Source organism: Halomonas sp. CKK8 (assembly GCF_029625235.1).
Classification (GTDB): Bacteria; Pseudomonadota; Gammaproteobacteria; order Pseudomonadales; family Halomonadaceae; genus Halomonas; species Halomonas ventosae.
The window spans coordinates 957,206-1,185,504 of record NZ_CP121193.1 but is presented as its reverse complement, the minus strand read 5'-3'; the positions used below and the strand labels follow the sequence as shown (position 1 = coordinate 1,185,504).

The 228,299-nt window shown below is 66.6% G+C and carries 195 protein-coding genes, 3 tRNA genes, 3 rRNA genes and 4 pseudogenes (1 of these 205 cut by a window edge); 79 read left to right on the top strand and 126 right to left on the bottom strand.

Annotated elements, in window-relative coordinates; translation table 11 throughout:
- Positions 1-369 carry the 5' portion of a nucleoside deaminase gene (locus tag P8934_RS05570; RefSeq protein ID WP_133636188.1) on the bottom strand. The gene continues 69 nt to the left of window position 1, outside the view, so the window shows 369 of its 438 coding nt (coding positions 1-369); the start codon lies at positions 367-369; its stop codon lies off the left edge, out of view.
- A 239-nt stretch (positions 370-608) separates the two neighbouring features.
- On the opposite strand from P8934_RS05570, the gene P8934_RS05565 reads away from it, so the two are divergent.
- Positions 609-1,568, top strand: a complete 960-nt coding sequence (locus P8934_RS05565) for an IS481 family transposase (RefSeq protein ID WP_278033306.1) — start codon at positions 609-611, stop codon at positions 1,566-1,568.
- Here the strand turns inward: P8934_RS05565 and P8934_RS05560 are convergent.
- Positions 1,565-2,323, bottom strand: coding sequence for a VIT1/CCC1 transporter family protein (locus P8934_RS05560; protein ID WP_278033305.1), 759 nt, complete (start codon positions 2,321-2,323; stop codon positions 1,565-1,567). The two genes, P8934_RS05565 and P8934_RS05560, sit on opposite strands and share 4 nt — an antisense overlap.
- Before the next feature lie 139 nt (positions 2,324-2,462).
- On the opposite strand from P8934_RS05560, the gene P8934_RS05555 reads away from it, so the two are divergent.
- The 6 genes from P8934_RS05555 to P8934_RS05530 all read left to right on the top strand — a co-directional run bounded on the left by P8934_RS05555 (position 2,463) and on the right by P8934_RS05530 (position 8,835).
- A complete protein-coding gene (locus tag P8934_RS05555; RefSeq protein ID WP_278033304.1) occupies positions 2,463-4,208 on the top strand; it encodes a M14 family metallopeptidase in 1,746 nt (581 codons plus the stop codon).
- Between the two features lie 58 nt (positions 4,209-4,266).
- Positions 4,267-4,716, top strand: coding sequence for a GNAT family N-acetyltransferase (locus tag P8934_RS05550; RefSeq protein ID WP_278033303.1), 450 nt, complete (start codon positions 4,267-4,269; stop codon positions 4,714-4,716).
- A 91-nt stretch (positions 4,717-4,807) separates the two neighbouring features.
- Entirely contained in the window at positions 4,808-5,890 is a 1,083-nt protein-coding gene (locus P8934_RS05545) for an SO_0444 family Cu/Zn efflux transporter (RefSeq protein ID WP_278033302.1), read from the top strand.
- Between the two features lie 74 nt (positions 5,891-5,964).
- Positions 5,965-6,555 carry an NAD(P)H-dependent oxidoreductase gene (locus tag P8934_RS05540; RefSeq protein WP_278033301.1) on the top strand — a complete coding sequence of 197 codons (591 nt, stop codon included), beginning with the start codon at positions 5,965-5,967 and terminating at the stop codon, positions 6,553-6,555.
- 18 nt (positions 6,556-6,573) lie between these two features.
- Positions 6,574-7,536, top strand: a complete 963-nt coding sequence (locus P8934_RS05535; RefSeq protein ID WP_278033300.1) for a zinc metalloprotease HtpX — start codon at positions 6,574-6,576, stop codon at positions 7,534-7,536.
- A 48-nt stretch (positions 7,537-7,584) separates the two neighbouring features.
- Positions 7,585-8,835 (top strand): M20/M25/M40 family metallo-hydrolase, encoded by a 1,251-nt coding sequence (locus tag P8934_RS05530; protein ID WP_278033299.1) that lies wholly within the window; start codon positions 7,585-7,587, stop codon positions 8,833-8,835.
- A 70-nt stretch (positions 8,836-8,905) separates the two neighbouring features.
- On the opposite strand, the gene P8934_RS05525 is transcribed toward P8934_RS05530, so the two are convergent.
- Positions 8,906-9,799: a ribose-phosphate diphosphokinase gene (locus P8934_RS05525; protein WP_278033298.1), complete on the bottom strand. Its 894-nt coding sequence runs from the start codon at positions 9,797-9,799 to the stop codon at positions 8,906-8,908.
- 13 nt (positions 9,800-9,812) lie between these two features.
- On the bottom strand, positions 9,813-11,396 hold the full coding sequence (locus tag P8934_RS05520) for a thymidine phosphorylase family protein (RefSeq protein ID WP_278033297.1): 1,584 nt from the start codon (positions 11,394-11,396) through the stop codon (positions 9,813-9,815).
- A gap of 172 nt (positions 11,397-11,568) precedes the next feature.
- Between P8934_RS05520 and P8934_RS05515 the strand changes: the two genes are divergently transcribed.
- Positions 11,569-12,030: a potassium channel family protein gene (locus tag P8934_RS05515; protein WP_278033296.1), complete on the top strand. Its 462-nt coding sequence runs from the start codon at positions 11,569-11,571 to the stop codon at positions 12,028-12,030.
- A gap of 96 nt (positions 12,031-12,126) precedes the next feature.
- On the opposite strand, the gene P8934_RS05510 is transcribed toward P8934_RS05515, so the two are convergent.
- Entirely contained in the window at positions 12,127-13,074 is a 948-nt protein-coding gene (locus P8934_RS05510; protein ID WP_278033295.1) for a GGDEF domain-containing protein, read from the bottom strand.
- An 84-nt stretch (positions 13,075-13,158) separates the two neighbouring features.
- On the bottom strand, positions 13,159-13,530 hold the full coding sequence (locus P8934_RS05505) for a DUF393 domain-containing protein (RefSeq protein ID WP_278033294.1): 372 nt from the start codon (positions 13,528-13,530) through the stop codon (positions 13,159-13,161).
- Positions 13,531-13,701: 171 nt separating this feature from the next.
- On the opposite strand from P8934_RS05505, the gene P8934_RS05500 reads away from it, so the two are divergent.
- Entirely contained in the window at positions 13,702-15,033 is a 1,332-nt protein-coding gene (locus P8934_RS05500) for a glycosyltransferase (RefSeq protein WP_278033293.1), read from the top strand.
- 323 nt (positions 15,034-15,356) lie between these two features.
- On the opposite strand, the gene P8934_RS05495 is transcribed toward P8934_RS05500, so the two are convergent.
- Positions 15,357-16,244: a LysR family transcriptional regulator gene (locus P8934_RS05495; RefSeq protein WP_278033292.1), complete on the bottom strand. Its 888-nt coding sequence runs from the start codon at positions 16,242-16,244 to the stop codon at positions 15,357-15,359.
- 102 nt (positions 16,245-16,346) lie between these two features.
- On the opposite strand from P8934_RS05495, the gene P8934_RS05490 reads away from it, so the two are divergent.
- Entirely contained in the window at positions 16,347-16,850 is a 504-nt protein-coding gene (locus P8934_RS05490) for a lactoylglutathione lyase family protein (protein ID WP_278033291.1), read from the top strand.
- Between the two features lie 538 nt (positions 16,851-17,388).
- On the opposite strand, the gene P8934_RS05485 is transcribed toward P8934_RS05490, so the two are convergent.
- From P8934_RS05485 to P8934_RS05465, 5 genes and pseudogenes are all read right to left on the bottom strand, one after another.
- Complete coding sequence (locus P8934_RS05485; RefSeq protein ID WP_278033290.1) at positions 17,389-18,045, bottom strand: DUF6064 family protein; 657 nt, start codon at positions 18,043-18,045, stop codon at positions 17,389-17,391.
- Positions 18,046-18,162: 117 nt separating this feature from the next.
- A pseudogene (locus tag P8934_RS05480) lies at positions 18,163-19,304 on the bottom strand (IS3 family transposase).
- Between the two features lie 446 nt (positions 19,305-19,750).
- Positions 19,751-20,551, bottom strand: coding sequence for a hypothetical protein (locus tag P8934_RS05475; RefSeq protein WP_278033289.1), 801 nt, complete (start codon positions 20,549-20,551; stop codon positions 19,751-19,753).
- Positions 20,552-20,566: 15 nt separating this feature from the next.
- Positions 20,567-21,301 carry a HupE/UreJ family protein gene (locus P8934_RS05470; RefSeq protein WP_278033288.1) on the bottom strand — a complete coding sequence of 245 codons (735 nt, stop codon included), beginning with the start codon at positions 21,299-21,301 and terminating at the stop codon, positions 20,567-20,569.
- On the bottom strand, positions 21,261-21,734 hold the full coding sequence (locus tag P8934_RS05465; protein WP_278033287.1) for a hypothetical protein: 474 nt from the start codon (positions 21,732-21,734) through the stop codon (positions 21,261-21,263). Before P8934_RS05465 ends, P8934_RS05470 begins: the two co-directional genes overlap by 41 nt.
- 131 nt (positions 21,735-21,865) lie before the next feature.
- Here P8934_RS05465 and P8934_RS05460 point away from each other — a divergent pair, with 131 nt between their 5' ends.
- Positions 21,866-22,141: a metal-sensing transcriptional repressor gene (locus tag P8934_RS05460; protein WP_278033286.1), complete on the top strand. Its 276-nt coding sequence runs from the start codon at positions 21,866-21,868 to the stop codon at positions 22,139-22,141.
- A gap of 34 nt (positions 22,142-22,175) precedes the next feature.
- Here the strand turns inward: P8934_RS05460 and P8934_RS05455 are convergent, their stop codons facing one another.
- The 6 genes from P8934_RS05455 to P8934_RS05430 all read right to left on the bottom strand — a co-directional run bounded on the left by P8934_RS05455 (position 22,176) and on the right by P8934_RS05430 (position 30,350).
- Entirely contained in the window at positions 22,176-22,631 is a 456-nt protein-coding gene (locus P8934_RS05455; protein WP_278033285.1) for a hypothetical protein, read from the bottom strand.
- A gap of 29 nt (positions 22,632-22,660) precedes the next feature.
- Positions 22,661-23,857: an MFS transporter gene (locus P8934_RS05450; protein WP_278033284.1), complete on the bottom strand. Its 1,197-nt coding sequence runs from the start codon at positions 23,855-23,857 to the stop codon at positions 22,661-22,663.
- Positions 23,858-24,436: 579 nt separating this feature from the next.
- Positions 24,437-26,041 (bottom strand): hypothetical protein, encoded by a 1,605-nt coding sequence (locus P8934_RS05445; RefSeq protein ID WP_278033283.1) that lies wholly within the window; start codon positions 26,039-26,041, stop codon positions 24,437-24,439.
- Positions 26,042-26,592: 551 nt separating this feature from the next.
- Complete coding sequence (locus tag P8934_RS05440) at positions 26,593-28,083, bottom strand: CoA-acylating methylmalonate-semialdehyde dehydrogenase (protein ID WP_278033282.1); 1,491 nt, start codon at positions 28,081-28,083, stop codon at positions 26,593-26,595.
- A 16-nt stretch (positions 28,084-28,099) separates the two neighbouring features.
- Positions 28,100-29,383: a Xaa-Pro peptidase family protein gene (locus tag P8934_RS05435; RefSeq protein WP_278033281.1), complete on the bottom strand. Its 1,284-nt coding sequence runs from the start codon at positions 29,381-29,383 to the stop codon at positions 28,100-28,102.
- A gap of 85 nt (positions 29,384-29,468) precedes the next feature.
- Positions 29,469-30,350, bottom strand: coding sequence for a hypothetical protein (locus P8934_RS05430; RefSeq protein ID WP_133636213.1), 882 nt, complete (start codon positions 30,348-30,350; stop codon positions 29,469-29,471).
- A gap of 110 nt (positions 30,351-30,460) precedes the next feature.
- Between P8934_RS05430 and P8934_RS05425 the strand changes: the two genes are divergently transcribed.
- Positions 30,461-31,345 (top strand): LysR family transcriptional regulator, encoded by an 885-nt coding sequence (locus P8934_RS05425; RefSeq protein ID WP_278033280.1) that lies wholly within the window; start codon positions 30,461-30,463, stop codon positions 31,343-31,345.
- An 88-nt stretch (positions 31,346-31,433) separates the two neighbouring features.
- On the opposite strand, the gene P8934_RS05420 is transcribed toward P8934_RS05425, so the two are convergent.
- Positions 31,434-31,910: a YbhB/YbcL family Raf kinase inhibitor-like protein gene (locus P8934_RS05420; protein WP_278033279.1), complete on the bottom strand. Its 477-nt coding sequence runs from the start codon at positions 31,908-31,910 to the stop codon at positions 31,434-31,436.
- Between the two features lie 161 nt (positions 31,911-32,071).
- On the opposite strand from P8934_RS05420, the gene P8934_RS05415 reads away from it, so the two are divergent.
- Positions 32,072-32,533, top strand: a complete 462-nt coding sequence (locus P8934_RS05415; protein ID WP_278033278.1) for a flavodoxin family protein — start codon at positions 32,072-32,074, stop codon at positions 32,531-32,533.
- Between the two features lie 166 nt (positions 32,534-32,699).
- Here the strand turns inward: P8934_RS05415 and P8934_RS05410 are convergent, their stop codons facing one another.
- The 6 genes from P8934_RS05410 to P8934_RS05385 all read right to left on the bottom strand — a co-directional run bounded on the left by P8934_RS05410 (position 32,700) and on the right by P8934_RS05385 (position 40,426).
- On the bottom strand, positions 32,700-34,658 hold the full coding sequence (locus P8934_RS05410) for a DUF3604 domain-containing protein (protein ID WP_278033277.1): 1,959 nt from the start codon (positions 34,656-34,658) through the stop codon (positions 32,700-32,702).
- Positions 34,659-34,719: 61 nt separating this feature from the next.
- Positions 34,720-35,712 (bottom strand): HupE/UreJ family protein, encoded by a 993-nt coding sequence (locus P8934_RS05405; RefSeq protein WP_278033276.1) that lies wholly within the window; start codon positions 35,710-35,712, stop codon positions 34,720-34,722.
- Positions 35,709-36,557 (bottom strand): peptidylprolyl isomerase, encoded by an 849-nt coding sequence (locus tag P8934_RS05400; protein ID WP_278033999.1) that lies wholly within the window; start codon positions 36,555-36,557, stop codon positions 35,709-35,711. The genes P8934_RS05405 and P8934_RS05400 overlap by 4 nt, the downstream gene beginning before the upstream one ends.
- 445 nt (positions 36,558-37,002) lie before the next feature.
- Positions 37,003-37,524, bottom strand: a complete 522-nt coding sequence (locus tag P8934_RS05395; RefSeq protein WP_278033275.1) for a hypothetical protein — start codon at positions 37,522-37,524, stop codon at positions 37,003-37,005.
- A 469-nt stretch (positions 37,525-37,993) separates the two neighbouring features.
- Positions 37,994-38,797, bottom strand: a complete 804-nt coding sequence (locus P8934_RS05390; protein ID WP_278033274.1) for a hypothetical protein — start codon at positions 38,795-38,797, stop codon at positions 37,994-37,996.
- Positions 38,798-39,010: 213 nt separating this feature from the next.
- Entirely contained in the window at positions 39,011-40,426 is a 1,416-nt protein-coding gene (locus tag P8934_RS05385) for a DUF1254 domain-containing protein (protein ID WP_278033273.1), read from the bottom strand.
- Between the two features lie 613 nt (positions 40,427-41,039).
- On the opposite strand from P8934_RS05385, the gene P8934_RS05380 reads away from it, so the two are divergent.
- The 3 genes from P8934_RS05380 (at position 41,040) to P8934_RS05370 (ending at position 44,166) form a co-directional block, all read left to right on the top strand.
- Positions 41,040-41,438, top strand: coding sequence for a response regulator (locus P8934_RS05380; RefSeq protein WP_278033272.1), 399 nt, complete (start codon positions 41,040-41,042; stop codon positions 41,436-41,438).
- A gap of 266 nt (positions 41,439-41,704) precedes the next feature.
- Positions 41,705-43,516, top strand: coding sequence for an ATP-binding protein (locus P8934_RS05375; RefSeq protein WP_278033271.1), 1,812 nt, complete (start codon positions 41,705-41,707; stop codon positions 43,514-43,516).
- Positions 43,513-44,166 carry a response regulator gene (locus P8934_RS05370; protein WP_278033270.1) on the top strand — a complete coding sequence of 218 codons (654 nt, stop codon included), beginning with the start codon at positions 43,513-43,515 and terminating at the stop codon, positions 44,164-44,166. Before P8934_RS05375 ends, P8934_RS05370 begins: the two co-directional genes overlap by 4 nt.
- A 1-nt stretch (position 44,167) precedes the next feature.
- Here P8934_RS05370 and P8934_RS05365 read toward each other — a convergent pair whose 3' ends face one another.
- Positions 44,168-44,296, bottom strand: a complete 129-nt coding sequence (locus P8934_RS05365; protein WP_278033269.1) for a hypothetical protein — start codon at positions 44,294-44,296, stop codon at positions 44,168-44,170.
- A gap of 352 nt (positions 44,297-44,648) precedes the next feature.
- Here P8934_RS05365 and P8934_RS05360 point away from each other — a divergent pair, with 352 nt between their 5' ends.
- The 8 genes from P8934_RS05360 (at position 44,649) to P8934_RS05325 (ending at position 52,417) form a co-directional block, all read left to right on the top strand.
- Positions 44,649-45,380, top strand: coding sequence for a hypothetical protein (locus P8934_RS05360; protein WP_278033268.1), 732 nt, complete (start codon positions 44,649-44,651; stop codon positions 45,378-45,380).
- A gap of 383 nt (positions 45,381-45,763) precedes the next feature.
- A complete protein-coding gene (locus tag P8934_RS05355) occupies positions 45,764-46,270 on the top strand; it encodes a glycine zipper domain-containing protein (RefSeq protein WP_278033267.1) in 507 nt (168 codons plus the stop codon).
- A gap of 68 nt (positions 46,271-46,338) precedes the next feature.
- Positions 46,339-46,986, top strand: coding sequence for a DUF3313 domain-containing protein (locus tag P8934_RS05350; RefSeq protein ID WP_133636228.1), 648 nt, complete (start codon positions 46,339-46,341; stop codon positions 46,984-46,986).
- 170 nt (positions 46,987-47,156) lie between these two features.
- Positions 47,157-47,987: a transporter gene (locus P8934_RS05345; RefSeq protein WP_133636229.1), complete on the top strand. Its 831-nt coding sequence runs from the start codon at positions 47,157-47,159 to the stop codon at positions 47,985-47,987.
- 47 nt (positions 47,988-48,034) lie between these two features.
- A complete protein-coding gene (locus P8934_RS05340; protein ID WP_278033266.1) occupies positions 48,035-48,607 on the top strand; it encodes a YSC84-related protein in 573 nt (190 codons plus the stop codon).
- Between the two features lie 63 nt (positions 48,608-48,670).
- The gene (locus tag P8934_RS05335) at positions 48,671-50,893 is read left to right on the top strand and encodes a patatin-like phospholipase family protein (protein ID WP_278033265.1); all 2,223 of its coding nucleotides are present in this window, start codon (positions 48,671-48,673) and stop codon (positions 50,891-50,893) included.
- Positions 50,894-50,965: 72 nt separating this feature from the next.
- Entirely contained in the window at positions 50,966-51,118 is a 153-nt protein-coding gene (locus P8934_RS05330; RefSeq protein WP_278033264.1) for a hypothetical protein, read from the top strand.
- A 264-nt stretch (positions 51,119-51,382) separates the two neighbouring features.
- Positions 51,383-52,417, top strand: coding sequence for a TAXI family TRAP transporter solute-binding subunit (locus P8934_RS05325; protein ID WP_278033263.1), 1,035 nt, complete (start codon positions 51,383-51,385; stop codon positions 52,415-52,417).
- An 81-nt stretch (positions 52,418-52,498) separates the two neighbouring features.
- On the opposite strand, the gene fadA is transcribed toward P8934_RS05325, so the two are convergent.
- Together fadA and fadB are read right to left on the bottom strand one after the other, a co-directional pair.
- Positions 52,499-53,677, bottom strand: coding sequence for an acetyl-CoA C-acyltransferase FadA (fadA, locus tag P8934_RS05320; protein WP_278033262.1), 1,179 nt, complete (start codon positions 53,675-53,677; stop codon positions 52,499-52,501).
- A gap of 63 nt (positions 53,678-53,740) precedes the next feature.
- On the bottom strand, positions 53,741-55,942 hold the full coding sequence (gene fadB, locus P8934_RS05315) for a fatty acid oxidation complex subunit alpha FadB (RefSeq protein ID WP_278033261.1): 2,202 nt from the start codon (positions 55,940-55,942) through the stop codon (positions 53,741-53,743).
- A gap of 144 nt (positions 55,943-56,086) precedes the next feature.
- Between fadB and P8934_RS05310 the strand changes: the two genes are divergently transcribed.
- Positions 56,087-57,517 (top strand): DUF5924 family protein, encoded by a 1,431-nt coding sequence (locus P8934_RS05310; protein WP_347403451.1) that lies wholly within the window; start codon positions 56,087-56,089, stop codon positions 57,515-57,517.
- Positions 57,518-57,586: 69 nt separating this feature from the next.
- Positions 57,587-58,030, top strand: coding sequence for a transcriptional regulator SlyA (slyA, locus tag P8934_RS05305; RefSeq protein ID WP_278033260.1), 444 nt, complete (start codon positions 57,587-57,589; stop codon positions 58,028-58,030).
- Positions 58,031-58,036: 6 nt separating this feature from the next.
- Here the strand turns inward: slyA and P8934_RS05300 are convergent, their stop codons facing one another.
- Positions 58,037-58,567 (bottom strand): preprotein translocase subunit YajC, encoded by a 531-nt coding sequence (locus P8934_RS05300; RefSeq protein ID WP_278033259.1) that lies wholly within the window; start codon positions 58,565-58,567, stop codon positions 58,037-58,039.
- A 106-nt stretch (positions 58,568-58,673) separates the two neighbouring features.
- Between P8934_RS05300 and P8934_RS05295 the strand changes: the two genes are divergently transcribed.
- Positions 58,674-59,129: a universal stress protein gene (locus P8934_RS05295; RefSeq protein WP_133636237.1), complete on the top strand. Its 456-nt coding sequence runs from the start codon at positions 58,674-58,676 to the stop codon at positions 59,127-59,129.
- Positions 59,130-59,212: 83 nt separating this feature from the next.
- Here the strand turns inward: P8934_RS05295 and P8934_RS05290 are convergent, their stop codons facing one another.
- Positions 59,213-61,144: an ATP-binding cassette domain-containing protein gene (locus P8934_RS05290; RefSeq protein ID WP_278033258.1), complete on the bottom strand. Its 1,932-nt coding sequence runs from the start codon at positions 61,142-61,144 to the stop codon at positions 59,213-59,215.
- 115 nt (positions 61,145-61,259) lie between these two features.
- Here P8934_RS05290 and P8934_RS05285 point away from each other — a divergent pair, with 115 nt between their 5' ends.
- Together P8934_RS05285 and P8934_RS05280 are read left to right on the top strand one after the other, a co-directional pair.
- A complete protein-coding gene (locus P8934_RS05285; RefSeq protein WP_278033257.1) occupies positions 61,260-62,147 on the top strand; it encodes a TatD family hydrolase in 888 nt (295 codons plus the stop codon).
- Position 62,148: 1 nt separating this feature from the next.
- Entirely contained in the window at positions 62,149-62,703 is a 555-nt protein-coding gene (locus P8934_RS05280; protein WP_258176175.1) for a hypothetical protein, read from the top strand.
- A gap of 16 nt (positions 62,704-62,719) precedes the next feature.
- On the opposite strand, the gene P8934_RS05275 is transcribed toward P8934_RS05280, so the two are convergent.
- Positions 62,720-64,891, bottom strand: coding sequence for a thiamine pyrophosphate-dependent enzyme (locus P8934_RS05275; RefSeq protein ID WP_278033256.1), 2,172 nt, complete (start codon positions 64,889-64,891; stop codon positions 62,720-62,722).
- 35 nt (positions 64,892-64,926) lie between these two features.
- Positions 64,927-65,502 carry an elongation factor P hydroxylase gene (locus tag P8934_RS05270; protein ID WP_278033255.1) on the bottom strand — a complete coding sequence of 192 codons (576 nt, stop codon included), beginning with the start codon at positions 65,500-65,502 and terminating at the stop codon, positions 64,927-64,929.
- A gap of 145 nt (positions 65,503-65,647) precedes the next feature.
- On the opposite strand from P8934_RS05270, the gene P8934_RS05265 reads away from it, so the two are divergent.
- The 3 genes from P8934_RS05265 (at position 65,648) to P8934_RS05255 (ending at position 68,964) form a co-directional block, all read left to right on the top strand.
- Positions 65,648-67,096: an MATE family efflux transporter gene (locus tag P8934_RS05265; protein WP_278033254.1), complete on the top strand. Its 1,449-nt coding sequence runs from the start codon at positions 65,648-65,650 to the stop codon at positions 67,094-67,096.
- Entirely contained in the window at positions 67,068-68,147 is a 1,080-nt protein-coding gene (locus P8934_RS05260; RefSeq protein ID WP_278033253.1) for a DUF3080 family protein, read from the top strand. The genes P8934_RS05265 and P8934_RS05260 overlap by 29 nt, the downstream gene beginning before the upstream one ends.
- A 97-nt stretch (positions 68,148-68,244) precedes the next feature.
- A complete protein-coding gene (locus P8934_RS05255) occupies positions 68,245-68,964 on the top strand; it encodes a hypothetical protein (RefSeq protein ID WP_278033252.1) in 720 nt (239 codons plus the stop codon).
- 15 nt (positions 68,965-68,979) lie between these two features.
- On the opposite strand, the gene tusA is transcribed toward P8934_RS05255, so the two are convergent.
- A complete protein-coding gene (gene tusA / locus P8934_RS05250; RefSeq protein WP_278033251.1) occupies positions 68,980-69,231 on the bottom strand; it encodes a sulfurtransferase TusA in 252 nt (83 codons plus the stop codon).
- Between the two features lie 41 nt (positions 69,232-69,272).
- Between tusA and P8934_RS05245 the strand changes: the two genes are divergently transcribed.
- On the top strand, positions 69,273-69,563 hold the full coding sequence (locus P8934_RS05245; protein ID WP_106228982.1) for an antibiotic biosynthesis monooxygenase: 291 nt from the start codon (positions 69,273-69,275) through the stop codon (positions 69,561-69,563).
- An 18-nt stretch (positions 69,564-69,581) separates the two neighbouring features.
- On the opposite strand, the gene rlmM is transcribed toward P8934_RS05245, so the two are convergent.
- From rlmM to P8934_RS05180, 13 genes are all read right to left on the bottom strand, one after another.
- On the bottom strand, positions 69,582-70,649 hold the full coding sequence (gene rlmM, locus P8934_RS05240; protein WP_278033250.1) for a 23S rRNA (cytidine(2498)-2'-O)-methyltransferase RlmM: 1,068 nt from the start codon (positions 70,647-70,649) through the stop codon (positions 69,582-69,584).
- Positions 70,646-71,074, bottom strand: coding sequence for a DUF2721 domain-containing protein (locus tag P8934_RS05235; RefSeq protein ID WP_278033249.1), 429 nt, complete (start codon positions 71,072-71,074; stop codon positions 70,646-70,648). The genes rlmM and P8934_RS05235 overlap by 4 nt, the downstream gene beginning before the upstream one ends.
- A gap of 207 nt (positions 71,075-71,281) precedes the next feature.
- Positions 71,282-71,397, bottom strand: a 5S ribosomal RNA gene (gene rrf / locus P8934_RS05230).
- Between the two features lie 82 nt (positions 71,398-71,479).
- Positions 71,480-74,367 (bottom strand): 23S ribosomal RNA (locus tag P8934_RS05225).
- Between the two features lie 213 nt (positions 74,368-74,580).
- Positions 74,581-74,656 (bottom strand) — tRNA-Ala (locus P8934_RS05220).
- A 193-nt stretch (positions 74,657-74,849) separates the two neighbouring features.
- Positions 74,850-74,926: transfer RNA gene (locus tag P8934_RS05215), tRNA-Ile, on the bottom strand.
- A 92-nt stretch (positions 74,927-75,018) separates the two neighbouring features.
- A 16S ribosomal RNA gene (locus P8934_RS05210) occupies positions 75,019-76,554 on the bottom strand.
- Together the 16S, 23S and 5S rRNA genes with 2 tRNA genes alongside form the textbook arrangement of a ribosomal RNA operon.
- Before the next feature lie 708 nt (positions 76,555-77,262).
- Positions 77,263-78,744: a 2-methylcitrate dehydratase gene (gene prpD, locus P8934_RS05205; RefSeq protein WP_278033248.1), complete on the bottom strand. Its 1,482-nt coding sequence runs from the start codon at positions 78,742-78,744 to the stop codon at positions 77,263-77,265.
- A gap of 122 nt (positions 78,745-78,866) precedes the next feature.
- Positions 78,867-80,045, bottom strand: coding sequence for a 2-methylaconitate cis-trans isomerase PrpF (gene prpF / locus P8934_RS05200; protein ID WP_278033247.1), 1,179 nt, complete (start codon positions 80,043-80,045; stop codon positions 78,867-78,869).
- Positions 80,042-82,666, bottom strand: coding sequence for a Fe/S-dependent 2-methylisocitrate dehydratase AcnD (gene acnD / locus P8934_RS05195; RefSeq protein WP_278033246.1), 2,625 nt, complete (start codon positions 82,664-82,666; stop codon positions 80,042-80,044). The genes prpF and acnD overlap by 4 nt, the downstream gene beginning before the upstream one ends.
- An 84-nt stretch (positions 82,667-82,750) precedes the next feature.
- Positions 82,751-83,878, bottom strand: a complete 1,128-nt coding sequence (prpC, locus tag P8934_RS05190) for a 2-methylcitrate synthase (RefSeq protein WP_278033245.1) — start codon at positions 83,876-83,878, stop codon at positions 82,751-82,753.
- 51 nt (positions 83,879-83,929) lie between these two features.
- Complete coding sequence (gene prpB / locus P8934_RS05185; RefSeq protein WP_133637622.1) at positions 83,930-84,835, bottom strand: methylisocitrate lyase; 906 nt, start codon at positions 84,833-84,835, stop codon at positions 83,930-83,932.
- Positions 84,836-84,866: 31 nt separating this feature from the next.
- Positions 84,867-85,580 (bottom strand): GntR family transcriptional regulator, encoded by a 714-nt coding sequence (locus tag P8934_RS05180; RefSeq protein ID WP_106229978.1) that lies wholly within the window; start codon positions 85,578-85,580, stop codon positions 84,867-84,869.
- 239 nt (positions 85,581-85,819) lie between these two features.
- On the opposite strand from P8934_RS05180, the gene pabB reads away from it, so the two are divergent.
- Positions 85,820-87,211 carry an aminodeoxychorismate synthase component I gene (gene pabB / locus P8934_RS05175; protein ID WP_278033244.1) on the top strand — a complete coding sequence of 464 codons (1,392 nt, stop codon included), beginning with the start codon at positions 85,820-85,822 and terminating at the stop codon, positions 87,209-87,211.
- A 93-nt stretch (positions 87,212-87,304) separates the two neighbouring features.
- Positions 87,305-87,925, top strand: a complete 621-nt coding sequence (locus P8934_RS05170) for a phosphoadenosine phosphosulfate reductase family protein (RefSeq protein ID WP_278033243.1) — start codon at positions 87,305-87,307, stop codon at positions 87,923-87,925.
- A 105-nt stretch (positions 87,926-88,030) separates the two neighbouring features.
- Here P8934_RS05170 and cysB read toward each other — a convergent pair whose 3' ends face one another.
- Positions 88,031-89,002 (bottom strand): HTH-type transcriptional regulator CysB, encoded by a 972-nt coding sequence (cysB, locus tag P8934_RS05165; protein WP_278033242.1) that lies wholly within the window; start codon positions 89,000-89,002, stop codon positions 88,031-88,033.
- A gap of 233 nt (positions 89,003-89,235) precedes the next feature.
- Here cysB and trxA point away from each other — a divergent pair, with 233 nt between their 5' ends.
- On the top strand, positions 89,236-89,559 hold the full coding sequence (trxA, locus tag P8934_RS05160) for a thioredoxin (protein WP_106229975.1): 324 nt from the start codon (positions 89,236-89,238) through the stop codon (positions 89,557-89,559).
- Between the two features lie 62 nt (positions 89,560-89,621).
- Here the strand turns inward: trxA and P8934_RS05155 are convergent, their stop codons facing one another.
- Positions 89,622-90,716, bottom strand: coding sequence for an AI-2E family transporter (locus P8934_RS05155; RefSeq protein WP_278033241.1), 1,095 nt, complete (start codon positions 90,714-90,716; stop codon positions 89,622-89,624).
- Between the two features lie 125 nt (positions 90,717-90,841).
- Here P8934_RS05155 and P8934_RS05150 point away from each other — a divergent pair, with 125 nt between their 5' ends.
- Positions 90,842-91,624, top strand: a complete 783-nt coding sequence (locus tag P8934_RS05150) for an SIMPL domain-containing protein (protein ID WP_278033240.1) — start codon at positions 90,842-90,844, stop codon at positions 91,622-91,624.
- A 154-nt stretch (positions 91,625-91,778) separates the two neighbouring features.
- Here the strand turns inward: P8934_RS05150 and serS are convergent, their stop codons facing one another.
- A complete protein-coding gene (gene serS / locus P8934_RS05145) occupies positions 91,779-93,056 on the bottom strand; it encodes a serine--tRNA ligase (protein ID WP_278033239.1) in 1,278 nt (425 codons plus the stop codon).
- A 215-nt stretch (positions 93,057-93,271) separates the two neighbouring features.
- Between serS and P8934_RS05140 the strand changes: the two genes are divergently transcribed.
- The 3 genes from P8934_RS05140 to P8934_RS05130 all read left to right on the top strand — a co-directional run bounded on the left by P8934_RS05140 (position 93,272) and on the right by P8934_RS05130 (position 98,612).
- Positions 93,272-96,463, top strand: a complete 3,192-nt coding sequence (locus tag P8934_RS05140) for an FAD-binding and (Fe-S)-binding domain-containing protein (RefSeq protein WP_278033238.1) — start codon at positions 93,272-93,274, stop codon at positions 96,461-96,463.
- Between the two features lie 69 nt (positions 96,464-96,532).
- Positions 96,533-96,733, top strand: coding sequence for a DUF2905 domain-containing protein (locus P8934_RS05135; RefSeq protein WP_278033237.1), 201 nt, complete (start codon positions 96,533-96,535; stop codon positions 96,731-96,733).
- A gap of 79 nt (positions 96,734-96,812) precedes the next feature.
- A complete protein-coding gene (locus P8934_RS05130) occupies positions 96,813-98,612 on the top strand; it encodes a sodium:proton antiporter (protein WP_278033236.1) in 1,800 nt (599 codons plus the stop codon).
- Between the two features lie 67 nt (positions 98,613-98,679).
- Here P8934_RS05130 and trpC read toward each other — a convergent pair whose 3' ends face one another.
- The 5 genes from trpC to P8934_RS05105 all read right to left on the bottom strand — a co-directional run bounded on the left by trpC (position 98,680) and on the right by P8934_RS05105 (position 103,588).
- Positions 98,680-99,486 (bottom strand): indole-3-glycerol phosphate synthase TrpC, encoded by an 807-nt coding sequence (gene trpC, locus P8934_RS05125; RefSeq protein ID WP_278033235.1) that lies wholly within the window; start codon positions 99,484-99,486, stop codon positions 98,680-98,682.
- Positions 99,487-99,494: 8 nt separating this feature from the next.
- Positions 99,495-100,514 carry an anthranilate phosphoribosyltransferase gene (trpD, locus tag P8934_RS05120; protein WP_133637610.1) on the bottom strand — a complete coding sequence of 340 codons (1,020 nt, stop codon included), beginning with the start codon at positions 100,512-100,514 and terminating at the stop codon, positions 99,495-99,497.
- Positions 100,515-100,544: 30 nt separating this feature from the next.
- A complete protein-coding gene (locus tag P8934_RS05115) occupies positions 100,545-101,129 on the bottom strand; it encodes an aminodeoxychorismate/anthranilate synthase component II (RefSeq protein ID WP_278033234.1) in 585 nt (194 codons plus the stop codon).
- Positions 101,130-101,181: 52 nt separating this feature from the next.
- Positions 101,182-102,669: an anthranilate synthase component I gene (gene trpE / locus P8934_RS05110; RefSeq protein ID WP_278033998.1), complete on the bottom strand. Its 1,488-nt coding sequence runs from the start codon at positions 102,667-102,669 to the stop codon at positions 101,182-101,184.
- A 253-nt stretch (positions 102,670-102,922) separates the two neighbouring features.
- The gene (locus tag P8934_RS05105; RefSeq protein WP_278033233.1) at positions 102,923-103,588 is read right to left on the bottom strand and encodes a phosphoglycolate phosphatase; all 666 of its coding nucleotides are present in this window, start codon (positions 103,586-103,588) and stop codon (positions 102,923-102,925) included.
- Between the two features lie 105 nt (positions 103,589-103,693).
- Here P8934_RS05105 and P8934_RS05100 point away from each other — a divergent pair, with 105 nt between their 5' ends.
- Positions 103,694-104,992: an NAD(P)/FAD-dependent oxidoreductase gene (locus tag P8934_RS05100; RefSeq protein ID WP_278033232.1), complete on the top strand. Its 1,299-nt coding sequence runs from the start codon at positions 103,694-103,696 to the stop codon at positions 104,990-104,992.
- Positions 104,993-105,016: 24 nt separating this feature from the next.
- On the opposite strand, the gene P8934_RS05095 is transcribed toward P8934_RS05100, so the two are convergent.
- The 3 genes from P8934_RS05095 to P8934_RS05085 all read right to left on the bottom strand — a co-directional run bounded on the left by P8934_RS05095 (position 105,017) and on the right by P8934_RS05085 (position 106,527).
- Positions 105,017-105,313, bottom strand: coding sequence for a GIY-YIG nuclease family protein (locus P8934_RS05095; RefSeq protein WP_278033231.1), 297 nt, complete (start codon positions 105,311-105,313; stop codon positions 105,017-105,019).
- An 8-nt stretch (positions 105,314-105,321) separates the two neighbouring features.
- On the bottom strand, positions 105,322-106,020 hold the full coding sequence (rpe, locus tag P8934_RS05090; protein WP_278033230.1) for a ribulose-phosphate 3-epimerase: 699 nt from the start codon (positions 106,018-106,020) through the stop codon (positions 105,322-105,324).
- 81 nt (positions 106,021-106,101) lie between these two features.
- A complete protein-coding gene (locus P8934_RS05085; RefSeq protein WP_278033229.1) occupies positions 106,102-106,527 on the bottom strand; it encodes a GNAT family N-acetyltransferase in 426 nt (141 codons plus the stop codon).
- Positions 106,528-106,649: 122 nt separating this feature from the next.
- Between P8934_RS05085 and P8934_RS05080 the strand changes: the two genes are divergently transcribed.
- On the top strand, positions 106,650-107,240 hold the full coding sequence (locus tag P8934_RS05080; protein ID WP_278033228.1) for a YajG family lipoprotein: 591 nt from the start codon (positions 106,650-106,652) through the stop codon (positions 107,238-107,240).
- 1 nt (position 107,241) lies between these two features.
- Here P8934_RS05080 and P8934_RS05075 read toward each other — a convergent pair whose 3' ends face one another.
- Positions 107,242-107,868 carry a thiopurine S-methyltransferase gene (locus tag P8934_RS05075; protein ID WP_278033227.1) on the bottom strand — a complete coding sequence of 209 codons (627 nt, stop codon included), beginning with the start codon at positions 107,866-107,868 and terminating at the stop codon, positions 107,242-107,244.
- A gap of 23 nt (positions 107,869-107,891) precedes the next feature.
- Positions 107,892-108,521 carry a TIGR04211 family SH3 domain-containing protein gene (locus P8934_RS05070; protein ID WP_278033226.1) on the bottom strand — a complete coding sequence of 210 codons (630 nt, stop codon included), beginning with the start codon at positions 108,519-108,521 and terminating at the stop codon, positions 107,892-107,894.
- Here P8934_RS05070 and P8934_RS05065 point away from each other — a divergent pair.
- From P8934_RS05065 to P8934_RS05035, 7 genes are all read left to right on the top strand, one after another.
- Complete coding sequence (locus P8934_RS05065; protein WP_278033225.1) at positions 108,520-108,726, top strand: hypothetical protein; 207 nt, start codon at positions 108,520-108,522, stop codon at positions 108,724-108,726. The two genes, P8934_RS05070 and P8934_RS05065, sit on opposite strands and share 2 nt — an antisense overlap.
- Before the next feature lie 184 nt (positions 108,727-108,910).
- Positions 108,911-110,254, top strand: coding sequence for a tRNA (N6-isopentenyl adenosine(37)-C2)-methylthiotransferase MiaB (gene miaB / locus P8934_RS05060; protein ID WP_278033224.1), 1,344 nt, complete (start codon positions 108,911-108,913; stop codon positions 110,252-110,254).
- A 72-nt stretch (positions 110,255-110,326) separates the two neighbouring features.
- Entirely contained in the window at positions 110,327-111,424 is a 1,098-nt protein-coding gene (locus P8934_RS05055; protein ID WP_278033223.1) for a PhoH family protein, read from the top strand.
- Positions 111,421-111,924, top strand: coding sequence for an rRNA maturation RNase YbeY (gene ybeY / locus P8934_RS05050; protein WP_278033222.1), 504 nt, complete (start codon positions 111,421-111,423; stop codon positions 111,922-111,924). Before P8934_RS05055 ends, ybeY begins: the two co-directional genes overlap by 4 nt.
- Positions 111,921-112,790, top strand: coding sequence for a transporter associated domain-containing protein (locus tag P8934_RS05045; RefSeq protein ID WP_106229952.1), 870 nt, complete (start codon positions 111,921-111,923; stop codon positions 112,788-112,790). The genes ybeY and P8934_RS05045 overlap by 4 nt, the downstream gene beginning before the upstream one ends.
- Positions 112,791-112,818: 28 nt before the next feature.
- A complete protein-coding gene (lnt, locus tag P8934_RS05040) occupies positions 112,819-114,288 on the top strand; it encodes an apolipoprotein N-acyltransferase (RefSeq protein WP_278033221.1) in 1,470 nt (489 codons plus the stop codon).
- Positions 114,289-114,418: 130 nt separating this feature from the next.
- Complete coding sequence (locus P8934_RS05035) at positions 114,419-115,450, top strand: IS110 family transposase (RefSeq protein ID WP_278031189.1); 1,032 nt, start codon at positions 114,419-114,421, stop codon at positions 115,448-115,450.
- A gap of 396 nt (positions 115,451-115,846) precedes the next feature.
- Here P8934_RS05035 and phaC read toward each other — a convergent pair whose 3' ends face one another.
- The 5 genes from phaC to prmB all read right to left on the bottom strand — a co-directional run bounded on the left by phaC (position 115,847) and on the right by prmB (position 120,955).
- Positions 115,847-117,670, bottom strand: coding sequence for a class I poly(R)-hydroxyalkanoic acid synthase (gene phaC / locus P8934_RS05030; protein ID WP_278033220.1), 1,824 nt, complete (start codon positions 117,668-117,670; stop codon positions 115,847-115,849).
- Positions 117,671-117,842: 172 nt separating this feature from the next.
- Entirely contained in the window at positions 117,843-118,280 is a 438-nt protein-coding gene (locus tag P8934_RS05025; RefSeq protein WP_106229949.1) for a phasin family protein, read from the bottom strand.
- A gap of 134 nt (positions 118,281-118,414) precedes the next feature.
- Entirely contained in the window at positions 118,415-118,867 is a 453-nt protein-coding gene (locus P8934_RS05020; RefSeq protein WP_278033219.1) for a DUF6489 family protein, read from the bottom strand.
- A gap of 57 nt (positions 118,868-118,924) precedes the next feature.
- Positions 118,925-120,010, bottom strand: a complete 1,086-nt coding sequence (aroC, locus tag P8934_RS05015) for a chorismate synthase (protein ID WP_278033218.1) — start codon at positions 120,008-120,010, stop codon at positions 118,925-118,927.
- Between the two features lie 30 nt (positions 120,011-120,040).
- Positions 120,041-120,955: a 50S ribosomal protein L3 N(5)-glutamine methyltransferase gene (prmB, locus tag P8934_RS05010; RefSeq protein WP_278033997.1), complete on the bottom strand. Its 915-nt coding sequence runs from the start codon at positions 120,953-120,955 to the stop codon at positions 120,041-120,043.
- A gap of 161 nt (positions 120,956-121,116) precedes the next feature.
- Between prmB and P8934_RS05005 the strand changes: the two genes are divergently transcribed.
- Positions 121,117-121,695, top strand: a complete 579-nt coding sequence (locus P8934_RS05005; protein WP_278033217.1) for a Smr/MutS family protein — start codon at positions 121,117-121,119, stop codon at positions 121,693-121,695.
- A gap of 6 nt (positions 121,696-121,701) precedes the next feature.
- Here the strand turns inward: P8934_RS05005 and P8934_RS05000 are convergent, their stop codons facing one another.
- Genes P8934_RS05000 through P8934_RS04990 form a run of 3 tightly spaced genes read right to left on the bottom strand, consistent with a single transcriptional unit; the run spans position 121,702 to position 124,488 of the window.
- Positions 121,702-122,790 carry a patatin-like phospholipase family protein gene (locus P8934_RS05000; RefSeq protein WP_278033216.1) on the bottom strand — a complete coding sequence of 363 codons (1,089 nt, stop codon included), beginning with the start codon at positions 122,788-122,790 and terminating at the stop codon, positions 121,702-121,704.
- Between the two features lie 28 nt (positions 122,791-122,818).
- Positions 122,819-123,676 (bottom strand): alpha/beta fold hydrolase, encoded by an 858-nt coding sequence (locus P8934_RS04995; protein WP_278033215.1) that lies wholly within the window; start codon positions 123,674-123,676, stop codon positions 122,819-122,821.
- Positions 123,673-124,488: an alpha/beta hydrolase gene (locus tag P8934_RS04990; RefSeq protein ID WP_278033214.1), complete on the bottom strand. Its 816-nt coding sequence runs from the start codon at positions 124,486-124,488 to the stop codon at positions 123,673-123,675. The genes P8934_RS04995 and P8934_RS04990 overlap by 4 nt, the downstream gene beginning before the upstream one ends.
- A gap of 231 nt (positions 124,489-124,719) precedes the next feature.
- Between P8934_RS04990 and P8934_RS04985 the strand changes: the two genes are divergently transcribed.
- Positions 124,720-125,667 carry an AEC family transporter gene (locus P8934_RS04985; RefSeq protein ID WP_278033213.1) on the top strand — a complete coding sequence of 316 codons (948 nt, stop codon included), beginning with the start codon at positions 124,720-124,722 and terminating at the stop codon, positions 125,665-125,667.
- On the opposite strand, the gene sixA is transcribed toward P8934_RS04985, so the two are convergent.
- The 8 genes from sixA to P8934_RS04945 all read right to left on the bottom strand — a co-directional run bounded on the left by sixA (position 125,664) and on the right by P8934_RS04945 (position 133,994).
- Entirely contained in the window at positions 125,664-126,146 is a 483-nt protein-coding gene (gene sixA / locus P8934_RS04980) for a phosphohistidine phosphatase SixA (protein ID WP_278033212.1), read from the bottom strand. The genes P8934_RS04985 and sixA overlap by 4 nt on opposite strands.
- Entirely contained in the window at positions 126,139-127,206 is a 1,068-nt protein-coding gene (locus P8934_RS04975) for an NAD(P)H-dependent glycerol-3-phosphate dehydrogenase (protein WP_278033211.1), read from the bottom strand. The genes sixA and P8934_RS04975 overlap by 8 nt, the downstream gene beginning before the upstream one ends.
- A 116-nt stretch (positions 127,207-127,322) precedes the next feature.
- On the bottom strand, positions 127,323-128,765 hold the full coding sequence (locus P8934_RS04970; RefSeq protein ID WP_278033210.1) for an NAD(P)(+) transhydrogenase (Re/Si-specific) subunit beta: 1,443 nt from the start codon (positions 128,763-128,765) through the stop codon (positions 127,323-127,325).
- 16 nt (positions 128,766-128,781) lie between these two features.
- Entirely contained in the window at positions 128,782-130,353 is a 1,572-nt protein-coding gene (locus P8934_RS04965) for a Re/Si-specific NAD(P)(+) transhydrogenase subunit alpha (protein ID WP_278033209.1), read from the bottom strand.
- A 283-nt stretch (positions 130,354-130,636) separates the two neighbouring features.
- Positions 130,637-132,541: a molecular chaperone HtpG gene (gene htpG / locus P8934_RS04960; protein WP_278033208.1), complete on the bottom strand. Its 1,905-nt coding sequence runs from the start codon at positions 132,539-132,541 to the stop codon at positions 130,637-130,639.
- Between the two features lie 87 nt (positions 132,542-132,628).
- The gene (locus P8934_RS04955; RefSeq protein ID WP_278033207.1) at positions 132,629-133,099 is read right to left on the bottom strand and encodes a PaaI family thioesterase; all 471 of its coding nucleotides are present in this window, start codon (positions 133,097-133,099) and stop codon (positions 132,629-132,631) included.
- A complete protein-coding gene (locus tag P8934_RS04950) occupies positions 133,092-133,589 on the bottom strand; it encodes a PaaI family thioesterase (RefSeq protein ID WP_278033206.1) in 498 nt (165 codons plus the stop codon). The genes P8934_RS04955 and P8934_RS04950 overlap by 8 nt, the downstream gene beginning before the upstream one ends.
- Before the next feature lie 48 nt (positions 133,590-133,637).
- Positions 133,638-133,994 carry a DUF1232 domain-containing protein gene (locus P8934_RS04945; protein ID WP_278033205.1) on the bottom strand — a complete coding sequence of 119 codons (357 nt, stop codon included), beginning with the start codon at positions 133,992-133,994 and terminating at the stop codon, positions 133,638-133,640.
- A 160-nt stretch (positions 133,995-134,154) separates the two neighbouring features.
- On the opposite strand from P8934_RS04945, the gene P8934_RS04940 reads away from it, so the two are divergent.
- Positions 134,155-136,095 (top strand): transglycosylase SLT domain-containing protein, encoded by a 1,941-nt coding sequence (locus tag P8934_RS04940; protein ID WP_278033204.1) that lies wholly within the window; start codon positions 134,155-134,157, stop codon positions 136,093-136,095.
- Between the two features lie 70 nt (positions 136,096-136,165).
- Here the strand turns inward: P8934_RS04940 and P8934_RS04935 are convergent, their stop codons facing one another.
- The gene (locus P8934_RS04935) at positions 136,166-136,810 is read right to left on the bottom strand and encodes a LysE family translocator (protein ID WP_278033203.1); all 645 of its coding nucleotides are present in this window, start codon (positions 136,808-136,810) and stop codon (positions 136,166-136,168) included.
- Between the two features lie 35 nt (positions 136,811-136,845).
- A complete protein-coding gene (locus tag P8934_RS04930) occupies positions 136,846-137,271 on the bottom strand; it encodes a TM2 domain-containing protein (RefSeq protein WP_278033202.1) in 426 nt (141 codons plus the stop codon).
- A 302-nt stretch (positions 137,272-137,573) separates the two neighbouring features.
- On the opposite strand from P8934_RS04930, the gene P8934_RS04925 reads away from it, so the two are divergent.
- Positions 137,574-137,780, top strand: coding sequence for a cold-shock protein (locus tag P8934_RS04925; RefSeq protein ID WP_040187864.1), 207 nt, complete (start codon positions 137,574-137,576; stop codon positions 137,778-137,780).
- Between the two features lie 108 nt (positions 137,781-137,888).
- On the opposite strand, the gene P8934_RS04920 is transcribed toward P8934_RS04925, so the two are convergent.
- The 5 genes from P8934_RS04920 to yegS all read right to left on the bottom strand — a co-directional run bounded on the left by P8934_RS04920 (position 137,889) and on the right by yegS (position 142,828).
- A complete protein-coding gene (locus P8934_RS04920) occupies positions 137,889-138,617 on the bottom strand; it encodes a hypothetical protein (protein WP_278033201.1) in 729 nt (242 codons plus the stop codon).
- A 70-nt stretch (positions 138,618-138,687) separates the two neighbouring features.
- Positions 138,688-139,116 (bottom strand): VOC family protein, encoded by a 429-nt coding sequence (locus tag P8934_RS04915; protein WP_106229930.1) that lies wholly within the window; start codon positions 139,114-139,116, stop codon positions 138,688-138,690.
- A 40-nt stretch (positions 139,117-139,156) separates the two neighbouring features.
- Positions 139,157-141,076: a M48 family metallopeptidase gene (locus P8934_RS04910; RefSeq protein ID WP_278033200.1), complete on the bottom strand. Its 1,920-nt coding sequence runs from the start codon at positions 141,074-141,076 to the stop codon at positions 139,157-139,159.
- A 10-nt stretch (positions 141,077-141,086) separates the two neighbouring features.
- Entirely contained in the window at positions 141,087-141,683 is a 597-nt protein-coding gene (locus P8934_RS04905; protein ID WP_278033199.1) for a LemA family protein, read from the bottom strand.
- A gap of 242 nt (positions 141,684-141,925) precedes the next feature.
- Positions 141,926-142,828 (bottom strand): lipid kinase YegS, encoded by a 903-nt coding sequence (yegS, locus tag P8934_RS04900; RefSeq protein ID WP_278033198.1) that lies wholly within the window; start codon positions 142,826-142,828, stop codon positions 141,926-141,928.
- Between the two features lie 155 nt (positions 142,829-142,983).
- Between yegS and P8934_RS04895 the strand changes: the two genes are divergently transcribed.
- Together P8934_RS04895 and P8934_RS04890 are read left to right on the top strand one after the other, a co-directional pair.
- The gene (locus tag P8934_RS04895; RefSeq protein WP_278033197.1) at positions 142,984-144,582 is read left to right on the top strand and encodes a cation:proton antiporter family protein; all 1,599 of its coding nucleotides are present in this window, start codon (positions 142,984-142,986) and stop codon (positions 144,580-144,582) included.
- A 124-nt stretch (positions 144,583-144,706) separates the two neighbouring features.
- Entirely contained in the window at positions 144,707-144,994 is a 288-nt protein-coding gene (locus P8934_RS04890) for a hypothetical protein (protein ID WP_278033196.1), read from the top strand.
- Positions 144,995-145,219: 225 nt separating this feature from the next.
- Here the strand turns inward: P8934_RS04890 and pepN are convergent, their stop codons facing one another.
- The 4 genes from pepN to P8934_RS04870 form a co-directional block, all read right to left on the bottom strand.
- Positions 145,220-147,853, bottom strand: a complete 2,634-nt coding sequence (pepN, locus tag P8934_RS04885) for an aminopeptidase N (protein WP_278033195.1) — start codon at positions 147,851-147,853, stop codon at positions 145,220-145,222.
- Positions 147,854-147,936: 83 nt separating this feature from the next.
- Positions 147,937-148,314 (bottom strand): YbaN family protein, encoded by a 378-nt coding sequence (locus P8934_RS04880; RefSeq protein ID WP_106229924.1) that lies wholly within the window; start codon positions 148,312-148,314, stop codon positions 147,937-147,939.
- A gap of 122 nt (positions 148,315-148,436) precedes the next feature.
- Positions 148,437-148,922, bottom strand: a complete 486-nt coding sequence (locus P8934_RS04875) for a YajQ family cyclic di-GMP-binding protein (RefSeq protein ID WP_278033194.1) — start codon at positions 148,920-148,922, stop codon at positions 148,437-148,439.
- Between the two features lie 55 nt (positions 148,923-148,977).
- Complete coding sequence (locus tag P8934_RS04870; protein ID WP_278033193.1) at positions 148,978-149,478, bottom strand: GNAT family N-acetyltransferase; 501 nt, start codon at positions 149,476-149,478, stop codon at positions 148,978-148,980.
- A gap of 168 nt (positions 149,479-149,646) precedes the next feature.
- On the opposite strand from P8934_RS04870, the gene P8934_RS04865 reads away from it, so the two are divergent.
- The 8 genes from P8934_RS04865 (at position 149,647) to P8934_RS04830 (ending at position 161,887) form a co-directional block, all read left to right on the top strand.
- Positions 149,647-151,143 (top strand): RimK family protein, encoded by a 1,497-nt coding sequence (locus P8934_RS04865; RefSeq protein ID WP_278033996.1) that lies wholly within the window; start codon positions 149,647-149,649, stop codon positions 151,141-151,143.
- An 81-nt stretch (positions 151,144-151,224) separates the two neighbouring features.
- Positions 151,225-151,824, top strand: a complete 600-nt coding sequence (gene cobO / locus P8934_RS04860; RefSeq protein ID WP_278033192.1) for a cob(I)yrinic acid a,c-diamide adenosyltransferase — start codon at positions 151,225-151,227, stop codon at positions 151,822-151,824.
- Between the two features lie 306 nt (positions 151,825-152,130).
- The gene (locus tag P8934_RS04855) at positions 152,131-153,477 is read left to right on the top strand and encodes a UDP-glucose/GDP-mannose dehydrogenase family protein (protein ID WP_278033191.1); all 1,347 of its coding nucleotides are present in this window, start codon (positions 152,131-152,133) and stop codon (positions 153,475-153,477) included.
- Positions 153,478-153,488: 11 nt separating this feature from the next.
- Positions 153,489-155,450 (top strand): glycosyltransferase, encoded by a 1,962-nt coding sequence (locus P8934_RS04850; RefSeq protein ID WP_278033190.1) that lies wholly within the window; start codon positions 153,489-153,491, stop codon positions 155,448-155,450.
- The gene (locus P8934_RS04845) at positions 155,443-156,990 is read left to right on the top strand and encodes a PilZ domain-containing protein (RefSeq protein WP_278033189.1); all 1,548 of its coding nucleotides are present in this window, start codon (positions 155,443-155,445) and stop codon (positions 156,988-156,990) included. Before P8934_RS04850 ends, P8934_RS04845 begins: the two co-directional genes overlap by 8 nt.
- Positions 156,991-157,048: 58 nt before the next feature.
- Positions 157,049-157,936, top strand: a complete 888-nt coding sequence (locus P8934_RS04840) for a polysaccharide lyase (RefSeq protein WP_278033188.1) — start codon at positions 157,049-157,051, stop codon at positions 157,934-157,936.
- A 38-nt stretch (positions 157,937-157,974) separates the two neighbouring features.
- Positions 157,975-159,228 (top strand): alginate lyase family protein, encoded by a 1,254-nt coding sequence (locus P8934_RS04835; protein WP_278033187.1) that lies wholly within the window; start codon positions 157,975-157,977, stop codon positions 159,226-159,228.
- Positions 159,229-159,277: 49 nt separating this feature from the next.
- A complete protein-coding gene (locus P8934_RS04830) occupies positions 159,278-161,887 on the top strand; it encodes a tetratricopeptide repeat protein (RefSeq protein ID WP_278033186.1) in 2,610 nt (869 codons plus the stop codon).
- Positions 161,888-161,968: 81 nt separating this feature from the next.
- On the opposite strand, the gene P8934_RS04825 is transcribed toward P8934_RS04830, so the two are convergent.
- The 11 genes from P8934_RS04825 to P8934_RS04775 form a co-directional block, all read right to left on the bottom strand.
- Positions 161,969-163,264, bottom strand: coding sequence for an adenylosuccinate synthase (locus P8934_RS04825; RefSeq protein ID WP_278033185.1), 1,296 nt, complete (start codon positions 163,262-163,264; stop codon positions 161,969-161,971).
- 72 nt (positions 163,265-163,336) lie between these two features.
- A complete protein-coding gene (locus P8934_RS04820; RefSeq protein WP_278033184.1) occupies positions 163,337-164,533 on the bottom strand; it encodes an ATP phosphoribosyltransferase regulatory subunit in 1,197 nt (398 codons plus the stop codon).
- A gap of 189 nt (positions 164,534-164,722) precedes the next feature.
- On the bottom strand, positions 164,723-165,604 hold the full coding sequence (gene hflC, locus P8934_RS04815) for a protease modulator HflC (RefSeq protein ID WP_278033183.1): 882 nt from the start codon (positions 165,602-165,604) through the stop codon (positions 164,723-164,725).
- Positions 165,605-166,828: an FtsH protease activity modulator HflK gene (gene hflK / locus P8934_RS04810; protein WP_278033182.1), complete on the bottom strand. Its 1,224-nt coding sequence runs from the start codon at positions 166,826-166,828 to the stop codon at positions 165,605-165,607.
- 152 nt (positions 166,829-166,980) lie between these two features.
- Positions 166,981-168,297 carry a ribosome rescue GTPase HflX gene (gene hflX / locus P8934_RS04805; protein ID WP_278033181.1) on the bottom strand — a complete coding sequence of 439 codons (1,317 nt, stop codon included), beginning with the start codon at positions 168,295-168,297 and terminating at the stop codon, positions 166,981-166,983.
- An 8-nt stretch (positions 168,298-168,305) separates the two neighbouring features.
- Positions 168,306-168,551 carry an RNA chaperone Hfq gene (gene hfq, locus P8934_RS04800; RefSeq protein WP_106229908.1) on the bottom strand — a complete coding sequence of 82 codons (246 nt, stop codon included), beginning with the start codon at positions 168,549-168,551 and terminating at the stop codon, positions 168,306-168,308.
- 122 nt (positions 168,552-168,673) lie between these two features.
- Entirely contained in the window at positions 168,674-169,612 is a 939-nt protein-coding gene (gene miaA, locus P8934_RS04795) for a tRNA (adenosine(37)-N6)-dimethylallyltransferase MiaA (protein WP_278033180.1), read from the bottom strand.
- Between the two features lie 4 nt (positions 169,613-169,616).
- Complete coding sequence (gene mutL, locus P8934_RS04790) at positions 169,617-171,554, bottom strand: DNA mismatch repair endonuclease MutL (RefSeq protein ID WP_278033179.1); 1,938 nt, start codon at positions 171,552-171,554, stop codon at positions 169,617-169,619.
- Between the two features lie 41 nt (positions 171,555-171,595).
- Positions 171,596-173,056, bottom strand: coding sequence for an N-acetylmuramoyl-L-alanine amidase (locus P8934_RS04785; RefSeq protein ID WP_278033178.1), 1,461 nt, complete (start codon positions 173,054-173,056; stop codon positions 171,596-171,598).
- The gene (gene tsaE / locus P8934_RS04780) at positions 173,053-173,556 is read right to left on the bottom strand and encodes a tRNA (adenosine(37)-N6)-threonylcarbamoyltransferase complex ATPase subunit type 1 TsaE (RefSeq protein WP_278033177.1); all 504 of its coding nucleotides are present in this window, start codon (positions 173,554-173,556) and stop codon (positions 173,053-173,055) included. Before tsaE ends, P8934_RS04785 begins: the two co-directional genes overlap by 4 nt.
- Positions 173,537-175,069, bottom strand: coding sequence for an NAD(P)H-hydrate dehydratase (locus P8934_RS04775; protein ID WP_278033176.1), 1,533 nt, complete (start codon positions 175,067-175,069; stop codon positions 173,537-173,539). The genes tsaE and P8934_RS04775 overlap by 20 nt, the downstream gene beginning before the upstream one ends.
- Positions 175,070-175,204: 135 nt before the next feature.
- Between P8934_RS04775 and queG the strand changes: the two genes are divergently transcribed.
- Entirely contained in the window at positions 175,205-176,311 is a 1,107-nt protein-coding gene (queG, locus tag P8934_RS04770; RefSeq protein WP_278033175.1) for a tRNA epoxyqueuosine(34) reductase QueG, read from the top strand.
- Between the two features lie 93 nt (positions 176,312-176,404).
- Here queG and orn read toward each other — a convergent pair whose 3' ends face one another.
- The gene (gene orn / locus P8934_RS04765) at positions 176,405-177,025 is read right to left on the bottom strand and encodes an oligoribonuclease (RefSeq protein ID WP_278033174.1); all 621 of its coding nucleotides are present in this window, start codon (positions 177,023-177,025) and stop codon (positions 176,405-176,407) included.
- 85 nt (positions 177,026-177,110) lie between these two features.
- Here orn and rsgA point away from each other — a divergent pair, with 85 nt between their 5' ends.
- The 3 genes from rsgA (at position 177,111) to asd (ending at position 179,915) form a co-directional block, all read left to right on the top strand.
- The gene (gene rsgA, locus P8934_RS04760; RefSeq protein ID WP_278033173.1) at positions 177,111-178,148 is read left to right on the top strand and encodes a small ribosomal subunit biogenesis GTPase RsgA; all 1,038 of its coding nucleotides are present in this window, start codon (positions 177,111-177,113) and stop codon (positions 178,146-178,148) included.
- 75 nt (positions 178,149-178,223) lie between these two features.
- Positions 178,224-179,066: a rhodanese-like domain-containing protein gene (locus P8934_RS04755; protein ID WP_278033172.1), complete on the top strand. Its 843-nt coding sequence runs from the start codon at positions 178,224-178,226 to the stop codon at positions 179,064-179,066.
- A 9-nt stretch (positions 179,067-179,075) separates the two neighbouring features.
- Positions 179,076-179,915 (top strand): archaetidylserine decarboxylase, encoded by an 840-nt coding sequence (gene asd / locus P8934_RS04750; RefSeq protein WP_278033171.1) that lies wholly within the window; start codon positions 179,076-179,078, stop codon positions 179,913-179,915.
- A gap of 125 nt (positions 179,916-180,040) precedes the next feature.
- On the opposite strand, the gene epmA is transcribed toward asd, so the two are convergent.
- Both epmA and efp read right to left on the bottom strand, forming a co-directional pair.
- A complete protein-coding gene (gene epmA / locus P8934_RS04745) occupies positions 180,041-181,027 on the bottom strand; it encodes an EF-P lysine aminoacylase EpmA (protein ID WP_278033170.1) in 987 nt (328 codons plus the stop codon).
- Positions 181,028-181,223: 196 nt separating this feature from the next.
- Positions 181,224-181,790, bottom strand: coding sequence for an elongation factor P (efp, locus tag P8934_RS04740; RefSeq protein ID WP_133637396.1), 567 nt, complete (start codon positions 181,788-181,790; stop codon positions 181,224-181,226).
- Positions 181,791-181,898: 108 nt separating this feature from the next.
- Between efp and epmB the strand changes: the two genes are divergently transcribed.
- Positions 181,899-182,936, top strand: coding sequence for an EF-P beta-lysylation protein EpmB (gene epmB / locus P8934_RS04735; protein ID WP_278033169.1), 1,038 nt, complete (start codon positions 181,899-181,901; stop codon positions 182,934-182,936).
- 132 nt (positions 182,937-183,068) lie between these two features.
- Here the strand turns inward: epmB and leuA are convergent, their stop codons facing one another.
- The 7 genes from leuA to pgi all read right to left on the bottom strand — a co-directional run bounded on the left by leuA (position 183,069) and on the right by pgi (position 194,759).
- Positions 183,069-184,775: a 2-isopropylmalate synthase gene (gene leuA, locus P8934_RS04730; protein ID WP_278033168.1), complete on the bottom strand. Its 1,707-nt coding sequence runs from the start codon at positions 184,773-184,775 to the stop codon at positions 183,069-183,071.
- A 354-nt stretch (positions 184,776-185,129) separates the two neighbouring features.
- Positions 185,130-185,954 (bottom strand): ion transporter, encoded by an 825-nt coding sequence (locus P8934_RS04725; protein WP_278033167.1) that lies wholly within the window; start codon positions 185,952-185,954, stop codon positions 185,130-185,132.
- An 849-nt stretch (positions 185,955-186,803) separates the two neighbouring features.
- Positions 186,804-188,009: a phosphoserine phosphatase SerB gene (gene serB, locus P8934_RS04720; protein WP_278033166.1), complete on the bottom strand. Its 1,206-nt coding sequence runs from the start codon at positions 188,007-188,009 to the stop codon at positions 186,804-186,806.
- Positions 188,006-190,258, bottom strand: coding sequence for a DNA topoisomerase IV subunit A (parC, locus tag P8934_RS04715; protein ID WP_278033165.1), 2,253 nt, complete (start codon positions 190,256-190,258; stop codon positions 188,006-188,008). Before parC ends, serB begins: the two co-directional genes overlap by 4 nt.
- Before the next feature lie 222 nt (positions 190,259-190,480).
- Complete coding sequence (gene parE, locus P8934_RS04710; protein ID WP_278033164.1) at positions 190,481-192,361, bottom strand: DNA topoisomerase IV subunit B; 1,881 nt, start codon at positions 192,359-192,361, stop codon at positions 190,481-190,483.
- Positions 192,362-192,364: 3 nt separating this feature from the next.
- On the bottom strand, positions 192,365-193,048 hold the full coding sequence (locus P8934_RS04705) for a YqiA/YcfP family alpha/beta fold hydrolase (protein WP_278033163.1): 684 nt from the start codon (positions 193,046-193,048) through the stop codon (positions 192,365-192,367).
- A 28-nt stretch (positions 193,049-193,076) separates the two neighbouring features.
- The gene (pgi, locus tag P8934_RS04700) at positions 193,077-194,759 is read right to left on the bottom strand and encodes a glucose-6-phosphate isomerase (protein WP_278033162.1); all 1,683 of its coding nucleotides are present in this window, start codon (positions 194,757-194,759) and stop codon (positions 193,077-193,079) included.
- Between the two features lie 85 nt (positions 194,760-194,844).
- Here pgi and cmoA point away from each other — a divergent pair, with 85 nt between their 5' ends.
- Positions 194,845-195,588 carry a carboxy-S-adenosyl-L-methionine synthase CmoA gene (gene cmoA / locus P8934_RS04695; RefSeq protein ID WP_278033161.1) on the top strand — a complete coding sequence of 248 codons (744 nt, stop codon included), beginning with the start codon at positions 194,845-194,847 and terminating at the stop codon, positions 195,586-195,588.
- Position 195,589: 1 nt separating this feature from the next.
- Positions 195,590-196,582, top strand: a complete 993-nt coding sequence (gene cmoB / locus P8934_RS04690) for a tRNA 5-methoxyuridine(34)/uridine 5-oxyacetic acid(34) synthase CmoB (protein WP_278033160.1) — start codon at positions 195,590-195,592, stop codon at positions 196,580-196,582.
- Positions 196,583-196,612: 30 nt separating this feature from the next.
- Here cmoB and P8934_RS04685 read toward each other — a convergent pair whose 3' ends face one another.
- The 9 genes from P8934_RS04685 to P8934_RS04645 form a co-directional block, all read right to left on the bottom strand.
- Positions 196,613-197,734, bottom strand: a complete 1,122-nt coding sequence (locus P8934_RS04685) for a phosphatase domain-containing protein (RefSeq protein ID WP_278033159.1) — start codon at positions 197,732-197,734, stop codon at positions 196,613-196,615.
- A 174-nt stretch (positions 197,735-197,908) separates the two neighbouring features.
- Complete coding sequence (locus P8934_RS04680; protein WP_347403459.1) at positions 197,909-198,583, bottom strand: zinc metallopeptidase; 675 nt, start codon at positions 198,581-198,583, stop codon at positions 197,909-197,911.
- Positions 198,584-198,793: 210 nt separating this feature from the next.
- Positions 198,794-199,360 carry a hypothetical protein gene (locus P8934_RS04675; RefSeq protein WP_347403458.1) on the bottom strand — a complete coding sequence of 189 codons (567 nt, stop codon included), beginning with the start codon at positions 199,358-199,360 and terminating at the stop codon, positions 198,794-198,796.
- 210 nt (positions 199,361-199,570) lie between these two features.
- Entirely contained in the window at positions 199,571-201,010 is a 1,440-nt protein-coding gene (gene cysN / locus P8934_RS04670) for a sulfate adenylyltransferase subunit CysN (protein WP_278033157.1), read from the bottom strand.
- Complete coding sequence (cysD, locus tag P8934_RS04665; protein WP_278033156.1) at positions 201,010-201,978, bottom strand: sulfate adenylyltransferase subunit CysD; 969 nt, start codon at positions 201,976-201,978, stop codon at positions 201,010-201,012. Before cysD ends, cysN begins: the two co-directional genes overlap by 1 nt.
- A 122-nt stretch (positions 201,979-202,100) precedes the next feature.
- Positions 202,101-202,835: a phosphodiesterase gene (locus P8934_RS04660; RefSeq protein WP_278033155.1), complete on the bottom strand. Its 735-nt coding sequence runs from the start codon at positions 202,833-202,835 to the stop codon at positions 202,101-202,103.
- 16 nt (positions 202,836-202,851) lie between these two features.
- On the bottom strand, positions 202,852-203,298 hold the full coding sequence (locus P8934_RS04655; RefSeq protein ID WP_133637410.1) for a DUF1249 domain-containing protein: 447 nt from the start codon (positions 203,296-203,298) through the stop codon (positions 202,852-202,854).
- Between the two features lies 1 nt (position 203,299).
- Positions 203,300-203,950 (bottom strand): NUDIX domain-containing protein, encoded by a 651-nt coding sequence (locus tag P8934_RS04650; RefSeq protein ID WP_278033154.1) that lies wholly within the window; start codon positions 203,948-203,950, stop codon positions 203,300-203,302.
- Between the two features lie 79 nt (positions 203,951-204,029).
- Positions 204,030-204,677: a TRAP transporter TatT component family protein gene (locus tag P8934_RS04645; protein ID WP_278033153.1), complete on the bottom strand. Its 648-nt coding sequence runs from the start codon at positions 204,675-204,677 to the stop codon at positions 204,030-204,032.
- Between the two features lie 151 nt (positions 204,678-204,828).
- Here P8934_RS04645 and greB point away from each other — a divergent pair, with 151 nt between their 5' ends.
- Positions 204,829-205,368, top strand: coding sequence for a transcription elongation factor GreB (greB, locus tag P8934_RS04640; RefSeq protein ID WP_278033152.1), 540 nt, complete (start codon positions 204,829-204,831; stop codon positions 205,366-205,368).
- On the opposite strand, the gene P8934_RS04635 is transcribed toward greB, so the two are convergent.
- On the bottom strand, positions 205,369-206,358 hold the full coding sequence (locus P8934_RS04635; protein WP_278033151.1) for a class I SAM-dependent methyltransferase: 990 nt from the start codon (positions 206,356-206,358) through the stop codon (positions 205,369-205,371). It lies immediately after the preceding gene.
- A complete protein-coding gene (locus P8934_RS04630) occupies positions 206,355-207,155 on the bottom strand; it encodes a methyltransferase domain-containing protein (protein ID WP_278033150.1) in 801 nt (266 codons plus the stop codon). Before P8934_RS04630 ends, P8934_RS04635 begins: the two co-directional genes overlap by 4 nt.
- A 130-nt stretch (positions 207,156-207,285) precedes the next feature.
- Here P8934_RS04630 and P8934_RS04625 point away from each other — a divergent pair.
- Positions 207,286-207,362, top strand: a tRNA-Arg gene (locus P8934_RS04625).
- A gap of 1,360 nt (positions 207,363-208,722) precedes the next feature.
- Here the strand turns inward: P8934_RS04625 and P8934_RS04620 are convergent.
- From P8934_RS04620 to P8934_RS04600, 5 genes are all read right to left on the bottom strand, one after another.
- A complete protein-coding gene (locus tag P8934_RS04620; RefSeq protein WP_278033149.1) occupies positions 208,723-210,927 on the bottom strand; it encodes a helicase RepA family protein in 2,205 nt (734 codons plus the stop codon).
- A 502-nt stretch (positions 210,928-211,429) separates the two neighbouring features.
- Complete coding sequence (locus P8934_RS04615; RefSeq protein WP_278033148.1) at positions 211,430-211,759, bottom strand: hypothetical protein; 330 nt, start codon at positions 211,757-211,759, stop codon at positions 211,430-211,432.
- A complete protein-coding gene (locus P8934_RS04610; RefSeq protein ID WP_278033147.1) occupies positions 211,746-211,952 on the bottom strand; it encodes an AlpA family phage regulatory protein in 207 nt (68 codons plus the stop codon). Before P8934_RS04610 ends, P8934_RS04615 begins: the two co-directional genes overlap by 14 nt.
- 201 nt (positions 211,953-212,153) lie before the next feature.
- Positions 212,154-213,497, bottom strand: coding sequence for a site-specific integrase (locus tag P8934_RS04605; protein WP_278033146.1), 1,344 nt, complete (start codon positions 213,495-213,497; stop codon positions 212,154-212,156).
- A gap of 977 nt (positions 213,498-214,474) precedes the next feature.
- Positions 214,475-214,954, bottom strand: coding sequence for an MgtC/SapB family protein (locus tag P8934_RS04600; RefSeq protein WP_278033145.1), 480 nt, complete (start codon positions 214,952-214,954; stop codon positions 214,475-214,477).
- 263 nt (positions 214,955-215,217) lie between these two features.
- On the opposite strand from P8934_RS04600, the pseudogene P8934_RS04595 reads away from it, so the two are divergent.
- Positions 215,218-216,176: pseudogene (locus P8934_RS04595) on the top strand (IS3 family transposase); the annotation flags it as partial.
- Between the two features lie 778 nt (positions 216,177-216,954).
- Here the strand turns inward: P8934_RS04595 and P8934_RS04590 are convergent.
- Entirely contained in the window at positions 216,955-218,013 is a 1,059-nt protein-coding gene (locus P8934_RS04590) for a calcium/sodium antiporter (protein ID WP_278033144.1), read from the bottom strand.
- A 524-nt stretch (positions 218,014-218,537) separates the two neighbouring features.
- Positions 218,538-219,696, bottom strand: a pseudogene (locus P8934_RS04585) (IS3 family transposase).
- A gap of 175 nt (positions 219,697-219,871) precedes the next feature.
- On the opposite strand from P8934_RS04585, the gene P8934_RS04580 reads away from it, so the two are divergent.
- The 6 genes and pseudogenes from P8934_RS04580 to P8934_RS04555 form a co-directional block, all read left to right on the top strand.
- On the top strand, positions 219,872-221,113 hold the full coding sequence (locus P8934_RS04580; protein WP_278033143.1) for a potassium transporter TrkG: 1,242 nt from the start codon (positions 219,872-219,874) through the stop codon (positions 221,111-221,113).
- Between the two features lie 141 nt (positions 221,114-221,254).
- The gene (trkI, locus tag P8934_RS04575; RefSeq protein WP_278033142.1) at positions 221,255-222,730 is read left to right on the top strand and encodes a Trk system potassium transporter TrkI; all 1,476 of its coding nucleotides are present in this window, start codon (positions 221,255-221,257) and stop codon (positions 222,728-222,730) included.
- Between the two features lie 6 nt (positions 222,731-222,736).
- Complete coding sequence (locus P8934_RS04570; RefSeq protein WP_278033141.1) at positions 222,737-224,740, top strand: DUF4118 domain-containing protein; 2,004 nt, start codon at positions 222,737-222,739, stop codon at positions 224,738-224,740.
- Positions 224,730-225,476, top strand: coding sequence for a response regulator transcription factor (locus P8934_RS04565; protein WP_278033140.1), 747 nt, complete (start codon positions 224,730-224,732; stop codon positions 225,474-225,476). Before P8934_RS04570 ends, P8934_RS04565 begins: the two co-directional genes overlap by 11 nt.
- Positions 225,473-226,846 carry a Trk system potassium transporter TrkA gene (gene trkA / locus P8934_RS04560; RefSeq protein ID WP_133637018.1) on the top strand — a complete coding sequence of 458 codons (1,374 nt, stop codon included), beginning with the start codon at positions 225,473-225,475 and terminating at the stop codon, positions 226,844-226,846. The genes P8934_RS04565 and trkA overlap by 4 nt, the downstream gene beginning before the upstream one ends.
- Positions 226,847-227,145: 299 nt before the next feature.
- A pseudogene (locus P8934_RS04555) lies at positions 227,146-227,265 on the top strand (IS30 family transposase); the annotation flags it as partial.
- 157 nt (positions 227,266-227,422) lie between these two features.
- On the opposite strand, the gene P8934_RS04550 reads toward P8934_RS04555, so the two are convergent.
- Positions 227,423-228,145, bottom strand: a complete 723-nt coding sequence (locus P8934_RS04550) for a Crp/Fnr family transcriptional regulator (protein ID WP_278033139.1) — start codon at positions 228,143-228,145, stop codon at positions 227,423-227,425.
- Positions 228,146-228,299: the final 154 nt, after the last annotated feature.

Here is a 228,299-nt window from a genome sequence, read left to right as displayed (position 1 = left end):
CTCGGGATCCTGGAGCACCTCCACCTCGACGCCACGCTCCTTCAGCAGGGCCTCCTCGCCCAGGAAGGTGCGGTTCTCGCCGATCACCACCTTCGGAATGCCGTAGAGCAGGATGGCACCGCTGCACATCGGGCAAGGCGAGAGGGTGGTGTAGAGGATACTCTCGCGGTAGGTCTCGGCCGGATGGCGCCCGGCGTTCTCCAGGGCATCCATCTCGCCGTGCAGCACCGCGCTGCCCAGCTGCACGCGACGATTGTGGCCGCGGCCGATGACCACCCCGCGGTGCACCAGCACCGAGCCGATGGGGATGCCGCCCTCCTCGAGGCCATGGCGGGCCTCCTCGAGCGCGGCCTGCATGAAGCGATCCATTCGTTGACTCCCTGGCGTGACGGTGCCACCAGCCTACGCCGCCCTGGCCCGAGCATGCCAGCGCCCAGGCCAACCAGGTCCTCTCACCCTCGCGGGGCTCGTGAGCGACCCGGTTGGCGGGTTCCAGGGTTCAACGCAAAGAAAAGGTGGCCTAGATGTGATCTCTCGGTAGGTTGTTCATCCGGAGCCTACCCGGAAGACTGGAGATGCGAACCAACCAACCGCTCCAGGAGGCCCGGATGAACACCCATAAGAATGCCCGTCTCACTCCGCATGGTCGAGCCCTGCTGGCAGCCCGTGTCATCCAAGAAGGGCTACGGCCAAGGGAGGTGGCGCAAGCTCAGGGCGTCAGTGTGAGAACGGTCTACAAGTGGGTGCGTCGTTTCCGTAAGGAGGGTCACGCTGGTCTCCACGACCGTACGTCACGCCCTGCCCGAAGCCCCTTCGCGACAGACGCCGTTACCGTGGAGCAGATCATCGAACGTCGACAGCAGCGCCAGACCTATCGCCAGATCGCCCAGGCGCTGGGCATCGGCCAGAGTACGGTGGCACGGATTCTCAAGCGTAAGGGGCGTAAGGGGCTGAATCGGCTGGCCGTCCTGTCACCGGCAAGGCCCGACAACCGCTACGAGCACGATGCGCCCGGGGATCTCCTTCATCTGGATATCAAGAAGCTGGGGCGCTTCGAGCGCCCGGGGCATCGCGTGACCGGCGATCGCCAGCAGAACACCCCAGGCGCAGGATGGGAGTATGTCCATGTCGCCATCGACGACCACTCGCGAGTGGCGTTCAGCAGCATTCACCCGGACGAGACGAGTTGGAGCGCTTGCCTGGCCCTGCTACGGGCCGTGCGCTACTACGCCAGCCTGGGCATCCGCTTTACCCGGGTGCTCACCGACAACGGTGCCTGCTACCGCTCCCGGCGCTTCCATCGCCTGTGCCGGCGGCTGAGGCTGAAACATCGCCGGACAAAGCCGTATAGCCCTCGCACCAACGGCAAGGCAGAGCGGTTCATCCAGACAGCACTACGGGAGTGGGCCTACGCTCGATCATACTCAAGCTCGGAAGAGCGCGGCAGGCACCTGCCTGCCTGGCTTCATCAGTACAACTGGCATCGACCGCATGCGAGCCTGGATTACTACCCTCCGGTTAGCCGGCTGGGCCTTTCCGTGAACAACCTGATGGGTTTACACACCTAGAGGCCCACGCCGAACAGCGCCTGCGCCAAGTGGCCGGTGAGGAAGGCCAGCCCCGCCGCGGCCCCTCCGATCAGCAGGGTTCGCAGCCCCGACTTGAGCACCGGCTGGTGGTAGACCAGGCTCTTGCCCATGCCGATCAGGAAGAACATCAGCCCGGCCACCGCCAGGCTCGCCAGGAACTGCCGGGTGGTATCCAGCCCCGGCACCGCATAGGGCAGCAGCGGCATGGCGCCCACTACCAGGAAGGCGAGGAAGGTGGCCAGCGCCGAGCGCAGCGGGCTCAGCCCAGCGGTCTGCAGGCCGTGCTCCTCGGAGACCATGGTCTCCACCCACACCTCGCGGTCGCTGCAGATGGTCTCCACCACCCGCTCCAGGGTCTCACCGGAGAACCCCTTGCGCTGGAAGATCTGGCGGATCTCCTCGCGCTCGCCCTCCGGTACCACGTCGATATGGTGGTTCTCGGTGCGGCGCACTCCCTCGACATGCTCGCGCTGGGCCTGGATCGCCTCGTAGTTGCTGACCGCCATGCTGAAGCCATCGGCGAGCAGGTTGGCGACCCCCAGCACCAGCGCCACCGTGGACGAGAACCCCGCGCCGAAGGCCCCGGAGACCACCGCGAAGGTGGTCACGCAGCCGTCGATGCCGCCGAGGATGGCATCGGGCAGGTGCCGGAGCCGGGAGGGAGCACGCAGCCGTCGCTCGATCACCTCCGGGCGATGCTCGTGCTCCAGCGCCTCGCGCCGCCGATCGTTCATGGAGCCTCCCGTCGATGCATGATTGATCCTGGCTCCAGCTTGGCACAGCCGGCCAGGCTCGGGTAAGGCGCGCCAGCGGCGCCCCTCCCCCGAGGATGCACCATACTGACAGCGCAATACGCCACGGCGAGGCACCGGCATGACCCACGACACGCTCGACGGCCCCTTCCGCCACCGCTACCTGAGCCACGAGGCGCTGACCCGCCAGCTCGAGACCTGGGCCCGGGACCACCCGCAGCTGGCCCGCCTGGAGAGCCTCGGCACCAGCCCCGAGGGACGCGACCTCTGGGTGCTGACCCTCGGTCCCGAGCCCGACCGGCGGCGCCCCGCGGTGTGGGTGGACGGCAACATGCATGGCACCGAGCTGGCCGGGTCCAGCGTCGCCCTGGCCGTGGCGGAAACGGTGCTGGCGCTGCACCTGGCCCCCGAGTGCCTGCCCGGGGGCTGGCCCGAGCACCAGTGCCGGCAGCTGCGCGAGGTGCTGTTCTACATCTGCCCGCGTCTCTCCCCGGATGGCGCCGAGCAGGTGCTGCGCCAGGGCGGCTTCGTGCGCTCCGCCCCGCGGCGCACCGCCGGCAGCCCCGACCGCCCGCGCTGGCGCGCCGAGGACCTGGATGGCGACGGCCGCTGCCGCTACCTGCGCCGCCACGACGAGGCCGGCGATTTCGTCGCCTCCCCCGACCACCCGGGGCTGATGCTGCCGCGCCGGGTGGAGGACCCGCCGCCCTACTGGCGGCTCTACCCCGAGGGGGTGATCGAGCACTGGGACGGCGAGACGATCCCCGACCCCGACTGGCTGGCCGACACTCCGGACTTCAACCGCAACTTCCCCTGGGGCTGGCGGCCCGAGCCGGAGCAGGTCGGCGCCGGCCACTACCCCGGCGACGCCCCCGAGACCCGGGCCGTCATCGACTTCGCCCTCGCCCACCCCAACCTCTATGCCTGGCTCAACCTGCACACCTTCGGCGGCGTCTTCATCCGCCCGTTGGTCGATGCCCCGGACAGCGGCATGGCCCCGCAGGACCTCGCGCACTACCGCCAGCTCGCCGCCTGGGCCCAGTCGCTCACCGGCTACCCCACCGTGAGCAGCTACGAGGAGTTCAGCTACGAGCCCGAGACCCCGCTGCATGGCGACCTCATCGAGTTCGCCTACCACCAGCGCGGCTGCCTGGCCCAGGTCTGTGAGCTCTGGGACCTCTTCCAGCGCCTCGGCCTGCCCCGTCCCGAGCGTTTCATCGACCACTACACCGCCTTGGACCGCGAGACGATGGAGCGGCTCGCCCAATGGGACCTGGTGAGCAATGGCCGGCGGCTGTTCGGCGACTGGCGACCGCTGACACACCCCCAACTGGGCGAGGTGGAAGTCGGCGGGCTGGACGCGTGCCTCGGCATCTGGAACCCGCCGCCGGAGATCCTGCCGGCGATCTGCGATGGCCTGGCGACCTACTGGCTGCAGGTCGCCTCGATGATGCCGCGGCTGGTGATCGATTCGGTGCACTGCACGCCGCTGGCCGAGGGCGTCCATGCGCTGGAGGTGACGGTGGCCAACCACGGCTACCTGCCGAGCCATGGCGTTCAGGCCGCGCGCCATCGCCCCTGGAACGTCGGCGTGGAGGCCGAGGCCACCCCCCGGGGCTGCCGGCTGCACGAACCCGACCGGGCCCGCCGGGTGCTGGGGCACCTGGACGGCTGGGGACGCGGCCTCGGTGACGCCGCCCACATGCCCTGGTTCCAGCGCTCGCGAGGCAACAGCCACCAGGCCCGTGTATGCTGGGTGGTCCTGGGCGAGGGCGAGGTGACCGTGCGGGTCGCCAGCCCGCGGCTGGGTGAGGTACAGCGGACGATCCCGATCCCCGGGAAACCCGGCGCACCGGGTCCTGCCTGAGGTAGCCGCGACGCCTCACCCCAGTCGGCGAGTCATGCCCCAACGGGAGGAGCAGGCGATGGACATAGCACTGAGGGACGTCACACGCGAGAACTTCGAGGCCGTCATCGCGCTGGAGGTCGCGGCCTCGCAGCGTGGCTATGTCGCCGACAACCTCTATTCCCTTGCCGAATCGAGCTTGCATCCGAGCTACCGGCCTCGCGCCATCTATTGCGACGGGGAGGTGGTCGGCTTTCTCATGTACGAATCCTTCGACCACGACGACCGGCCGCCGGCCTACAACATCTTCCGTCTCATGGTCGACCGACGCCATCAGGGAAGAGGCATCGGGTACGGGGCCATGCAGTGCGTGCTGGACGAGATCCGGGCGCAGGGCCCCTTCGAGCGGGTCGCGATCTGCTACGTGGCCACCAACCAGGTCGCCCGGGCCTTCTATGCCAGCCTCGGCTTCCAGGAGACGGGGCTGAGCGAGGAGACCGGCGAGGTCATCGCCGAGATCCGGGGCTGACGAGGGGCGCATCGCGCCGCCGGCGTGCGCCACGCTTGACGGACGGGTGACTGCCGGCCCCAGAATAGAGCATTATCCCGAGGAGCCCCCCATGTCCCTGCTGAACGCCATCCTGGCCGTCGCCCTCTCCGCCGCCCCCTGGCTGCTGCTGGGGCTGGTGATGGCCGGGCTGATCAAGGCGCTGGTCTCCGAGGCCCTGCTGCAGCGCTGGGTCGGCGGCCAGGGGCTGGGCAGCATCGCCCGGGCGGCGGTGATCGGCGCCCCCCTCCCGCTCTGCTCCTGCGGGGCCATTCCCACGGCACTGGCCATGTATCGCGGCGGCGCCTCACGCGGCCCGGCCACCGCCTTCCTGATCGGCACCCCGGGCATCGGCGTGGACTCCATGGCCATCACCTATGCCCTGCTCGGCCCCTTCATGGCCGTGGCCCGGGCGACCAGCGCCGTGCTCACCGCCATCGTCACCGGCCTGCTGGTAGGCCGTACCGTGCCGACGGACATGCCGACGAGCGTGCCAGCCGACGTCGAGCCCGAGGCGGAGGATGGCTGCGGGAGCTGCTGCGCCAGCGGCTGCGGCGATGCGCGGGATATGCCTGCCGAGAGCGCCGCGCCTCGGCTCGCCAGCCGACTGGCCGATGGGCTTCGCTATGCCTTCACCGACATCCTCGACGACATCAGCCTCTGGCTGCTGGTGGGCCTGCTGGTCGCCGGGGGCCTGATCGCCCTGGTGCCGCCCCAGCAGCTGGCCGCCCTGGGCAGCGGCCTGGGGGCCATGCTGGTCATGGCAGTGATCGGGATCCCGCTCTACATGTGCGCCACCGCCGCCACGCCCATCGCCGCCGGTCTGCTGCTGGCCGGCGTCTCGCCCGGCACCGTGCTGGTCTTCCTGATCGCCGCGCCGGTCACCAGCCTGGCCACCCTCGGGGTCTTCCGCCGCGAGATGGGCAACCGGGCCCTGGTGGCCTATCTCGCCGGCATCCTGGCAAGCGCGGTGCTGCTGGGACTGGGCGTGGATGCGGTGGCAAGCTGGTGGCAGCTCGACATCGCCCGCCAGATCGAGGCAGTGAACGAACTGCTGCCGGCCTGGGTCGAGTGGATAGGGCTAGTGGTGCTGGTCGGGCTGGCGGTGAAACCGCTGCGCCGCACCCTTGCCGGCCACCTGCCCCACCACGCCTGATCCCGGCGACCCGGCAGGCGGCACCAGCACCGACATTTCCCTGCCGGAGAACGGTCGACCCCGAAGGAGCCTACATGACGGATCGCCAGCCTCACCCCCGCATCCTGGTCTTTGCCGGCAGCAGCCGCGCCGGCTCCTACAACAAGGCGCTGGCGCGCCTGGCCGCCGAGCGCATCGAGCACCTGGGCGGACGCCCCACCTTCATCGACCTGCGCGACCACCCCATGCCGCTCTACGATGGCGACCTGGAGGCCGAACAGGGCCTGCCCGAGAACGCCCTGGTGCTGCGTCGCGGTCTGGCCGACCACGAGGGGCTGCTGATCGCCTCGCCGGAGTACAATGGCTTCATCACTCCGCTGCTCAAGAACACCCTGGATTGGCTGACCCGCCCCCATGAGGGCGAGAGCGGCCTTGCGCTCTTCGAGGGCAAGCTGGCCGCCCTGGTCTCCGCCTCGCCCGGCGGCCTGGGCGGCATCCGCAGTCTGGGGCTGGCCCGCCAGCTGCTGGCCAACATCGGAGTGACGGTGCTGCCGGACCAGCTCGCCGTGGCGAAGGCCGCGGAGGCCTTCGACGACACCGGCCGACTGCGCGACGAGAAGCAGCGGGAGAAACTGGACGCCATCTGCGGCCGACTGGTCGACAGCCTGCACCGGCTGCACGGCTGACCCCCGCCAAGGAACGCGATGCCGATCGGGACACAACGCCTCTGGCGCAGCCGGATGAAGAACGGCCTGCAGACCCTGCTGATCATGGCGGGCCTGGCCCTGGTGTTGGCCGTGCCCGGCTACCTGCTGGCCGGCGGGCTCGGCATCGTCATGAGCCTGGGGGTCGTGGTGGCAGGAGCCTTCGCCGGCAGCTGGGTGCCGGCGCGGGTCATCCTCGCCGATGCCGGGGCCGGTCTGCTCGATCGCCATCAGGCACCCTCGCTCTACCGGCTGCTCGATACGCTCTACCAACGCGCCGGCCTCACACGGCCCCCGCAGCTCTTCTACGCGCCCTCGCCCGAGCTAAACGCCTTCGCCGTGGGGACCCGCCACGACGGCGGCATCGCCGTCACCGAGGGCCTGCTACGCACCCTGACGCTGCGCGAGCTGGCCGGCGTGCTGGCCCACGAGGTGAGCCACCTGCGCCATGGCGATACCCGGGTGATGTCCATGGCCGCGGCCATGACCCGCCTGACCCTCTGGCTGACCACGGTGCTGCAGCTCAGCCTACTGCTGCTAGTGCCGCTGATCCTGGCCGGCGAGCTCCGCCTGCCCTGGAGCCTGCTGCTGGTGGTGGCCTTCGCCCCCAGCCTGAGCACCCTGCTCCAGCTGGCCCTCTCCCGCAACCGCGAGTACACCGCCGACCTGGACGCCGTGGCCCTGACAGGCGACCCTGAGGGGCTGGCCTCGGCGCTGGCCGTGCTGGAACGCCACCACGGCCGCTGGCTGGCCGCGCTGTTCGGCCGCCATCCGCCCGCGGGGCCCGACTGGCTGCGCACCCACCCGCCGACGGAGGAGCGCATCCGCCGGCTGATGGGCGTCGAGGCGACAAGGGACACCTCCCTGCATGACCATCACGACGACAATCACCACGCGCCACCGGAAATCCTCGAGCGCCCGGGGGCCATGGGCCGGCGCTACTGGATACGCCGCCGGCGCTGAGGCGCTCGCCCCCTCCCCCACTTTCCTGAACGAGCAAGAGAGACCGCCATGAGCGATACGCAAAAGCCCTGGAACAGCCCCATGCCCGAGCCGCAGTTCGACCTAATGCGGCGCATCCTCGCCGCCCCCAGCCCGGTGGGGCTCGAGGCCGCCATGACCTACGGCGTGCTCAAGCCCCACTTCGAGGGCTTCGCCCCGGATAGCTGGCAGCTGCACCAGTTCAAGGGCCACGCCGGCGTGGTGCTGGACACCCATCCGGGCCGCGACGACCTCTTCAAGGTGATGATCATCGGCCATGCCGACAAGATCCGCATGCAGGTGCGCTCCATCGGCGAGGACGGCAAGATCTGGATCAACAGCGACTCCTTCCTGCCCAACGTGGTGATCGGCCACGAGGTCACGCTGTTCAGCGAGGACCCCGAGGCGCCCGGCAGCTACCGGCGCATCGAGGGCGGCACCGTGGAGGCGCTGGGCGCCATCCACTTCTCCGACCCGGCCCAGCGCAATGGCGAGAAGGGCATCAAGAAGGAGCAGCTCTACCTCGAGCTGCAGATCCACGGCGAGAACAAGAAGCAGCAGGTGGAGAACCTGGGCGTGCGGCCCGGGGATTCGATCCTCCTCGACCGGCCCATCCGCCACGGCTTCAGCCCGGACACCTTCTACGGCGCCTACCTGGACAACGGCCTGGGCTGTTTCGTCACCGCCGAGGTGGCGAGGCTGATCGCCGAGGCGGGCGGCACCGAGAAAGTGCGGGTGATGTTCGCCATCGCCAGCTACGAGGAGATCGGCCGCTTCGGCAGCCGGGTGCTGGCCGGTGAGCTCGAGCCCGACGCCATCATCGCCGTGGATGTGAACCACGACTACGTGGCCGCCCCCGGCATCGGCGACCGGCGCATGCAGCCGCTGGAGATGGGCAAGGGCTTCACCATGTCGGTGGGCGCCATCGCCAGCGAGCAGCTCAACCGGATCATCGAGACCACCGCCCGGGAACAGGGCATCCCCATGCAGCGTGACATCGTCGGCGTGGATACCGGCACCGACGGCATGGCCGGGGTGCTTGCCGCCGTGGACTGCGTGGCGACCTCCATCGGCTTCCCGATTCGCAACATGCACACCATCTCCGAGACCGGCTATACCCGGGACGTGCTGGCGGCCATCCACGCCATCACCCATACCGTGCAGGCGCTGGACGCCCTGCCGGACCCGCACCGCGAGTTCCTCGACCACCACCCGCGCCTGGACGAGGCCGGGGCGCTGGGGCACCAGGGGGCCGACAAGCCCGGGAAAGCCGACAAGTAACCGCAAGCGTCGCCTGAAAGGCATGCCGCAGGGCGGGCCAAGGGCCCGCCCTGCGGCCTTCTGGACAGCGCTAGCCCAACGCGGCGAGCGCCTCCGCGAGCACCGGCGCCATGGCGATGGCGTTGCTGTCGTGGGCGATGCAGTCGGTGCTCCACACCTCGCCAACCCCGGCGGCCTCGATCACCGCCAGCGCATCGCCGGCGAACAGCGCGTGGGTGATCGCCACGTCCACCGAGGCGGCCCCGGCGTCGAGCAGCGCCTCGGCGGCGCGGGCCACGGTGTGGCCGGAACTCGCCACGTCGTCCATCAGCACCACCTGGCGGCCGGCGACTTCGATATTCGGCAGCTCGATCTGCACGTTGCGGTCGCCGTTGCGGGTCTTGCGGCAGGTGCCGACCTCGAAGCCGGTGGCCTCGCCTGCCTGACGCACCCACTGCAGGGCCTCCTCGTCCGGCCCCAGCAGCAGGGGGGCGTGGCGCTTCTCGGCGATCAGCGCGGCCAGGCGCGGGGCACCGGAGAGCGCGATGGCGTGCTCGAGGGGAATCGCCTGGTCGAGACGCGCGATGCGGTGCAGGTGCGGGTCCACGGTGATCACGGCATCGAAGAGCTCGGCGAGGAAGCCGCCGACGATGGTCTGGCTGACGATCTCACCGGTGTGGAAGGCGATGTCCTGGCGCATGTAGGCGAGATAGGGCGCCACCAGCACCAGGCGGGTCACGCCCTGCTGGCGGGCGTGTCGCGCCAGCAGCAACAGCTCGACGAGCTTGTCGTTGGGCCGGTCGAGGCTGCGATAGAGCACCAGGGTCTCGGGAAAGGCGCCCGTCTCGGCGAAGGGCAACCGGAGCTTGAGCTCCTCGTCGGGAAAGCGGTGGCGCTCGACGGCGTGGGCGGGCAGGCCCGCCGCCTCGGCGAGGCGCCGCGCGGGGGCCGCCTCGTCCTGGAAATGCAGCAGTGCGCGGGTCATCGAACCTCCCTGTTCAGAACTCGACGTTGAGCCGGGTGATCTCCTCGGCGCGGCCGATGGCGATGCCGGTGTCCCGCTCGGTGGACTGGTGGGCGAAGGTCAGCTCGTTGCGGTAGGCGGCATGGACGCGATAGAGCGGCTGGCCCCGGGTCACCGGGTCGCCGATGCGCCGGAGCAGGTCGACCCCGGCCCCCGCCGCCTTGGGGGCACCGGCCAGGCGGGCAATGCGCGCCAGCTTGAGGCTGTCGATGGCGGTGACCACGCCGTCGGCCGTGGCCATCACCTCGAAGTTATGGGGGGCCAGCGGTGGGTTGTCCGGGTCGAAGGGCCTGCGGCCCTGGGCCGCGATGATCGACTGCATCTTCTCGGCGGCCCGGCCGTCATCGAGGATGTCCCGGGCGATGCCGAAACCGGCGCCGCCGCGCACATCCGGGTCGAACTCCAGCATCCGTCCAGCCAGGCGCAGCGCCTTCTGCCGCAGGTCCATGGGCGCCTCGGGGTGGTGGGTGAGCACGCGCATCACGTCGCGGGCCTCCAGCACCGGGCCGATGCCGCGCCCCACGGGCTGGCTGCCGTCGGTGATCACCACGTCCAGGGTCAGGCCCATGCGTCCGGCCACGAACTCGAAGAGCCGTCGCAGCTGTCGCGCCTCGGGCATGGAGCGCACCTTGGCATGGGGGCCCACGGGGATGTCGAGCAGCAGGTGGCTGGAGCCGGCAGCCACCTTCTTGGAGAGGATGGAGGCGACCATCTGGCCCGGTGAATCGATGGAGAGCGGGCGCTCCACCGAGATCAACACGTCGTCGGCGGGCGAGAGCTCGCTGGTACCTCCCCAGGCCAGGCAGCCGCGATGGGTGCGCACGATCTCGCCCAGCACGTCGAAGGGCAGGTCGACGTTGGCCAGCACCTCCATGGTGTCGGCGGTGCCCGAGGGCGAGGTGATGGCCCGCGAGGAGGTCTTGGGACACAGCAGGCCGTGGGCGGCGACGATGGGCACTACCAGCATGGAAGTGCGGTTGCCCGGGATGCCGCCGATGCAGTGCTTGTCGACCACCGGATGCTCGTGCCAGTCGAGGCGGCGCCCGACCCGGCTCATGGCATCGCTCAGGTAGAAGACCTCCTCGCGGTCGAGCTCACCGCGGTCGCAGCCCACCACGAAGGCGGTCAGCTCGATCTTGGAGTAGCGCAGCTCGGCGATGTCGCGGATGATGTGCCGGAAGTCGTCCCGGGAGAGCCGCTCGCCGGCGAGCTTGCGGTGCAAGGCGGGTATCGAGGCCGGGGGCTCCGCCTGGGAGACGCTCACCGGATGGCCCTCCTCCACGCCCAGGGCCTCGAAGGCGTCCTCGGAAAGGCCAAGCTGCTGGCAGTCGACGATGGCGGCATCGTCCACCACGTTGAGGCTCGCCAGGATCCGCTGGCCGTTGGCGCGGATCTCCACCTTGGAGAGCGCCTGGAAGCCCTCGGCGCGATAGAGGTCACACTCGCGGTGCAGGTAGGCCACGTTCTCGCGGTAGGTGTCGATGCCGACCCGCTTGAGCGAGAGCGGCGAGAGGGTATCGTCCAGGGCTTCCGCCCGAGTGGCATGGGTCGTCTTCATGACAGCCTTCCTTGCGGCGGGTGCCGGCCTGCCGGCCGCGCGTCACGCAGGTGACGGATGGGCCCATCCTAGCAGCGCCCCGCCAGGGCGTCATTCGGGTGCGGTTCGGGCCGTGACGCCGGCCCCGGGATCGCGCTAGGCTTGCCGCATCTCGACAGAAGGACCACCGCCCGTGCTCGATGCTGCCCTGGATGCCGGCCACCTCTGGGCCGTGGCCATCACCCTGATCGCCGTCGTGGTCTGCATCCTGCTGCACTACGAGGTGTCGCTGCGGCTGTGGCAACGCCTGGAACGCTCACGCAGCACACTGCGCCGGCGCTTCCTCAAGCTGGCCATCGGCCTGTTCATCGCGCATATCGCCGAGATATGGCTGTTCGCCGTGGCCATGGCCCTGCTTGGTGAGCACCCGCTGGCCGGTGGGCTATCGGGCATCGGCGCCGTCAACTTCCTCGACTACGTCTACTTCTCGGCGATCACCTACACCACCCTGGGCTATGGTGACCTCTTCCCCACCGGCCCGATCCGCTTCCTGACGGGCACCGAGGCACTGATCGGCTTCATGCTGATCACCTGGTCGGCCTCGCTCACCTTCCTCGAGATGCAGCGTCACTGGTCGGCCCGGCAGGAGCGCTGAGCCATCCCCCTGGAGGACGACGCTACCTTGCCTGTGCCCAGCCACACGCCTTCCATAGGGGAGCGAAGGTATCCGACTTCGCGGCGGCGCAGCCGGCTACGCCGTGCCCGACGCCATGCAGACCCGGTCTCGCCCCTGGCGCTTGGCGCGATACATCGCATCGTCGGCCGCCTTGAGCAGCTCATCCAGGCCGACCTCGCCACAGGGGGCCGCCGCCAGCCCGAAACTCGCCGTGCCGCCAAGACGCAGCCCCGCGTAGCTGAATGGCTTCGAGCACAGTGCCAGGCGCAGGCGCTCGGCCAGGTCGGCGGCATCCTCCAGGGACGTATCGGGTAGCGCCAGGGCGAACTCCTCGCCGCCGAAGCGGCACAGGATGTCACTGCCGCGCAACTCCGCCCGAAAGCGGCTGGCTACCTCCCGCAGGACATGGTCACCAGCCGCGTGGCCATGGGCATCGTTGATCGCCTTGAAGTGGTCCAGGTCGATCAGCAAGACGGCGAAGGGGCGCTCGGCCGGGAGACGTACCAGCTGCTCATGGCAGGCGGCAAAGAAGGCGCGCCGATTGAGCAGCTGGGTCAGCTCATCGCGGTAGGCCAGCCGTTCGACGCGGTGATGCGAGGCCTTGAGGGCATCCTCCAGCGCCTTGCGCTCGGTGATGTCGGTGGCGATCTCGACCCTCACCAGGCGCCCATCGCTCCACACGATGGCCTGGTCGCGGCACTGGTACCAGCGACCATCCTGGGTGTTCTGGAACTCCCACATCACGGCGGGACCGGGCCGGCCCTGAGCATCCAGCAGCCGGGGGTTGTTGCAGAACTCGCAGGGCCCGCTCTGGCCCTCCTGCAACACCTGCCAGCACTTGCGGCCGTCCGGCTCGCCCCACTGCTGACGTCCGTAGGCATTCAGGAACAGCAGGTCATGGGAGTGCATGTCACTGACATAGACCGCCGCGTCCAGGCTATCGAGAATACGCAGCAAGTCCTCGGCGCCGGGCGACGCCGTGGTGTCCTCGGGAACCTGGAGGGTCGTAAACTTGCGGGTCATGAGCTGCCTCGGGGAATACCGCCATGGGCCATCGTCGACGACCAGGCCACTATGTCAGCCCGAGTCGTCGATGGCCATTGGACCTCAGGGCATGCGCCCCTCTCGAGCCAGCCGCCTGTACACCCAGCGGTCATAGCACCAGCGCAGCGCCGGCTTGAGCCCCGGCAGGCCGATCAGCCAGGCCAGGGGCTTGAGGCGTGGCACCCGGCGCATCAGCAGGACATAGGCGTCGATGCCTTCCATGATGCGCCCGCCCTCCTCCTCCACATGCAGGGAGAGCAGCGCCGCCTGCGGGTCGACCCCCTTCTCGCGCAACGTCGCCTGGTGCTCGGTCACATCGCACCACGCTACCTGGCGACCGGCCTCCCCCGCCCAGCGCTCGTAGCGGGCGCGATCCCGCCGGCAGACTGGGCAGATGCCGTCGTAGTAGACCTTGAGCGGTGGCAGTTCAGACATCGGCTAACTCCCTTGCATTTGGGGCCTATCGCGGCAGACCCTGCGCGGCCGCCGGGGGTTCACGACAGGGCAGTGAATGTCTCTCCCGCCATCAATGGACAAGCTGACCTGACACACCACTGTCATGCAAGCGCGCCAGGCTCAATGAAAGTGCCAACGGAGCCCGCCGGCATGACCCAGCACAATCCACTCAGCACCGCAGAACAGGCATTCCTCACCCGGCTGGCCCATGGCAATGCGCTGGGCCTTCAGATTCGGGCCGAACGTGACGCGCAGCGAGCCCTCACCTCTGCCCGCCTGCGGGCCAGCGGCGCCCCTGCCCCCAGGAGCCGCACCCTGAAGATCCTGATGATCTCGGACGTCTACCTGCCGCGGGTGAACGGGGTCTCCACCTCCATCGCCGGCTTCTGCGCTGCCCTGGAGCGCCTTGGCCACTCGGTGACGCTGATCTGCCCCGCCTACCCGGTGGGCCAGACGGACAGTCCCGGGGTGCTGCGCATCAGTTCCCGCGGGGTACCCGGCGATCCCGAGGATCGCATGATGCGCTATCGCGAGGTGCTGGCCCTGGCACCGCAACTCCTGGCCGAGGGATTCGACCTGATCCACGTGCATACGCCCTTCGTGGCGCACGCTGCCGGCATCACCCTGGGCAAGCGGCTGGGCATCCCGGTGGTGGCGACCTACCACACCCTCTTCGAGGAGTACCTGCACCACTATGTGCGCTGGCTGCCGCGGCGCTGGCTGCGCCGCTTGGCCCGGCGCCTCTCGGTACGCCAGTGCCAGCAGCTGAGCGCCGTGGTCGTGCCCTCCCTCGCCCTGCATGATGTCCTGAGCCGCTACGGTGTGAGAACGCCCATGTCGGTGATTCCGACCGGCCTGGCGCTCGAGGCCTTCACGCAGCCCCGGGAGATGGAGGGCTTTCGTGCCCGCTACGGCCTGCCGCCGACGGCCCGGCTGCTGCTCTACGTGGGACGCACCGCCCACGAGAAGAACATCGGCTTTCTGATCGAGATGCTGCCGCGGGTGCTGGACCAGCATCCCGATACCCGCCTGGTCATTACCGGCGAGGGCCCGGCCCGAGCGGCACTGGCCCACCAGGCACAGGCGGCGGGCGTTGGCGAGGCGGTGCACTTCCTGGGGTATCTGGATCGCGACGGCCCCCTGCAGGCCGCCTACCGCGCCGCCGATGCCTTCGTGTTCGCCTCGCGCACGGAAACCCAGGGCCTGGTGCTGCTGGAGGCCCTGGCACTGGGCACACCCGTGGTCTCCACCGCGGTGATGGGCACCCGCGACGTCCTGGCGGATGGCGAGGGCTGCCTGATTGCCGAGGAGACCCATGACGACTTCGCCGCCAAGATCATTCGGGTACTGAGCGACCCGGCGCTGCGCGAGAGGCTTTCCCGCCGCGGCCCGATACATGCCGCCCGTTGGCACGAGGACACCCAGGCGGCCAGGCTGGCGGCGCTGTACCTCACCAGTACACGGGATCGTCGAACGCCGTGACACAGCGTGGGATGCCTGCCAGGGCCGTCATCTCATGCCCATCCAGCGCCCGGCCGAGCCAGCCTTCCGGCTGGGACAGCAGGAAGGCCTCGACCGGGGTATCGAACGTGAGCCTCGAGAAGAAGATGCTGCCCCCGACCTGTTCGCCTTCTGCCGGCCCCTCGGCATCGAAAAGGTCCTTGCAAACAGTGCCAGGCCTCCTCTTGATAGGGCATGACGGGTCACTGACGAGGAGATGGGCCGTGCACGTCGCCTGCGCTCATGAGGCTGATGCAGGAAGTCAGCCGGAAGCGGGCCTGCTCTGCCATATGCTTCAGCACACATCATCCCTTGGGTGGGGTATCCACCAGCCGGGCCTTGAGCCACCCCACGGCGCGAGTGGCCCGGGCGGAAAGTGGCCATTCAGCCCGGTGCAGGAGCCACAGGCTATCGACGACCGCCGGGATGTCGTCGACGACCCGGATCGCCTCGGGATGCGCAAACGCCTCGCGCGCGAAACGTGGCAGCACGCTGAACCCCAGACCCTCGGCCACCGGGGCAAGGATCAGGCCGATCTGGTTCGTGAAGCCTCGCCGGGGCAGGCGGCGAACCCCAGGGTTGCCGGGGAAGCAGCGGCTCAGCAGTCGAGTGGCCATGTCATGCCCGTCGGGATGGTCGATAAAGCCAAGCCGCGCCAGGTCGTCCCACCCCTGCACACGCTCGTGAGCCGGCACCACCAGCTCCAGCGCTTCGCGGGTGAATAGCGATACCGCGAGCCGGGGATCCTCGGGGCGTTGGGTGGCGAGCCCGAGCTCCGCACGATTGTCGAGCACGGCCTCGAACACCTCGGCCGTCGGGCCGAACCGATGGCTGATGGCGAGCCCGGGGGCCTCTCGCTGCAGGGCCAGGAGCTGCGGGTAGATCGCCAGGCCGATGCTGCCCGGGGTAATCAGGGACAGCTCACCCTGGCTGGCGTCGTCGCCGGCCAGGCGCTGCTGCAGGCGCTGGTCGGCGGCGTGCATTTCCCGCTGATAATCGAGCAAGGCATGTCCCGCGGGCGTCAGCTCCAGGCCCCGGGGCTGGCGCAGCATAAGCGGACCGAGGCGTGTTTCCAGGTGCTTGATGTGCTGGCTGACCGCGGCCTGGGTCAGGTCCAGGCGCTCGGCCGCGCGAGTGAAGTTGCCAAGTTCCACCACGGCCTCGAACGTGCGCAACCACTGGGGCTGAAGCATAAAGATCTCTTATCAGAGAAATAAGGACACGATGGTTCTGATTATGGGCGGCGGCACCTAGCATGGAAAGCGTTCCAACCACACATCACAGGAGCGCCTGCCATGAGCCCAGTCTACCCCCGCACCTTTTCCCACATCGGCATCTCGGTCCCCGACGTCGAGGCCGCCCTCCGGTTCTATACCGAGGTCCTCGGCTGGTACGTGATCATGGAGCCGACCACGATCGTCGAGGACGATTCGGCCATCGGCGTGATGTGCAGCGACGTCTTCGGCCCCGGCTGGGAGTCGTTCAGGATCGCCCACCTGTCGACTGGCGACCGGGTTGGCGTCGAGCTCTTCGAGTTCCGGAATCAGGAAACACCGGAGGACAACTTCGAGTACTGGAAAACCGGGGTCTTCCACTTCTGCATCCAGGACCCGGACGTCGAGGGGCTGGCCGAGCGGATCGTCGTCGCCGGCGGCAAGCAGCGCATGCCGGTACGCGAGTACTTCCCGGGCGAAAAGCCCTTCCGCATGGTCTACATGGAAGACCCGTTCGGCAATATTCTCGAGATCTACAGCCACAGCTATGAGCTGACCTATGCTGCCGGGGCCTACGCCTCCTGAGGGTCTGGATGGCAACGTAGAAGGTCGCTATCGGCCATCCGTAGGCGATGGAGAGTACCCGCACCCACCTAGCCACCGGCGACGCCGCGAGGCCATGTGAGGGCTATGGCATTGCACCCCTGTGGTCCCCTCTCCCGCAAGGAACACTGCCGAGGGCAGGCCGCTGGTCAGGACCGAGGCCGATGGCGACGTCTGCGGTATCGCACCCTCGACATTCGCCGCGCTCCCTTGCGAAGTCTACGCCACGCACCACCAAAGAGCCTGGCAAATAGCTGAGCCCGCAATCGGGCATTACGCTGCTCCAGTGCCCGAATTTTCGGATTCGGATTGTGGAAGGCCATCGTCTCCTCCGCCGTCTCAAGCACACTGGATAAGGAGAATAATAGGGGCACCGCGCTTGCTTTTCATGGCTGCCTGAGAGGCAGGAATCGGCCAAGAGGGGACCTTGAGGATGCACCTATATAAAATTCACTTAAACAGCCGGCTTTGAACCTCGGCGTAAGCCTGAGCCTGTTCAAGCCATGGTGACCCGGATGTTTCATGATGCGGCACCCGCCGAAGCTGCCGGCCCCTTTGCGCGTATCAATATCACAGCTCCTGCTACCGCCGCGGCAACAAGTCCGACGTCTTGATGCACACCAAGGAGAAACGCGGCTTGCGCACCTACGAAACACCACAGAACAGGGACGACAAGAGGGCTTCGCGGATACGGCGGCACAAGAAACGCGAGCAGGCCAATGGTGAACATGGTGGTCGGGCACGGAAGGCCAAAAGTAGGCATCTGCGGATAAGGGTGTCCTGCTTGCCATGACCAGAGTGGGTAGAGAACGAGCGCAAATACGACAAGAGCCGTGCCAACGAAGGCGCGCCAACCACCAACCCACGCAAACTGCAGCCGTCGCCGCACAACACCCTGCCAGAAGAAGCTGAGTGCACCCACTAATGACATGCCGGAAAACACGTAGGCCAGCGAATTGATGCGAGAAAAAAAGGCGAGATGGTAGGCGATCGCGAGCCATGCCCACAGGAAAGCCAGAATTGCCGATACCCCGAGGCCAGACCATCGAACTGGCCTTAGCACGAGCAGAATTGCGATAAACGCTAGAGCAACCAGCCCCAGCTGGGCGGGCCATAGCGCCTCATTGTAGTCTCGGAATACACCGAAAAACTCATCAATGGTGAACGGGAGCTGCATATGCCCTGATGGCCAAAGTTAGTTAGAGTTTACGATCGTATATCACACAAAAAGGATGCCAGCACCTTAGGGAGTCTTGTACCACACTGTTCTGGTCAAGTCAGAGCGGACACATTTTCAAGCTACAGCTGCCAATTCAATCTCCCTCGGCGTCTGGTAGCCCAGGGTCGAGTGGAGCCGGCAGCTGTTGTACTCCATCTCGATGTAATCAATCACGTCCCGCCGCGCTGCCTGTCGGCTCGCATACCGCTGGCCCGCCAGCCACTCGCTTTTCAGTGAGCCGAAGAAGCGCTCCATGACCGCGTTGTCCCAGCAGTTCCCCTTGCGGCTCATCGAAGCCTGGAATCCATGCCGGACCAGTGTGCCGCGGTACTCATGCGACGCGTATTGGCTGCCGCGATCGCTATGATGGATCAGCCCTCTCAAGGGCTGCCGGCGACCTACGGCCATTTCCAAGGCGTTCAGGACCAACTGCGTGCGCATGTGATCGGCCATCGCCCAGCCCACCAACTGCCGATCGTGGAGGTCGAGTACCGCCGCCAGATAGAGCCACCCTTCCAGCGTCCAGATCGCCGTGATATCGGCCACCCAGGCCCGATTCGGTGCCGCCACCATGAACTGGCGGTTCAGTAGGTTGGGCGCCACCGGCAGACTGTGCTCACTGTCGGTCGTATGTCGCCAGCGGCGCCGCTGACGTGCCTCTACACCGGCTTCCCGCATCAGGCTGCGGGCCTGGTAACGGCCGACGTCGTAGCCTCGGCGTCGCAGTTCTCTGGCCATGCGGCGGCTGCCATAGCTGCCACGCTTCTGGCGATGAATCTCTCTGACTTCGTGGAGCAGGGCCTGACGCTGGTCATCAGGGCCACGTCGTCGCCAGACATAAAAACCACTCCGGCTGACCTGCATGACCCGACACAACACGGCCACGGGATAGGTGGCCTTCTCCGACTCGATGAACTGGTATCTCAGCTCGACTCTTTGGCGAAGAAGGCCGCCGCCTTTTTTAAAATATCCTTTTCAATCTGTAGCTTACGCACTTCTTCGCGGAGCTTTTTGATCTCGGCGTCGCGATCGTCCTCCTGCCGCTCCAGGCTTCCGGCGTCCTGCTGACGGTGCTTGCGGCACCAGCGGTCCAGTACGCTGCGCTCCACGCCCAGGCGTCGAGCAGCCTCGGATACGGAATACCCCTGATCGATCACCAGGCTCACCGCATCCGCCTTGAATTCATCGGAAAACCGACGTCGAGTCTTCTTGGTCATGAACACCTCCATTGCCTCCATTATGAGGCTTATCGGGGTGTCCGCTCCAATTGGACCACTTCACACGATCATGCTTTCCAAGTGACTAAACATGGGAACACCGACGGTGAAAACGGTTTTATAACAACGCTCATCGCGATAGCTGAATAATATGGCTTGGGGAGACTTCAGCCTTTACCGACATGTCGGCGTTGGGTGGCTGGCTACATACATCAACATAGGCCAACCTCCCAGTTCGCCAGAAGCGGAGACTTGGTCTTCTTATCATGATGACCTCATGGTGGCAGCGAGGCCAGGAAAGGAGGCCCAGAGAAGCAAGGCGGCCCGGGAAGGGGGATGGGAAGGAGCTACCGTTTCAGCAGCGAGCTCGTGTTAGTGCGGTAGCCACCAGCGGGAAAAGCGTCGCCCCGGCCTGACGGCTGAGGCGACATGGGCCTTGCCCGGACTCACAGCATGCGCTTCAGCTCCCCGTAATCACCGTCGATGCGCAGCACCACGGTCACCTCGTTGTCGTTGCGGTTGCGGAAGAACCAGCCGTGGTTCCCGGTGAAGGCCGCTTCCAGTTCGCCTTCGTCCTCGGGCACGCCGCGGCCCTTCTCGTAGCTGATCGAGTTGCCATTGCCGTCACCGTGGGTGTCGAAGTTGATCGGTCCGCCGTCGGACGACCAGGCGTACGTCGCGACGGCGCCCTCTTCCATGGTCAGCTTGTACTCGGTGCCTTCGCCCGGGGTCAGGGTGAAGCTTACCTCATCACGCCAGGTGGCCACCGCCGCGGGGGTTTCCGAGGCCTCTTCCTGGGACGAGGAGGCGTCAGCCACTGCCTGGCTGGCCTCGGGTTGCGGTTCATCCTGGGCGGGCTCGGAAGAGGCCACTGGGCCAGCCGCGCCGCTGGAGGTTGAGGCGGTCGCCGGCTGCTCTGGGGTTGCCTCGGGCGAGGTGTCGGCAGTGGCTTGGCGTTCTGCCGAGGCCTGGGACTCCGGTTCTGTGACGACCGGCGATGCCTCGTCCGCGGCGGCCTGTGAGGCTTCCCGGTCGAGTTCGGCCTCCTCGGCCAGCTGCTGCTTGATTTCCCCCATCTCGGTGAGGCCCAGCAGGCGCCCGGCGCCGGTGGGGTCGATGGCGTACTCCGCGGGCAACACCACGGTCACCAGCAGGCCTGCGGCCACCACCGCGGCCACCAGGGTGGAACGGATCAGCTTGCCGGTCGAGGGCAGCTCGGCACGGGTGGGAAAATCGGTGTTGTACATCATGGACTCCCTGAATCAGGCGACGAAATAGCCGGTGAGCTGATAGCCGATCAGCACGAAGCCGGCGCACATCATGGCGACGTTGGCGGTATAGGCGTGGCGCAGGAAACCGGCGGTGCGCCGCCAGAAGCCCATGACGATGAGGATGGCACTCAGGGCCAGCAGCTGGCCGACCTCCACCCCGACGTTGAACGCCAGCAGGTTGGGCACCAGGCCGTCAGGTGAGATCTCGTACTCGATGATCTTGCTCGACAGGCCGAATCCGTGAAAGAAGCCGAAGACCAGCGTCGCCGCCTTGGTGTTGGGCTGAACGCCGAACCAGCGCTGGTAGGCGCCAATGTTGTCCAGCGCCTTGTAGACGACGGAGAGCCCGATGATGGCATCGATGAGATAGCTATTGATGCCGATGTTGAAGACCACCCCCAACAACATGGTCGTGGAGTGACCGATGGCGAAAAGGCTGACGTAGATGGCGATGTGCTGCATCCGATAGAGGAAGAAGATCACCCCCAGCAGAAACAGGATGTGGTCGTACCCGGTCACCATGTGCTTGGCGCCGAGGTAGACGAACGAGATCAGGTGAACGCCATAGATCTCCTGGATGTAGCCCTTGTCGCCTTCGGCGACGGCGTGGGCAAGGGCATCACCGCTGGCTCCCAGGAGCATCACCAGCAGCGTAAGCAGGGTCAGGGCATGGCGTCGGGCCTTGTCAGGCACGCCGAACGCCTCCCCCATTCGGGATGGGAACATGAAACCTCCACGGGTCTGTCTTGGGTATCGGCCGTCCGGTGGACGGCCCCGGCCATCCAGCGATGACCGGCCGTGGAGGGCGCTCCAGGCGATAGACGCGGCGCAGCGGAACGCCGTGCCGAGCACCGATCCGCAGGGCGTCACGGAAGCGCGGTGCCAGGCTCACGCCTGCCGCGAGACGGTCCGCCGTCTCGTGGAAGTGGCTGCCACTCTCGTGATGCAGGTGGCGACCGTCCCCGTGGTCGTGGCCATGGACATTGGCATGGGAGTGCCCATGGTGTTCCCTTTCCATCGCCTGGTACGCCGCCTCGCTCGCTGCCGTGCTCAACGGCCCATGGGCACGCGACTCGCCGGCACTGGTCAGCACCAGGCCCGGTACAATGAGCAGCAGCAGGAGCAGGTAGCCGAGACGATGGCGCAGCCGGTGGAGCATGAATAGCCAACCAGGATGACAAGGGAAACCGGGGCGCAAGTGCCGGGCCGCGACGGGCGGCATTGGCACGCTGCCGGCAAGAGCCTAACATCCTCCCTAGGGGGATAGGAACAACGACAGGGAGCCTAAACATGCCACCACATACTCACGAGAGCCACCCCGACATCATCAAGCGGCTCAACCGCGCCCGGGGGCACTTGCAGAGCGTCACCCAGATGATCGAGGAAGGTCGCCCCTGCCTGGACATCGCCCAGCAGCTGCATGCCGTGGAGAAGGCCATCCAGCAGGCCAAGCGCACCCTGGTGCAGGATCACATCGACCACTGCCTGGACGCGGCCATTGGCGCCAAGACGGAGGGCCAGCAGGCCCAGATCGAGGACTTCAAGGCCATCGTCCGCTACCTGTAGCGGCGTGGTATCGCAGTGGTGAGATCGGAGCCGCCTACTTCACCTTGTCCTTCCACATGGCGTGACAGCTGACGCAGGCGGTATTCAGCTCCTGCAGGGCCTGACTGGCGGCGGGCCAGTCCCGCTCCGCCGCCGCCGCGGCGGTGCTCTCGGAATACGCATCCAGCAGCTTGTCGAAGGCGACCAGGCTGGACTTGAAGCCGGCCTGGTCCTCCTCCGCCATGATCGCCCAGGGATCGTGGCTCGGTGCCGGGTGGGTGAGAATGATATTGGCCCCGCTCTTAACCATCTGCGGGTTCTGCCGCAGGATGCCTTCGTGCATCAGGCCGGAGGCGCCGCCCATGACCTCCATCAGCTCGCGATAGGTCATGTCGGCCCGCTCCATGCCGGCCACCAGGCCTTCGGCGGTGCCCTCCTGGGCCTGGGTCCCGCCCGCCAGCAGGGCCAGGGCACCAACGATGAGTGATGCCTTTCTGACAAAGGGTGTCATCGGTCTCTCTCCTCTGTATGACGACATGCTCAGACGCATGCTTCTGTCGTTTCCGCCGGCCATAGCCTCGCGGCCAGCAGGGTGGCGGTCAGGGCCAGGATGGCCAGGATCGCGAAGGCGGGCATCATGCCCAGGGCACTCCCCAGCCAGCCGGCCAGCGGATAGGCCACCAGCCAGCAGGCGTGGGAGAGCGAGAACTGGGCGGCGAACAGCGCCGGGCGCTCCTCGGCCGCGCAGGACTGCTTGAGCAGCCGGCCGGTGGGGGTCATCACCATCGAGGCCCCGGCGCCCAGCACGAACCACAGCAGCAGCAACGTCACGAAGCCAGGCGCCGTCAGCCCCGCCAGCAGGCTGGCACTCATCAGCAGGCCGCCCGCCAGCATCACCGGCCGCTGGTCCAGGCGCTCCAGTATCTTTGGCAGGGTAAGGGCAACGACCATCGAGCCACCGCCCGCTGCCGCAAAGGCGATCGCCACCTGGGTCTCCCCCAGGCCCAGCGCATGACGCACGTAGACCACGGTATTGACGATCTGCATGGCGCCGGCCGCGGCCACCGCCATGTTGAGGGCGAGCAGCCCACGCAGCCGTGGGGTGGCGAGATAGCGGCTCATGCCCTGGGTCAGCCTGGCCCAGACCCCGCCGACGCCTGTCTGCGGATGCGGCGAGGGCAGCGACACGCTGACCACCAGCAACGCCGAGAGCAGGAAGGCCGCCGCATTCAACACGAACAGCAGGTTGAAGGAGATCACCACCAGCAGCAGCGCGGCGAGCAGCGGGCTCAGCAGGTTCTCCAGGTCATAGGCCAGGCGCGACAGGGAGAGCGCCCGGGTATAGCGACGCTCGTCCTCGAAGATATCGGGGATCGTGGCCTGGAACACCGGCGTGAAGCCCGCCGAGCAGGCGTTGAGAAGGAAGATCAGCAGGTAGATCTGCCACACCTCTGTCACGAACGGCAGGCTCACCACCACCGCAGCGCGCAGCAGGTCGAGGGTGACCAGCAAGGCGCGCCGTGGCAGCCGGGTGGCATAGGCGCCCACCACCGGGGCGATGCCCACGTAGGCGATCATCTTGATGGCCAGCGCCGTGCCCAGCACCTCCCCGGCGCGCTCCCCGGCCAGCTCGCTGGCCAGCAGCGCCAGGCCGACCGTGGTCAGCCCGGTGCCGATCAGGGCGATCACCTGTGCGGAGAACAGGTGGCGATAGCGACGATCCCGAAGCAGCTCCATACCGATCCTCTTGAGCCGGGGTGGCCCGAGGCCACCAGGCATGTCAATTCATATCCCCCCCAGGGGGATATGGGAAGCCTAGCGACTGCCGACCAGGAGGACAATTGATGTTGGGCAACTCAGGACGAGATCGCGCACCATGCAGGGGGGCAACAACGCCATACCGGGCACGACACAAGGAGATCACATGGCGCCGCTGTACCGAGCTGCCATCTGCCCCTCTTGGCGACTGCCGGATCTGGTACCCAGACCGGCCGGAGGGACAGCAGCCACCGCCCGGCGACTGCGATGAGCTCCGTTACCAGGTTCCGCCCGGCGCACGGCTCATTCGTGGTTGACAGCAGAAAGAACACACCTTTTTCTTTCAATAGAAAGGTTTACACGATTAATTTCCAAAAACCGCTCATCCAGGGCCTCTTGGAGGAGCGGTCGGCGTCCGTAAAGAAAACGACCGGATAGTATACAGCAGCTTTCGGCCATGAGCGGCCATTGAGATTTTCCTGATGTTTAACGCTATGAATAAGCCGCCGTTTTTTAGCAGCTAGCAAAAAACGGTCGGCTTGATTAACTTTTTAACTCCTACTGTTCCTGAACGACTTCAACATAGTTTTTTAGCTTTCTGTTAAGATAGCTGGTTACATTAGCCAAATTGAACTCTTTAACTGCTGTAAACTCACATGTTATCGCGGTCCTTCGTATACTATCATTAATAGAGCTTATGTTATTATCTTCGCAAGAAGTTAATTTACATGGGCGATATTTTTCAACTACATAATCTGGTCGATATGTAAGAAAACCTTCATGTCCCTTGTCATAACTTTCTAGTATTTCTGATAACCTTTTTTCGTATTGTGAGGCTCGTATCTGCCCGATTGACCAAAATTCGGACAAATCACGATCAATCTCTCCCGAAAATGTTCTATTTAACAAATCCTGAATTTCACTCTTGTGCTTTTCTAACGTTGTCTCACGGGTGCCCGGGCCATGATGAACAAGCACCTTCTCTATCAACTCTTTTGTGAGCTCTTGGTTCGTGCCATTTAAAAGCTCATCCGCAAACTGATTTCCGGCGACTACAATCCTGAGACTCCACTCCGATTCAAGAAGCTTTCCTTGTCGCTCATATTCGAAATCGAAAAACTTTCGCCAATTATTCCTAAAAGTAACAGAGTTTATATATCTATTTTGAGCTAAATCAGAAACCTTGTTATCGGCATCGAGAATGTTTAAAAGATCAGAAACATCATCTGAATTTGTAAGTACAAATAATGTAAGCAAACATTTTTTTGGAGGCCTTCCAACTCGGGATGCGTCGGCACTCTTAATCGCGCCATCTATCGCCTCAAAGCTATCTTTAAAGCTCGTAGAAGTGGAAAGTGCTGCATGCGCATTTAATTTCTCGTCAACTCCAGCCTTATCCAGACAATACCAATAAGAGAATGGGTTTAGTCTATTCGTATTTACACGAACCACTGTTTCTTTACTGACTGAATCTGGAATAGGGAGATTTATAACGCTAACTAACTTTTTGTGTTGCTTGTTGACTTCTTCTTCAAATTTAAGAGAAAAAATATCATCATTTGTAAACATTATTATTAGAGCGCCCCTCAACCCAGAGCGACATAAGGCGACGTATCTCTGAGCGGCGGCAGTCACAAGAGCGTCGGTTCTGCCGGTTGCTAAATACTCGGTGTCGGACAACCCTAGTAAACCTTGAATAAAATAATCGCGCTCGCAGTTGTCAGCAATAACAACACATGTTCTGTCAGAATTACTGGAAGAAAGTTCCTTTGCTTTCTTCACCCATTCCGTGTCATCTTCAATATGTAGGAAGACAGAATTCCTAGACGATTTCTCTATTAAATCAGTATTTTTACCAAACCCAGAAACTACGCGGTGCCAAATATTGTTGTTATCATACCTAATATTGGACGCTGATGACATGGAACTCTGAGTTTCCATAAAATCTCTATTTAGTTTGCTGGCGAATAGCGTCTTTCCTGTGCTTTGCTCCCCATAAATTATAATGCTCTTGCTCACCTTTCTTAGCAAACTCTCTTCAAACGAAGATTTAATATCTGCCACCAAGCCATCCCAGTGATCCAAGAAAACTTTGTATCCACTATAAATGCTTTCGTTTAAATACTCCGCTCTTTCTGGATAAATAATTCTATTGTATTCCACGGTACTACAACCTCCATTTCTAGAGCCTTTGATAAGAAGCTCGCTATCAAGCTAAAACCAATTATTTCGCCGGCGGCATAACACTACTCGATCTGCCCGCAGCATGTGCGGCATGACCGCTTTGGGTCGAAATCAGCCATTCATTCGCGCTGCAAGCAGCGCTCCTACGAAAACCGTTGCAGTGGACGGGGTCCAAGGCCCGCTGAACGAGCGCGGTGGATTTCTTTGGCATCCCATCTGCCCTATTCCATGGCCGAACATGGCCCCATGGTAGACGCAATTCCCTAATATTGCCCGGGTGATTGAACTCTTCCGCCACAGAAGTAAGCGTTAACTTGCGCGATGTAGGCTTTTACCACGGCCCTCCGTCGTGATTGACGACAAGAGCTTCGGCAAGGCGGGAGCCGTACCTGCAAAGTGGCGCCGCCTTGCGTGGGCACGGGCATGGAGGGCAGGACGAGGATCATACCAGGGGAAATCAAGCTGACAGAAACGACATCGCCCATCCACGAGGGATGGGCGATGCATGTGCCTGGGTTGGCGGCTCAGCGTCAGTTGGAGGGGAAGTTCAGCTGGGCCCGTTCCCGTGTGCTCTGGGCGGGCCAGCGCTGGGAGACGGCCTTGCGGCGGGTGTAGAAGCGCACCGCATCGGGGCCGTAGGCGTGGAGGTCGCCGAACAGCGACTCCTTCCAGCCGCCGAAGCTGTGGAAGGCCACCGGCACGGGCAGCGGCACGTTGATGCCCACCATGCCCACCTCGATGGCATCACTGAAGCGCCGGGCGGCCTCGCCGTCGCGGGTGAACACGCAGGTGCCGTTGCCGTACTGGTGGGCGTTGATCAGCGCGATGGCCTCCTCGAAGGTCTCGACGCGCACCACGCAGAGCACCGGGCCGAAGATCTCGTCGCGGTAGATGCCCATCTCCGGGGTCACCCGGTCGAACAGGGTGGCGCCCAGGAAGTAGCCCGGCGATTCCGTCACCAGCGGATGCTGGCGGCCGTCGACCACCAGCTCGGCGCCGGCCGCCTCGCCCTGTTCGATATAGCCCGCCACCTTGTCGCGGTGGGCGGCGTTGACCAGGGCGCCCATGTCGAGGCCCTTCTCGGTCCCGGCGCCGATCTTGAGGGTACGGGCCTGCTCGCGGACCTTCGCCACCAGGGCATCGGCGGTGGCATCGCCCACGCACACCGCCACCGAGATCGCCATGCAGCGCTCGCCGGCACTGCCGAAGGCGGCGCCGATCAGGGTGCTGGCGGCATTGTCCAGGTCGGCGTCGGGCAGCACCACGGCGTGGTTCTTGGCCCCGCCCAGCGCCTGCACGCGCTTGCCGTTGTCGGCACCGCGGCGGTAGATCGATCTCGCCACCGGGGTGGAGCCGACGAAGCTGAGTGCCTTGACGTCGGGGGCGTCGATCAACGCCTCCACGGCCTCGCGGTCACCGTGCACCACCTGGAAGAGCCCAGCGGGCAGGCCCGCCTCCTCCAGCAGCTCTGCCATCTTGAGGGCGGCGGAGGGCACCTGCTCGGAGGGCTTGAGGATGAAGGCATTGCCGCAGGCAATGGCCATGGGATACATCCACAGCGGCACCATGGCCGGGAAGTTGAACGGCGTGATGCCGGCGACGATGCCCAGCGGCTGGTGGTTGGACCAGGTGTCGATGCCCGGGCCGGCGTTATGGGAGTATTCGCCCTTGAGCAGCTCCGGCACGCCGCAGGCATACTCGACGTTCTCGATGCCGCGCTTGAGCTCGCCCATGGCGTCCTCGAGCACCTTGCCGTGCTCCTTTGCAACCAGGGCGCAGAGCTCATCGGCGTCGCGCTCCAGCAGCATCTTGAAGCGGAACATCACCTGGGCGCGCTTGGCCGGCGGGGTGTCGCGCCAGGCGGGCTGTGCCGCCCGGGCGGCGTCGATGGCGCGCTCCACGGTGGCGGTATCGGCCAGGGGCACGCGGCCGATCACCTCGGCGCTGGCGGGGTTGGTCACGTCCAGGTGGCGGTCGCCGTCCAGGCGCTCGCCACCGATCCAGTGGGTCAGGGTCTGCATGTCGCGTCCTTGTGGATCAGTATTCACGGCCGAGCAGGGCCTCGTCGAAGGGGTAGCGGGAGAGCTTCTCGACCCCGGTGTCGGTGATCAGCACCTCCTCCTCGAGCTTGACGCCGTCTGCGGCGCCCACCTCGCCGATGTAGCTCTCCACCGAGACCACCATGCCGGGCTCGAGGACGCCGTCCTTGGAGAAACGGTCGAAGTCCATGTGGTGCGCCACCAGCGGTGTCTCGCCGTGCATGCCCACCCCGTGGATGATCGAGGGGTAGCGGCGATCCAGAAAGCGCTCGGGGATCTTCCAGGCCGTTTCGGCGATCTCGCGGTAGCTCATGCCGGGCTTGAGGATGCCCATGTTGTGGTGCACCTGGTCATAGGCCATGCGGTAGAGCTCGCGCTGGTAGGCGCTGGGCCGGCCCGGCCCGACGTGGAAGGTGCGCGAGAAGTCGGAGTAGTAGCCGTGGCAGCCGATGGTGTCGGTGTCCAGGGCCACCAGCTCGCCGGGGCGGATCTTGCGGTCGCTGGCCTCGTGGAACCAGGGGTTGGTGCGCGGCCCGGAGTTGAGCAGGCGGGTCTCGATGAACTCGCCACCGCCGCGGATCACCTCGCCGTACATGATGGCAAAGAGCTCGTTCTCGGTGACGCCGGGCTTGATCGCGGCCTCCACCTCGGCCACCGAGGCCTCGCTTGCCGCCATGGACTGGGCCAGGCAGGCGATCTCCTCGGGGGTCTTGATGCGCCGGCAGTGCAGGGTGTCCTGCATGCAGTCGAAGACATCCAGCCCCTGGGCCTCCAGCGAGCGGGCCAGGTTGAGCGCGCAGCGGTCCAGGCCCACCTTCCTGTTGCCGCGGCCATGTTCCTGGACCAGCTCGGCGATCTCCAGGCCGAAGGGGTCCGAGGAGAGGTTGTCGCGCTGGTTCACCGCCGACCACACCACCTTGGAGGTGCGCGACTCGTCGATGGTCTCCAGCCAGGTGGAGATATGCGCGCTGCCCGGGTACTCGAAGAGGATGATCGGGCCTTCCAGCGGCACGTAGATGTAGCGCGTGGAGTTGCGCAGGAAGTAGCCGAACATGTTGCGCGACCCGGTGGCGTAGCGCTGGTTGTTGGGGTCGAACAGCACCAGGGCGGCGTAGCCCTGCTCGGCCATCATGGCGCGCAGGCGCGCCAGGCGCCCGGCGCGTAGCTGCACGGGGTCGAAGGCGGTCGGGATGCTGTCGCCGTTGGCCATCGGCGCGGACGGCACCACCGGAATGTGGTCCGGTTCGCTGTCGGTCAGTTTCTCTGACTCTACGATGCTCATGGGGTCTCTCGCTGTGTCGTCAGGGGGATGGCCGCCTGCACGCGCGGCCATCGGCAAGGGAGGTAGCAGGAAGCGACGTCGGGGCTCAGTCGGCCAGGCTGTCCGAGCGGTCCATGCCCTCCTCGAGGAGCCGCTCGTGGACCGGCGCCATGCGGCCGAAGATGCGCTGGGCGCGCTCGGGGCGGCCGATGAAGCCCGGCTCCTTGGCGTAGGCGAAGATCACGGTGTGGCGCTCCTTGTCGCCCTCCACCGGGGTGACCCGGTGCAGCGAATAGCGGCCGAAGAAGACCTGCAGGTCGCCGGGCTGGAGGTCGAGCGACTTGAGGCGCGTGCGGTCGCCGTCGATCACCTTCTCCACCTCCGCGAAGTTCTCGCCCTCCGGGCTGCGGATGCCCGGGGCATACTCGAAGCGGCCGCCGCCGTGGGACTGGCGGGTCATCATGGTGACGATGAACTCGTTGGTGTCGTAGTGCCACGGATGCTGGCAGCCCTCGCGCAGCACGTTGACCACCAGGTCGGCCAGCGGGTCGGCGTACTGGTGGATCTCCTCCATGCCCACCACGGCGCCGATGAAGCGCTGGAAGTCGGGATGCTCGTAGACCTGGCGGATGATGGTGTCGCCATCGATGCGATCGCCGGCCACGAAGCCGTTGGTGCGGTCGTCGAAGCGGTTCACCGGATGGCTGGCCGGTTTCTCGGCATCGCCGGCGCTGTTGTAAGGGTTGGTCTCGGTCTGGTTGTAGTGCGCCTCCGGCGAGAGGCGTTCGGTCTCGCGCTCGAGCCGCGCCAGGGCGTCCTCCGGGACGAAGTTCTTGAGCACCACGCAGCCGTCCTCGTCGAGCTGGCGACGGCACTGCTCGATCAGGGCGCGGCCGGCCTCGCCGTCCAGGTCATTGACGGGATAGCGGGCCAGGTCGATCAGGCCATCGAGGGTGTTGGTCGTCTGGACGTCAGCGGTTGCCTGCATGGCTCTCCTGCTCCTGAGTGTTGCGGGATGTCGCTGGACAGCATAGTGACGCCTCATTCATAATGAAAATGAATGATTGAGATACAACCAATTTCAAGAGCTCATTGTTCATGGATACCGTGCTGCTTCGCACCTTCGTCACCGTGGCCGAGTGCCAGGGCTTCAGCGCCGCCGGCAAGGTGCTGCATCGCACCCAGTCGGCGGTGAGCCTGCAGATCAAGCGTCTCGAGGACCAGATGGGCCAGGCGCTGCTGGAACGCACCAGCCGCAGCGTCTTGCTGACCGCCCCGGGGGAGCGACTGCTGCCCTATGCCCGTCACATGCTCAAGCTCGAGGACGAGGCCCGGGAGGCCCTGGGCGACACGCGGCGCGGCGAGCTGATCCGCTTCGCCACCTCCGAGGAGCAGGCCGCCGCCTATCTGCCCGCCCTGCTGCCCCGCTACGCCGAGCGCTTCCCCGACACGCGCCTGGAGATCCACTGCGACATGAGCGCCAGCCTGGTGAAGCGCTTCCAGGAGGGACTGCTGGACGTGGTGCTGTCGATCCGCCACCTGCCGACCCAGTCGGGCCAGCTGCTCGGCTGGGAGCCGATGGTGTGGGTGGTGGCCGAAGGCGTCTCGCCGGCCGACTGGGCGACCCTGCCCCTGGCGCTCAACCCGGAGGGATGCATCTTCCGCGCCCATGCCCTCTCGGCCCTGGGCCGCGAGGAGCGACGCTGGGAGGTCCACTACTCCAGCCAGTCGCCCACCGGCATCAACCTGCCGGTCCAGGCGGGCCTGGCGATGACGGTGAAGACCCCGCGCAGCGTGCCCGAGGGGTGTCGCATCGTCGGCGAGGCGGAAGGCCTGCCGCCCCTGGGCCAGGTGGAGATCGAGCTACATCGCCGGCCGGGGCACACCAGCGAGGCCCTGGAAGCCTTCTGCGAGGAACTGGAGCACCTGGTGATCGACCACGACGACGTGGCCGCCCCGGAGCCGAGCGAGGCCGTCACCTGAGCCATGGGCAACAGACGCCGCGGGCCCGCGTCGTAAAGCGACGCGGGCCCGCCTTGCTCTGCCGGGGCGCGATCAGGCGTCGCGCCCATCAGTCCCGCTGATAGGTGCCCACCAGGCGGTTCATGCCGATCAGGTGGGGCTCCGCCTGCTTGAGCAGTTCGGGCAGCGAGAGGCCCTCCGGCAGGTCGGTGGCCTTGTCCAGCGCCAGCACCCAGAAGTAGTACTGGTGCACACCGTGGCCCTCCGGCGGCATGGGGCCGCCATAGCCGTTCTTGCCGAAGTCGTTGAGCCCCGGGGTGCCCTCGCCGCTGCCCTCCTTGAGCTCGCTGGTGGCGGCGGGCAGGTTGTAGAGCACCCAGTGCACGAAGCCGTAGCTGCCGTTCTGCACCAGGGGGGCATCCGGGTCATGGCAGATCACCGCGAAGCCCTTGGTGCCCTCCGGGGCGCCCTGCCAGCTGAGGGCCGGCGAGACGTCGTCCCCCTCCCCGGTGTATTTCGTCGGAATGGCACCCCCCGCCGCAAAGGCGGAGCTTTCGAGCTGCATGGTCGAGAGAGCAAAGGCCATGGTGATCAACCTCCCTGGATATCCAAGAGTTGAAGATGTCTACGTTTTGGCGAGACGGTGAGACAGCGCCGACTCAGCGTCGGAGAAAGCCCGGCGCCTGTCAACGCCACCTCTCCATGGCATGATGGCCGCAAGCCACGAGTTCAACCCGGGAGACCGCCATGCCTCGCCTGCTGATCGTCGCCCATGCCCCCTCGCCCAATACCCTCCGGCTGCGCGAGTCCGCCGAGCGTGGAGCCCGCCACCCCGATATCGAGAACGTCGAGGTCACCGTGAAGCCACCCCTGGAGGCCGGCCCCGAGGATGTGCTGGGCTGCGATGCCATCCTGCTCGGCACCACCGAGAACCTGGGCTACATGAGCGGCGCCCTGAAGGACTTCTTCGACCGCAGCTACTACCCGGTGCTGGAGGAGAAGCAGGGGCTGCCCTGCGCGCTCTATATCCGCGCCGGCCGCGACGGCACCGGCACCCGCCGGGCGGTGGAGGGGATCGTCACCGGCCTGCGCTGGAAGTGGGTGCAGGAACCGCTGACCCTGCGCGGCGAGTGGCAGGAGGCCTTCGTCGACCAGGTGGAGGAACTGGGCATGGCGATGGCCGCAGGGCTGGAAAGCGGGATTCTCTAGTGTGCTGTTTCTCACGTTCGCGTAGATAATTTGGTCAAGAGATCCTTCCATATGCTCTCATCGGCCCTCCTCTCGTGATCAGTGCCGCTTGTTTCGAGCGCAGAAACACGGTCTCGAGGAGAGGTCCGAGAGGCGGCCGTCCTGGGACCGCCTTCTTGGTTAACACTCAGCCCTTCGGGGTGAACCAGATTGGCGAGGTGTAGGCCCGCTCCTGCGTGGTCATCGGCACCTCGTCCGGCATCGTCAAGCCGTAGAACTTGGCGTCGTAGGCGGTCCAGCGCGGGGTTGGGATCTCGATAACGCGGGCGTAGTAGAAGGCGCGTTGAGAGGCGTCAAAGTCCGGGTCGGTCCAGACCGTGATCAGTTCGGGGGCTCCGATGGTGTTGGTCCAGGTCGCCTCGGCCGTGTTCACCGAGTTGCCGACCGGGGGCAGCGTGCCATCGGTGCCCAGCTCGCGCTCATCGGCATCGCTCCAGACCACGTCATGAACCTTTTCCTGCGTCTCGCCGTTGGCATCGACCCAGCCCTTGATGATCTGTATGCGGTCGAGGTTGGCGCCGATCGGATCCTTGAGCGCGGCGACGAGGAAGGTCGGGGCCTTGCCCTCCGGCGCATCGCTGAGGTCCCCGCCCATGGGCACCCCCTTGGTGTAGCCGGTCTCGGCCGGGAGCCGACTGTGCGCATCCTCGGGCGTATAATCCCAGCCGCCGAAGAAGCGGACGATAATGCGACTGCCGGTGGTGGCATAGGCCTCACGCCGCTCCATGGCATCGAAGATCGCTTCACGGGTATTCTCCGTGGCCCACACGGCGGCGTAGCCGGAGGCGGTCACCTCCCACTCCATGATCTGCAGGTCACCTCGCCTCATGAAGGGTCGCTTGATCCGCTCCGGCCCCGGCTCCATGCTCGAGACCTTGCCGAAGAAGTTTTCCTCCTCGGCGGTGGCGAGGCCGGTATGCGAATCGGTCGAACCGATCAGGCCGAACTTGTAGGGATTCGTGCCGAGCTCCGGCGCGAGGGCCAGCCCGTTCTTCAGCGCCGAGCGGGCATACTCGAACTCCAGCATGTCCTGCGTCTTCGCCTCGCTCAGGACCAGGTTGCCCTTGTCCCAGGTCTCATAGTCGGCGAACTCGTCGTTCGGCGAGAGAAAGGGGTGGGCCTCGCCGTCACCCTTCATCTGCGTCACCTCGTAGAGCGGTTCCCAGCGCGCCCGGCCCTCGGCATAGGCATCATCGATTGGCTGACCGGTGAAGGACTCGATGCGCGGGAACATGCGGCCGTTGGAGAGGTTGCCGTTGTGCGCGATGGCGAGTACGTCGCCGCCGGTCTTCTCCTCGTAGGCTTGCATCCACTTCCAGAGCTCGCGGGGGTTGTCGCTGCCCCAGGGCGCCAGGGTCACCATGGGCTCCATCTGCCGGGCATAGCTTCCGCCATCGCGGTAGATAACGTTGCGGTGCAGGTTGTTGCCGCCGGAGTTCGAGGTCCACTCATAGCCGATGAAGGCGGTGAAACGGCCCGGCTCGTTGGCCGCCTCGGCCGCCTCGATGGTTTCCTCCCAGGCCGAGCGATAGATACTCGCGCCCGGCATCGACAGCAGATCCTTCGGGAAGGATCCATCCGAGAAAGAGTTGACGATCTCGAGTGCCGCCTCCACCCCCTTGCCGGACTGGACCATGTTGTACCACTTTCTTCCCGTTGGATCCGCCAGCGAGGAAGGGGCGCCCGAGAGCAGCTGCGGGAAGAACCCCATGTTATCGGAATGGTCGGCGACGACCAGGAAATCGAGCGGGCGCGAAAGCTTCACCTGCTGACCGCTCGAGGCCATGAGCTCTTCACCCTTTGCAAAGCGGTAGGCGTCCTGCGGCATGAGCCGCGCGCCGGCGGCACCGGCGTCCATGGACATGCCGGTGTGAAGGTGCGTGTCGCCGAAAAACGGCCGCGTGGGGAAATTGCGCCCGGCATAAGGCGAGTACGGTCGCGGCTGCTGGATACCCTGAAGAGCTTCCTCATCCATCGTGCTGGTGTTGATTCCCACGGTCGAACGTTCTTGCGCCACGGCCGGAAGGCTCAATACGGCTGCCGTTGAGCCGGCAAGTAGAACTCGGTGAAGCGTTTCCCAGGACATTGTCTTTCTCCTTCCATCGCTCGAATCAAAAGGGTTGGTCGTACAGTCCCATCCGCTGTGGTCATACGAACCCTGTCACGCGCTCGATCAGCCAGAAGGCCGCCAGCGAGCCGATGGCGTAGGCGGACGCGCCCGCCCCCCATCGCGAGGGTGCAACACTCACACGACGCCAGGCCCAAAGGCAGGCGGCGACGGCGGCGACGAAGGCGAGCTGTCCCGCCTCGACACCGAGATTGAAGGTCAGCAGCGCCAGCGGAATCTCGGCGGAGGGCAGGCCGACCTCCGCCAGCGCCCCCGCGAATCCGAGGCCATGCAGAAGACCGAAGGCGAATGCCACGATCCAAGGATGCCGCGCGGTGAGTCCCGGCTCCCCGCGCCCCTGCCGCGCCAGCTCGCTGGCCAGGAAGAGGATGCTGAGCGCGATCACCGCCTCGACCGGCGCCTGCGGCACGGCGACGACGCCGAGGGTGGCGGCGGCAAGCGTCAGGCTGTGCGCGATCGTGAAGGCGGTGATGGTCTTGACCAGCAACGCGGTTCCTCGAACGATCAGCGTCAATCCGAGAACGAAGAGCAGATGGTCAAGCCCGAGCAGGATATGCTCGATGCCCAGGACGAAGTACTCGCCGGAGACGGCAAGCGCGGGGCGAGGGCCCTCGATGTCCACCCACGGGGCGGATGGCTTCACGAGATTGGTCTGTGCGGTACCATCACCGAATGCGACCCGGACGAGCGTATCGGTGCGCATGCCTTCAAGCCCCTCGATGACGATGCGCTGACCGACGAGGCCATCCGCACCACAGTCGATCAGGCCACGCTCGACCAGCGCGCCGGGGACGGCACGGCCGGTGCCGGCGGCAACCTCGGAGCAGGACCCGGGCCAGCCGACCGAAAGGCCCAGCGCCTGGTCACCGCGTGCCGGCCGCTTCCAGAGCACCTCATACTGGCCGGATGGCAACTCGCGAATGTCGAGATAGGCCGGGCGCGACTCATGGGCGCTTGCGGGCGTCACCCACAACAGCAACACGGCCAATGCGATAGCGAGCCGGGCGATCACGGCTGCCCCCTGCCCATTGCCAGCCCAGCCGGCATTGCGTCGGTTTCTTCCTCGATCACCACCTCGTAGCGGGCGAGGAGCTGGTGATAGATCGCCTCGTTCGCTTCCTGACGTTGCACGTGCGCCCAGTCTGCCCGGACCTTCGCCTCTATCTCCGCGAGCGGCGGGGTCACGCCCGCCTGCCGCCCCTCCACTCGGACCAGATGCAATCCGTAGCCGGTCGCGATCGGCCCGGACCAGACGCCTGGCTCGAGTCGCATGAGCGCGTTCGCGAAGTCCTGTCCGAAGAGGAGTGCGACCTCCCGTACCGTGCTGCCACGATAGGTTCGATCGAGCAGCCTGCCGTCACCCAACCCGTCCGGACCGGCATCGCCCGCGCGCAGGCTTGCCAGCACCACTCGGGCCGCCTGCTCGCCTGCCGCGCCGCGCCGATCCAGGTCGAAGTAGACCTGAGTGAAGGAGAGCCGGGGCGGCGTGCGATACTGCTCGCGGTTGGCCTCGAACCAGGCGGCGAGTTCCTCGGCAGACGGCTCGCGCAACGCGGCGAGGTCCTGGGTGACGAACTCGAACTTCTGTCTCAGCAGACGGCGAATCACCGTATCGTCGCGGTCGAGCCCGAGCGCCAGCGCCTCGCGGTAGAGCACCTCCTCGCGAACCTGTTCATTGATGAGGCCGGCGACCTCGGCGTCTGTCGGGGGCCGTTGCCAACGCTTCTGCCACAGCGTTTCCAGCCGCTCGATATCCCCCGCCGTCATCACGATCCGGTTGTCAGGCGAAGTGGTTTCCGGGTCTGCCGTGGCGCCATAGAGTCCAAAAAGCACTCCTCCGATCAGCAGGAAGTGCACCAAGGGTTCCCTCGCGATCCGCGATACGATGGACTGTCTGGAGCGCATGTCCGATACCCTCCATGGGCATAAAAAACCGCCAACCATCACCAGTGCGAGACAGCCTGCCAGATAAGGACTTCTCCATTGCGCCCTAAGGGTGCAGCGGGAACTTGTAGGCTAATCTCTCTGCTGGAAAAGCCTAGGTGCTTCGCCGCGAGGTCGGTAGTTGGACCTTGGGCCCACTTAATATTGCAGCAGCGCCTCAAGGCCCCCCCCCTACCTCATGGCGTAGGACGCAAGATGTGGCCATCGGGGCTGAATGCGGCGCCCCTGCACCGCCCTCAGTCTTTATAACTACTGCAGCACAGGCCGGGCGTTCACCGGTTGGATGAGGCAGTTGTTGGGGAAAGAGTCCAAACCGATAGGCGACCGGCAAGGTTACCCGGTATTATTGACGAGCGGCTCAGTCGCCGTTCCCTGCTGGCTCTTTCGGCAGGGGGGTCAGGAACATCCTTACCAGCACGCCCACGCCCAGGCGTGTGCGGATCACGGACAAGATGTTGTAACCCAGCAAAGCACCCGACAGACAGATGACGTTCGCCCAGACGTGGGGCATATCCAGGTCTCGGAACAACGCACTCAGCGAGGGAATAAGGCCGCCATACTCGTGCCTTCCCTCGAAGCCCTTTTCCAGCAACAGGACGACCAGCACGCCAAGAGCGTACAAGGTGGTACGCAGTACAACATCTACCCATGCTGATTGACGCCGCACCCAGCTCCCCAGGGGCACGTGCTGCATCACCAGCACGACCTTGGACAGGATCAGCGCGCCCACAACCGCCTTGGACATACCACTGAATTCAATCTGGTATTCCGCCAGAATGAGCTGCTTCAGCAAGAGAAAGGGGGCCAACCAGCAGCCAAAATAAAGCGTTGCAAGTCCCACCGATTTTAGCTCGTGGATCAGCTTTTTTCTCAGTTCCATCGGGTCTTGTTCTCCCACGGTTAACGACTCTTCAGGCGCTGTCCGAAAAAGGCTGACCATTAGCGGTCTGAATCGCTTTGTCGTCAGGCGTGAAAACCCGAGCCATGTTATAGATCTGGTTCCACGGCGCCCTGAACTCTGGACTCTATCCTGTCCACGAAGTAGGCATACTGGATTCGATAGTTACCCACCACCGGATTGCCGTAGATATCGGCTTCCTTGGCGATCTCGGGGGCTTCCTCCGGTCCTGCTTCGACTTGGGCACTCGCGAACGATGATATGGGCGTTAGAAGCAGAAGGCCGGAAAGAGCAACTCCGGTACAAGTTCTCATGATGGTGTTCCCCTTCTCGTTGAACTCCGTATTGAACTACGCAGTTGATAGGCTAGATAACGTTTCAGCTCAGCCGCGGACAGCCCGCGAAGCGCGGTTGGCCGTCGGATGGAGCGCTTCGTTGGGTTGCACGCCAGCTACTTAGGTGGATTCGCCGGCGGAAGTGCTCCGACCTGCTCCTGCAGATCGATGAGCGGCTGCTGGCTCACCTTGAGGAATCCGTCGCGCGGTCGATCAAGATCGACCACGAGGGTGATAACCGCACCAAGGAGGGCGATCAGCACGATGGTAGTGATGGGGCTGCGCCGCTGGATCAAGCCTGCGTTGTAGCCCACCATCCCCAGCGTCAGCATCGAGCCGCAGAAGAGGAGGAGGATGATCGTTTCGGGTACGCGTGCGTAGATGCCCGCCGTTACCCGCGTCTCATTTAGGTCGATCGTCTCGTTCAGTGAGTCAATGAACAGGGCCAGGACGTCAGATTCGGGTGTGGCGCGGGCCAACTCCTCGGCGACTGACCAGAGCTTCTCTTGAAGCTCGACCGATCGAGCTATTCTCACTCGGACGTCTGCCAGATCGTCGGTCGCGATGCGCAGGGGAACGTACTCGCGGAGCAGATCCCGGATCTCGCTCGAGGCCGGCTCTGGCAGGTAGCCGGCCCTGAGGTAAGTGGTACCTATGGAATTCGCCTCGGCCAGCACGAGCCCGCGGCGCGTGTCGAAGCGATCGGATGACATCCCCATCGCGACCGCGAGCAGGAACGCCATAAGGGCCAGGAGCGAGCCCACGATCATGCCCGTGGGGCCCTCCTTCTCGTCATGCGTGCGCTCCTGCCACCAATACCCGTAGCGGTAACCAACCTCGATAACGGTCAGCGCGAAGATGGTGAACGCTACGAAGACGCCACCGATCGGCAGTGAATCAAGTATCTGCTGGAAACTCACCGTACCTCACGCCTCGGTAGTGGCCAGGTTCGCGAGATGTCGCGAATAGCCGTTATATCGGGCATAGAATAGTCCTTGTATCATGCCGCCCAACGCCTGAGCTAACCGGGCGGCGGCAGAGGCGTTGATTATAGATTCCGCGCCAACCGCCGCTCCGGTTGAGCGACTTGCTAGCTGGCCTGACGAATCCCAATGTCAGGCCGATTCATTGTGCTAGGGCACTTGCTTTACCGGCGGAGGGTTCCATTTTCCGGTGAGCGCATCGGGCTTCGGCCAGTAGATACGCAGGTAAGATGAGAATGGTCCCTTGGGTGCCGGAAGCCAATTCGATTCCATGTCCTTGCCGGGTGACTCGTGCTGGATGTAGAGCGTGAGGCCGCCATCGGCATCCATTTTCATGTCCGGCAACATCGGTGAGTTGATGAGGTAGCGGTCGATGGGATTGTCCACCAGCAAGCTCTCCGGCAGCTGATACATGGTGAGCGACCAGAATGCATGCGCTGGTGGCAGTTTTCCCTTGGGGAAATGCAGAGTATAGCGGTTAGCGCCGTTGAGCTTTTGGCCGCTAGCGTCAGTAAAATAAATAGGGTACATCGCTTCCTGTTTTGAATTTCCCCAGATGCCAATGGTTGCGAGCCAGCGATAAAAGTAATTGTTTTTCATGGATGCGCGAGTGCCGAAGACATCGCCGGCGGTAATTTTACCTTCTGCCAATAACTTCGCGCCGTCCGCAAATTCATTCCAAGCGTCGACTATGCCTTCCTCGAAGGCTTTCTTCATTTCAGGGGAAAGATTTTTGGGATCAAAGGTCTTTCCGGCGCCGATGCCAATCTTGGCGAACCTTTCCATGAGTTCCTTCTCGGACGGAACAGTCGGACTGAATTGCAGGATGAAATTCAGGATATTGAACACCTCTAGAGAGCTTTTCTGCTCTTCCTGGCTGATCGGCTTGATGTAGTCGATGTCCGGGGCCGGGGTAGGCTCTGCGGTGCCGAGAAAGGACGAGAGCGGCTCCACCTTGTATCCGGCCTGGATTTTTTTCACGTTGTCGATGTCGGACGGATCAAAAAGTTGAGTGCGATAGATGAGCACGTTTATCTCGGTCTCGGACTGTATGACCTTCTTGATCCCCTGCGGTTTCTCGCCCTTCCAATTCGGGCCAGCCAGCATGATGCTACCCGCTTCGTTACCGGTGGTTCGGCTGCCGGCATAAGCAAAGTTGAACGTATAGGCGTCGATGAACTGAATCGAATAATAGCGGCCTTCTGGAATTTCCGGGACCGTCAGAACGAGCGGTTCGGCCCGGAGGTCTGCACCGATAAAGGAATACGGCGTGTCGGAATTGGGCGTCTGGACGGCCTTGTCCTCCGGGGTGTAGACGCGCGGGATGTTGTGGATCTCATTCCACTGTCCCTTGTATTCGGGGTCGGTCTTGTCAACGAAGTAGCCGTATTGGATGCGGTAGCCGTCCACCATGGGATAACCGTAGATGTAGGCTTCCTTGGCGATGGCACGCGCCTCCGCTGCGCTGATCTTGTCTTGGGCGTGAGCCTGGACCTGTGGAAGCGCAAGCAGCGCCGTGATGCACCCCAGCGTGATGAGTCTTGTGAGACTTTCACGTATTGTCATCTTGTGTGTCCTTTGCTGTTGAACCGGATTAAAAACTGGACAGCTCACAACCACCCACGCATATCAGCACTCCTCCCAGGTCCCCGAGGGTACGTGTTGCCTCACCTACACGATCTTGGGCAGGGCCGGAGCGGCGCCCTTTCACGGCAGTAGCCGTATGACGACTCCTGAGCCTTCCGACCAGGAATGACATGCCTCGCAATCGAGCCGAATGCGGCTTTTTCAGCAATGGCTAGTTATCGGTACGCCTGAAATCGGGAGCCGAATGGTGATGGCACACGACTCGTCGCTGGAAAAAAGCCTAGGCACTTGGCCTGGTAGGCGGTAGTTGGACCTTGGTCCCATCGCGTTTCATCGCGGCCCTGTCGAAAACATAGGGTTGGCAAAGGCTTCTTCGCTTCGTGCCGCTCTCAGCGCCTGGCGTTGGGTAGAAGTTGAAAACACGTACCATCTCCACACTGCCGATCATCGACTGGCTCTTACGGAAAGTGGGCAACGGCTGATCCGCGCTGGCCGAATCGCCAGGCACGAAAATGCAAAGTGGGACCAAGGGCCAATGACGCCAGGACTGGAAAAGGTCTAAACCTTCTAGTTCATGCAGGAGGGCCATGAGTTGGCATCGAATCGCTCAGATGTGTCCGTGTTCGTGGTCGATGACGATGCTTCCGTGCGTCGTAGCCTGTTGCGACTGCTAGGCGCCGCCGGGTTCCAGGTCGCCGTTTTCGACGCTCCCGACCACTTTCTCGACGCCGTGCGTTTCAACAAGACAGATCGTTGCTGCCTGCTCCTGGATATCACCATGCCAGGTTCAAGCGGGCTACTGACGATCGAACGCATGCGTCAGCGGGGCATTGACATACCGGTGATTGCCCTCTCGGCGACTGACGACGAGCTCACCCGCCGAATGGCCAAACGCCGCGGGGCAAAACTGTTCTTCAGCAAGCCTGTCGACGACAAGGCATTGCTCGACGCCATCGAGTGGGTGACCGCGTTGAACCAGAACGATGGCTGATGCAATGGACGAGTCGGCACCCGGAGCGGGCTGGCATGGAGCCCGGGGGCGCCCGATATTCGGGCCCATCTCGATATCACGGAAGGCGATGCACGCCCTCCCCATCGCCGCCCCTTCCCCTTCAGGCGCTGATTCCCTGGTGGTCGGCCAGGGTGATGACGACTTGATCTGCATCAACACCCTATTGGGAATCTGGGCTAGTCTGGAAGGAAGTCGGGGCAAGCATCGCTGCCAACCTTGGTGGCGGCGCTTGTGAGGTACCCAATATGCGGGATGAGATCTACGCGTCAGCCCTCTTCGTGCTGGCGGGTGTGTGCCTGCTCGGGGCTTTCCACCACGGGATGTCGAGCCGTGGGCGACACGTCGAGCGTTCCCAGCAGCTGTTTGCCGTCTTCTGCGCGCTGATGGCCGGACATCTCGCCGTGCGAGCCATCGGCCATCACCCGCTTTCGTATGATGCGCTCACGGGCGGGTGGCGCGCCGAGGTCATCACCGCCGCAATGGCGTTCGCCGTCTTGCCCTGGTTCCTGGTCGAATTCACCAACGCTCGTCCCCGATGGCCGCGTATCGCGCTGAGTCTCTACGTCCTGATCATTGCGCTCGGCGTTGCTGGTGTTCCCGCCACGGGGCCTCTTGCAGATGGCTTGGCTCCGTGGCATGCCGCAGAGCGACCGGAGGCCCCACTCTCTGCCCCCACCCTCCTCTATACCGCCCTGCTCCTGGGGCTGGTAACGGCCCAGCTTGACGGCATCCTCGCCTGCCGACGGCGGTATCGGTCGGGGACGGCAGGCCGCCACCTGGCTGTCGGCGTGGCACTCGCCGTGTTCACCGTGGGTACCGTGCTCGAGCTGATGCGCTTGCTGAAGCTGGCGGACACCTCCCCGGCCTTCGAGCTGAGTCTGCTTCCCGCGCTCGTGCTGATGAGCGCGGCGGTAGGACACGATCAACGCCTGACCTGGATGCAGGCGCTGCTGGACCACGTCCCGGCGATGATCACCCTGAAGGACCGGAATCGACGGTATCTGCTCGCCAACAAGGCATTCACGGATGAATACCGTCTTGACCCGGCCAGGCTGCGGGGTCGCACGGATCGGCAGCTATTCCCGGGCCAGGATCTCACAACGAGCCACCAGGCCGACACCGATGCCTTCACGAAGGGGGACGAAGTGGAGACGGAGGAGAGGGTGCAGTCACCGGATGGTATCCGCTTCCTGCGCTCGCGGCGCTTCCCCGTATTCGATTCCAACGACCACATCTGGGCCTACGGCTGCGTCTCGGAGGATGTGACAGCCTCGCGGAATGCCGACCTGGAAGCGCTCGAGCTTCGCCAGCAACTCACGCACATGGAGCGGGTCACACGACTCGACGCGATCAGCGCCTCCCTCGCCCACGAGCTCATGCAGCCGCTCACCGCAACCCTGAGCAACGCTCAGGCGGGACTGCGACTTCTGGAGGCTCACCCCTTGTCGATGGAGCCGATCCGCGAAGTGCTGACCGACATCGCCGCTGATGCAAAGCGTGCGAGCCAGATAGTGAGAACCTTGCGGGATATGACGCGACACACTCCATCACCGCACGAGCCAGACGACCTCTCGGAGGCGGTACGCGAGGTTCTCGATATGCTGGGTGCCGAAATGGCACTGAAAGGTGTTGTCTGCCGCAGGGACCTGGCACCGAGTTGCATCGCGACGATGAGCAAGCCGCAGATCCAGCAAGTCCTTCTCAACCTGCTGCTCAATGCCATCCACGCCGTGGAACAGCAGCCCGAAGGCTGCCGCCGGGTCGATGTACGCGCCGAGCTGGATGAGTCCGGGGCGGTGCAGGTTTCGGTATGGGATAGCGGGCAGGGCATACCGGCTTCCGAGATGCACCGCCTCTTCACCCCCTTCTACAGCACCAAGCCGGAGGGCATGGGAATCGGGCTGGCCGTCTGTCGCAACATCATCGAATGGCAGGACGGGCGCATCTGGGCAGAGAGTAACGAGCCGGAGCCAGGTACCACCTTCCGGTTTACGTTACCCGCCCAAGAGTCGCAATTCGCGAGTCAGCGCGCCGAAGGACGAGGCAACAGGTCATGACGAACCAGGCAACGAGCGAGCCTCGGGTGTACGTTGTCGAGGATGACGACAGCGTTCGTCGGTCCCTCGGGCGACTTCTCATGGCCAACGGCTACGCGGTGGCCTGTCATGAAAGCGCCGAGAGCATGCTCACGACGCTGCCGAAGAATTCAACGGGATGCGCCCTGTTAGATATTGGCTTACCGGACATGGACGGGGTTCAACTGCAAGCATTACTGGCCACCCACAGTCCGGCGTTGGCAGTGATCTTCCTCACGGGCCACGGCGAACTTGGCGCCGCCGTCAACGTCATGAAGCATGGCGCCGTCGACTACCTCATCAAGCCGGCCTCCGAGGAGACGCTTCTTCCGGTAGTCCGCGAAGCCCTGCGGCGAAGTGCCTGCACACTGGCGAGGCTGGCCGCCGAGCAGCGGGTCAGCGAGGCGATGGCTCGGCTCACCCGACGCGAACTTGAAGTCCTGGAACATGTGGTCGGTGGAAGGCTCAACAAGCAGATTGCCGCGGACCTCGGCATTGCCGAGAAGACCGTGAAGGTGCACCGCAGCCGGGTCATGGCGAAGATGCGCGTCCGCAGCGTGGCAGAGTTGGCGAGACAGTGTCAGATGCTCGGCATTGTCGGCCCGCACTTGCCGGAAGAACCTCCGGAGTGACTCACGGCCACCAGTTAACGAGCCTGAATACGGCCATACTCGACGCGCTACCGTGCTTGGTCATGGCGGTCAACAGCGTGGTATGGAAGACCCCCTTGGTAATACCGACACCGACGCGAGAAGTGGTCATGGGATAGGCTCCTCAACCGTGGGCAGGGCAGTGGCCCTCACTTCTGTCATTGGGGCGCAACGGCGCCTGTATCGGGTGGGGAGGGCTCTACCCCATTGCTTCGCCCGCAGGGTCACCCGTACCGACCCAAGGCTCGCTTCCTGCTGGTGGCCAGCCTTGACCGGGTGAGGTTGGCTGCCCACAAGACTCCAAAGACAACCGCCTCGGCTGCTCATAGCCGATGTACGAGTGACCAGACTTCTTCTGGCGAACGAATTATGCAGGATCAAGTAGGGCCAAGGTCCAATGAACGCTTCCGCCTGAATGCTCTATACCTAAATTCTGGCATCTGGAGTGAACTGAGGGACCTCAAATGCGAACGATCATTCCTACGGTTATCGTAGCCGGGGTAGCGACAATCGGGTCGGTCTGGTTTTCAACAGCGCATGCTCAGTGGAGTGGTGAAATCACTCCCTACCTCTGGGCGGCGGGTATTGACGGTGACGCGACGATTCAAGGTAATGACGTCGAGATCGATGTTGGCTTTGATGACCTTCTCGACAACACTGACCTCGCCGGTTCGGTACTGGGGGTGCTGAGACGGGATAGGTTGGTGTTCTGGGGCCAGGTTGACTACTTCGGCCTGAGCACTGGTGCAGTGGATACGCCATCCGGCGCGAGCGCTGAGTTGGAGACCGATTCCGTTATCTGGACGTTGGCCGCGGGCTACCAATTTGATGGCTGGATGCCTGGCCAGCACGTCGACGTCATGTTGGGTGCACGGCAACTTTCTCTGGACAACGAGCTTTCCATCAGCGGCGTTGGTACCTTCAAGCGTGACAAGGACTATACGGATGCTGTGGTGGTGGTTCGGCCCAGCTTGCCGATCAACGAGCGCTGGCTTTTCAACCCCACGCTCTCCTTCGGTACAGGGGATTCCGATAGCACGTGGGAACTCTGGCCGCAGTTCCAGTACAAGATTACGGACACCTGGGCGGCACGCATCGGTTACCGCCGTCTCCACTACGACATTGAGGGAGACGCCGGGAACGAGTTCGATGCCGCGTTTCATGGCTTAGTGGTCGGCTTTGGCGGATTGTTCTGAGGTTTTTCCCCTAGGACGCATCGAAGCGTGTGGCGTGCCCTGGTTCGGTACGCCATCGCGGGAGCGAAGGGGACAGGATTTTACAAGCTGATCACCCTGCAGTAGCGATAAGCCCCCTTGATCGTCGCGGAACGTCCAGCCGCGTGTCCACGACTGCATAATCATAACTCATGTTCTTTTAGCCAATCTAAAAAGCTGAACTATTGCCAAATAAACAACAGCACTCTGGTTAGCATGTAGACAAGGTTGCACGGCTCACAAAAATCTTAAAGCAACCATTTTGGAAAGGCGATCATAATGATTGACTCAACCCCGAAAAAGGACTGGCTAAAAATCAAAGAAACAGTATTAAATTACATTCAAACGTCAATGGAAGCCATTGAATGAACATTGTGCCACGAATTTTACTTGGGGTTTCGTTTCTATGCTTCGGGTTTTCCGTATCGGCCCAACAGTCAATTGTCTACCCAGCCAAGGGACAAACAGCAACACAACAAGCTAGTGACGAGGCCGCTTGTCATGCATGGGCCAAGCAGTCAACAGGCATAGACCCTGCAGTCGTGACCCAAAGCCCCACTCCATCCTCGCCACAAGCTGGGACGACATCGGGCAGTGGCGGTGAGCGCTTTCGCGGCGCCGTGCGTGGAGCTGCGGGTGGCGCACTGATTGGCGAAATCGCCAACGACGATGCCGGCGAAGGGGCCGCCATCGGCGCCGTGGTCGGCACCATGGCTGGGGGACGTCGGGCACGGCAGCAGCAACAGCAGATGCAGCAGCAACAGGTCCAGCAGCAGCAGCAGCAGACACATAGTCAGCAGCAACAGCAGATGGACACCTTCAGCCGCGCCTACGCCGCCTGCATGGAAGGGCGTGGCTACACCATCCGCTGAGTCACACGACACCGCTTCGGGATCATGCCCGGGCGACAGCAAAACGTGAGAAACACAAGGAGAGTCAGATGAGAGTGTCATTCCACCTGCGACGTCTGGCGCTGGCCACAGGAACGTTGCTTGTCGCCCTGCAGGTTTCCATGGCCGGGGCGTCCGAGTTTATCGAGGAGATGCCCGAGCTTTCCCAGGACCCGGATCGTGCCGGGGCCATGATCTGGGAAAGCCCTGATTTCAGGAGAGAGGACTACACCCGGGTGATGATAGAGCCGATCACCATCTATATCAGTCCCGAGTCCAAGGAGAAGGGGCTCAGGGCCAATGAGCTCAAGGCACTGGCAGACGGATTCGTGGAAGCGGTAACCATTTCACTGGAGCCGGAGGTTCCCGTGGTCAGTCAGCCTGGACCTGGAGTGCTCTACATTCGTGCGGCTCTCGTTGACGTGAAAATGGATAACAAGAAGCGTGGCCTGATGGGGTATACCCCCATCGGTTTCGTTGTCACAGCGGCCGCCAATGCGGCGGGAGCACGCATCATCTTGAGCGATGCCGTCCTTGAGGTCGAAGTCCTTGACTCGGTCAGTGGCAAGCGGCTGGGGGTGCTGACCGACAAGGCACCGAGCTCAGCGGATGGCGAGAACCTCTCCTGGGACTCCATCAGCCAGACCCTCACCTACTATGCTGGGCGCTTCAAGCAGCGCATGCAGATCGCGCAGTGAGTTCAAAAACGTGGCTGGAACGCGATCTTCCAGCTCTACGGGCCTCGAGCCCTGGTTCGATAAGGACCGGAGGCTCCGCGAGATTGAGCTGATGGAATAAACAGTCGACCAGCGAGGTGCAGCAGCTGCGACTGCTTGAGGCATGCTGAGGGGTAAGGAGCAGAAAAAAAATGGCACTTAAAATTGATACCAAAGCTGGCAGTCGTCGCTACGCTGCCTGGGTTGCCACAATAGCGGTCGGCTGCGCCTTCACCATGGCAGCGACCGCCAGCGATGACCTGGAAATTGCCAAGAAGCTGAGTAACCCGATTGCGTCCCTGACCAGCGTGCCCTTCCAATTCAATTACGACGAGAACATCGGCGTGACGGACAAGGGAAGCCGCTGGGTGCTTAACATCCAGCCGGTGATTCCCTTCAGCCTGAATGCGGACTGGAATGTCATCTCCCGCACCATCCTGCCGCTGATCGACCAACAGGATCTCCCGCCCGGTACCGACGAGAGCGGCGTGGGCGATGTCTTCCAGAGCGTGTTCTTCTCGCCCAAGTCGCCGACGGCCGGTGGCTGGATCTGGGGGGCCGGGCCGGCGCTACTGCTGCCGACAGCTAGTGATGAATTGTTGGGTGCAGAGAAGTGGGCGGCGGGACCAACCGCCGTGGCCCTGAAGCAGCAGAACGGCTGGACCTATGGCGGGCTGGTGAATCATGTCTGGTCGTTTGCAGGCGACGATGATCGCAATGACGTCAGTGCCACGTTCATGCAGCCCTTCCTGGCCTACACGACCCCGACGCTAACGACCCTAACCTTGAACAGCGAATCCACCTACGACTGGGAGGCCGAGGCGTGGTCGGTTCCGGTCAACCTGCTGGCCACCCAGCTGTTCCGTGTCGGTCAGCAGCCGATGTCCCTACAACTGGGAACACGCTACTGGGCAGATGCCCCTGAAGCTGGGCCAGACGGCTGGGGATGGCGTCTGACCTATACCCTGGTGTTTCCGAACTAGCCCCGTACCGATGGATGGGTAGCCCATGACCTCGTGGAGAACCTGACATGAAAGCCCTGAAGACACCTATTCTGACCGCCTTGCTGGCCATCGTCCTTGCCGGCCTGATGGCGACAACGACCAGCGTACAGGCCGCTACGCCCACGGCGGCGGAGATCGAGGCCAGTGTCGCCAACGCCCTGAGGGCGTTTCGCGACGAGGTCGACGGTGCCGACGACTACCTCAGCGAGGCCAAGGGCGTGCTGGTCATCCCGGATGTCAGGAAGGTCGGCTTCCTGGTAGCGGCCCAGTGGGGAACAGGCGCCCTTCAGGTGGAGGGGCGCACGACCGACTATTACAAGATGGAGGCCGGCTCTGCCGGCTTTCAGGCCGGCTACCAGAAGACCAATCAGGTCTTCATCTTCTTCACCGACGACGCCCTGGAGAAGTTTCGCAGCGGCGATGGCTGGACGGTAGGCGCCGAGGCTGGACTGACCCTCGTCGAGGTGGGCACCGGCATCTCGGCCGACACCCTCAGGAACCAGGGGGCCGTAGCCGCCTTTGCGTTCGGCAGCGAGGGGTTGATGGGCGGCTGGTCAGCGAAGGGAACCCGCTTCAGCCGGATACAGCCCGGCCGTTGACGGCGCTCCCATCCCGCGCATCCGCGATACCCCAGGGGATAGAAGGCGATAACGATGATAAAGATGGTGACAAGAACCCTGATCGTGCTCGGCTTCTGCCTGGGGGGGCTGTTGCTTCCCCAGGCCGAAGCGGCAAACATCGAGGCCGCGCAGCCGGGCCGCCAGAAGGTGGGCCTGGCCCTCAGTGGCGGCGGCGCACGGGGCGCAGCCCACCTCGGGGTGCTCAGGGTGCTGGAGGAGATGAAGATCCCCATCGACTATATCGCCGGCACCAGCATGGGCTCCATCGTCGGTGGGCTCTACGCCTCGGGGATGACGCCGGATGAGATCGAGCAAGCCCTCAAGACCATGGACTGGGAGCATATCTTCAGTGACGCCCCACCCCGAGTCGAGCGCTCCTTCCGGCGCAAGCGTGACGACGACCTCTACCTGGTGAAGGCCCGGCTGGGGATTTCCGATGACGGCAAGCCGCGTTTCCCGACCGGTGCCATACAGGGACAGAAATTCGACCTGGCGCTGCGAGCGCTCTCCCTGCCGGTGACCAATACCACGGACTTCGACCGCCTCCATATCCCGTTCCGCGCGGTGGCATCTGATATCGGCAGTGGAGCGAAGGTCGTGCTCGGAGAAGGCGACCTGGCAACCGCAATGCGTGCCAGCATGGCGGTACCCGGCCTCTTCGCCGCCGCCGAGGTCGATGGCCGCCTGCTGGTGGACGGTGGCATCACCGACAACCTGCCGGTGGACGTGGTGCGGGAGATGGGCGCCGATATCGTGATTGCCGTGGATATCAGCACCCCCATCAAGCCGGCGGAAGAGGTCATCAACCTCTTCGCGATCACGGGCCAGCTGACGTCACTCCTGACCCGCAATAACGTGGAGGAGCAGCTGGCGACACTGACGGAGGCCGACGTCCTGATCATTCCTGCCCTCGGGGATTTCTCCAGCTCCGACTTCGTGAATGCTACTGATGCGGTGCCAATCGGCTACCAGGCCGCCGATGCGCAGAGGAGCGAACTGCGGCGGCTGTCACTGCCAGCAGACGACTACCAGGCTCATCTTGCCGCCCGCACGGCCAGGCCCCCGCGTGACCTGCCGGTCATCGAGTTCGTCCGCATCGAGAACGACGCCGGGATATCCGACGCCATGATTCATGACCGCATACGCCAACGGACCGGCGAACCGCTTGACCGACAACAGCTGGAACAGGACATCGCACACATCTACGGCCTTGAACTGTTCCAGAACGTTCGCTACGACCTCGTCGAGGAGCAGGGTGAGACCGGCCTGCTGGTCGACGCACGCGCCAAGAGCTGGGGGCCGAACTACCTCCAGTTCGGCCTGGACCTGTCCAGCGATATCCGGGGCACCAACAGCTATGACCTGGGGGCAGCCTACCTTCGCACGGGGATCAACCCCCTGGGCGGCGAAATCCGCCTGGCGACACAGATCGGCCAGGACCCGCTGCTAGCGGCGGAGTGGCACCAACCCCTCGATAGCCTGTCACGCTATTTCGTCTACACCGGGGCCCGTTACGGTGCCACCAACGTGGATGTCTTCGATGGTCGGCGGGATGCGGTCGCGGAATACCGGGTCAAGGAGGCACGTGCCGAGCTTGCCCTCGGGCGAGAGCTCAGCGTCTATGGTGAGTCCCGGCTCGGCTATCGCTATCGTGACGGTGAAGTCGTCGTCAAGACAGGTTCGCCCGAGCTGCCCGAGTTCAGCTATGAAAGCGGGAATGCCTTCGCTCGCCTTGCGGTAGATCGCCTGGATAACTACAACTTCCCGGAAGAAGGCTGGCTGGGCGCCGTCGAGTACGACATCGCCCGGGAAGACCTCGGTGGCGATAGCGAGTTTGAACAAGTCAGGCTAGTCGCCAACGGTTTTACCAGCCTCGGAAATGGCCATGTGGTCGGCCTCGGAGGCCTGGTCAACTCGACCATCAGTGGATCGGCCGACATCCAGGACCGCTTTCGACTCGGCGGATTTCTCAACCTGTCGGGCTATACGGAAGACAGCCTGAGCGGCCAGCAGGCAGGCGTGCTCACTGCCATCTACTACAGGCGGTTCGAGGCCCTCCCCTTCCTGTCATGGTACCTGGGGGGGTCATTCGAGTACGGCGGCGTCTGGGAGGACAAGGGCGACCTCTTCGATGACGCCATATCTTCAGGAAGTGTCTTCCTGGGTGCCGACAGTCCTATCGGCCCGCTCTACCTCGGCTACGGGCATGCCGAAGGGGGCTATGACTCGATCTTCTTCTATCTTGGCCGTCCGCAGTTCCGGTAAAACGGGCTTTCATGAGCAGCTAGTGCAGATGGCTTTCCTGAGTTTATCGTCGTCATGCATTGCGCGTAAGGTATGTTCGCACTCGGGTATCTGGGATTCCTGCGCAATCACTCGGGCCTGCAGGCGCCGCTTCTCCTGCGCGACGAGTGGCAAGAGGACTTCGTCGACCAGGTGGAGGAACTGGGCATGGCGATGGCCGCAGGGCTGGACGCCGGCGTGCTCTAACCATATGCGATTAAATTCCGTTGATAGTCCCTTCCGATCCTTAAGCCCCTGCTATACCTCAAGGAGGCCCGTCTAACCGCAGGGATTTTCGGGCCTTGCCGAACGCCGCATCGGCCGATCGCGCGACAACAAGACAACAACAAGATCAACAGAACAACACGCTACGTCGACCAGACGCGATGTGAAGTCTTTCCCTTGGCTTCCGTCCAGCCCCCTCATTGGTTCTGGAGTGCCTCTGGCCGACTCACTGACGCGAGGTGAGTCATGAAGCTCTGGAATGATGGAATTACCGCAAGGCTGCTGGGCATCGGCGTTACCAGCCTGTTCCTATGGAACTCGCCGTCGGCGCAGGCTGACGATCCCCTGGTCATCGCCACCGCCAGCCCTGCCGGGGTCTACCACGTGGTCGGCCGGGCGCTGTGCCGAGTCGTCGAGATGCCCTGCAGGGCGCAGCCCAGCGACGGCTCCAGTGCCAACCTGCGCGCGCTGCGACGCGGCGAGCTGCAGCTCGCCATGGCCCAGTCGGACCTGCACCTGTACGCCACCCTGGGCACCGAAGGGTTCCGCAATGACGGCCCGAACGAGGCGCTGCGCTCGGTCTTCTCGCTGCACAGCGAGCCCTTCACCCTGGTGGTGCGCCGTGATGCCGGGATTCGCGACTTCGAGGACCTCCAGCAGCGCTCGGTGAACATCGGCAACCCGGGCTCCGGCCAGCGCGGCACCATGCTCAGGCTGATGGATGCCCGGGGCTGGAGCCGCACCAACTTCCGCCAGACCCACGACCTGCCGGCCGACCAGCAGTCCATGGAGCTCTGCCACGGCAACATCGACGCCATGGTCTATACCGTGGGCCATCCCAACGCCTCTGTGGCCCAGGCCATCCGGCTGTGCGATGCCGAGATCGTCGACGTGCAGGGCGACTTCGTCGACCTGCTGGTGGATGCCTACCCCTATTTCACGCGGGCCTCGATCCCCGCCGGCCTCTATGGCCCGGACCAGCAGGCCGTGGAGACCTTCGGGGTCAAGGCCACCCTGGTCACCACGGCGGACACCGACCCCGACCTGGTCTACCGGCTGGTCGCCAGCGTCTTCGATGACTTCACGCGCTTCAAGGCCGCCCACCCCGCCCTGGGCCAGCTGACGCCCCAGGCGATGATCCAGGACGGGCTCAGCGCCCCCCTGCACGAAGGGGCGCTGCGCTACTACCGCGAACAGGGCTGGGTCGAGGCCGAAAGCATGATGTCCGAACGCCACGCGCAACCCCGCCTGGCCGTGCACGACGCGGCACGTCCCGACTGAGCCCCGAGCGCGCAATGCAGAACGGCACCCGAGCAGGGTGCCGTTCTGCGTATCACCGCGCCGATGATCAGGCCGGGCAGGTTACCTGAGGCGTTCGAACACCGTGGCCACGCCCTGTCCCATGCCGATGCACATGGTGGCCAGGCCCAGGGTGGTATCACGCTCCTGCATCACGTTGAGCAGGGTGGTGCTGATGCGCGCCCCGGAGCAGCCCAGCGGGTGGCCCAGGGCGATGGCGCCGCCGTGGAGGTTGACCTTGTCGTCCATGGCGTCGCGCAGGCCCAGGTCCTTGAGCACCGGCAACGCCTGGGCGGCGAAGGCCTCGTTGAGCTCCACGGTCTGGATGTCGTCGATGGTCAGGCCCGCGCTCTTCAGCGCCTTCTTCGAGGCCGGCACCGGGCCATAGCCCATGATGGAGGCATCGCAGCCGGCCACGCCGGTGGAGAGCACCCGAGCGATGGGCGCGAGGCCCAGGGCCTGGGCGCGCTCGTAGCTCATCACCGCCATGCCGGCCGCCCCCACCGAGAGCGCCGAGGAGGTGCCGGCGGTGACGGTGCCGCCGCGGGGGTCGAAGGCCGGCTTGAGCTCGGCCATCTTCTCCAGGCTGGCGTCGCTGCGGATCACCTCGTCGCGGTCGACCCGCACCCGGAAGCCATTGGCGTCGTGGCCCTCGATGCCGATGATCTCGCGGTCGAACCCGCCGTTCTCCATCGCCGCCTGGGCCCGCTGGTGCGAGCGCACGCCGAAGGCGTCCTGCTCCTTGCGGGAGATGCCGTGCATCTTGCCCAGCAGTTCCGCGGTCAGCCCCATCATCATGGCCGCCTTGGCCACGTGCTTGCTGGCCGCCGGGTTGACGTCGACGCCATGGGTCATGCCCACGTGCTCCATGTGCTCCACGCCGCCGATGATGTAGAACTCGCCCATGCCGGCCCGGATGTTGGCGGCAGCGATGTGCAGCGCGCTCATCGAGGAACCGCACAGTCGGTTGACCGTCTGCGCCGGCACGGTGTGCGGGATGCCGGTGAGGATCGCCGCGTTGCGGGCGATGTTCATGCCCTGCTCCAGGGTCTGGTTGACGCAGCCCCAGATCACGTCGTCGACCTCGGCCGGGTCGAGCCCCGGGTTGCGGTCGAACAGCGCCTGCATCACCGCGGCGGAGAGGTTCTCGGCGCGCACGTGGCGGAAGGCCCCCTGCTTTGCCTTGGCCATGGCGGAGCGGGCACAGTCGACCACCACCACGTCTCTCGGATTCAAGCTCATCGATAACTCCTTAAATAGTGTCCGGAACGTCCTGACCGTTGCGTGGCATATCCTGTGGACGCGTCAGCCCTGGGCCTGGCTGGCATAGAAGGTCTCGCCGGCGGCGGCCATCTGGCGCAGCTTCTCGGTGGGCGCGTAGAGCGGGCCGAGCTCCTCGGCCAGGCGCTCCGCCTGGCTGACGAAGGCGTCGACGCCCATGGCATCGATGTAGCGCAGCGCGCCACCGCGGAACGGCGGGAAGCCGATGCCGTAGATCAGCGCCATGTCGGCCTCGGCGGGGCTGCCGACGATGTCGTCCTCCAGGCAGCGCACGGTCTCCAGGCACAGCGGCACCATCATGCGGGCGATGATCTCCTCGTCGGAGAACTCGCGGCGCTCCCGGGCCACCTCCTTGATCAGCGCGATGGCGGCCTCGTCGGTGACCTTCCGGGGCTTGCCCTTGCGGTCCTCCTCGTAGGCGTAGAAGCCCTTGGCATTCTTCTGGCCCAGGCGGTCGTTCTCGAACATCACCTGGATGGCGCTCTTGCCCTGGCCATCGCCCCGCTCACCGGCCATGCCGGCCATGCGCTCCGGGAAGCCCTCGGCCATCACCTCGCCGGCATGCACCGCGGTATCCATGCCCACCACGTCGAGCAGGTAGGCGGGGCCCATGGGCCAGCCGAACTTCTCCATCACCTTGTCGATCTGCTGGAAGTCGGCGCCCTGCTCCACCAGCTGGCTGAAGCCGCCGAAGTAGGGGAAGAGCACGCGGTTGACCAGGAATCCCGGGCAGTCGTTGACCACGATGGGCGTCTTGCCCATGGCCCGGGCGTAGGCCACGGTGGCCGCCACGGCGGCGTCGCCGGTCTTCTCGCCACGGATCACCTCCACCAGCGGCATGCGGTGCACCGGGTTGAAGAAGTGCATGCCGCAGAAGTTCTCCGGCCGCTTGAGGTTCTCGGCCAGGCGGGTGATGGAGATGGTCGAGGTGTTGGAGGTGAGGATGGTCTCCTCTCCCACCTGGCCTTCCACCTCGGTGAGCACCGCATCCTTGACCTTGGGATTCTCGACCACCGCCTCGACCACCAGGTCGACGTGGCCGAAGTCGCCATAGGAGAGGGTCGGGCGAATGTTGCTGAGCTTCTCGGCCATCTGCCCGGTGGAGAGCTTGCCCCGCTCCACCTGCTTGGCGAAGAGCTTGCGGGCCTCCTTGAGGCCGAGCTCGATGGCCTCCTCCTTGATGTCCTTCATCAGGATGGGCGTGCCCTTGGAAGCGCTCTGGTAGGCGATGCCGCCCCCCATGATGCCGGCGCCGAGCACCGCCGCCTGCTGGACGGGCCGCGCCTGCTTCTCGTACTGGCTGCCCTTCTTCTTGACCACCTGGTCGTTCATGAACAGGCCGACCAGGTTGAAGGCCACCTCGGAGAGCGCCAGCTTGGCGAAGGCCTTGGCCTCGATGGCCTGGGCGCGGGCGCGCGACTCGCCGGCGCCCTTCTGGATCACCTTGATGGCCTCCACCGGCGCCGGGTAGTGCGGCCCCGCCTTGCCCTTGACGTAGCCCTTGGCGGTCTCGAAGGTCATCATCTGCTCGATGGGGCCGAGCGTGAGCGGCGCGCTCTTCTCGGCGCGGCGGGCCTGGTAGTCGAGCTCTCCCCGGTGGGCGCGGGCCAGGATGTCGAGGGCCGCGGCCTGCAGCTGCTCGCCCGGCACCACGGCGTCCACGGCCCCCATCGAGAGGGCGGCCTCGGCGCGGTTCTCGGTGCCGCCGGCGATCCACTCGATGGCGTTGTCGGCGCCGATGACCCGCGGCAGGCGCACGCAGCCGCCCCAGCCGGGCAGGATACCGAGCTTGGTCTCGGGCAGGCCGATCTTGGCGGACTCGGCCATGACGCGGAAGTCAGTGGTCAGGGTGATCTCGCAGCCACCGCCCAGGGCCAGGCCATTGATGGCGGTGACGGTGGGGAACGGCAGGTCCTCGATGGCATTGAAGATGCCGTGCACCCGCTCGAGCATGCCCTCGAGCTGCTCGGCGCCCTGCTCGAACATGCCGTGGAACTCGGTGATGTCGGCACCGACGATGAACGCCTCCTTGGCGCTGCCGATCACCAGCCCCTCGAGCCCCTTCTCGGCACGGAGGGCCGCGACGGCCTCGCCCAGTTCCGCGACCACGGCGCTGGAGAGCTTGTTGATGGACTCGCCCTTCAGGTCGAAGGTCAGGGTGGCGATGGCATCGCCCCCGTCCTCAGGACCACGCGCCACCGTGATGGCATTGCCTTGATAGATCATCCACGAACCTCCATGCAGGAATTCATACGGCCGTTTGATTTTCGACAGCTTGGTGCAGCCGAGCCCGAACGTCAAGCCCCTGCCGACAGCATGGCAGCTCCCGGCGACTCACCCCAGCGGGACGCGCGCTGTTAGACTCGGCGGATGAACCGAGAACCGCCGAGGGCCGCGCCCCACTCCCCTGCATCCCCTGCCGCCGGCAGGCCGTCACCGCGCCTCGGCGCCTGGCAGTCCCGCCTCGAACGCCTGGTGGAGCTCGCCCGGCCCTGGAGCTGGCTGTGGCCCCCGATGGCCCTGGCCGCCGGGCTGGGGAGCTTCTTCCTGGTCGAGCGCCAGCAGTGGCTGGGGGGGATGCTGGCCCTGGGCATGCTGCTGGCCTGGGGACTGCTGCTCTCCGAGAGCCTGATCGGCCGGCTGCTGGTCCGGCGTGGCTATCCGCCCCTGCCTCGTGGTGTGACCACCTTCATCGCCCAGCTGATCCACCAGGAGACCCTGTTCTTCACCCTGCCCTTCCTGCTCGCCACCACGGTATGGCACAGCGGCCAGGCGCTCTTCACCCTGCTGGTGCTGGCCATGGCGCTGCTGTCGATCCTCGACCCGCTCTACTACCGGCTGGCCGGTCGGCTGCGCTGGCTCTACTTCGCCTTCCATGCGCAGTGCGTGTTCCTGGTGGTCCTGGTCACCCTGCCCACTCTGCTCCACCTGACCACCGGCCAGAGCCTGCTGCTGGCCATCGGCGCCATGGTGCTGTTCAGCCTGCCGAGCCTGATGCACCTGCTGCGGCCCATGAGCCCCTCGCGCTGGCTGGCGATGCTGGCTCTGCTGCCGTTGCTGGCCGGCGTGGCCTGGGCGGGGCGCGCCTGGGTGCCGCCGGCCAGCCTGTGGATCTCGGGCAGTGCCCTCTCGCCCGAGTTCGATACCCAGGCCAGGAGACCGCTCGGCAGCACCGCCCTGACCCCGGCGGCACTGGCCAGCGAGGGGCTCTATGCCTTCACGGCGATCCATGCCCCCCGCGGCCTGCGCGAGGAAGTAGTGCATGTCTGGCGACAGGACGGCGTGGAGGTCGACCGCATCCCGCTGGAGATTCAGGGGGGGCGCGAGGCCGGCTACCGGGCCTGGAGCCACAAGCAGAACTTCCCCGAGGAGGCGGGTGGCGAATGGCGCATTGACGTGATGACCGACAGCGGCCAGCGGATCGGGATGCTGCGTTTCACGGTGAGTGACGACGCCGGGGCGGCGACCCAGGCCGACGGCACGATACAGCGGCCCTCGGGCATTCCCGGCCTGGATGTCCGGCGCTTGCTGCCCCGGCCCGAGTCCGTCCCCGAGGCGGCAACCGAGGACGCACCCGATGAGGAGGTCCAGCAGGCGGCAGCGAAGACGCCCGGCTCCCCGGGCGTCAAGGAGGCCCCGGAGGGCGAGACGCAGGCGGACGAGACAGGCGAGACAGGCGAGAAAGGAGACGAAGGCGAGGCAGGCGAGGCAGGCGAGGCAGGCGAGGCAGGCGAGGCAGGCGAGGCAGGCGAGGCAGGCGAGGCAGAGGATGACGCGGGGACAGCCGAGGGCGTGCAATGATAAGCCTGCTTGCATTCCACGGCGGTGGTTCGGACAATCCGCTCAGGCTTCTCCCGGATGCACAGACCCATGCACCAGAACATCGGCTTCCAGCTGTCCCGCGTGCCGCGCCTGTGGCGCGCCGTCATCGACCGGCGACTGGCGCCGCTGGGCCTGACCCAGACCCGCTGGATCACCCTCTACCACCTCTGGCGGCTGGGTGACGGCCAGCCGCAGTGCGACCTGGCCCGCGCCATCGGCGTCGAGGCCCCCTCGCTGGTCCGCACCCTGGACCAGCTCTCCGAGCAGGGGCTGATCGAGCGGCGCGGCTGCGAGCAGGACCGCCGCACCAAGCGCATCTACCTGACGCCCGAGGCCACCCCGCTGCTGGAGCAGATCGATGCGGTGGTCAGCCAGGCGCGCAGCGAGATGCTGGCCGGCCTCGACGACGCGGAGGTCGCCCAGTTGGCGAGCCTGCTGTCACGCATCGAGGAGAACGGCCTGGCGATCCAGGCCCGCGAGGACGCGGAGTGACCGCGCTCAGGCGCGTGGCCCCTCCAGGGGCACCTCCTTCTCGGGATAGTCGGGGCGCCCGGCGAGGGCGTCGCGCAGGGCCGTGAAGTCCTCCAGGTAGCTGGAGAAACGCTCGGTATCCTGCGACTCCCACCACCAGAGCCCGAGGGCCGCCCGGTTCGACTCCAGCACACTGGCATCCAGCGGCAGGCGCGTCAGCAGCGCCTCGAGGGGCGCCTCGGCCGCCGCCGGCAGGGGCCGCAGTGGCTCGAAGCGCCAGTACCAGCCATGGCGGAACGGCTTGAGCGCCGGCCCGGCCTCGGCATCTCGCACCAGCGTGAAGTCAGGCCCTGGCTGTTGCGGCGGATAGGGCCAGCGGTAGTGGGGCATGACGCCCCTGGCTTCATGAAAGGGTGGCTTGTCCAGCTTGACGGTGACGCCCGCCCGGCTCACGGCCGTTCGCATCCGCGCCACCCGCTTCTGGCGCGGGTTCGGCTTGAGCCAGAGTAGCGGCGAGATCACCAGCATCACCGCGACGAGAATGATCAACCAGGCCATGCCGTTCTCCCTGTGAATCTTGATGCAAGTCGTTGTCTTGTCACGCGAGCCGTCCTAGAGTGGAAGCATCCCCAAACACGCTGGATGCTGTACGGAGAGTCACACCATGAGCAATGAATATCGTCATGTCCTGGTCGCCGTCGACCTGACCAAGGACTCCCACAAGGTCCTGGAGCGGGCGATGCAGATCGCCGACCGCAACAAGGCCAAGCTGTCCATCATGCATACCCTGGAGCCGCTGGGCTTCGCCTATGGCGGCGACATTCCCATGGACCTCACCAGCATCCAGGACCAGCTCGACGAACACGCCAAGCAGCGCCTGGCGGAGATCGCCGACACCCATGTGCCCCGCGAGAACCAGCACGTGGTGGTGGGCATGCCCGATACCGAGATTCACCGCTTCGCCGAGGAGCATGACGTCGACCTGATCGTGGTCGGCTCCCACGGCCGCCATGGCTTCGCCCTGCTGCTCGGCTCCACCTCCACCGGCGTGCTGCACGGCGCCCAGTGCGACGTGCTGGCCGTACGGGTGGGCGCCAAGGGCGAGAAGAGCGAGGAGTAACCCCACTCGCCCCGATAGACCGCAAGGGCGCCCCAGGGGCGCCCTTGCCGTTTGGGGCCCGACGCCAGCGACGCCTCGCCCTGTCACTCGCCGGCCGCCATCGCCTCCAGCTCCATCCACCGCTCCATGGCCGCTTCCAGCTCGGCCTGGGTATCGTTCAGCGACTGCAGGGTCGCCGAGACGGTCTCGGCATCCTGCTGGTAGAAGGCCGGGTCGCCCACCCGTGCCTCGAAGGCGGCCACCTCGCCCTCGAGGCGCTCGATCTCGGCCGGCAGGCCGTCGAGCTCGCGCTGCAGCTTGTAGGAGAGCTTGACCGGCCGGCTCGCCGGGGAAGCCTCGGAGGCCGACCTGGCCGGTGCCGGGGTGTCGTTCGCCGCCGGGGCCGCGGGTTCGGCCTGCTGGCGCGCCGCCCCCTCCCAGGGCGCCGGCGGCAGCCTGCCCCCCTGGCGCACCCAGTCGCTGTAGCCCCCCACATACTCGCGCACCCGTCCCTGGCCCTCGAAGGCCAGCACGCTGGTCACCACATTGTCCATGAAGGCGCGGTCGTGGGAGACCAGCAGCAGGGTACCGTCGAAGTTCAGGAGCAGCTCCTCGAGCAGCTCCAGGGTCTCGACGTCGAGGTCGTTGGTCGGCTCGTCGAGCACCAGGACATTGGCCGGCTGGGTGAACAGCTTGGCCAGCAGCAGGCGGTTGGACTCGCCCCCGGAGAGCGCCTTGACCGGCTGGCGCACCCGCTCGGGGGTGAACAGGAAGTCCTGCAGGTAGCTCATCACGTGGCGGTCGCGGCCACCCACGGCGATGCGGTCGCTGCCCTGGGCCACGTTGTCGTAGACGCTCTTCTCCGGCTCCAGCCCCGCGCGCAGCTGGTCGAAGTAGGCGACCTGCAGCTTGGTCCCGAACTGCACCTTGCCCTCGCTCGGCTCGAGCTCGCCGAGCAGGATCTTGAGCAGGGTCGTCTTGCCGGCACCGTTGCGGCCGATGAAGCCGATGCGGTCGCCGCGCTGGATCTCCAGGGTCAGGTCGTCGATCACCACCTCGTCGCCGAAGCGCTGGGTGACGTGCTCGAGGCTGACCACCCGCTTGCCGCTGCGCCCACCGCTGTCAACGGAGATCGAGGCCTTGCCCTGGCGTTCGCGGCGTTCGCTGCGCTCACGGCGCAGCTGCTCCAGCGCCCTCACCCGGCCCTCGTTGCGGGTGCGCCGGGCCTTGATGCCCTGGCGGATCCAGGCCTCCTCCTGGGCGAGCTTCTTGTCGAACTCGGCATGCTCCCGGGCCTCGACTTCCAGCTCATGGGTCTTCTGCTCCTGGTAGGCGGCATAGTCCCCGGGGTAGCGGCCCAGGCGCCCGCGGTCGAGTTCGAGGATCGCCGTGGCGAGCTTCGAGAGGAAGGCACGGTCGTGGGTGATGAAGAGCACGGCCCCATTGAAGTCCAGCAGCTGCTCTTCCAGCCAGGCGATGGTGTCGAGGTCGAGGTGGTTGGTGGGCTCGTCGAGCAGCAGCAGGTCGGGCTCGGCGACCAGCGCCCGGGCCAGCGCAACGCGGCGGCGCCAGCCACCGGAGAGCGCGGCCATCTCGGCATCGGCGGGCAGCCCCAGCCGGGTCAGCACCACGTCGATGCGCTGGTGAAAGGACCAGCCGTCGATCGCCTCGATCCGCGTCTGCAGCTCGGCCATGCGGCGCATGTCCGGGTCCTCGTCATGGATCAGGTGGTGATACTCGGAGAGCAGCTCACCGGCCTCGGGGAGCCCCTGGGCCACCACGTCGAAGATGGTCTGGCCGGTGGCATCCGGCAGCTCCTGGGCGAGCACCCCGATCTTCAACCCCGGGGCCCGCCAGATGTGGCCGCCGTCGGCCTGGATCTCGCCGGCCACCAGCTTGAGCAGGGTCGACTTGCCGGTCCCGTTGCGCCCCACCAGGGCGAGGCGCTCGCCCTTCTCCAGTACCAGGTCGGCGCCGTCGAGCAGTACCTGGGTGCCATAGGCCAGTTGCAGCTGTTCCAGACGTAGCAGGGTCACGCGTTCACCTCTTCAGTCATCAAGGTCGCTAGTGTAACGCATGGCCGGGCCGGCGTGGCCCCACCCCCCTACTGCCGGGTACAATGCGCGCCCGCTTTCACAGGAGTGTTTCGCCGTGGCCGACGCAACGCCCCCCTTCGATGACGTGCTGCCCGAGGCACTGAGGTTCCGTTCACCGGCCCCGCTGGTCGACATCGGCGCCAACCTGACCCACGAGAGCTTCACCCGCGACCTGGAGGCGACGATCCAGCGCGCCCGGGCGGCGAACGTCACCACCCTGATCCTCACCGGCACCGACCGCGAGCACGCCGAGCAGGCCGTGGCGCTGGCCCGGCGCCATCCGGGGCTCTTCGCCACCGCCGGGGTGCATCCCCATGACGCCAGCCGTTGGGACCCGGCGCTCGCGCGGGCGATGCGCGACCTGCACCGCCAGCCCGAGGTGGTGGCGGTGGGCGAGTGTGGCCTCGACTTCAACCGCAACTTCTCCACCCCTGCCGAGCAGGAGCGCGCCTTCGAGGCCCAGCTCGGCCTGGCGGCGGAGAGCGGCAAGCCGCTGTTCCTCCATGAGCGGGATGCCGGCCGGCGCATGCGCGAGATGCTGCACGCCTGGCGAGACGATATCGCCGATGCGGTGATCCACTGCTTCACCGCCGACCGCGAGACCCTCTACGGCTACCGGGACCTGGACCTGCATATCGGCCTGACCGGCTGGCTGTGCGACGAGCGTCGCGGCCACCATCTGCGCGAGCTGGTCGGCGAGATTCCCCTGGACCGGCTGATGGTGGAAACCGACTGCCCCTACCTGCTGCCGCGCAATTTACCTGCCAAACTCAAGGGCAGGCGCCACGAACCGGCGCTGCTGCCCTGGATCGTGCGAGAGATCGCCCACTGGCGGGGCATGGACGAGGCCGAACTGGCCCGTGCCACCACCGCGACCGCGCTCGCCTTCTTCCGCCTGCCGGCAGGCGAGACGCACCGCGCCAACGAACATGAGGAGCCCTGACATGGCCGGCCCCGAGAGCAAGGAGATTCCCGGCTTCATCGCCGTCGAGACCGGCGAGGACGGCGGATTGCCGCTGGCCATCGCCTGGACGCTGCCCGATGGGCGGGTCAAGCACACCCTGATCCAGCCGGACGACGACTGGCTGGACAGCGAGATGGTGTCGCTTGGCGAGTACAGCCTGGAGGAGCTCAACAGCATGGGCGTGAGCCCGCTGGACGTGATCCGCGAACTGGAGAACGACCACTTCAGCGCGACGCTCTACACGGCCGGCGTGAGCGATGACGAGGCGGCGATCTCGCGACTCTTCGACACCTACGGCCTCGACCCCTTCGTCGAGCTGGCCCCGGCAGACAGCCTCTACCATGAGCTCGAGCCTGGCGACTGGGCCCGGGCCCGGGGCGAGCTGTTCGGCGAGCTGGGCCTCGAGCCGCTGCGTCCCGAGCACGAGGTGGCGGTGATGCTCAACCTGCACCAGCGCCTCGCGCCGGGCGTCGCGCCCCCCGAGGCCACCCCCTTCGATGGCCGTCTGCTGGACGGCGACGATGTCGACGACTGAGCGGGCCCCAGGGTAACTACGCCCCCGACCGGCCCAGCAGCGCCCTGGCCTGCTCCACGATCCCCGCCACCGAGGGCAGCGTGACCGTGGCGGCCAGCCCCAGGGCAATGAAGCTGTCCTCGGCGGTGAGCCGCGCCAGGCGTTCGCCCGCCACGCCGCGCTCGACCAGGCCGGTGACCAGCTCCTCGCTCGGCGAGCCCGACCGCCGGCACTCGTCCACCACCAGGATGGCCGCACAGTCGGCCACCCGGCGGTGCAGGGCATCGTGGTCGATGGCGGTGAGCCAGCGCAGGTCGATGAGGCGCAGCGCGATGCCCCCGGCCTCGAGGCGGGCGGCCGCCTGCCGTGACAGGGCGATCCCGTTGCCGTAGCTGACGATGGCCAGGTCGCGCCCCTCCCCCCATTGGCCGAGCTCGCCCACCGCCAGGCGGCAGTCCGGCCCCGGGTCGGCGCAGCAGGCGAGATCGTCCCCCTGCTCCAGCAGGTCCCGGGCGTGGTAGCGGGCGATGGGCTCGATCAGCACCACCACCCGCTGCTCCTCGTCGGCCAGGCGGACGGCCTCCTGCAGCAGCCCCCCCGCCTCGGCCCCGTTGGACGGGCAGGCCACCAGCAACCCGGGGATGTCGCGCAGCACGGCGATGGCATTGTCGTTGTGGAAGTGGCCGCCGAAGCCCTTCTGGTAGCCGAGCCCGGCGATGCGCACCACCATCGGGTTGGTGAACTGGCCAGCGGAGAAGAAGCTCAGCGTGGCCGCCTCGCCACGCAGCTGGTCCTCGGCGTTGTGCAGGTAGGCGAGGAACTGGATCTCGAGGATCGGCACCAGCCCACTCTGGGCCAGGCCGATTCCCAGCCCCAGGATGCTCTGTTCGTCGAGCAGCGTATCGATCACCCGGTGCGGGCCGAACTGCGCCTGCAGGCGCTGGGTGACCCCGTAGACGCCGCCCTTGCGGCCGATGTCCTCGCCGGCCATCACCAGGTGCGGGTAGCGGGTCATCAGCCGCACCAGCGCCTGGTTGATCAGCCTGGCCATGGGGGCCGGGGTGGCATCGACCTCCCCCTGCCAGGGGGCCTGCCGGCCGGGGCGCAACGGCGGCACGATGCTCGCCATGACCTGGGCGGCGTTCTCGAGCCTGGGTCGCCGGATCACCGCCTCGGCCTCCCGGGCCACCCGTTCGCCGATTTCCCAGTAGCGCTGGGCGATCTCCTCCACGGAGAGCACGCCATGGCGACGCAGCAGGCCGGCGCTGACCAGCAGCGGGTCGCGGGCCTCGTCGGCCTCGATGCGCGCAGCCGACAGGTAGGCCTGCTGGGCATCGGAACCGGCATGGCCGAACAGGCGCACGCAGTGCATGTGCAGGAACACCGGCTGGCGACGGCTGCGGGCGATGTGCGCGGCCTCGCGAGCGACCCGCCAGGTGTCCAGCAGGTCGAGTCCGTCGCAGGCGAGATAGTGCAAGCCGGGGCGGGCGCGCATGCTGGCGGCCACCCAGCCGGGTGGCGTGGGCATGGAGATGCCGATGCCGTTGTCCTCGCAGACCATCACCAGCGGCATGGGCGCGCCCTGCCAGGCGGCCCAGCCCGCGGCATTGAGGGCGCCCTGGGCGGTGGAGTGGTTGAAGGAGGCATCGCCGAAGCTGCAGACCACCACGCTGTCCGGCGGCCACTCGCCGCCACCGCCCAGGCGACGCCACAGACCGAGGCTGTGGGCCGCCCCCACCGCCTTGGGGAGGTGGGAGGCGATGGTGCTGGTCTGCGGCGGGATGTTGAGCGCCCTGGAGCCCAGCACCTTGTGACGACCGCCGGAGATCGGGTCCTCCGACGAGGCGGTAAAGCTCAGCAGCAGGTCGCGGATCGGCGTCTGGCCCGGCACGGTGCGGCTGCGCTGGATCAGGAAGGCGGCATCACGGTAGTGCAGGAAGGCGGGATCGGTGGGGCGGAAGGCGCGGGCGATGGCGGCGTTGCCCTCGTGGCCGGCACTGCCGATGGTGTAGAAGCCCTCGCCCCGTGCCTGGAGCCGCCGGGCCTGGAGGTCGAGGTGGCGGCTGGTCAGCTGGGACTCGAAGAGTTCGACGAGCCCCTCGGGGTCGAGCCCGGCCGCCTCGAGGGAGCCGTCGTGTGACGGCGCGGGCCAGGTGTCGTCATGCAGGGCGGCGAGGAAACGCTGTTCCTGGGGCAGGGAGTCGGCCACGTCGGCCTCCGGTCGGCTGGGCGATGCCTCTCAGCCTAGTCGATCGCCGCCACGGGCCGCGATCCCGCGGACGCGAGCCGATCGTGCCCGGCCGCCACGGCCTGCTCGAGGCTGGCCCCTTCCCGGTAGAAGGCCGCCAGCGTCCGCCGGAAGGCCGCCGCGCGCCCAGGCAGGCCCTCGCGCAGGTAGCGCTCGGCGCGCGCCTCGACCCGCGCCTGGAAGCCCTCGCGGTCGACCTCCACCTCGCCCAGGTTGTCGACGCTGACGTTGAAGGGCAGGCCGCAGGCCTCGGAGAAGAGCCGCTCCAGTGCCTGGGGCGCCACCTCCACCGCCTCGAAGTCGCGCTGCTGGCGGGCATCCCGGCCGTCGGGCAGGTACCAGTAGCCGTAGTCCTCGAGGCGTCGCCGGCGGGCCCCGGCGATGCACCAGTGGCTGACCTCGTGCAGGGCGCTGGCGTAGAAGCCGCGGGCGAAGATCACCCGGTGCCAGGGAGTGACCTCGTCGGCCGGCAGGTAGAGCGGCTCGTCGCCGCCACGCACCAGGCGGGTCTGGTAGCGGGGCAGGAAGAGACCGTCGAACAGCGCAATGACATCCTCGAGTCGGTGGCTCACACAGGCTCCTGGAAGGCGTAAAGGGCGCCATTATAGGCGCAAGGAGGCGCGGCGCGAAAATCGCTGCCTCCTGATAGACTGGACGGCCGGCGCTCGTCCCGGGCCGGACGCTGCCGACTCACCCTCGACGCATGGAGCTGCTGCCTTGGCCTCGTTTGCCTCACGCCTGCTGGCCACCAGCCGCAAGGAAACGCGCCCCCTGATGCGCCTGGCGCTGCCCATTTGCGGGGCCCAGCTGGCCCAGGCCGGGATGAGCGTCGTCGACGTGATGATGACCGGGCGCCTCAGCGCCACTGACCTGGCGGCGGTCTCGGTGGGTTCCAGCCTGTGGATGCCGCTGATGCTGTTCATGACCGGCACCCTGATGGGGCTGACGCCGATCGTCGCCCAGTTGCTGGGGGGCGGCCGCACGGCGGGGATCCGCCCCAGCGTCCACCAGGCACTGTGGATCGCCCTCGCCCTGGGCATGGTCGCCGCGGTGCTGCTGTGGTTCACGGTGCTGCCGATCTTCCGGCTGATGGCGGTGCCCGAGGAGGTCGCCGGGCGCGCCGCCGCCTACCTGGCCGCCGTGGCCTTCGGCATGCCCGGGGTGGCCCTCTTCCAGGCGCTGCGCGCCTTCTCGGACGGCATGAACCATACCCGACCGTCGCTGTGGATCAGCCTGGTCGGCCTCGGCGTGAACATCCCCTGCAACTTCGTGCTGATCTACGGCGGCGAGGGGCTGACGGGACTGTTCGGTGACTGGCTGCCCGGCAGCGTTCAGGGCCTGCCGGCCCTCGGCGCCCTGGGCTGTGGCATTGCCACGGCGATCTCCATATGGGTGATGGGCCTGGCGATGATCGCCTACACCCGGCACTCCCGGGCCTACGGGGACGTCGCGCTCTGGCACTCGCCCACGCCCCCGCGCTGGCCGCTGATCGGCGAGCTGCTGCACGTGGGCGTGCCCATCGGCGTGGCGATCTTCGTGGAGGTGACGCTGTTTACCCTGATCGCCCTGTTCATCGCCAGCCTCGGCGAGGTCACCGTGGCGGCCCACCAGGTGGCGCTCAACTACACCTCGATCCTCTTCATGCTGCCGCTCTCCCTGGGCATGGCCCTTACCGTGCGGGTCGGCAACACCCTGGGGCAGGGTCGCCCCGAAGCCGCCCGGATGGTGGCCTGGCACGGCATCCTGGTGGCGCTGGCCGTGGCGGGGCTCAACAGCCTGCTGCTGTGGCTCACCGCCGAACCGGTGATCGGGCTATATACTCATGACAGCGAGGTGGCACGCCTCACCCTGTCGCTGGTCGGACTGGCCATGATCTTCCAGGTCTCCGACTCGTTGCAGGTCAACCTGGCCGGGGCCCTGCGCGGCTACAAGGACACCCGGATCATCATGCTGATCACCCTGCTGGCCTACTGGCTGGTGGGGCTGGGGGGCGGCCACTGGCTGGGACGACACGGCCTGTTCGGGTGGATCGGACCGCTGGGCGTGCATGGTTACTGGATCGGCCTGATCGCCGGCCTGACGACGGCGGCGGTACTGCTGGGCGAGCGACTCAGGCGCATGAGCAAGGCGATAGTCCATGGAGAGATCGAGATTCCCGTCGAGTGATCGCAGGGGCGTGACCTGGCTCGGGCGAGGCATGCTGCTGGCCGTGATGCTGACGCTGATGGCCGGTTGCGGCGAGGGCCAGAGCGAGACCCTGTTGGGCGACTACCAGCAGCGCCTGGCCGAGACCCTGGGCGTCGAGGCACCTGAGCGCGCCTCCCCGGACAACATCGGCGCCTTCCCCGAGCAGGACGAGCGGCTGTTCGAGATTGCCGAGACCCGCGAGGGCATGCTCGATATCTATGCCCTGCGCGAGTGCCATATCGCCCACCTCGTGGCGGGACGCAACAACCAGCTCGGCAAGGTGGCGGCCCCCAGCCAGCGCTGGCTCTACGAGCTCGAGCTATGGCGCCGGCTGAGCGGCTGCTGGAACGGCGACGTCCCGGACGCCCTCTCCGATGACAGCAGTGAACGCCTGGCCCGGCTCACTGCCACCAAGACCGAACAGCTGCCCCGGGTCAGCTGGAACGCCCTGTTCGCCTCCGAGGAGTGGGTCAAGAACTTCTCCCGGGCGAGCTCTCCCCTCTCCCCCGAGGCCCTCGGCGAGGTCGAACCGCGCAGTGCCGCCCTTCGCTATCTGCGCAAGGCGACCCTGCATCAGTTCAACCGGGACTGGAAGGCCGACTCGGCCACCCTCGAGGGTCACCTCAAGACCCTGCAGGAGCGCCCGCTCTCTGCCGAGCTGCTGCGTGCCCTGCTGCTCACCGAGCAGCGCCTGGGCGAGGCCTCGATGCTGATCGAGGCCACCCTTGAGCAAGATGACGGTGCCAGCTGTCGCGGGGCGGCCGAGGCCCTGGCCGACTCCCCCGAGGCGAGCCGGCTGGCGGCATGGATTGAGGACCTCGATCGCGCCGCCCGGCACTGGCTCGGGGCCGTCGACGCCCTGCTCTCGGTTCATGTGGTGCCCCCGCCGGCGGTGGTCGACTATCGGCGCCAGTGGCTCTCGCTGAGCGACCCCGAGGCTCCCCTGTCGGCCTTCACGGCGGCCCGGGACCACCATGCTGCACTGCGCAACCGGCTCGCCCGTCACTGCGGATCAGCCCCCGGGACTTAACCTCGGCAATCACTCTGTGCTATTGATGAGACAACAGTGACGCAGTGCGCTGCTTACCAGGCCGATGCCGTGACCACGCAGCACTTGGAGGGACATCATGGGAATCCCGCAGTCACCCCGCTCCGCCCGGGTCATCGACCTCGAGGCCATGCGCCAACGTCAACTGGCCCGGCGCCGGTTGGTTCGCCTTTCACCCGAGCTGGACAACCTGGAGATGGTCTATCGGCTCGCCTCGGATGCCGACACCCTGTACGGCATGCCCCTGCTGGCCTGGGGACTCCAGGAAGATGGCGAGGTGGTCGGCCTGGTGCCGTGGATGGAAGCCCTCACGCCCTGCCATCGCCTGGATGACGCCGAGCACGGCCATTTCATCGGCTATCGTGACCCGGAGACCGAGGAGCTCTTCGAGGAGGCGCCCGAGCACAAGGTGCTGGAACTCGAGCACGCCGCCGCCTACTTCGATTACGAGGAAACCGACGAGACCACGCTGATCCAGCAGCTTCCCGAGACCCAGGGGACCCATGCCCTGTGCATGGACGAGAGCGACGCACCCTGGCAGCTGAAGCAGGTCTTCGGCTGGCGCCTCTACAGCGACGGCACCGTGGAGGCCCTGCTCGCCGACGAACGCCTCATCGAGACCACCCCGATCCTGCCCGGCGACCCCTGCCTCTACCCCGGCCACAGCCGCCACCGCGTGGTCTACTTCTTCCAGCGGCAGATCGCCAACCGCATCCGCCACGAGGACCCCACCACCCTCGAGGCCCTGGCACTGATGGTCATGCCCGGCAGTGGTGACGTTGACCCGCCGAGCGACTGACGGACTGGCCGCGACTCAGCCGAGACGGATAAAGTAGAGAAAGCTGCCGTCGTCTTCCTGCTGGTGCAGGAGCTCATGCCCGAGGAAGCTGCAGAACTTGGGGATGTCGCGGGTCGTCGCCGGATCGCTGGCGATCACCTTGAGCACCTCCCCCGCGTGCATGTCACGCACCTTGTTGTGCATCAGCATGATCGGCTCTGGGCAGTAGAGCCCCGTGGTATCGAGCTGCGCATCACAGGCCGGCAGGGAATCCGCGGAATCAACCATCGATGACCTCGTTGCAGGACAGTTAAGTAAGGGAGTAACGGATGATCAAGATCATTATCGAACGTCGTATCATGCCCGGCCTGGAGGAGGAATACGAGGCAGCGGCCCGAGAGGCCATGCGCCATTCCCTGGGCGCACGTGGCTTCGTCGGCGGCGAGAGCCTCGTCGAGCTTGGCCACAGCGATCGACGTCTGATGATCACCAAGTGGCGCGACATGCGTGCCTGGAAGGAGTGGTACCAGAGCGAGACACGCGCCCGGGTCATGCAGAGCCTGCTGCCGCTGCTGACCGAGGAGGAGCGTATCCGCATCTACGAGCCGACGACCCACTGACGGGCTCGCGGATCCCCATCAGTCCAGAAGCCGCACGTGTACCGTCACCTCCTCGCGATCATGGTAGAGGTGGCGACACGCCACCTCGGCCCGCACGCCGGCCTCGGCGAGCGCTGACTCCAGGCCCGCGAGGCAGCGTGAGACCTCCTGCCAGCGCCGCTTCATGGGCAGCTTCAGGTTGAAGACCGCCTCGCGGCACCAGCGCCGCACCAGCCAGCGCTGGACCATCGCCATCACGCGCGATGGCTTGTCGACGATATCGCACACCAGCCAGTCGAGCCGACCGGGCGGCTCCCAGACGAAGCCATCCTCGCGCAGGTGCTCCACCAGCCCCGTGGCCATCAACCCCTTGTCCATGGGGCCATTGTCGATGGCATAGACATGCATCCCGCGCTGCACCAGCTGCCAGGTCCAGCCGCCGGGAGCGGCACCCAGATCGGCCGCCTGCATGCCCTCCCCCAGACGCTCGTCCCATTCGTCTCGCGGGATGAATTCGTGCCAGGCCTCCTCCAGCTTGAGGGTGGAGCGGCTGGGCGCACGATGGGGAAAACGCAGCCGGCGAATTCCCCCGGCGAGTTCGCTGCGATTGCCGGGGAAGCTCATGCCCAGCTGCACGCGGTCACCGTCACTCCACAGCAGGTGAAGCCGACGCCCGTCAGCCTTGCGCCGCAGGGCGCCGCGCTTCTTGAGCAGCGACTCCAGCGGTCGCTTCAGTGCCTTGATCAGGCCGGCGAGGGCCTTGGCCTCGTTGGTGTCCGGCGTCTCCTGCCAGACCGAGTCGAAGCTCCAGCCGCTCGCCACCACCTGCTCGATGATCGGGGTGAGGCGATCTTCGCGCGGGAGCGCAAGGGGCGGCAGTGCGAGCAGGCTCTGGCGGGCAAACACCAGGCCTGTCAGCGGCAGTGCCCGATGCAGGGCATTGGCCGGAGCATCGCCGGCGGCGATGAAGCGCACGAAACCGGCATCGGGCCTGGCATCGGCCTCTCCCTGCCAGCCGAGCGCCATGGCCTTTTCCGCGAGCTCTGCCGCCAGGTCCTGCTCGAACCCGGGGCGACAATAGAGCAGCAGTTCACCGGGAACGCTCATGGGCCGGCCTCCTCGGCCGCCACCGCGGAGGTGCCCTTCCTCAGGTCCTCGATATCCTGCAACTGGACATTGAGTGCATTGGTGGAAATGGTCACCTCCCAGAGCGAGTAGATCAGCGATATGGAGAGGGTCACCAGGCTCACGCCGAAGAGCAGCATGCCCAGCAGTTCGAGCGACAGGAAAAGCGCGAACATCGACAGCGTGCATAGCAGGAAGCTCAGCACGCCCGCCACCTGCATGCGTTTGGTCAGGGAGATGCGCCGACGCAGCAGCAGGATCTGTCGGGCGGTGCCGGACTGATGCCGGTCACGCTCCTCGTCCGCCAGCTTGCGGATCAGCTGGGCGAGTACCAGGAAACGGTTGGTATAGGCCAGCAGCAGCAACGAGATGGCGGGAAAAAGCAGGGCCGGGGTGGTCAGCGTCACGGAACGATCTCCGGTTGTCATTCGCAACGCCATGATAACAGGTGACACTTTCACGGGCCGCACATGAAAAGACCCCGTGCTCTTTCGAACACGGGGTCTTCTCGGGATAGGTGCCTGACGAAGACCCGGGCGGCGCTCCGCTACTCTTCATGGGGAGGCCCCCATAACAACGAAACCCCGACCAATGGCCGGGGTTTCTGAATAAGTGCCTGACGATGACCTACTCTCGCATGGGGAGGCCCCACACTACCATCGGCGCTGAGCGGTTTCACTGCTGAGTTCGGCATGGGATCAGGTGGTTCCCGCACGCTATGGTCGTCAGGCGAAAAACGGTGAATCATGCTGACGATACGTCTCGTCGTATCCGTCATGTCGGTCGCCATCGGCAGACCGCTTGGGTGTTATATGGTCAAGCCTCACGGGCCATTAGTACCGGTTAGCTCAACGCCTTGCAGCGCTTCCACATCCGGCCTATCAACCAGCTGGTCTCGCTGGGCCCTTCAGGAGGCTCAAGGCCTCGGGGATGTCTCATCTTGAAGGGGGCTTCCCGCTTAGATGCTTTCAGCGGTTATCCCGTCCGCACATAGCTACCCGGCAATGCCACTGGCGTGACAACCGGAACACCAGAGGTGCGTCCACTCCGGTCCTCTCGTACTAGGAGCAGCACTTCTCAAACATCCAACGCCCACGGCAGATAGGGACCGAACTGTCTCACGACGTTCTAAACCCAGCTCGCGTACCACTTTAAATGGCGAACAGCCATACCCTTGGGACCGACTTCAGCCCCAGGATGTGATGAGCCGACATCGAGGTGCCAAACACCGCCGTCGATGTGAACTCTTGGGCGGTATCAGCCTGTTATCCCCGGAGTACCTTTTATCCGTTGAGCGATGGCCCTTCCATACAGAACCACCGGATCACTAGAACCTACTTTCGTACCTGCTCGACGTGTCTGTCTCGCAGTTAAGCACCCTTATGCTCTTGCACTCAATGCACGATTTCCAACCGTGCTGAGGGTACCTTCGTGCTCCTCCGTTACGCTTTGGGAGGAGACCGCCCCAGTCAAACTACCCACCACACACGGTCCTCGATCCGGATCACGGACCTGAGTTAGAACGCCAATGATGCCAGGCTGGTATTTCAAGGTTGGCTCCACCGTGGCTGGCGCCACGGTTTCCAAGCCTCCCAGCTATCCTACACAAGCAACATCAGCGTCCAGTGTGAAGCTATAGTAAAGGTTCACGGGGTCTTTCCGTCTAGCCGCGGGTACACAGCATCTTCACTGCGATTTCAATTTCACTGAGTCTCGGGTGGAGACAGCGTGGCCATCATTACGCCATTCGTGCAGGTCGGAACTTACCCGACAAGGAATTTCGCTACCTTAGGACCGTTATAGTTACGGCCGCCGTTTACCGGGGCTTCGATCAGGAGCTTCGCTTGCGCTAACACCATCACTTAACCTTCCGGCACCGGGCAGGCGTCACACCCTATACGTCCGCTTGCGCGTTTGCAGAGTGCTGTGTTTTTAATAAACAGTTGCAGCCACCTGGTATCTTCGACCGGTTCAGGCTCAGGGAGCAAGTCCCGTCACCCTAGTCCGGCGTGCCTTCTCCCGAAGTTACGGCACCATTTTGCCTAGTTCCTTCACCCGAGTTCTCTCAAGCGCCTGGGTATTCTCTACCTGACCACCTGTGTCGGTTTGGGGTACGGTCCCACTGTATCTGAAGCTTAGAGGCTTTTCCTGGAAGCGTGGCATCGATGACTTCCAGACCGTAGTCTGTTCGTCTCGTCTCTCGGCCTTGGGGAACCGGATTTGCCTGATTCCCCAGCCTACTGACTTTCACCAGGACAACCAACGCCTGGCTCACCTAGCCTTCTTCGTCCCCCCATCGCAATACAGTGAGGTACGGGAATATTGACCCGTTTCCCATCGACTACGCCTTTCGGCCTCGCCTTAGGGGCCGACTCACTCTGCTCCGATTAGCGTCGAACAGAAACCCTTGGTCTTCCGGCGGGGGAGTTTTTCACTCCCCTTGTCGTTACTCATGTCAGCATTCGCACTCGTGATACCTCCAGCAGACCTCTCGATCCACCTTCATCGGCTTACACGACGCTCCTCTACCGCTCGTCATTCGACGAACCCGTAGCTTCGGTACCTGGTTTGAGCCCCGTTACATCTTCCGCGCAGGCCGACTCGACTAGTGAGCTATTACGCTTTCTTTAAAGGATGGCTGCTTCTAAGCCAACCTCCTAGCTGTCTGAGCCTTCCCACATCGTTTCCCACTTAACCAGGATTTCGGGACCTTAGCTGACGGTCTGGGTTGTTTCCCTTTTCACAACGGACGTTAGCACCCGCTGTGTGTCTCCCACGCGTCACTCACCGGTATTCGGAGTTTGCCTCGGGTTGGTAAGTCGGGATGACCCCCTAGCCGAAACAGTGCTCTACCCCCGGCGGTGCTACGTGAGGCGCTACCTAAATAGCTTTCGAGGAGAACCAGCTATCTCCGGGCTTGATTAGCCTTTCACTCCGATCCACAAGTCATCCAAATCTTTTTCAACAGATCCTGGTTCGGTCCTCCAGTTGATGTTACTCAACCTTCAACCTGCTCATGGATAGATCGCCCGGTTTCGGGTCTATTCCCAGCGACTGGTCGCCCAGTTAAGACTCGCTTTCGCTACGCCTCCCCTATACGGTTAAGCTCGCCACTGAAAATAAGTCGCTGACCCATTATACAAAAGGTACGCGGTCACATGACATGCATGCTCCCACTGCTTGTACGCATACGGTTTCAGGATCTATTTCACTCCCCTCTCCGGGGTTCTTTTCGCCTTTCCCTCACGGTACTGGTTCACTATCGGTCAGCCAGGAGTATTTAGCCTTGGAGGATGGTCCCCCCGTCTTCAGTCAAGGTTTCTCGTGCCCCGACCTACTCGATTTCACGACACTCAGATTTCGGCTACGGGACTATCACCCGCTATGGTCAGGCTTCCCAGCCTGTTCGCCTATCAGTCGTGCCGCTTAAGGGCTACTCCCCGTTCGCTCGCCGCTACTGGGGGAATCTCGGTTGATTTCTTTTCCTCGGGGTACTGAGATGTTTCAGTTCCCCCGGTTCGCCTCCCAACACCTATGGATTCAGTGTGGGATACCCACGTTACCGTGGGTGGGTTTCCCCATTCAGAAATGCCCGGGTCACAGGTTGTTTGCCACCTCGCCGAGCCTTATCGCAGGCTTCCACGTCTTTCATCGCCTCTGGCTGCCTAGGCATCCACCGTATGCGCTTCATCGCTTGACCATATAACCCCAAGAGGTCTGGTCCGCGATGACGATCGACAATTGCCGGATACGCTTGAGACGTATCTCGTGTCTCTTCCTCTCGGAAGAAACGTTTGTCAGCATGATTCACATTGTTAAAGAGCAGACTGTCAATCGACAGTCACAAACCTGTCATCACTCAATGTGACGATGGCTTGTGACTGCAGACTCGATCAGGTCACGGACTGTTGGATGGTGGAGCCTAGCGGGATCGAACCGCTGACCTCCTGCGTGCAAGGCAGGCGCTCTCCCAGCTGAGCTAAGGCCCCTGATGCAATTTGGGTCAGACAAGGCGCTTTTCGCCGACGTGTAGCCTGCTACACGAGGTGGAAAGCAACGACGTATGACACAAATTTGGTGGGTCTGGGCAGACTTGAAATAAACCCCGCGACCTCACCCTTCTCTTTACAGGACGTCCGGGGATGCGCTCTAACCAACTGAGCTACCCGGCCGTTCAGAGAATGGTGGGTCTGGGCAGACTTGAACTGCCGACCTCACCCTTATCAGGGGTGCGCTCTAACCAACTGAGCTACAGACCCATTGGTCACGCTGGGCCTATACCCAAACAGTCTTTGCTCGCTCGATCAGGTAATTCATTGTGGACACTTGCCGGGTGCCGGGACTGGTCGTTTAAGGAGGTGATCCAGCCGCAGGTTCCCCTACGGCTACCTTGTTACGACTTCACCCCAGTCATGAACCACACCGTGGTGATCGCCCTCCGAAGTTAGGCTAACCACTTCTGGTGCAGTCCACTCCCATGGTGTGACGGGCGGTGTGTACAAGGCCCGGGAACGTATTCACCGTGACATTCTGATTCACGATTACTAGCGATTCCGACTTCACGGAGTCGAGTTGCAGACTCCGATCCGGACTGAGACCGGCTTTTCGGGATTAGCTCCACCTCGCGGCTTCGCAACCCTTTGTACCGGCCATTGTAGCACGTGTGTAGCCCTACCCGTAAGGGCCATGATGACTTGACGTCGTCCCCACCTTCCTCCGGTTTGTCACCGGCAGTCTCCCTAGAGTTCCCGACCGAATCGCTGGCAAATAGGGACAAGGGTTGCGCTCGTTACGGGACTTAACCCAACATTTCACAACACGAGCTGACGACAGCCATGCAGCACCTGTCTGTGCGTTCCCGAAGGCACCAATCCATCTCTGGAAAGTTCGCACGATGTCAAGGGTAGGTAAGGTTCTTCGCGTTGCATCGAATTAAACCACATGCTCCACCGCTTGTGCGGGCCCCCGTCAATTCATTTGAGTTTTAACCTTGCGGCCGTACTCCCCAGGCGGTCGACTTATCGCGTTAACTGCGCCACAAAGGTCTCAAGGACCCCAACGGCTAGTCGACATCGTTTACGGCGTGGACTACCAGGGTATCTAATCCTGTTTGCTACCCACGCTTTCGCACCTCAGCGTCAGTGTCAGTCCAGAAGGCCGCCTTCGCCACTGGTATTCCTCCCGATCTCTACGCATTTCACCGCTACACCGGGAATTCTACCTTCCTCTCCTGCACTCTAGCCTGACAGTTCCGGATGCCGTTCCCAGGTTGAGCCCGGGGCTTTCACAACCGGCTTATCACGCCGCCTACGCGCGCTTTACGCCCAGTAATTCCGATTAACGCTCGCACCCTCCGTATTACCGCGGCTGCTGGCACGGAGTTAGCCGGTGCTTCTTCTGTGAGTGATGTCCTTCCTCGGGGGTATTAGCCCCAAGGCCTTCTTCCTCACTGAAAGTGCTTTACAACCCGAAAGCCTTCTTCACACACGCGGCATGGCTGGATCAGGCTTTCGCCCATTGTCCAATATTCCCCACTGCTGCCTCCCGTAGGAGTTCGGGCCGTGTCTCAGTCCCGATGTGGCTGATCATCCTCTCAGACCAGCTACGGATCGTCGCCTTGGTGAGCCATTACCTCACCAACAAGCTAATCCGACATAGGCTCATCCGATAGCGCAAGGTCCGAAGATCCCCTGCTTTCTCCCGTAGGACGTATGCGGTATTAGCCTGGGTTTCCCCAGGTTATCCCCCACTACCGGGCAGATTCCTATGCATTACTCACCCGTCCGCCGCTCGACGCCTGGAGCAAGCTCCATCGTTTCCGCTCGACTTGCATGTGTTAGGCCTGCCGCCAGCGTTCAATCTGAGCCATGATCAAACTCTTCAGTTTAAAGTCTGACAGTTCCTAAGGTGGAACCAAACCTGGCTCAAGGTTCAAACGTCTCTTTGACGAGTCGCTTGCCTTGAATGTTTCAGTGACTGGTCACCGACATCCCGACAAGCGCCCACATGAATTACCTGATCGATTGTTAAAGAGCGGCTCCGAGCTCTCATTCGAGCGGGGAGCATCTCGCTGTTGCCGTCGTGCCCGGCTTCTGCTGAAGCGGCGGTCTCGCCGGCGCCCTGCGAGGAAGGCGTATTCTACGTGACCGGCTGTCGTTGTCAACCCTGCGAGGCGTTCCGAAGAAGCGAAGCGGGTGGCCAACTCTCGTACCGCCGGAGCGATGCGAGTGCCGATAAAGCCCTTGGCGGGTCTCTGTCACGAGTGGCGTGCATTCTACCGAATGCGGCGAGTTCGTCAAGCGGGAATTTTTCGGAACTTCTCGAAAAACCCAAATGGAAACAAGCACTTCTGCCACTTTTCACCGCCTGCAACGTGTGCCCGTCGCCGGCAGCGGATGCGTACTTTACGATCTGAAGCCGGAACGCGCAACCCCTGTGCGTCAGAAAAATATAGCCCAGCTTTCACAGCCGCGCCATATCGCTCGCCGGCGTGTTTCCCGGGGCCCCTGGGGGGCATTGCCCAGGGACCGTGGCTCAACCCGTGTGGCCACTCTTCGCCGCGCGACGTCAGGACGGCGGAGAGACCCGCGGCTGCTCAGATCACGAAGAGGTCGACGAAGCGGTTCACCGGGGTTCGTTCCAGGCGCGCCTGCTCCCCGCACAGCGCCATGATCGTCTCGCAGCGGCCCGCCGGGAAACGGGTCGCCAGGTTGCGCCGGAACTTGTCGACCAGCAGCGGAATCCCCTCCGCCCGACGGCGACGATGGCCCACCGGGTATTCGACCTCGACCTTCTCGGTGGCACTGCCGTCCTTGAAGAAGACCTGGATGGCATTGGCGATGGAGCGCTTCTCGGGGTCGTAGTAGTCCCGCGAGTAGGCCTCATCCTCGACCACCTCCATCTTGCCGCGCAACGCATCGATGCGCGGGTTCGCCTCGTGGAAGTCGTCCTCGTAGTGCTCGGCGGTCAGGCTGCCGAAGATCAGCGGCACGGCGGTCATGTACTGCAGGCAGTGGTCGCGGTCTGCCGGATTGGCCAGCGCCCCCTCCTTGGAGATGATGCGTATCGCCGAGTCGTGGGTGGTCAATACGATGCGGTCGATCTCGTCCAGACGATCCCTGACCTCGGGATGCAGGGTGACGGCGGCCTCGCAGGCGGTCTGGGCGTGGAACTCGGCCGGGAAGGAGATCTTGAAGAGGATGTTCTCCATCACGTAGCTGCCGAGCTCGCGCTGGAAGGTGAACTTGCGCTGCGCTTCCGGCTTCAGGGCCAGATCCCGGTTGGTATGGCTGAAGAGGATGTCGTAGAACCCCCACTGCGGGGCGGAGAGCACCCCGGGGATACCCATCTCCCCGCGCATGGCGATATCAGCCAGGCGCACCGCCCTCGAGGTGGCGTCACCCGCCGCCCAGCTCTTGCGGGAACCGGCATTGGGGGCATGGCGGTAGGTCCGCAGGCTCTGGCCGTCGACCCAGGCATGGGAAAGCGCCGAGAGCAGCTGCTCGCGATCGGCGCCCATCAACTTGGCCACCACCGCGGTCGAGGCCACCTTGACCAGCACCACATGATCGAGGCCCACGCGGTTGAAGGAGTTGTCGAGCGCCAGCACGCCCTGGATCTCGTGGGCCATGACCATGGCTTCCAGCACCTCGCGCATGGTCAGTGGAGACTCCCCCTGGGCCAGCCGCTTCTGGGAGAGGTGATCGGCGATGGCCAGGATTCCTCCCAGGTTGTCGGAGGGGTGCCCCCACTCGGCGGCCAGCCAGGTATCGTTGTAGTCGAGCCAGCGGATGATGGCCCCGATGTCCCAGGCCGCCTTGACGGGATCCAGCCGGAAGGAGGTGCCCGGCACCCGCGCCCCGTGGGGTACCACGGTGCCCTCGACCAGCGGCCCGAGGTGCTTGGTGCACTCCGGGAAGCGCAGCGCCAGCAGGCCGCACCCCAGGGTGTCCATCAGGCAGTAGCGGGCGGTGTCCAGCGCCTCGCCGCTCTCGATCTCGAAGCCGAGGACATAGTCGGCGATCTTCTGCAGCTCGACGTCATAGTCCGGCCGCACGTTGGCTTCCACGGTACTCATGAACTTCTCCTGTCGCCTTGTCGAGCAAACGCCCTTGATGCGTGACCATCACTATAGAAGACGCCCCGGGTCCTGGGACCCGGGGCGTCGTTTCCTTAAGAGGACCCTGCACCTGGCAGCCCCTAGAAACTGTCGCCGGGAACGCGCACCCAGCCCTCCATCAGCACCCGGGCGCTGCGGCTCATCACCGCCTGGTCAATCACCCAGCGGCCGTCCACCAGGCTGGCCTCGGCGCCGACCCGCAGGGTGCCGGAGGGGTGGCCGAAGGTCACCGCGTTGCGCTTGCCGCCACCGGCAGCCAGGTTGACCAGGGTGCCCTCGATGGCAGCGGCCGAGGCGATAGCCACCGCCGCAGTGCCCATCATGGCGTGGTGCAGCTTGCCCATGGAGAGCGCCCGCACCAGCAGGTCGACCTCGTCGGCCTTGACCTGCTTGCCGCTGGAGGCGAGGTAGTCGGCCGGCGGCGCCACGAAGGCCACCTTGGGGGTATGCTGGCGAGCCGCGGCCTCGCTGACGTCGGCGATCAGCCCCATCTTCACCGCCCCGTGGGCGCGGATGGTCTCGAACATCTCCAGCGCCTTGGCGTCGCCGTTGATCGCCTCCTGCAATTCGCTCCCGGTATAACCGAGCTCGTCGGCATTCAGGAAGACGGTCGGGATGCCAGCATTGATCATCGTCGCCTTGAGGGTGCCCACGCCCGGCACTTCCAGGTCATCCACCAGATTGCCGGTGGGGAAGATGGCGCCCTCACCGTCCGCCGGGTCCTTGAAGGCCACCGGCACCTCGGCGGCCGGGGAGGTCACCCCGTCCAGCTCGAAGTCGCCGGTCTCCTGCACCTGGCCATCGGTGATGGGCACCCGCGAGACTATGGTCTTGCCGATATTGGCCTGCCAGATGCGCACCTCGACCTCACCGTTCTCCGGGATTCGCGCCGGGTCCACCAGGCCGTTGCTGATCGCGAAGGGCCCCACCGCCGCGGAGAGGTTGCCGCAGTTGCCGCTCCAGTCGACGAAGGCCTTGTCGATGGAGACCTGGCCGAAGAGGTAGTCCACGTCGTGCTCGGGACTCTCGCTCCGGCTCAGGATCACCGTCTTGCTGGTGCTGGAGGTAGCGCCGCCCATGCCGTCGATCTGCTTCTGGTAGGGGTCGGGGCTGCCGATCACCCGCATCAGCAGGCGATCACGGGCCTCGCCCGGCACCTGCGCGGCCTCCGGAAGGTCGGTCAGCTTGAAGAAGACGCCCTTGCTGGTGCCGCCACGCATATAGGTGGCCGGAACCCTGATCTGGGGTTGCTGGCTCATGCGCTCGCCACCTCCTCACTCCCCACACCTTCCAGGAAGTCCTTGGCGAAGCGCTGCAGCACGCCGCCGGCGGAGTAGACCGTCACTTCCTCGGCGGTATCCAGGCGGCAGGTCACCGGCACGCGATCGACCTCGCCGGTCTTGCGGTGGATCACCAGCTCGAGGGTCGCGCCCGGGGCCGGCTTGCCCTCGACGTCATAGGTCTCGGTGCCGTCGAGCTGCAGGGTGTGGCGAGTGGTGCCCTCCTTGAACTGCAGCGGCATCACACCCATGCCGATCAGGTTGGTGCGGTGGATACGCTCGAAGCCCTCGGCGACGATCGCCTCGACCCCGGCCAGCGCCACGCCCTTGGCCGCCCAGTCACGCGACGACCCCTGGCCATAGTCGGCACCGGCGATGACGATCAGCGGCTGCTTGCGCTCCATGTAGGTCTCGATGGCCTCCCACATGCGGGTCACCTGACCCTCCGGCTCGATGCGCGCCAGCGACCCCTGCCTCACCTCGCCGTTCTCGTCCCGCACCATCTCGTTGAAGAGCTTGGGGTTGGCCAAGGTGGCCCGCAGGGCGGTGAGGTGGTCGCCGCGGTGGGTGGCGTAGGAATTGAAGTCCTCCTCCGGCAGGCCCATCTTGTGCAGGTACTCGCCGGCCGCGCTGTCCATCATGATGGCGTTGGACGGCGACAGGTGGTCGGTGGTGATGTTGTCCGGCAGGATCGCCAGCGGCCGCATGCCCTTCAGTGCACGCACGGCCGCCATGTTGCCTTCCCAGTAGGGCGGGCGGCGGATGTAGGTGCTCTGCGGACGCCAGTCGTAGAGCGGGCTCTCGGCCTTCTCCGCGGCGTCCAGGTCGAACATCGGGATATAGACCTGCTTGAACTGCTCCGGCTTGACGAACTCGCCGACGATGGCATCGATCTCCTCGTCGGAGGGCCACAGGTCCTTGAGGGTCACCGGGTTGCCGTCGAGATCGGTACCCAGCACGTCCTTCTCGATGTCGAAGCGCACGGTACCGGCGATGGCGTAGGCCACCACCAGCGCCGGCGAGGCCAGGAAGGCCTGCTTGGCATAGGGGTGGATGCGGCCATCGAAGTTGCGGTTGCCGGAGAGCACCGCGGTGGCATAGAGGTCGCGGTCGATGATCTCCTGCTGGATCTTCGGATCCAGGGCACCGGACATGCCGTTACAGGTGGTGCAGGCGTAGGCGACGATGCCGAAGCCGAGCTTCTCCAGCTCCGGCAGCAGTCCGGCCTCCTCCAGATAGAGCCGCGCGACCTTCGATCCTGGTGCGAAGGAGGACTTCACCCAGGGCTTGCGCGTCAGGCCCAGTTCATTGGCCTTCTTGGCCAACAGGGCAGCGCCGACCACGTTGCGCGGATTGGAGGTGTTGGTGCAGCTGGTGATGGCGGCGATGATCACCGCGCCATCGGGCATATGACCCGCCTTCTCCTCCGCCTGGGCCTTGTCATAGTCGACGGCAATGCCGCGCTCGTGCAGGGCGCTGGTGGGCAGGCGACGGTGCGGGTTGGAGGGGCCCGCCAGGTTGCGCTCCACGCTGGACAGGTCGAAGGTCAGCACCCGTTCGTACTGGGCCTGCGTCAGGCTGTCGGCCCACAGGCCAGTCTGCTTGGCGTAAGTCTCGACCAGCTCCACCTGCTCCGGCTCGCGGCCGGTCAGCGTGAGGTAGTCGATGGTCTGCTCGTCGATATAGAACATCGCCGCCGAGGCGCCATACTCCGGGGTCATGTTGGAGATGGTGGCGCGGTCGCCGATGGTCAGGCTCTTGGCCCCCTCGCCGAAGAACTCCAGATACGCCCCAACCACGCGCTCGCGGCGCAGGAACTCGGTGATCGCCAGCACGATATCGGTGGCGGTGATGCCGGGCTTGGGCTTGCCGGTGAGCTCCACGCCGACGATGTCGGGCAGGCGCATCATCGAGGGGCGACCCAGCATCACGGTCTCGGCCTCGAGGCCGCCGACGCCGATGGCGATCACGCCCAGGCAATCGATATGCGGGGTATGGCTGTCGGTGCCCACGCAGGTATCGGGGAAGGCCACGCCATCGCGTGCCTGCACCACCGGCGACATCTTCTCCAGGTTGATCTGGTGCATGATGCCGTTGCCGGCGGGGATCACGTCGACGTTCTCGAAGGCGGTCTTGGTCCACTCGATGAAGTGGAAGCGATCCTCGTTGCGACGATCCTCGATGGCGCGGTTCTTGTCGAAGGCGTCGGACTCGAAGCCGGCATGCTCCACGGCCAGGGAGTGGTCGACGATCAGCTGGGTCGGCACCACCGGGTTGACCTTGGCGGGATCGCCGCCCTGCTCGGCGATGGCGTCGCGCAGGCCGGCCAGGTCGACGAGTGCCGTCTGGCCGAGGATGTCGTGGCACACCACCCGGGCCGGGTACCAGGGGAAGTCCAGGTCGCGGCGACGCTCGATCAGCTGCTTGAGGGCGTCGGTGAGCATCTCCGGCTCGCAGCGGCGCACCAGCTGTTCGGCCAGCACCCGCGAGGTGTAGGGAAGGGTGTCATAGGCACCGGGCTGGATCGCCTCGACGGCCGCACGCACGTCGAAGTAGTCCAGCTCGGTGCCGGGAAGCGGTTTACGGTAGTCGGTATTCATGGCGTGAGGGATCTCTTGCTGGCGTCGGGGCGAGGGCGGAGAAGACCGGACGACCTGGAAGGGTCGTCCGGTGGTGGCGATCGATCAGTCGCGCTGCTCGATGGGCACCCACTCGCTCTTCTCCGGACCGACGTAGTCGGCGCTCGGGCGAATGATGCGGTTGTTGGCGCGCTGCTCGAAGACATGGGCACACCAGCCGGTGACCCGCGAACAGACGAAGATCGGGGTGAACAGCTTGGTGGGGATGTCCATGAAGTGGTAGGCGCTGGCGTGGAAGAAGTCGGCGTTGCAGAACAGCTTCTTCTCGCGCCACATCACTTCCTCGACGCGCTCGGAGACCGGATAGAGCACGCTGTCGCCCACGTCCTCGGACAACTTCTTGGACCAGTGCTTGATGATGGCGTTGCGCGGGTCGGACTCGCGATAGATCGCGTGGCCGAAGCCCATGATCTTGTCCTTGCGCTCGAGCATGCCCATGATCTCGCGCTCGGCCTCCTCCGGCGACTGCCAGTCCTCGATCATCGCCATGGCCGCCTCGTTGGCGCCGCCATGCAGCGGGCCGCGCAGCGAGCCGATGGCGCCGGTCACGCAGGAGTGCATGTCGGACAGCGTCGAGGCACAGACACGGGCGGTGAAGGTCGAGGCGTTGAACTCGTGCTCGGCATAGAGGATCAGCGAGACGTTCATCACCCGGGCATGCAGCTCGGAAGCCGGCTCGTCGCGCAGCAGGTGCAGGAAGTGCCCGCCCACCGACTCGTCATCGGTCTCGGTCTCGATGCGCACGCCGTCGTGGCTGAAGCGATACCAGTAGCAGATGATCGACGGCAGCACGGCGAGCAGGCGGTCGGAGACGTCCTGCTGCTCGTCGAAGCTTTCCTCGGTTTCCAGGTTGCCCAGCATGGAGGCGCCGGTGCGCATCACGTCCATGGGATGGGCGTCCCTGGGAATCTGCTCGAGGACGGTCTTGAGCGCGTCAGGCAGGCCGCGCAGGCCCTTGAGCTTGGTGATGTAGGCATCGAGCTCAGCCTGGTTGGGCAACTTGCCCTTGAGCAGCAGGTAGGCCACTTCCTCGAACTTCGCCTTCTCGGCCAGTTCCTTGACGTCGAAGCCGCGATAGGTCAGGCCCGAGCCGGTCTTGCCGACGGTGCACAGGGCCGTGGTCCCGGCGCTCTGGCCGCGCAGGCCGCTGCTGCTGACGGGTTTGTCTGCCATGTGGTGTCTCCTTGTGAGTCGTTTCTTGTCGGAATTGACGGTCCGGCAGCGTTACGCCTCGCCGCCCTTCTCCGCGAGCTGGTTTTCGGCAAATAGCGCGTCGAGCTTGCGCTCGAAGTCGTGGTAGTTGAGGAAGTCGTAGAGCTCGTCGCGGGTCTGCATGAGCTCCACCACATCCTTCTGGTGGCCCTTGTCATGGATGCTCTGGTAGACCTTGAGGGCCGCCGCATTCATGGCGCGGAAGGCAGAGAGCGGGTAGAGCACCATGCGGCAACCCACCTCGCCCAGCTCCTGCTGGGTGAACAGCGGGGTAGCGCCGAACTCGGTGATGTTGGCAAGGATCGGCGCATCGACGCGCTCGCAGAACGCCTTGTAGTCATCGAGGGTGTGCACGGCCTCGGCGAAGATGGCATCGGCGCCGGCCTCGATGCAGGCGTTGGCCCGCTCGATGGCGGCATCCAGGCCATCCTTCTGGAAGGCGTCGGTGCGCGCGATCAGGTAGAAGTCGGGGTCGAGGCGCGCATCCGCGGCGGCCTTGACGCGGTCCACCATCTCCTCCTGGGAGACGATCGCCTTGTTGGGACGATGGCCACAGCGCTTCTGGGCCACCTGGTCCTCGAGGTGGACGGCGGCCACGCCGGCGCGCTGCATCTCCTTGACGGTGCGAGCGATGTTGAAGGCGCCACCCCAACCGGTGTCGATGTCCACCAGCAGCGGTACCTCGGTGGCGCCGCAGATACGATGGGCGTCCTCGACCACGTCGTTCATGGTGGTCATGCCGAGGTCCGGCAGGCCGAAGGAGGCGTTGGCCACGCCGCCGCCGGAGAGGTAGATGGCCTGGTGGCCCACCCGCTCGGCCATCATGGCGGTGTAGGCATTGATGGTGCCGACGATGGGCAGCGGGCGATGGGCCTCGAGGGCGGCGCGGAAACGCGCACCGGGGGTCTGCTGGGTCATGCTGGGTCTCCTAGTGTTGTCCGGGTCGGCCTCAGGTGGTCGCCTCGGCTTCCTGCTTGAGAGTGGCGGCGTAGCGGTCGGCCACATTGGCCCGGGAAGCGCTGACGTGGCGGCGCATCAGCAGCTCGGCCAACTCCGCGTCGCCGGCCTCGATGGCGTCGACGATGCGGTGGTGTTCGACGAAGGCGCGCTGGGGGCGAGTACCACTGGCGCTGAACTGGGTCCGGTAGAGCCTCACCAGGTAGTAGAGGTCATCGCAGAGCATGCCCATCAGCATCTTGTTGTGGCTGCCCTGGACGATCCGGAAGTGGAAGTCCAGGTCACCCTCGCGCTGGAAGTAGGCCTCGCCCTTCTTGAGATCGGCCTGGCGCTCGTGCATGGCCAGCACCTCACGCAGCCCGGCGATTTCCCCGGCGGTCATGTGCTCGGCGGCGAGCCTTGCCGCCATGCTCTCCAGCGCCTCGCGCACGTCGAAGAGCTCGAGCAGCTCCTTCATGGAGAGCTTGACCACCCGGGCCCCGACATGGGGCACCCGCTCGATCAGGCGATGCGCCTCCAGGCGGCGCATGGCCTCCCTGAGCGGCCCGCGAGAGATCCCGTAGTCCCGGGACAGTCCCGGCTCGGTGATCTTGCTGCCCGGTGCCAGCTCTCCCCTGACGATGGCATCCTGCAGTTGCTGGAAGACCCGTTCCGCCAGGGTGCGGACTTCGGGGTTGGTGACCTGTTCCGGTGCGGCTGAGTTCATGGCAATTGTCGACAATCGAGTGATGGATGAACTTTAGACACTGCCTCCCCCGGGGTCAACAGCCCGGCTGGACGGAAGAGGTTAACCTTTGGTTGTAGACAACCAGCGACCCACCACCGGTACTGTCGACAATGGCCGTACCCGGGAACGGGGCGTCAGCATTGACCGGGACGCCGGCGGGAGGGACAAGCCGGCTCTCGAGGCCTAGAATGGGGCGCCTGTTCCGGGAAGACGCCGCAATGACGCCACCGATCGAGATCACCCCCCTGCCCTACTGCGAGGATCCGCTGAGCTACTTCGCGGCCCTGCGCCACAGGCCCGGTGCCGTACTGCTCGACAGTGGTCGCCCGACGGCGCCGGGTGGGCGCTACGACATCCTCAGCTGCGCACCCCTCGCGCTGCTCGAGGTCGATGCCGCCGGGCGCGTGCAGGGAGAATCCGCCCTGGCGGGTCTCCCCCCCTTCGCCGCCCAGCAGACACTTCTCGACCGGCTGCCTTGCGATGTGCCGGACAGCGAACTGCCGTTTCTCGGCGGGCTGATCGGCTACTGGAGCTACGACCTCGGGCAGCGACTCGAGCCGGTGGCCGGCAAAGCCAGGCAGGCGGTCACGCTGCCGGCGAGCCGGGTCGGCCTCTATGACTGGGCGCTGATCCAGGACCACGACTGCCGGCAGAGCTGGCTGGTGGGCAGTGCCTCGCGGCGCCGCCAGGTGCTCGAGTGGCTGGCGGCGCCGGCGCCGACGACGGCAGGCTTCCGCCTTACCGCCCCCTTCGCCGCCGAACTCAGCCGCGACGACTACCTGGCCCGCTTTGCGGCCGTGCAGGACTACATCCGCGCCGGCGACTGCTACCAGATCAACCTGGCCCAGCGCTTCAGCGCTCCCTTCGAGGGTGACCTCTGGGCGGCCTACCGCAGCCTTCGCGACGCCACGCCCACCCCCTTCGCCGGCTACTTGGCGTGGGACGACAAGGCGATCCTCTCGCTCTCCCCGGAACGCTTCCTGCGCTGCCGGGAGGGCCGGGTCGAGACCCGCCCCATCAAGGGCACGCGGCCACGCGGCGCGACCCCCGAGGAGGACCGGCGGCTGGCCAGGGAGCTGGCCGAGAGCCTCAAGGACCGGGCCGAGAACGTGATGATCACCGACCTGCTCCGCAATGACCTGGGGCGGGTGTGCCGACCCGGCAGCGTGAAGGTACCCCAGCTCTGCGGCCTGGAGAGCTACGCCAACGTGCACCATCTGGTGAGCGTGATCGTCGGCGAACTCGAGGCAGGGCAGCGCCCCATGGACCTGCTCGCCGCCGCCTTCCCCGGCGGCTCCATCACCGGCGCCCCCAAGGTGCGGGCCATGCAGATCATCGACGAGCTGGAGCCCAGCCGTCGCAGTGCCTACTGCGGCAGCCTCGGCTACGTGGACGTTCGCGGCCAGATGGACACCTCCATCGCGATTCGCAGCGTGGTGGCCGACGGCGAAGCGCTACACCTGTGGGGTGGGGGGGGGCTGGTCGCCGACTCCCGTGGCGAGGACGAGTACACCGAGACCCTGGACAAGATCCGCCACCTGATGCGGGCCCTGATGGCCGCCAGTCCTGACTCATTATGGAATAAGAATGCGGCATACTTACTTCGCTAGGGAATAGATATCCAATGAATCGGTATTGGGGAAGGCCTCGCGAGCTCTGCTAGGGTAGCCCGAGACCCAAGACCACCTGCCCGGGAGCCCCTCATGGAGCCGCAACTCGACGTCATCAACCGGGAACTCGGCAACGACCCCGAGGCCCTGATCCGCTGGGCGCTGGATCAGGGGCAGAAGCCGATCTGCACGACCAACTTCCGCCCCTTCGAGGCCGTGATCCTGCACATGGTCACGCGCCAGCGGCCGGATATCCCGATCGTGTGGATGGACAGTGGCTACAACACCGAGGCCACCTACCGCTTCGCCGATGAGCTGATCCGGCGCCTGGGCCTCAACCTGGTGAGCTACCTGCCACGGCGCTCGCGGGCCCATCGCGAGGCACTGGAAGGCACCGCGCCCGGGATCGAGGATCCCCGCCACGCGGCCTTTACCCAGGAGGTGAAGCTCGAACCCTTCGAGCGGGCCCTGCGCGAGATGGCACCGGACGTCTGGTTCACCGCCCTGCGTGCCGAGGACACCCCCGAGCGTGCCCGCATGGCACCGGTGAGCCGCAACGCCGACGGCCTGCTGAAGGTCTCCCCCCTGCTGCACTGGACGGCCCGCGACCTCTATCGTTACCTGCAGGACCACGACCTGCCCAACAACTTCGACTACTTCGACCCCACCAAGGTGGAAGAGAAACGCGAGTGCGGCCTGCACCTGCAGCATTGACGCCCAGGGGATGACGTCGCGGGCGAGACCGCCCGCGACAGGCAGGGACGGGAAAGCAGCGTTCTCGAGGAAAATTGCCGAGAGGAGTCGCCGAGAAAGCGGCCCTCAGCGCGAGGGCAGCGCGATCTCCTTGAAGAGCGCCTCCTCGTGACGGGGCCCGGCGGCAAGGGCCGCGTCGACCAGGTCCCGCGTCAGGTGGCCGGCAAAGCCTTCCAGGAAGTCATACATGTAGCCGCGCATGAAGGTGCCGCGGCGGATACCGATCTTGGTGGTAGAACTCGCGAAGAGGTGGCCGGCCTCCACCGCCACCAGGTCGGTGTCGTGCTCGGCATCCACGGCCATGTGGGCGACGATGCCCACCCCCATCCCCAGACGCACGTAGGTCTTGATGACATCGGCATCGGCCGCGGTGAGCACCACATTGGGCGTCAGCCCCTTGGCGCGGAAGGCATCGTCGAGCTGGGAGCGCCCGGTGAAGCCGAACACGTAGGTGACCAGCGGGTAGTCCGCCAGGGCCTCCAGCGTCAGGGTCTCCATCTCGGCCAGCGGATGCCCCTGGGGCACCAGCACGCAGCGGTTCCAGCGATAGCAGGGCAGCAGCACCAGGTCGTTGAAGAGTTCGAGGGACTCGGTGGCGATGGCGAAGTCCGCCTGGCCATCGCTGACCATCTGGGCGATCTGCTTGGGCGTGCCCTGCTGCATGTGAAGGGCCACGTCGGGATACTTCTGGGTGAAGTCGCGGATCACCGGCGGCAGCGCATAGCGCGCCTGGGTGTGGGTGGTGGCGATCGCCAGGCTGCCGCGACGCTCGTCGCTGTGCTCCTGGGCGACCTCCTTGATGTTCTCGGCAAGCCTCAGTACCTGCCCGGCCAGCTCGATGATCGCCTGCCCCGCAGGGGTCACGCGGGTCAGGTGCTTGCCGCTGCGGGCAAAGATCTCGACACCGAGCTCGTCCTCCAGCAGGCGGATCTGCTTGGAGATACCGGGCTGGGAGGTGAAGAGACTCTGGGCAGTGGCCGAGACGTTGAGGTTGTGGCGCGACACCTCCCAGATGTAGCGCAGCTGCTGTAGCTTCATGGCCGCCCTCCCTCGCGTGTCACTGGGCCTTCAAAATACCCGCAAGACATAAGAAAATTATCCATGATCGCTTTATAGCATAACCTGACCGGGCAGGTGCAACCGCTTTCCTGCCCTCTGACACTGGGCGGAGATTTGCCAGCACTTCGGTCGACCGCTAACATCGTCCGACCGGGCATGCCCTGCATGTCACCCCATCCGCTCGATGTAGCGCAACGAAACTGGAGAATCACATGGCCAACAACGTCGATGTCACCAATGCCAACTTCGAGCAGGAAGTCCTCAAGGCCGACACGCCGGTCCTGCTGAAGTTCTGGGCCCCCTGGTGTGGTCCCTGCAAGGTGATGGCACCGGTGGTCGACGAGGTCGCCGAGGAGCGCAACGGCAACCTCAAGGTCGTCAGCATCAACGTGGACGATGCCCCCGAGATCGCCGCCGAGCAGGGCGTGCGCGGCGTGCCGACCGTGATGCTGTTCAAGTCCGGCACCAAGGTCGCCTCCCTGGTCGGTGCCCAGTCGAAGTCACAGCTGAGCCAGTTCATCGACCAGAACGCCTGATCCCGCGACTCTCGCACCTCCCCGTCGCCCCGGCCATGGCCGGGGCGACGTCGTTTGGCACTCTATTCCTCGTCACGTTCCGAGATCGGGCGGTCGGCCTTCGCGACCGGCGCCCCGTCCGCGGGCCCCAGCAGGTGGGCGATCCAGCGGGTCTCGGGATGGCTGTCCAGGGCGATCTTCAGGGTCATGGTCAGCACCACCGAGAGCAGCATTCCCACCGCCCCGAAGATCCAGCCCCACACCACCAGCGACAGGAAGGCCACGAAGGTCGAGAGCCCCAGCGCCCGCCCCATCACTCTGGGCTCGACGATATTGCCCATCACGAAGTTGACCGCCAGGTAGGCCGCGGCAAGCATCAGCGCGTCGAACACGCCGCCCTCCGGCGAGACCAGCAGCAGCATGACCGGCGGCACCGCCGCGATGGCCGAACCGATGTTGGGAATATAGTTGAGGGCAAAGGCCAGCACCGCCCACAGCAGCGGAAACTCCACCCCCAGCAGCTTGCAGGCCAACCAGATCAGCGCGCCGGTCGCCAGGCTGATCAGCGTCTTCACGGCCAGGTAGCGCTTGAGGGTCTGGCTGAACTCGTTGAAGCGTCGCAGGCTCGGGGCCGGGTTGACCAGGGCACGCGAGACCTTGTCGCGGAAGTTGAGGGTCTCGAACAGCAGGAACATCACCAGCAGGGCCACCACGATGCTCTGCATCATCAGGTTGCCTACCTCGCCGAGCACCGCCGGGATCCAGTTGCCGAACTGCTCGGCATCCAGCAGTTCGGCCAGCCGATTGGTATCGATGGCAAGCCCCATCCCGGCCAGGCCGTCGAGAAGCCCGAGGTAGTACTGGTAGAGCTTCTGCTCGATGCCCGGCAAGGCATCGATAAAGGTGCCGAAGCTGTTGACCAGCAGCAGGCCGAGCAGGGAGAGGAAGCCGCCGATCACCACCAGTGTCAGCCACACGGCCAGCCGCGTGCTCAGCCCGAGACGCTGCAGCCACTGCACGGGCGCGGTGCAGACGACCGCAATGAACAGCGCCAGCAGCAGCGGCACCAGCAGGCTGGACCCCGCCCGCATGCCCGCGATGATCACCACCAGGGCGGCCAGTGCCAGGGTCAGGTTGAGGGGGATGGTGCTCTGCTTGCTGTCTTGGGGATGGGGCATGCCCGGACTCGCGACCGTGAAAGATCCATTCATGATGCCGGGGCAGGCGGCAATTGCAAAGGACGGGAACCATCCCCGGCCCGCGTTCTCGAAGCCAGTGCCCGCCATGCGACAAGGAGAATACCATGCCGATTGCCCGAACCTTTCGCCCGCTGCTCGTACCGGCCCTGGCCGCGCTGATGATCGCGGCCTCGCCGCCGATGCTCTCCCATGCCCACGCCGAGGAGACGCCGCGGCGCCTGGAAGTCCAGGCCGAGGCCGAACTTCAGGTGGTGCCGGACCGAGCCACGCTCAGCGCTCGCCTCTGGGAACGCACGCCGGCCATCGCCCGGCACGAGACGAGCGCGAACGACCCGGATGCCCTGCGCGAGGCCCGCGACCGACTGGAAGCCCGGGCCGCCAGGCTGATTCGCGCCCTGGAGGAAGCGGGTCTTGCGCGCGAGGCGATCCGCGCCGGCTCCCTGAACGTGCAACCCGAGCACCTGCCGGGCGAGCGGCACGAGGAAGGCGAGCGCGAGACCCTGGTGCGCACCCGCCTCGAGCGTCCGATTCGTCTCCAGCTCGATGACCTCGAGCAACTCCCCGGGCTGCTCGATGCCCTGACCGAGGCCGGCGTGGATGCCCTGGACGGCGTGAGCTATGACCTGGCCGACCGCGACGCCGCGACCGACGAGGCGCTGGTCAAGGCGCTGGAGAAGGCCCGCCACAAGGCCACCCTGATGGCCGAGACGCTGGGCATCGACCTGGGTGAGGTGATCGCGGTGAGCGAGACCCGCTCGCCGATCTTCCAGCCGCGCATGATGGCCATGAGTGCCGATGCCCGGGAGAGCCTGCCCCAGGCCGAGTACCGTCCCGGCACCATCACCATCGAGGCGGGGGTCAGCGTCAGCTGGAAGATCGCGCAGTAGCGCCGGGCGCCACACGATGAGCTAACAGCCCCTTCGGACATGAACCAACAAACCCCACCGGACGCGATACATCCGGTGGGGTTTCTCGTTGGCATCGCCAGGAACCGGGCGCCAGTCACCGAGCAGCTTGTCGCCCGGCGCTGCCCGAAGCGCGTCAGGCGTTGATGGTGTCGACCCCGCCCATGTAGGGGCGCAGCGCCTCGGGGACGCCGATCGAGCCATCGGGGCGCTGGTGGTTCTCCATTACCGCCAGCAGGCAGCGCCCCACCGCCAGGCCGGAGCCATTGAGAGTGTGCAGCAGCTGCGGCTTCTTCTGCTCGGGGTGGCGGAAGCGCGCCTGCATGCGCCGCGCCTGGAACGCCTCGCAGTTGGAGACCGAGGAGATCTCGCGGTAGGTCTCCTGGCTGGGCAGCCACACCTCCAGGTCGTAGGTCTTGGCCGCCCCGAAGCCCATGTCGCCGGTACACAGCGTCACCACGCGATAGGGCAGCTCCAGCGCCTGGAGGATCGCCTCGGCGTGACCGCGCATCTCCTCGAGGGCCTCGTAGCTGGTGGCCGGGTCGACCAGCTGTACCATCTCGACCTTGTCGAACTGGTGCTGACGGATCATGCCGCGGGTATCGCGGCCATGGGAGCCCGCCTCGCTGCGAAAGCACGGCGTGTGGGCGGTGAGTTTCATGGGCAGCGCGCGGTGGTCGAGGATCTCGTCACGGGCGAAGTTGGTCAGCGGCACCTCGGCGGTGGGGATCAGGTGGTAGCCGCGCTCGTCGTCGAGGCGAAACAGGTCCTCGCCGAACTTCGGCAGCTGGCCGGTGCCGTGGAGCGACGCCTCGTTGACCATGTAGGGGACGTAGCACTCCTCGTAGCCATGCTCGAGGGTCTGCTTGTCGAGCATGAACTGGGTCAGTGCCCGATGCAGTCGCGCGATGGGGCCACGCATCACCGCGAAGCGGGACCCGGTCAGCTTGGCCGCCAGCTCGAAGTCCAGGTGGCCCTTGAGCGCCCCCAGGTCGACATGGTCGCGTACCGCGAAGTCGAACGCCGGCGGCGTCCCCCAGCGGTGGAGCTCGACGTTGTCCTCCTCGCTATCGCCCACCGGCACGCTCTCGTGGTGCAGGTTGGGCAGGCCGCTGACCACCTCGTCCCACTCGGCCTGCACCTCGGCCAGGCGTGCCTTGGCGGCGTCCAGGCGCTCGCCCAGGTCGGAGACCTCGTCGAGCAGCGGCTGGATGTCCTCGCCCTGGGCCTTGGCCTTGCCGATCGCCTTGGAGCGGGTATTGCGCTCGGCCTGCAGGGACTCGGTCTCGGCCTGCAGCTCGCGCCGCCGAGACTCGAGCGCCTCGAGACGGTCGGTGTCGAGGACGAAGCCCCGCTTGGCCAGTCGTTGGGCGACATCTTCGAGGTCGCTGCGCAGCAGTTTGGGGTCGAGCATGGCATCCAGTCCGTTGCAGTCGTGACGTGGGGGGATCGCCAGGGCCGGGCGCGCCGGCAATGGCCTCGGTCAACAGGGCGACCATTGTAGGCAAAAGGCCACAGCGGTGCCACGCGTCACCACCAGCCCCGCGGCGTGCTCGCCCGGGCAGGATGCGCGGCACCGTCCTCTCGCGGTAAAGTAGCGCCACTCTCTCCTCCCCAGACAAGAGTTCCATGATCGCACGACTGGATACCGCCGACTCGCGCCGCCTCGAGGGCCTCGCCGCCCCCTACCTGCGCTTCCTGGACGCCCTGCGCGATGCGGGCTTCGAGGGCGAGATCGCCCCGGACTATGCCGCCCGCACGGTGCTGGCCACCGACAACTCCATCTACCAGCGCCTGCCCCAGGCCGTGCTCTACCCCAGGCATGGCGCCGACCTCGAGCGCATCGCCCGGCTGGCCGGCCGTGACGAGCACCGCCAGGTAGCGCTCACCCCGCGCGGCGGCGGCACCGGTACCAACGGCCAGTCGCTCACCGACGGCCTGGTGGTGGATGTCTCGCGGCACATGAACGCGATCCTCGAGATCGACGTGGAGAAGCGCCGGGTGCGGGTCCAGGCCGGCGTGGTCAAGGACCAGCTCAATGCGGCGCTGAGGCCCCATGGGCTCTTCTTCGCCCCGGACCTCTCCACCTCCAGCCGCGCCACCATCGGCGGCATGATCTCCACCGACGCCAGCGGCCAGGGCAGCTGCGAGTACGGCAAGACCCGCGACCATGTGCTCGAGCTCGAGACCCTGCTGCTGGGCGGCGAGCGGCTAGTGAGCCGCCCGCTGGAGGACGCCGAGCTCGGGCGCCAGTGCGAGCGCCAGGATGTTACCGGCCGCGCCTACCGCACCGCCCGGGCGATCATCGACACCCAGGGCGAGCTGATCGCCGAGAAGTTCCCGCCGCTCAACCGCTGCCTGACCGGCTACGACCTGGCGCACCTGCGCGACGCCGAGGGCCGCCTCGACATCAACAGCCTGCTGTGCGGCTCGGAGGGCTCGCTGGGCCTGCTCGACGAGGCGGTGCTCAATGTGTTGCCGATCCCCAGGCACTCGACCCTGGTCAACGTGCGCTACGCCGGCTTCATGGAGGCCCTGCGCGACGCCAAGGCGTTGATGGCAAGTGATGCCCGCCCCACCTCCATCGAGACAGTGGACGACACCGTGCTTATGCTGGCCATGGAGGACTTCGTCTGGGACAGCGTGGCCGCCTTCTTTCCCTCGGGCGAGGCGCCGGTGCGCGGCATCAACCTCGTGGAGTTCAACGACGATGACCCCGACCGGTTGGCCGAGCGCGTCGACGCCTTCTGCCGCCACCTGGAAGCCGATGCCAGCGTGCCCCGCCTGGGCTATACGCTGGCCGAGGGGCGCGAGCAGATCCAGAAGGTCTACGGGATGCGCAAGCGCGCCGTGGGCCTGCTGGGCAATGCAAAGGGCGAGAAGCGCCCGATCCCCTTCGTCGAGGACACCGCCGTCCCGCCGGAGCACCTGGCCGACTATATCGCCGAGTTCCGTGCCGCTCTGGACGCGCGGGGCCTTACCTACGGCATGTTCGGCCATGTGGATGCCGGGGTGCTGCATGTGCGGCCGGCCATCGACATGAAGGACCCGGCCCAGGAGCGGCTGATCCGCGAGGTCTCCGACGAGGTGGCCGCGCTGACGAAGAAGTACCACGGCCTGCTGTGGGGCGAGCACGGCAAGGGCGTGCGCTCGGAGTATGCCCCACGGTTCTTCGGCGAGCTCTACCCCAGCCTGCAGCAGGTCAAGGCGGCCTTCGACCCCCACAACCAGCTCAACCCCGGCAAGATCGCCTCGCCGCTCTCCTCTTCCACCCCACCCGATCCCATGGGGAGCCCGCCCGATGCCGCGGGTAAGGCCTCGCCATCCAGCGCCTCTGATCAAGAGGAAACGGTCAAGTGGGTCGATCCCAACCTGCTGACCATCGACGGCGTCCCCACCCGCGGCCAGTTCGACCGCCAGATCGACGAGCGGGTCTGGCAGGCCCACGCGGCCACGGTTTACTGCAATGGCAACGGCGCCTGCTACAACTATGACCCCGATGACGCCATGTGCCCCTCCTGGAAGGCCACCCGCGACCGCATCCACTCCCCCAAGGGTCGCGCCAGCCTGATCCGCGAATGGCTGCGCCTCCAGGGCGAGGCCGGCACCGACCTGGTCGAGGAGTCGAGAAAGAAGAAGGCCGAGGGCGCCTGGGGCTTCGTCAAGGATTTCCCGCTGCGGCTCAGGAACACCCTGGCCAGGCGGCGCGGCGAGAAGGACTTCTCCCACGAGGTCTACGACGCCATGGCGGGGTGTCTCGCCTGCAAGTCCTGTGCCGGCCAGTGCCCGGTGAAGGTCAATGTCCCCGACTCCCGCTCGCGCTTCCTCGAGGTCTACCACGGCCGCTACCTGCGCCCACTGCGCGACTACCTGGTGGGTGGCATGGAGTTCCTGGTGCCGACGCTGGCCCGGGTGGCGCCGCTCTACAACGCCGCCCTGGGCAGTCGCCTGGTCGACCGGCTGCTGGCCGGCCCGCTCGGCCTGGTGGACAGCCCGAAGCTCTCCCGCGCGAGCCTGAAGAAGCAGTTCGCCGCCTGGGGCGTAGCGGAGGCGACGCCGACATCGCTCGGCCTGCTCACCGATGCCCAGAAGGCGCGCAGCGTGGTGCTCGTCCAGGACGCCTTCACCAGCCACTTCGAGGCCAGGCTGGTGATGGATATCGTCGAGTTGCTCTCGCGCCTGGACGTGCGGGTCTTCGTCGCGCCCTACACGCCCAACGGCAAGCCGCTCGATGTCCAGGGCTTCCTGGGCGCCTTCGAACGCACCGCCGAGAAGCAGGCCAGGCGCCTCAGGACCCTGGCCGAATTCGGCGTGCCGCTGGTCGGCATCGACCCGGCCATGACCCTGACCTATCGCCAGGAGTACGTGAAGGCGCTGGGGCCAGACGCCGTGCCCGAGGTGCTGATGCTGCAGGAGTGGCTGGTGGCTCAGTCTCCAACCCTGGCCGCCCGGCTGGCGCCCCCTGGCCTGAACCTCGACGACCCCGGCTACCGGCTGCTCTCCCACTGCACCGAGAAGACCAACGCCCCGGGCAGCCCCAGGGCATGGCAGCAGGTCTTCGCCGCCTTCGGGCTGGAGCTCGAGCTGGTCAGTACCGGCTGCTGCGGCATGTCGGGTACCTACGGCCACGAGGCGCGCAACCGCGAGACCTCCAGGACCATCTACGCCCAGTCGTGGCAGCCGGTGGTGGAGGACGAGGCCAGCGCCGGCCGCCTGCTGGCCACCGGCTACTCCTGCCGCAGCCAGGTGAAGCGGTTCTCGGACCAGGCCCTGCCCCACCCATTGCAGGCCCTGCTGGCGGCGCTCAGGCAGCGCCGATAGCGCCACCCCTCGCCCGCCGGCCGAGCCGGCGGGCCCACCTTGCGTGCGTCGCGACAGGAGGCCAGAGGCATGAACCGCACCCTGATCCTCGTCGGACTGCTGATCGTCGCCATCGGGCTGCTCTGGCCCTGGCTGTCCAGACTGCCCCTCGGTCACCTCCCGGGCGACATCGTGATCCGCCGCGAGAACGTCTCGTTCTACTTCCCGATCACCACCATGATCCTGGCGAGCCTGGTGGTCTCAGCGCTACTCTGGCTCTTCCAGCGCTGACCCCGGGCACGACGGCAGCGATTGTGCGATCCATCGGCAGTGACTAATCTGAGACTGCCCCCTCGCCAGGAAGCCTGCCATGGAAAGCCCCGCCGTCCTGCTCACCGGCATCGGTCTGCTCTCCCTCGCCTGCCAGTGGCTCGCCTGGCGGCTCAAGGTGCCCGCCATCCTGCCGCTGCTGCTCACCGGCATCCTGGTCGGGCCGATCACCGGCCTGCTCGACCCCGACGCCCTGCTCGGCGACCTGCTCTTCCCGCTGGTCTCGCTGGCCGTGGCGGTGATCCTCTTCGAGGGCAGCCTGACCCTGAGCTTCACCGAGCTGCGCGGGCACGGCCATACGGTGCGTCGCCTGGTGACCTGGGGCGTGCTGCTCACGGCGGTGATCAGCGCCCTGGCCGCCCGCTGGCTGCTAGACCTGTCATGGGGGATGGCCAGCGTGCTCGGCGCCCTGCTGGTGGTCACCGGCCCCACCGTGGTGCTGCCCCTGCTCGAGACCCTGCGCGCCAAGCAATCGCTGTCCCAGATCCTTCGCTGGGAGGGGATCCTCATCGACCCCATCGGCGCCATCGGCGCGGTGCTGGTCTACGAGTACGTGGTGATCGGCGCCTCGGGGGATGCCTTCATGCATACCCTGGGACTGTTCGGCCTGACCGCCCTAATCGGCTTCGGCCTGGGGGGCCTGGGCGGTTACCTCTGGGGCTGCGTGCTGCGCCACCACTGGCTGCCGCGCCAGCTGCACAGCTTCGGCACCCTGATGGTCATGCTGACCCTCTATACCCTCTCCAACCAGCTCTTCCACGAGTCCGGGCTGCTGACCGTCACGGTGATGGGCGTGTGGATGGCCAACATGCCACGGGTGCCCACCGGCCCCATCGTCGAGTTCAAGGAGACCCTGTCGGTACTGCTGATCTCGGGCCTTTTCATCCTGCTCGCCGCGCGGCTCGGCCTCGATCAGCTGGCCCTGCTGGGCTGGCCGGCCTGGGCCTACCTGGGGGTACTGATGCTGTTGGCGCGACCACTGACCGTGTGGCTCTGCACCGCGGGCAGCCGGCTCGACTGGCGGGAGAAGGCACTGCTGGCCTGGATCTCGCCGAGGGGCATCGTGGCAGCGGCAGTGGCCTCGCTGTTCGCCCTCAAGCTCGAGGCCCAGGGGCTCGAGGGGGCCGAGATGCTGGTGCCGGTGACCTTCATGGTGATCATCGCCACGGTGGTGATCCAGGGCCTGCTCTCCCGCCCCATCGCCGGTGCGCTCGGCGTCACGACCCCGCCGCCCAGGGGGTTCCTGATCCTCGGCGCCAACCCGGTCGCGCGCGCCGTGGGCCAGGCCCTTCAGGAGGCGGGCTTCGACGTGCGCCTCTGCGACCATGACCGTGACGCCCTGGAGGAGGCGCGCATGGCCGGCCTGCCGACCTATTTCGGCAACCCGACCTCGGCGCATGCCCAGGAGCACCTGGAGATGACCGGCCTGGGGCACTTCCTGCCCCTCTCCCCCTATCGCGAACAGAACGACCTGGCCGCCCTGCACTTCGAGGGGACACTGGGTCATGGCAAGGTCTTCCAGCTGGAGATCGACGGCGAGCGCGACGCCGAGAGGGAGCGGCCTAGGCAATTGGCCGAACTGCCCCGCCTGTTCGGCGAGCAGGTGACCTGGCACAAGCTGGCGAGCCTGGTGGCCCAGGGGGCGGAGGTGAGAACCACGCAGCTGCACGAGGCCTTCGACATCGACGCCTATGTCGCGACCCATGCGCGTCGCCTGCTGCCGCTGTTCTGCATCGATGCGCAGGAGCAGATCCGCGTCGCCAGCGACCAATCACCCCTCGAACCGCAGCCGGGAGAGCGTCTGATCAGCCTGGTCTACCCGGACTCTCCCGCCTTCTGAGCCTCTCGCCCTGCCCGAACCACAACGGGCAGCCCGAAGGCTGCCCGTTGTCGCTTGCGCAGGAGGATCAGAAGAAGAGTCGCCGCAGGGCCTGGCCGGGGTCGGCCTCGCGCATGAAGGCCTCGCCCACCAGGAAGGCGTTGACATCATGCTCGCGCATGCGCAGCACGTCATCACGGGTATGGATGCCGGACTCGGTGACCACGCTGACGCCGGCGGGAATCCGCGGCAGCAACTCCAAGGTAGTCTCGAGCCGGGTGTCGAAGGAGTGCAGGTCGCGGTTGTTGATGCCCACCAGGGCGAGGTCGAGCTTGAGGGCCCGGTCGAGCTCCAGGGCGTCGTGCACCTCCACCAGCACGTCCATGCCCAGCTCCACGGCCTGGCGATGCAGGTCCGCCATCCGCGCATCGTCCAGGGCGGCGACAATCAACAGGATGCAGTCGGCGCCGAGAGCGCGTGCCTCGCTGACCTGGTAGCCGTGGGTGATGAAGTCCTTGCGGATCACCGGCAGGCCACAGGCCTCGCGCGCCTCGATCAGGTAGTCCTCGTGGCCCTGGAAGAAGTCGGCATCGGTGAGCACCGAGAGGCAGGCCGCTCCGCCCTCGGCATAGCTCGCGGCGATCTCGCCGGGGCGAAAGTCCTCGCGGATCACTCCCTTCGAGGGCGAGGCCTTCTTGATCTCGGCGATCACCGCCGGATCGCCGGCCTGGATGGCGCGGTCGAGGGCGGCGACGAAGCCCCGCGGCGCGGACTGCTCGGCACCCAGGCGCAGCAGCTCCTGCTCGGAGACGACGCGGCGGCGCTCGGCGACCTCCTCCTCCTTGCGGGAGAGGATGCGCTCGAGGATGGTGGGCAGGGGACGGGATTCGGGCATATCGGGCCTCACTGGGTGAAGACGCGGGTGAAGTTGGCGAGCTCCCGGAGCTTCTCGAGGGGCAGCTTGGAGGCCTGGGCGTCCTGCGCCATGGCCACGCCTTCCGCGAGGCTGTCGGCCACGCCTGAGGCATAGAGGGCGGCACCGGCGTTGAGGGCGACGATGTCCGCCGCCGGCCCCTCGCCCACCAGGGCCTGCTCGACCAGTCGCAGGCTGTCCTCCGCGGTCTTCACCCGCAGCGGGTCCAGGGACTGACGGGCGATGCCGAAGTCCTCGGGGGCGATGGTGTACTCGCGGATCTCGCCCTCCTTCAGCTCGGCGACCAGCGTCGGCTGCGCCAGCGAGATCTCGTCGAGGCCGTCCTCGGCATGCACCACCAGCACGTGCTCGCTGCCCAGGCGCCGGAGTACCTCGGCCATCAGGGGCACCAGCTCGGGGGCATAGACGCCCAGCACCTGATTGGGGGCGCCGGCGGGGTTGGTCAGCGGTCCCAGGATGTTGAACAGGGTGCGTACCCCCATCTCGCGACGCGGGCCCACGGCATAGCGCATCGCCGGGTGATGGTTGGGGGCGAACATGAAGCCCACCCCCACCTGTTCGATACAGCGCCCCACCTGCTCGGCATCCAGGTTCAGGTTGATGCCGGCCACGGCGAAGAGGTCGGCACTGCCCGACGACGAGGAGACCCCGCGGTTGCCATGCTTGGCGACATGGGCCCCGCCCGCCGCCACCACAAAGCTCGCCGCGGTGGAGACGTTGAAGAGGTTGGCGCCATCGCCGCCGGTGCCGACGATGTCGACCACGTTGTCGGCCTGCAGTCGGACCGGGTTCATCAGTTCGCGCATCACCTGGGCCGCAGCACTGATCTCCTCGGCGGTCTCGCCCTTCATGGCCATGCCCACCAGGAAGGCGGCGATCTGGGGATCGCTGGCCTCGCCGGTCATGATCTGGCGCATCACCTCATGGGTCTCGGCGAAATTCAGGTTCTCACGGCGCATCACCGCACCGATGGCCTCTCGCATCTGCATGACGTTGCTCTCCTCTGGCATGGGCACGGCTCAGCGACGTTTCAGGAAATTGGCCAGCAGCTCATGGCCCTGGCGGGTCAGGATCGACTCGGGATGGAACTGCACCCCCTCGACATCCAGCTCACGGTGGCGCAGGCCCATGATCAGCCCCGGGGTAACGTCATCGTCGTCGCACCAGGCGGTGACCTCGAGGCAGTCGGGCAGGCCCTCGCGCTCCACCACCAGCGAGTGGTAGCGCGTCACCTCCAGGGGGTCCTCGAGGCCCTCGAAGACGCCTTGGCCGAGGTGGCGGATCCGCGAGGTCTTGCCATGCATCACCTGGGGCGCGCGGACCACCTTGCCGCCATAGACCTGGCCGATGGCCTGGTGCCCCAGGCAGATGCCCAGCACGGGGATCCGCCCGGCGAAGCGACGGATGGCCGCCATGGAGATGCCGGCCTCGTCGGGGGTGCAGGGCCCCGGCGAGATCACCAGGTGGCTCGGGGCCAGGGCCTCGATCTCCTCCAGGGTAATGGCGTCGTTGCGGTGGGTCACCACCTCGGCGCCCAGCTCCCCCAGGTACTGCACCACGTTGAAGGTGAAGCTGTCGTAGTTATCGATCATCAGCACGGACATGGCAGGCTCTCCGGCACTCGCCCGGCCAGCGCCGGACGACAGGAATCAGGGGTCACTCGAGGTTGTCCAGGCCACGCTCGGCCATGGCCACGGCACGGAACAGCGCGCGGCCCTTGTTGAGCGTCTCCTGCCACTCCATTTCGGGCACCGAGTCGGCGACGATGCCCGCGCCGGCCTGGACGTGCAGCTGACCATCCTTGATCACCGCCGTGCGGATGGCGATGGCGGTGTCCATGTTGCCGTGCCAGGAGAGGTAGCCCACCGCGCCGGAATAGACGCCGCGCTTGACCGGCTCCACCTCGTCGATGATCTCGAGTGCGCGGATCTTGGGCGCGCCGGACACCGTGCCCGCCGGGAAGGTGGCGCGCAGCACGTCCATGGCGGAGAGGCCCGGCTTCAAGCGTCCCACGACGTTGGAGACGATGTGCATCACGTGGGAGTAGCGCTCGACCACCATCCGGTCGGTCACCCTCACCGAGCCGGTCTCGCTGATGCGCCCCACGTCGTTGCGCCCCAGGTCGATCAGCATCAGGTGCTCGGCGAGCTCCTTGGGATCGGCCAGCAGGTCGGCCTCCAGGGCGCGGTCCTCCTCTTCGCTGTGGCCACGCTTGCGGGTGCCGGCGATGGGCCGCACCGTGACCTCCCCCTCCTCCAGCCGCGTGAGGATCTCTGGCGAGGAGCCCGCCACCTGGTGATCGCCCAGGTTCAGGTAGAACATGTAGGGCGAGGGATTGAGGCTGCGCAGGGCCCGGTAGAGGTCCAGCGGCGGTGCCTGGTAGGGGATCGACATGCGCTGGGACGGGACGCACTGCATGACGTCGCCGGCCAGCACATACTCCTTGATCTTCTCCACGGCCGCCTTGAACCCCTCCTCGGTGAAGCCCGAGGTGAAGTGCCCCTCCTCCACCGCCGCGCGACCGGTGCCGGGGCTGATGGTATTGAGGGTGGCACTGCGCAGGCGGATCTCCAGGCGCTCCAGCCGGTCCAGGGCGTGGGCGTAGGCCTCCGGCTCGGCGGGGTCGGCATGCGTCCACAGCGCCAGGCGCCCGGAGAGGTTGTCGAACACCACCAGGTCGTTGCAGACCATCAGCAGGATGTCCGGAACGCCGATCGGGTCTGGCTTCTCGACGCCCCGCAGTCGCGGCTCGATGTAGCGGATGGTGTCGTAGCCGAAGTACCCCACCAGGCCACCGTCGAAGCGCGGCTGGTCATCCAGGCGCGGCACCTTGAAGCGGGCCTGGAACTGCTCGATCCAGGCCAGCGGATCCTCGACCTCGGCGGCGCCCTGGAGCTCGCCATCGACGATATGGCTGACGGTGAAGCCGCGGACCTCGAGGCGCTCGCGGCAGGGCAGCCCGATGATCGAGTAGCGCCCCCACTTCTCGCCGCCCTGCACGGACTCCAGCAGGAAGGTCCAAGGCTCGTCGGCCAGCTTGAGGTAGGTGGAGAGCGGCGTGTCGAGATCGGCCAGCACCTCGCGGGTGACCGGAATGCGGTTGTAGCCGGCGTCGGCCAGCTCGCGGAAGCGTTCGGGAGTCATCATGCCCGGGTCCTCGGTGTGACGGGTTGGCGATGGCGGGCGCAGGAGCGCCGCGGGTCAGGCTCGCTAGGCGAGCGTCACCATCGCCAGCCGCCGCAGGCAGGCGAACGGGGCAGGCATCGTGCGGCGGGCATGACGCCGCCGGCGGTCGAGAGGGGGTCCGGCTTCATGCGGCTGATCATCAAGGGGCTTCCGCGTCTTATAGCAATAACATATTGATTGGGCCGCGCTTATAGCATTAGCCGAGCTCACGTTAAACGAGTTCCGCCAGCGATTCAACCACGCCATCCGGGGCGCTGTCGCGCACCGGCTCGCCGTGATTATAGCCGTAGGGCACGGCCAGGGTACGGAACCCCGCGGCGCGCCCGGCCTCGATGTCATGACGCGAGTCACCGACCATCAGGCAGGCCGCAGGCGGCACGTCGAAGTGGGCCGCCACATGCTGCAGCGGGGCCGGGTCGGGCTTCTTCCGCGCCAGGCTGTCGCCCCCCAGGCAGAGGCCGAAGTGCGCCTGCAGGTCGAAGGCTGCAAGGATCGGCGCGATGAAGGCGCTGGGCTTGTTGGTCACCAGCGCCAGGGGCAGACCTCGGTCACGCAGGGCGTCCAACGCCTCCTGCACCCCGGGATAGAGCCGGGTATGGGCGCTGGGGTCGCGACCGTAGTGGTCGAGGAAGCCCTGGTGGGCCCGGTCCAGCAGCGCCGCATCGGGATCCCGGCCCAAGGCGTCCCGCAGGGCGCGCGCCATCAGCCTCTGCGACCCATTACCCACCCAGTCTCGCACTCGGGGCTCCCCGGCAGGCGGCATGCCGAGATCCGCGAGGGCGGCGTCCACCGCCGCGGCCAGGTCGGGCACGGAGTCGACCAGGGTGCCGTCCAGGTCGAAGGCCACCAGGCGGATGTCGTTCAGTATGGGGTGCATGATGCCTCTCGCGATGCGGTCGGGCATACATTATGCCGGACGGGGCATGGGCAGGAAATCGGTGAGGGCTTATGCTGGAGGCTCGTCCCCTACTGGAGTCACTGCATGGGTGTGCCAAGAATCGTCGTGGTCGGGGGTGGCGCCGGTGGCCTCGAACTGGTCACGCGGCTCGGCCGCAAGCTCGGCAGGCGCAAACGCGCCGAGATCGTGCTCGTCGACCGCAATGCCACCCATATCTGGAAGCCGCTGCTGCATGAGGTCGCCACCGGTGCGCTGGACTCGGGTCTCGACGAGATCTCCTATCAGGGACACTCCGGCGCCCACGGCTACCGCTTCCAGCGCGGCACACTGTGTGATATCGACCGGGAGGCCCGCACCCTGACCCTGGCCCCCGTCCTCGAAGACGACGGCAGTGAGGTACTTCCCTCCCGCACGCTGGGATATGACCTCCTGGTGCTGGCGGTGGGCAGCGTCAGTAATGACTTCGGCACGCCGGGTGTCGGCGAGCACTGCCACTTCCTCGACAGCCCGCAGCAAGCCGAGGCGTTTCGCCGGGACATGCTCAATACCTTCCTGCGCCACAGCAGCCCGGGCAGCGAGCGTCATGCCCGCATGGTCGTCGGCATCGTCGGTGCCGGCGCCACCGGGGTGGAACTGGCGGCGGAACTCCATGAAGCCTCGCGCATGCTGCACAGCTACGGCGTCACGGACCTGGACAGTGACCACCTCGAGGTTCACCTGGTCGAGGCCGCTCCCCGAATCCTGCCGGCCCTGCCCGAGCGCATCAGCCAGGCGGTCCAACGCGAGCTCGAGGGCCTCGGCGTGCATGTTCATGCCGACACCCGCGTGACTCGAGTGGAGGCCAACGCGATTCATACTGCCGATGGCGAGCGCATCGACACGGACCTCGGCGTCTGGGCGGCGGGCATCAAGGCACCGTCCTTCCTTTCCGAGCTGGGGCTGCCGACGGAACGCAATCACCGCCTCAAGGTCCAGGCGACCCTGCAGAGCACGGAGGATCCCCATCTCTTCGCCCTGGGTGACTGTGCCAGTTGCCCGCAGGCGGATGACAGCACGGTCCCCCCCCGCGCCCAGGCCGCCCACCAGCAGGTCGAGACGCTCTATCGCAACCTGCGCGCCCAGCTGGAGGGCAAGCCGCTCAAGCCCTTCGTCTACCGGGACCGGGGGTCGCTGATCTCACTGGCCCACTTCGATGCCGTCGGCAGCCTGATGCGCGGCGCCTCGGCCCGCAGCCTCTTCATCGAGGGCCACCTGGCGAAGTTCTTCTACGCCTCCCTCTACCGCATGCACCAGCGAGCCATCCACGGCACGCTCAAGACGGGCCTCATGGTGGTGGTGGATGGCATCAACCGCTTCCTCAAGCCACGCATGAAGCTGCACTGACCTAGACGCCAGCCTGACAGGCCGTCAGGTCACCGGGACCTCTGCTATCACCGCCCTGCGCTTTGCCAGCCAGGCGCGCTTGGCCGAGGCGGTCAGGCGCTTCAGGTGTGCCTCCAGGCGCAAGGCCTCGCTGCGGCTGCCGACGGGTTCCTGATGACGAAGCACCAGCGGTCCCTTGCCGCGCAGCGCCTTGGCCCCCCGACCGGCGCGGTGCTCGGCCAGGCGTCGGGCGACGTCGGTGGTGATCCCGGTATAGAGAGCACCGCCGGCGGTCTCCACCAGGTAGAGATGCCACAGGGGAGCGAGGGCCGCCTCCGCCACGGCGCGCCCTATGCCCTGGCCAGCTGGTCGCGGAATTCGCGGATCACGCTGTCGTAGCGATGCGGGTCGGCCTCGTTGCGGGCCTTGAACACCGCCGAGCCGGCCACGAAGGTATCGGCCCCGGCCCGGGCGATCTCGGCGATGTTGTCGACCTTCACCCCGCCATCGATCTCCAGGCGGATCGGGCGCCCCGAGGCATCGATGCGCCGCCGGGCCTCGCGCAGCTTGTCCAGGGTCCCGGGAATGAACGACTGCCCCCCGAAGCCGGGATTGACGCTCATCAGCAGGATCATGTCGACCTTGTCCATCACGTAGTCGAGATAGGAAAGCGGCGTGGCCGGGTTGAACACCAGGCCCGCCCGGCAGCCGGCGTCGCGGATCAGCTGCAGCGAGCGGTCGATGTGGTCCGAGGCCTCGGGGTGGAAGGTGATGTAGCTGGCCCCGGCGTCGACGAAGTCCCCGATCAGCCGATCCACCGGCCTGACCATCAGGTGGGCGTCGATGGGCGCCGTCACCCCGTGCTTGCGCAGGGCCTCACAGACCATCGGCCCGATCGTGAGGTTCGGGACGTAGTGGTTATCCATCACGTCGAAGTGGACGATGTCGGCGCCGGAGGCCAGCACATCATCCACTTCCGCGCCCAGCCGGGCGAAATCGGCGGAGAGGATGGAAGGCGCGATGAGGAAGTCACGGGTCGTGTCGGTCATGGGGTCGTCCGTCATGGGATGGGCAGGCGATCGCGGGCATTCTACCAGAGCGCCGCGAGAGGCAGGACCTCGCCAGGCGCCTCAGCGTGACCAGACCATGAGCGACTCCTGCTCCCCGGTCTCCGGGTCCTCACGCTCATCGACGATGCTGAAGCCCAGCCGCCGGTAGAAGGAGACGGCGCGCACATTGCGGGAATAGACCCAGAGGGTGATGGTGCGGTGACCCTCCATGGCGTGGGCCATCAGGCCGGACCCATGCCCGAAGCTCTGCACCTCGGGGTCCACGAACAGCGCCTCGAGGTGGTCACCGTGCATGGCGCAGAAGCCAATCACGCGGTGGCCGGCCTCCAGCACCTGCACCTCGCAGGCGGGCAGGCGGCGAAGGGCCATGTCATCGGCACGCGCCTTCCAGCAGGCCTCAGAGATGAAGGGGTGAGCCTGCCGGGAGGCACGCAGCCAGATGTCGACAAGCTGCGGGAACTCCTCCCGGGTGGCGGGTCGGATCATGTTGCGGCTCCTTTGGCTATCCCTGCAGTGTAACCCCTCGCACGAGACGGGTCGCGCCACCGGTTTCGGCCACCCGGAGCGGGGGATATACTCGGGACCCTGCCATCATCGGGAGACCTTCCATGCAGCGTCGTCACTTCCTGGGGGCCTGTGCCCTGCTCCTCGCCACCGGCTGGCTGGCCGGCTGTGCCAGCCCCCACTACCTGCAGCTGGATCCCAGGCGCACTGCCCCGGTGCCGCAGAGCGGCAGCGGCCAGGCGGTCACCGTGACGGCCGTGGACGGTCGCGACAGCGAGGTGATCGGGACCCGCACCGGCAGCACCATGTCCACCGCCGTGATCACCGCCAACGCCCACGAGCTGGTGCCGCAGCTGCAGGCAGAGGCGGAGCGCGCCGTGCGGGAAATGGGCTTCACCCCGACCACCGAGCGGGCAGCGGGACGCCCCAGCCTGACGCTGACCCTGGATCACCTGGGCTACGAGCGTGGCGAGAGCCGTCCCCTCATCGATGAGGCACGGCTCGAGGCGGTGCTGGTCGCCGAGGCGATCAACGGCGGCACCACCTACACCGGCACCTATACTTCCCGCCGCACCCAGAGCTATGCCGTGCGCCCCGACAAGGACGCCAACACGCGCATGGTCAACGAGCTGCTCTCCGATGGCCTCGACCGCGCCTTCCGCGACCCCGAGCTGGGACGCCTGCTGGCTCGCTGAATCAGGTCAGCGGGCCACGGCGCTCCAGGGCCCAGGCACTCTCTCGGAAGCCATTGGGCTCCGGCTCGCCATCTTCCAGGTGGGTAACGCGGAAGTTGGGCTCGAACAGCTCGCGCACCTCCTCGGCGGAGACGCTGAACGGTGGCCCCCCCGGGCCGCGGGTCAGGCTGATCAGCAGCCCTCGGGCCCCGGGAGGGATCAGCTGGGCCAGGTGGAAGGCGTAGCGCTGGCGGGTGGCCGCCGGCAGGGCGATCAGGGCGGCGCGATCGTAGAAGGCGCCGATCTCCGCCGCCTGTTCGATATGGAAGTGGAAGAAATCGCCGCACCAGAGCTCCACGCTGCCCTGGCGGCAGATGTCGAAACCCGCCTGGCGATAGCGGGTCACCTCCCCCACGCCCTCGGCGACGAACGCCTCGATGGCTTGCCCGGCCAGCTCGATGCCCAGTACCGGATGGTCATGGCGCGCCAGCCAGCGCATGTCGAGGCTCTTGCCGCACAGCGGCACCAGCACCTTGGTGCCGGCCCGCACCCCCAGATCGGGCCAGTGACGGACCAGCACGGGGTGGGGGCGGTCACGGTGGAAACCGATGCGCCCCTCGCGCCAGCGCTCCAGCCATTCGTTAGCCATCACTCCCCCCTGCCGGGCCGGCATCAGAACCAGCGATCGCGCTTGCGGCGACGGCGCGGCAGGTGTGGCACGATCAGCCCCACCAGCAGGCCGGCGCCGGCGACTCCGCCACCGTACATGAAGTAGCGCATCAGCAGGTCTTCCTCCTGGGTATCCAGGCGGGCCTGGAGCTCGCGGATGGTGGAGCGCGACTCCTCGGTCTCACCCTCGAGCGCCGCGTTGCGCGCCTCGAGTTCGGCGATGCGCCGTTCGCGGACCTCCAGGGTCTCGGTCATCGACGCGGTACGGCCCTCCCAGGTGTCGTTGATTCCGGAAAGCTCCTCGGTCAGCGCCTCCACCCGGGCTTCCAGCGCCGGCAGTTGCTGCTGGGCGCTGGGTGCCTCCTGCAATTCGCGGCTGAGCACCCAGACGGCGTCGCCGTCGGCGTCCTCGACCCGGCTGTAGTCGCCGCTGGTCTCCAGTACCGTCACCGGCTCGCCGGCGGTCAGGGTGCCGATGATCCGGTAGCCGTCGGTCGGACCGCTGCGCACATAGGTGGTGAGCTCGTCCGAGACCCAGGCCGAGCCGTCAGCCGCCTCCTGGGCAGGCAAGAGGGGGGAAAGCGTCGCGAGCGCCACGCCCAGTGTCAGTATCTTGAGTCTATGAATCGTCATGCCGTTGTCCTGGCTGTCCAAGGCCCGCGTGTCGCGGCTCTGTCACATGGAGCACACCACCCAGGCCCTCCCTGCCGAGGCGGCGCTGCTGATGTTCGGGGTCGGGTTACCCACAGTGGCTGTGGACAACCATCGGGAAAACCGCTGGAAAGCCACCGGAAGCCGGCATGCCAACCGCCCCTTGCCGCTGCCGGTCACTTTCTGACCAGGGGACGCACCTGTACCCGTCCCTGGAAACCGCAAAGGGTACCACAGTCGCGCCGGCCGGTTGCTGGCCCCGATGGCGGCCGCCGCGTATAATGATGGGTCTTGTCCCGGGTGGCCACTCGGCCGCCTGCCAACGTCCAACCACCGGTGCACCGTCGCGCCAGAAGCCGCGACCTATTCTTATGGCGAAGAAACTCTTCATCAAGACGCACGGCTGCCAGATGAACGAGTATGACTCCGCGCGCATGGCGGATCTGCTCGGCGAATCCCACCAGCTCGAGCTCACCGACGACGAGCGCGATGCCGATGTCATCCTGCTCAACACCTGCTCCATCCGCGAGAAGGCCCAGGAGAAGGTGTTCCACCAGCTGGGGCGCTGGAAGAAGCTCAAGGAGGCCAACCCCGACCTGGTGATCGGCGTCGGGGGCTGCGTGGCCAGCCAGGAGGGCGAAGCGCTGCGCAAGCGCGCCCCCCATGTCGACATGGTGTTCGGCCCCCAGACCCTGCACCGGGTGCCCTCCATGCTCGACTCGCGTCGCAACGACCAGATCTCGGTGGTCGACGTCACCTTTCCCGAGATCGAGAAGTTCGACCACCTGCCCAAACCCAGCTCCGACGGCGCCACCGCCTTCGTCTCGGTGATGGAGGGGTGCTCCAAGTACTGCACCTTCTGCGTGGTGCCCTATACCCGCGGCGAGGAGGTCTCGCGCCCCTTCGAGGCGGTGATGGAGGAGGTGATCCACCTGGCCGACCAGGGCGTGCGCGAGATCAACCTGCTGGGCCAGAACGTCAACGCCTACCGCGGCGAGAATCAGCTGGGCGACGAGATCGACCTGGCCGAGCTGATCAGCTGCGTGGCGGCCGTGGAGGGGATCGACCGGATCCGCTTCACTACCTCCCATCCGGTGGAGTTTTCCGACAGCCTGATCGAGGCCTTCGGGGAGGTCCCCGAGCTGGTCAGCCACCTGCATCTCCCGGTCCAGGCCGGCTCGGACCGGGTGCTCGCGGCCATGAAGCGCGGCCACACCGTCGAGGAGTATGTCGAGAAGATGGAGCGCATCCGCGCGCTGCGCCCGGAGATCAGCTTCTCCTCGGACTTCATCATCGGCTTCCCAGGCGAGTCCGAGGCGGACTTCGAGGCCACCATGGACCTGATCCACCGCATCGGCTTCGACCACTCCTTCAGCTTCGTCTACTCGGCCCGCCCCGGCACCCCGGCGGCCAGCCTCGAGGATGACACGCCGGAAGAGGTCAAGAAGCAGCGCCTGGCGATCCTCCAGGAGCGCATCAACCAGCAGGCCATGCAGATCAGCCGGCGCATGGTGGGCACTACCCAGCGCATCCTGGTCACCGGATTCTCGCCGAAGGACCCGGGCCAGCTCTCGGGGCGCACCGAAAACAACCGCGTGGTCAACTTCCGTGCCGCCAACCCCGTCGAGCTGATCGGCTACTTCGTCGACGTGGAGATCAGCGAGGCGCTGCCCAACTCGCTGCGCGGCGAGCTGGCCTCCCCCGCTCGCTTCTGAGTGCCACGATTGCCCCGGCCAGCACCGGGGCAGTAAGCTGACCCCACATTCTCCCAGCACGGATCCCCTGTCTTGAGCCAGCCATCTTCTCCGGCCAATCGCATCGTCACGCTGAACCTCGAGCCCAACGACCCGCGTCGCCTGGCCAACCTCTGCGGCCAGCGTGACGAGCATCTCAAGCTGGTCGAGTCACGCCTCGGCATCACGCTGCGCAACCGCGGCAACATCTTCCAGCTCGCCGGACCGACCCATCGCGTCAAGGCGGCCGCCAACGTGCTGGAGCACCTCTACCGCGAGACCGAGGCCAGCGACCTGGAGCCGGACACCGTGCACCTCTTCCTGCAGGAGTCGGGCCTGGAGGCGCTGGACGAGGAGGAAGGCGGCGAGCCGGACGACGAGGTGCTGCTGCGTACCCCGCGCACGTTGATCAAGCCCCGCGGCCTCAACCAGCAGGGCTATGTGCAGAGCATCCGCGCTCACGACATCAACTTCGGCATCGGCCCGGCGGGCACCGGCAAGACCTACCTCGCCGTGGCCGCCGCGGTGGAGGCCCTCAACCAGCAGGAGGTGCGCCGCATCCTGCTGGTGCGCCCGGCCGTGGAGGCCGGCGAGAAGCTCGGCTTCCTGCCCGGCGACCTGGCCCAGAAGATCGATCCCTACCTGCGCCCGCTCTACGACGCCCTCTACGAGATGATCGGCTTCGAGCAGGTGGCCAAGCTGATCGAGCGCCAGGTGATCGAGATCGCCCCGCTGGCCTACATGCGCGGGCGTACCCTCAACAACGCCTTCATCATCCTCGACGAGAGCCAGAACACCACCCGTGAGCAGATGAAGATGTTCCTGACCCGCATCGGCTTCGGCTCCACCGCGGTGATCACCGGCGACGTCACCCAGGTCGACCTGCCCCGTGGTCAGACCTCGGGGCTGATCCAGGTGCTCGAGGTGCTCAAGGGCACCCCCGGCATCGGCGTGACCCACTTCGCCGCCAAGGACGTGGTGCGCCACCCGCTGGTGCAGCGCATCATCGAGGCCTATGACCATTTCGAGGCCGAGCAGGAGGCCTCCGAGCGCGCCCAGCGCGAGGAGCGCGAGGCCCAGCGCCAGGAGCGACTGGAGCGCGTCCTGCAGGAGAAGCAGCGCCACGACGACCCGGGGCCCGCCGACTCATGACCCCCCTTCTCGTCGACCGGCAGGTCGCCCTCGAAGCCGACGGCCTGCCGTCACAGGCCGAGCTCGAGGCCTGGGTGGCCGCGGCGCTGGCGCACCATGCCGGTGAACCGCGCCACGAGCTCACCATCCGCTTCGTCGATGACGCCGAGAGCCAGGCCCTCAATCGCGACTATCGCGGCAGGGACAGGCCCACCAACGTGCTCTCCTTCCCCTTCGAGAGCCCGCCAGGGATCGAGCTTGGGCTGCTCGGTGACCTGGTGGTCTGCCACCCGGTGGTGGTCCGCGAGGCCGCCGAGCAGGACAAGACGCTGCGCGCTCACTACGCTCACATGGTGGTCCACGGCACCCTGCACCTGCTGGGCCATGACCACCTGGAGGAGACCGAGGCCGAGGCCATGGAGGCCCTCGAGCGTGAGATAATCGCGTCGCTGGGGTTCGCCGACCCCTATGCGCCGTCGAATCGCGATTCCGATACCGAGGACGAGAGAGCCGACGCATGAGCGAAGACCGATCGAGCAGCCAGGCCAGCAAGTCCTGGCTCGACAAGCTGTTCAGCGCCCTGTCCAGCGACAGCGATGAGCCCAGCTCCCGCGACGAACTGCTGGAGTTCCTGCGCCAGGCAGGCGCCCGCCTCAAGCTCGACCAGGACGCCATGATGATCATCGAGGGCGCCCTGAACATCAGTGACCAGCAGGTACGCGAGGTCCTCATCCCGCGTTCCCAGATCACCGCCATCGCCCTCGACCAGCCCCTCGAGGAGTACCTGCCGGTGATACTGGAGACCGGACACTCCCGCTACCCGGTGATCGGCGAGAACCTCGACGAGGTCAAGGGGATCCTGCTGGCCAAGGACCTGCTGCCGCTGCTGCGTGGCGGCCAGGGGAACGGCCTGCCCTTCCAACTCGACGAGGTGCTGCGACCGGCCATGTTCGTGCCCGAATCCAAGCGCCTCAACAGCCTGCTCAAGGAGTTCCAGGATACCCACAACCACATGGCGGTGGTGGTGGACGAGTATGGCGGCACGGCGGGCATCGTCACCATCGAGGACATCCTCGAGGAGATCGTCGGCGAGATCGAGGACGAGCACGACATCGACGAGGAGATCGATATCCGCGAGTTGGGGGACGAGCGCTACGCGATTCGCGCCCTGACCACCATCGAGGACTTCAACGACCGCTTCGGCACCCGCTTCTCGGACGACGAGTTCGACACCCTCGGCGGCCTGGTGATGCAACGCTTCGGCCACCTGCCGGGACGCGGCGAGCACACCGAGATCGGTGGCTGGCGCTTCACGGTACTCAACGCCGACAACCGCCGCATCCGCCTGCTCGAGGCCGAACCCTGCGAGGAGAGCGCCGAGGAGTGACGCAGCCCCATGACCACGGATGGACACCATGGCTGACGCCCGACTGACCCCGGCACTGGGCTGCCTGGCAGCGCTGCTCGCCGGCGGCCTCACCACCCTCAGTGCCGCGCCCTTCTCGCTCTGGTGGCTGGGCCCGATGGCGGCCGGTCTCGTCTACCTGGGCCTGCCTGCACTAACGCCCGGCCAAGCGGCGCTTCGTGGCTGGTGCTACGGGCTGGGTCTGTTCGGCTCCGGGGCCTCCTGGGTCTACGTCTCGATCCATGACTACGGCTACACCGGCGTGCCCCTGGCGCTCTTCCTCACCGCGCTGTTCGTCGCCGGCCTGGCGCTGTTCTTCGCCCTCACCCTCTGGCTCTACCGGCGGCTGTGCGGGCCACGCCTCGCGGCGCTGAGCTTCGCGGGCGCCTGGGTGCTCGGCGAGTGGCTGCGCACCTGGCTGTTCACCGGTTTCCCCTGGCTGCTGCTGGGTAGCGCCCAGGTCGATTCTCCACTGGCGCCCTGGGCCCCGGTGGGCGGCGTCTACCTGCTGACGCTGATCACCGCCCTCACCGGCAGCCTCGGCGTCGAACTCCTGCGGCGCCGCGCCTGGGCCGCCGCACCGCTCGCCGCGCTGTGGCTGGTGCCGCTGGCCCTGCCCGCCCAGTGGACCTCCCCCACCGGCGAGCCGGTGCGCGTTGCCCTGCTGCAGGGCAACCTCCCCCAGCTGATCAAGTGGACCCCCGAGGGACAACGCCGGGCGATCGACACCTACCTCTCGATGACCCGCGGGCTGGAGGCAGACGTCGACCTGGTGATCTGGCCCGAGGCCGCCCTGCCCATGTTCGAGGACCAGGCCGCGCCGATCCTCGACCGCGCCCGGGCCGGCCTGCCGACGGGCACCGACCTGCTCACTGGCATCCTGCAGCGTGACGAGGAGGGCCGCTACTACAACAGCGTCGTCGGCCGGGGCGACGTGGAGGGCGAGTACCGCAAGGCCCATCTGGTGCCGTTCGGCGAGTACCTGCCGCTGGAGAGTCTGCTGCGCGGGGCCATCGCCTTCTTCGACCTGCCGGCGCCGACCATGGCGCCGGGACCGGCCGACCAGGCGCCGATCCGCGCCGGCGGGCTGACCATCGGCAACGCCATCTGCTACGAGATCATCTATGCCGACCTGGTGGCCTCGCGAGCCCGCGAGGCCGGGGTCCTGCTCACGGTCTCCAACGACACCTGGTTCGGGCGCTCCATCGGGCCGCTGCAGCACCTGCAGATGGCCCGCCTGCGGGCCCTGGAGAACGGCCGCCCGGTGGTTCGCGCCACCAGCAACGGCGTCACCGCCCTCATCGACCCCCAGGGCCGGATCACGGCCCGGGCGCCGCAGTTCGAGGCCACCGTCCTCGAGGGCGAGGTCACACCCATGCAAGGCCTCACCCCCTTCACCCGCACGGGCAGCTGGCCGGCCTGGCTGCTGGCCGCGCTGCTGGTGCTGCCGGGGATTCAGCGCCGAGCGCCGAGCCAATAGCAGCCAAGCGGCCAAGCGGCCAAGCGGCCAAGCAATGGGATGGACTCCTCCTCACCCTACTCCCGGCGTCAATGCGCCACACTGGAGGGGTTAGCTACTTCCACCAGCCTGTGGATGAGGAGGAGCCCAAATGAACATTAGTCGGGTAGGTGTCGATCTCGCAAAATCCGTCTTCCATGTGCATGGCGTGGACCGCCATGGCCAAGTGCAATGGCGTGGCCAGTATCCCCGTCACCGGTGGCTGAAGGCCCTGCTCACGCGAGTCCCCAAGGGAACCCCGATCGGCATGGAGGCCTGTGCCTCCGCCCATTACTGGGCCCGAGCCCTTCAGCAATACGGCTATCCTGTCAGACTGATCGCTGCCCAGTTCGTCAAACCCTACGTGAAGAGCCACAAGAACGATCGTGTCGATGCCGAAGCGATCTGTGAAGCCATGAGCCGACCACAAATGCGCTTCGTGCCGGTCAAGACGGTCGCCCAACAGGATACCCAAGCCAGCCACCGTATCCGCGAGGAACTGGTCGGCCAGCGCACGGCCAAGGCCAATCAGATCCGTGGATTGGTCGGTGAGTACGGCCTGGTCGCGCCCACCGGCCTGGCCCAGCTACGCGCCGCCCTGCCACAGTGGCTGGAAGACGCCGACAACGGTCTGACCGAGGCCTTCCGGGGACTGCTCGCCGGTCTGGCTGAGGACCTGCGCCATCTCGATGCACGGATTGCCGCGCTCGATGCCCACATCACCCAGCACCTTCAGCACGATCCGGTCGCGCGACGCCTGCTGGCGGTGTGCGGTATCGGGCCGCTCACCGCCAGTGCCCTGGCCAGTGCCCTCGGCGATGGCCAAGCCTTCTCGCGGGGGCGCGACTTTGCCGCCTCCCTGGGGCTGGTCCCCCGGCAGCACAGCACCGGGGGCCGTCAGCGATTGCTAGGGATCACCAAGCGCGGGGATGGGTACCTGCGCAAGCTGTTGGTACATGGTGCCCGCGCGGTACTGCAGCATGCCGCCAAGAAGAGCGACCCGCTCAGCCAGTGGCTCAATACGCTGGCGTTACGCAAGCATCCCAACGTGGTCATCGTGGCCTTGGCGAACAAGATGGCACGATTGGCCTGGGCCATGACGCGCCACCAGACGCCCTATAATCCGGCTCTGGCGGCTGGCTAACGCCGCCTGCTCCTGGCCAGCGGACCGTCACACCGCCGTGGCCACTCGTCCCACCTGCCACGATTGCAAGACACGCTGAGAGATGGCGAACAGGTCGAACCGACGTGGGGTCATTCCGTGCTTGGCCCAGAGCCAGCAAAGCTCGTCCAAGCGTCATGGAACCCAACGTGCGCATAGCCCATCAAGGTCCGGTGCCGGACGGCACCATCAACGAGACCGGATATACGCTGGCAGTCGTACCTTCTCGCCACCGACCATCGTGTTTGCAAACGAGGAGGAGTCCATATACGGCCAAGCGGCCAAGCGGCCATCAGTGTGTGTTGCTCCCGAAAAAAGCAAACCCCGAGGTCATGGCCTCGGGGGTTTGCTTGTAGCTCGGTGCTTGTAGCTCGGCGCTTACTTCTCGCCCAGCACCTCGGGAATGGTCATGCGCACATAGCGCCCCGGAGCCGCCTCGAGGATATCGAGTTCGCCATCACCGGGCTGTCGTGCCGGCACCAGCTTCTCGGTATCCACATAGCCATTCTCGGTGATCCACGCCTGCCAGTGCGGCCACCATGAGCCCTCGTGCTGCTCGGCGCCCTCGAGCCACTCCTCGGGGGTCTCCGGCAGCGCGTCGTTGGTCCAGTAGCCGTACTTGTTCTTGCTGGGCGGGTTGACGATCCCGGCGATATGACCGGAGCCGCCCAGCACGAACTTGACCGGTCCCTTGGGCAGCAGGGCGCCGTAGTAGGTGCTGTTCCACTTGGCGATGTGGTCTTCACGGGTGGAGATGAAGTAGCTCGGTGTGGAGATCTTGCGCAGGTCGATCTTGACCCCGTCGAGCTCGATGCCCCCCGGCTGGACCAGGCGGTTCTCCATGTACATGTGCCGCAGGTACCAGGCGTGGGTCCCGGCCGGCAGGTTGGTGCCGTCGGTGTTCCAGTAGAGCAGGTCGAAGGGGGCCGGCGCGTCGCCTTTCAGGTAGTTGTTGATGTAGAAGGACCAGAAGAGGTCGTTCTCGCGCAACAGGTTGAAGGAGTAGGCCATGACCCGGCCGTCGAGGTAGCCGTCGCGCTCGAGCTTGGCCTCGATGCCCTCGAGCACCGGCTCGGAGAGGAAGACACCGATCTCGCCCGGGTCACGGAAATCCTGCAGGGTGGCCATGTAGGTCACCGACTTCACCTTGCGGCCACGCCGGGTACTGGTCAGGTAGGCCACGGTCGAGGCGGCCAGGGTCCCGCCGATGCAGTAGCTCACCAGGTTGACCGACTTCTCGCCGGTGGCCTGCTCGATGGCCCCCATGGCGGCGATGGGGCCCATCTGCATGTAGTCGGCCCAGGTCAGGTCACGCTGGTCGGGGCCGGGATTGCGCCAGGAGATCAGGAAGACGGTGTGGCCCTGCTCCACCAGCCAGCGCACCAGGGAGTTATCCTGGCGAAGGTCGAGGATGTAGTACTTGTTGATCCAGGGCGGCACCACCAGCAGCGGGGTCTTGTAGACCTGCTCGGTGGTCGGCGTGTACTGGATCAGCTGGATCAGCTCGTTCTCGTAGACCACCGCCCCGGGAGTGACGGCGATGTTCTCGCCGATCGCGAAGGCGCTGCGGTCGGTCATGGTGACATTGAGGCCCTCGGCGGAGTTGGCCAGGTCCTCGCGCAGCCGGGCCAGGCCCTCGACCAGGTTCTGGCCGCGAGTCTCCATGGTCTTGCGCATCACCTCGGGGTTGGTGGTGACGAAGTTGGTCGGCGCCATGGCATTGACCAGCTGGCGCGCGTAGAAGCTGAGGTTGCGCTTCTGGTCCTCCGAGAGGCCATCCAGGCGCTCGATCAGCTCTTCCACCATGCGCGAGAACAGCAGGTACTGCTGCATGATCGCCAGGTAATAGGGGTCGTCGCGCCAGGCATCGTCCCGGAAGCGGCGGTCGCCCTTGTCCGGCGTGATCAGCGGCTCGACCTCCTCGCCGGCGAGGCGGCGCAGCGACTGCTGCCACAGCTGGAACTGGTCCTGGAGCAGCCGGGACTGGGTCTGCCACAGCAGGGGCGGGTTCTGCATCAGCGACTGGGCACCTGCCTGGAAGCTCTGGCGCATGTCCTCATGGACCGATTCCGCGGCATCGCTGGGCACCATGCGTGCCAGCAGATCCTGCATCAAGGTCTTGTATTCCTCGCCGATCGCGGCGAGCTGGGCATTCCACGCCTCGAGCTCGGCCTGTGTCGGTGCTTGCACCCCTGACTGCATTGACCCCTCCTGTTATTCATGAAGGCCGGTGTTGCTGACGGCCAGGCACCGGCCTCAGGCCATCTACGTCTAGAACCGCATCACCTTGCGACGGGCAAGGCATGGCCAACAACGGCACTGTCCGGCCCCCGAGACCCGGGCACCGGACAGGCGTGACTAGGTTACCGTGATATCAGCGCTTGCGCGACGTGGACTGGCTGGTCGCCTTGGCGGGCTCATCCGATTTCGGCGCCTCGCCCTTGGCGGCCTGGCCGGCCTTCTCGGCCTGCTCGGCGAGCTGCTTGCCCGACTCGGCATAGAGTTTCTCGAGCTCGGCCTTGAACTCCAGGCTCATCTCGCTCATCGCCTTGGCATCCTCGAGCATCTGCTTGGAGAGCTCGTTCATCATCTCGGCCTGGCGAGTGCCGAAGTCGCGCATGCTCTCGGCATCGCTGACCTCGCTGGCGTCCCGCATGCGCTCGGTGCCCATCTGGCTGTAGCGCTTCATGGACTCCATCTGATACTGGGTCATCTTCTCCATGTTGTTCAGCATCAGCGAGTTGAGCTTGCGCATCGGTTCGAAGAACTGACGGGTCTGCTCGTTGAATGCGTCGATCATCTTGTCCTGCATGTCGAATCCCTCCTCGAGGATCGGTAACGAACGATTTGCTGCACTGCACAAAGCGTAGTCTGCCACCTACACTGTTGCAACCGTATTAATGGCGCCCCCAGCGAAGGTCGAATGCGCCCCGTCGGCTTGCGCCCTCAGCTCTCGCGCTTGCTGCGGGAGCGGGCACTGGCCGTGGACTTGCGGGAGGTGCTGCCGGCGCTGGACTTCCCGGCTGAGCCACCGGAGGCCTTTCCCGAACTCCCGGACTCCCCCGCGTCCGTCTTCTGGCCTTCCTGCTGGTCTCCGCTCGCTGTCCCGCTGCCGCTGCTCGCGGAACTGGCGGCCTTGGTCAGCATGTCGAGCATCATCTGCTGGTAGTTGCCGAAGCTGGACAGGCCCTGGGAGAGCCCCTGGGAAAGGTTCTGGGACAAGCCGGGCTGCTGCAGGAAGGGCTGCATCAGGCTCATCGGGTCGTACCCTTCCGTTCCCGACTCCATCTGCTTGTAGATGCGGTTCAGGAGGTCCTTCTGGAAGGCCTCCACGTCCGGCAGGCCCAGGGCCCGGCGAAACTCCTCGGGGGTCAGGTCGAACTCGACGTTGATCTTCATGGCGTCACTCTTGTGGATGGTCCCCTGAAGTGTAGCAGCCATGCAGGATGGCACGGCTCAGCGCAGTCGCGGGGTTGCTACCTGGACCTCGGCATTCTGGCCGCGGTGACGCAGCAGGTGGTCCATCAGGGTCAGCGCCATCATCGCCTCGGCGATGGGCGTGGCCCGGATGCCCACGCAGGGGTCGTGGCGCCCCCTGGTGACCACCTCGACCGGATGGCCATGGACGTCGATGCTGCGCCCCGGGGTGGTGATGCTGGAGGTGGGCTTGAGCGCCAGGTGGGCGATGATCGCCTGGCCGCTGGAGATGCCGCCGAGCACCCCGCCGGCATGGTTGGAGAGGAACCCCTCGGGGGTCATCTCGTCGCGATGCTCGCTGCCACGGCTGGCCACGGCGGCGAAGCCGTCACCGATTTCCACGCCCTTGACCGCGTTGATGCTCATCAGGCCGTGGGCCAGCTCGGCATCCAGGCGGTCGAACACCGGCTCGCCGAGCCCGGGCGGCACCCCCTCGGCCACCACACTGATCTTCGCCCCCACCGAGTCCTGGTCGCGGCGCAGCTGGTCCATGTAGGCCTCGAGTTCCGGCACGCGGTCCGGGTCGGGGCAGAAGAAGGGGTTCTCGTCCACCGCCTCCCACTGCTTGAAGTCGATGGCGATCGGTCCGAGCTGGCTCATGTAGCCGCGGATGGTGATTCCCCGCTGGGCAAGATACTTCTTGGCGATGGCCCCGGCCGCCACCCGCATGGCGGTCTCCCGGGCACTGGAGCGCCCGCCGCCGCGATAGTCGCGGATGCCGTACTTGTGGTGATAGCTGTAGTCGGCGTGGGCCGGGCGGAACTGGTCCTTGATCTTCGAGTAGTCCTTGGAGCGCTGGTCGGTATTCTCGATCATCAGGCCGATGGTCGTGCCGGTGGTCACACCCTCGAAGACCCCGGAGAGGATCCGCACCCGGTCGGGCTCACGCCGCTGGGTGGTGTGACGGGAGCTGCCGGGACGGCGGCGGTCCAGGTCGCGCTGCAGGTCCTCTTCGCTGAGGGGGAGTCCCGGCGGGCAGCCATCGACGATGGCCCCCAGTGCAGGACCATGGCTCTCGCCGAAGGTGGTGACGGTGAACAGCTTGCCGAAGGTGTTGCCAGACATGGGCGCTCCTCCTGGGTCGGGAGATGGGGATCAGGCGAAGGACGCCGCATGGGCGTCGAGTTCCGCGGCGGTCAGGGCAAACACCCCCTGGCCGCCGCGCTCGAATTCGAGCCACAGGAAGGGCACCTCGGGGAAGGCGGCCTCCAGGTGGTGGTCGGAGTTGCCGACCTCGACGATCAATACGCCCGCATCGCTGAGGTAGTCGCGGGCCTCGCGCATGATGCGCCGCACGATATCCAGGCCGTCGGCGCCGGCCCCCAGGGCGAGTGTCGGCTCATGGCGAAACTCGGCGGGCATGGTGGTCAGGTCGCGGGTGTCCACGTAGGGCGGGTTGGAGACGATCAGGTCATAGCGCTGCCCGGCGAGCCCCGCGAAGAGGTCGGACTCCACCGCACGGACCCGCTCGCCCACCTCGTGGCGGGTGATGTTGATGCGGGCCACGGCCAGGGCATCGGGACTGATGTCGGCCAGGTCGACCTCGCAGCCGGGCAGGTGCAGCGCCGTGGCGATGCCGATGCAGCCCGAGCCGGTGCAGAGGTCGAGCACGCGCGTCGGTGGCTCGACGGGAAACCAGGCAGCGAAGCCATGCTCGATCAGCTCGGCAATGGGCGAGCGGGGGATCAGTACCCGCTCGTCGACGCTGAAGGGGACACCGGCGAAGAAGGCCTCGCCCAGCAGGTAGGGCAGCGGGCGGCGGGTCTCGATGCGGGCGCGAACCAGCGACACGATGCGGGCGCGCTCCATGGGCAGCAGCCGCGCCTCGAGGACCGCCGGGTCGACGTTCCAGGGCAGGTGCAGGGCGCCCAGCGTCAGCGCCACGGCCTCGTCCCAGGCGGAATCGGTGCCGTGGCCATAGAAGAGGCTCGCCAGGTGGAACTCGCTGGCAGCCCAGCGCAGGCAATCGCGCAGGGTGACCAGGCCATCGCCAAGGGCCTCGTCGCTCATCACGAGGGTGGAGGAAGACGCATCAGGGAGAGATTCAGCCACGGGGCATCCTGGAGTCGGAGGGTTCGGGTCGGGACGAGAGCCGATTGTAACCGGGCCCGCGGTTCACAGCCACGGCGGGGGCGGTATACTGGCGCTTTGCGTCACAAGCCGAAGGCCCCATGAGTCGAGACCGCCACCCCCCGGACGAGGACGAGATCAGCGCCTTTCGCCAGGCCCTGAAAGAGGCCGGCGTGCGCCCGATCGCCAGCAACCGGGCTGACCCCGGGCGCCGGCGCCGGGGGGATCCCGCCGCGGCCGAGCGACGGGCCGCGGCAACCTCGGCCAGCGACGATATCACCGCGGCCGGTCGCACCTCTGACGGCCGGGTGGAGCCAGTGCGGCCCTCCGAGTTCCTCGACTTCGCGCTGCCCGACCTGCCCTGGCGCACCCGCCAGCAGCTCAAGCGCGGACGCATCGGCTGGGAAGCGGGGCTCGACCTGCATGGCTATACCCTCGAGGAGGCCCGCGCGGAGCTGGAGGCCTTCCTGCGCGACGCCGCAGGCCACCGCCGGCGCTGCGTGCTGGTCGTCCACGGCAAGGCCTGGGGCGCCACCAGCGACTATCCGGTGATCAAGAGCCACGTGAATGCCTGGCTTCGGGAGTGGCCAAGCGTGCTCGCCTTCTGCTCGGCGACCGCGATCGACGGCGGCACCGGGGCGGTCTACGTGCTGCTCAGGCGGCGCGGCCACGAGGCCTGACGCCGCTCAGGTTGCCCCCTCCCCTTCCTGGCCCTCCAGGGCCGGCGCCTCCACGACGATGGACGGGCTTCCCCAGCCGGGGTGGACCCGCCCCTCGAAGCGGTCCAGCGCCTCCACGGCCAGGTGCCTGCCCAGGCTGATCAGCGCCTCGGCACGGTGGAACTCGTAGGCGCCACAGACCGTCTTGGGCACCTCGATGAGCACATCCGGCGGGTAGCCCGCCACCTTGTACTTGGCCAGGGCGGCCTGGGTGATGTCGAAGGAGGCCAGCACCATGTCCAGGCGTCCCCACTCGCGGCGACCGCGTTCCAGGACCGCGTCCTCCTCGCTCTTGTCCGAAGGGCCACCACTGGCACTGTTGTTGCCGAGGCCATCGAACAGCCGACGGGTGGCGCCGCGGACCCCGTCGATCCAGCTGGCGAAGTCGACGCCTCCGGCGTCCCGGGACTTCTCGCGCGCCTGTTCCTGGGCGGCCTCCTCGGGGGGCAGCAGCTCCTCCAGGGTCACCGGGCGCGGACTGTGGGCGGTGGCGTTGACCGCCAGCACGAAGTCCGCCTGGGCGGACACCGTGGGGATGATCGGCAGGGGGTTGAGCAGCCCGCCATCCACCAGCACCTGGTCGCCGCGATGCACCGGCGTGATCACCCCGGGCACGGCGATGGACGCGCGGATCGCCTCGAGCAGCGAGCCGCTCTGGAACCACACCTCGCGCTGGCGGGTCAGGTCGGTGGCCACGGTGGTCACGGGGATCGCCAGGTCCTCGATGCGGGTATCGCCGATCAGGCTCTCGAGCTTGCCCATCACCTTGTTGGCGCGCATGGCCCCCATGGGGCTCCAGGTGACATCGACCAGCCTGAGCACGTCGAAATAGTCCAGCCGGCAGACCCAGTCGCGATAGGCGGCGAGCTCCCCTGCCGCGTAGACGCCCCCCACCAGGGCCCCCATGGAGCAACCGGAGATCGCCACCACCCGATAGCCTCGCGCCTCGAGCTCCTCGATCACCCCGATATGGGCATAGCCACGGGCACCCCCGCTGCCGAGCACCAGTGCCACGCTCTTTTGCCGTGTATCGTCGGCTTTCCGCTGCTGGCTCATGACGCGCCTCCCCTCTCGGCTCCCACCATCAGCTGTTGTGCCACGCCACGATGGCCTCCGCCACCCCGGCGACCGCCGACGGTTCCAGGTGCAGGTGATGACCGCCAGGCAACACGCGCCGGGTCAGCCTCGCCACCGCCGCCCGGGCCTGGCGTGCCCGTACCCGTTCACCCAGGATGCCGGCCTCCCCCTCCAGCAGCAGTACCGGGCTGCGGACCGCCGCCAGCATGGCCCCCACCTGCTCGGGAGAGAACCGCACCAGGGAGGGTCGCAGCAGGCGGGCATCGGTGCGTAGCTGCACATGGCCGTCGGGCAGCGCCTCGAGGTTGCGCGAGACCAGCGGTCGTGCCGTCTCGGCATCGATGGGCGTCGCCCCGCCGGCCACCCGTGCCGCCACGGCGGTTTCCCTATCAGGATAGCGCGGCGCCGACGAGAGGGGGCGCCGATCGGCGAGCAACCCCTTGCGCAGTTGGGCGGGTGCCTCGCCGGCCTCGGTGGTCAGGGCCCCCAGGCCGTCGAGCAGCACCAGCGTCTCGACACGTTCCGGCAGGGCGGCGGCCGTCAGGCAGGCCACCCCGGCCCCCATGGAGTGGGCCAGCAGGGGCACCCGCGCGAGGCCCAGATGGTCGCAGGCATCGAGGAGGTCGTGGCAGTAGTCCCAGAGCGCATAGTCGCCACGACGGTGGCGGGAGAGGCCATGGCCGGCGAAGTCGATCGCCACCACCCGAATGCCCAGGGCGTCGACCAGCCGGGGCGCCAGGCGCGAGAAGCTGGCGGCGTTGTCCAGCCAGCCGTGCAGCGCCAGCCAGGTCGGGGCCTGGTCATCGCCCCAGGCCAGCGCCGCCAGGCGGTCCCCGGCCAGCCTCAGGGAACGGGGCTCGCTCATGCCGACGGCCCCAGCAGGTCGTCGAGCATGGCCAGCAGGGCCGAGCGGGTCTGGTCGGGGTACTCCATGGGGAACATGTGCCCGCCCGGGACCTGAGCCACGCTCACGCCCCGACGCGTCAGGCGGTGCCGCCGATGCGGGATGAGCACATCGGACTCGGCGCCGGCCAGCACCCCCAGGGGGACCCTGACCCGGCCGGGGAGATCGCCCAGGTGGTCCGGCAGGTGACGGAAGATCTCTACCTCGATGTCGGGGTCGTAGAGCAGTACCACGCGCCCGTCATCCAACTCCCGGGTCCCCCCGTCCACGTAGTCGTGCAGGGCGGCCTCGGTGAAGCGCCGGAAGAGGCCCCGCCGGCGCAGGTAGTGGAACATGGCCTGGCGGTCGGGCCAGCTGTCACGACGGCCGAGACTCCTGCCCGCTGGGGTCACCCGGTCGGCCAGCCCCAGGCGCTTGGCCACCTTCATGGCCCAGGCCTCCAGGCCCAGCATCAGCGGTGGATCGAGCATAACCACGCAGCGGAACCGGTCGGGGGAGTGCTCGGCGGCCATGGCCATCAGCACGCCCCCCATGGAGTGGCCCACGCCGACCACCGGACCCGGGAAGCGAGCCAGGTGGCCGAGCAACTCGTCGCGCAGGGCCAGCCAGTTGTGGCCGACGGGGAAGTCGGGGTGATGGCCCAGTCGATCCAGCGGGTGCAGGTCGAAGCGCTCGGCCAGGGGCGCCAGGAAGCTGCGGTAGCTCTGCCCCGGGAAGCCGTTGGCGTGGGCAAAGACGAGAGGCGTGCGCGGGACGTGGTCGGATCTGCTCATGGATTCTTCCTGCTGGCGGGCACCCGGCCGGCACCCTTCTGGCGATAGCAGGCTAACGGGATTACCATGATCCGCCAAGTCGCCCGGCGGCGACAGGCCAATCGACAGGAGCCCTTCGTGGAAGACCCCCGCAAGCCCGTCCGTGATACCCGCACCCGCAATCGCGTGTTCCTGATGACCGTGGTGGCCGCTATCGTCGTCGGCTTCTGGCTGACGCGCTAGCCCAGGCCCATGGAGCTCTCGACCCTCTTCCTGCGGACCCTGGAGATCACCCTACCGGTCTTCGCCATGGTGTTCATCGGTCTCGGCCTGAAGCGCGCCGGCTGGATCGACCAGGCCTTCGTCGCCACCGCCTCGATGCTGGTCTTCAAGGCCACCCTGCCGACGCTTATCTTTCTCAGCATCATACGTGCCGACCTGGCGGCCACCCTCAACCCGGCACTGCTGGGCACCTTTGCCCTGGCGACCCTGGGCGGCTTCCTGTTCAGCTGGGGCTGGGCGGTCCTGCGCGTGCCCCGAGAGGAGCGCGGCGTCTATGTCCAGGGCGCCTTTCGCGGCAACTGCGGCATCGTCGGCCTGGCACTGGCCGCCGGCATGTACGGGGACTATGGGCTGTCCGCCGGTGGCCTGCTGCTGGGAGTGGTGATCCTCACCTACAACGCCTTCTCGGTGATCGCCCTGGCCCACTACCGGGAGGGCCGCCACACCGACTGGCGCAGCATCCTCGGCCATATCGCCACCAACCCGCTGATCCTCGCGGTGGTCGCCGCCGTCCCCGTGGCCGCGGTGGGGTTGCCCCTGCCCGACTGGCTGATGACCTCCGGCGACTACTTCGCCTCGCTGACCCTGCCGCTGGCCCTGATCTGCATCGGCGCCACCCTGTCGCTTGGCGAGATCCGCGACTCGGGCCGGTTGGCGATCAGCGCCAGCCTGATGAAGATGGTCACCCTCCCGGCCCTGGCCACCGGTGCCGCCTGGGGCGTCGGCTTCGAGGGCCGCGAGCTCGGGGTGATGTTCCTGTTCTTCGCCAGTCCCACCGCCGCTGCGGCCTTCGTGATGGCCAAGGCGATGGGCGGCAATGCCGCACTCACCGCCAACATCATCGCCCTGACCACGCTGATGGCCAGCGTGACCATCACCCTGGGCGCCTTCGGCCTGCAGGTGGCCGGACTGATCTAGTTCAGGTCGACGGGGGCCGTGAACCGTGCGAGCCGCGCACAGCCGGCGGCCCGTATCTCCGCCTCGAGCTCCGCCACGGCGGCCGTGGGGAAGCCGGGACCACGATCCCCTCGCCCTTCCACCAGCAGGCCGGTGAGGGCGGCGACCAGCGGCATGTGGCTGACCAGCATCAGTGGCCGGTCATCGGGCTCGCCGAGCAGCCACTCCACCACCGCCTCGGGAGGATCGTCGGGGGTGATGAGCGGCAGCGGCTCCACCTCGAGGCCCAGGGGCTCGGCGATCCATGCTGCCGTCTGTCGGGCCCGCACGTAGGGACTGGCCAGCAGGCGCAGGCGCGGGAGGTCCAGGTCCTCGCGGGCGGCGAGCCAGCGGCCCATGCGCCGCGCCTCTTCCACGCCGTGCGGTGTCAGCTCGCGCTCGGCGTCGGGACGGCCCGCCGCGGCCTCGCCGTGTCGCATGATCAGCAGCCGCTCAGCCATGGCGCTCGCCCCCATCGCGACGATCCTGCTGCACGTCCTTGCGGGGGAGCACGAACTCCACGTCGCTGCTCTGCTCGCCGAGCATCAGCAGCCGCGCCATGTCCCGGGCGGGCACGCCCTTGAACAGCACCTGGTAGAGGCCCTCGGCGAGCGGCATGTAGACGCCGTCCTCGTGGGCCTTGTCGCGCACCAGGCGCACGGTGTTGACCCCCTCGGCGACCTGGCCCAGGGCCTGGACCGCCTCGTCCAGGGTCTTGCCCTCGCCCAGGGCCTGTCCCACGCGATAGTTGCGTGACAGCGCCGAGGAGCAGGTGACGATCAAATCGCCCACCCCGGCGAGTCCCAGGAAGGTCATGGGGTTGGCCCCCTGGTCGACGGCGAAGCGGCTCATCTCGGCCAGTGCGCGGGTCATCAGCATGCTGCGCGTGTTCTCGCCCATGCCCAGTGCCGCCGCCATGCCGGCGGCGATGGCGTAGATGTTCTTCAGCGCCCCGCCGAGTTCCACGCCATAGCGGTCGTTGCTGGCATAGACCCGGAAGTAGTCGCAGCCCAGCGCGCTCTGCACGCGGGTGCGGGTCTCCGGGTCGTCGCTGGCGATCACCGTCGCGGTGAGCTGCCGGTCGGCGATCTCCGAGGCCAGGTTCGGTCCCGAGATCACGCCGATATGCGGAAAGCCGGTTTCCTCCTCGAGGATCTGGCTCATCAGCTTGAAGCCCTCCTCCTGGATGCCCTTGGTGGTACTGACCAGGATCTGCGCCTCGTTCAGGAAGGGCCGTGCCTGGCGCACCACCTCGCGGAAGGCCTTGGAGGGAATGGCCACCAACACCAGCTCGGCGCCCTCGAGGACCTCGGCCATCTCGGTGGAGGCCACCACCGCGGCATTGATGGTGAAGCCCGGCAGGTAGCGGCCGTTACGGTGCTCGCGAGTGATCTGTGCCGCCAGGTCGGGATCGCGCAGCCACTGGCGCACCTCGGCGCCGTTGTCGGCAGCGATGCTGGCCAGGGCGGTGCCGAAGCTGCCGCCGCCGAGCACCGCCACGCGCATGGGTTGGTCTGACATGGTTGCCCCGGGAAGTTGGAGGGATGAGGGGAGTGTAACGAAAAAACGCCCCGCGAAGGGACGTATCAAGGGTAGGGAGAAGCCCGGGCCGGCTTGCCGGCCCGGGCGCGACAGGGTCAGTCGATCAGGTGCAGCAGCGAGTCGATGCTCGACCTGGCATCGCCGTAGAACATCCGCGTATTCTCCTTGAAGAACAGCGGGTTCTCGATGCCGGAGTAGCCGGTCCCCTGGCCGCGCTTGCAGACGAACACCTGCTTGGACTCCCAGACCTTGAGCACCGGCATGCCGGCGATGGGGCTGTTGGGATCTTCCTGGGCGGCCGGGTTGACGATGTCGTTGGAGCCGATGACGATCACCACGTCGGTGCTCGGGAAGTCGTCATTGATCTCGTCCATCTCCAGCACGATGTCGTAGGGCACCTTGGCCTCGGCGAGCAGCACGTTCATGTGCCCCGGCAGGCGACCCGCCACCGGGTGGATGCCGAAGCGCACGTTCTTGCCGGCGGCGCGCAGCTTGCGCGTCAGCTCACTGACAGCATTCTGGGCCTGGGCCACCGCCATGCCGTAGCCCGGCACGATGATCACGCTGTCGGCATCGTTGAGGGCGCTGGCCACGCCGCCGGCGTCGATGGATACCTGCTCGCCTTCGATCTCCGCTGCCGGCCCCTGGCTGCCGCCGAAGCCGCCGAGGATGACGTTGATGAAGTTGCGGTTCATCGCCTTGCACATGATGTACGACAGGATGGCACCGGAGGAGCCCACCAGGGCACCGGTGACGATCAGCAGGTCGTTGGAGAGCGTGAAGCCGATGGCCGCCGCGGCCCAGCCGGAGTAGCTGTTGAGCATCGACACCACCACCGGCATGTCGGCGCCGCCGATGCCCATGATCAGATGGTAGCCGATGAAGAAGGCCAGCGCCGCCAGCACCAGCAGGGTCCAGAAGCCGGCCCCGTTGAGGTAGAGGATAGCCAGCAGCAGCGACAGGGCCGCCGCACCGGCGTTGAGCATGTGGCCGCCGGGGAGCTGCCTGGGCTTGCCGTCGACCTTGCCGGCCAGCTTGCCGAAGGCGATCACCGAGCCGGTGAAGGTCACCGCGCCGATGAAGATGCCCAGCACCACCTCGACCTGCAGGAACATCAGCTCGTCCGGGGCCTTGGTGGCCACCAGGGCGGCAAAGGCCGAGAACTCCTCCATGGAGGCCTCCGCGGCCCTCGCCGCCATCACCCGGCGCCGCTCCAGGTCCGCGCTCCAGGCCACGAAGACCGCGGCCAGGCCGACGAAGCTGTGCAGCGCCGCGACCAGCTGCGGCATCTCGGTCATGTCGACCTTGCCGGCCACGTAGACGCCGACGCCCGCCCCGATGATCATCATCGGGATCATCCACCAGTAGCCGCCGATGCCCGGCCCGAAGGCGGTGAAGAACACCGCCACGGCCATGCCGACGATGCCGTACCAGACGGCCCGCTTGGCCTTCTCCTGGTTGCTCAGCCCCCCCAGCGAGAGGATGAACAATACACTTGCCGCGATCGCCGCGGCAGATACGAATCCTTGACCCAACATGTCGTGTCTCCGCCGCTCAGGATTTCTGGAACATGGCCAGCATCCGGCGTGTCACCAGGAAGCCACCCACGATATTGATGGACGCGATCAGCACCGAGATCGCCGCGAGCACGCCGACCACGACGCTGCCGGAACCGATCTGCAGGATCGCCCCGAGGATGATGATGCCGGAGATCGCGTTGGTCACCGCCATCAGCGGCGTATGCAGCGAGTGGCTGACGCCCCAGATCACCTGGAAGCCGACGAAGCAGGCCAGCACGAAGACGATGAAGTGCTGCATGAAGGAGGCCGGGGCCACCTGGCCGAGCAGCAGCATCAGCGCGCCGCCCACGGCGAGCAGGGTCACCTGGCGCTTGGTCTGCGCCTTGAAGGCGGCAAGCTCGGTGGCCTTCTTCTCCTCCGGCGTCGGCTCCTTCTCCTTGGGCTTGGGCTTGGCCGCGGCGATGGCCTTCACCTTGGGCGGCGGCGGCGGGAAGGTGACCTCGCCCTGGTGGGTCACCGTGGCGCCGCGGATCACGTCGTCTTCCATGTCATGCACGACCTTGCCGTCCTTCTCGGGCGTGAGGTCGGTGAGCATGTGACGGATGTTGGTGGAATAGAGCAGCGAGGCCTGGGTGGCCATGCGCGAGGGGAAGTCGGTGTAGCCGACGACCGTCACGCCGTTGTCGGTCACCACCTTCTCGTCGGGCTTGGTCAGGTCGCAGTTGCCGCCCTTCTCGGCTGCCAGGTCGACAATCACCGAGCCCGGCTTCATGGCCTCGACCATGTCCTCCAGCCACAGCTTGGGCGCCGGCTTGCCGGGGATCAGCGCCGTGGTGATCACGATGTCGACGTCCGGGGCCTGCTCGCGGAAGCACTCGAGCTGCTTCTCGCGGAACTCGGGGCTGGAGGGCGCGGCATAACCGCCGCTCTCGGAGCCGTCCTGGCTCTCGTCGAAGTCGAGGAACAGGAACTCGGCCCCCATGGACTCGATCTGCTCGGCCACCTCGGGGCGCACGTCAAAGGCGCGCACCACGGCCCCCAGGCTGGTGGCGGTGCCGATGGCGGAGAGGCCCGCCACGCCTGCGCCGATCACCAGCACCTTGGCCGGCGGCACCTTGCCCGCGGCAGTCACCTGGCCGGTGAAGAAGCGCCCGAAGTTGTTGCCCGCCTCGATCACCGCCCGGTAGCCGGCGATATTGGCCATCGACGAGAGCGCGTCCATCTTCTGCGCCCGCGAGATGCGCGGCACCATGTCCATGGCGATCACGGTAGCGCCCTGGGCCTTGCACAGCTCGAGCAGCGCCTCGTTCTGGGCCGGCCAGAAGAAGGCGATCAGGGTCTGCCCCTCGCGCAGCCGACGGGCCTCCTCCTCGGAGGGCTCGCGGACCTTGATGACCACCTCGGCCTCATGCCAGAGCGCCTCGGTCCCGTCGACGACGCTGACCCCGGCCTCGCGGTAGGCCTCATCGTTGAAGCCCGCGGCCACCCCGGCCCCGGCCTCGATCAGGCATTCATGTCCCAGCTTCTGGATCTGCTTCGCGCTCTCGGGGGTGAGCGCGACACGCGCTTCCCCCCGGGCAGTCTCCTTCGGTGCGCCTATCTTCACAATGGATCCCCCATGTGGCCAACGTTTGTTACGATTGCTTGTCAGAGTGTGGTTTTAATCAATCCCATCAGTGTTACCTTTTGCGGCCCCTCGGCACAAGTCCCGGGCCCAGGTTTTTTGCTGCATCGCAGCACGAAGCAAGGTCCTGATATCCCCGAAAAGAATCTTTCCGCAGCGCAACAGGCCGCTTGCTGAATCGTGCCCGTTGCCGCCTGGCTGCCACGGCAACCGACACAAAGACGCCACCCGAAGGTGGCGTCGTAACGGTCAGTGGCGTGCGCTGTCAGGCGCTCAGCAACGCATTGAGTCGCTTGACGTATGCGGCGGGATCGTCGAGGTGGCCGCCCTCGGCGATGATCGCCTGGTCGAGCAGGATGCGCGCCAGGTCCTCGAAGCCCTCGCCCTCGACGCCCTCGAGGCGCGCCACCAGGGCATGCTCGGGGTTGAGCTCGAGGATCGGCTTGACCTCCGGCATCGGCTGGCCGGCGGCCTCCATGATGCGGCGCATCTGGAAGCCCATCTCGTGCTCGGGCAGCACCACGCAGGCCGGCGAGTCGGTCAGGCGATGGGTCACCTTGACCTCCTGGACCTCGTCACCCAGCGCCGCCTTGACGCGCTTGACCAGCTCCTCCTTGGCCTTGGCGGTCTCTTCCTGGGCCTTCTTCTCCTCCTCGTCCTCGACGTCGCCGAGATCGAGTTCGCCCTTGGCCACGTCGACGAAGCGCTTGCCCTCGAACTCGTCGAGATGGCTCATCAGCCACTCGTCGATGCGGTCGTGCAGCAGCAGTACCTCGATGCCCTTCTTGCGAAAGATCTCCAGATGGGGGCTCGACTTGGCCGCATTGAAGCCGTCGGCGACGATGTAGTAGATCTTCTCCTGCCCCTCCTTCATGCGCGAGACGTAGTCGGCCAGCGACTGGTCCTGGGTGGCGCTGTCGGTGTGGGTAGAGGAGAAGCGCAGCAGGCCGGCGATCTTCTCGCGGTTGGCGAAGTCCTCCGCAGGCCCTTCCTTGAGCACGCTGCCGAAGGTGTTCCAGAAGGTCTGGTAGGCCTCCTTGTCCTTGGCCAGCTTCTTGAGCATGTCCAGCGCACGCTTGGTCAGGGCGGACTTGATCTTGTCGACCTTGGGGTCCTGCTGCAGCAGCTCGCGGGAGACGTTGAGCGACAGGTCGCGAGTGTCCAGCACCCCCTTGATGAAGCGCAGGTAGAGCGGCAGGAACTGCTCGGCGTCGTCCATGATGAAGACGCGCTGCACGTAGAGCTTCACGCCCCGCGCGCCGTCGCGCTCGTAGAGGTCGAAGGGCGCGCGGCCCGGCACGTAGAGCAGGCTGGTATACTCGAGCTTGCCCTCGACCTTGTTGTGGCTCCAGGTCAGCGGATCGCTGAAGTCGTGGGCCACATGCTTGTAGAAGGCCTTGTACTCGTCGTCGGAGATCTCGCTCTTGGGGCGCACCCACAGCGCGGTGGCCTCGTTGACGGTCTCCCAGGTGGTGGTCTCGCTGCCCTCGATCTCGTTGCCGTCCTCGTCGCGGGCCGTCTCGACCTTCGGCATGCGCACCGGCACCTCGATATGGTCGGAATACTTGCGCACCAGGCTCTTCAGGCGGAAGTCGTCGGCGAATTCCCGGGCATCCTCCTTGAGGTGCAGCACGATCTCGGTGCCGTGGGCCTCGCGCTCGATATCGGCGACGGTGAACTCGCCCTCGCCTTTCGAGTGCCATTCGACGCCTGCGGCCTTGTCGCTGCCCGCCTTGCGGGTGCGCACGGTGATGTCGTCGGCGACGATGAAGCCGGAGTAGAAGCCGACCCCGAACTGGCCGATCAGCCGAGCATCCTTCTGCTGCTCGCCGGAGAGCTGCTTGAGGAACTCGGCGGTGCCGGAGCGCGCGATAGTGCCCAGGTTCTCGATCACCTCGTCGCGGCTCATGCCGATGCCGTTGTCGCGCACGGTCACGGTGCCCGCCTCGGCGTCGTGATCGATCTCGATGCGCAGCTCGCTGTCGCCCTCGTAGAGCGCGTCGTTATCCAGCGCCGCATAGCGCAGCTTGTCGCAGGCATCGGCACCATTGGAAATCAGCTCGCGCAGGAAGATCTCCCGGTTGGAGTACAGGGAGTGGATCATCAGGTGCAGCAGCTGCTTGACCTCGGTCTGGAAGCCGAGGGTTTCCTCATGCGTGGCTGTGGTCATGTGGCTTGGACCCCTCTTTCGACATGCCATGGTGGCAGGAACCACCGGTTCACAACTGTCGTCGATATGGGGCCCGGGCGGGGTTTTTCAAGCGCCGGCCCTGGCGGGATCACCGAGCACGAAGTGCAGCCGCGCGGTGGCCACGGGGACCGCCTCGCTTTCCTGCCAGGCACAGACCTGCACGTTGCCCATGCGCCGCCCCTCGCGCAGCAGGCTGCAGCGGGCCAGGGTCGGCACCACCCGCGCGGTGCGCAGGTAGTCGATGGAGACGTCGACGATGCGCGGCAGGCGCGGCGCACGGGTGGCGAGCATCAGGTCCAGGGTCGCCGCGGTCTCCATGAAGGCGGCCACCACGCCGCCATGCAGCGCCGGCAGCAGCACGTTGCCGACATTGCCCTCGCGGGGGTCGAGGCGGAACAGCAGGCCCTCGCCCTGCGGGTCCGGGAGCGCCGAGACGCCGATGCGCCGGGCATAGGGGATCAGGGCCAGCCAGGCCTCGACATCGCCCTCGGCGCGGGTCCTCGTCAGCCACTCGACATTGTCGAAGCCCTCACGCATGGTCGCCTTCCCCCGCGAAGAGTGCCTCGGCGAAGCCCTCGGGCGTATTGCGTGGCCCCAGCCGCACGAAGTTGCCGATGCCCCGGGCCAGCGGCCGCCCCGCCTCCTGCCACAGGGTGCCCTCGGTGAAGACCACCGACGCGGTGACCCGGACCACGCGCGCCTCGGCGAGGATGGCCTGCCCCGCCACTGCCGGCCGGAAGTGGTCGACGCGCAGGTCCAGGGTCGGGCAGACCTCCGGGGCCGGCAGGGCCGGCAATACCGCCGAGCCGCAGACGGTATCCAGCAGCATGGTCATCACTCCGCCGTGCACCAGCCCCCGGGCGCTGTCGCCGAGAAGGCCGTCGCACCAGGGCAGGCGCATGGTGGTCGACTCGGGGGTGACCTCGAGCACCTCGAGGCCCAGTTCTCGGGTGTGGGGGATCACCGTGACGAAACGCGTCAGGGCGCGACGCCAGTCGGCGTCGCTCGGGATCTGGCCATGGGTCATCCGGGCCTCGCAGGCGGCAGCAGGGAACGAAGATTTCAAACGATCGTATCAAGGCCGCGGCGTCTCGTCGCCTCGACCTTCGCCGGAGGCTGACCCGCCCTCCCGCCAGGCACGATAGCCCGCCAGGCGTCGGTCGACCCGGGTCAGCAGCCAGCCGACGATCACCGCATCGTCCACCAGCCCCAGCAGCACGAGCATGTCGGGAATCAGGTCAAGCGGCGAGACCAGGTACGCCAGGGCCGCCAGCATCCACAGGAAGGCGCCCCACGGCACCGGACGGAAGCGTCCCAGCAGCACGTCGCGGGTCATGGGCAGGAACAGTCGCAGGGCTCGGCCGATATGGCCCAGCACGTGGGCGCGACGCCTCAGCCGCGCCACCAGGAAGCCGCCACGCAATCTGGCCATCTCGATCTCCTTGCCGACAGGCGGGAATACCGCTACACGATAGGATATCCCCTCCCTCACGGACAGCCGCTGCCTGTCGGGCAACGGCGACACTACTCAATCGCCCTGCCATCGGCCACCATGGCAGGCTGACGACCGCGAACCACAATGAGGTCACGCTATGCCCCCGTCATTCGGCCGCTGCAAGGCCCTGATCGCCGCCACCCTGTGCGTCTTGCCCCTGACCGGACAGGCCGATGACCGCGCCATGCGCGAGGCCCTCGAGGCCGCCCGCAATGCCCAGTGGGAGAAGGTCGACCGGGGCGCCATCGAGGATCATGTCCTCGTCGGCTATGTCGACTACCATCGGCTGCGCCAGCGCCTGCCGGAGGTGGATCCCGACCGGGTACTGGCCTTCATCGAGCGCCACGAGGACTCCCCGCTCAGCGACTGGATGCGCGGCCAGGCGATCGCCAGGTACGGCCACGCCGGGCGCCCGGCCAGCCTGCTGGCGGTCGCCGACGGCGTGCCCGAGGGCACCGCCCGCCAGTGCTACTACTACACCGCCCTGCTCGATCGTGCGCCACAGGACGCCGCCCGGGGCGGTCGCGAGCTCTGGCTCGTCGGTCGCTCCCAGCCGGATGCCTGCGACACCCTCTTCGACACCCTGCGGGCCCGGGGCGAGATCGGCCAGGCGCATATCTGGGAGCGCATGATGCTCGCCTGGCAGGCCGGCGAGAGCGGGCTGATGAACTACCTGGGCCGGCAGCTGAGCACCGACTGGCAATCCGCCAGGGCCAGCCTCGACCGGCTGCGCAAGGACTACGCGGCCGTGACCGAGGTCCCGGCCTGTGCGGGACCGGGCTGCCGGGGCAGCGGACCGCTGTTCGCCGCGGCCATGCATGGCTTCACCCGCGCCGACACCGAGGCGGCCCTGGAGGCCTGGCGCAAGGTCTCCCCCCACCTCTCGCTGGAGGCACGCCACCTTGACGCCATCGAGCGTGACCTGGCCTTCTACGCGATGGTGCGCGAGGTCGACCAGCACGGTGGCTGGCGCGACGAGGTCGTGGCACGCCTCGGCGATGCCGAGCTGCTGGAGCTTCGCGTGCGCAGGGCCCTGGCCGAGCGGGACTGGCCGGGGGTCATCGACTGGGTACATCGCATGCCCGACGAGACCCGCCGGGAGGCCCGCTGGCAGTACTGGCTGGGCCGCGCCCTGGAGCAGCAGGGCGACAGCGCCACCGCGGAAGAGGCCTATGCCGCGGCGGCCGATGAGCGAAACTTCTTCGGCTTTGCCGCCGCCGACCGCCTTGGCCGCCCCTACGCGCTCAACCTGGAGCGCAACACCCTCGACGCGGCTACCCGCCGGGAAGTCGCCGAGTGGCCGGCGGTCCGGCGCACCGAGGCGCTTCGCCGGATCGACGAGCCTGGCCTTGCCAACAGCGAATGGTACCGGGCCGTGGCCCGCGGCACCCCCGAGCAGGCCCGGGCCCTGGCCGACTATGCGGCGCAGCGGGGCTGGCTACCCGAGCTGGTGCAGACCACCATCGTCGGCCAGATGTGGGACGCCCTGGCCTGGCGCTTCCCCGAGGCCTATCGCGATGACTTCCTGCACTGGGGCGGCGTGGCCGGGGTCGACCCCTACCTGCTGATGGGCATCGCCCGGCGGGAGAGCGCCTACAATCCCGTGGCCCTCTCCCCTGCGGGTGCCCGCGGCCTGATGCAGCTGATGCCGGCCACCGCGGCCCAGCTCGGCCGGCGCCTGGGGATCGGTGACCCCGGCCCCTACGGTGTCCTCGAGCCCGAGGTGAACATCCGCCTGGGCAGCACCTACCTGGGCGAGCTGATCGATCGCTACAGCGGCAACCGCCTCGCCGCCGCGGCGGCCTACAATGCCGGCCCCGGCCGGGTCGACCGCTGGCTGCGCGACGCGCCGGAAGAGTTCGACCTCTTCGTCGAGAGCATCCCCTTCCGCGAGACCCGTAACTACGTGCAGGCCGTGCTCGCCTATCGGGTGATCTTCGAGAGCCTCTCCAGGGGCGGTGAGAGCGAGGGCGTCTCGATGCTGAGCCCGACGGAGAAGACGGTGCGCTACGACCGCTCGCTGCTGGCCAGCAACTGAGCCACCCGCGGCGCTCCCAGCGCGAGCGGCCCCGGCAATGCCGGGGCCGCTCGCGTTTCGGCACTCGGCCTCAGCCCGGCTGGCGCGTCAGGGCCAGCTTGACCCCGAAGCCCACCAGCACCGCGCCGGTGATGCCATTGAGCCAGCGGGAGAACGCCGGGCTCGCCAGCCAGCGACCCGCGCTGCCCACCATCACCACGATGGCGACCTGCCATAGGTTGGCGACCACGAAGTGCACCCCGGCCAGCCACAGCGACTTGGCCAGGGCCGGATCGCCCGGCGCGATGAACTGGGGCAGGAAGGCCATGTAAAAGACCACCGTCTTGGGGTTGAGCACGTTGGAGAGCAGCCCCTCGCGCAGCGGGCGACACAGCGATACGGCCTGGCGGTCGGCCTGCACGCCGCCCACGGGAAGCCCCTGGCCTCGCCGGGCCGAGCGCAGGCTGTTGACCCCCAGCCACACCAGGTAGGCGGCACCGGCCAGCTTGAGCAGGCCGAAGGCCCAGGCCGACTGCAGCAGGATCAGCGAGATACCCAGGGCCGAGACCGCCGCATGAACGAAGAGCCCGCAGCAGATGGCCAGGCTAGTCACCACGCCGTCGCGCCAGCCGCCCCGGGCGGTATTGCGGATCACCAGCAGGGTGTCGACCCCCGGGCTCATGCTCAGCAGGGTGATAGCCACCAGGAAGGGCCAGAATTGTGCATCGAAGAACATGGTCGTCCTCAGCCGTCAGTGGACAGGCATCGCCGTCAGCCGTTGAAGATGCCGCGACGGGCATGGCGCACGGAGATCTGGTCGTTGAGGGTCCAGAAGTCGTAGAGCACGCCAAGGCCGAAGAGCCCGAAGGTCAGCAGGTAGAGGAGCCCGGTCAGCCACTTGCCGAGGTAGAAGCGATGGATGCCGAACACCCCCAGGAAGGTGAGCAGCAGCCAGGCCAGGGAGTAGCTGATGGGACCGGCCTGGAAGCGCAGGTCCGCCTGGCGATCCATGGACGGAATCAGGAAGAGGTCGATCAGCCAGCCGACCCCCAGCAACCCCAGGGTGAAGAACCAGATGGTGCCGGTCACCGGCTTGCCATAGTAGAAACGGTGGGCACCGAGGAAACCGAACAGCCATAGCAGGTAGCCGATCAGCTTGCTGTGCGTGTCCCGGGAGGCGATTCGGGTATGGGTCATGGGGCGCTCTTCCATGGGTGAAACGGTCGGGATGGAGGCTGGACGCTCACAGGCTTTGCATCTACAGTGATCTTGCGGGCGCAGCGCCAGTCTCCCTGTGCCACCGTGTTGACGCAACCCTGGCGCTGTTGCACTATCCGCTGCGTTGGTCAGCAAGCAGAAAAGTCGTCAGTTGTACTTCGATTCGTTCGTTGCACCCGGTGCGCACTTCCTTCTTGCCTTGCCCACGCATTACGGGTCTGCGGCGAGGACACTCCCTGCCCGGCCCAGCACCATTATTTAGTTAGTTAAGGAAATCGACGATGGCAACTGGCACTGTCAAGTGGTTCAACGACACCAAGGGCTACGGCTTCATCTCTCCGGACGACGGCGGTGATGACCTGTTCGCTCACTTCTCCGAGATTCAGGCTGAAGGCTTCAAGTCCCTGCAGGACGGCCAGAAGGTCACCTTCGAGGTGACCCAGGGCAAGAAAGGCCTTCAGGCCTCCAACATCCGCGCCGCCGACTGATCCTCGGTCGAGCCGGAGGCAACCGGACGGCCCTGCCGCCCGGTCGCCACAGGGAAGGGCCCACCTCACGGTGGGCCTTTTTCGTTCCGGGCCTCGAGGGACGAGGCGTCAATCGCCGGTGCCGGCACCATCGCTATCCTCGAGCTCGAGCGCATCGAGCTCCGACGAGCTTCCCGGGGGCCGGCGCTCCGCCTCCTCGAACTGCTCGTCGATCTTTCGGCTGGCCTCCTCGAAGCGCTTCTCGGTCTCCTCGAGGATCGCCTCGATGTCCGAGCTGGTGCTCTCCCCGGGTAACGCCTGCTGCTCGTACAGGTCGCTGCCCGGCGACGCGTCCAGGCCGATGTCGGACTCGAACGCGGGAGACGACTCCATGGGCCCGAGCTCGATGGGCTCCTGCTCGGCACTCTCGAACTGCTCGTCGATCTGGCGGCTGGCCTCCTCGAAGCGCCGCTCCGTCTCCTCGATGATCGCATCGACATCGGAGCGGGTCGTCTCGCCGGGCAGGGCTTCGTCCTCGTCCAGGGTATCGTCCGGTGTTGCACCCAGGGTCTCGGCCTCGGCGTCGACCTCGCCCTCGCCTTCAAGATCGACCTGCCCCTCGCCGTCGAGCTCCTCTTCGGCACCGACGGCTGCCTCGTCAGGCACGGCGGCTTGGCTCTCCGCGGGGGCCTCGTCGGAGGCCGGCTGCTGATCCGTCTCGTCGAGCGATTCAGTGGCCCCTTCCTGCGTCTCCTCGACCTCGGCCGGAGCAGGCTCGTCGTCACCGTTGCCGCAGCCGGCGAGCCCGATGGCCAGCGCCATGACCGCGACCAGCGGCATCCAGGGTTTCATTGCCATTCTCTTGCTCCTGACGAAAGGGACGACATTGCACCAGAGCGCCCCCGCTCTCGCAAGGCGGCGTGCCACCTCAGGTGGCAAACAGCTGGCCGGCGATGTCGCGAAATGCCTTGAACTCGATGGCATTGCCACTGGGGTCACGGAAGAACATGGTGGCCTGCTCGCCGGGCTCGCCACGGAAGCGGATATAGGGCTCGATCTCGAAGCGCACGCCCGCCGAGGTGAGGCGGTCTACCAGGGCCTCCCAGTCGGCCATCTCCAGCACCACCCCGAAGTGCGGCACCGGCACGCCATGACCGTCTACCGGGTTGCGGTGGTCGTCGACCCCCTTCTCCCCCAGGGCAGGGTTCAGGTGACAGACGAACTGGTGGCCATAGAGGTTGAAGTCGACCCAGGCATCGCTGGAGCGCCCTTCCGGGCAGCCCAGCAGTTCCCCGTAGAAGCGGCGTGCCTCGGCCAGGTCGCGGACCTGAACGGCCAGGTGGAAGGGAGTGAGCATCACGGAGTCCTCCGGCTGGTGACGGGTTATGATTCCTTCATCATGCCGTTCCGGCGTCCACCTGGCCAGCCGTGCGCTCGGTTGAGGGCAGCGGGCACCCCAGGGTCCAGGCCACGGCGCTCAACAGTTCCGCCTCCTCGGGGTCGATCCGGCCATCATGCTCCACGCAGCAGCTCATGGCCGCCAGCAGGGGCCCCCGCTCGGCCTGAACCAGTCGCGCCAGTCGCGCCATGGCCCAGTCGAGGTCGGAGGCTAGGGCCGGCTCAGCGACGAAGTCCAGGGACACGCCCAGCACCGAGGCGAGTCGCTCGACGGCGACCCGCGCCTGCCCCGCGTGCTGCTGGCCGGCCCGTGCCAGTGTCGAGAGCAGCAGCGACAGCGGCCCGGCCAGGTCCGCCAGGTGCCGGTCGCGACGGGCCCGCCGCTCCCCCTGGATGCCCTGGACCACCAGCCGGTGCAGGGCCCACTGCAGGGCACCGGCATGCAGCTCCAGCGCCATCAGCCGGCGCAGGCAGGCCTGGAAGCGGGCATGCTGGGCCGCGGAAAGCTGGCGCAGCGCCGGGAGGGCCAGCTCGATCAGCGGCAGGCGCTGGCCGGGCGCCAGCCCCGACAGCGGGACGTCGAGGGCATCGAGCTCGCTGAGCACCTCGGGCAGCGCCTGGCCGGCCAGGGCCTCGCGCTGCGCCTGGCGGCTATGCGGGTCGGCGCCCATCAGGATCCCGTAGACCAGTGCCCGGGCGGCGAAGGGCTCATGGGCGGCCTCGAACAGGCGCTCGTCGATCTCGCCGAGGCGACGGCGGGCGCGGGCGATATCCTCGGCGCTCGGCCGACCCACGCTTGCCACCACCGCGGCGGCCAGCGCCCCCGAGGCCAGGGTTTCGGCACCTCGCGCGCCGCCGGAAGGCGAGGCACTGGCCTGCCGGGGTCGTGGCGAGCGGATCGCCGGGGCCGGCGGCAGGCTGCCGTCCCAGCGGGGCAGCACCCGGCGAATCCGCGCCTCCACCGGGGGGTGGGTGGCGGTCAGGCGCGACAGGGAGCGCACGCCGCTGCCGAAGAAGAGGTGGCTGAACTCCGCGGCATGGGTGGCGAGCAGGCGCGAGCCGAGGCGATGGGCGGCCAGCACCTTCAGCGCCCCACCGATGCCCTCGGGGTTGCGGGTGAACTGCACGGCGCTGGCATCGGCCAGGAATTCGCGCTGGCGACTCACCGCGGCCTTGATCAGGTTGCCGCACAGGGTGCCGGCATAGCCGACCACCATCAGCGCCGCCCCCAGCCCCAGCAACGCGGCATGCCCCCTGCCCCGCCGCGAGCGCAGCCGGCGACCGCTGCCCGAGGCATGCAGCAGCATGCGACCGATCAGGCCGATCACCAGGATGCCGTGGAGCAGCGCCACCAGTCGCAGGTTGAGCCGCATGTCGCCGTGGAGGATATGGCTGAACTCATGGGCGATCACTCCCTGCAGCTGGTCGCGGTCGAGGGCCTCGATGGCGCCGCGGGTGACCCCGATGGCCACGTCGTCGAGCTCGTGCCCGGCCGCGAAGGCGTTGATAGCCTGGTCCTCCAGCACATAGACCAGCGGGACCGGCATGCCGGAGGCGATGGCCATCTCCTCCACCACATTGAGCAGCCGGCGCTCGTCCGCATCGCGGGTCTCCAGATTGAGCGGTCGGCCGCCCAGGGCCTCGGCCACCGCACTGCCCCCGGCCCGCAGCTGCAGGTGGCGGACGAGGCTCCCCAGCCCCACCACCAGGATCACCGCCGTCGCCACCCCGACGAGCAGCCGCGGCTGCAGGGCACGCGCCAGGGGGTCGCCGGCGAAGGGAGCGCCGTCGAGCAGCACTACCGCGAGGGCCACCACCACGGAGGTGACGACGATCAGCGCCACCACCGCCAGCACCAGCAGCAGGACCAGCCGCCCGGTCAGCCGCCGGGCGCGATCCTGGGCCGTGAAGAAATCCACGGGGGCCGGCTCAGAAGCTCACCCGGGGCGCCGACTGGATCTCGGCGCTGTCGGCGAACTCCAGCAGAGCCGCATCCTGCTTGTGGCCGAAGGAGCCGGCCAGCAGCACCGGGGGGAAGCTCTGCCGATAGGCGTTGTACTGCATCACTGCATCGTTGAAGGCCTGGCGGGCGAAGGCCACCCGATTCTCGGTGCTGGTAAGGGTCTCGGAGAGCTGGCGCATGTTGTCGGAGGCCTTCAGATCCGGGTAGGCCTCCATCACCACGTTGAGGCGCCCCAGGGCGGCGCCCAGGGCGCCCTCGGCGCCGGCCAGCTCGGCCATGGCGCCGGGTTCGCCGGGCCGCGCCGACGCGTGCTGCAGGCCGACCTCGGCGGCGTTGCGCGCCTCGGTCACCGCCTGCAGGGTCTCGCGCTCGTGGCTCATGTAGGCCCGCGCGGTCTCCACCAGGTTGGGGATCAGGTCGTGGCGACGCTTGAGCTGCACCTCGATCTGGGCGAAGGCATTCTGGTAGCGATTCTTCAGCGTCACCAGCCGGTTGTAGATGGCCACCCCGTAGACCAGCAGGGCGCCCAGCAGCACGACGGGAATGATCAGCGAGAGGTCCATGGTGTCGTGGTTCCTTGTCGACAGAGGTAGGGGCCGCCAGGGGACGGTTGCCGTTAACCTTAAGCCTTGCCCGACATGTCGTCGAGCGATGACCCGGCAAGGCAGAAAACAGCAAAGGACCGCGCCTGGGTGGTGGTAATGAGTACCGTGATCGGACTCGCGCACGAGTCGATGGTTAACGCCGTAGGGGCAAGCGCAGGCAGTGTTCAGCCAGGGCGCAGGCCTGACCGCGGGATACTGCCTCACGGCGGGCGCGAGAAGAGCGGGCACTCCGGGGGGGCCGCCAGCGCCAGCGCCCCGGGGCTGATGGCCACCCGGAATCCCCGTCGATGCAGCGGCTCGCCATCCAGGGTCACCGGCAGTGCCTCCTCTGCCTCGAAGGTGAGGCCCTCGGTACGGAAGGCATCGACGTAGCGGCCCCGACCGGGGCGAGCCGCCAGCTCGCGGCGCATGGCGCGCAGCCGTGCCAGGGAGGCGACATCATGCAGCAGCAGCACGTCGAGCAGGCCGTCGTCCAGCGAGGCGTCGGGCGTCAGGGCCTGGCCACCGCCCGACTGGCGACCGTTGCCGATGGCCAGCATGAAGACCTCGGCGCGGCGCTCACCGCCCTCCCAGCGCAACACCCCGGGATAGAGCCGGTAGTCCCAGGCCTTCACCGCACCGATCAGCGAGTAGGCGCCGCCACCGAGCAGGCGCTTGAGGGTCTTGGGGGTGGAGGAGGTGATCTCGGCACCGAAGCCACAGGTGGCCATGTTGAGGAAGTGCCAGTCGTCCAGTCGCGGCACGTCGGTGCGCCGCAGGGGAAGGTGCAGGGCCGAGGCCAGGGCGGGCTCGGCGTCCAGCGGCAGACCCAGCGAGGTGGCCAGGTCGTTGGCGCTGCCCAGGGGCAGAATCCCCAGACCGGGGCGCTGCTCGGGCGACAGACGCATCAGGCCGTTGACCACCTCGTTGAGCGTGCCGTCACCCCCACCGGCGACCACCCGCTCCACCCCGTCGCGCCCGGCCTGCTCTGCCAGGCGGACGGCATCGCCCTGCTCCCAGGTGACCCTGACCTCGAGGTCGTCCCCCGCCTCGCGGCGGGCGAAGACCGCCTCCCTCACCGCCGGCAGCTGCGCCGACTTGCCATTGATAATCAGCCTGGGCATTCGCGTTCCTCTCGCCTGCTGCGTCCATCCTAATCATGACACCGCCACCGGATGACGGCGTACGCCCACTCATGCATCTCAATCATGCATGCCAATCAGCTTACGATTTCCCTACACTATCCGTCTTGCCGTCGCGTGCCGAACAGGGAGTGAGCATGATCGAACCGGCCTTTCTTCTCGCGGCCTTTCTCGGTGGCCTGACTGCCGTGATGCTGCGTCTACCACCCATGGTGGGCTTCCTCGCCGGTGGTTTCGTGCTCAATGCCCTGGGCTACGACAAGACCCCGTTGCTGGAGACCCTCGCCCACATCGGGGTCACCCTGCTGCTGTTCACCATCGGCCTGAAGCTCGACGTGCGCACCCTGCTGCGACGGGATGTGTGGGGGGGCGCCTCCCTGCACATGCTGGCTTCGACGCTGCTGATGGTGGCGCTGCTGTCGCTGTTCAAGTGGCTGGGGCTGGGCCTGCTGGATGACACGGGCTGGCACACCCTGGGCCTGCTGGGGTTCGCGCTCTCGTTTTCCAGCACCGTCTTCGTGGTCAAGGTGCTGGAGAAGCGCAGCGAGACCCAGACCGCCTACGGGCGCCTGGCCATCGGCGTGCTGATCATGCAGGACATCTTTGCGGTGATCTTCATCACTGCCTCCACGGGGGAACTGCCAAGCCCCTGGGCCCTGGGCCTGGTGCTGCTGATTCCCCTGGCGCCCGCGCTGCGAGCCCTGCTCGACCGGCTCGGCCATGGCGAGATGCAGATGCTCTTCGGCATGCTGCTGGCCCTGGTGCTGGGCTACGCCCTCTTCGAGTCGGTGGGCGTGAAGGGGGACCTGGGGGCGCTGATCATCGGGCTGCTGCTGGCCCCCCACCCTGCGGCACAGACCCTGGCCCGCTCGATGTTCAGCCTCAAGGAGCTGCTGCTGGTGGGGTTCTTCCTGAGCATCGGGCTGACGGCGATGCCCAGTACGGAGATGCTCGCCATCGCCATGCTGCTGGTGCTGATCCTGCCGTTGAAGAGCGTGATCTATCAGCTCGTCTTCATGCGTTTCCGGATGCGACATCGCACCTCGCTGCTGGCTACCCTCAGCCTGACCAACTATTCGGAATTCGGCCTCATCGTGGGCGCCATCGCGGTGTCCAGCCAGTGGCTCCCGGAGGAGTGGCTGGTGGTGATTTCACTGGCGGTGGCGCTGAGCTTCGGGTTCTCGTCGATACTCAACGGCTTCAGCGAGCGACTCTACCGCTGGCTGGAGCCTCGGCTCCCGCAGGTTGCCGTCGATGAGCTTTCGCCGAGTGACCGCCCGATCGAGGTCGGCGACGCCGAGGCCGTGGTGCTGGGCATGGGACGCATTGGGCGCAGCGTCTACCGTCGCCTGCAGAAGGAGTACGGGCTGCGCGTGCTGGGCATCGACAGCAACCCCCAGAGCGTCAGGAAACTGGGGGCGCGGGGCTTCAATATCCTCGAGGGCGATGCCGTCGATTCGGACTTCTGGGACAAGCTGCTGATGTCCCATGGCGTCCAGATGGTGGTGCTGGCCATGCCGCACCATGCGGGTAACCTCTTCGCGCTGAAGCAGCTGCGCTCCCGGAAGTTTCCGGGCAAGATCACCGCCGTGGTGGAATACCCCGAGGAGATCGAGCCGATCCGCGAACTGGGCGCCAATGCGGTCTTCCACGTCTATGACGAGGCCGGCCGGGCACTGGCCGACAGCGCCGCCGAGGAGGCCGGGGTGGTCTCTCGCGCCAGCCAGCTGGGGTGAGCGACTTGCCCCCCCGGGGCGCTTCTCGAGATACTCGGGCCCTGGCGTGATGCCGAATGCCCTCATCCAGGCCCTTCGGGGCATGCAACATGACCGCTCCCTCTCAGACTGGAACTCGCCACCCATGGACGACGTCTTCGCCTTCATCGGCAACGCCTTCGGGGAATTCATCCGCTTCATCGTCGATGGCCTCGTCGGCTTCTTCACGGGCATCGACGACGCGGCCCGCAGCTTCATGCAGGGGCTCTCCGAGTCGCTGGGCATCGCCCCCACGCTGATCAGCCTGGTGGTGCTGGTGATCGGCCTGTGGCTGCTGTGGAAGGGGGTCGCCGCGCTGATGCGCCGCGCCCTCGTCGCCACCCTGATCTGGTGGCTGCTGGGGGTTACAGTGCTGAGCTGGCTGATCAACTGACCCCTCCCTAATGCAACGTGCCGCCCTTTAGGCGGCACGTTTTTTTTGCATCAGGAAAGGAGGAATTTCCGTAGCGAGCGAAGTTAGGCTGGCCGCCGCCGGAGCGCAGCTGCCGGAGTGTAGCCCGCTACATGGAGGAGACGACCGGGCCGGCGCACCGGCACCGCCGGCGGCCAGCTTCTTTTATCAAGAGCCCGAGCGCAGCAGGAAATTACCCTTCCCTCATCAGGCCAGGGCCTTCTCTACCACCTCATAGACGTTCGGCGAGAGCTCCTCGGCGCGGATACGCTCGAGCTCGCCCTTCATCAGCTCCTGGCGGGCCTCGTCGAAGCGCGCCCAGCGCGTCAGGGGGGTGACCAGTCGGGCGGCGATCTCCGGATTGAGACGGTTGAGCTCGATCACGGTGTCGGCCAGCAGCCGGTAGCCTGCCCCGTCGGCGCGGTGGAAGTTCACCGGGTTCTGGTTGGCGAAGGTGCCGATCAGCGCCCGTACCTTGTTGGGATTCTTAAGCGAGAAGGCCGGGTGCGCCATCAGGAAGGTCACGCGGTCGAGCACGTCCGGCTGCGGGCGGGTCACCTGGATGGCGAACCACTGGTCCATCACCAGGGGGTCGTGGGCCCAGGTCTCGCCGAAGGCCTTGAGGGCCGGGTCGGCGATGTCGCCGCGGGAGCTGTGCACCAGCAGGGTCAGGGCATGGCGCACGTCGGTCATGTTGTGGTCCGCCTCGAACTGCTCGCGGGCGAGTTCCAGTCCCGTCTCGTCCTCGATGGCCATGAGGTAGGAGAGCGCCACGTTCTTCAGGCTGCGCGCAGCGATCTGCTCGGGCTCCGGCGCATAGGGGGCGTCGTCCTGGTTCTCGCGATAGACGCGCAGGAAGTCGTCACGCAGCGCCAGGGCAAGGCTCTGCTTGACGAAGGTGCGGGCGGCATGGATGGCATCCACGTCGACCAGCGGCTGCTGCTCGGCGATGTAGGCCTCGGAGGGCAGGGTCAGCATCTGGGCCAGCACCGCCTTGTCGTCGCTCTCCGCTGCCAGCAGTACGCGGAAGGCCTCGGTGACCCGCGGGTCCATCACCTTCTCGACGCCGTTGCGGTGGGCCGCGATCAGGTCGTCCAGGGCCAGCAGGGCCAGGCGCTGGCCGGCATCCCAGCGGTTGAAGCCGTCGGAGTCGTGGGCCTGCAGGAACGCCAGGTCCTCGCGACCGTAGGGGAAGTACAGCTTCACCGGCGCCGAGAAGCCGCGCAGCAGCGAGGGCACCGGGGCCTCGCTGACATCGGTGAAGAGGAACTCCTGCTCCTCCTCGCGCAGGTGGACCACCGTATCGGTGCCAAGCGTTTCGCCCTCCAGGGTCAGCGGCAGGTCACGGCCTGACTTGGTGCCCACCAGGCCCAGGCGAACCGGGATATGCAGGGCCTGCTTGTCCGGCTGGCCCGGGGTCGCCGGGGTACGCTGGCGCAGGATGAGGCGGTACTCGGCGTTGGCGTAGTCGTACTCGCCGTGGGCATCGATCTCGGGGGTGCCCGCCTGGGAGTACCAGAGCATGAACTGGGTGAGGTCCTGGCCCGAGGCCTCGGCCATGCAGCCCACGAAGTCCTCGATGGTCACGGCCTGGCCGTCGAAGCGTTCGAAGTAGAGGTCGCTGCCGCGGCGGAAGGCCTCCTTCCCCACCAGGTTCGAGAGCATGCGCACGATCTCCGCGCCCTTCTCGTAGATGGTCAGGGTGTAGAAGTTGCCGATCTCGATGTAGTGGTCGGGGCGCACCGGGTGAGCGGTGGGACCGGCGTCCTCGGCGAACTGGGCGGTGCGGAAGAAGGAGACGTCCTCGATGCGCTTGACCGGCGCCGAGTTGGTATCCGCCGAGAAGCACTGGTCACGGAAGACCGTGAACCCCTCCTTCAGGGAGAGCTGGAACCAGTCGCGACAGGTGACCCGGTTGCCGGACCAGTTGTGGAAGTACTCGTGGGCGACGATGCCCTCGACGCGCTGGAAGGCCGCATCGGTGGCGGTATGGGGATGGGTCAGCACCGCGGCCGAGTTGAAGATGTTGAGCCCCTTGTTCTCCATGGCGCCCATGTTGAAGTCGTTGACCGCCACGATCATGAAGAGGTCCAGGTCGTACTCGCGCCCGTAGGTCTCCTCGTCCCAGCGCATGGCGCGCTTCAGCGAGGCCATGGCGTGGTCGGTCTTGTCGAGGTTCTCCTCCTCGACCCAGATCTGCAGGGTGACGTCACGCCCGCTCATGGTGGTGAAGCCATCCTCGACCTTGCGAAGGTCGCCGGCCACCAGGGCGAACAGGTAGCTGGGCTTGGGGTGCGGGTCTTCCCAGGTGACGAAGTGGCGGCCGCCGGGCAGCTCGCCGCGCTCCACCGGGTTGCCGTTGGCGAGCAGCACGGGCTCGCGCTCGGCGTCACCGATCACCGTGGTGGAGAAGGTCGCCATGACGTCGGGGCGGTCCGGGTAGAAGGTGATGCGGCGAAAGCCCTCGGCCTCGCACTGGGTGCAGAACATGCCGCTGGAGCGATAAAGTCCCGACAGCGCCGTGTTGCCGTCGGGGGCGATCTCGACCTCGGTATCGAGCAGGAAGGTCTCCGGCACCCGGTGCACGACCAGCCCCGCTTCACCGACCTCGTACTCGTCCTGCTCCAGGGGCTGGCCGTCGATGGCGATGGCCTTGAGCGCCAGCTGCTCGCCGTCGAGCGCCAGGGGGGCTCCGGCCTCGCGCTCCGGATGGCGCGCGAGGTGCAGGCGCGCCTTGACCCGGGTGGCATCCGGGTCAAGGTCGAAGGTCAGTTCGGTACGGGTCACACGGTAGGCAGGCGGACGGTAGTCACTCAGGTAAATCGGCTGCGGTTCTGACATCGAGGATGGCTCCTGTCGGTGATTGCCATCCATTGTACGGCGCCCCGCGCCCGGAGCTCAAAGCAATGCGACGCCCGTCGCGATCAGCGCACGGCGACCGGCTCCGGGCGCGACAGGACCCAGGCGCCCACCAGGCAGAGCCCGGCGATCAGCGACAGCTTGAGCCACCAGAGGCTCACGGTGAGGGCCAGCACCAGCATCGAGATACCCAGCATGGCGGTAGCCAGCCGCTTGGCATGGCGGGGAATCGCCCGCTCGCACTCCCAGGCCACCACGGCGGGGCCGAAGCGGGGATGCTCGCGGATCCAGGCGGCAAAGCGCGGTGAGCCCTTCGAGGCCGCCCAGACCGCCAGCAGCATGAAGCAGGTGGTCGGCAGCAGCGGCAGGAAGGCACCCACCACGCCCAGCCCGAAGCTGACCCAGGCCAGGGCCATGAAGGCGACACGACGAACGACGGGCATCGAACGCTCACTCCCGATAGTCAGGTATCCTTCCCATTGAAGAGCATTCTGCCCTCCCGTGCCAATCGCCGGCGACTATGGGCGCCATCGGCGTGACCTGGATCAAGGCGCCAAGGCAGCCGTCAGTCGCGGAAGTTGTCGAACTGCAGCGGCAGGTCGGGGCCGCCCTCCCCGCGCAGCAGGGCCATGACGGCCTGGAGGTCATCGCGTTTCTTGCCCGTGACCCGAACCTTCTCGCCCTGGATCTGGGCCTGGACCTTCAGCTTGCTCTCCTTGATGCGCTTGACGACGTCCTTGGCCTCCTTCTGGTCGAGCCCCTGCTTGAGGGTCACCTCCTGGCGAGCGCGGACCCCGGAGAGCACCGGCTCCTGGACGTCCATGCAGCGGGCATCGATGCCGCGCGCGATGAGCTTGTTGCGCAGCACGTCGAGCATCTGCTTGAGCTGGAAGTCGACCTCGGCCTCCAGCGAGACCGTCTCGCCGCTGAGCTCGAAGCTCGCGGTGACCCCCTTGAAGTCGAAGCGGGTCTGGATTTCCCGGTTGGCCTGGTCCACGGCGTTGCTGGCTTCGTGCTTGTCGAACTCGGAAACGATGTCGAAGGAGGGCATGGGCATGTCCTGCTGAAGGGTGGATCACTGTGAGGGGACGAATGGCACGATTCTATCAGCCCTCGCGGGCCTGCGCGGCCCCCTGTTCGGCCAGCAGCGGCTTCGCCATCTGCCAGCCCGCACAGCCGTCCTCGTAGTAGTCGCCGAGCCAGCGCTCCGGGCGAAAGCCCATCCGTCGATAGAGTCCCAGCGCCACCTGGTTGTCGGCGCGCACCTCGAGGCCCAGCACCTCGGCATCACGTGCCAGCGCCTCGGCCTCCAGGGCCACCAGCAGCCGCCGGCCCAGGCCACTGCCACGCGCATCGGGATGCACGCAGAAGGAGTAGAGCCGGGCACGGCGGGTGCCACGACGAAACAGCAGGGTGCCATAGCCCAGCAGCCTCGGGGGCCCGCCCTCGGGCACTCGCTGCTCGGCGACCAGCGTCAGGGCATTCGCGCGGTTGAGCAGGTGCCAGAGCTGGCGGCGACTGAAGCGGTCGCCGGTGAAAGCCACCTGCTCCAGGCGGTAGAGTGCAGCCAGGTCGCGCCCCAGGGCCTGGCGCAGGATGACGGTCATCTCGGTTCTCCGGAAATCTCGGGACGATTGTGATCATGGCCAATATCGCTGTCACCGGCGTTGACCATGAAATCTTTTCACTCGAACGCCGGCTTGTCCGGGAGCGGGCTCAGGAGCATGCTGGCCGCATTCCGGCGGCACCCCGCCGCCCAGCCCGGAAGCCCCACCATGTGTCCGCTGCGCATCGTCGTCGACCGACTGGAAGACTGGCGGCCCTACTATCCCTCCGAGGACCTGATCACCGCCGATGACTTCCTTGCCCAGGACCGGCAACACCGCATCGGCGACGACCAGGACCGCACCACCCATGTGATCAACCTGTGCAGCGAGCTCGACTACCTGGGCACGGGCTACTACGTCTCGCTGCTGGCCCAGGCGCGGGGACAGCGGGTACTGCCCGCGGTCGAGACCCTCAACGCCCTCGGCCGCAAGATCCTGGTCGACCTCCAGCTAGATGGCCTGGCGCCGCTGCTCGGTGACCTGGCCCGCCAGGGGGCACTGCCGGGTGACCAGCTGTCGCTGCGGGTGCTGTTCGGCGAGTGCCGGGAGCCCGGCCTGGCGCGGCTGGCGCGCCGGCTCTTCGAACGGCTGCCCTGCCCGCTGCTCGAGGCGCGCCTGGTGCGTCGCCATGGCGTTTGGCGCCTGTCGCGCCTCAAGCCGCTGCGCCTGCGCGACCTGACGCCCGAGGAGCAGGACCTCTTCGCCACGGCCCTCAACCGCCACTCCCGCAAGGTCTGGCGCACGCCCAAGGCGCGGCGCCGCTACCGCTTCGACCTGGCGATCCTGATCGACCCGCAGGAGGCCCTGCCCCCCAGCAACCGCGGCGCGCTGAAGGCCTTCATCCGCGCCGGACGCCGCCTGGGCATTGATGTCTCGCTGGTCACCCGCAAGGATGCCGGCCGGCTCGCCGAGTTCGACGGCCTGTTCATCCGCGAGACGACCGCCCTCGACCACCACACCTATCGCATGGCCCGGCGGGCGGAACACGAGGGGCTGGTGGTGATCGATGCCCCCCGCGACATCCTGCGCTGCACCAACAAGGTCTACCTGCACGCCCTGCTGCGGGCCCGGGGCGTTCCGGCCCCGGAGGGCATCCTGCTCAAGCGCGGCGACCGCCGAGCACTGGAGGAACGGGTCGCTGGTCTCGGCTTCCCGATGGTACTCAAGATTCCCGACGGCGCCTTCTCCCGGGGCATCGTCAAGGTCGAGTCGGTGCAGCAGCTCGAGCGCGAGGCCAGCCGGCTGTTCGCCACCTCGGCCCTGCTGCTGCTCCAGGAGTGGCTGCCCACCGAGTACGACTGGCGGATCGGCGTGCTCGATGGCCAGGTGCTGTTTGCCAGCCGCTACTACATGGCCCGCGGCCACTGGCAGATCTACGACCATTCCGGCGCCCGGGTGAAGAGCGGCGGCTTCACCACCCATGACCCCGCCGAGGTCCCAACGACGGTGATCCGGGCGGCGCTCAAGGCCACCCGGCTGATCGGCGACGGCTTCTATGGCGTGGACCTCAAGCAGGCCGGTGACCGGGTGGTGGTGATCGAGGTCAACGACAACCCCAATGTGGACGCCGGCATCGAGGATGCCGTGCTCGGCCGCGCGCTCTACGAGCGCATCATGGGGGTCTTCCTGGCCCGCATGGAGGCCCGGGTGCGCGAGCGGGCGTGACCTCGAGTGGCTGACGCCGCCCCGGTTGTGGCGTATGCTGTCGCTTTCCTGGACAAGCCTTGTACAACCTACGGAGCCCCGATGAGCGATCGCGATACCCGCCACCAGCAGGCCATGCAGAAACTCAAGTCCCGTGTCGACGAGAAGGTCGCCGAGGCCACCGAGCAGCGCGGGCTACTGCTGGTCTTCACCGGCAACGGCAAGGGCAAGACCACCGCTGCCTGGGGCACCGTGACCCGCGCCCTGGGTTACGGCTACCGGGTCGGCGTGGTGCAGTTCATCAAGGGACTCTGGGAGTGCGGCGAGCGCGAGCGGCTGGCGGAGGACCCCAACCTGGAAGTGGCCATCATGGCCACCGGCTTCACCTGGGACACCCAGAACCGCGAGGCCGACACCCGCGCCTGCCGCGAGGTATGGGCAAAGGCCGAACAGATGCTCGCCGACCCGGACGTCTACCTGGTGGTACTCGACGAGATCACCTACATGCTCAAGTTCGGCTACCTGGATATCGAGACGGTGAAGCGCGCGCTGGAGAACCGTCCCGCCGAGCAGACGGTGATCATCACCGGCCGAAACGCCCACCGGGAACTCACCGCCATGGCCGATACCGTCACCGAGATGCAGGAGGTGCGCCACGCCTTCAACAGCGGGCTCCAGGCCCGCCGCGGCATCGACTATTGACCCCATGATTTTCAATCACTTAACGAGAAACGAGTCACGGACGTCGTCGTCAGGCAACACTTAACTAATTGATTTTAAAGACTTGCCTTCACCTCCCCGATAACCGTCTCTTCATGGCGACGGTTATCTCCTTCCCTGATGTGCCCGGCCCCGGCCAACTGGCCCACCCCTTCCCCAACTAATTGATCATGCAATCTTTTCTTAAGATGGCATGCGCCTTGCTCTATGACTGGATCGAAAAGCAGAGGATGCGTGACCGCCCGCCGAGGGCGGCCGCCCCGGTCATCGAGCAAGGAGACAGCGATCATGAGAATCACCATCTTCGGTTCCGGCTATGTGGGCCTGGTCACCGGCGCCTGCCTGGCCGATGTCGGCCATGACGTGATGTGCGTCGACGTGGATGCGGACAAGGTGGCCCGGCTCGAGGCCGGCGAGGTGCCGATCTACGAGCCCGGGCTGGAGAGCCTGATCCGCCAGAACCGGGCGGCCGGTCGCCTGCACTTCACCACCGATGCCGAGCAGGCGGTGGCCTTCGGCCTGCTGCAGTTCATCGCCGTGGGGACCCCCTCGGACGAGGATGGCAGCGCCGACCTTCGCCATGTGCTCAAGGTCGCCGAGACCATCGGCCGCCACATGGATGACTACCGGATCATTGTCGACAAGTCGACGGTGCCGGTCGGCACCGCCAGCCGGGTAGAGCGCGCCGTCGCCGCCGAGCTCGACCGCCGCGGGGTCGCGCTGGACTTCGATGTCTGCTCCAACCCCGAATTCCTCAAGGAGGGCGCGGCCATCGAGGACTTCTCCAAGGGTGCGCGGATCGTGGTCGGCACCGACTCGGAGCGGGTCAGGAGCGCCATGCACGAATGCTATGCCCCCTACAGCCGCCAGAAGGACAAGCTGATGTTCATGGGGGTGCGCAGCGCCGAGCTGACCAAGTACGCCGCCAACGCCATGCTCGCCACCAAGATCAGCTTCATCAACGAGATCGCCAACCTCTCCGAGCGGCTGGGTGCCGATATCGAGGAGGTACGCCACGGCATCGGCAGCGACCCGCGCATCGGCTACCACTTCATCTACCCGGGCTGCGGCTACGGCGGCTCCTGCTTCCCCAAGGACGTCAAGGCGCTGGCGCATACCGCCGAGGAGGTCGGCCACCCCGCCGAGATGATCGCCGCCGTGGAGCGCGTCAACGCGCGCCAGAAGAGTCGCCTGTTCGAGATGCTCTGCCAGGCCTTCAGCGGCCAGCTGGCCGGCAAGACCATCGCGCTGTGGGGCCTGGCCTTCAAGCCCAACACCGACGACATGCGCGAGGCCCCCAGCCGGGCCCTGATGGAGGCCCTGTGGGAGGCCGGCGCCCGGGTCCAGGCCTTTGACCCGGAGGCCGCCGGGGAGTGTCGCCGGATCTATGGCGAGCGCGACGACCTGAGGCTCGCCAGCCAGCGCAACGAGGCCCTGGAAGGTGCCGATGCCCTGGTGATCTGCACCGAGTGGAAGGCCTTTCGCACCGTGGATTTCGCCGAGCTGCGCGAGTCGCTCGCCTCGCCGGTGCTGGTCGACGGCCGCAACCTCTTCCAGCCCGAGACCGTCAAGGCCGCGGGCCTCGCCTACTACGCCATCGGCCGGGGTGACTCCGTACGTCCCGTGCTCGCCTGAGGGGAGTCGAGATGTCGAACAGACCTGACGATCGCTCCGTCGCCAGCAAGGCGACGGAGGTCGCGACCTTCATCCTCGGGATCGCCCTGCTGATCGTGGTGATCGACGGGCTGCCGCTGGATGTCTTCTCCCCCGAGTCGAAGAGCTTCTTCTTCGCCGTCGGGGCCGTGGGCATCTGGCGCTACAGCTGGTGGCTGATCCAGGCGCTGCGCTCGGTATGGTACAACCGCCGGATCTTCCCGCGCCTGCGGGCCGAGGCCGATGCCGCGGGGGAGCAGGCGCTCCCGCCGGAGCTCTATGTGCTCTGCACCTCCTTTCGCATCGAGCCCGAGGTCAGTTTCCAGGTCTACGATGCCCTGGTGCGCGAGGTTGCCGACTATGGCGTGCCCACCACCATCTTCGCCTCGCTGTCGGACCGCACCGACGTGGACGTCATCACCCACGTCATGGAGGACAACGGCTGGCCGGAGAACATCGAGCTGCGCTACATGTTCCAGAAGGGCGACGGCAAGCGCTCGGCCATGGCCGAGGTGCTGCGCGCCATCTCGCGCCGCATGCCGGCACCCGGCGCCCTGCTGGTCTCCATGGACGGCGACATCCGGCTGGAGCCGGGCACCCTGTCGCGCTCGCTGTCGTTCTTCAGCGTCCAGGAGGACCTGGGCGCCCTGACCACCAACAACAGCGCCATCGTCACGGGGGGCGACGCCACCAAGGAGTGGTACGACATCCGCTATGCCCAGCGCCACCTGGTGATGAGCTCGATGTCGGTCTCCCGGCGCCTGCTGGTGCTGACCGGTCGCTACAGCGCCTTCCGGGCCGACCTGGCGACCCAGCCCGGTTTCATCGAGCTGGTGGAGAACGACCACGTCGACCACTGGCGCTTCGGCACCTTCAAGTTCCTCTCCGGCGACGACAAGTCGACCTGGTACTGGCTGCTGAAGAACGGCTGGCGGATGCTCTACATCCCGGATGTGCACGTCTCGGGCTTCGAGGAACTGCCCGACCGCAAGCGCTTCTTCCATTCGACCACCGACCTGATGCGTCGCTGGTACGGCAACATGCTGCGCACCAGCAACCGGGCCATCGCCCTGGGGCCGCGGCCCATGGGCCTGTTCACCTGGTGGAGCCTGGTCGACCAGCGGCTCTCCATGTGGACCACCCTGATCGGCCCCACGGTGGCCATCCTGGTGACCCTGTTCATCCGTCCCTCGTTCATCTTCGCCTATGCCCTGTGGATCCTCTTCACCCGCGGCATCGTGACGCTGATCCTGGCCTGGCAGCACGGTCGCTACAGCCTGCTGTGGGTGCCCCTGATCTACTACAACCAGGTGTGGGGTGCCCTGCTCAAGACCTATGTCAGCTTCCGCTTCAACCGCCAGAAGTGGTCGCGTCAGGGCATCTCCGCAGGCGAGCCCAACGACCCGGCGGCCGTGACGCGCCAGCGGCGCATGGGCCATGTGCTGCACGGCTTTGCCTACGGGGTGCTGCTCTACGTGTTGATACTGGCCACCGGCGTCCTGCAGCCCCCGGACCGGACCTCACTGTCCATCCTCACCGGTGGCGGCAGCACGCAGGCGCAGTCGCGGGTGGATGACCGCTGGCTGTCACTGGCCATCGCCGATGCCCCGGAGGGGGGCAGCGTGCAGCTGCCGGCCGGTGACTTCCACCTCGACGACGACCTGCTGGAGGCGCTCGAAGGGCTCGACCGCCCCCGCGCCGGCCATCTGCTGGGCGCCGCACGGGACACCACACGCCTGATCGTCACGCCCGAACTGGCCCGTCACCTGCGCGATGCCCGCGGGCGCCCCATTGCCGAGGCCGCGGCCTGCCCGCAGCCCGACGGCTGCACCCTGGAGCTGGAGCACCACTCGATGCGCTTCAAGGACCTGCAAATCCGCGTGGAAGCCGGCCGTTCCGGCGACGCCGTGGCGTCGGCCAAACAACAGAGCAAGGAGAACGCAAAGGATGTCTGACCATCATTCCGACATGAATGGCATCGAGCGCAACGAGCCGACCCTGGGCCCGGGCACCCCCCGCGGCGCGGGGCCTGCCGGCAGCCCATCGGGCGGCCATGAGGCGCCGGGTGAACGGATCCACCACGAGCGTCGCGACGAGCGCCGGTTCATCCGCGTCTCACCGCCCTTCCGGGTCCGCTGCGAGGATGGCCAGGAACTCCCCGGCGCCGATGTCTCGGTGGGCGGCTTCGCCGTTCGCACCTCGCGTCCGCTGCGCCAGGGCGAGCGCCTCTCGGCCTCGCTGCTGCTGACCGTCGGGGCCACCGAGCTGATCGTGCCCGTGCGGGCCGAGTGCCGCCATGCCACCGCCGAGGCCGACGGGCGCCACCACGTCAACGGTTTCGAGATCACGGACATCGACCCGCCCCATCGCGAGCTGCTGCGCCAGGTGGTCCGCAGCTGCCTGACCGGGCGCCAGGCCAGCATCGAGTCACTGATGGAGGGCGAGGACCCGCAGACCCCGCGCAAGCGCAAGGCGGCCCCGTCCACGCCCCTGCCCCCGTCGCGCCCGCCCAAGCCGAAGGGACGCTATGTGCTGCTGTTCAGCGCCATCGCGATCCTCGCCCTCGCGGCCGCGGCCACGGCCTATCGCAACTTCATGCTGATCGAGCCGAGCTTCGCCGCGGTCACCGCGCCCCGGATCGACATCCGTGCCCCGGGCCCGGGCATCCTCGAGGCCCACGACCTGCAGGCCGGCGACCGGGTCGAGCGTGACCAGGAGCTGACCAGCATCACCAACAGCGACCTGGAGTCGGAGCTGATCCTCTCCCGTGCCTCGCTGAACTACAACGAGCAGCTGATCGCCAACCTGAAGGAGCATCTCCAGTCGGCCGGCGGCGGTCAGGTCAGCATCGCCAGCTCCGCGCGCCCCGAGAGCGGCGATGCCATGAACTTCGAGACGGTATCGCCCGAGATTGCCCAGGCCCGCATCTCACAGTTCGAGACGGCTCGCGACCTGGAGAGCTCGCGCATCACCGCCCTGGAGGCTCGCCAGGCCAGCAACGAGATCTATAGCCCGTGTGACTGCCTGGTGGCCTGGGCCCTGAGCAGCGCCGACGGCACCTACATCAACGAGAGCGAGCGGATCATGACCCTGATTCGCACCGGCGAGAACGATGTCATGGTCGAGGCGCTGGTCCACATGGACGACATCGAGCGCATCGAGCCCAACCAGACGGCCTACGTCTCGCTGCCCAACGCCTCGACCCCGATCCGCGCCCGGGTGCGCAACGTGGCACTCGACATCGAGCGTCAACCGCGTGCCGGCTTCCCGAGCTGGGTCCGCCAGCAGCAGAACGTGGCCAGCGTACTGCTGGTGCCCGAGAAGAGCCTCCCCGCCGAGAGCGTCGGCAAGCCGGCGGACGTGCGCTTCACCGAGGCTCCGCTGCTGGGTGCCACCGCCGAGTGGATCTGGCAGGGCATGCGTGCCGTCGGCCAGTTCGGTGAGCGCGTCTATCGTGCCGTCACCCAGGAGGACGAGCAACGCGAGGCGGGGTGATCCCCGCTCGCCTTCGCCGCGACGCCTCGACGCCGCGGCCCTTCGCCAAGGAGACACCATGAGCATGGAACACCCCCGTAACCGCCGCCACGCCCTTGCCCTCACGGCCCTGATGACAGGCCTCGCCTCGACGAGTGCCCCGGCGCAGGAGGGCAAGGAGCCGACCCTCTCCTATCCGCGGGTCGAGCCCTGCTCGGCGCGCTACCCGCCGGTGGCCACGCCGCAGCCGGACCTCGCCACCAAGGATGCCCAGGCGGGGGTCCGCCAGGGCTTCGGCACCACCCGTGACTGGGGCGTCGAGGACAATGTCGAACTGCTCGACGCCGGCGCCACGGGACTCGACGAGCCCGGCCTGCGTGTCCACTACCCCGAAGGCACCTCGTCCCCCGGGGACACCGAGCAGGGTGGGGCCGGCTTCTACGCCGACCCGGCGAGCCTGGCCGGCGCCGAGCGGGCCTGCCTGACCTACCAGGTGCGCTTCGAGCCGGGGTTCGACTTCGTCAAGGGCGGCAAGCTGCCGGGCCTCTACGGCGGCGAGGCTCCCAGCGGCGGCGACGAGGTCGATGGCGAGAGCGGCTTCTCGATGCGCTTCATGTGGCGTGAGGCCGGCCAGGGCGAGCTCTACGAGTACGTGGCCAGTCAGGACGAGAAGTTCGGCGCCTCCGTGGGCCGCGGGCTGTGGAGCTTCCCCACCGGCGAGTGGGTCACCATCGAGCAGGAACTGGTGCTCAACACGCCGGGGGAGGCCGACGGCCTGGCCCGGGTGTGGATCAACGGTGTACCGGTGCTCGAGCAGAGCGAGATCGTCTATCGCACCACCGAGGAGGTGACCATCGATGGCCTGATGTTCTCGACCTTCTTCGGCGGCAACGGCAAGGAGTGGCGCACCCCCGTCGACCAGCATGCCGATTTCGCCGCCTTCCGCTTCTACGCCCCCTCGACCTGAGCGGGGCGCGTCCCGTATCACAAGGAGTCACCCCTGCCATGCCCCATGCCCGTCCCAGACTGACCCATCGGCCACTCACGTCTGCCCTGGCCCTGCTGCTCGCCGGGCTGTCGAGCAGCGCAGGCGCCCAGGAGATGGACATCCTCACCATCGAGGAGCGCGAGGCACTGGACCTCTCGGACTATCGCGTCACCGCTCCCGATGCCGGCTACTTCGACGTGGCGGCCCGCATGGAGGAACTCGCAGACACCGACAACGCCATCCTGCTCCAGGAGATCGATGACCTCTCCCAGGGGCCGAGCTGCCAGCAACTCATGGAGTACGAGCCCATCACCACCCACCTGCGGGTTCCCGGCTACTATCCCAGCCCGGAGGCGTGGGAGCTCGCTTCGGAGCCGCTGTTCCAGTTCGAGGACAACGTCTCGATGCTGGCCGGCAGCTTCGTCGCCAGCGGCGACGACTACTATGCCGAGTGCCTGGTGCGCTTCCTGGACCACTGGGCGCAGCAGGAGGCCCTGACCGACTTCTACTACGACTCCATGGAACCCCAGGCCTGGTTCGCCACCGAATCGATGATCTTCGCCGCCGCCATGGCCTATGCCAACGTGCGCCCCTTCGTCGAGGGCATGGAGGAGGAGCGCGAGCGCGTCGAGGAGTGGCTCAACGGCCTGGCCCACCAGCACGCCGACATTCCCGGCGGCGAGGGCAACAGCTGCTGCAACAACCACTTCTACCGCCGGGCGCTCTACGCCAGCATGGTCGGCGTGCTGACCGAGGACAACGAGCTGTTCCGCTTCGGGGTCAGCGCCATCCATGCCGCGCTGCACGACATGACCCGGGAAGGCGCCTTCCCGCTGGAGGTTTCCCGGGGACGTCGCGCCACCCACTACCAGAACTATGGCCTGCTCTACCTGATCACCAACATGCAGGTCATCGCCCGGCAGGGCTACGACATCTTCGAACTCGAGGTCGACGGCCACACCATCCATGACGCCATCGACTTCCTCTTCGCGATCCTCGACGACCCGGCCGCCCTGGGCGACTACGCCCCCCTCGAGCAGTACACCGGCTTTCTCAAGGATCCCCAGTACTTCACCTGGATGGAGATCTATCTCGAGCGCTTCGACGCCCCCCGCGTCGAGGACTTCATCCGCCGGATACGCCCCCTCTACAACCGCAGTGCCGGCGGCTACATGACCCTCTACTTCATGGACCCCGGGGCACAGCAGCATGTCGTCCTCGACGAGGAGAAGCAGGAGACCACCGCCTTCAAGGGGCTGGGTCAGGAGTGATGCCCCGCTGTCAGCCGTCATCCACCGATCACCGCGAGGACCGAACACCATGAACACCACCCCGACAGACATCACCGTCCTCCCGCATGCCCGGGGCCTGCGCCTGATGGCCTCGGCCAGCCTGCTGGTGCTGCTCGCGGGATGCGCCGTCACCGACAGCGCCCCCCAGGCCACCGCCCCCCTGCCCGAGCGCTATCAGGCCTGGTTCGAGGATGGCCAGCCGCGCAACCTCGAGTGGATGCACAAGCAGACCGTCAAGAAGGCCGACGAGGCGGCCGCCGCCGGCAACCCGCGTGAGGCGATCCGGCTGCTCACCTCGCTGGCCGACCAGGGCTTTCCCCAGGCGCACTACGAGCTGGGCAAGCTCTACGACCAGGGCAAGGCCATGCCACGAGACCCTGCCCGGGCGGCCGAGCACTATGCCCGGGCGGTGCGCACCCCCTCCTACATCCGCGGCCATGCCGCACTCAACCTGGCGAAGCTCTATCGCGAGGGGGACGGGGTCGAGCGCAACGACCTGCTCGCCTACCACCTGCTGCGCCTGGCCGTGGAAGAGGAGGTGGGCCGCGACGAGCGGGTGATGCTGGCAGAACTGCTGCGGGAAGGCGGCAACGGGGTGTCGGCAAACCCCGAACGGGCGGCCAGGCTCTATGCCATCGAGGCCGAGCAGGGCCAGGAGGAGGCGCTCAGGGCGCTGGCCGAGGCCCACGCCCCCGGCGGCTGGCTCGACGAGAAGCCCGAACGCGCCATGGACTACGCCCAGCGCTACGCCGAGGCGCTGCAGAAGCGCGCCACTGCCGGCGAGACCGATGCCATGCAACGCCTGGCGGGCCTACATGCCCCCGACGGCCTGCTCGGCGACCAGCCCGAACAGCGCCTGCACTGGCTGCGCCAGGCGGCCGAGGCCGGTGACGAGGATGCGCTGGGCAATGCCGGGAGCGCCATGCTGGACGCCGGGGAGACCCGGCAGGGCATCGCCATGCTCGAGGAGGCGGCCAGCAACGGCGATGTCGATGCCATGACCAAGCTGGGCGGGTTCCTGGTCGAGCGCCGCCCCGGCGAGGCGCGCCAGTGGCTGACCCGGGCCGCGGAGCAGGGCTCCACGGATGCCCGAGTGCATCTGGGGCGCCTGCTGATCGAGGGCGAGGATCCCCGCCGCGGCGTGGCCCAGCTCGAGGAAGCGGCGGCCCAGGATCATCCCCTGGCCCTTGCCTCGCTGGGCGACTTCTACATGAACGACGAGCGCTCCCCCAGCCAACCCTTCATCGCCGTCGACTACCTGGAACGCGCCCATGAACTGGGCCATCCCTGGGCCACCCAGCAGCTGGGCGAGGCATATCTGAGGGGCCGCGGCGTGACCGCCGATCCCCAGCAGGCCGAAGCGCTGCTGCGCCAGGCGGCCGACCAGGGACAGAGCGGCGCCTTGGCGCTGCTCGGCCAGGCCTACCTGGAGGGCGAGACGCTGCCCCTCCACCCCAGTCGTGGCGAGCAGCTGCTGCAGGCGGCGGTAGACGCCGGCGAGACCTCCGCCATGACTGCGCTCGGCGAGGCCTACCTGGAGGGCCCGCTGGAGCCCCGGCCGGAGCGCGGCCTGCAACTGCTGAAGCAGGCCGCACAGCAGGGCGACGGCTACGCCATGGTGGTGCTGGGCCGCGCCTACCGCAAGGGCGAGGGCGGCCTCCCCCGGGACCTGGACAAGGCCACCCAGTGGCTGACCCGCGCCCGTGAGGCGGGCCATGCCTCCGCCGACGACGCGATGACCCGCGTCAACCGCGACCTTGGCGCCCAGGGCGACATCCGGGCCCTGGTCAAGGCCGCCGAGGATGGCCACCCCGGCGCCATGGCCGACCTGGGGCGCGCCTTCCTCGAGGGTCAGGGCATGCAGCAGAACCGCGAGCACGCCCGGACCTGGCTCACCCGGGCCGCCAATGCCGGCCACAACGGGGCGCGGGCGGAGCTCGGCGAGATGCTCCTCGACAGCGACCCCGAGCGGGCCCTGACGCTGCTGCGCACCGCCGCCGACGCCGGCAACCAGGGGGCCCGGCTGACCCTGGGGCGCGCCTACCTGGAGGGCGAGCACGTCGCCGCCGACCCCGAGCAGGGCATCGCCTACCTGCGCCCCTCGGCCGAGGCCGGCAATCCCTATGCCGCCCAGCTGCTGGGCCAGGCCTACCTGGCCGGCAATGGCGTGGAGGCCGACCCGCAGAAGGCCGAGGAGTGGCTGAACCGCGCCGTGGCGAGCGGCGACCTCTCCGCCCGCGCCAGCCTCGGCCGCGTGCTGCTGCGCGGCGAGAACGGCGTCCCCCGCGACGGTGAACGCGGCCGGCGCCTGCTCGAGGAGGCCGCCGAGCAGGGCCACCCCGGTGCCATGGCCACCTTGGGACGGGAGTACATCCGCGGCGAGAACCTCGAGCAAGACGTCCGCCAGGGGGCCGACTACCTGCTGAAGGCGGCCGAGCAGGGCCACCCCAGCGCCCGCCTGGCGCTGGCCAAGGCCTACCTGGCGGCCAACGGGCTGGAGAATGCCAGCCGCGAGCAGGCCCTGGTGTGGCTCGATGGCGTCATGGAGGGCGACAGCGGCATGGCGCTGCAGACCCTCCACGAGCTGCTCTCCGACGAGAGTGCCGCCGAGGCCCTGAAGGTGGCCGCGGCGGAGTGACCCGCTGTCGCCCCCGCAACGCGAAGGCCGGCCCCCGAGGGGGCCGGCCTTCGCGTTTCAGCAGGGCTGTCGAGGCGGCGGTCAGCCCTCGAAGGGATTGCGCAGCACGATGGTCTCGTTGCGATCCGGCCCGGTGGAGATGATGTCGATGGAGGTCCCCACCTTCTCTTCCAGGAAGCTGATGTAGGAGCGCGCATTGGCCGGCAGGTCCTCGACGCGACGCACCCCCAGGGTGGACTCGCTCCAGCCCGGCAGGTCCTCGTAGAGCGGCTCGATGGCTTCATAGCCCTCGGAGTCCACCGGGGTGTCGAGCACCTCGCCGTCCTTGCTGCGATAGCCCACGCAGACGCGGATGTTCTCCAGGCCGTCCAGCACGTCGAGCTTGGTCAGGCAGATACCCGAGACGGAGTTGATCTGCACGGCGTGACGCAGGGCCACGGCATCGAACCAGCCGCAGCGGCGCGCGCGACCGGTGGTGGCCCCGAACTCGTGGCCCTTCTCGGCCAGGTGGCGGCCATGGTCGTCGAACAGCTCGGTGGGGAAGGGCCCGGAGCCGACCCGGGTGGTGTAGGCCTTGGTGATGCCCAGCACGTAGTCCAGGTAGAGCGGCCCGACGCCGGAGCCGGTGGCGGTGCCGCCGGCGGTGGTGTTGGAACTGGTCACGAAGGGGTAGGTGCCGTGGTCGATGTCCAGCAGCGAGCCCTGGGCCCCCTCGAAGAGGATGTTCTCGCCGGCGCGACGCATCTCGTGGACCAGGCTCACGGTATCGCAGACCATGGGCCGCAGCTCCTCGGCCATGCCCATCGCCTGGTCGAGCACCTGCTGGAAGTCCACCGGCTTCTCGCCGTGGTACTGGGTCAGCACGAAGTTGTGGTAATCCAGCACCTCGCCGAGCTTGGAGGCGAAGCGCTCGCGGTGGAGCAGGTCGCCCAGGCGCAGGCCACGGCGCGCCACCTTGTCCTCGTAGGCCGGGCCGATGCCGCGGCCGGTGGTGCCGATCTTGGCGATGCCGCGGGCCTTCTCGCGGGCCTGGTCCAGGCGCACGTGGTACGGCAGGATCAGCGGGCAGGCCGGCGACAGGCGCAGGCGCTCGCGCACCGGCACGCCCTTGCTCTCCAGCTCGCGGATCTCCTCCATCAGCGCCTCGGGCGACAGCACCACGCCGTTGCCGATCACGCAGATCTTGTCGTTGCGCAGGATGCCCGAGGGGATCAGGTGCAGGACGGTCTTCTCGCCGTCGATGACCAGGGTATGGCCGGCGTTGTGCCCGCCCTGGAAGCGCACCACCGCCGACGCGGATTCGGTGAGCAGGTCGACGACCTTGCCCTTGCCTTCGTCACCCCACTGGGTGCCCAGTACGACTACATTCTTGCCCATTGTGCTCTCGTCTCTCGTTGCGGCACCGCGCCCGTGGAAAGGCCCAGGGCCGAGGTCATTGACCGCGGGCCCTCAGGCCCGGTCCTGTGAAGTCTCCAGGAGGCGCGGCTCCCAGCGACCATCGATACGTTCCAGCCGGCGGTCGCAGCGGTGCTCCGCCGGCCCGGTGCGCTGCCCGGGCAGCGCCTGGACGACCCGCTCGCCCTGCTGGCGAAGCGCCTGCAGGACCTCCGTCAGCCCTTCTCCCTCGGCCGGCGCCCAGATGCCGTCCGGCTCCGGCTCTGCGGGCGCCAGGGTGGCCAGCAGCTTGAGGTCCATGGAGAAGCCGGTGGCGGGCCGTGCGCGGCCGAAGGCGCGGCCGGTATCGTCGTAGCGCCCCCCCTTGGCCAGCGCCTGGCCGTAGTGCGGCACGTAGGCGGCGAACATCATGCCGGTGTGATACTGATAGCCCCGCAGTTCGGCCAGGTCGAAGTAGGGTTCGACCCCCGGGTACTCGGCCAGCACTCCGTCGACCATGGCACGCAGCTGGTCCAGCGCCGCCCCCACGGGCTGGGGCGCCTCCTCGAAGGCCTCGCGGGCCGCCTCCAGCACCTCGAGCCCCCCGTGCAGGTCGCCCAGGGCGCGGAACATCGCCGCCAGCCCCGGATCGCGGACGCTCTCCTCCACGCGTGACGCCAGCTCGCCCGGCGACTTGAGGGCCAGGGCGTCGAACAGGGCACGCTCCTGGTCGGCATCCAGCCCCGCGGCCTGCACCAGGCTACGGTAGATGCCGATATGGCCCAGCGCCAGGTGGATCTCCGTCGCCCCGGCGGTCTCGAGGCTGGCCAGTGCCAGGCGCAGGATCTCCAGGTCGGCCTCCAGGCCGGCGTGGCCGAACAGCTCCACGCCGACCTGCACCGGACTGCGACCGCCCTGGTGCTGGTCGGCCTTGGCACGCAGCACGTTGGTGCAGTAGCAGAGCCTCACCGGCCCCTGGCGGCGCAGGGAGTGGGCATCCATGCGCGCCACCTGGGGGGTGACATCGGCGCTCACGCCCATCATGCGGCCGGTCATCTGGTCGGTCAGCTTGAAGGTCTGCAGATCGAGGTCGGTACCGGTGCCGGTGAGCAGGGAGTCCAGAAACTCCACCGGCGGGGGCATCACCTGGTCATAGCCCCAGCGGTGATAGAGGTCGAGCAGCGCGCGGCGCAGCTCCTCCATGCGACTGGCCTGAGGCGGCAGTACCTCGTCCATGCCGTCGGGAAGCAGCCAGCGGTCAGCGATGGTCATGTCGTTCATCCTGCGAGACGATGGTTGGCCTGCGACGATGCCCGAGTCGCGCGAGGCGTGCTGGCGAACGGGAGCGCCGGGAGTGGAGAGGCCACAAAAAAACCGGGCCACGCCCGGTTCAAGGATTCTACCACGTTTGCGGGCCGGTTGAACCCCGGCCGGCAGGCGGCACACCGCCCGCCGGGCCCGTCACTCGGCTCCGCCCTGGGGGCTCTTGAGGTACTGGAAGAACTCGCTGGAGGGGTCCAGCACCAGCATGTTGTCGTCACCGGCGAAGCTGTCGCGGTAGGCGTTGAGGCTGCGCCAGAAGCTGAAGAACTCCTCGTCCTTGCCGTAGGCCTCGGAGAAGATGGCCGCCGCCTCGGCGTCACCCTCACCGCGCAGGGTCTCCGAACGAGCACTGGCCTGCGCGAGAAGAACCTGGCGGCGGCGGTCGGCGTTGGCGCGGATGCGCTCGGCCTCCTCCTGGCCCTGGGCGCGCCATTCACGGGCCTGGCGCTCGCGTTCTGAGCGCATACGCTCATACACGGCGGAAGACACATCCTCCGGCAGATCGATGCGCTTGACCCGAATATCACGCACCGCCACCCCCAGTTCCTCGCGCATCAGCTCGTCGAGATCCTCGGTGGGGCCGGTCATCAGGTCGTCGCGGCGTTCGGCGATGATCTGCTGCAGGTTCAGACGGCCGAACTCGTTACGCAGGCTCTCGTCGACCCGCGGCTGGATCAGCCGGCTGGCCATCAGCTCGTCACCGGCGGTGGCCTCGTAGTACTGGGTCGGATTGACCACCTGCCACTGGACATAGGAGTCGACGATCACCGCCTTCTGCTCCAGGGTCAGGTAGCGGCTGGGGTCGGTGTCCAGCGTCAGCAGCCGGGTATCAAAGGTGCGCACCGTCTGGGTAATCGGCACCTTGAAGTGCAGGCCAGGCTGGATGTTCTCCTCGATGATCTCACCGAAGCGCAGCTTGACGGCACGCTCGGTCTCGTCGACCACGTAGAGGCTGTTGCTGGCAAGCCACGCCACGGCGGCCAGGCCACCGACGATGAGCAGGGAACGATTATTGATCATTTAGCGGCCCTCCCTGCGGATTCCACTGTTGCTGCTGTTGCTACTGTTGCTGCTGCTCGACGACTGGCTTGAGCGCATGCGTTCGAGCACGCGCGGATCCAGTTCGCCCTGCTCGCCCTGGCTGACGTCACTGCCGGCACTGCCACCGCCGGGACGCTGGTCCAGGGGCAGGTACATCAGCGGGCTGTCCTCGGCCACGTCGACCATCACCTTCGAGGTATTGGCAAACACCTCGCTGAGGGCATCCAGGTAGAGGCGCTCGCGCATGATAGAGGGGTTATCCTCGTACTGGCCAAGCAGCGCATTGAAGCGGCTGGCCTGACCCCGGGCCTCGGCGACCACGGATTCGCGATAGCCCTGACCCTGCTCGACAAGGCGCTGGGCCTGGCCCTGAGCCTCGGGGATGATGGAGTTGGCGTAGGCGATGCCCTGGTTGATGGTGCGCTGGCGGTCCTCGCGGGCGCGGATGACGTCGTCGAAGGCGTCCTGTACCGCATCCGGCGGTGCAGTGGACTCAACGTTGAGCGTCTGCAGCAGGATGCCGGTGCCGTAGCTGTCCAGGTAGGACTGCAGGCGGCTGGCCACCGAGCTGCCGAGGATCTCACGCCCGGACGTCAGGATGTCGATCATGTCGGTACCGCCGACCACGTGACGCAGCGCGCTGTCCAGGGCGTTCTCGAGACTGAGTTCAGGATCACGGACGTTGAGCACGTAGTCCCTGGGTTCGGCGACCTGGTACTGAGCCGAGATCTCGACGGAGACGATGTTCTCGTCCTGGGTCAGCATCGACTGCGTCTGGGTGACGGAGCGCACGCGAGTCACGTTGACCATGCGCACGTCATCGATCAGCGGCGGGTTCCACTGCAGGCCGGGGGTGACGACCTCCTGGAATTCGCCGAAGCGCAGCACCACGCCCCGCTCGGACTGGTCGACCAGATAGAAGCCGGAGGCCGCCCAGATAGCCAGGGCGACCACGATCAGCAGGCCCGGCAGGGTGAAGGCATTGCGCGGCTTGCCACCGCCGCCCTTGCCGCCGGAACCGCCCTTCTTGCCCCCGCGGCCGCCCAGCATGCTGTTGAGCTTGTCCTGAAACTTCTTCAGGGCCTCGTCGAGGTCGGGCGGCCCCTGATTGCCGCCGCCCTTGCCCCCGCCGCCACTGCCACCGCGGCCACCCCCGCTCCAGGGGTCGTGCTGGTTGCCACCACCAGGCTCATTCCAGGCCATACGTCGTCTCCACTATGCGTTGCATTCCGCCACCGGCAGCGCCGGCGACGGACGTCGGTTGCGAACCTGCGGGTATCGCCCGGCGCAGCCCGGCGTCCCTGTCATCGTGTTGTGGCTGCTGGCCTGCCCGCCAGCGGACCGGCCCTCACGCGTCACGCCTCCCACACCGGCGGCGCCTGCAGCGCTCTCGGCAGGTAGTCGTCGGCACGCTCGCCCAGTCGCGCCATCAGTTGCAGGAAGTCACGCCGTGGCAGGCGCACCTCCAGCAGGGTGTGCCCCGCGTCATCGAAGCGCTCCCCGCGCACCGCACCGAGGTCGTGCAGCCCGGCCCGCAGCCTGCCCTGCTCCGGGGCCAGGCAGAGCTCGAAGTCGATGATGTCATCGGCCAGGCACTCCGATAGCGCCTGCTCCAGCAGCTCGAGCCCCTTGCCCTTGCGGGCCGAGAGCCAGACCACCTCGGGCCGGCCCTCCCCGTCGCGCTCGATGCGCGGTGCGCTGTCGAGCAGGTCGATCTTGTTCATCACCTTGAGGGTCGGCACCTCGAGGGCCCCGATCTCGTCGAGCACGGCCTCGACCTGAGCGACGTTGAGTTCGCGGTCAGGGTCGGCGGCGTCGATCACGTGCACCAGCAGCGAGGCCTCGGCGGCCTCCTGGAGGGTAGCGCGGAAGGCCTCGACCAGCTTGTGGGGCAGGTGACGGATGAACCCCACGGTGTCGGCGAGCACCACCGGCCCCACGTCCTCGATCTCCAGGCGACGCAGCGTCGGGTCGAGGGTAGCGAAGAGCTGGTCGGCCGCATAGACCCGGGCGGACGTCAGGGCGTTGAAGAGCGTGGACTTGCCGGCGTTGGTGTAGCCCACCAGCGAGACGCTGGGGATCTCCGCCCGGGAACGGGCCCGACGATTCTGACTGCGCTGGCTGCGCACCTTGTCGAGCCGCTTGTGGATCGCCTTGATGCGTGCCCGCAGCAGGCGGCGGTCGGTCTCGAGCTGGGTCTCGCCCGGCCCCCGCAGGCCGATACCGCCCTTCTGGCGCTCCAGGTGGGTCCAGCCGCGCACCAGGCGGGTCGACATGTACTCGAGCTGGGCGAGCTCCACCTGCAGCTTGCCCTCATGGGTCCGGGCACGCTGGGCGAAGATATCGAGGATCAGGCCGGTGCGGTCGATCACCCGGCACTTGAGCTCGCGCTCCAGGTTACGCTCCTGGGAGGGGCTCAGGCCATGGTTGAAGATCACCAGCTCGGCGTGATGCACCGCCTTCGCCTCGCGCAGCTCCTCGAGCTTGCCCGACCCCACGAAGGTGCGGGAATCGGGGCGCTTGCGACTGCCGGTGATCAGGGTGGCCGGCTCCGCGCCGGCCGAGCGCACGAGTTCGAGGAACTCACCCGCATCCTCGCGCTCCTGCTCGTCCTGGAAATCCACATGGACAAGGATCGCCGTCTCGCCGGCGTCGGGACGTTCAAAAAACAATCAATACCTCACGCATCAGGGTCCGGCTGCGCGTCCGGAGCCGGCAAGCGCACGTTGCGCGACGGCACCACGGTGGAGATGGCGTGCTTGTAGACCATCTGGCTGACGGTGTTGCGCAACAGGATGACGAACTGGTCGAAGGACTCGATCTGGCCCTGCAGCTTGATGCCGTTGACCAGGAAAATCGAAACCGGAATGCGCTCCTTGCGCAGGATGTTCAGGTACGGGTCTTGAAGGGACTGCCCTTTGGACATGTTGCTCTCCCTGAGTGTCTCTGGGGGTTGATGTTATGTCGGTCGTCGTCGCTCCCGCCAGGGGGCAACGCTGGATACCCTGAGGGGCCTGTTCACCCGGCCACCGAAAGGCCCATCTTACGCTAAGTGCCGAATTCGCGCACGAGTTTCAATACCTCGCCCAGGGGGTCGGGGCCCAGGCTGTCGACCCAGTGGAGCCCCGGCCAGCTGCGCATCCAGGTCAGCTGGCGCTTGGCCAGCTGGCGGGTCGCGATGATCCCGCGCCGCTCGAGCTCGTCACGCCCGAATTCGCCCTCCAGACAGGCCCATGCCTGACGATAGCCCACGCTCTTCATGGAGGGCAGGGAGGCAGCGAGGTCGCCGCGTGCCTTCAGGGCCGCCACCTCGTCGATGAACCCGGCGTCGAGCATCGCCCTGAAGCGCTGGGCAATGCGCGCATGGAGCACGCCACGGTCGGCCGGCGCAAGGCCTATCGACAGCGTGCGCCAGGGAAAGGTTTCACGGCGCTGCTCGGCCCAAAGCTCGGTCAGCGTGCGGCCACTGACGCGCTGGACTTCCAGCGCCCGCATCAGCCGCTGGGGATCATTGGGGTGGATGCGCGCCGCCGAGACCGGATCGACCCGGGCCAGCTCCGCATGCAGCGCCGCCAGGCCATGACGCGCCACCCTGCCTTCCAGCTCGGCGCGCACCGCCGGGTCCGAGGCGGGCAGGTTGGCCACCCCCTCGAGCAGGCGCTTGAAGTACATCATGGTGCCGCCCACCAGCAGCGGGACCCGGCCGGCGTCGCCGATCGCGCGCATCTCGCGCAGGGCGTCCTCGCGGAAGTCGGCGGCCGAATAGGGCTCGGCCGGGTCGCGGATATCGATCAGCCGGTGCGGCGCCCGGGCCAGCTCCTCGGGCGAGGGCTTGGCACTGCCGATGTCCATGTCGCGGTAGACCATGGCCGAGTCGACGCTGATCAGCTCGCACCCGAGCCGCTCATGGAGTTCGATGGCCAGGTCGGTCTTGCCGGCCGCGGTGGGCCCCATCAGCAGGATGGCGGGGGGTCGCGAATCGCTCATGGGTCTACTGCCCGCGCAGGAAGAGGCGGTCCAGCTCCTTCATGCTCATCTCGGTCCAGGTGGGACGGCCGTGGTTGCACTGACCGCTGCGCTCGGTGCGCTCCATGTCGCGCAGCAGGGCATTCATCTCCTCGATTCCCAGCTGGCGGTTGGCCCGCACGCTGCCGTGGCAGGCCATGGTCGCCAGCAGCTCGTTGATGCGCGCCTCGAGACGGTCGGAACGACCGTAGCGCTCCAGGTCGGCGAGCATGTCGCGGATCAGCGGCTCAACGTCGGCCTCGGCGAGCAGCACCGGCACCTGGCGCACCAGCAGGGTCTCGGGGCCGGCCACATCGAGCTCCACGCCAAGGCGCGCGAAGGCGTCATGCTCGGCTTCGGCGGTGGCCACCTCGCCAGGGCTCGCCGCCAGCGATACCGGCACCAGCAGCGGCTGGGCCTGCAATCCACCTTCACCCCCGGCGCCCCCGTGGACCTGGGTCTTCATGCGCTCGTAGACGATGCGCTCATGGGCGGCATGCATGTCCACCACCACCAGGCCGCGCTCCGTCTGCGCGAGGATGTAGACCCCGTGCAGCTGGGCCACGGCATAGCCCAGCGGCGGCGCGCGGGTCGCGTCCTCCTCGGGCATCGCCGGCCGCGGGGCACGCGCCGCCTGCGCGGCGCGACGCTCCTCTAGGGCCACGCCCGCGGCGCTGCCGCCGGGGGCCGGGGCGACCGGCTGGGGGGTCAGCAGGCGCTCCTCGTGGTCGGGATGCAGCGCCCGGTAGCCCTCCATGAAGGCCCTGACGCGATCCGGCGTGACGCGCTCGCCCTCCCCCTGCCCCGGCAATGCCATCGGCTGCTGCTGCCAGGCCGGCGCCGCCTCGCGCACGCCGTCCGCCGCCTCCTGCGTGTCTCGCGCCTCGTCGCGTTCGCCTCCCTCGCCGGGCCGGGCCTCGCCCAGCGCGCGGTGCAGGCTCGAGAACAGGAAGTCATGGACCATCCGCCCGTCGCGGAAGCGCACCTCGTGCTTGGTGGGGTGGACGTTGACGTCCACCACCCTGGGGTCGACCTCGAGGTAGAGCACGAACACCGGGTGGCGACCATGGAAGAGCACGTCGCGGTAGGCCTGGCGGATGGCATGGGCGACCAGGCGGTCGCGCACCACGCGGCCGTTGACGAAGAAGTACTGCTGGTCGGCTTGGGCCCGGGAGTGGGTCGGCAGCCCGACCCAACCCCACAGCCGCAGCCCCCCCACCTCCAGGTCCAGGTGCAGGGCGTTCTCCAGGAAGGCCTTGCCGAGCAGGGACTGGAGACGACGCTCCCGGGCCACCGGGTCATCGCCTGCCGGCAGCTGGTGCAGGGTCTTGTGGTTGTGGCGCAGCACCCAGCCGATGTCGAAGCGCGACAGCGCCTGGCGCCGGAAGGCCTCCTCGACGTGGCCGAACTCGGTCTTCTCGGTGCGCAGGAACTTGCGTCGCGCCGGGGTGTTGAAGAAGAGGTCACGAACCGTCACCGAGGTGCCGCGAGGATGCGGGGCCGGGGTCACGCGCGGCTCCATGCGCCGCCCCTCGGCCACCACGCGCCAGCCGCTGCGCGGGTCCTCGTCGGTATTGGAGGTCAGCTCGAGGCGCGCCACCGAGCTGATCGAGGCCAGGGCCTCGCCGCGAAAGCCCAGGCTGGCCACACCCTCGAGCTCCTCCAGGGAGACGATCTTGCTGGTGGCGTGGCGCGACAGCGCCAGCGGCAGGTCGGCCTCGCCGATGCCACTGCCGTCGTCCCTGACGCGGATCAGTCGGGCCCCGCCGTTCTCCAGCTCGACCTCGATGCGCCCGCTGCCCGCATCGATGGCGTTCTCCACCAGCTCCTTGACCACCGACGCCGGCCGCTCGACCACCTCGCCGGCGGCGATCTGGTTGGCCAGGCGGGGATCGAGGATCTGGATGTGTCGCTTCTCTGACATGTCGCTCCGAGGGGTCCGGGTCTGAAGAGGGGGCACCGGCCTCACGTCCGGGGGATGCGCAGCACCTGCCCAACCCGGATCACGTCGCCGTTGAGCTCATTGGCCTGCTTGAGCTGGGCCACCGGCACGCCGTGACGGGCCGCGATCTCCGAGAGGGTGTCGCCGGGCTGGATGCGATACTCGTTGCCCTCGGCGCTGCGATTACGGTCACGCTGCCAGGCCAGCAGGCTCGCCGGTGGCGGGTTGCGCTGGAAGTGGCCGCGGATGCCGCCGAACAGCGCCTCGACCATCTTCTGCTGATAGCCGCCGTCGCGCAGCCGACGCTCCTCCTCGGGATTGGAGATGAAGCCGGTCTCGACCAGCAGCGAGGGGATGTCCGGCGACTTCAGCACCATGAAGCCGGCCTGCTCGACCCGCGACTTGTGCAGCCGGTTGACCCGCCCTAACTGATCGAGCACCTGGCCACCGATGGTCAGGGAGTCATTGAGGGTTGCCGTCATGGTCAGGTCGAGCAGCACGCCACGCAGCACCTCGTCCTTGTCGTCCAGCGACAGGCTGCCGTCGACCCCGCCGATCAGGTCGGCCTGGTTCTCGCTGGCGGCCAGCCACTGGGCGGTCTCCGAGGTGGCCCCCCGCTGGGACAGCGCATAGACCGAACTGCCGTTGGGTCTGGGGCTGTTGAAGGCATCGGCATGGATCGACACGAAGAAGTCGGCCTTCTGCTCCCGGGCGATGCGGGTCCGCTGGCGCAGCCCGACGTAGTAGTCGCCGTCGCGGATCATCACCGCCCGGAACCCCTCCGCGGCGTTGACCAGCCGCGCCAGGCGCTGGGCCATCTCCAGCACGATATCCTTCTCGCGGGTGCCGGAGGGGCCGATCGCCCCCGGGTCCTCGCCGCCGTGGCCGGCGTCGATGGCGATGATGATGTCACGCCTGGGATGCGGCTTGGTGGACTCCAGCACCGGGGCGGCGGCGATATCGGCGGGGTTGCGGCCCTCGGCCACCGCCTCGCTGCGGGCACGGTCGGCGGCGATCTCCTGCTCGCGGATCATCGCCTCGATGGGGTCGATGGGATCCTCCACGGCGCTCTCCCCGGGATACTCCAGGTCCACCACCAGGCGATGGCCGTACTGGTCGTTGGGGGCCAGGGTGAAATGGCGGGGCTCGACCTCGCGCTCGAGTTCCAGCACCACCCGCAGGCCATTGCCGTCGCGCACCCCGGTGCGCAGGGTGCTGATCGCACTCCCCTCCAGGTCCAGCCGGTCGACGCTGGCATTGAGCTGGCTGTCGTCGAGGTCGATCACCAGGCGGCGCGGGTTGTCGAGGCTGAAGACATTGGCCCGCGCCGGAGAGGAGAGGTCGAAGACCAGGCGCGCATGGTCGGGCGCCGCCCAGAGGCGGAGGTTGTCGACGCTGGCGGCGTCGGCCAGGCCGCTGGCCAGCCACAATGCCAGCCCTGCGAGTCCGGCCAGCAGGCGCCCTCGCGGTCTCATGCGTGTCATCGCGCCGCCTCACCTTCCCTGTCCAGGAGCCAGCCGGCCAGCGCCGGCATCGCCGCCAGGCGCGCCAGCACCGCCCGGCCATGCTCGCTTCCGGCCACCAGGGTCGCCTCGCGCCCGCTGCCGGCCAGCCGCAGGATGACCTCCAGGTCCGGGGCCGGCAGCCAGCCCTCGCCCCGCTCCGGCCACTCGATCACGCAGAGCGCCTCCTCGGCGAGCAGGTCGCGGCCGCCGATGAACTCCAGCTCCTCGGGGTCGCCCAGGCGATAGAGGTCGAAGTGGTACACCCGGACCCCGTCCAGCTCGTAGGGCTCCACCAGGGTGTAGGTGGGGCTCTTGACCGCCCCCCGGTGGCCGCAGGCCCGCAGGATGCCCCGTGTCAGGGTGGTCTTGCCGGCCCCGAGCTCGCCGGCCAGGTGCACGCGACCATGACCCTCCAGGGCCCGCCCCAGGCACTCGCCGAAGGCGACCTGGCGGTCTTCGTCATCGAGTCGCAGCTGCATCGTCCTTGCCCATCGTCGGGTTGACCAGAATTCGTGCACAGGATGCCAGATCGCCGGCCAGCAGGCCACGCTCTCCCCCCTGCCTGGCCGCCATGTCGGCGGCCAGGGCATGCACCAGCACGCCGAGCCGGGCCGCCACCTCGAGGGGCAGCCCCTGGGCCAGCAGCGCGCCCAGGATGCCGGAGAGCGCATCGCCCATGCCGCCGCTGGCCATGCCCGGATTGCCGTGGGGGCAGACGGCGAGCCCCTCGGGGCCGGCCACCAGGCTGCCGGCGCCCTTGAGCACCACCACCCCGCCGTAGCGCCGCTGCAGGGCCCGGGCCGCCGCAGGCCGGTCGGCCTCGACCTCGCCGGGAGAGAGGCCCAGCAGGCGGGCAGCCTCGCCGGGGTGCGGTGTCAGCACCCACTCCTCGCGGCGCTGGCCGGTGAAGCGGGTCGCCAGCAAGTTGAGGGCGTCGGCGTCCACCACCAGCGGCTTCTCGGCCGAGAGGGCTGCCTGCAGCACGCCCTGCCCCCAGCTGCCCTGGCCAAGTCCAGGCCCCACCACCAGCACGTCGGCGCGATCCGCAAGCCCGTCGAGCTCCCCGGCACCGCGAAGGCCGTAGACCATCACCTCGGGGCGGCGCACCAGGCTTGCGGTCACGTGCTCGGGGGCCGTGGCCAGGCTCACCTTGCCGGCTCCCAGCCGCGCGCAGGCCTCGGCGGCGAGCAGCGCCGCCCCGCCGAAGCCCGGCGCCCCGCCCAGCACCAGCGCATGGCCGAAGTCGCCCTTGTGGGCGCTGCGCTCCCGCGGCGGCAGCCAGGCCGGGATCAGTCCGGCATCCAGCAGGCGGGCCGCGGGCACGAGGTCCGCCTCGGCCTCCACCCCCAGCGCTCGGAAGTCGACCTCCCCCACCCTGGCCGGTGCCGCCCCGGTATGCAGACCCAGCTTGTCGCCGATAAAGGTCACCGTCCTCGTGGCCTGCACCGCGACACCCAGCACTGTGCCGGTATCGGCATGCAGCCCCGAGGGAATGTCGATGGCCAGCACCGGCAGGCCGCTGGCGTTGATGGCCTCGATCGCCTCGCGGGCCTCGCCGCGCACCTCGCCGCCGAGGCCGGTGCCCAGCAGGGCATCGACGACCAGTTCGCCCTCGAGAACGAGGTCCGAGCGCCAGGGTACGGCCTCCACCCCGGCCGCCGTCGCCATGTCGGCGGCGCGCCCGGCATCGCCGGACAGGGCGTCGCGTGGCTTGAGCAGGATACGCTGCACGGCGACCCCCTCGGCGGCGGCCAGCGCCGCCAGCACGTGGCCATCGCCGCCGTTGTTGCCGCCGCCGCAGATCACGCTGAGCGAGCGCACCCCGGGCCAGCGGGCCTTGAGGCTCTGCCAGGCGGCCGCCGCCGCGCGCTGCATCAGGGCGAAGCCCTCGATGCCGGCGGCGATGGTGCGCCGGTCGAGTTCGCGCACCTGGTCGGCGCGATAGAGCGGCCGCCCGTGACGCTGCCAGTGATCGAACGACTCGACGGACATCCGGTGTCTCCCTTGAACGTGATGCTTTACCATGGAGTGTAAGTGCTTCACGCCTCGCGCCAAGCCCCCCGGCAGCAGAATCAGCGCCGGCTCCCCTTCTTGCTCATTCTTTTCAACAATGACGGTTTATCGCTCATGAGCGCCCCGGCGCCGATTCCCGACACCCCGTCCGACCTCCAGGCCCTGGCCGACCGGATCAGGACCTGGGGCCGCGAGCTCGGCTTCCAGCAGCTGGGCATCACCGACGTCGACCTGGCCGAGGACGAGCAGCGCCTGGCGCGCTGGCTCGCGGCCGGCCACCATGGCGAGATGGCCTTCATGGCCAAGCACGGTACCAAGCGCACCCGTCCGGCGGAGCTGGTCCCCGGCACCGTGCGGGTGATCAGCGTGCGCCTCGACTACCTGCCCGCCGAGGTGGAAACGGCAAAGGTACTCGGTCGGCCGCAGACCGCCTACGTCTCCCGCTATGCCACCGGACGCGACTACCACAAGCTGATGCGCAAGCGGCTGGCCACCCTGGCGAAATGGATCGAGGCCGAGATCGGCCCCTTCGGCTACCGCGCCTTCGTCGACTCCGCCCCGGTGATGGAACGGGCCCTGGCCCGCAAGGCGGGACTGGGCTGGTTCGGCAAGAACGCCATGCTGCTCAACCCCAGGGCCGGTTCGCTGTTCTTCCTGGGCGAGCTCTACACCGACCTGCCGCTGCCGGTGGACGCGCCCTTCGAGGGCGACCACTGCGGCAGCTGCAGCGCCTGCCGCACCGCCTGCCCGACCGGCGCCATCGTCGAGGACCGGGTGGTCGATGCCCGGGCCTGCATCTCCTACCTGACCATCGAGCTTCACGGTGCCATTCCCGAGCGTTTCCGGGAGGCCATGGGCAACCGGGTGTTCGGCTGCGACGACTGCCAGCTGGTCTGCCCCTTCACCCGCTTTACCCGGGTCTCCCGCGAGGCCGACTTCGCTCCCCGCCACGACCTGGACCGCGCGAGCCTGGTCTCGCTGTTCGCCTGGGGCGAGGAGGAGTTCCTGGAGAAGACCGCCGGCAGCCCGATCCGCCGCATCGGCTACGAGCGCTGGCTGCGCAACCTCGCCGTGGGGCTCGGCAACGCCCCCTGGAGCGAGGCCGTGGAGGCCGCCCTGTGGGCGCGGCTGCCCTACCCCTCCGAGCTGGTCCGCGAACACGTGCGCTGGGCGCTGGCCCGCCAGCGGGAGAAGCGACAGCGGCTCATCGCCGCCGGCTAAGAAAGCTGCAAGCCAGAACGTGCTCCGCCATTACCGGCGGTAAGGGGGTTCCTTGCCGCTTGCTCCTTGGCGCTTGTTCCTGGCCCGAAGGGCCTACTCCTCCTCGTCGCTCTCGTCCCCCGCCAGGCGCAGGAAGGTGCGGCGATAGTGCGCCAGCTCGGCGATGGACTCCTTGATGTCGTCCATGGCGAGATGCACGTTGCGCTTCTGGAAGCCGACCAGCGCCCCCGGGTTCCAGCGCTTGGCCAGCTCCTTCAGGGTCGAGACGTCCAGGTTCCGGTAGTGGAAGAAGGCCAGCAGCTCGGGCATCTCCCGCTCCAGGAAGCGGCGGTCCTGGTGGATGCTGTTGCCGCACATGGGCGAGGTCCCGGGGACAACATGCGCCTCGAGGAAGGCAAGCGTCTGCCGTTCGGCCTCGGCGGTGTCGACCGGGCTCTCCTTCACCCGCTTCACCAGGCCGGAGGCGCCATGGGTCCGGGTGTTCCACTCGTCCATCGCCTCGAGGAGGGCGTCGGGCTGATGCACCGCGATCACCGGCCCCTCGGCGACGACGTTGAGCTCGCTGTCGGTGACCAGGGTCGCTACCTCGATGATCCGCTCGCGGTTGGGGTCGAGTCCGGTCATCTCCAGGTCGATCCAGACCAGGCGCTGACGACGCGGGTCCCGGGTGTCGGAGGAGGTGTCGGGGGCCTCGGAGGAAGGGTGGTCTGCCATATGAGTTCCTTGCGTGGGCCCGCTGACGACAGCGGACACCTTGGGTGAGTACAATGAGGCCCATTGTAGCGAGCTTCAGGCCCCCATGAGCAAACGCAAGTTGAGCCGCCAGCAGCGCTGGCGCATCGAGAAGGTCCAGGCAGAGCGCGCTCGACGCGCAGACCGACGCGACTCCCGGGACGGCGAGAAGCTGGCCGCCGGCGAGTACGGGGCCGAGCAGGGCGGCCGGGTGATCGCCCACTTCGGCCGCACCCTGGATGTGCGGCCGGATCAGGACGGTGAGGCCGTGCGTTGCCACCTGCGCGCCAACCTCGAGGGACTGGTGACCGGCGACCGGGTGATCTGGCGCGCCGCCCATGACGCCAGTGACGGCGTGGTGGTGGCCCGGGGCGAGCGCGACAACGTCCTGGAGCGCCCCGATGCCCGCGGCCAGCTCAAGCCCGTGGCCGCCAATATCGACCAGATCCTGATCGTCTTCGCGGTGGAGCCGGCGCCCCATGCCAACCTGATCGACCGCTACCTGGTGGCCGCCGAGGCCACCGGCATCGCCCCGGTACTGGTGCTCAACAAGGTCGACCTGCTGCCGGCACACGGCGGTGAACTGCGCGACCTGCTGGGGCGCTACGAGGGCCTGGGCTACCCGGTGGTCACCACCACCATCGAGCGCGAGGGCGGACTCTCGGCCCTGCATGCGCGGCTGGCCGGACGCACGTCGGTCTTCGTGGGTCAGAGCGGCGTGGGCAAGTCCTCGCTGATCGACCGCCTGCTGCCGGACGAGGAACTCCGCATCGGGGCGCTGTCAAAGGACACGCGCAAGGGCACCCATACCACCACCACCGCGCGCCTCTACGCCCTGCCAGGCCCCGCCCCGGGCGAGGCCAGCGAGGGCGAGCTGATCGACTCGCCGGGGATCCGCGAGTTCGGCCTGGGCCATCTGGACGCGGAGCAGGTCACCGAGGGCTTCATCGAGTTCCGCGACTTCCTGGGTCACTGCCGCTTCCGCGACTGCCGCCACCGCCATGAGCCGGGTTGCGCCCTTCTCGCCGCCGTGGAGCGGGGCGATATCCATCCCGAACGCTTTGCCAGCTACCGACGCATCCTCGAGAGTCTCGGGGAGGCCTGACGCCAGGTGTCTGCCTCTAGGGGCACCTGAATCAAGGAGTCGATTTTACGGAGCTGAATTTAAGGAGAATGTGCCATGAGTTCCGAAGACAACCTGCTCCCGCTGATCATCGAGCCCGACCAGCTCGCCGAGCACCTGGACGAGCCGTCGCTGCTGGTCATCGACGTGCCGCTCAGGGCCGAGAGCTACGGAGAGGGGCATGTCCCCGGCGCCGTCTTCCTGGATCATCGCCTGCTGATGCGCGGCGAGGACCCGGCCGGCAACAGCGTGCCCAACGAGGTGCCCACGGTCGAGGCGCTCTCCCGGCTGTTCTCGTCGCTCGGCCTGACCCGGGACACCCATGTGGTCGCCTACGACGACGAGGGCGGCGGCTGGGCCGGGCGCCTGCTGTGGACCCTGGAGCTGATCGGCCACACCCGCTACTCCTATCTCAATGGCGGCATCCATGCCTGGCGGGAGGCCGGCCGGCCCGTCTCCACCGAGCCAAGCGCTCCCCGTCCCAGCGACTACGAGGCGAAGATCCTGCACCCCGAGGTCGCCATCGATCGTCTCGAGCTCCAGGAGCGCCTGGGCGAGAAGGGGTTCGCCGTCTGGGATGCCCGCTCGCGGGCCGAGTACGACGGCGAGAAGGGTAACAACACGCGCCTCGGCCATATCCCGGGGGCGGTGAACATGGAGTGGACCGACGCCATGGACCGCGAGCACGGCCTGCGGATCCGCGACTATGCGGAGCTCGTCACCGAGCTCGAGGCGCTGGGCCTGACCCCTGACATGGAAGTGGTCACCCACTGCCAGAGTCACCACCGCAGCGGCTTCACCTGGCTGGTGGGCAAGGCGCTGGGCTTCGAGAAGATCCGCGGCTATGCCGGCTCCTGGAAGGAGTGGGGCAACCGCGACGATACGCCGATCGAGACATAGGACACCCCCTTGCCACTCTCCCGACTCTTTGCCCTGATCCAGTACCCGCTGCCCCATCACCTGCTCTCGCGGCTGGTGGGCGCGCTCGCCGACTGCCGGCTGCCATGGCTGAAGAATGCGTGTATCCGCGCCTTCATCCGGCAGTTCCGCGTCGACATGGACGAGGCCGCCGAGCCCGACCCGACGGCCTATGCCACCTTCAACGACTTCTTCACCCGCGCTCTGGAGGAGGACGCCCGCCCCATCGGCGAGGGCCTGGTCTCCCCCGCCGACGGCACCCTCTCGCAGTTCGGTGCCGTCGAGGCCGGCCAGCTGCTCCAGGCCAAGGGCCACCGCTTCTCGATGATGGAGCTGCTCGGCGACGACGGCGAGGCGGCGCGCCGCTACCTCGGCGGCAGCTTCGCCACCGTCTACCTCTCGCCGAGCGACTACCACCGGGTCCACATGCCCGCCACCGGCACCCTCACCGAGATGGTCTACGTCCCGGGCCGGCTGTTCTCGGTGAATGCCGCCACCACCGAGCATGTGCCCAACCTCTTCGCCCGCAACGAGCGGCTGGTGTGCCACTTCGACACCGAGCACGGCCCCATGGTGGTGGTGCTGGTCGGGGCGATGATCGTCGCCGCCATCGAGACGGTCTGGGCCGGCCAGATCACCCCGCTCTCCGGCGAGGTGCAGCGCGTGCGCTTCGACACCCCGGTGCGCCTCGAGAAGGGCCAGGAGATGGGCCGCTTCAAGCTCGGCTCCACGGTGGTGATGGCCTTCAGCGAGCCGGTCACCTTCACCGACGACCTCGCGCCCGGCGCCAAGGTACGGATGGGGCAGTCGCTGGGGCAACTGTCTCGCTAGGGCCAGGGCTTTTCCGGCGGAAAGTCTACGCGGAGGCGCTGTGAACCCTTCCCTGGGCGCTACCGATGCCATCCCTGGCATAGGACCTCCGCTTCGACTTCCCCCCGGCGCCCTACCTCTCAGACCTAACAACGGGGCGTGGCGAAGGCCATGACCTCCGCCACGCTCGACTTGCCCAGCGCCAGCTGGATCAGCCGGTCGAGGCCCAGCGCCACGCCGCTCCCCTCGGGCATGCCGTGCGCCAGGGCGGCCAGCAGGCGCTGGTCTACGTCCACCTCGGACAGGCCCGCGGAACGGCGGTCGGCGTTGTCCTGCTCGAAGCGCGCCGCCTGCTCCTCGGCATCGGTGAGCTCGTCGTAGCCGTTGGCGAGCTCCAGCCCTTCCAGGTAGAGCTCGAAGCGCGAGGCCACCCGGGCGCCGTCCTCGGAGTCGCGATGGTGGCGAGCCAGGGCGGCCTGACTGGCCGGATAGTCCACGACCACCTCGAGCCCCTCTCGCCCGAGATGGGGCTCGATCGCAAGGCTCATCAGCAGGTCGAGGCAGCCGTCGCGGTCGCTGTCGGCCATGTCCAGGCCGCCCACCTCGCCGGCCCGGCGCCGCAGCTCGGCAAGCGGGGCGGTGAAGGGGTCGATGGCCAGGTGCTCGCGAAACAGCTCGCGGTAGCGTCGCCGCCGCAGCGGGCCCAGCTTATCCCCCCGTTCTCGGCCCAGCACGGTGCGGACCAGGGCAGCGGTCTCCTCGATCAGCGCATCGAGCGCAAGCCCGGGGCGATACCACTCCAGCATGGTGAACTCGAGATTGTGGCGCCGCCCCACCTCGCCATCGCGAAAGCTCCTGGCCAGCTGGAAGATCGGCCCCGAGCCGGCGGCCAGCAGCCGCTTCATGGCGAACTCCGGGGAGGTCTGCAGCCAGAGCCGCTCACGCCCGGCCGGCGTGGTCGCCTCGGCAGACAAGGAGGCCAGGTGCACCTCGGTGCTGCCGCCGTGGCCCAGCACCGGCGTCTCCACCTCCAGCACGCCACGCCGGGCGAAGAAGGCGCGCACCTCGGCGAGCAGGCGGGCCCGCTCGCGCAGGGTCTCGATCGTCGCCGTGGGGCGCCAGTCGTCCGTCATTTCCCAACCTCCAGAACCGCCAAGGCCACGCCGGATGAGCGTGGCCTTGGGAGCTTTATCAACAAAGCTGTCGCCCTCTCCGAGCGATGCTCAGACTAGGCGAATCCCGTGTAAGGCGGCGGAGTTTAGCAGCGCTAAATGAGCAAGCCGTCTCGGGATTCAACGACGTATGAGCGAGCGCAGGAAGGGCCGCACCTCAGGCGCGGGAGACGTACTCGCCGCTACGCGTATCCACCTTCAGCACCTCGCCCTCGTTGATGAACAGCGGCACGCGAACCACGGCGCCGGAGGAGAGGGTCGCCGGCTTGGAGCCGCCCTGGGCGGTGTCACCCTTGAGGCCGGGGTCGGTCTCGGTCACTTCCAGCTCGATGAAGTTTGGCGGGGTGACGTTGATCACGTTGTCGTTCCACAGGGTCACGGTGTAGGGAACCTGCTCCTTGAGCCACTTCTCGGTATCCCCCAGGGCCTTCTTCTCCACGGCGTACTGCTCGAAGGAGCCGTCGGTCTTCATGAAGTACCACATGTCACCGTCGGTGTAGAGGTACTCCATCTCCAGCTCGAGGACGTCGGCAGCCTCCAGGGAGTCACCGGACTTGAAGGTGCGCTCCCAGACGCGGCCGGTCATCAGGTTGCGCAGCTTGACGCGGTTGAAGGCCTGCCCCTTGCCGGGTTTGACCAGCTCGTTCTCGACGATGCTGCACGGATCGCCGTCCAGCATCACCTTCAGACCGCCCTTGAATTCGTTGGTAGAATAGTTGGCCATGATGTCTAACCCATATTCGAGCGCGCCACCGGCACTGGCCGGGGGCGCGCGCAAGCAGATGAAAGTCGACGGGGAACTCGCCCCCGTCCGCATTGACTGGTGTGTCGCATGATAACCCGAAGCAGCGCCCTTTTGCAGCGTCCCGACCGGGAGGCGCGCCCCCTGTCCCTCCAGGCACGCTGGCAGACCCAGCTGGCCAGGGCGATCCGCGACCCCCGCGAGCTGTGCCGCCGCCTGGGGCTCGACGAGAGCTGGTGGCCCGGTGCCGAACGAGGCCATGGCCTCTTCGAGGTACGGGTCCCCGAAGCCTACCTGGCGCGCATCCGCCCCGGCGACCCGTCCGACCCCCTGCTGCGCCAGGTGCTGCCGCTGGCCGAGGAGGCGCTGGCCGCGCCCGGCTATGTGGCCGACCCCCTCGAGGAGGCAGAACATGCGCCTGCGCCGGGGCTGATCCACAAGTATGCCGGCCGGGTCCTGCTGATCGCGAGCCCGGCCTGCGCGGTGAACTGCCGCTACTGCTTCCGCCGTCACTTCCCCTACGAGGAGAATGCGCCTTCGCGAGCGCAGTGGGACGAAAGCCTTGAGCACATCCGCCGCGATACCACGATCCACGAGGCCATCCTCTCGGGGGGCGACCCCCTGGCCGCCAGCGACCGCCAGCTGGCCTGGCTGGTCGAGCGCCTGGACGCCATTCCCCACCTCAAGCGGCTACGGATCCACACCCGGTTGCCGGTGGTGATCCCCGAGCGCATCGACGACGCCCTGATCGGCTGGCTCGGCGCCACCCGCCTGCAGAAGGTGGTGGTGCTGCACATCAACCATGCCCACGAGATCGACGAGGCCGTCATCGCCGCATGCCACCGGCTGAGCGACGCCGGCGTGACCCTGCTCAACCAGAGCGTGCTGCTGCGGGGGGTCAACGACTCGGTGGAGGCCCTGGCCGCACTCTCCGAGCGGCTGTTCGAGGCCGGCATCCTGCCCTACTACCTCCACGTGCTCGACCCGGTCGCCGGGGCGGCGCACTTCGACGTGGCCGACGTTGATGCCCGCGAACTGGTCGCGGGCCTGCGGGAGGTATTGCCGGGCTTCCTGATGCCCCGGCTGGTGCGCGAGATCCCCGGCGAGGGGAGCAAGACGCCGCTGTAGCCACAAGCTGCAAGGGGTCAAGGGGTCAAGGGGTCAAGGGGTCAAGGGGTCAAGGAAACCATGACAAGGAACCCCGCCGGCTCGGAGCTGGCGGGGTTCCTTGTTCCTTTTCACTTGGGCCTTGCTACCTCGTCACGCCAGTGACGCTGCGGTCACGTTGGGCGCCGGCGCCTCGGTGGAGAGCTTGCGATTGATGGCGCTCATCACCCCTTTGATGGAGGCACTGGTGATGCTCTCGTCGGTGCCCACGCCGAACACCGCCTCGCCGCCGACACGCACCTCCACGTAGGCGATCGCCTCGGCGTCGGCGCCCTGGCCGCGGGAGTGCTCGTGGTAGTCGATGATCTCCACGTCGTGGCCTTCGGCGGCCAGCGCCTTGACGAAGGCCGCCAGCGGGCCGTTGCCCTGGCCCTGGATGGTGCGCCGCACGCCGTATTCCTCGATGGTCGCCTCGAGGCTCACGGTCGGGCTATCCGGCTCGGAGGACATGCGGTGGCTGATCAGGGCGAAGGGTTCGTGCTGCTCCAGGTACTCGTCGACGAAGGCCTGGTAGATCATCTGCGAGGTGATCTCCTTGCCCAGCCGGTCGGCGACCTCCTGCACCACCTGGCTGAACTCGATGGAGAGCCGGCGCGGCAGCTCGATGCCGTGCTCCTGCTCGAGCAGGTAGGAGATGCCGCCCTTGCCGGACTGGCTATTGACGCGGATCACCGCCTCGTAGCTGCGGCCGACGTCCAGGGGATCGATGGGCAGGTAGGGAACCTCCCAGACGTCGTTCTCTGCCTCGCGGCGAGCGGCCATGCCCTTCTTGATGGCGTCCTGATGGGAGCCCGAGAAGGCGGTGAACACCAGGTCGCCCACGTAGGGGTGGCGCGGATGCACCGGCAGCTGGTTGCAGTATTCCACCTCGCGCATGATCGGCGTGATGTTGGAGAAGTCGAGCCCCGGGTGCACGCCCTGGGTGTAGAGGTTCATGGCCAGGGTGACGAGGTCGACGTTGCCGGTGCGCTCGCCGTTGCCGAACAGACACCCCTCTACCCGGTCGGCACCACCCATCACGGCGAGCTCGGCGGCGGCCACACCGGTACCGCGATCGTTGTGCGGGTGCACGCTGACGATCAGGTGGTCGCGCTTGGCGACGTGGCGGCAGAACCACTCCACCTGGTCGGCGTAGTTGTTGGGCGTCGCGCACTCCACGGTGGCCGGCAGGTTGACGATCATCGGCGCCTCGACGCTGGCGCCGAAGGCCGCCTCCACGGCGTCGACGATCTCCACGGCGAAGTCCATCTCGGTGGTGGAGAAGAGCTCCGGGGAGTACTGGAAGGTCCAGTTGGTCTCCGGTGCCGCCGCCATGTGCTCGCGGATGCGGGTGGTGGCGTCCACGGCGATCTGGATGCACTCGGGCTTGTCGACGTTGAACACCACGCGGCGGAACACCGGGTCGGTGGCATTGTAGACATGGACGATGGCGTTCTTCGCACCCTTCAGCGACTCGAAGGTGCGATCGATCAGGTGCGGGCGGGCCTGGGTGAGCACCTGGATCCGCACGTCGTCCGGCACCTTGTCCTCCTCGATCAGGGCGCGCACGAAGTCGAAGTCGGTCTGGGAGGCCGAGGGGAAGCCCACCTCGATCTGCTTGAAGCCAATCTTGACCAGCAGGTCGAAGAGGCGCTGCTTGCGCTCCTGGTCCATGGGGTCGATCAACGCCTGGTTGCCATCGCGCAGGTCGACGGCGCACCACTGGGGCGGCATCTCGATACGGCGGTTCGGCCACTGGCGGTCGGGCAGGTCGACGGCCACGAAGGGGCGGTACTTAGAGGCGGGGTTGTCGAGCATCATGGTGGCGTTCTCCCTGGACTGGCGATGCGGCACTCTTGCGAATACGGCTCAGAAACGGCAACGCCCCGACGGCCGGGGGCCTGTCGGGGCGTCACGCGAGGTATCGGACACATCCATACCAAAGACACGAACGGCATGACGTTCGCGGCGACTCGGTACGGCATGGGCTTTCATGGAACGGATGGGGACGGTGGCTGACATGATACGACCTCGTTTCGACCGGGACCTTCTGGCGAAGGACAGTGGCGATGCAGGCGGCATCGCCCACGCTCTCAGGAGCGGGCTAGTAGTCGTAGGTCGAGGTCGTACGCCGTCATGTTCATGACACTAGAAAATCAGGATCGGGCGGCCTTGTCAACTCCGGCGTTCGAGCAGCGCCTCCATCCGGGAGAGCTGGTCACGCAGTTCCCGCACGTCGCTGCGCAGGCCATGCAACTCGGCGGCCTCGCCCTCGCCGCTCTCGATCTCCATCTGCACGCTCTCCTTCTGCATCACGTCGAGCACGATGCCGATCATCATGTTGAGGAAGATGAAGGCGGTGAGAAAGATGAAGGTCAGGTAATAGATCCAGCTCCAAGCATAGACTTCCTGGGTGGCATACATCACGTCGGTCCAGTCCTCGAAGGTGGCGATGCGGAACAGGGTGAGCATGGCGATCGAGATGTTGCCCCACAGGAAGTCGTCCACCTCGGCAAAGAGGAAGCTGCCCAGGGCCGCGTAGATGTAGAAGATGATGAACATCAGCAGGGCCACGTAACCCATGCGCGGAATCGACTTGACCAGCGCCGCCATCAGCATGCGCAGCTCGGGGATCATCGAGACCAGGCGCAGCACCCGGAAGATGCGCAGCAGGCGTGCCAGCAGCACCATCTCCGAGTCGTCCAGGGGGATCAGGCTGGCGGTGACGATCAGGAAGTCGAAGATGTTCCAGCCCTTGCGGAAGAAGTCGCGCAGGCGCTTCTCCGCGGCCATGCGAATCAGGATCTCCACCAGGAAGAACACCGTCACCGCCACGTCCATCACCAGCAGCCACTGCTGGAAGCGGGTGGTCTCCTCGTAGGTCTTGGCGCCGATCAGCAGCGCCGAGACGACGATGATGGCGATGACCGCAGTCTCGAACAGTTTGTTGGCGCGCAGCCGCTCGAAGCGCTCGCGCCAGCTAACGAAGGCAGTGCTCATGGGCCTCGGATCTCACAGCTTTCAACCTCAGGAACGGCTAGCGACAGGCATGGCCACCCTGCTCCACCGCCACGTATCGGCCGGTTCAGAATTCGGGACTGCGCGATAGTACCATGGGCAGGCTGGACGCCATCACCCAGCGGGGCTATGGGCAAGGGGGACGAAGCGAGGAAAGCGCGATGGCAAAAGCGGAAGGGGAAGGAGAAAATGGCCGGCCCTGGCCAATCGGCACGCTCCCGGTCAGGTCAAGGAGCAAGATGACCATCCCTGGTCCGGGTCATCAGCTGACGAAAGCGGCGATGGCGTCGTAGGCGACCCGCTGCGCGAGCGCGTGCTCGGTCCAGTGACTAAGAACTTCACTATTGAAGCTAAGAGCATCCTGAGACATGGACATGCTATTTCTCCTGCTGGGTGGTGAGAAATAATCATGCCCCAGGCACTCCTGGCGCGCAAATTCGCGTCAAATTGTCGCATAACAGCAGAAAACACTGCAAAACCACGATGATGGCTCGAGAACACAAGGGCAAGTCAAGCGTCACCCGGGCGACCAGGGCCATGATCCAGAACATGACCGGGCCACCCTCGATGGTTTCGAGTGGCAAGCCGCTCTTCAGCGCCCGCCCCCAGCCGGCCGTGGGAATCAGGCGTGACCATGCCCCCGACACAGCGGACCACCAACAACACCCCACGGTGTCCATGGGGATACCACGATTCACCGGACTGACTTGTCGACCAGTATGAGACTCCTCTACGTGCACTGCCCCACAAGAATCGATGGGCAGCGACAAGGCGTTCCGGCATGGACGAGCACAAGCCACCTCCCCCAACATGCCCGGGGCGCGGATCTGCTCAATCCTCGAGATCCCCCTGACGGTAGCCGATCAGGTAGAGCACGGCGTCGAGCCCCAGGGTGGAGATCGACTGGCGTGCCTGGGCCCGCACCAGGGGCTTGGCCCGGAAGGCGATGCCGAGCCCGGCGGCGGCCAGCATCTTGAGGTCGTTGGCGCCATCGCCCACGGCGATGGTCTGCTCCATGGCCAGGCCCTCGCGGCGGGCGATCTCGTGGAGCAGCTCGGCCTTGCGGTCGGCATCGAGAATCGGCTCGCGCACCTCGCCGGTGACCCTGCCGTCCTCGATCAGCAGCTCGTTGGCATGGATCTCGTCGAAGCCGAGCTTCTCCTGCAGGTGGCGGGCGAAGTAGGTGAAGCCTCCGGAGAGGATCGCCGTACGATAGCCCAGCCGCTTCAGGTGGTGCATCAGCCGCTCGAGGCCATCCATCAGCGGCAGGGACTCGGCGATCTCGGCGAGCACCGACTCGTCCAGCCCCCTGAGCTTCGCCATGCGCTCGCGGAAGCTCTGCTGGAAGTCCAGCTCGCCGCGCATGGCCCGCTCGGTGACCGCCGCCACCTCGTCACCCACGCCGTGACGGCGGGCCAGCTCGTCGATCACCTCGGTCTGGATCAGGGTGGAGTCCATGTCGAAGCAGACCAGGCGTCGATGCCGACGCCAGATGGAATCCTCCTGGAGGGCGATGTCCACGCCGTGCATGGCACCCAGCGCCAGGGCCTTCTCGCGCAGGGCGTCGAGGTCGACCTCCTCGCCGCGCAGCCAGCACTCCACGCAGGCACCGTGCTCGGGCATGCCACCGTCCAGCGGCTCGCGGCCGGAGAGGCGGTGGATCAGCTCCACAGTCAGGCCGTGCTCGGCGGTCAGCGACCCCACCTCGGCGAGGATCCCGGCCGGCAGGTGGGGCGCCAGCAGGGTCAGGATCAGCCGCGGCTGGCTCGCCTGCACGCTCCAGCGCTGGTAGTCCTCGGCGCTCACCTGGATCGCCTGGATGTCCAGGCCCAGGGCGTCTCCCGTCGCGGCCAGGGCGCCCTCCAGGTCGCTCTCCCGGGCGAGCCCCACCAGGGCCTCCAGGGAGAGGATGCCGAAGGTCACGCTCTGGTTGATGTCCAGCAACCGGGCGCCGCTGGCCGCCAGCGCCTTGCCGAGGCCGGCCAGCTGGCCGGGGCGTGCCACACCGGTGGCGCGGATCAGTACGCGTCGTGTCATTCGGCAATCTCCAGCCGGTCCACCTTCTGCAGGCCGCGGGGCAGCTTGCTGCCGCGCCGGCCACGTTCGCCACGATAGTAGTCCAGATCGGCGGCCTTCAGTGTCAGGTGGCGCTTGCCGGCATGCACCACCAGTGCGGCGCCGGCGGGCAGCACCACCAGGTCGCGCACGAACTCCTCGCGGCGGGCGGCCCGGGCGCCGGGGATGTCGATCATCTTGTTGCCCTTGCCCTTGGCCATCTCGGGCAGCTGCGAGAGCTCGAAGACCAGCAGCCGCCCCTCGTTGGAGACCGCGGCCACGCAGGACCCCTCCTCGGCCGGCACTTCCAGCGGCGGCAGAACGTTGCAGCCCTTGGGCACGCTCAAGATCGCCTTGCCCGACTTGTTCTTGCCGATGAGCGCGTCGAGGGGCGCAATGAAGCCGTAGCCGCCGTCGGAGGCCAGCAGGAAGCGCCTGTCCGGCGGCGCCAGCATCAGGCCGGCCATGTGGGCCCCGGCCGCCACGTTGACCCGCCCCGTGACCGGCTCGCCCTGGCCCCGGGCGCTGGGCAGGTTATGGGCCGACAGGGTGTAGGCCCGCCCGGTGTCGTCCAGCAGCACCAGCGGCTGGTTGGTCTTGCCTCGGACGGCCAGCGCAAACCGGTCACCGGCCTTGTAGGAGAGGCCGGCAGGGTCGATCTCGTGGCCCTTGGCACTGCGGATCCAGCCCTTCTCGGAGAGCACCACGGTGACCGGGTCGGCGCCGACCAGCTCCACCTCGGAGAGCGCCCGGGCTTCCTCGCGCTCGACCAGCGGCGAGCGGCGGGTATCGCCGTGCGCCTCGGCGGCGGCGCGCAGCTCCTCCTCGATCAGGTCGGTGAGCTTGGCCTCGCTGCCCAGCAGCTCCTGCAGGCGCTTGCGCTCGGCCTCGAGCTCGTCCTGCTCGCCGCGGATCTTCATCTCCTCGAGCCTGGCCAGATGGCGCAGGCGCAGCTCAAGGATCGCCTCGGCCTGGCGGTCGGAGAGCCCGAAGGCCTCCATCAGCGCGGCCTTGGGCTCGTCCTCCTCGCGGATGATGCGGATCACCTCGTCGATGTTGAGGTAGGCGGCCAGCAGGCCCTCGAGGATATGCAGGCGGTCCTCGACCTTGCCCAGGCGGTGCTCGAGGCGCCTGCGCACCGTGGCGCGGCGGAAGCGCAGCCACTCGCCGAGCAGGTCGGGCAGCGCCATGACCCGCGGCCGGCCATCCAGGCCGATCACGTTCATGTTGACGCGGATGTTCTTCTCGAGGTCAGTGGTGGCGAAGAGGTGCGCCATCAATGCCTCGATGTCGACGCGGTTGGAGCGCGGCTCGATCACCAGCCGCGTCGGCTCCTCGTGGGTCGACTCGTCACGCAGGTCGGCCACCATGGGCAGCTTCTTGGCCTGCATCTGGGCGGCAATCTGCTCGAGCACCTTGGCCCCGCTCACCTGGTAGGGCAGCGCGGTGACCACCACGTTGCCCTCCTCGCGCACGTAGCGGCCACGCAGCTTCACCGAGCCGCGTCCGCTCTCGTAGAGCTTTCGCAGGTCGCTGCGCGGGGTGATGATCTCCGCCTCGGTGGGAAAGTCGGGCGCCGGCATGTGCGCGAGCAGGTCCGTGGTGGTGGCCTGGGGATGGCGCAACAGGTGGCAGGTGGCCTCGACCACCTCGTTCACGTTGTGGGGCGGAATGTCGGTGGCCATGCCCACGGCGATGCCGGTGCCGCCGTTGAGCAGCACGTGGGGCAGGCGCGCCGGCAGCACCACCGGCTCGTTCATGGTGCCGTCGAAGTTGGGGGTCCAGTCCACGGTGCCCTGGCCGAGCTCGGCGAGCAGCACCTCGGCGAACTTCGACAGCCGCGCCTCAGTGTAGCGCATGGCGGCGAAGGACTTGGGATCGTCGGGGCTGCCCCAGTTGCCCTGGCCGTCCACCAGCGGATAGCGGTAGCTGAAGGGCTGGGCCATCAGCACCATCGCCTCGTAGCAGGCGCTGTCCCCGTGGGGATGGAACTTGCCCAGCACGTCGCCGACGGTACGCGCCGACTTCTTGTACTTGGCGTTGGCACCCAGCGCCAACTCGCGCATGGCGTAGACGATGCGCCGCTGCACCGGCTTCATGCCGTCGCCGATATGCGGCAATGCCCGGTCGAGGATGACGTACATCGAGTAGTCGAGGTACGCCTTCTCGGTGTACTCGCGCAGCGAGAGGCGCTCGACGTCGCCCTCCGCCACCTGGATATCCATGGTCATAGCACGTTGACCTTATTCGCGATCGTGGAATCGTCGAGGGCTCACCCCTCTGCAACTAGGTGCCAGTGGCTTCGAATCGCGGCTGTTCCGGGGTCAGCTCTTCGGGGAGGCGCTGTGAACCCCCTCCCTGGGCGCTACCGATGCCATCCCTGGCATAGGACCTCCCCTCTGACATGCCCCCGGCGCCGCTCGCCCTTGGCGCTTTTGGCTTGTGGCTTGGCGCTATACCTCTATGTCAGCGAGGTTGCCGTAGTCCTCGAGCCAGCTCTTGCGGTCGCCGGCACGCTTCTTGGCCAGCAGCATGTCCATCATCTCCATGGTGCCGTCGCCGACCTCGCGGGTGAGCTGCACCAGGCGACGGGTCTCCGGCGCCATGGTGGTCTCGCGCAGCTGCAGCGGGCTCATCTCGCCCAGCCCCTTGAAGCGCTGCACGTTCACCGTGCCGCGCTTGCCCTCGAGCTTGCGCAGGATGGCCGCCTTCTCGCTCTCGTCCAGGGCATAGTGCACCTCCTTGCCCAGGTCGATGCGGTAGAGCGGCGGCATGGCCACAAAGACATGGCCGGCATCCACCAGCGCCGGGAAGTGGCGCACGAAGAGCGCGCACAGCAGCGTGGCGATATGCAGGCCGTCGGAGTCGGCATCGGCGAGGATGCAGATCTTGTGGTAGCGCAGCTTGGTGAGATCATCGCTGCCCGGGTCCATGCCCACGGCCACGGCGATGTCATGAACTTCCTGGGAGCCGTAGATGTCATGGGACTCCACCTCCCAGGTATTGAGTATCTTGCCGCGAAGCGGCAGGATCGCCTGGGTCTCGCGGTTGCGTGCCTGCTTGGCGCTGCCGCCGGCGCTGTCGCCCTCCACCAGGAAGAGCTCGCTGCCGGCCGGGTCCTGGCCCGAGCAGTCGGCGAGCTTGCCCGGCAGTGCCGGGCCCGAGGTGACCTTCTTGCGCGCCACCTTCTTCGAGCTCTTCTGTCGGCGCTGGGCGGCACTGATCACCAGTTCGGCCAGCGCCTCGCCCTGGTCGACATGGTGGTTGAGCCACAGCGAGAAGGCATCCTTGACCACGCCGGAGACGAAGCCCGCCACGGTGCGCGAGGAGAGTCGCTCCTTGGTCTGGCCGGCGAACTGCGGGTCGAGCATCTTCACCGAGAGCACGTAGGAGACGCGCTCCCAGAGGTCCTCGGCGGTGAGCTTGACGCCCCGGGGCAGCAGGCTGCGGTACTCGCAGAACTCGCGCAGGGCGTCGAGCAGGCCGGAGCGCAGGCCATTGACGTGGGTGCCGCCCTGGGTCGTGGGGATCAGGTTGACATAGCTCTCGAGCAGCGGCTCGCCGCCCTCGGGCAGCCACTGGATGGCCCAGTCCACGCCGTGCTCGTCATCGGCGAAATGGCCGATGAAGGGAGACGGGGGCAGCACCTCATAGCCGTCGGTGGCCTGGGCCAGGTAGTCGCGCAGGCCATCCGCGTACTGCCAGACGCTCTCGTTGCCGTCGGGCTCGACCAGGGTGACCGCCAGGCCCGGGCAGAGCACCGCCTTGGCGCGCAGCAGGTGCTTGAGCCGCGAGAGCGAGAGCCGCGGGCTATCGAAGTAGCTCTCCTCGGGCCAGAAGCGCACCACCGTGCCGCGGGCACGCTTGGGGGCGCTGCCGATCACCTGCAGGGGGGAAGCCTTGTCGCCATGCTCGAAGGCCATGCCGTGGCGGCTGCCATCACGCAGCACCTCGATCTCCAGGCGCTTCGACAGGGCGTTGACCACCGAGACCCCCACCCCGTGCAGGCCGCCGGAGAAGCGGTAGCTCGACTGGGAGAACTTACCCCCGGCGTGCAGCCGGGTCATGATCAGCTCGACCCCGGAGACGCCATGCTCGGGATGGAGGTCGATGGGCATGCCGCGGCCATCGTCCGAGACCTCGACACCGCCATCCTCGAACAGCCGTACGGTGATCTCCCCGGCATGGCCGGCCAGTGCCTCGTCCACGCTGTTGTCGATGACCTCCTGGACCAGGTGGTTGGGCCGGGAGGTGTCGGTATACATGCCGGGGCGCTTGCGCACCGGCTCGAGACCGGAGAGGACCTCGATGGAGCTGGCACTGTATTGCGTCATGCATCACCCAAAGTGGTTGCGATCGTTCGTGTCGCCCGGGATGCCGGCGCCCTCTGTCCCGGGGGCCTTGCTGCCGGACCAGCCTGGCGGCAGGCCATGGCCGCCATGGGCAAGGAGCGCCGGCAGGTAGTCGGCCAGCGCCGCGAGCCCATGATCCCCCTGCGGGTGCAGGATGGTCCTGGCGCCGCGATACAGGGCGAAGGCCTCGGCGGGGTCCAGGGTCTCGTCGGCGGTCCCCAGCAGCAGCAGATAGCGCTCGCCCGTGACCCGCTCGGGCGTCAGCGCCTCGAGCTCCTCGAGGTGCGCGGCGTCGATGGCGAAGCGCTCGCCGGTGTAGGCATTGTCGAAGCGCTCGCCGACCCAGTCCGCCACCAGCCCCGCCGGGGCCACCGCCGGGTTGATCAGCACCCCCGCCAGGTCGTACCGCTCGGCCACCAGGGTCGCCAGGAAGCCCCCCATGGAGCTGCCCGCCACCAGCGGCCGCGGCCCCAACCTGGCCAGCCGCGACTCGGCCAGCGCCAGGGCCGCTGCCGGGCGGTGCGGCAGCTGCGGCGTCGCGCAGGGCAGGCCGAGCCACGCGCAGGCCTGGCGCACCAGCGCCGCCTTGGGCGAGGCGCTGCCGCTGTTGAAGCCATGGAGGTAGAGGACCCCGCTGGCGGCCGGCAGGTGCCAGGCGGCACTCAGCATACCGCAACCCCTGTACATGCAGCCAGTGTCATCGCGAGCCGCGCTCCGCCGCCCACACGGCCTCGATCAGGCCCCGGGTGGACTCGTCCATGTCGGCGATGTCCGCCTGGTGCTCGAGGATCCGCTGGGTCTCGCCGGCGATCTTCTTGCCCAGCTCCACGCCCCACTGGTCGAAGGGATTGATGTCCCAGATGGTCGCCTGGACGAATACCTTGTGCTCGTAGAGGGCAACCAGCGCACCGAGGGTGGCTGGCGTCAGCCGGTCGAGCAGCAGGGTGCTGGAGGGCTGGTTGCCCCGGTAGCGCTTGTGCACCGGACGCGGGCCGTCCTCCTCGATGGCCTCGTCGCCGAGCATCAGCACCCGCGACTGGGCGAAGCAGTTGGCGAGCGTCAGGCGGTGCTGTCCCATCAGGTGGTCGCGGGTGGCGGGATCCTCCACGTCGTCGTAGCGCACCTTGGGGGCGATGAAGTCGCACTCCACGGCCTGGGTGCCCTGGTGGAGCAGCTGGTAGAAGGCATGCTGGGCATTGGGTCCCAGCTGGCCCCACAGCACCGGGCAGGTGGAGTAGCCGACCTCGTCCCCGTCATGGGTCACCGACTTGCCGTTGGATTCCATCTCCAGCTGCTCGAGGTAGGCGGCGAAGAACTCCAGGCGACCATCGTAGGGCAGGATCGAGTGGGCGCGGATGTCGAGGAAGTTGACGTTCCAGATCCCAGCCAGGGCCAGCAGCACCGGCAGGTTGTCGGAAAGCGGCGCCTCGCTGAAGTGGCGATCCATGGCATGGGCCCCGGCGAGCAGCTCACGGAAGTGGTCCATGCCCACCACCAGGGCGATGGGCAGGCCGATGGCGCCCCACAGCGAGTAGCGGCCCCCCACCCACTCCCAGAACTCCAGCTGGTGCTCCTCGGCGATGCCCCATTCGTTCATCTTCTCGGGGCTCGCCGAGACGCCGATGAAGTGCTGGCGCATCACGAGGTCGGCGTCGACGCCCTCCTCGCGGTGCTCGCCCATCAGCCGGGCCATCAGCCAGTCCCGCGCGGTGCGCGCATTGGAGAGGGTATCGATGGTGGTGAAGGACTTCGACGAGAGCACGAACAGCGTGGTCTCGGGATTGAGCCGTGCCAGGTAGTCGGCCAGCTGGGAGCCGTCCATGGTCGAGGCGAAGTGCACGTCGATGGTGTGCACCCCCTCCGGCCGATAGTCGGCCAGGGCATGGGTGACCATCAGCGGGCCCAGGTCGGAGCCGCCGACCCCCAGGTTGACCACGTCACGGATCGCCCGGCCGGTGGCGCCCCGCCACTGGCCGGCGTGGAAGCGCTCGACCATGGTGGCCATGCGTTCGAGGGTGGCGTGCACCGAGGGCACCAGGTCCTCGCCCTCCACCACCAGGCTGGCCTCCGGCGGCAGCCTCAGCGCGGTATGCAGGGCCGGCCGGTCCTCGCTGCGGTTGACCCGCTCCCCGGCCAGCAGGGCGCGGATTGCCTCCGGCACCTCGGCCTCCCGGGCCAGGTCGAGCAGCCGCTCGAGGGTCTCGTCACGCCAGCGCTGCTTGGAGAGATCCAGGGTCAGCCCCGCCGCCCGGCGGGTAAGGGCCGCGTGGCGCCCCGGCGCGCCGGTGAACAGCTCGCTCAGGTGGGTGGTACGCATCTCGCGGGCGTGCGCGGCCAGGGCCTGCCAGGCATGGCGCTGGTCGATCGTGGGGTGTGTCATGGCTTCCTCCTTGACGTCCTGTCGTGCAGCCGGCGTGGGCGAGGCGTAGAATATCGCCCCTTTCCCACGAAATCCGGCCAGTTCCATGAGTGACGCATCTTACCGTGACGCGATCTTTTCGACACCCCTGGACCGGGTGGCGCGCTTTTCGTTCGACGAGAAGGTCGTCGCCTGCTTTCCCGACATGATCCGCCGCTCGGTGCCGGGCTACGGCCAGATACTGGGCATGCTGGGGCTGATCGCCGCCCGCCACCTGCGCCATGGTGCGCGGGTCTACGACCTGGGCTGCTCGCTGGGCGCCACCGGCCTGGCGCTGGCCGGGACGCTGCCGCCGGACGCCTTCCGCTACACCGGGGTGGACCTCTCCCCGGCCATGGTAACGCGGGCCCGGAAGACCCTGGCCGCGGAGTGCCCCGACCACGTCATGGAGGTGCTCGAGGGCGATATCCGCACCCTGGACTACGCCCCCGCCGGCATGATCGTGCTCAACTTCACCCTCCAGTTCCTCGCCCCCGGGGACCGCGACGCGGTGATCCAGCGGCTGTTCCAGGCCTTGGAGCCCGGCGGCGTGCTGGTGCTCTCGGAGAAGGTCAAGGCCGCCGACGAGCAGGAGAACGCCTGGCTGGTGGAGCGCTACCACGACTTCAAGCGCGCCAACGGCTACAGCGAGATGGAGATCAGCCAGAAGCGCACCGCCCTCGAGAACGTGCTGGTGCCGGACACCCTGGCGGGCCACCACGAGCGCCTGGCCGGGGCCGGCTTTCCCCGCGCCCACACCTGGTTCCAGTTCCTCAATTTTGCTTCGCTGATCGCCTTCAAGGACGCCTGACATGCCGATCGCGCCCGAGCACCGCGCCATCTACCGGGCCTTCCTCGACCAGGGGCTGGACGCCTGGCTGGCCCGCCTCCCCGACCAGCTGGCCCGCGGCCTGGACCGACAGCGCTTCGGCGACCTGCCGGCCTGGGAGAAGGCCGTGGCCAAGCTGCCCGCCCTGCCCGACGACAGGCAGGTATGCCTGGACGCCGACACCGTCAGCGTCGAGGTCGACCTCGCCGAGGGCCAGCGCCGCCAGTGCCACAATCTGCTGGCCAAGCTCGCCCCCTGGCGCAAGGGGCCCTACCGGCTCGGTGACATTCACATCGACACCGAGTGGCGCTCCGACTGGAAGTGGCAGCGCGTGGCGCCGCACCTGGCGCCGCTGGCCGGTCGCCGCGTGCTGGACGTGGGCGGCGGCAACGGCTACCACGCCTGGCGCATGGCAGGTCAAGGGGCGGACTTCGTGCTGGTGATCGACCCCTCGCCGCGCTTCTTCTGGCAGTTCCGGGCGGTGCGCCACTTCGTCGGCGATGCCGATGGCGGGCGTACCCACTTCCTGCCGGTGGGCATCGAGGAGGTGCCCGAAGGGCTCGCCTTCTTCGACACGGTCTTCTCCATGGGCGTGCTTTACCACCGCCCCTCACCCTTGGAGCATATCCAGCAGCTCAGGGAGGCCCTGCGCCCCGGCGGCGAGCTGGTACTGGAGACCCTGGTAGTGGAGGGCGACGACACCACGGTGCTGCTCCCCGGAGAGCGCTATGCCGCCATGCCCAACGTCTACTTCCTGCCGTCGTCGGCCGCGCTCTGCCGGTGGCTCGAACGCTGCGGCCTGGAGAACGTGCGCGTGGTGGACGAGGCGGTGACCACCACGGATGAGCAGCGCGCCACCGAGTGGATGACCTTCCAGTCGCTTGCCGACTTCCTCGATCCCGGGGACCCGAGCCGGACCCGCGAGGGCTGCCCCGCCCCGCGCCGCGCGGTGGTCATCGCCAACCGACCGGTCTGAGCTACGCGGCGCGATCGATGGGGCCGGCTCTCAGACGCTATCGTCGGCCATGCCGGCCACATCACGGCGCACGGCCGCCAGCCCATGGTCGGAGATGAGCCCGCGCGCCCGGGCATGTTCCGCGATCAGTACGCTGTCGGCTGCCAGCACCAGGTCGCAGCGGGTGTGGCGTATCTGGTCGCGCAACAGCTGGATGTCACGCTGGCGCTCCACCCCCCGGTCCACGCGACGGATATAGATCGCCTCGACGCGTCCGGGGTGGGCCTTGACGATGCGGGTGTAGACTTCGGGGTCGTGCTGCCCGCTGTCGCCGACCAGGATGCAGGGCACCCCCTCGAACAGCGCCAGCATGTGGCTGATCAGTCGCTGCTTGTGATCCTCGGCCCGACGCGGCCAGGGGTGGCGCACCGAGATGCCCCACTCGCGCAGGAAGAGGATCGGCCCGACCGGGATGCGATTGATCTGGAAGAAGGCCTCCAGCATCTCGTAGATCGCCCAGGGCCCCCGGGACACGTAGAGAATGGGTCGCTCCCCCCGGTCATCCGCACCGCGGTGCAGCGCCTGGTAGAGCGATGCCACCCCGGGAAAGGCCGTACGCCGGTGGGGCTTCTCGATGAACAGCCGGTAGAGCATCCGCAGCCTGTCGGCCACGCCGGTGTACATCACGGTATCGTCGATGTCGCTGATCACCAGCAGGTCGATCTCCTGGGCCGGGATATAGACCTCCACGCTGGCGCGCACCGGCGTCTCGTTATCGGCCGTGACCCACAGCTCGGCATGGTGCCAGGAACGGTCGCGTGGCAGTGATGAGACGAGCGGCAGGTGGGCATCGAAGTAGCCATCGCGGTCGGTGGTCACGGCTAGATGGCTGTCGCCCAGATGGATCCTGACAGTGGCATCCGCCACACCACGACGGGCGATGCGACGGACCACGTCGGCCAGGTCGCGCAGGAAGCCGCGGCGCGGCACCAGCCTGCCCAGCGGCGACTGACGAAACACGCGGCCGGTGAGGAAGGCTTCTCGTCGCGAGCCATAGCCTCGATAGGGGGTAATCGTCAGGCCGCCGTGACCATGATCAGGCTTCATCGGCCTGGCCACCACCCCCACCAGCCGCTTCACGAACAGGGAGAGGTGTCGAAGCGCCTGCTTCATCCTCGAGCCCCCGTCCGGTGACCAGGACGAGACTTGCCATTCATGGATGCACGCTCCTGGCCATGTCGATGATTCCCAGCCTAGTACCGGCCCCGTGGTTCCCGCACGACCTTCGTCTTCGATGGCGCTAACTGCCGGCAGGGAAGGCGTAGCGCTGTCACCGATGGAGCAGGCCTATCGCCTCAGGATCACCAGCCAGCGCCCCAGGTTGAGGATGCTGGCCAAGGAGGCCGCCACATAGGTGAAGGCGCAGGCGGTGAGCACGTGGCGGGCACCGGCCAGGTCGCGGGGCGGGATATACTCCTTGAGCAGCGGCAAGGCACGCTGGAAGCTGGCATCAAACTCCACCGGCAGGGTCACCAGGTGCACCAGGGCGGCGGTGCCGAAGCTGATCACCGCGGCGGCCACCACGATGGCCAGGCCGCCCGGCAGGCGGGTCAGCACGAACAGGAAGGGCGCGGCCATCATCAGCAGCGCACCGACCTTCTCGGCCTTCTGCGCCACCGCCACCAGCCGCGAGCGCGCCAGCAGTGGTGCGTAGCCCTGCTGGTGCTGGATGGCATGCCCCACCTCGTGGGCCGCCACCGTCACCGCGGTGAGCGAGCGGCCCTCGTAGTTTTCCCGGGAGAGGCGCACGCGACGCGCCTCGGGGTCGTAGTGGTCGCCTTGATCGGTCATCTCGACCCTGACCCCCTCTAGCCCCAGCCGCCGGATCAGGTGGTCGGCCAGCTCGCCCCCGGTCCCGGGATACTCGTCGCGCCCGCGTGCATGGCGCGCCAGCACCCACTTCGCCCAGAGGTTGGGCAGCAGGAAGATGGCCAGCAGCAGCACGATTGCCAGGACGATGATCATCGGGGCAGGCTCCGGGGAGGGGTCAGGTCATTGGACCTACCCTAACAGAGCATGGTTCTTTCGGGACCTAGTCAGGCGGGGCTTACTCGGGGACAGCTCTATGAGGGGGCGCTGTGAATACCTCCCTGTACGCTACCGATGCCATCCCTGGCATAGGACCCCCTCTACGAGCTGTCCCCGGCGCCCCTCACCTTGCGGCATGCGTGCTTATTTCAACAGCTCGCGCAGGTCCCTGGCCTCCCAGTGGGGGAAATACTTGCGCACCAGGGCGTTGAGCTCCAGCTCGAAGCCGGCCCAGTCCACCTCGCCCGCTGGCCGGTCACCCGAATCGGCGACGCCGCGGATCATCCCCGCGCCCACGGTGACGTTAGAGAGCCGGTCGATGACGATGAAGCTGCCAGTGCCGGGGCTGGTGCCGTAGTCGTCCAGCGCCACCTCGGCGGTCAGCTCGACACGGCAGCGGGCGATGGCGTTGAGCTCGAGGTGCTCGGCCGGGTGGCGCTCCAGGCTGTTGACGTCCACCTGGTGGAGGATCTCGCCGACCTGCCCCGACACGGAGCGCCCGGCCAGGCGGATATCGACTTGGCGACCGGGGGCGAGCGCCTCGTCCCTGACCCCCTCTAGCCCCAGCCGCCGGATCAGGTGGTCGGCCAGCTCGCCCCCGGTCCCGGGATACTCGTCGCGCCCGCGTGCATGGCGCGCCAGCACCCACTTCGCCCAGAGGTTGGGCAGCAGGAAGATGGCCAGCAGCAGCACGATTGCCAGGACGATGATCATCGGGGCAGGCTCCGGGGAGGGGTCAGGTCATTGGACCTACCCTAACAGAGCATGGTTCTTTCGGGACCTAGTCAGGCGGGGCTTACTCGGGGACAGCTCTATGAGGGGGCGCTGTGAATACCTCCCTGTACGCTACCGATGCCATCCCTGGCATAGGACCCCCTCTACGAGCTGTCCCCGGCGCCCCTCACCTTGCGGCATGCGTGCTTATTTCAACAGCTCGCGCAGGTCCCTGGCCTCCCAGTGGGGGAAATACTTGCGCACCAGGGCGTTGAGCTCCAGCTCGAAGCCGGCCCAGTCCACCTCGCCCGCTGGCCGGTCACCCGAATCGGCGACGCCGCGGATCATCCCCGCGCCCACGGTGACGTTAGAGAGCCGGTCGATGACGATGAAGCTGCCAGTGCCGGGGCTGGTGCCGTAGTCGTCCAGCGCCACCTCGGCGGTCAGCTCGACACGGCAGCGGGCGATGGCGTTGAGCTCGAGGTGCTCGGCCGGGTGGCGCTCCAGGCTGTTGACGTCCACCTGGTGGAGGATCTCGCCGACCTGCCCCGACACGGAGCGCCCGGCCAGGCGGATATCGACTTGGCGACCGGGGGCGAGCGCCTCGTCATGCATCCAGACGATGTCGGCCTCGAAGGCATCGGCCATGGCCACCTCGGCGTCGGCGGCAACGATCCAGTCGCCCCGGGAGATGTCGATCTCGTCCGCCAGGGTCACGGTGATCGCCTGCCCCGGCCAGGCGGCTTCCAGGTCGCCGTCGAAGGTGACGATGCGTTCGACCGTCGAGACCCGCCCGGAGGGCAGCACCTTGATCGCCTGGCCCGGGCGCAGGATGCCGGCCTCGAGAGTGCCGGCATAGCCCCGGAAGTCCAGGTCGGGTCGGTTGACGACCTGCACCGGCAGGCGCAGGTCGGTCAGGTTGCGATCGCGGCTGACCTCGATGCCCTCGAGCAGCTCGAGCAGCGGCGGGCCGGGTTCTCCATCGACCGAGTACCAGGGCATGCGCTCGCTGCGGTTGACCACGTTGTCGCCCTCGAGCGCCGAGAGCGGCACGAAGTGGATGTCGGGCGCGGCCAGCTGCCCGGCGAAGTCGCGATAGTCGGCGACGATCTCCTCGAAGCGCGCCTGGTCGAAGCCCACCAGGTCCATCTTGTTGACCGCGATTACCAGGTGCTGGATGCCCAGCAGGTCGGCGATAAAGCTGTGCCGCCTGGTTTGCGTCTGCACGCCATAGCGGGCATCGATCAGGATGATCGCCAGGCTCGCCGTGGAGGCACCGGTCGCCATGTTGCGGGTGTACTGCTCGTGGCCTGGGGTGTCGGCGATGATGAACTTGCGCTTGTCGGTGGAGAAGAAGCGGTAGGCCACGTCGATGGTGATGCCCTGCTCCCGCTCGGACTGCAGGCCATCGACCAGCAGCGCGAGGTCCACCGCCTCGCCGGTGGTGCCGCTCTTCTTCGAGGCCTGGGTGATCGCCGCGAGCTGGTCATCGAAGATCATCTTAGAGTCGTGCAGCAGCCGGCCGATCAGGGTCGACTTGCCGTCGTCGACGCTGCCGCAGGTGATGAAGCGCAGCAGGTCCTTGTTCTCGTGCTCGTGCAGGTACTGGTCGATGTTCTCTGCGATCAGGGTCGATTGGTGTGACATCAGAAATAGCCCTCGCGCTTCTTCTTCTCCATGGAGCCGGCCTGGTCGTGGTCGATGGCGCGGCCGCTGCGCTCGCTGGTGCGGGTCAGCAGCATCTCCTGGATGATCTCGGGCAGGGTGTCCGCCCGCGACTCCACGGCGCCGGTCAGCGGGTAGCAGCCGAGGGTACGGAAGCGCACCCACTTCTCCTCGGGCACCTCGCCCTCGGCCAGCGGCATCCGCTCGTCGTCGACCATGGTCAGCATGCCGTCGCGCTCCACCACCGGACGCGGTGCGGCGTAGTAGAGCGGCACGATGGGAATGCCCTCGAGGTGGATGTACTGCCAGATGTCCAGCTCGGTCCAGTTGGAGAGCGGGAAGGCACGGATCGACTCGCCCTTGTTGACCCGGGCGTTGTAGAGGTTCCACAGCTCCGGGCGCTGGTTCTTGGGATCCCAGCGGTGGTGACGGTCGCGGAAGGAGAACACCCGCTCCTTGGCACGGCTGGCCTCCTCGTCGCGACGCGCCCCGCCGAAGGCGGCATCGAAGCCGTACTTGTCCAGCGCCTGCTTCAGCGACTGGGTTTTCATCACGTCGGTATAGCCGCTCGAGCCATGGTCGAAGGGGTTGATGCCGGCGGCACGCCCCTCCTCGTTGATGTGCTCGATCAGCTCCATGCCGGATTCCGCGGCCATGCGATCGCGGAACTCGATCATCTCGCGGAACTTCCAGGTGGTGTTGACATGCATCAGCGGGAAGGGCGGCGGCCCGGGATAGAAGGCCTTGCGCGCCAGGTGCAGCATCACCGAGGAGTCCTTGCCGATGGAGTAGAGCATCACCGGGTTGGCGAACTCCGCCACCACCTCGCGGATGATGTGGATCGACTCGGCCTCGAGCTGCTGGAGGTGGGTCTGCCGCTGGCGCGACGGGACCAGGTCGGCGGCGGCCTCGACGGCGCTCTCGCGTGACGGTGCGTGAAGACTGCTCATAGCCCGGCTACCTCGCATGACGTTGGGCGGGTGAGATCATGCGAGACAGGGTAACGCCGGGCCAATAATAACCCAAAAGAATTAATAACTATCTTTTTATAGCCAATACGGCTATTTGCCACTCACGGGTCGACGCGCTCCACCCAGGTCTCCAGCGTGCCGTCCCGAAGCTCGATGAGGCGATAGCCCGGACGCGAGGCCTCGTCGAGGGCGAAGGTCGAGGAGCCGGGCAGGAACTGGTCGGTGGTGGCGGGGCAGCCATAGGCCGCCACCTCGCCGTCGCCCAGGGCACGGGCGCCGTGGAAGGCCTGGTGGACATGGCCGAAGAGCACCGCGCGGACCTGGGGATGGTGAGCAACGACCCGCCAGAAGGCCTCGCCGTCGGCCAGGCCGATCTCGTCGAGCCAGGCCGAGCCGACGGGCAGCGGCGGATGATGCATCACCAGCAGCGTCGGCCGGTCGTCGGCCGCGAGACGCTCGTCCAGGGTAGCCAGGGCCGACTCGCCCAGCTCGCCGCCGGGCCGGCCGCTGACGTGGGTATCCAGCAGCAGCGCCCGCCAGTTGCCCAGGTCCAGCTCGTCGTGCAGCGCGCGACACTCGGCCATCAGCGCCGGCTGGTCGTGGTTGCCGGGGAGCCAGAACCAGGGCGCGTCGAGCCGTGACAGCGCCTGCTCTGCCAGCCGGTAAGAGGCCGCCGTCTCGTCATCGCTGACGTCGCCGGTGACCAGCACCAGCTCCGGCCGCTCCCGGTTCACCACCTCGACCACGGCCTCCAGCTGGCGCAGCGGGAAGCCCGCCCGGGCACGGGCCGCGGGGTCGGCCTGCAGGTGGCAGTCGGTGAGCTGGACCAGTCGCATCAGTACCGCATCCTCATCAGGGCAGTTGGGGCAGGTCGAGGGAGTGGCCATGGGCCAGGCCATGGTCGAGCCACTCGCCGAGGAAGCGGTTGAGCTGCAGCTTCTCGTCGGGCTGGTGCATCCGCGAGTTGGGATAGCGGTAGCGGCCATCGAAGTGACGCTGGCGCTGGAAGTCGGTGACCTCGGCCATGCGCACGTCGTGGTAGAGGTGAACGCGCATGCGCGGGGTGTCGATCACCGTATCGAGCACCCCGCGCTGGGAGACGCGCACGATGCTGGTATAGGGCGCGCGCTCCTGAAGCTTGAGGCACAGGGCTCCCAGGCGACGGCCATGGTTGTGCAGCTCGACCTCGCGGGTCTCGCCGACCTCCAGGTCGCCCAGCAGCCGGGTCAGCCGGATGAAGTTGGCGGTGCACTCGCCCTGCAGGGTCTTCAGGTCGGTGACATAGGCGTTTCTCGGCACGCTACCTCCTTGCTCGCAACGATGCGCGTTCGCCGGCCAGCCAGTGGAAGGCGATCAGGCACATGGCATTGTCGAGTCGACCGGCCTGCAGGAGTTCCCAGGCTCGGGTAAACGGCAGCACGTGCACGCGGATGTCCTCGTGCTCCTCGTCGAGGCCATGCACCCCGCCGAGGCCACGGCTGTCGACCAGGCCGCAGAACAGGGTGACCCGCTCGTCGCAGGCCCCGGGGCTCGGGTAGTAGGTGTGCAGCTCGATCAGCTCGCCCACCTCGCAGCCGGCCTCCTCCATGGTCTCGCGGCGCGCCACCTCGGCGACACTCTCGCCGCGCTCGACGAGCCCCGCCACCACCTCCAGCTTCCAGGGGGAGTCGGGGTCGTCGAGGGCGCCGGCACGGAACTGCTCGACCAGCACCACGGTGTCGCGCTCCACGTCGTAGAGCAGCACCCCCACGGCATCGTGGCGGTGGTGCACCTCGCGCACCACCCTGCCGCTCCAGCCGCCCTCGAAGAGGCGGTGGCGCAGGTGGAGCTCCTCCAGCCGAAAGAAGCCCTGATGCAAGCAGCGACGCTCGGCCAGGTCCACGTCGGCAGCCGTGAAGGGCGCCGCGAGGGACAGGTCCTGCTCGTCTGCGGGCGGGCGGGTCTCGCTCATGCCGGTCTCCGGGTCGCGCAAAGGCCCCATTATCGGGACCCGGGGCAGGAATGCCAACCGCCCTGCCCTTCGGCCAACCTCAGAGATGCTGGAGCAGCGCCCTGGCCTTCTCGCGCAGCGCCTCGTCGGAGGCCCGGCGGGCCTTCCGGGCCTGGCCTTCCACGGCGCGGCGGGCATGCTCGAGGGCTTCGCCGCGGCGCTCCTCGTCGTCGAGGAAGGCCGCATAATAGTAGTTGACGTCGATGCCCTGCGGGCGGATCGCCAGGGCACGGCGGAACATCTGGTCGGCGGTCTCGGCATCGCCGAAGGCCACCGGCCAGCCCGGCGCGCGGTGATAGAGTGCTCCCAGGGTCACCCAGGCGGAGCCGTTGTGACCTTCGGGGTCGAGCTCGATGGCACGCTCCAGCAGCCGGCGCGCTTCCTTGGCCGAGCCCAGCGCCGCAAGCCCTCCGGCCTCACGGGCATGGGAGGCGAGGATGATCCCCCGCCAGACCAGTACCCGGCTCTGCTGCGGATGGGACTCGGCGAGGCTCTCGCTCTCCTCCGCCAGCGACTCGAGTGCGGCCTCGCGGCGCTCCGGGGCCACCTCGGTGGTGATCCGCTCCCAGCGATGGCGCAGGGAGAAGAGCTCGTCCTCCCATTCCAGGGCCTGGGCCAGGACCTGGGAAAGCGGGGCGGCGGCCAGCGCCAGGCAGAAGGCGACAGCGAACGGTTTGCGTCGCAGCATGGGGCATCTCCTTGTCACGATGTTGTTATGGTCGTAGGACACCCGTAATGTAACGAACGTTTGAATCAATCGCCAGTTGCCCCTCCCCCGGCTTGGCGCCTCTCGGTCGATGGCGTATGTTGCTCCCTCGACAGCAGGAGGAGCCGACGGGATGAAGGGCCGCAACATGACGCGCTGGCGGGATCCCGCCAAGGACCCGCGCCAGGAACCCAAGAGCAACCTGATCACCGCCGAGGGGGCCGAACGGCTGCGCGGCATCCTCGACCACCTCTCGCGGGTCAAGCGCCCCGCCCTCTCCACCAAGGTGGGCGAGGCGGCGGCGCTGGGCGACCGCAGCGAGAATGCCGACTACACCTACAACAAGAAGGAGCTCAACCGGGTCATCGCGCGCATCCGCTACCTGACCAAGCGCCTCGACGAGCTCACCGTGGTGGACCGTCTGCCGGCGGACACCGGCAAGGTCTTCTTCGGTGCCTTCGTCACCCTGGAGGACGAGGCAGGCGAGGAGATGCATATTCGCCTGGTTGGCCACGACGAGACCGACACCACGAAACGCTGGATCAGCGTCGACGCGCCGCTGGCGAAGGCCCTGCTCGGCCGGGCGCTGGAAGACGAGGTGACGGTGGCCGCCCCGGGCGGCGAGACCACCTACGTGATCACCGAGATCGTTTATCGCGACCCGCAGGCTTGATCAGCCCTTCACGGCCCGATAGACCCGGAAACGTCGATCGTCGGCCAGGACCTCGAAGGCGCCGAAGGCGCGCTCCAGCAGGTCCGGGTAGGGCAGGAAGGCATTGGCCACCAGGATCAGCTGGCCGCCGGGGTGCAGGTGGTCGGGTGCCTCGAGGATCAGCCGCCCCGCCGGACCATAGTCGATCGCCCGTTCCTGGTGGAAGGGCGGGTTGCTGACGATGGCGTCGTAGCGACGTTCCCCCAGTGCCGTATAGACATCGCTCGGCAGGACCTCGCCCTCGAGGTCGTTGGCTGCCAGGGTGCGCCGGGTCGCTTCCACCGCGAAGTGGCCCACATCCACCGCCGTGACCCGCGCCCCGCGCCGGGCCAGCCAGGCCGCCAGGATGCCGTCGCCGCAGCCTACATCAAGAACCTCGCCCCCCTCCGCCAGGCGTGCCGGTAACTGTTCCAGCAGCAGCCGGGTACCTTCATCCAGCTTGCCGTGGCCGAACACGCCCGGGTGGCTGACCAGCCGAATGCCCGCCGCCTCGAAGGTGGTCCAGGCCTCGTCCGGGTCGATGCCCACCCGATCCAGACGGGTCGCGTAGAGACCGCAGCGGCGGGCGCTGTCCAGCTTGCGACACCCGAGCCCCAGGGCCGCCAGCGCCTTGAGGACTCGCTTGATGCCGCCCTGGTTCTCGCCCACCAGCTGCAGCGGGGTCCCCGGCGGCAGGTGGGCACAGAGCCACAGCAGCCACCACTCCCCCAGGGCATGGCTCTTGGGCCAGAACAGCACCGCCCCCGGCGGGGCCGGCGCGACACCCTCGAAGGGTGAGTGCGCCCCCCGCCCCCTGGCCCGCCAGTCGGCGAGCACGGCCTCGTCGGCGGAGAGCAGCCTCCCCTCCCCGACCTCCAGCCAGGCATCTCGGGGCGGCGCCACCCAGAGCCAGCCGCGGTAGTCGCTGCCCTGGCGTTCCAGCAGCTGGCAGACGGGGGTTTCGGCACTCATGCGGTGGCCTCCTCGAGCGGGCGTTCCAGGGTATAGAGCAGGTAGCGGCCCAGCCGCCAGTGGGGATCGACGCGGCAATAGCGCTGTTCCAGCGCCAGCAGTCGCTCCCGGTCGGCATCGCTCTCTGGCGGTTGGCGCAGGTAGTCGGCAAAGACCCGGATGCCCGCCACCTCGCGGATCCTGAGGCCATTCTCGGCACTCCAGGCCGCGACCTGACCATGGGTCAGCGGCGAGATCGGCGTCAGCCGCTTGCGCAGTCCCTTGCCCTCGAGCCGGTCGGCCAGGACCTTCTCCAGGTTGCCCTTGACCACGTTGGAGAGCCGGAGGGCATCGCGGTTGAACACCATCAGCGAGAGCTGACCGCCCGGCGCCAGCAGGCCGGCCAGGGTGGCGAGGGCCCCGCGCGGGTCCGCCAGCCACTCCAGCACGGCATGGCAGGCAACCAGCGGCCAGGGGCCGGGCGCCAGCTCCGGCAGCGCCTGGAGCGGTGCCTGCAGTAGGTTGACCTCATGCCCCGCCAGCGATTCCCGAGCCCGTGCCAGCATCTCCCCGGAGGGCTCGGCCAGGGTCACGGCGTGGCCGCGTGCAGCAAACCAGCCGGCCAGCTGACCCAGTCCGCCCCCCACGTCGAGCAGCGGCTGGCCGTGCAGGTCGAGCATTTCAGGCAGCAGGCGGTCCAGCAAGGCCAGGCGCAGCTCGCCGCGGGCCCCGCCGTAGAGGCTCGCGGCGAACTTGTCGGCCAGCCCGTCGAAGTGACGATCGCCAGCCGGTGAAAGAGGGAAAGCGGGGTCTGACATGCTGGCCACCGGTCGCGGGTTTGCCGCGCATTCTACCCGGGAATCCCGCCGGACTCATGGCCTGCGGCAAGGACACGGGCCGTGGCGGGTTTATCTTGGCGGTTCAGGCGCTTATAATGCGCCTCGTCGCGCCCCCATAGCTCAGCTGGATAGAGCGTCCCCCTCCTAAGGGGAAGGTCTCAGGTTCGAATCCTGATGGGGGCGCCAGCGAAATCAATACATTATGAACAAATTGCTCGTTTTCGGACTTGCCAGAAACGCTTCCGCCCCCACGCACGCCCCCACACTCTGCAAGGTATGGCCGACCATCCAGCCACCCTGTCCTGTAAGAACGAAAGCAAAGCGACCGTGAAGCCCGGCTAACGTTCCCCTCACGCGCCCGCAAAAAAGCCCCGCGGGTGCGGGGCCTATCTCGGTCGCGTGGATCATGGCCGGGTTTTCGGCGTGTCCCTCACCGACTCTAGAGCTTCATGCGCAGCCCAAACGTTGCCCTTCAACTTGATGATTCGGACCTTGTTATAATCGAAAACGTTAATATCCAGTGGGACCACTCGGTAACGCTCGCCTGTCGCCCCGCAGCCGCTCACGGCCTCGTTGACGTTGTGTGATATGTACTGCATTTGCTCATGAATCGCGGCCTTCGTCGTGCAAACGATATGGCCCTTTTTCAAGTACCAGTCACTAGCCCATGTGGTGGGGGCTGCCAGCAGCGCCCCCAGTGTCAACCAGGCAATCATCCTTCGCATACTATCCCCTCCATCCGGTTTGCCTAATTCAGGTTAGCCCAGGCGTGGGGGTTGCGCTCATACCCGGTTCAACTCAGCATCGCGGCACCGGATGGCGTGTTTCGGCGTTGTCTATGGGCACTAGGCGAGCGCCACCAGCCATCTTGGGTTTGCCTGCGGCCTCCCACTCGACGCGACCAATGGAAACGAAGGCAGGGCGACAGCCGTGCCTACGGTGATAGCGGTCGACATACTGACGCATTAGCCAAACCACGTCGGCGACAGAAATGCCTTCTTCGGTGCTGTGCGGGTCTGTCATTGTGTTATCCCCCCGTGTCGTGTCTTGTGACAATCCCTCGACCCGGTATCGCACAACCCGGCAGCTTGCGGAACCCCCGCACCTGTAAAGCCTAAATCCCGCCAGTAGTTGACACGGCAAGGGCCTGAATCCCGGATTTTCCCCGATTCGGAGCGTGCCAGAGTCAACCGTCGGTTGACTGCTGAATCCCGGAAAAACCGGGATTCGGCACCTAGCGCTGTAAACTTAAGACTGATATCGGAGTTGTCCCGGAAAATTTCCCGAACTCTCTTTGCCCACGCTCCGCGCTTCTCGTGGGCAACGGAACCCCCAGGAAGGACCCGCGACCTCAGACGGGCAGGGTTAGCCAGGGCTGGGGGTGCCGGGTAACCAACCCGGCGGGTTTCGCCGGGTATCCGCCGCCTATCGTCCGAGTAACGTCCGCCTATCGTCCGGGTTGTCCGGGTTGCACCGTTTGCCGGGTTTGCCGCCCCCCCTATAAGGGGCGGCAACCCGGCGGCACCCCGGACGGCATAACGGCAGGTCAGGAGGAGTGCAGTAAGTTCACCGTTTCGCCATCGTCTTCGGCGAAGATCCACCCCAGCTTGGCTAAACTGTCCAGGGCTTCCGGTACCCGGCGGCGGTCTACGCCTTCCTTATCCAGCTCTCGGCGCAACGTTTCCAGGGCTACCCGGCAACCGCCCTCCCCGCTTTCCACGTCATCCGGGAAGGCGACCAGATTCTCCAGGATCTCCAACACGCGACGGGGGTGCTTCCCCTTCGGCCGTTTCGGTGCCCCTACCCGAGCTTCGGTCGGCTCGGGTGCGCAGGACCAAACCGGCTTCCCGTCGTCATCCGTCAAAGGCAGTTCGATAGGCGCCAGCCGGAAGGCCCGGCGGCCGGGCGTGTCGGCGTCCTTCATCTTGGTGGCCTCGAGGGTCACCAGGCCGGCGGGGGCCTTGGTTACCCGGTACTCGGCATCCACGGCACCACGCAACGCCGTAGAGCCGCGGGCACCCCGTGCGGCGTCCTTGCCGCTGTGGTGGACCACCAAAACGGTTGAGCGCCAGCGATGCCGCAAGGCGTCCAGGTTGTTGACGAAAGTCCCGATATCCGTAGCGCTGTTCTCGTCACCTCCAAAGCAACGCGCCAGGGTGTCCACCACGATAAGGGCGGGGTTCTGCCCGGTCTCCGTGGCCAGGCCATCCACGACCCGCAGCACTTCGGCGGCGCTGTCCTTGTCATCCAACGGGGCGGCCCGCTTTGAAGCGTACAACCCACCCTCTGCCAGGCTAGCCCCACGGTGAAGCTCCCACGCCTTGAGGCGGCGGGAAAGCCCGTTGTGTCCCTCCCCGGCGATATAGAACACGGCCCCCGGCTTGGTCTCCGCCCCGTGCCAGGGCGTCCCCGTGGCGATACTGGCGGCCAGGTCGATGGCCAGGAAAGACTTTCCGTGCCCGGGCTCCCCATAGACCAGCGCCAGGGAATCGGCCTCCAGATAACCCCGGACCAGCCACGACACCGGCTGCAGATTGGCGACCAGCTCCCCGGCATGGACGAACCCGAACGCTCCCCGATGGCGCTTGCGGTCGTCCTCCAGGGGGGCATCGTCGCCGCCCGGGTCCTCCGGGTCGCCTTCATCGTCGAACGCCTCCAGGGCGTCACTCCGCAGGCTGTCGCGCCAGCGATCCTGATTGAACTCGGTCAGGGTGCGCCCGTCCTCCGTGGTCATCATGGCGCCCACGGCCCGAAGGGCGGCGGCCCGGTCGCCGTCGTGTTCCCAGAACGTCAGCAGGTCGAAGGCGTCCCCCCACTCCGGCAGGCCGGCGGCCCGGTCGCTTTCGTGGGCGGTATGCCAGCGGGTACCGTCCTTGGTGATAGTCACGCCCGGGGTGCCGGACTCGGACAGCGGCGACAGCCAGCGGGTGCTGTGCTGCCGGTAGCCGTGGGCTTCCAGCACCAGCGGTAACGGGTGGGCGTCGTTATACGCACCGATGGGGCTAGCCTGCCCGGTTGCCTGCCGTTCTCGCAGCTTGGCGCCTGCCTCCGCCTGCCTCCGCTCCAGGTCCTCCCGTCGCTTGGCTTCGGCCTTGTCATGGGCTGCCAACTCGGCAGCGAAGGTCTTCGCCCAGTCAAACCCGAGAAACGCCAGCTCGTCCTCCCCGGAAGTCGCGGCGTAGAACTCCCCGCGGTTGGGCAGATAACAAAGCTGACTGGCGCGTTCGCTGGCCCGGTCGGGGGTGATCCCCAGCACCGCGAGCCGGTCATTCAAGATACGCTGGCAAGCCTCGACACGGCTGCCCGGGCAGACGGAGGCCAGGGGAATCAACAGCCGGGCCTTCGGGTTGTCCTCCGTGGCGCTGGCGCTGGTATAGCCCAGCACGGTAGCGCCAAGGTCAGCGGCCAGACAATCGGCGGCGTCTTGCAACTCCGGCGGGTTGTGGTCCAGGTCCGCCCACAAGGCGTAGAACCGCCCATGCTGGCGCTGATCCTCCGCGCCGCGGCTCAGGTACTCGGAGAAAATAGCCCAACGTGCGTGGGCCTTGTCGACCCGCTGGGGGTGATTCATCAAGGCCACCACCCCGGCGCCCGTGATGGTCTCCAGAGCACGCGGGGCGTGCTTGTTGTCGGGGCTGTGATACTGGCCCACGCCCGAGCAAAAACGCGCCTCGAGGAAGGTACGGGGCAGCCCCAGGGCCTCGGGGTCGATGGCCGGCGATGGGCGAAGGCGAACCACGGTCGCGGTCATGCGGCGCCCTCCGTATTGGTGGCGGCAAGGATACGCGCGATCCTCCGGCGATCCACAGCGGTGGGGATATACACGCCACGCCATGACGATTCCCCGTCGATGGTCATACAAGGGATACGCTCACACGGCAGCGCCAGCCGATAGGCCCGGCGAAGCGTGCCGATGAAGTGGGGCCCATTGGTAGCCGGGGCGGTGGGGTCGGCATCCTCACGGCTCACCGGACCGCGTGCCAGGGCCTCCAGCAGACGGCGCTGCCGGGACGTAGGGGGTGCAATGGCGGCCATTGCTGGTCCTCCAGGTTCGAAGGCACCAGCACGGCTAGGGGGGCGCCTGCCCGGGCTGGCGGGGGTTCAACTCCAGGTTGAACGGCTGCCGGTCATGGGTTAGGCTTCAGTCATCCCGTGGCCAGTGCTGGCGCGGGTTTCGGAAGGTTCAAGGCATCCGGTCGCCAAACTGTCAGCCCTGATCTCCTCCAGGAAAGTACACGCGCAAGCGCTCGGACCTAGCCCCTCGGGTTGGCTCCGGGCGTTTTCGTTTCCGGTTCGATGATCCGGGCGCCAGCACTCAGGGCCAGCCGGATCTCCCGCACCGCGAAGGCAGCCTGCATCGTCTTGTCTGCCTTCCTGCGGTGATTCCCCTTTTCGGCAGCTTCCACAGCTTGCGGCCATGCCCGCAGCAGGCGGCGAACGGCCCGCCGGGTTTCGTCGGTTTCCGGTTCGATCCGGGCGCCCCGGTCGAGCCAGTGGTGGAAGTGCGCCACGTCATCCAGGATATGGGCTGTTTTTTCCGCCATGCTCATCCAGGACAGGGGCTCGGGCTTAGTTGCGGCCATGTGCCACCTCCTTGGAAGCCTCGAAGCTCTCCAGGTCCTCCAGGCGCCAGCGAGTGCAGCCAGGCCCCAGCTTTACAGGGCTAGGAAACACGCCGGCCTGACCCCAGCGCCAAACCGTCGACACTGCTACTCCGTAACGGGTTGCCACCTCCCGGGCGTTCAAAAATGAGCGTTGCTGGTTTGCGATGTTCATCGAATCTTCCTCCCACCGATTGGGTAGCGTGCGGGGACATCCCGAACTTTCTGAACTCTAGCGGCGGCAGGGGGAACTTTACAAGCAGAAATTTTTGTAAGTCATTGTTTTGTCTAGATTAACATCCTCTTTAACGTCCTTTTTAACGTCCTCTTCAATGTCCACCTAAGTCACCTACAGCGTCGGTCTTATCAGTCACGCTTACCCTCGAAGCGGTACCACATTGGCGCCAGGTTCGGCAGCGATCCGTTCGGCGACCAATTCCGCCCATCGCTTCCAAACGTCCTTTTGCGCTGGCCAGCGGGCGGCGTGGTTGTAGGTGGCGACCAGCTTGGGTGGGGCATGGCCCAGCATTTGCTCGACCAACAGCGGCTCAGCTAGCAGGTCCTCGGTCCAACGGGTGGCGGCGCTCCGGCGAAGGTCGTGCGTGGTGAACGGGGGCAGGCTGTACAGCGGGGCGGTCTCGTCGTGTTCTTTGCGGCTCCTGCCCTGCAACCGTGCAACCGCGGTGCTCAGGCTGTCCGGGTGAACCGGCTTGCTTGGGGCGGTCAGGCTGGGGAACACAAACGGGCTTTCGGTATGCTGGCGCTGTTCTCGCAGTATCTCCAGCGCCAGCGGTGCCAGGTATACGCGATGCGCTCGACGCGACTTGGCGCGCTCGGGGGGAATCGTCCAGGCATCCCGCGACACCTCATCCCAGCGCATCGCGGCGACCTCGGTCCGGCGGCACCCCGTCAGGATAAGCAGTCGGATAGCATTGGCGGTGCTGGCGCCCATGACAGCGGTGGCGGCCAGCCCCTCCGGGATGTGGCGGGCGTCCGTTATGGCCTGCCACAAGGCGCGCAACTCCGGCAGGCTAAGGTGACGGTCGCGGGGCTTTCCGGGGCGTGCCTTGATTTTGGCCGGTGTCAGGCCGGCGGCGGGGTTATCGTCGACCTGCTCCCGGTCCTCGCAGTAGTCCAGCAACTGGCGCAACAAGTTAAGACACTTGCGCGCCTCCTCCTTTGACGCACCAGCGGCGTCCTCCAGAACCTCGATAAGCAGCCGGCGGGTCACGTCTCGGACGTAAAACTTAGCCAAGCGTGGGGCCAAGTGCAGGCGCCAGCGCCCCTTGTGCTGGGCAACGGTTCGCTCGGTTGGCGGGTGACCGCCTTTGGTCGGGGCCTCTGCATAGAATCCGGCCCACCGTTCGAACGCCTCTCCCATCGTCCAGGCGGTCTCATTGCGGGCCTTCTCCGCCTCGCGGTGCTTCCGCGGGTCGATCCCCTGCTCTACCAGCTTGGCGGCCGCCGTGTGGGCTTTCCGTGCCTCTGCCAGCTTCATGCCCGGATAGCGCCCCAACGTCATTTCGATGAGCTTGCCGCCCAGTCGGAAGCGATAGACCCATGCCTTAGCCTGCCGGTCGGTACGAACATACAAGGAAAGCCCCCCGGCCGCCTTGTTGGCGACGGCACAACGGGCCTTGTCCTGACCCTCGGGTGGAGCGAAGGCGGCAACCTGACGATCTGTACTGATGGGCTTCTGGTGGGGCTGGCGTGCGGCCATGGCGTGGTGTCCTCGGTTATCAGTGTGGGGGCGGGGCGATTTCGCCCCCACATACGCCCCCACACGAAACCAGTATAGTCTGATATTCAGCGAGACACCATGGGACTAAAAAATGGCTCAACAAACTGTATTTAAAGTAAAAAATGGAATAGATTGAAACTGATTGAAACCCCGTGAAACCGTTTATCGTAGTTCTCCTAAGGGGAAGGTCTCAGGTTCGAATCCTGATGGGGGCGCCAGTAAAATCAATATGTCAGCTTGAACCCTCACCTCGAAATACTCTTCAAAATCACTTCCGACCCCAACAGCGACCCCAACAAGATTGCTTGGTAGGCCTAAGCTGGGGCGACGTCATCGATGACATCCCAAGATAAGCCTCGCGCCAAACTATCAAATTTATTCACCATGGGTAGATGGCCACGCGACACGTCTCAGCGCATCTGGGGCCTGAGACAAAGCGCCGGACGAGTTCAGGGGCGCATCGAGAAAGTGCTCGACTACACTACCGAATCAACCACAGAGACTCCGTGAACCCTGCGGGCTTGCGAAGTCACTTCTACCAGCCACTACCCCGACCAGGACCTCTTCCTCAAGATGATCAAGAAACTGGTGCCGGGATGACCGGCAGGGTGCTGTCCCCGGCACGACATAAACAACGGGGGTGGGGGGCAGTGCGTCTTGAAGGCGGGAAATCGGTCACAAAATGACCGATTCTCGCGCCATCCAGCATGAAGAGCTGGCCTGCTCACCCGCCGGGCAGAACTCGCGACACTGGTGCAATATTCAGGCTAGCAACTTGACTTCCTAGAACAAATACTTGAAACGCAGTCGACCACCGTAGCGGTCGGCATCATCTATATTGTCGATTTCCTCATGATCGACCCGGCTATAGTAGGCGCCGAGATAAATATTGAAGCTTTCGATACTCATCACATTGGAAAACCGGCAGGTAATGATTGAATGTTTGGGCGTCCGAGTTATGGAACTTTTTTACGAGTTAAACTAATAAAGAAAGGCATTACATACAGTACCATCCAAGCCAAAGCCGTACACAGCACAGCGGTTTGCTCGCGTCCCAATCCAACTGCTATTCCTATGGCGGCCGTGAACCAAATGCCAGCCGCCGTGGTAAGCCCTGTAGCACCTTGGTTATCTTTGCCAATGATGATAGTTCCCGCACAAAGAAAGCCGATGCCGGCAATCACGCCCTGAATGACACGACTCATCTCCGAATCCGAGATACCCGCTTGCTGCGGGATAAAAATAAATAGTGCAGCCCCCATGCAAACCAGCATATGGGTGCGTATCCCAGCAGCCTTTCCACGCTGCTCTCGTTCGAGCCCAAGTAGGCCACCCAAGAGGGCAGCGAGCAACAATCTAATAACAACAACTACGAACTCACCCAAATCATTAAAATCCGAAAACTCAGATAAAACAATATTTCCGATAAAATCCATAAATTTCTCCCTATAAACCCCGGATCACCCTTTACTATGCAAAAAACTCTTGTCATTTTTGAATGACAAAACATTAGCAGCGTCAACTTAAGCTTTTGGAAAATCAATGTGCTTTCAGCACCCGAATTCGAAGATACAAGCGTAAGATTCTGATCTCAGGCAAACACGTTTCCAGGATTGGCGCCACAACAATCATTTGAAGTGGTCACCGAAATTCGGACCAGGCGCTAAGCTCTGGTCAGACCGACCAGGAGAAACTGATCATGAGCAGGAAACGTCGGCAGTACAGCAGTGACTTCAGGGCCAAGGTGGCTCTCGTCGCCCTGAAGGGCGACCAGACCACCTCGGAGCTGGCCGCCCAGAACAGCCAGGAGGAGACCGACACCCTCTACCGCGAGATCAGTTAGCTGACGGTGGAAAGGGATTTTTTATGACGCAGGCTCGATCATTGCGCCGGGCACAGCGCCTGGCCATGATCGAGCCGCCCTCCCCCGCCACCTCGAGTCTGAGACGGCATTGTCAGCTACTTGGTATCAGCCGCTCGTCGCTGTACTACCGCCAGCGCGAGTGGCTGACCGAGGATCTGGTACTGATGCGCCTGATAGATCAACAGCACCTGCTGACGCCGGTCTATGGGTCACGCCGGATGACCGTCCATCTCTATCGGCTGGGCCACCGGGTCAACCGCAAGCAGGTCCGTCGTCTGATGCGCCAGATGGGGATTCAGGCCGTCTATTAGAGGCCTCGTCCCAGCCTGCCGCGCAAGGGGCATCGCATCTATCCCTACCGACTGCGCGGCCTGACGATCGACCGGCCGAATCAGGTGTGGGCGACCGACATCAGCACATTCCGCTGGCACGCGGGTTCATGTACCTGGTGGCGGTGATGGACTGGCACAGTCGTCGAGTGCTGTTCTGGCGAGCCTCCAACACGCTGGATAAGGACTTTTGTGTCGATGCGCTGGACGAGGCACTGGCACGTCACGGATCGCCGGAGATCTTCAACTCGAGGGGTACCAATTCACCAGCCAGGCCTTCACCGACGTCCTCGAGACTCATGGTGTGGCCATCAGCATGGACGGCAAGGGCTGCTACCGGGACAACATCTTCGTGGAGAGGCTCGGCGCAGCGTGAAGCATGAATGCGCCTACCTTACGGCCTTCAAGGACGGGGCTCATCTGAAGCAGGAATTGAGGCGCTATTTCACCTGATACAACCGGGAATGACCCCACCAGGGGTTGGATGATGCAACACCTGATGAGATGTACTTCCCTCATCCACTGACACAGGCCGCCTGACGCCGATAATGACCCGATCCGAGATTAGATGACCTGTCAGACGGTCCAGAGGAAAGGGTCCACTTCAGTGCCCTTCCGGGGACAAGCAGAGTTGTAATACGAAGCCAGTCATGAAGGTAGCAACCGTGGTGAGCTGCTGAGCGAAATTACTGGACCAGGTGATGTCGCGGGCAGAGAAGATTAGTCTCTGGGAACTGAATGGTCCCATGGGACGCAGGCGGACATGCCAGGTGCATTGACCACTGGGACCTCGATGGGGCGCTCATACTCAACGGTGCCGCCCTGTGCTAGAAAGCGACGGTATTCTTCGGCCAGGCTTGCCGCCTACTCGGCGGGCAGGAACGCTTCAAGGCGGGCATTCTCGCCCTGATCCCGAGCAAAGCCGGTGGCCTCGATAGAAGGTCTCACTGACCTTCAGGTAGCGAAACCCGCCACCGGCCTCTCCTTGAACAACCATCAGTGCATCCAGGGAGTGCTCGAAGGCGGCGTGCAGCAGGCCATCAAGACTCCTCATTGTCACTACGGTAGTCGGTTCTGCCCAACCACGAGGAGCAGTGTGCCCGCTCCTGCCTGCAAGAGGGGATCATCCGCTCACTCTCTCTTATCGGCCAAGCCAAGGTAAGGCTGAGCCCAGCTGACGAGAGGCTGAAAACTCCAGCGATGGGTCGGCAGGGAGTCAGGGAGGTTCACCAGACTGGCCGCATTACCCCTCCGCTCTCCTCCGTCGCTCCTGCACCGCCAACACGGCCAGCGTCATTGCCGTCAGGGGCAGTGCAAAATAGAGCAGGGTGGCGCTGAAGACTGGCAGGGCGTCGTGGTCGGTGGCCGCAAGGATCAGGTAGAGGGTGTAGGCCAAGTAGTAGGCCAGCAGCACGCCACCCTCCCAGCGGTTGATCACCCCGCCGGTGAAGCAGATCGGCAGGCAAGCCAGGGCAACAACAATCATCACCGGGATATCGAACCCAAGCAAGGCGTCGGAGACGGCGATGCCCGAGGGGGCAAGCAAGCCCGTGAGCCCCAGCACGCCAAGAAGGTTGAAGACGTTGCTCCCTACCACGTTGCCCACGGCGATATCGCGCTCGCCACGCAGCGCGGCGATGATCGAGGTGACCACCTCTGGCAGCGAAGTACCGGCGGCGATGATGGTCAGGCCGATAACCTGCTCGCTGATGCCCAGCGACTGGGCAAAGCTCACCGCGCCGCCCACCAGCCAGCGCGAGCCCAGCACCAGCATGGCCAGGCCGACCCCCACGTACAGCAGGTTGATGCCGAGGGATGAAGGAGCCGATTCGCCGTCCGGAGCAGCCTCCATCGAGGGCGCCTTGGCGTTCTGGCGAAACAGGAACACCAGGTAGGCGCCCAGGCCGGCAACCAGCAGCACACCGTCGAGGCGACTGACCCCGCCATCCATCGCCAGCAGCAGCACAGCCAGAGACAGCCCCACCATCAGCGGGATGTCGAAGCGGATAAGCTGCTGCGCCACCACCAGAGGCACGATAAGCCCCGAGACGCCCAGGATGAACAGCACGTTGAAGATATTGCTGCCCACGACGTTGCCCATGGCGATGCCCGCCTGATCATCGAGGGCCGCCTTGAGGCTCACCGCCAGCTCCGGCGAGCTGGTGCCGAAGGCCACCACCGTCAGGCCAATGATCAGCGGTGACATGCCGACGCGGGTGGCCAGCCGCGAGGCGCCCCTCACCAGCCCCTCGGCACCGAGAATCAGTAACAGCAAACCGGCAAAGAATGCCAAGAGCATCATGCTTCCCCCTTCCCCATACTAAGTCTCTGTCGTGAGACCAGTATTACCAGTTCCTGACTAAATGGCACCCCTTGTCAGCACAAGGTTGCACGCATGCCACCGCCGCAAGAAAAGCAGCTAATCATATATAGATTCCATCAGGATAGCGAAACAATTGAAACCTTCCGTCCCTCTCACTTAAAAACATCAGGAGCCGCAATATCCCTACTTAAAATCTATATGGAAAAAGGGCAGAAATCGAAGCAGCTTCAAGAGGATCTGGATAAGCTACAGAATGACGCCCGGCTGAAAGCTTAGCTTGACTTAAAGAACCACCTTGAAGCTCTGATGCGACAAGTCGAAATTCGGCAGTCGATGTCATCGGTCTTTTCAACCCGACGCCTATCGCCAACAAGACATCAAGCAGCACCAGAAGCATAGGCCGTGCCAAGCGCAAGCTCAATATCTACAAGCACCCAATTCAGGTGAAGTTTTCGAGACCCGGTGCGGCAATAAGAAGACGCTGAAGTGGTGAAGTGTAGTGGTCAAGTGATTTTGGCCACCGTATTTTGAGCATTCCAGTAGTTCTTTTCTGCTACATTCGGCGGCAGTCCATCGTTATGCCTGTGCGGCCTGAGGCTGCTGTAGTAACCGATCATATAATCAGTTACAGATTGCTTCGCCGACCCAACATTGGGGTAGCCAATCTCTGGCATCCATTCCGTTTTCAGACTCCTGAAGAAGCGCTCTGTCGGGGCATTATCCCAGCAATTGCCACGGCGACTGAGACTCTGCGTCATCCGATATCGCCAGAGCACCTGCCGGAATGCCAGGCTGGTGTACTGGCAACCCTGATCCGAATGAAACAGGATGTCCGGTGGCTCTCCACGCGATTCGTAGGCAATGGTCAGTGCCTTCTTCACCAGCTCCGTATTCGGAGACAAAGATAATGCCCAACCCACGGGCTTACGGGCATACAAGTCGATGACTACCGCCAGATAAGCCCAGCGTGCCCCTGTCCAAATATAGGTAATGTCGCCAGTCCATACCTGATTGGGCTCCTTTACGTCGAACTCCCGATCGAGAAAATTCGGGATATCCAGGTGCGGCTGATCAGCCTTCTTGTAGGCGTGGCTTGGCGGCTGTGAACTCACCAGCCCCAACTGCTTCATCCGTCTGCTGGCCCGATAACGACTCAGCGGTGTTCCAGCCTGCGTGACCATTTTGGCGATGCTGCGAGCGCCGGCAGAGCCGTTACTGACGGTATGCGCCTCGACAACCTGATCCAGTCACAGGGCCTTCTGTCCCGGCTACGCCAGGCCCGGTAGCTACTGCGATGCACCCCAAACACCTGACACAAGTGCTGCACCGCATAGCTCTCTTCAAGTCGCTCGATTATCGAGAATTGCTCAGGGAGTCCGACATCAAGAGAGCGGTAGCCTTTTTTAATATTTCCTTTTCTTCCTCCACCCGCCGCAGCTTGCGCTTCAGTTCCTGAATCTCACGCTGTTCCGGCGTCAGAGCTTCACCTTTCAGCGGTGCCTTGCCTGCCCGCTCAGCCCGAAGCCTGCGTACCCAATACTCCATGGTGGACTTGCCAACTCCCATGGCCTCACACGCCGCCTTCAGCGTGTAACCCTGATCGACCACGAGCTGGGCCGCCTCCAAGCGAAATTCCGGGCTGAACGTTCTCTTCTTCGTCATCGTCTGCACCTGACTGTCTCTGTGAGTGATCATACACTCAAAACCAGGTGGCCAGATTCACTATGCCACTACACTCGCCCGGAAGGGGGCTGGTGGCGAAACCGGAAACGAAGCATCAACCCGCCACGCCTGCTGCTTCAGGCATTCATCGTACTGATTGGGGGTGGGCGCATGCTTGCTGAAACTGCCCATCGCCACGGTCACGCCCATTAGCTGGATGGAGGCAGCCTTCACGGCAACCTCGGCGGTCACCGTGACGGGGTTGGTTGTCGTTGACACTGGCAGCCAGTTCACCATCTTCGGGCAGCTGGTCATACTCTCCTTGATTCAGCTTGGCGGCCTGGGACTGATGACATTTGCCGTGCTCACGGCACTAGCGCTCGGTTTCAAGTTGCGACTCAAGCACCAACTCGTGGCGCAGGAGGCCTTCAATGAAGTCTCGCTCAAGACCGCCAGGCGAGCGGGAAGATCCATTGCTGCCTTTGCACTTGTCACTGAGGCCATTGGCATACTGTTACTTGCTACGTTCATGGTGCCCGAAATGGGATGGCAAGAGGGTCTGTATCAAGCACTCTTTTATACCATTTCCGCCTTCAATAATGCGGGATTCGCCCTGTCCTCGGACAGCCTATCGGCTTATGTCAGCCACCCAGGCATAAGCCTCTCGGTCACGGCGCTGTTCATCACCGGTGGCCTGGGTTATATCGTCATCATGGAAGTACTGGAGAAAAGGCACTGGACCCAACTTTCGGTCTACGTAAAAGTCATCCTCATTACCACACTGGTGCTCAACGCTGCCGCCGTCGTGGCCATCCTGATTCTTGAGTTCAATAACCCCAGTACGCTGGGTGCACTGGATGGGCTTGGCAACAAGCTGCTGGCCGCCTGGTTTCAGGGCGTCACGCCCAGGACAGCCGGGTTCAACACGCTAGACATTGGCGCCTTGACGGCTGGCACCACCGTATTGATGCTGCTTCTCATGTTCATTGGCGGTGCCCCCAACTCAACCGCCAGCGGGATAAAGATCTCGACATTCTTCATCCTGATCACCGCAACGCGCTCCTTCCTCAAGGGCAACCTGGTCATCAACTTCTTCGGCAGGTCACTGAGCCGGGAGACCCTATTGAAAGCGCTGGCCACCACGACCATCGGAATGGCCACGATTTTCATGGCGGTATGGATGCTGGCCATCCTGGTAGAAGACGACTTCATGGATATTGCTTTTGAAGTGGTATCGGCGTTTGGAACCGTCGGTTTATCGCGCGGCACAACCAGCGAGCTCGATACCGCCGGCCAGCTGGTGATCATGGCCGTCATGCTGATCGGGCGCCTCGGGCCCCTTACGCTGGGCTATACCTTGACGGTTCGGCGAAAGTCACATGTGCGATATGCGCCCACCGAGTTCCCCGTGGGGTGAGCCCCCCATGGGACATGGCCGTAGCAGGCAGTTGGCGATGCCCTGTCCAGATTTTACGGATTTTTTAGATGGCCCTGTGATGCCATGACATCACTGGCTCCATGCCAGATGGCATAACCGCAGAACGTCGAGGAGGCTAGCATGCGCGAGAGCGTGCTCCGGGAGCAGTGGCTCAACTGGGCGCCGATACTCAAGGTGCTCTCCGTGCTGTGGCTGGTCCTGGCGGTCTTCATGATGGTGCCCTGGCTGGTCCTGGTCATCGAGGAAGACCCCGATGCACGCGCCTTCGCCCTGTCCACCGGCATCGTGCTGGCTTCGGTGGCCATCAGCTTGCTGGCCACGCTGCGTATCACGGTTTCCCTCAAGCCGTGGCAGATGTTTCTGGTCACCACGCTCAGCTGGGTGAGTATCAGTACCTTCGCCAGCCTGCCGCTGGTGCTGGGGGCGCCTCAACTCACCTTCACCAACGCCGTGTTCGAGTCGGTGTCGGCCATTACCACCACCGGCTCCACCGTCCTGTCGCGCATCGACCAGCTTTCCGATGGCCTCAAGCTATGGCGCGGCATCATGCAGTGGCTGGGCGGCATCGGCATCATCGTCATGGGCATCGCCATCCTGCCGTTCCTGAAAGTCGGGGGCATGCGGCTGTTCCATACCGAATCCTCCGACTGGTCCGACAAGGTCATGCCGAAAACCGGCGGCATCGCCAAGGCAACGCTCGGCATCTACTGCGGCTTCACGCTCACGGCGATGCTCGCCTACTGGCTGGGTGGCATGGCACCGCTGGATGCCGTGGTGCATGCCATGACCTCGCTGGCGACCGGTGGCTTCGCCAATTCCGATGCCTCCTTCGGTGCCTATGCCGAACAGCCCCACCTGCTATGGCTGGGCTCCCTGTTCATGCTGATGGGCGCCCTGCCCTTTGTCCTCTACATCCGCGTGTTGCGCGGGGCACGGATGGCGCTATGGCGGGATCAGCAGGTGCATGGGCTGCTGATCCTGCTGGCCACGGTCTGCCTGTTGCTGACCCTGTGGCGCATGTGGCTGGGCACCCCACCCTTCGAGGCACTCACCCATGTGGTCTTCAACGTCATCTCCGTGGTCACCACCACCGGCTACGCCTCGGATGACTACACCCTGTGGGGCCCGATGGCGACGGTCGCCTTCTTCTACCTCACGTTCGTGGGAGGCTGCAGTGGCTCGACCGCCGGGGGCATGAAGATCTTCCGCTTCCAGGTCGCCATGCTGCTACTGGTCAGCCAGCTGCGCTTTCTCAACCACTCCAGCGGCGTCTTTGTCTCGCGCTACAATGGCCAGACGCTGACCGACGAGATCACGCGTGGCGTGGTGGCGTTCTCGTTCTTTTTCTTCCTGACCATCGCCGGGCTGGCACTCGGCCTATCCCTGATGGGGCTGGACTTCATCACGGCGCTCTCGGGCGCCGCCACGGCGGTGGCCAATGTGGGGCCAGGGCTCGGCGACATCATCGGCCCGTCGGGCAACTTCATCCCTCTGCCTGACGCCGCGAAGTGGCTGCTGTGCGTCGGCATGCTGATGGGGCGTCTGGAGATCCTGACGGTGCTGGTCCTCCTGACCCCGATGTTCTGGCGGCGATAGATCACCATGCAAAAGGCCCTCGAGGAGACCATGCAGGATCTCGAAGAACACACGGCCAGTCCGTCGCGTCATCCAGCGCCCATTCGGCTGCTGGTCGCACTGAGCGGTGGCGCAGAGGATGCCGCTCTGGTGCGTGCCGCCCATCGCCTGGCGACGCGTGACCGCGTCCAGTGGTGTGCCGCCTACGTCGAGAGCGACAGGGAGGATCCGCAGCGACGGCTGATGCTGGAGCGCGACTTTGCCCAGGTCCAGCGCCTGGGCGGCGATGTCCGCGTGGTCTCGGGACAGGATCGTGCCCGCGAACTATTGGCACTGGCGAACGAGCTGAAGGTTGCCACCCTGCTGGTCGGCCATGGGCGCCCCTCGGGCTGGCGGTTCTGGCGTCGCCCTCTGGCAGAGCGTCTGGCCCGTCTGGGCGGACCCTTCGACCTCGTGGTGGCCGCCGAGGCACGCCAGCGGCCACGCTTTCGTCCTCGCCCCCGGCAACGCCCCGGGCTGTGGCGGGATGCCGGCATTGCCGTGAGTTCGACCCTGGCGGCCCTGGGCCTGTCGGCGGGCCTGAAGTCCTGGCTGGCACTGGGCAACCTCTCCTTGCTGTTTCTTGGCGCGGTACTGCTCAGTGCCACCCTGGCGGGCACCCGCTCCGCCATGCTGGCCGCCGTGCTGGGGTTTGTCAGTTTCAATTTCTTCCTGACCGAACCGCGCTACTCGCTGGCCATGGTAGAGGACGATCAACTGGTCACCGTGGTGGTCTACCTGCTGGTCGCCGTGGTGGTCGGGCAACTGGCGGGCAGCGCCCGAACCCGCCTGCTCGCCCTGCGGGCGAGCCGCGAGCAGACCTACCAGCTGCTGACCTTCTCCCGGGAGCTCGCGGTGGCAACGGACCGGCACCGCGTCGGCGAGGTGGGCGTGGCCACCCTGATGCGCTGGCTCGGTTGTCCGGTGGTGATGCTGGATACCACCGATGAAGAGGGTGATGTGGCAGTGCTCCATAGTGCACCGGCCGGACATCATCTTGCCCCCGAAGCCAAGACCGCCGTGGCCTGGAGCCGTCTTCATCGTCGTCCCAGCGGCAAGGGGACCGAGCAGCCGCTGGACACCGACTGGCAGGTGATTCCGCTGGTGGAACAGGGGCGGCTGGTGGCGCTGATCTGCCTGACCCTCGGACAACGGGAGCACCCGCCATCTCCCGACGAGGACGGGCGCATCGATGCCATGCTGCGCCTGCTGACACTGGCGCTGGAGCGCACCCGCCTGGTCGCCGACCTGGAGGCATCGCGGCTTTCCGAGGAGAACGAGCGCCTGCGCTCGGCCCTGTTGTCATCGGTTTCCCATGACCTGAGAACGCCCCTGGCCTCGATCATCGGCTCTGCCAGCACCTTGCGCGACCTGGCCGACCAGCTCAACGAGGCCGACCGTGGCGAACTGCTCGACGGCATCTTGAGTGAAAGTGAACGACTCGACCGTTATATCCAGAACCTGCTGGACATGACCCGCCTCGGGCAGGGTGGCCTCAAGCTGGAGCGCGACTGGATTTCCATGGAGGACCTGGTGGCCAGCGCCCTGCGGCGCCTGGGACCTGCACTGCGCGGACTTCACGTGCAGCGCGACTGGCCGGAGGACCTGCCGCTGTTGCACGTGCATCCGGCGCTCATCGAACAGGCGCTGGTCAATGTCATCGAGAATGCGGCGCGCTTCTCGCCGCCAGGCGGGACGCTGCGCCTTGAGGCCGGGGTCGAGTCGGGCCAGCTATGGCTCGCGGTGACCGACCAGGGCCCCGGCATCGAGCTCCACCTGCGCGAACGGGTGTTCGACATGTTCTATACCGGCGGTGAGGGCGATCGCGGCCGCCATGGCAGCGGCCTGGGGCTGGCCATCTGTCGCGGCATGCTCGGCGCCCATGCCGGCACCATCGTCGCCGAGCCTGGCCACGAGGGAACCGGCACGCGCATCGTGATGCGCCTGCCGCTGCCCGATGCCATCGAGGAGCCTCGCCACCATGCCGAATGAACCCCAACGCATCCTGGTCATCGACGACGAGCCGCAGATTCGTCGTTTCCTGCGCATCAGCCTGGTCTCCCAGGGCTTCGTGGTCTATGAGGCGGCGAATGGTCGCGAAGGGCTGGCGCTGGCCCTGAGGGAGGTACCCGATCTCGTCCTGCTGGACCTGGGCTTGCCCGACATGGACGGCCAGGCGGTGCTCGACCGGCTGCGCGCGCGCAGCCAGATGCCCATCATCGTGGTCTCGGTGCGTGGCCAGGAGGGGGAGAAGGTCCGGGCACTGGACCATGGCGCCAACGATTACGTGACCAAGCCCTTTGGCATCCAGGAACTGTTGGCACGCATCCGTGCCCTGTTGCGCCTTCGCGAGGTCTCCCAGGAGATCCCGGCAGGCCAGCGCTACCGCGGCAACGGACTGGTGATCGACCCCGTCGAACGGCGTGTCTGGCGGAACGGGGCCCCCGTTCACCTGACACCCAAGGAGTACGCCGTGCTCGAACGCCTATGCCGCCACAGCGGCCGGGTCGTCACCCAGACACAGCTGTTGCGCGAAGTGTGGGGGCCGAGCCACGCCGAGGATACCCACTACTTGCGCATCGTGATCAGCAAGCTGCGCCAGAAGCTCGGTGATGATCCCGCTGACCAGTCACTGCTGCAGACCGAGGCCGGTATCGGCTACCGCCTGATGATCGAGCCCGAACGCGCCGACGATCCTGCCGACGACAAGAAGGAGAACCTGCCGTGAAGATCATCATCCTCGGCGCCGGCCAGGTCGGCGGCACCCTGGCCGAGCACCTGGCCCGGGAGGAGAACGACATCACGGTGGTGGACACCGACGGTGAGCGCCTGCGCGAGCTGCACACCCGCCTGGACATCCGCACGGTGTCCGGGGCCGGCTCCTACCCCATGGTGCTTCGCCAGGCGGGCTGCGAGGATGCCGACATGTTGATCGCGGTGACCAACTCCGACGAGGTCAACATGATCGCCTGCCAGGTGGCCCACACCCTGTTCCGCACGCCGACCAAGATCGCCCGGGTACGCGCCACCGCCTACCTGACCCGCAAGGGGCTGTTCGCCCACGAGGCGGTGCCCATCGACGTGCTGATCAGCCCCGAGCAGGTGGTCACCGATCATATCCGCCGGCTGATCGAGCATCCCGGCGCCCTGCAGGTGCTGGAATTCGCCGGCGGCCTGGTGCAGCTGGTGGCGGTGAAGGCCATCTACGGCGGGCCGCTGGTGGGCCAGGAGCTGGGCTTCCTGCGCCGCCACATGCCCAGCGTGGACACCCGGGTGGCGGCCATCTACCGCCAGAACCGGCCGATCATCCCCCGCGGCGACACCGTGATCGAGGCCGATGACGAGGTCTTCTTCATCGCCGCCCGCCGCGACATCCGCGCGGTGATGAGCGAGCTGCGCCGCCTCGACCGCGACTTCCGCCGGGTGATGATCGCCGGCGGCGGCAACATCGGCGAGCGCCTCGCCGAACACCTGGAGCACAGCCACCAGGTCAAGATCATCGAGCACAACCTCGAGCGCTGCACCCAGCTCTCCGAACGGCTCGACCGCACCGTGGTGCTGCACGGCAGCGCCACCGCCAAGCGGTTGCTGGAGGAGGAGAACATCGAGGACTGCGACATCTTCTGCGCGCTGACCAACGACGACGAGGTCAACATCATGTCGTCGATGCTGGCCAAGCGCATGGGCGCCAAGAAGGTGCTGACGCTGATCAACAACGCCGCCTATGTGGACCTGGTGCAGGGCGGCGAGATCGACATCGCCATCTCGCCCCAGCAGGCCACCATCGGCAGCCTGCTGACCCACGTGCGGCGCGGCGACATCGTCAACGTCCACTCGCTGCGCCGCGGCGCGGCCGAGGCCATCGAGGCCATCGCCCACGGCGACACCCAGTCATCCCGGGTGGTGGGACGCGCCATCGGCGAGATCGACCTGCCCCAGGGCACCACCATCGGCGCCGTGGTGCGTGGCAAGGAGGTGTTGATCGCCCATGACGACGTGGTGGTGGAATCCGGCGACCACGTCATCCTGTTCGTGATCGACAAGCGCCGGCTGCGCGACGTGGAGCGGCTCTTCCAGGTCGGGCTGACCTTTTTTTAAGGAAGGGTTGCTAACTGTAGGGTCACGGGTCAGCGACCACATCGTGGTCGCGAGCGAGGGATGTATGTTCTTTGCAGAACTGGGGTATCTTCAATCAATCCGCATCACGGATACCACGATGCCCCAACCAGGAGCATCGTGCACTTTATTAGTGCGATGTCTTTTTTGGCCTCTTCGTCGCTGGGTATGTCACTAGCTGTCGGGTCCAAGATTATCAATCACCCGGAACCCTACAGGTAGACGATAATCTCGGCTCCGCGAGGAGTAGGCTGCAGCGCTTGGGCCTCGGCCATCACCTGATCGATGGTCACTGGGAGGGCGATCTCATCATGGGCGCCAACAATCGCTCTGCCGTCGGTACCCTGGTGGAACGCACCACGCGCTTGGTGATCGTGGTGAAAGTGGATGGCACCACGGCCACGGAGGAACTCGACGAGCCTTCCAGGCTCACTACCCGACCGCACCACAGATGGCTAGGAGGATCGATGAGCCAGGATATCAGCGCGATCGTCTCCGACTCCCCCTCATGACGTCCCGGCTGGTGCGCTCTCGCCCCCCAGAGCGCACCAGCCGACGTCATGGTGAACCTTCCTTGATGAGGATCCGGCGGTAGAGGCTTCGATCGGCGGCATAGCAGCCACAGGAGGCCTCGATCAGGCCGGCCCGGTCCAGCACCGTGATATCCCCCCGCTGATAGCTGATCAGCCGGCGCCCCTGAAGCGCCATGGCGGCCAGGGTGATGCCGGAACGACGCACCCCCAGCATCATGGCCAGAAACTCGTGGGTGAGATGCAGACGATCGGAGTGGGCACGATCCTGGGTCATCAACAGCCAGCGCGCCAGGCGGGCCTCGACCTGATGAAAGTGGGTACATGCCGCCACCCGAGTGAGCTGCTGCATCAGCACGTAGAGATAGCGATTCAGCAGCGCCTCGAGTGCGGGGCGCTGCTCCAGGTGACGGCAAAAGGCAACCGCCGGCATGCGCAGGGCCTGCCCTGCCCCCTGCACCAGAGCGCGCAAGGGCGACTCATCCAGCCCCAGGATCAAGGGCATGCCGTACATCCCTTCACTGCCGACCATCGCCACTTCCAGCCGCTCACTGTCACTCAGGCTGGCAATCAGGGAGATGAAGCCGTCGAGCGGAAAATGGACATGCAGGATCTGCCCACCTGGCTCGGTCAATACCTCACCAAACGCCAGGTCGATGGTCTCGCAGTCGGCAAGGAAAGACGCCCGGTCCTGAGGCGGCAGGCTGTCGATCAGGTGGTTGGTCATCGGACCGGGGATAGAGGACTGCATGTGCTCGCTCCTGGTGAAGACCCGGCAATCGGCACATGGCAGGCAACCACCAGGCTCCGAGGCCGGCGGCAGCCGGGGTGATCAGGCAGTCACCGAAAAGCCACCGAACGAACAGTGGCATGTTCATCATCATGCCGTCGGTGCGCCAGGAGAC

Excerpts from the sequence above, each read along its gene's own strand:
- P8934_RS05565 (WP_278033306.1), top strand. The coding sequence starts at position 609 with ATGAACACCCATAAGAATGCCCGTCTCACTCCGCATGGTCGAGCCCTG.
- P8934_RS05560 (WP_278033305.1), bottom strand. The coding sequence starts at position 2,323 with ATGAACGATCGGCGGCGCGAGGCGCTGGAGCACGAGCATCGCCCGGAG.
- P8934_RS05555 (WP_278033304.1), top strand. The coding sequence starts at position 2,463 with ATGACCCACGACACGCTCGACGGCCCCTTCCGCCACCGCTACCTGAGC.
- P8934_RS05550 (WP_278033303.1), top strand. The coding sequence starts at position 4,267 with ATGGACATAGCACTGAGGGACGTCACACGCGAGAACTTCGAGGCCGTC.
- P8934_RS05545 (WP_278033302.1), top strand. The coding sequence starts at position 4,808 with ATGTCCCTGCTGAACGCCATCCTGGCCGTCGCCCTCTCCGCCGCCCCC.
- P8934_RS05540 (WP_278033301.1), top strand. The coding sequence starts at position 5,965 with ATGACGGATCGCCAGCCTCACCCCCGCATCCTGGTCTTTGCCGGCAGC.
- P8934_RS05535 (WP_278033300.1), top strand. The coding sequence starts at position 6,574 with ATGCCGATCGGGACACAACGCCTCTGGCGCAGCCGGATGAAGAACGGC.
- P8934_RS05530 (WP_278033299.1), top strand. The coding sequence starts at position 7,585 with ATGAGCGATACGCAAAAGCCCTGGAACAGCCCCATGCCCGAGCCGCAG.
- P8934_RS05525 (WP_278033298.1), bottom strand. The coding sequence starts at position 9,799 with ATGACCCGCGCACTGCTGCATTTCCAGGACGAGGCGGCCCCCGCGCGG.
- P8934_RS05520 (WP_278033297.1), bottom strand. The coding sequence starts at position 11,396 with ATGAAGACGACCCATGCCACTCGGGCGGAAGCCCTGGACGATACCCTC.
- P8934_RS05510 (WP_278033295.1), bottom strand. The coding sequence starts at position 13,074 with ATGACCCGCAAGTTTACGACCCTCCAGGTTCCCGAGGACACCACGGCG.
- P8934_RS05505 (WP_278033294.1), bottom strand. The coding sequence starts at position 13,530 with ATGTCTGAACTGCCACCGCTCAAGGTCTACTACGACGGCATCTGCCCA.
- P8934_RS05500 (WP_278033293.1), top strand. The coding sequence starts at position 13,702 with ATGACCCAGCACAATCCACTCAGCACCGCAGAACAGGCATTCCTCACC.
- P8934_RS05495 (WP_278033292.1), bottom strand. The coding sequence starts at position 16,244 with ATGCTTCAGCCCCAGTGGTTGCGCACGTTCGAGGCCGTGGTGGAACTT.
- P8934_RS05490 (WP_278033291.1), top strand. The coding sequence starts at position 16,347 with ATGAGCCCAGTCTACCCCCGCACCTTTTCCCACATCGGCATCTCGGTC.
- P8934_RS05485 (WP_278033290.1), bottom strand. The coding sequence starts at position 18,045 with ATGCAGCTCCCGTTCACCATTGATGAGTTTTTCGGTGTATTCCGAGAC.
- P8934_RS05475 (WP_278033289.1), bottom strand. The coding sequence starts at position 20,551 with ATGTACAACACCGATTTTCCCACCCGTGCCGAGCTGCCCTCGACCGGC.
- P8934_RS05470 (WP_278033288.1), bottom strand. The coding sequence starts at position 21,301 with ATGTTCCCATCCCGAATGGGGGAGGCGTTCGGCGTGCCTGACAAGGCC.
- P8934_RS05465 (WP_278033287.1), bottom strand. The coding sequence starts at position 21,734 with ATGCTCCACCGGCTGCGCCATCGTCTCGGCTACCTGCTCCTGCTGCTG.
- P8934_RS05460 (WP_278033286.1), top strand. The coding sequence starts at position 21,866 with ATGCCACCACATACTCACGAGAGCCACCCCGACATCATCAAGCGGCTC.
- P8934_RS05455 (WP_278033285.1), bottom strand. The coding sequence starts at position 22,631 with ATGACACCCTTTGTCAGAAAGGCATCACTCATCGTTGGTGCCCTGGCC.
- P8934_RS05450 (WP_278033284.1), bottom strand. The coding sequence starts at position 23,857 with ATGGAGCTGCTTCGGGATCGTCGCTATCGCCACCTGTTCTCCGCACAG.
- P8934_RS05440 (WP_278033282.1), bottom strand. The coding sequence starts at position 28,083 with ATGCAGACCCTGACCCACTGGATCGGTGGCGAGCGCCTGGACGGCGAC.
- P8934_RS05435 (WP_278033281.1), bottom strand. The coding sequence starts at position 29,383 with ATGAGCATCGTAGAGTCAGAGAAACTGACCGACAGCGAACCGGACCAC.
- P8934_RS05430 (WP_133636213.1), bottom strand. The coding sequence starts at position 30,350 with ATGCAGGCAACCGCTGACGTCCAGACGACCAACACCCTCGATGGCCTG.
- P8934_RS05425 (WP_278033280.1), top strand. The coding sequence starts at position 30,461 with ATGGATACCGTGCTGCTTCGCACCTTCGTCACCGTGGCCGAGTGCCAG.
- P8934_RS05420 (WP_278033279.1), bottom strand. The coding sequence starts at position 31,910 with ATGGCCTTTGCTCTCTCGACCATGCAGCTCGAAAGCTCCGCCTTTGCG.
- P8934_RS05415 (WP_278033278.1), top strand. The coding sequence starts at position 32,072 with ATGCCTCGCCTGCTGATCGTCGCCCATGCCCCCTCGCCCAATACCCTC.
- P8934_RS05410 (WP_278033277.1), bottom strand. The coding sequence starts at position 34,658 with ATGTCCTGGGAAACGCTTCACCGAGTTCTACTTGCCGGCTCAACGGCA.
- P8934_RS05395 (WP_278033275.1), bottom strand. The coding sequence starts at position 37,524 with ATGGAACTGAGAAAAAAGCTGATCCACGAGCTAAAATCGGTGGGACTT.
- P8934_RS05385 (WP_278033273.1), bottom strand. The coding sequence starts at position 40,426 with ATGACAATACGTGAAAGTCTCACAAGACTCATCACGCTGGGGTGCATC.
- P8934_RS05375 (WP_278033271.1), top strand. The coding sequence starts at position 41,705 with ATGCGGGATGAGATCTACGCGTCAGCCCTCTTCGTGCTGGCGGGTGTG.
- P8934_RS05370 (WP_278033270.1), top strand. The coding sequence starts at position 43,513 with ATGACGAACCAGGCAACGAGCGAGCCTCGGGTGTACGTTGTCGAGGAT.
- P8934_RS05365 (WP_278033269.1), bottom strand. The coding sequence starts at position 44,296 with ATGACCACTTCTCGCGTCGGTGTCGGTATTACCAAGGGGGTCTTCCAT.
- P8934_RS05360 (WP_278033268.1), top strand. The coding sequence starts at position 44,649 with ATGCGAACGATCATTCCTACGGTTATCGTAGCCGGGGTAGCGACAATC.
- P8934_RS05355 (WP_278033267.1), top strand. The coding sequence starts at position 45,764 with ATGAACATTGTGCCACGAATTTTACTTGGGGTTTCGTTTCTATGCTTC.
- P8934_RS05350 (WP_133636228.1), top strand. The coding sequence starts at position 46,339 with ATGAGAGTGTCATTCCACCTGCGACGTCTGGCGCTGGCCACAGGAACG.
- P8934_RS05345 (WP_133636229.1), top strand. The coding sequence starts at position 47,157 with ATGGCACTTAAAATTGATACCAAAGCTGGCAGTCGTCGCTACGCTGCC.
- P8934_RS05340 (WP_278033266.1), top strand. The coding sequence starts at position 48,035 with ATGAAAGCCCTGAAGACACCTATTCTGACCGCCTTGCTGGCCATCGTC.
- P8934_RS05335 (WP_278033265.1), top strand. The coding sequence starts at position 48,671 with ATGGTGACAAGAACCCTGATCGTGCTCGGCTTCTGCCTGGGGGGGCTG.
- P8934_RS05330 (WP_278033264.1), top strand. The coding sequence starts at position 50,966 with ATGTTCGCACTCGGGTATCTGGGATTCCTGCGCAATCACTCGGGCCTG.
- P8934_RS05325 (WP_278033263.1), top strand. The coding sequence starts at position 51,383 with ATGAAGCTCTGGAATGATGGAATTACCGCAAGGCTGCTGGGCATCGGC.
- fadA (WP_278033262.1), bottom strand. The coding sequence starts at position 53,677 with ATGAGCTTGAATCCGAGAGACGTGGTGGTGGTCGACTGTGCCCGCTCC.
- fadB (WP_278033261.1), bottom strand. The coding sequence starts at position 55,942 with ATGATCTATCAAGGCAATGCCATCACGGTGGCGCGTGGTCCTGAGGAC.
- P8934_RS05310 (WP_347403451.1), top strand. The coding sequence starts at position 56,087 with ATGAACCGAGAACCGCCGAGGGCCGCGCCCCACTCCCCTGCATCCCCT.
- slyA (WP_278033260.1), top strand. The coding sequence starts at position 57,587 with ATGCACCAGAACATCGGCTTCCAGCTGTCCCGCGTGCCGCGCCTGTGG.
- P8934_RS05300 (WP_278033259.1), bottom strand. The coding sequence starts at position 58,567 with ATGGCCTGGTTGATCATTCTCGTCGCGGTGATGCTGGTGATCTCGCCG.
- P8934_RS05295 (WP_133636237.1), top strand. The coding sequence starts at position 58,674 with ATGAGCAATGAATATCGTCATGTCCTGGTCGCCGTCGACCTGACCAAG.
- P8934_RS05280 (WP_258176175.1), top strand. The coding sequence starts at position 62,149 with ATGGCCGGCCCCGAGAGCAAGGAGATTCCCGGCTTCATCGCCGTCGAG.
- P8934_RS05260 (WP_278033253.1), top strand. The coding sequence starts at position 67,068 with ATGGAGAGATCGAGATTCCCGTCGAGTGATCGCAGGGGCGTGACCTGG.
- P8934_RS05255 (WP_278033252.1), top strand. The coding sequence starts at position 68,245 with ATGGGAATCCCGCAGTCACCCCGCTCCGCCCGGGTCATCGACCTCGAG.
- tusA (WP_278033251.1), bottom strand. The coding sequence starts at position 69,231 with ATGGTTGATTCCGCGGATTCCCTGCCGGCCTGTGATGCGCAGCTCGAT.
- P8934_RS05245 (WP_106228982.1), top strand. The coding sequence starts at position 69,273 with ATGATCAAGATCATTATCGAACGTCGTATCATGCCCGGCCTGGAGGAG.
- rlmM (WP_278033250.1), bottom strand. The coding sequence starts at position 70,649 with ATGAGCGTTCCCGGTGAACTGCTGCTCTATTGTCGCCCCGGGTTCGAG.
- prpD (WP_278033248.1), bottom strand. The coding sequence starts at position 78,744 with ATGAGTACCGTGGAAGCCAACGTGCGGCCGGACTATGACGTCGAGCTG.
- prpF (WP_278033247.1), bottom strand. The coding sequence starts at position 80,045 with ATGAGCCAGCAACCCCAGATCAGGGTTCCGGCCACCTATATGCGTGGC.
- acnD (WP_278033246.1), bottom strand. The coding sequence starts at position 82,666 with ATGAATACCGACTACCGTAAACCGCTTCCCGGCACCGAGCTGGACTAC.
- prpC (WP_278033245.1), bottom strand. The coding sequence starts at position 83,878 with ATGGCAGACAAACCCGTCAGCAGCAGCGGCCTGCGCGGCCAGAGCGCC.
- prpB (WP_133637622.1), bottom strand. The coding sequence starts at position 84,835 with ATGACCCAGCAGACCCCCGGTGCGCGTTTCCGCGCCGCCCTCGAGGCC.
- P8934_RS05180 (WP_106229978.1), bottom strand. The coding sequence starts at position 85,580 with ATGAACTCAGCCGCACCGGAACAGGTCACCAACCCCGAAGTCCGCACC.
- pabB (WP_278033244.1), top strand. The coding sequence starts at position 85,820 with ATGACGCCACCGATCGAGATCACCCCCCTGCCCTACTGCGAGGATCCG.
- P8934_RS05170 (WP_278033243.1), top strand. The coding sequence starts at position 87,305 with ATGGAGCCGCAACTCGACGTCATCAACCGGGAACTCGGCAACGACCCC.
- cysB (WP_278033242.1), bottom strand. The coding sequence starts at position 89,002 with ATGAAGCTACAGCAGCTGCGCTACATCTGGGAGGTGTCGCGCCACAAC.
- trxA (WP_106229975.1), top strand. The coding sequence starts at position 89,236 with ATGGCCAACAACGTCGATGTCACCAATGCCAACTTCGAGCAGGAAGTC.
- P8934_RS05155 (WP_278033241.1), bottom strand. The coding sequence starts at position 90,716 with ATGCCCCATCCCCAAGACAGCAAGCAGAGCACCATCCCCCTCAACCTG.
- P8934_RS05150 (WP_278033240.1), top strand. The coding sequence starts at position 90,842 with ATGCCGATTGCCCGAACCTTTCGCCCGCTGCTCGTACCGGCCCTGGCC.
- serS (WP_278033239.1), bottom strand. The coding sequence starts at position 93,056 with ATGCTCGACCCCAAACTGCTGCGCAGCGACCTCGAAGATGTCGCCCAA.
- P8934_RS05140 (WP_278033238.1), top strand. The coding sequence starts at position 93,272 with ATGATCGCACGACTGGATACCGCCGACTCGCGCCGCCTCGAGGGCCTC.
- P8934_RS05135 (WP_278033237.1), top strand. The coding sequence starts at position 96,533 with ATGAACCGCACCCTGATCCTCGTCGGACTGCTGATCGTCGCCATCGGG.
- P8934_RS05130 (WP_278033236.1), top strand. The coding sequence starts at position 96,813 with ATGGAAAGCCCCGCCGTCCTGCTCACCGGCATCGGTCTGCTCTCCCTC.
- trpC (WP_278033235.1), bottom strand. The coding sequence starts at position 99,486 with ATGCCCGAATCCCGTCCCCTGCCCACCATCCTCGAGCGCATCCTCTCC.
- trpD (WP_133637610.1), bottom strand. The coding sequence starts at position 100,514 with ATGCAGATGCGAGAGGCCATCGGTGCGGTGATGCGCCGTGAGAACCTG.
- P8934_RS05115 (WP_278033234.1), bottom strand. The coding sequence starts at position 101,129 with ATGTCCGTGCTGATGATCGATAACTACGACAGCTTCACCTTCAACGTG.
- trpE (WP_278033998.1), bottom strand. The coding sequence starts at position 102,669 with ATGACTCCCGAACGCTTCCGCGAGCTGGCCGACGCCGGCTACAACCGC.
- P8934_RS05105 (WP_278033233.1), bottom strand. The coding sequence starts at position 103,588 with ATGCACCCCATACTGAACGACATCCGCCTGGTGGCCTTCGACCTGGAC.
- P8934_RS05100 (WP_278033232.1), top strand. The coding sequence starts at position 103,694 with ATGGGTGTGCCAAGAATCGTCGTGGTCGGGGGTGGCGCCGGTGGCCTC.
- rpe (WP_278033230.1), bottom strand. The coding sequence starts at position 106,020 with ATGACCGACACGACCCGTGACTTCCTCATCGCGCCTTCCATCCTCTCC.
- P8934_RS05085 (WP_278033229.1), bottom strand. The coding sequence starts at position 106,527 with ATGATCCGACCCGCCACCCGGGAGGAGTTCCCGCAGCTTGTCGACATC.
- P8934_RS05080 (WP_278033228.1), top strand. The coding sequence starts at position 106,650 with ATGCAGCGTCGTCACTTCCTGGGGGCCTGTGCCCTGCTCCTCGCCACC.
- P8934_RS05075 (WP_278033227.1), bottom strand. The coding sequence starts at position 107,868 with ATGGCTAACGAATGGCTGGAGCGCTGGCGCGAGGGGCGCATCGGTTTC.
- P8934_RS05065 (WP_278033225.1), top strand. The coding sequence starts at position 108,520 with ATGCCGTTGTCCTGGCTGTCCAAGGCCCGCGTGTCGCGGCTCTGTCAC.
- P8934_RS05070 (WP_278033226.1), bottom strand. The coding sequence starts at position 108,521 with ATGACGATTCATAGACTCAAGATACTGACACTGGGCGTGGCGCTCGCG.
- miaB (WP_278033224.1), top strand. The coding sequence starts at position 108,911 with ATGGCGAAGAAACTCTTCATCAAGACGCACGGCTGCCAGATGAACGAG.
- ybeY (WP_278033222.1), top strand. The coding sequence starts at position 111,421 with ATGACCCCCCTTCTCGTCGACCGGCAGGTCGCCCTCGAAGCCGACGGC.
- P8934_RS05045 (WP_106229952.1), top strand. The coding sequence starts at position 111,921 with ATGAGCGAAGACCGATCGAGCAGCCAGGCCAGCAAGTCCTGGCTCGAC.
- lnt (WP_278033221.1), top strand. The coding sequence starts at position 112,819 with ATGGCTGACGCCCGACTGACCCCGGCACTGGGCTGCCTGGCAGCGCTG.
- P8934_RS05035 (WP_278031189.1), top strand. The coding sequence starts at position 114,419 with ATGAACATTAGTCGGGTAGGTGTCGATCTCGCAAAATCCGTCTTCCAT.
- phaC (WP_278033220.1), bottom strand. The coding sequence starts at position 117,670 with ATGCAGTCAGGGGTGCAAGCACCGACACAGGCCGAGCTCGAGGCGTGG.
- P8934_RS05025 (WP_106229949.1), bottom strand. The coding sequence starts at position 118,280 with ATGCAGGACAAGATGATCGACGCATTCAACGAGCAGACCCGTCAGTTC.
- P8934_RS05020 (WP_278033219.1), bottom strand. The coding sequence starts at position 118,867 with ATGAAGATCAACGTCGAGTTCGACCTGACCCCCGAGGAGTTTCGCCGG.
- aroC (WP_278033218.1), bottom strand. The coding sequence starts at position 120,010 with ATGTCTGGCAACACCTTCGGCAAGCTGTTCACCGTCACCACCTTCGGC.
- prmB (WP_278033997.1), bottom strand. The coding sequence starts at position 120,955 with ATGAGCGACGAGGCCCTTGGCGATGGCCTGGTCACCCTGCGCGATTGC.
- P8934_RS05005 (WP_278033217.1), top strand. The coding sequence starts at position 121,117 with ATGAGTCGAGACCGCCACCCCCCGGACGAGGACGAGATCAGCGCCTTT.
- P8934_RS05000 (WP_278033216.1), bottom strand. The coding sequence starts at position 122,790 with ATGAGCCAGCAGCGGAAAGCCGACGATACACGGCAAAAGAGCGTGGCA.
- P8934_RS04995 (WP_278033215.1), bottom strand. The coding sequence starts at position 123,676 with ATGAGCGAGCCCCGTTCCCTGAGGCTGGCCGGGGACCGCCTGGCGGCG.
- P8934_RS04990 (WP_278033214.1), bottom strand. The coding sequence starts at position 124,488 with ATGAGCAGATCCGACCACGTCCCGCGCACGCCTCTCGTCTTTGCCCAC.
- P8934_RS04985 (WP_278033213.1), top strand. The coding sequence starts at position 124,720 with ATGGAGCTCTCGACCCTCTTCCTGCGGACCCTGGAGATCACCCTACCG.
- sixA (WP_278033212.1), bottom strand. The coding sequence starts at position 126,146 with ATGGCTGAGCGGCTGCTGATCATGCGACACGGCGAGGCCGCGGCGGGC.
- P8934_RS04975 (WP_278033211.1), bottom strand. The coding sequence starts at position 127,206 with ATGTCAGACCAACCCATGCGCGTGGCGGTGCTCGGCGGCGGCAGCTTC.
- P8934_RS04970 (WP_278033210.1), bottom strand. The coding sequence starts at position 128,765 with ATGTTGGGTCAAGGATTCGTATCTGCCGCGGCGATCGCGGCAAGTGTA.
- htpG (WP_278033208.1), bottom strand. The coding sequence starts at position 132,541 with ATGACCACAGCCACGCATGAGGAAACCCTCGGCTTCCAGACCGAGGTC.
- P8934_RS04955 (WP_278033207.1), bottom strand. The coding sequence starts at position 133,099 with ATGCGTGAGGGCTTCGACAATGTCGAGTGGCTGACGAGGACCCGCGCC.
- P8934_RS04950 (WP_278033206.1), bottom strand. The coding sequence starts at position 133,589 with ATGACCCATGGCCAGATCCCGAGCGACGCCGACTGGCGTCGCGCCCTG.
- P8934_RS04945 (WP_278033205.1), bottom strand. The coding sequence starts at position 133,994 with ATGGCCAGATTGCGTGGCGGCTTCCTGGTGGCGCGGCTGAGGCGTCGC.
- P8934_RS04940 (WP_278033204.1), top strand. The coding sequence starts at position 134,155 with ATGCCCCCGTCATTCGGCCGCTGCAAGGCCCTGATCGCCGCCACCCTG.
- P8934_RS04935 (WP_278033203.1), bottom strand. The coding sequence starts at position 136,810 with ATGTTCTTCGATGCACAATTCTGGCCCTTCCTGGTGGCTATCACCCTG.
- P8934_RS04930 (WP_278033202.1), bottom strand. The coding sequence starts at position 137,271 with ATGACCCATACCCGAATCGCCTCCCGGGACACGCACAGCAAGCTGATC.
- P8934_RS04925 (WP_040187864.1), top strand. The coding sequence starts at position 137,574 with ATGGCAACTGGCACTGTCAAGTGGTTCAACGACACCAAGGGCTACGGC.
- P8934_RS04920 (WP_278033201.1), bottom strand. The coding sequence starts at position 138,617 with ATGGCAATGAAACCCTGGATGCCGCTGGTCGCGGTCATGGCGCTGGCC.
- P8934_RS04915 (WP_106229930.1), bottom strand. The coding sequence starts at position 139,116 with ATGCTCACTCCCTTCCACCTGGCCGTTCAGGTCCGCGACCTGGCCGAG.
- P8934_RS04905 (WP_278033199.1), bottom strand. The coding sequence starts at position 141,683 with ATGGACCTCTCGCTGATCATTCCCGTCGTGCTGCTGGGCGCCCTGCTG.
- yegS (WP_278033198.1), bottom strand. The coding sequence starts at position 142,828 with ATGCCCAGGCTGATTATCAATGGCAAGTCGGCGCAGCTGCCGGCGGTG.
- P8934_RS04895 (WP_278033197.1), top strand. The coding sequence starts at position 142,984 with ATGATCGAACCGGCCTTTCTTCTCGCGGCCTTTCTCGGTGGCCTGACT.
- P8934_RS04890 (WP_278033196.1), top strand. The coding sequence starts at position 144,707 with ATGGACGACGTCTTCGCCTTCATCGGCAACGCCTTCGGGGAATTCATC.
- pepN (WP_278033195.1), bottom strand. The coding sequence starts at position 147,853 with ATGTCAGAACCGCAGCCGATTTACCTGAGTGACTACCGTCCGCCTGCC.
- P8934_RS04880 (WP_106229924.1), bottom strand. The coding sequence starts at position 148,314 with ATGCCCGTCGTTCGTCGTGTCGCCTTCATGGCCCTGGCCTGGGTCAGC.
- P8934_RS04875 (WP_278033194.1), bottom strand. The coding sequence starts at position 148,922 with ATGCCCTCCTTCGACATCGTTTCCGAGTTCGACAAGCACGAAGCCAGC.
- P8934_RS04870 (WP_278033193.1), bottom strand. The coding sequence starts at position 149,478 with ATGACCGTCATCCTGCGCCAGGCCCTGGGGCGCGACCTGGCTGCACTC.
- P8934_RS04865 (WP_278033996.1), top strand. The coding sequence starts at position 149,647 with ATGTGTCCGCTGCGCATCGTCGTCGACCGACTGGAAGACTGGCGGCCC.
- cobO (WP_278033192.1), top strand. The coding sequence starts at position 151,225 with ATGAGCGATCGCGATACCCGCCACCAGCAGGCCATGCAGAAACTCAAG.
- P8934_RS04855 (WP_278033191.1), top strand. The coding sequence starts at position 152,131 with ATGAGAATCACCATCTTCGGTTCCGGCTATGTGGGCCTGGTCACCGGC.
- P8934_RS04850 (WP_278033190.1), top strand. The coding sequence starts at position 153,489 with ATGTCGAACAGACCTGACGATCGCTCCGTCGCCAGCAAGGCGACGGAG.
- P8934_RS04845 (WP_278033189.1), top strand. The coding sequence starts at position 155,443 with ATGTCTGACCATCATTCCGACATGAATGGCATCGAGCGCAACGAGCCG.
- P8934_RS04840 (WP_278033188.1), top strand. The coding sequence starts at position 157,049 with ATGAGCATGGAACACCCCCGTAACCGCCGCCACGCCCTTGCCCTCACG.
- P8934_RS04835 (WP_278033187.1), top strand. The coding sequence starts at position 157,975 with ATGCCCCATGCCCGTCCCAGACTGACCCATCGGCCACTCACGTCTGCC.
- P8934_RS04830 (WP_278033186.1), top strand. The coding sequence starts at position 159,278 with ATGAACACCACCCCGACAGACATCACCGTCCTCCCGCATGCCCGGGGC.
- P8934_RS04825 (WP_278033185.1), bottom strand. The coding sequence starts at position 163,264 with ATGGGCAAGAATGTAGTCGTACTGGGCACCCAGTGGGGTGACGAAGGC.
- P8934_RS04820 (WP_278033184.1), bottom strand. The coding sequence starts at position 164,533 with ATGACCATCGCTGACCGCTGGCTGCTTCCCGACGGCATGGACGAGGTA.
- hflC (WP_278033183.1), bottom strand. The coding sequence starts at position 165,604 with ATGATCAATAATCGTTCCCTGCTCATCGTCGGTGGCCTGGCCGCCGTG.
- hflK (WP_278033182.1), bottom strand. The coding sequence starts at position 166,828 with ATGGCCTGGAATGAGCCTGGTGGTGGCAACCAGCACGACCCCTGGAGC.
- hfq (WP_106229908.1), bottom strand. The coding sequence starts at position 168,551 with ATGTCCAAAGGGCAGTCCCTTCAAGACCCGTACCTGAACATCCTGCGC.
- miaA (WP_278033180.1), bottom strand. The coding sequence starts at position 169,612 with ATGAGCGATTCGCGACCCCCCGCCATCCTGCTGATGGGGCCCACCGCG.
- mutL (WP_278033179.1), bottom strand. The coding sequence starts at position 171,554 with ATGTCAGAGAAGCGACACATCCAGATCCTCGATCCCCGCCTGGCCAAC.
- P8934_RS04785 (WP_278033178.1), bottom strand. The coding sequence starts at position 173,056 with ATGACACGCATGAGACCGCGAGGGCGCCTGCTGGCCGGACTCGCAGGG.
- tsaE (WP_278033177.1), bottom strand. The coding sequence starts at position 173,556 with ATGCAGCTGCGACTCGATGACGAAGACCGCCAGGTCGCCTTCGGCGAG.
- P8934_RS04775 (WP_278033176.1), bottom strand. The coding sequence starts at position 175,069 with ATGTCCGTCGAGTCGTTCGATCACTGGCAGCGTCACGGGCGGCCGCTC.
- queG (WP_278033175.1), top strand. The coding sequence starts at position 175,205 with ATGAGCGCCCCGGCGCCGATTCCCGACACCCCGTCCGACCTCCAGGCC.
- orn (WP_278033174.1), bottom strand. The coding sequence starts at position 177,025 with ATGGCAGACCACCCTTCCTCCGAGGCCCCCGACACCTCCTCCGACACC.
- rsgA (WP_278033173.1), top strand. The coding sequence starts at position 177,111 with ATGAGCAAACGCAAGTTGAGCCGCCAGCAGCGCTGGCGCATCGAGAAG.
- P8934_RS04755 (WP_278033172.1), top strand. The coding sequence starts at position 178,224 with ATGAGTTCCGAAGACAACCTGCTCCCGCTGATCATCGAGCCCGACCAG.
- epmA (WP_278033170.1), bottom strand. The coding sequence starts at position 181,027 with ATGACGGACGACTGGCGCCCCACGGCGACGATCGAGACCCTGCGCGAG.
- efp (WP_133637396.1), bottom strand. The coding sequence starts at position 181,790 with ATGGCCAACTATTCTACCAACGAATTCAAGGGCGGTCTGAAGGTGATG.
- epmB (WP_278033169.1), top strand. The coding sequence starts at position 181,899 with ATGATAACCCGAAGCAGCGCCCTTTTGCAGCGTCCCGACCGGGAGGCG.
- leuA (WP_278033168.1), bottom strand. The coding sequence starts at position 184,775 with ATGATGCTCGACAACCCCGCCTCTAAGTACCGCCCCTTCGTGGCCGTC.
- P8934_RS04725 (WP_278033167.1), bottom strand. The coding sequence starts at position 185,954 with ATGAGCACTGCCTTCGTTAGCTGGCGCGAGCGCTTCGAGCGGCTGCGC.
- serB (WP_278033166.1), bottom strand. The coding sequence starts at position 188,009 with ATGACACGACGCGTACTGATCCGCGCCACCGGTGTGGCACGCCCCGGC.
- parC (WP_278033165.1), bottom strand. The coding sequence starts at position 190,258 with ATGACCATGGATATCCAGGTGGCGGAGGGCGACGTCGAGCGCCTCTCG.
- parE (WP_278033164.1), bottom strand. The coding sequence starts at position 192,361 with ATGACGCAATACAGTGCCAGCTCCATCGAGGTCCTCTCCGGTCTCGAG.
- P8934_RS04705 (WP_278033163.1), bottom strand. The coding sequence starts at position 193,048 with ATGCTGAGTGCCGCCTGGCACCTGCCGGCCGCCAGCGGGGTCCTCTAC.
- pgi (WP_278033162.1), bottom strand. The coding sequence starts at position 194,759 with ATGACACACCCCACGATCGACCAGCGCCATGCCTGGCAGGCCCTGGCC.
- cmoA (WP_278033161.1), top strand. The coding sequence starts at position 194,845 with ATGAGTGACGCATCTTACCGTGACGCGATCTTTTCGACACCCCTGGAC.
- cmoB (WP_278033160.1), top strand. The coding sequence starts at position 195,590 with ATGCCGATCGCGCCCGAGCACCGCGCCATCTACCGGGCCTTCCTCGAC.
- P8934_RS04685 (WP_278033159.1), bottom strand. The coding sequence starts at position 197,734 with ATGAAGCAGGCGCTTCGACACCTCTCCCTGTTCGTGAAGCGGCTGGTG.
- cysN (WP_278033157.1), bottom strand. The coding sequence starts at position 201,010 with ATGTCACACCAATCGACCCTGATCGCAGAGAACATCGACCAGTACCTG.
- cysD (WP_278033156.1), bottom strand. The coding sequence starts at position 201,978 with ATGAGCAGTCTTCACGCACCGTCACGCGAGAGCGCCGTCGAGGCCGCC.
- P8934_RS04660 (WP_278033155.1), bottom strand. The coding sequence starts at position 202,835 with ATGCGACTGGTCCAGCTCACCGACTGCCACCTGCAGGCCGACCCCGCG.
- P8934_RS04650 (WP_278033154.1), bottom strand. The coding sequence starts at position 203,950 with ATGAGCGAGACCCGCCCGCCCGCAGACGAGCAGGACCTGTCCCTCGCG.
- P8934_RS04645 (WP_278033153.1), bottom strand. The coding sequence starts at position 204,677 with ATGCTGCGACGCAAACCGTTCGCTGTCGCCTTCTGCCTGGCGCTGGCC.
- greB (WP_278033152.1), top strand. The coding sequence starts at position 204,829 with ATGAAGGGCCGCAACATGACGCGCTGGCGGGATCCCGCCAAGGACCCG.
- P8934_RS04635 (WP_278033151.1), bottom strand. The coding sequence starts at position 206,358 with ATGAGTGCCGAAACCCCCGTCTGCCAGCTGCTGGAACGCCAGGGCAGC.
- P8934_RS04630 (WP_278033150.1), bottom strand. The coding sequence starts at position 207,155 with ATGTCAGACCCCGCTTTCCCTCTTTCACCGGCTGGCGATCGTCACTTC.
- P8934_RS04620 (WP_278033149.1), bottom strand. The coding sequence starts at position 210,927 with ATGACCGCGACCGTGGTTCGCCTTCGCCCATCGCCGGCCATCGACCCC.
- P8934_RS04615 (WP_278033148.1), bottom strand. The coding sequence starts at position 211,759 with ATGGCCGCAACTAAGCCCGAGCCCCTGTCCTGGATGAGCATGGCGGAA.
- P8934_RS04610 (WP_278033147.1), bottom strand. The coding sequence starts at position 211,952 with ATGAACATCGCAAACCAGCAACGCTCATTTTTGAACGCCCGGGAGGTG.
- P8934_RS04605 (WP_278033146.1), bottom strand. The coding sequence starts at position 213,497 with ATGGCCGCACGCCAGCCCCACCAGAAGCCCATCAGTACAGATCGTCAG.
- P8934_RS04600 (WP_278033145.1), bottom strand. The coding sequence starts at position 214,954 with ATGGATTTTATCGGAAATATTGTTTTATCTGAGTTTTCGGATTTTAAT.
- P8934_RS04590 (WP_278033144.1), bottom strand. The coding sequence starts at position 218,013 with ATGATGCTCTTGGCATTCTTTGCCGGTTTGCTGTTACTGATTCTCGGT.
- trkI (WP_278033142.1), top strand. The coding sequence starts at position 221,255 with ATGCGCGAGAGCGTGCTCCGGGAGCAGTGGCTCAACTGGGCGCCGATA.
- P8934_RS04570 (WP_278033141.1), top strand. The coding sequence starts at position 222,737 with ATGCAAAAGGCCCTCGAGGAGACCATGCAGGATCTCGAAGAACACACG.
- P8934_RS04565 (WP_278033140.1), top strand. The coding sequence starts at position 224,730 with ATGCCGAATGAACCCCAACGCATCCTGGTCATCGACGACGAGCCGCAG.
- P8934_RS04550 (WP_278033139.1), bottom strand. The coding sequence starts at position 228,145 with ATGCAGTCCTCTATCCCCGGTCCGATGACCAACCACCTGATCGACAGC.